Annotated in this window: 236 protein-coding genes, 1 other RNA gene and 4 other annotated features (2 of these 241 cut by a window edge); of the genes, 207 read left to right on the forward strand and 30 right to left on the reverse strand. The window is 36.9% G+C overall.

From position 1 onward, the window contains the following. The 12 genes from leuB to MKX29_RS15865 all read left to right on the forward strand — a co-directional run. Positions 1–1,110, forward strand: partial view of a 3-isopropylmalate dehydrogenase gene (gene leuB, locus MKX29_RS15810; RefSeq protein ID WP_224935816.1) — the 3' portion only. It extends 3 nt beyond the left edge of the window; the window shows 1,110 of its 1,113 coding nt (coding positions 4–1,113); the start codon falls outside the window, past its left edge; the stop codon is at positions 1,108–1,110. Between the two features lie 64 nt (positions 1,111–1,174). Next, positions 1,175–2,590 (forward strand): 3-isopropylmalate dehydratase large subunit, encoded by a 1,416-nt coding sequence (leuC, locus tag MKX29_RS15815; RefSeq protein ID WP_341106486.1) that lies wholly within the window; start codon positions 1,175–1,177, stop codon positions 2,588–2,590. 12 nt (positions 2,591–2,602) lie between these two features. Then, positions 2,603–3,187, forward strand: coding sequence for a 3-isopropylmalate dehydratase small subunit (gene leuD, locus MKX29_RS15820; protein WP_341106488.1), 585 nt, complete (start codon positions 2,603–2,605; stop codon positions 3,185–3,187). A 159-nt stretch (positions 3,188–3,346) separates the two neighbouring features. After that, a complete protein-coding gene (locus MKX29_RS15825) occupies positions 3,347–4,363 on the forward strand; it encodes a tetratricopeptide repeat protein (protein WP_341106491.1) in 1,017 nt (338 codons plus the stop codon). A gap of 158 nt (positions 4,364–4,521) precedes the next feature. Further along, positions 4,522–5,808: a trigger factor gene (tig, locus tag MKX29_RS15830; RefSeq protein WP_224935820.1), complete on the forward strand. Its 1,287-nt coding sequence runs from the start codon at positions 4,522–4,524 to the stop codon at positions 5,806–5,808. Positions 5,809–6,256: 448 nt separating this feature from the next. Further along, entirely contained in the window at positions 6,257–7,522 is a 1,266-nt protein-coding gene (gene clpX, locus MKX29_RS15835) for an ATP-dependent protease ATP-binding subunit ClpX (protein ID WP_224935821.1), read from the forward strand. A 610-nt stretch (positions 7,523–8,132) separates the two neighbouring features. Beyond that, positions 8,133–9,815 (forward strand): ATP-dependent protease LonB, encoded by a 1,683-nt coding sequence (gene lonB / locus MKX29_RS15840; RefSeq protein ID WP_341106494.1) that lies wholly within the window; start codon positions 8,133–8,135, stop codon positions 9,813–9,815. 250 nt (positions 9,816–10,065) lie between these two features. Then, positions 10,066–12,393, forward strand: coding sequence for an endopeptidase La (lon, locus tag MKX29_RS15845; protein ID WP_341106496.1), 2,328 nt, complete (start codon positions 10,066–10,068; stop codon positions 12,391–12,393). After that, a complete protein-coding gene (gene yihA / locus MKX29_RS15850; RefSeq protein WP_224935824.1) occupies positions 12,390–12,971 on the forward strand; it encodes a ribosome biogenesis GTP-binding protein YihA/YsxC in 582 nt (193 codons plus the stop codon). Before lon ends, yihA begins: the two co-directional genes overlap by 4 nt. Positions 12,972–13,427: 456 nt before the next feature. Continuing rightward, positions 13,428–14,210: a transporter substrate-binding domain-containing protein gene (locus MKX29_RS15855; protein WP_224935825.1), complete on the forward strand. Its 783-nt coding sequence runs from the start codon at positions 13,428–13,430 to the stop codon at positions 14,208–14,210. A 90-nt stretch (positions 14,211–14,300) separates the two neighbouring features. After that, positions 14,301–14,951 (forward strand): amino acid ABC transporter permease, encoded by a 651-nt coding sequence (locus MKX29_RS15860; protein ID WP_224935826.1) that lies wholly within the window; start codon positions 14,301–14,303, stop codon positions 14,949–14,951. Positions 14,952–14,967: 16 nt separating this feature from the next. Continuing rightward, positions 14,968–15,705 carry an amino acid ABC transporter ATP-binding protein gene (locus MKX29_RS15865; protein WP_281202221.1) on the forward strand — a complete coding sequence of 246 codons (738 nt, stop codon included), beginning with the start codon at positions 14,968–14,970 and terminating at the stop codon, positions 15,703–15,705. Positions 15,706–15,786: 81 nt separating this feature from the next. Here the strand turns inward: MKX29_RS15865 and MKX29_RS15870 are convergent, their stop codons facing one another. After that, positions 15,787–16,269, reverse strand: coding sequence for a LiaI-LiaF-like domain-containing protein (locus MKX29_RS15870; RefSeq protein WP_341106503.1), 483 nt, complete (start codon positions 16,267–16,269; stop codon positions 15,787–15,789). Positions 16,270–16,507: 238 nt separating this feature from the next. Between MKX29_RS15870 and hemA the strand changes: the two genes are divergently transcribed. The 10 genes from hemA to MKX29_RS15920 all read left to right on the forward strand — a co-directional run bounded on the left by hemA (position 16,508) and on the right by MKX29_RS15920 (position 30,005). Continuing rightward, the gene (gene hemA / locus MKX29_RS15875; RefSeq protein ID WP_224935828.1) at positions 16,508–17,848 is read left to right on the forward strand and encodes a glutamyl-tRNA reductase; all 1,341 of its coding nucleotides are present in this window, start codon (positions 16,508–16,510) and stop codon (positions 17,846–17,848) included. A 15-nt stretch (positions 17,849–17,863) separates the two neighbouring features. Next, the gene (locus MKX29_RS15880; protein ID WP_095372377.1) at positions 17,864–18,697 is read left to right on the forward strand and encodes a cytochrome C assembly family protein; all 834 of its coding nucleotides are present in this window, start codon (positions 17,864–17,866) and stop codon (positions 18,695–18,697) included. A 36-nt stretch (positions 18,698–18,733) separates the two neighbouring features. Continuing rightward, positions 18,734–19,669: a hydroxymethylbilane synthase gene (gene hemC / locus MKX29_RS15885; RefSeq protein WP_224935829.1), complete on the forward strand. Its 936-nt coding sequence runs from the start codon at positions 18,734–18,736 to the stop codon at positions 19,667–19,669. Further along, complete coding sequence (locus MKX29_RS15890; RefSeq protein ID WP_251162611.1) at positions 19,666–20,427, forward strand: uroporphyrinogen-III synthase; 762 nt, start codon at positions 19,666–19,668, stop codon at positions 20,425–20,427. Before hemC ends, MKX29_RS15890 begins: the two co-directional genes overlap by 4 nt. 20 nt (positions 20,428–20,447) lie before the next feature. After that, entirely contained in the window at positions 20,448–21,428 is a 981-nt protein-coding gene (gene hemB, locus MKX29_RS15895) for a porphobilinogen synthase (protein ID WP_224935831.1), read from the forward strand. A 16-nt stretch (positions 21,429–21,444) separates the two neighbouring features. Further along, positions 21,445–22,731: a glutamate-1-semialdehyde 2,1-aminomutase gene (gene hemL / locus MKX29_RS15900; RefSeq protein WP_224935832.1), complete on the forward strand. Its 1,287-nt coding sequence runs from the start codon at positions 21,445–21,447 to the stop codon at positions 22,729–22,731. Between the two features lie 354 nt (positions 22,732–23,085). After that, positions 23,086–24,189, forward strand: coding sequence for a stage VI sporulation protein D (spoVID, locus tag MKX29_RS15905; RefSeq protein ID WP_341106510.1), 1,104 nt, complete (start codon positions 23,086–23,088; stop codon positions 24,187–24,189). A gap of 110 nt (positions 24,190–24,299) precedes the next feature. Continuing rightward, on the forward strand, positions 24,300–25,367 hold the full coding sequence (gene ysxE, locus MKX29_RS15910) for a spore coat protein YsxE (RefSeq protein WP_224935834.1): 1,068 nt from the start codon (positions 24,300–24,302) through the stop codon (positions 25,365–25,367). Between the two features lie 307 nt (positions 25,368–25,674). After that, positions 25,675–25,912 (forward strand) — a binding site (T-box leader). 76 nt (positions 25,913–25,988) lie between these two features. After that, entirely contained in the window at positions 25,989–28,634 is a 2,646-nt protein-coding gene (locus MKX29_RS15915; RefSeq protein ID WP_224935835.1) for a valine--tRNA ligase, read from the forward strand. A 72-nt stretch (positions 28,635–28,706) separates the two neighbouring features. Further along, positions 28,707–30,005: a bifunctional folylpolyglutamate synthase/dihydrofolate synthase gene (locus MKX29_RS15920; protein ID WP_224935836.1), complete on the forward strand. Its 1,299-nt coding sequence runs from the start codon at positions 28,707–28,709 to the stop codon at positions 30,003–30,005. Positions 30,006–30,132: 127 nt separating this feature from the next. On the opposite strand, the gene MKX29_RS15925 is transcribed toward MKX29_RS15920, so the two are convergent. Then, on the reverse strand, positions 30,133–31,680 hold the full coding sequence (locus MKX29_RS15925) for a PilW family protein (protein ID WP_341106514.1): 1,548 nt from the start codon (positions 31,678–31,680) through the stop codon (positions 30,133–30,135). Positions 31,681–31,764: 84 nt separating this feature from the next. Here MKX29_RS15925 and MKX29_RS15930 point away from each other — a divergent pair, with 84 nt between their 5' ends. From MKX29_RS15930 to pheA, 29 genes are all read left to right on the forward strand, one after another. Beyond that, complete coding sequence (locus tag MKX29_RS15930; protein WP_341106516.1) at positions 31,765–32,106, forward strand: type IV pilus modification PilV family protein; 342 nt, start codon at positions 31,765–31,767, stop codon at positions 32,104–32,106. After that, positions 32,097–32,489, forward strand: a complete 393-nt coding sequence (locus MKX29_RS15935; protein WP_251162616.1) for a hypothetical protein — start codon at positions 32,097–32,099, stop codon at positions 32,487–32,489. Before MKX29_RS15930 ends, MKX29_RS15935 begins: the two co-directional genes overlap by 10 nt. Further along, positions 32,486–33,655, forward strand: a complete 1,170-nt coding sequence (locus MKX29_RS15940; protein WP_341106518.1) for a hypothetical protein — start codon at positions 32,486–32,488, stop codon at positions 33,653–33,655. Before MKX29_RS15935 ends, MKX29_RS15940 begins: the two co-directional genes overlap by 4 nt. 13 nt (positions 33,656–33,668) lie before the next feature. Beyond that, positions 33,669–35,357 (forward strand): GspE/PulE family protein, encoded by a 1,689-nt coding sequence (locus tag MKX29_RS15945; protein ID WP_341106520.1) that lies wholly within the window; start codon positions 33,669–33,671, stop codon positions 35,355–35,357. Next, the gene (locus MKX29_RS15950) at positions 35,323–36,363 is read left to right on the forward strand and encodes a type IV pilus twitching motility protein PilT (RefSeq protein ID WP_281202224.1); all 1,041 of its coding nucleotides are present in this window, start codon (positions 35,323–35,325) and stop codon (positions 36,361–36,363) included. Before MKX29_RS15945 ends, MKX29_RS15950 begins: the two co-directional genes overlap by 35 nt. Continuing rightward, positions 36,356–37,558, forward strand: coding sequence for a type II secretion system F family protein (locus MKX29_RS15955; RefSeq protein WP_341106523.1), 1,203 nt, complete (start codon positions 36,356–36,358; stop codon positions 37,556–37,558). The genes MKX29_RS15950 and MKX29_RS15955 overlap by 8 nt, the downstream gene beginning before the upstream one ends. Before the next feature lie 111 nt (positions 37,559–37,669). After that, complete coding sequence (locus MKX29_RS15960; RefSeq protein ID WP_404826576.1) at positions 37,670–38,146, forward strand: type II secretion system protein; 477 nt, start codon at positions 37,670–37,672, stop codon at positions 38,144–38,146. 12 nt (positions 38,147–38,158) lie between these two features. Then, positions 38,159–38,902, forward strand: a complete 744-nt coding sequence (locus MKX29_RS15965; protein ID WP_341108292.1) for a prepilin peptidase — start codon at positions 38,159–38,161, stop codon at positions 38,900–38,902. A gap of 22 nt (positions 38,903–38,924) precedes the next feature. Beyond that, a complete protein-coding gene (gene pilM / locus MKX29_RS15970; protein WP_341106525.1) occupies positions 38,925–39,854 on the forward strand; it encodes a type IV pilus biogenesis protein PilM in 930 nt (309 codons plus the stop codon). Beyond that, positions 39,855–40,418 carry a hypothetical protein gene (locus MKX29_RS15975; protein ID WP_224935845.1) on the forward strand — a complete coding sequence of 188 codons (564 nt, stop codon included), beginning with the start codon at positions 39,855–39,857 and terminating at the stop codon, positions 40,416–40,418. It begins immediately after the preceding gene. Continuing rightward, positions 40,415–41,098, forward strand: coding sequence for a hypothetical protein (locus MKX29_RS15980; RefSeq protein WP_341106527.1), 684 nt, complete (start codon positions 40,415–40,417; stop codon positions 41,096–41,098). Before MKX29_RS15975 ends, MKX29_RS15980 begins: the two co-directional genes overlap by 4 nt. Before the next feature lie 149 nt (positions 41,099–41,247). Beyond that, entirely contained in the window at positions 41,248–42,186 is a 939-nt protein-coding gene (locus MKX29_RS15985) for an SPOR domain-containing protein (protein WP_341106531.1), read from the forward strand. Positions 42,187–42,434: 248 nt separating this feature from the next. Continuing rightward, positions 42,435–43,025 (forward strand): Maf family protein, encoded by a 591-nt coding sequence (locus tag MKX29_RS15990; protein ID WP_341106534.1) that lies wholly within the window; start codon positions 42,435–42,437, stop codon positions 43,023–43,025. A gap of 18 nt (positions 43,026–43,043) precedes the next feature. Then, positions 43,044–43,733: a RadC family protein gene (radC, locus tag MKX29_RS15995; RefSeq protein WP_251162622.1), complete on the forward strand. Its 690-nt coding sequence runs from the start codon at positions 43,044–43,046 to the stop codon at positions 43,731–43,733. A 163-nt stretch (positions 43,734–43,896) separates the two neighbouring features. Continuing rightward, a complete protein-coding gene (locus MKX29_RS16000) occupies positions 43,897–44,919 on the forward strand; it encodes a rod shape-determining protein (RefSeq protein WP_095372401.1) in 1,023 nt (340 codons plus the stop codon). Between the two features lie 101 nt (positions 44,920–45,020). Next, positions 45,021–45,917: a rod shape-determining protein MreC gene (gene mreC / locus MKX29_RS16005; RefSeq protein ID WP_289434213.1), complete on the forward strand. Its 897-nt coding sequence runs from the start codon at positions 45,021–45,023 to the stop codon at positions 45,915–45,917. After that, positions 45,914–46,432, forward strand: coding sequence for a rod shape-determining protein MreD (gene mreD / locus MKX29_RS16010; protein WP_341106538.1), 519 nt, complete (start codon positions 45,914–45,916; stop codon positions 46,430–46,432). Before mreC ends, mreD begins: the two co-directional genes overlap by 4 nt. 263 nt (positions 46,433–46,695) lie before the next feature. Continuing rightward, on the forward strand, positions 46,696–47,373 hold the full coding sequence (minC, locus tag MKX29_RS16015) for a septum site-determining protein MinC (RefSeq protein ID WP_224935852.1): 678 nt from the start codon (positions 46,696–46,698) through the stop codon (positions 47,371–47,373). 1 nt (position 47,374) lies between these two features. Beyond that, positions 47,375–48,178 carry a septum site-determining protein MinD gene (gene minD, locus MKX29_RS16020; RefSeq protein ID WP_095372405.1) on the forward strand — a complete coding sequence of 268 codons (804 nt, stop codon included), beginning with the start codon at positions 47,375–47,377 and terminating at the stop codon, positions 48,176–48,178. A 432-nt stretch (positions 48,179–48,610) separates the two neighbouring features. Further along, positions 48,611–49,390 carry a M23 family metallopeptidase gene (locus MKX29_RS16025; RefSeq protein WP_095372406.1) on the forward strand — a complete coding sequence of 260 codons (780 nt, stop codon included), beginning with the start codon at positions 48,611–48,613 and terminating at the stop codon, positions 49,388–49,390. After that, on the forward strand, positions 49,383–50,249 hold the full coding sequence (locus MKX29_RS16030; RefSeq protein ID WP_224935855.1) for a M50 family metallopeptidase: 867 nt from the start codon (positions 49,383–49,385) through the stop codon (positions 50,247–50,249). The genes MKX29_RS16025 and MKX29_RS16030 overlap by 8 nt, the downstream gene beginning before the upstream one ends. Positions 50,250–50,266: 17 nt before the next feature. Continuing rightward, complete coding sequence (locus MKX29_RS16035; RefSeq protein ID WP_251162623.1) at positions 50,267–51,709, forward strand: Rne/Rng family ribonuclease; 1,443 nt, start codon at positions 50,267–50,269, stop codon at positions 51,707–51,709. A gap of 55 nt (positions 51,710–51,764) precedes the next feature. After that, positions 51,765–51,844: a sequence feature (ribosomal protein L21 leader region), on the forward strand. 13 nt (positions 51,845–51,857) lie between these two features. Then, positions 51,858–52,166 carry a 50S ribosomal protein L21 gene (gene rplU, locus MKX29_RS16040; protein WP_095372409.1) on the forward strand — a complete coding sequence of 103 codons (309 nt, stop codon included), beginning with the start codon at positions 51,858–51,860 and terminating at the stop codon, positions 52,164–52,166. Between the two features lie 12 nt (positions 52,167–52,178). Beyond that, on the forward strand, positions 52,179–52,508 hold the full coding sequence (locus MKX29_RS16045) for a ribosomal-processing cysteine protease Prp (RefSeq protein WP_224935857.1): 330 nt from the start codon (positions 52,179–52,181) through the stop codon (positions 52,506–52,508). A 12-nt stretch (positions 52,509–52,520) separates the two neighbouring features. Further along, on the forward strand, positions 52,521–52,814 hold the full coding sequence (rpmA, locus tag MKX29_RS16050) for a 50S ribosomal protein L27 (protein ID WP_009333115.1): 294 nt from the start codon (positions 52,521–52,523) through the stop codon (positions 52,812–52,814). Positions 52,815–53,081: 267 nt separating this feature from the next. After that, complete coding sequence (locus tag MKX29_RS16055; protein WP_095372411.1) at positions 53,082–53,624, forward strand: sporulation initiation phosphotransferase B; 543 nt, start codon at positions 53,082–53,084, stop codon at positions 53,622–53,624. Positions 53,625–53,734: 110 nt separating this feature from the next. Beyond that, positions 53,735–55,024 (forward strand): GTPase ObgE, encoded by a 1,290-nt coding sequence (obgE, locus tag MKX29_RS16060; protein WP_289434196.1) that lies wholly within the window; start codon positions 53,735–53,737, stop codon positions 55,022–55,024. Positions 55,025–55,049: 25 nt separating this feature from the next. Next, positions 55,050–55,505: an ACT domain-containing protein gene (locus tag MKX29_RS16065; RefSeq protein ID WP_095372413.1), complete on the forward strand. Its 456-nt coding sequence runs from the start codon at positions 55,050–55,052 to the stop codon at positions 55,503–55,505. Positions 55,506–55,846: 341 nt separating this feature from the next. Beyond that, a complete protein-coding gene (pheA, locus tag MKX29_RS16070; protein WP_224935859.1) occupies positions 55,847–56,716 on the forward strand; it encodes a prephenate dehydratase in 870 nt (289 codons plus the stop codon). 63 nt (positions 56,717–56,779) lie between these two features. On the opposite strand, the gene MKX29_RS16075 is transcribed toward pheA, so the two are convergent. Further along, entirely contained in the window at positions 56,780–57,325 is a 546-nt protein-coding gene (locus MKX29_RS16075; protein WP_224935860.1) for a transcription repressor NadR, read from the reverse strand. Between the two features lie 64 nt (positions 57,326–57,389). Further along, positions 57,390–58,514 carry an IscS subfamily cysteine desulfurase gene (locus tag MKX29_RS16080; RefSeq protein WP_341106546.1) on the reverse strand — a complete coding sequence of 375 codons (1,125 nt, stop codon included), beginning with the start codon at positions 58,512–58,514 and terminating at the stop codon, positions 57,390–57,392. A 142-nt stretch (positions 58,515–58,656) separates the two neighbouring features. Here MKX29_RS16080 and nadB point away from each other — a divergent pair, with 142 nt between their 5' ends. The 8 genes from nadB to MKX29_RS16120 all read left to right on the forward strand — a co-directional run bounded on the left by nadB (position 58,657) and on the right by MKX29_RS16120 (position 67,233). Then, positions 58,657–60,228: an L-aspartate oxidase gene (nadB, locus tag MKX29_RS16085; RefSeq protein ID WP_251162625.1), complete on the forward strand. Its 1,572-nt coding sequence runs from the start codon at positions 58,657–58,659 to the stop codon at positions 60,226–60,228. Beyond that, the gene (nadC, locus tag MKX29_RS16090; protein WP_251162626.1) at positions 60,182–61,045 is read left to right on the forward strand and encodes a carboxylating nicotinate-nucleotide diphosphorylase; all 864 of its coding nucleotides are present in this window, start codon (positions 60,182–60,184) and stop codon (positions 61,043–61,045) included. The genes nadB and nadC overlap by 47 nt, the downstream gene beginning before the upstream one ends. Next, positions 61,032–62,135, forward strand: coding sequence for a quinolinate synthase NadA (nadA, locus tag MKX29_RS16095; RefSeq protein WP_251162627.1), 1,104 nt, complete (start codon positions 61,032–61,034; stop codon positions 62,133–62,135). The genes nadC and nadA overlap by 14 nt, the downstream gene beginning before the upstream one ends. Positions 62,136–62,494: 359 nt before the next feature. Next, the gene (gene safA, locus MKX29_RS16100) at positions 62,495–64,057 is read left to right on the forward strand and encodes a SafA/ExsA family spore coat assembly protein (protein ID WP_341106548.1); all 1,563 of its coding nucleotides are present in this window, start codon (positions 62,495–62,497) and stop codon (positions 64,055–64,057) included. After that, positions 64,032–65,018 carry a phosphotransferase gene (locus tag MKX29_RS16105; RefSeq protein WP_251162629.1) on the forward strand — a complete coding sequence of 329 codons (987 nt, stop codon included), beginning with the start codon at positions 64,032–64,034 and terminating at the stop codon, positions 65,016–65,018. The genes safA and MKX29_RS16105 overlap by 26 nt, the downstream gene beginning before the upstream one ends. Before the next feature lie 86 nt (positions 65,019–65,104). Beyond that, entirely contained in the window at positions 65,105–65,740 is a 636-nt protein-coding gene (locus tag MKX29_RS16110; protein ID WP_289434186.1) for a YhcN/YlaJ family sporulation lipoprotein, read from the forward strand. Positions 65,741–65,951: 211 nt separating this feature from the next. Further along, positions 65,952–66,470 carry an intercompartmental signaling factor BofC gene (locus MKX29_RS16115; protein WP_224935868.1) on the forward strand — a complete coding sequence of 173 codons (519 nt, stop codon included), beginning with the start codon at positions 65,952–65,954 and terminating at the stop codon, positions 66,468–66,470. Between the two features lie 199 nt (positions 66,471–66,669). Next, on the forward strand, positions 66,670–67,233 hold the full coding sequence (locus MKX29_RS16120; RefSeq protein ID WP_095372424.1) for a tyrosine-type recombinase/integrase: 564 nt from the start codon (positions 66,670–66,672) through the stop codon (positions 67,231–67,233). Between the two features lie 45 nt (positions 67,234–67,278). Here the strand turns inward: MKX29_RS16120 and MKX29_RS16125 are convergent, their stop codons facing one another. Beyond that, entirely contained in the window at positions 67,279–67,968 is a 690-nt protein-coding gene (locus MKX29_RS16125) for a universal stress protein (RefSeq protein ID WP_095372425.1), read from the reverse strand. A 295-nt stretch (positions 67,969–68,263) separates the two neighbouring features. Between MKX29_RS16125 and MKX29_RS16130 the strand changes: the two genes are divergently transcribed. The 13 genes from MKX29_RS16130 (at position 68,264) to yajC (ending at position 78,628) form a co-directional block, all read left to right on the forward strand. Then, the gene (locus MKX29_RS16130) at positions 68,264–70,678 is read left to right on the forward strand and encodes a Na+/H+ antiporter subunit A (RefSeq protein ID WP_251162632.1); all 2,415 of its coding nucleotides are present in this window, start codon (positions 68,264–68,266) and stop codon (positions 70,676–70,678) included. Then, positions 70,678–71,103, forward strand: coding sequence for a Na(+)/H(+) antiporter subunit B (locus tag MKX29_RS16135; protein ID WP_224935870.1), 426 nt, complete (start codon positions 70,678–70,680; stop codon positions 71,101–71,103). The genes MKX29_RS16130 and MKX29_RS16135 overlap by 1 nt, the downstream gene beginning before the upstream one ends. 1 nt (position 71,104) lies before the next feature. Then, a complete protein-coding gene (locus MKX29_RS16140) occupies positions 71,105–71,443 on the forward strand; it encodes a Na(+)/H(+) antiporter subunit C (protein ID WP_095372427.1) in 339 nt (112 codons plus the stop codon). Next, on the forward strand, positions 71,436–72,923 hold the full coding sequence (locus MKX29_RS16145; RefSeq protein WP_251162633.1) for a Na+/H+ antiporter subunit D: 1,488 nt from the start codon (positions 71,436–71,438) through the stop codon (positions 72,921–72,923). Before MKX29_RS16140 ends, MKX29_RS16145 begins: the two co-directional genes overlap by 8 nt. Positions 72,924–72,956: 33 nt before the next feature. After that, entirely contained in the window at positions 72,957–73,436 is a 480-nt protein-coding gene (locus tag MKX29_RS16150; RefSeq protein WP_224935872.1) for a Na+/H+ antiporter subunit E, read from the forward strand. Next, complete coding sequence (locus tag MKX29_RS16155; protein ID WP_095372430.1) at positions 73,433–73,717, forward strand: Na(+)/H(+) antiporter subunit F1; 285 nt, start codon at positions 73,433–73,435, stop codon at positions 73,715–73,717. Before MKX29_RS16150 ends, MKX29_RS16155 begins: the two co-directional genes overlap by 4 nt. After that, positions 73,695–74,069, forward strand: a complete 375-nt coding sequence (gene mnhG / locus MKX29_RS16160) for a monovalent cation/H(+) antiporter subunit G (RefSeq protein WP_095372431.1) — start codon at positions 73,695–73,697, stop codon at positions 74,067–74,069. The genes MKX29_RS16155 and mnhG overlap by 23 nt, the downstream gene beginning before the upstream one ends. A 200-nt stretch (positions 74,070–74,269) precedes the next feature. Further along, on the forward strand, positions 74,270–74,869 hold the full coding sequence (gene ruvA, locus MKX29_RS16165; protein ID WP_341106555.1) for a Holliday junction branch migration protein RuvA: 600 nt from the start codon (positions 74,270–74,272) through the stop codon (positions 74,867–74,869). A gap of 34 nt (positions 74,870–74,903) precedes the next feature. Next, positions 74,904–75,920 (forward strand): Holliday junction branch migration DNA helicase RuvB, encoded by a 1,017-nt coding sequence (gene ruvB / locus MKX29_RS16170; protein ID WP_224935874.1) that lies wholly within the window; start codon positions 74,904–74,906, stop codon positions 75,918–75,920. Then, entirely contained in the window at positions 75,917–76,099 is a 183-nt protein-coding gene (locus MKX29_RS16175; protein WP_095373638.1) for a DUF2905 domain-containing protein, read from the forward strand. The genes ruvB and MKX29_RS16175 overlap by 4 nt, the downstream gene beginning before the upstream one ends. A gap of 28 nt (positions 76,100–76,127) precedes the next feature. Beyond that, entirely contained in the window at positions 76,128–77,156 is a 1,029-nt protein-coding gene (gene queA / locus MKX29_RS16180) for a tRNA preQ1(34) S-adenosylmethionine ribosyltransferase-isomerase QueA (RefSeq protein WP_341106560.1), read from the forward strand. A 30-nt stretch (positions 77,157–77,186) separates the two neighbouring features. Beyond that, positions 77,187–78,326 (forward strand): tRNA guanosine(34) transglycosylase Tgt, encoded by a 1,140-nt coding sequence (tgt, locus tag MKX29_RS16185; RefSeq protein ID WP_224935876.1) that lies wholly within the window; start codon positions 77,187–77,189, stop codon positions 78,324–78,326. A 26-nt stretch (positions 78,327–78,352) separates the two neighbouring features. Next, positions 78,353–78,628: a preprotein translocase subunit YajC gene (gene yajC, locus MKX29_RS16190; protein ID WP_095372435.1), complete on the forward strand. Its 276-nt coding sequence runs from the start codon at positions 78,353–78,355 to the stop codon at positions 78,626–78,628. A 65-nt stretch (positions 78,629–78,693) separates the two neighbouring features. On the opposite strand, the gene MKX29_RS16195 is transcribed toward yajC, so the two are convergent. Further along, positions 78,694–79,143, reverse strand: a complete 450-nt coding sequence (locus MKX29_RS16195) for a TIGR04086 family membrane protein (RefSeq protein ID WP_263624128.1) — start codon at positions 79,141–79,143, stop codon at positions 78,694–78,696. A gap of 89 nt (positions 79,144–79,232) precedes the next feature. On the opposite strand from MKX29_RS16195, the gene MKX29_RS16200 reads away from it, so the two are divergent. After that, positions 79,233–79,895 carry a DUF421 domain-containing protein gene (locus tag MKX29_RS16200; protein WP_341106563.1) on the forward strand — a complete coding sequence of 221 codons (663 nt, stop codon included), beginning with the start codon at positions 79,233–79,235 and terminating at the stop codon, positions 79,893–79,895. A gap of 66 nt (positions 79,896–79,961) precedes the next feature. Here MKX29_RS16200 and spoVB read toward each other — a convergent pair whose 3' ends face one another. Beyond that, positions 79,962–81,518 carry a stage V sporulation protein B gene (gene spoVB / locus MKX29_RS16205; protein WP_341106565.1) on the reverse strand — a complete coding sequence of 519 codons (1,557 nt, stop codon included), beginning with the start codon at positions 81,516–81,518 and terminating at the stop codon, positions 79,962–79,964. A gap of 131 nt (positions 81,519–81,649) precedes the next feature. Here spoVB and MKX29_RS16210 point away from each other — a divergent pair, with 131 nt between their 5' ends. The 8 genes from MKX29_RS16210 to dtd all read left to right on the forward strand — a co-directional run bounded on the left by MKX29_RS16210 (position 81,650) and on the right by dtd (position 91,804). Then, the gene (locus tag MKX29_RS16210) at positions 81,650–81,937 is read left to right on the forward strand and encodes a post-transcriptional regulator (protein ID WP_251162681.1); all 288 of its coding nucleotides are present in this window, start codon (positions 81,650–81,652) and stop codon (positions 81,935–81,937) included. A gap of 231 nt (positions 81,938–82,168) precedes the next feature. Further along, positions 82,169–84,436: a protein translocase subunit SecDF gene (gene secDF / locus MKX29_RS16215; protein ID WP_251162636.1), complete on the forward strand. Its 2,268-nt coding sequence runs from the start codon at positions 82,169–82,171 to the stop codon at positions 84,434–84,436. Between the two features lie 269 nt (positions 84,437–84,705). Continuing rightward, positions 84,706–85,605 (forward strand): cation diffusion facilitator family transporter, encoded by a 900-nt coding sequence (locus tag MKX29_RS16220; protein WP_224935880.1) that lies wholly within the window; start codon positions 84,706–84,708, stop codon positions 85,603–85,605. Between the two features lie 11 nt (positions 85,606–85,616). Then, positions 85,617–85,955, forward strand: coding sequence for a LapA family protein (locus MKX29_RS16225; RefSeq protein ID WP_251162637.1), 339 nt, complete (start codon positions 85,617–85,619; stop codon positions 85,953–85,955). A gap of 51 nt (positions 85,956–86,006) precedes the next feature. Continuing rightward, on the forward strand, positions 86,007–88,346 hold the full coding sequence (gene recJ, locus MKX29_RS16230; RefSeq protein ID WP_251162638.1) for a single-stranded-DNA-specific exonuclease RecJ: 2,340 nt from the start codon (positions 86,007–86,009) through the stop codon (positions 88,344–88,346). Positions 88,347–88,364: 18 nt separating this feature from the next. Next, a complete protein-coding gene (locus MKX29_RS16235; protein ID WP_095372443.1) occupies positions 88,365–88,877 on the forward strand; it encodes an adenine phosphoribosyltransferase in 513 nt (170 codons plus the stop codon). Between the two features lie 273 nt (positions 88,878–89,150). Then, positions 89,151–91,346 carry a RelA/SpoT family protein gene (locus MKX29_RS16240; RefSeq protein ID WP_224935883.1) on the forward strand — a complete coding sequence of 732 codons (2,196 nt, stop codon included), beginning with the start codon at positions 89,151–89,153 and terminating at the stop codon, positions 91,344–91,346. A 17-nt stretch (positions 91,347–91,363) separates the two neighbouring features. After that, positions 91,364–91,804 (forward strand): D-aminoacyl-tRNA deacylase, encoded by a 441-nt coding sequence (dtd, locus tag MKX29_RS16245; protein ID WP_251162639.1) that lies wholly within the window; start codon positions 91,364–91,366, stop codon positions 91,802–91,804. A gap of 334 nt (positions 91,805–92,138) precedes the next feature. Here the strand turns inward: dtd and MKX29_RS16250 are convergent, their stop codons facing one another. After that, positions 92,139–93,905 carry an SH3 domain-containing protein gene (locus tag MKX29_RS16250; protein WP_341106572.1) on the reverse strand — a complete coding sequence of 589 codons (1,767 nt, stop codon included), beginning with the start codon at positions 93,903–93,905 and terminating at the stop codon, positions 92,139–92,141. 282 nt (positions 93,906–94,187) lie between these two features. Here MKX29_RS16250 and MKX29_RS16255 point away from each other — a divergent pair, with 282 nt between their 5' ends. The 7 genes from MKX29_RS16255 to MKX29_RS16285 all read left to right on the forward strand — a co-directional run bounded on the left by MKX29_RS16255 (position 94,188) and on the right by MKX29_RS16285 (position 99,980). After that, the gene (locus MKX29_RS16255) at positions 94,188–94,364 is read left to right on the forward strand and encodes a hypothetical protein (RefSeq protein ID WP_251162641.1); all 177 of its coding nucleotides are present in this window, start codon (positions 94,188–94,190) and stop codon (positions 94,362–94,364) included. A gap of 98 nt (positions 94,365–94,462) precedes the next feature. Then, positions 94,463–94,698 (forward strand) — a binding site (T-box leader). Between the two features lie 66 nt (positions 94,699–94,764). Next, entirely contained in the window at positions 94,765–96,039 is a 1,275-nt protein-coding gene (hisS, locus tag MKX29_RS16260; protein WP_224935887.1) for a histidine--tRNA ligase, read from the forward strand. Positions 96,040–96,051: 12 nt separating this feature from the next. Continuing rightward, complete coding sequence (aspS, locus tag MKX29_RS16265) at positions 96,052–97,827, forward strand: aspartate--tRNA ligase (protein ID WP_251162642.1); 1,776 nt, start codon at positions 96,052–96,054, stop codon at positions 97,825–97,827. Between the two features lie 81 nt (positions 97,828–97,908). After that, positions 97,909–98,097, forward strand: a non-coding RNA gene (gene ssrS / locus MKX29_RS16270) — 6S RNA. Positions 98,098–98,529: 432 nt separating this feature from the next. Next, positions 98,530–98,757: a hypothetical protein gene (locus MKX29_RS16275; RefSeq protein WP_251162643.1), complete on the forward strand. Its 228-nt coding sequence runs from the start codon at positions 98,530–98,532 to the stop codon at positions 98,755–98,757. Positions 98,758–98,886: 129 nt separating this feature from the next. Continuing rightward, positions 98,887–99,123 (forward strand): hypothetical protein, encoded by a 237-nt coding sequence (locus tag MKX29_RS16280; RefSeq protein WP_341106575.1) that lies wholly within the window; start codon positions 98,887–98,889, stop codon positions 99,121–99,123. Between the two features lie 86 nt (positions 99,124–99,209). Next, positions 99,210–99,980, forward strand: a complete 771-nt coding sequence (locus MKX29_RS16285) for a tRNA threonylcarbamoyladenosine dehydratase (RefSeq protein ID WP_095372451.1) — start codon at positions 99,210–99,212, stop codon at positions 99,978–99,980. A gap of 45 nt (positions 99,981–100,025) precedes the next feature. On the opposite strand, the gene MKX29_RS16290 is transcribed toward MKX29_RS16285, so the two are convergent. Beyond that, a complete protein-coding gene (locus MKX29_RS16290; protein ID WP_251162646.1) occupies positions 100,026–100,421 on the reverse strand; it encodes an SANT/Myb-like DNA-binding domain-containing protein in 396 nt (131 codons plus the stop codon). A 131-nt stretch (positions 100,422–100,552) separates the two neighbouring features. Between MKX29_RS16290 and MKX29_RS16295 the strand changes: the two genes are divergently transcribed. The 5 genes from MKX29_RS16295 to MKX29_RS16315 are packed head-to-tail and all read left to right on the forward strand — an operon-like array spanning position 100,553 to position 104,283. After that, positions 100,553–101,332, forward strand: a complete 780-nt coding sequence (locus tag MKX29_RS16295; protein WP_341106578.1) for a hypothetical protein — start codon at positions 100,553–100,555, stop codon at positions 101,330–101,332. Positions 101,333–101,334: 2 nt separating this feature from the next. Continuing rightward, the gene (locus tag MKX29_RS16300) at positions 101,335–101,709 is read left to right on the forward strand and encodes a GntR family transcriptional regulator (RefSeq protein ID WP_224935891.1); all 375 of its coding nucleotides are present in this window, start codon (positions 101,335–101,337) and stop codon (positions 101,707–101,709) included. Continuing rightward, entirely contained in the window at positions 101,699–102,394 is a 696-nt protein-coding gene (locus MKX29_RS16305; RefSeq protein ID WP_224935892.1) for an ABC transporter ATP-binding protein, read from the forward strand. Before MKX29_RS16300 ends, MKX29_RS16305 begins: the two co-directional genes overlap by 11 nt. 8 nt (positions 102,395–102,402) lie before the next feature. After that, on the forward strand, positions 102,403–103,323 hold the full coding sequence (locus tag MKX29_RS16310; protein WP_224935893.1) for an ABC transporter ATP-binding protein: 921 nt from the start codon (positions 102,403–102,405) through the stop codon (positions 103,321–103,323). 3 nt (positions 103,324–103,326) lie between these two features. Continuing rightward, on the forward strand, positions 103,327–104,283 hold the full coding sequence (locus MKX29_RS16315; protein WP_224935894.1) for an ABC transporter permease: 957 nt from the start codon (positions 103,327–103,329) through the stop codon (positions 104,281–104,283). Positions 104,284–104,611: 328 nt separating this feature from the next. Here MKX29_RS16315 and MKX29_RS16320 read toward each other — a convergent pair whose 3' ends face one another. Next, complete coding sequence (locus MKX29_RS16320) at positions 104,612–105,877, reverse strand: replication-associated recombination protein A (protein ID WP_341106581.1); 1,266 nt, start codon at positions 105,875–105,877, stop codon at positions 104,612–104,614. A gap of 238 nt (positions 105,878–106,115) precedes the next feature. Here MKX29_RS16320 and MKX29_RS16325 point away from each other — a divergent pair, with 238 nt between their 5' ends. From MKX29_RS16325 to MKX29_RS16420, 20 genes are all read left to right on the forward strand, one after another. Beyond that, positions 106,116–106,775 (forward strand): YczE/YyaS/YitT family protein, encoded by a 660-nt coding sequence (locus tag MKX29_RS16325; protein ID WP_224935896.1) that lies wholly within the window; start codon positions 106,116–106,118, stop codon positions 106,773–106,775. Between the two features lie 52 nt (positions 106,776–106,827). Then, a complete protein-coding gene (gene cymR / locus MKX29_RS16330; RefSeq protein ID WP_224935897.1) occupies positions 106,828–107,247 on the forward strand; it encodes a cysteine metabolism transcriptional regulator CymR in 420 nt (139 codons plus the stop codon). Between the two features lie 24 nt (positions 107,248–107,271). Further along, positions 107,272–108,414, forward strand: coding sequence for a cysteine desulfurase family protein (locus MKX29_RS16335; RefSeq protein WP_341106585.1), 1,143 nt, complete (start codon positions 107,272–107,274; stop codon positions 108,412–108,414). A gap of 29 nt (positions 108,415–108,443) precedes the next feature. Then, positions 108,444–109,559: a tRNA 2-thiouridine(34) synthase MnmA gene (mnmA, locus tag MKX29_RS16340; protein WP_341106587.1), complete on the forward strand. Its 1,116-nt coding sequence runs from the start codon at positions 108,444–108,446 to the stop codon at positions 109,557–109,559. Positions 109,560–109,879: 320 nt separating this feature from the next. Further along, entirely contained in the window at positions 109,880–110,533 is a 654-nt protein-coding gene (locus tag MKX29_RS16345; protein ID WP_095372464.1) for a tetratricopeptide repeat protein, read from the forward strand. 42 nt (positions 110,534–110,575) lie between these two features. After that, positions 110,576–112,975, forward strand: a complete 2,400-nt coding sequence (gene recD2, locus MKX29_RS16350; RefSeq protein WP_224935900.1) for an SF1B family DNA helicase RecD2 — start codon at positions 110,576–110,578, stop codon at positions 112,973–112,975. Between the two features lie 131 nt (positions 112,976–113,106). Continuing rightward, positions 113,107–113,577 carry a PRC-barrel domain-containing protein gene (locus tag MKX29_RS16355; protein WP_224935901.1) on the forward strand — a complete coding sequence of 157 codons (471 nt, stop codon included), beginning with the start codon at positions 113,107–113,109 and terminating at the stop codon, positions 113,575–113,577. Between the two features lie 19 nt (positions 113,578–113,596). Continuing rightward, positions 113,597–113,788 carry a hypothetical protein gene (locus tag MKX29_RS16360; protein WP_191811331.1) on the forward strand — a complete coding sequence of 64 codons (192 nt, stop codon included), beginning with the start codon at positions 113,597–113,599 and terminating at the stop codon, positions 113,786–113,788. 25 nt (positions 113,789–113,813) lie between these two features. Further along, positions 113,814–113,945, forward strand: a complete 132-nt coding sequence (locus tag MKX29_RS16365) for a DUF3918 family protein (RefSeq protein ID WP_095372467.1) — start codon at positions 113,814–113,816, stop codon at positions 113,943–113,945. A 152-nt stretch (positions 113,946–114,097) separates the two neighbouring features. After that, the gene (locus tag MKX29_RS16370; protein ID WP_224935902.1) at positions 114,098–115,174 is read left to right on the forward strand and encodes an AI-2E family transporter; all 1,077 of its coding nucleotides are present in this window, start codon (positions 114,098–114,100) and stop codon (positions 115,172–115,174) included. Between the two features lie 89 nt (positions 115,175–115,263). After that, positions 115,264–115,470: a binding site (T-box leader), on the forward strand. Positions 115,471–115,524: 54 nt separating this feature from the next. Further along, positions 115,525–118,158 (forward strand): alanine--tRNA ligase, encoded by a 2,634-nt coding sequence (alaS, locus tag MKX29_RS16375; protein ID WP_341106591.1) that lies wholly within the window; start codon positions 115,525–115,527, stop codon positions 118,156–118,158. Between the two features lie 162 nt (positions 118,159–118,320). Beyond that, complete coding sequence (locus MKX29_RS16380) at positions 118,321–118,587, forward strand: IreB family regulatory phosphoprotein (protein ID WP_095372470.1); 267 nt, start codon at positions 118,321–118,323, stop codon at positions 118,585–118,587. Between the two features lies 1 nt (position 118,588). Next, positions 118,589–119,005 (forward strand): Holliday junction resolvase RuvX, encoded by a 417-nt coding sequence (ruvX, locus tag MKX29_RS16385; protein ID WP_095372471.1) that lies wholly within the window; start codon positions 118,589–118,591, stop codon positions 119,003–119,005. A 12-nt stretch (positions 119,006–119,017) separates the two neighbouring features. Continuing rightward, positions 119,018–119,299 carry a DUF1292 domain-containing protein gene (locus MKX29_RS16390; protein WP_095372472.1) on the forward strand — a complete coding sequence of 94 codons (282 nt, stop codon included), beginning with the start codon at positions 119,018–119,020 and terminating at the stop codon, positions 119,297–119,299. A gap of 396 nt (positions 119,300–119,695) precedes the next feature. After that, on the forward strand, positions 119,696–120,820 hold the full coding sequence (gene mltG / locus MKX29_RS16395) for an endolytic transglycosylase MltG (protein ID WP_341106594.1): 1,125 nt from the start codon (positions 119,696–119,698) through the stop codon (positions 120,818–120,820). Between the two features lie 236 nt (positions 120,821–121,056). Beyond that, the gene (locus tag MKX29_RS16400; protein WP_224935905.1) at positions 121,057–121,698 is read left to right on the forward strand and encodes an O-methyltransferase; all 642 of its coding nucleotides are present in this window, start codon (positions 121,057–121,059) and stop codon (positions 121,696–121,698) included. A gap of 120 nt (positions 121,699–121,818) precedes the next feature. Then, positions 121,819–122,454, forward strand: coding sequence for a uridine kinase (gene udk / locus MKX29_RS16405; RefSeq protein ID WP_224935906.1), 636 nt, complete (start codon positions 121,819–121,821; stop codon positions 122,452–122,454). A 148-nt stretch (positions 122,455–122,602) separates the two neighbouring features. Further along, complete coding sequence (gene greA, locus MKX29_RS16410) at positions 122,603–123,079, forward strand: transcription elongation factor GreA (RefSeq protein WP_224935907.1); 477 nt, start codon at positions 122,603–122,605, stop codon at positions 123,077–123,079. A gap of 66 nt (positions 123,080–123,145) precedes the next feature. Further along, entirely contained in the window at positions 123,146–124,906 is a 1,761-nt protein-coding gene (locus tag MKX29_RS16415) for a peptidoglycan D,D-transpeptidase FtsI family protein (RefSeq protein ID WP_289434167.1), read from the forward strand. Between the two features lie 83 nt (positions 124,907–124,989). After that, positions 124,990–125,667 (forward strand): DUF1510 family protein, encoded by a 678-nt coding sequence (locus MKX29_RS16420; RefSeq protein ID WP_224935909.1) that lies wholly within the window; start codon positions 124,990–124,992, stop codon positions 125,665–125,667. A gap of 157 nt (positions 125,668–125,824) precedes the next feature. On the opposite strand, the gene MKX29_RS16425 is transcribed toward MKX29_RS16420, so the two are convergent. Continuing rightward, complete coding sequence (locus tag MKX29_RS16425; protein ID WP_341106600.1) at positions 125,825–126,034, reverse strand: DUF2536 family protein; 210 nt, start codon at positions 126,032–126,034, stop codon at positions 125,825–125,827. Positions 126,035–126,226: 192 nt separating this feature from the next. Here MKX29_RS16425 and MKX29_RS16430 point away from each other — a divergent pair, with 192 nt between their 5' ends. The 5 genes from MKX29_RS16430 to MKX29_RS16450 all read left to right on the forward strand — a co-directional run bounded on the left by MKX29_RS16430 (position 126,227) and on the right by MKX29_RS16450 (position 130,230). Further along, positions 126,227–126,865, forward strand: coding sequence for a class I SAM-dependent methyltransferase (locus tag MKX29_RS16430; RefSeq protein WP_224935911.1), 639 nt, complete (start codon positions 126,227–126,229; stop codon positions 126,863–126,865). Between the two features lie 14 nt (positions 126,866–126,879). After that, the gene (gene mtnN / locus MKX29_RS16435) at positions 126,880–127,581 is read left to right on the forward strand and encodes a 5'-methylthioadenosine/S-adenosylhomocysteine nucleosidase (RefSeq protein WP_224935912.1); all 702 of its coding nucleotides are present in this window, start codon (positions 126,880–126,882) and stop codon (positions 127,579–127,581) included. Positions 127,582–127,601: 20 nt separating this feature from the next. Beyond that, positions 127,602–128,525 (forward strand): PLP-dependent cysteine synthase family protein, encoded by a 924-nt coding sequence (locus tag MKX29_RS16440; protein ID WP_224935913.1) that lies wholly within the window; start codon positions 127,602–127,604, stop codon positions 128,523–128,525. Position 128,526: 1 nt separating this feature from the next. Beyond that, the gene (locus tag MKX29_RS16445) at positions 128,527–129,663 is read left to right on the forward strand and encodes a bifunctional cystathionine gamma-lyase/homocysteine desulfhydrase (protein WP_289434165.1); all 1,137 of its coding nucleotides are present in this window, start codon (positions 128,527–128,529) and stop codon (positions 129,661–129,663) included. 423 nt (positions 129,664–130,086) lie between these two features. Continuing rightward, entirely contained in the window at positions 130,087–130,230 is a 144-nt protein-coding gene (locus MKX29_RS16450) for a YrzI family small protein (RefSeq protein ID WP_224935915.1), read from the forward strand. Positions 130,231–130,466: 236 nt separating this feature from the next. On the opposite strand, the gene MKX29_RS16455 is transcribed toward MKX29_RS16450, so the two are convergent. Then, the gene (locus MKX29_RS16455) at positions 130,467–130,694 is read right to left on the reverse strand and encodes a hypothetical protein (protein WP_224935916.1); all 228 of its coding nucleotides are present in this window, start codon (positions 130,692–130,694) and stop codon (positions 130,467–130,469) included. A 119-nt stretch (positions 130,695–130,813) separates the two neighbouring features. On the opposite strand from MKX29_RS16455, the gene sigK reads away from it, so the two are divergent. The 4 genes from sigK to MKX29_RS16475 all read left to right on the forward strand — a co-directional run bounded on the left by sigK (position 130,814) and on the right by MKX29_RS16475 (position 135,709). After that, complete coding sequence (sigK, locus tag MKX29_RS16460; protein ID WP_095372484.1) at positions 130,814–131,527, forward strand: RNA polymerase sporulation sigma factor SigK; 714 nt, start codon at positions 130,814–130,816, stop codon at positions 131,525–131,527. 630 nt (positions 131,528–132,157) lie between these two features. After that, positions 132,158–132,487 (forward strand): antibiotic biosynthesis monooxygenase, encoded by a 330-nt coding sequence (locus MKX29_RS16465; RefSeq protein ID WP_341106609.1) that lies wholly within the window; start codon positions 132,158–132,160, stop codon positions 132,485–132,487. A gap of 188 nt (positions 132,488–132,675) precedes the next feature. After that, the gene (locus tag MKX29_RS16470) at positions 132,676–134,478 is read left to right on the forward strand and encodes a M3 family oligoendopeptidase (RefSeq protein ID WP_341106611.1); all 1,803 of its coding nucleotides are present in this window, start codon (positions 132,676–132,678) and stop codon (positions 134,476–134,478) included. A 451-nt stretch (positions 134,479–134,929) separates the two neighbouring features. Further along, entirely contained in the window at positions 134,930–135,709 is a 780-nt protein-coding gene (locus MKX29_RS16475) for a phosphatidylserine decarboxylase (protein ID WP_224935919.1), read from the forward strand. Between the two features lie 42 nt (positions 135,710–135,751). On the opposite strand, the gene MKX29_RS16480 is transcribed toward MKX29_RS16475, so the two are convergent. Continuing rightward, entirely contained in the window at positions 135,752–135,892 is a 141-nt protein-coding gene (locus MKX29_RS16480) for a sporulation histidine kinase inhibitor Sda (protein WP_095372487.1), read from the reverse strand. Positions 135,893–136,280: 388 nt separating this feature from the next. On the opposite strand from MKX29_RS16480, the gene MKX29_RS16485 reads away from it, so the two are divergent. Genes MKX29_RS16485 through MKX29_RS16520 form a run of 8 tightly spaced genes read left to right on the forward strand, consistent with a single transcriptional unit; the run spans position 136,281 to position 141,322 of the window. After that, positions 136,281–136,796, forward strand: coding sequence for a YqeG family HAD IIIA-type phosphatase (locus tag MKX29_RS16485; RefSeq protein ID WP_224935920.1), 516 nt, complete (start codon positions 136,281–136,283; stop codon positions 136,794–136,796). 2 nt (positions 136,797–136,798) lie between these two features. Continuing rightward, positions 136,799–137,902 (forward strand): ribosome biogenesis GTPase YqeH, encoded by a 1,104-nt coding sequence (gene yqeH, locus MKX29_RS16490; protein WP_341106614.1) that lies wholly within the window; start codon positions 136,799–136,801, stop codon positions 137,900–137,902. Positions 137,903–137,929: 27 nt separating this feature from the next. Beyond that, the gene (aroE, locus tag MKX29_RS16495; RefSeq protein WP_341106616.1) at positions 137,930–138,775 is read left to right on the forward strand and encodes a shikimate dehydrogenase; all 846 of its coding nucleotides are present in this window, start codon (positions 137,930–137,932) and stop codon (positions 138,773–138,775) included. Next, a complete protein-coding gene (gene yhbY / locus MKX29_RS16500; RefSeq protein ID WP_095372491.1) occupies positions 138,762–139,052 on the forward strand; it encodes a ribosome assembly RNA-binding protein YhbY in 291 nt (96 codons plus the stop codon). Before aroE ends, yhbY begins: the two co-directional genes overlap by 14 nt. 22 nt (positions 139,053–139,074) lie before the next feature. After that, complete coding sequence (locus MKX29_RS16505; RefSeq protein ID WP_224935923.1) at positions 139,075–139,644, forward strand: nicotinate-nucleotide adenylyltransferase; 570 nt, start codon at positions 139,075–139,077, stop codon at positions 139,642–139,644. Further along, the gene (gene yqeK, locus MKX29_RS16510; protein WP_289434161.1) at positions 139,634–140,200 is read left to right on the forward strand and encodes a bis(5'-nucleosyl)-tetraphosphatase (symmetrical) YqeK; all 567 of its coding nucleotides are present in this window, start codon (positions 139,634–139,636) and stop codon (positions 140,198–140,200) included. The genes MKX29_RS16505 and yqeK overlap by 11 nt, the downstream gene beginning before the upstream one ends. Positions 140,201–140,204: 4 nt before the next feature. Then, positions 140,205–140,561, forward strand: coding sequence for a ribosome silencing factor (gene rsfS / locus MKX29_RS16515; protein ID WP_224935925.1), 357 nt, complete (start codon positions 140,205–140,207; stop codon positions 140,559–140,561). Continuing rightward, positions 140,561–141,322 (forward strand): class I SAM-dependent DNA methyltransferase, encoded by a 762-nt coding sequence (locus tag MKX29_RS16520; RefSeq protein WP_289434160.1) that lies wholly within the window; start codon positions 140,561–140,563, stop codon positions 141,320–141,322. The genes rsfS and MKX29_RS16520 overlap by 1 nt, the downstream gene beginning before the upstream one ends. A 74-nt stretch (positions 141,323–141,396) precedes the next feature. Here the strand turns inward: MKX29_RS16520 and comER are convergent, their stop codons facing one another. After that, complete coding sequence (gene comER / locus MKX29_RS16525) at positions 141,397–142,221, reverse strand: late competence protein ComER (RefSeq protein WP_095372496.1); 825 nt, start codon at positions 142,219–142,221, stop codon at positions 141,397–141,399. Positions 142,222–142,312: 91 nt separating this feature from the next. Here comER and MKX29_RS16530 point away from each other — a divergent pair, with 91 nt between their 5' ends. The 3 genes from MKX29_RS16530 to MKX29_RS16540 all read left to right on the forward strand — a co-directional run bounded on the left by MKX29_RS16530 (position 142,313) and on the right by MKX29_RS16540 (position 145,985). Next, positions 142,313–142,936 carry a helix-hairpin-helix domain-containing protein gene (locus MKX29_RS16530; RefSeq protein WP_341106622.1) on the forward strand — a complete coding sequence of 208 codons (624 nt, stop codon included), beginning with the start codon at positions 142,313–142,315 and terminating at the stop codon, positions 142,934–142,936. 84 nt (positions 142,937–143,020) lie between these two features. Next, positions 143,021–143,581, forward strand: a complete 561-nt coding sequence (locus MKX29_RS16535; RefSeq protein WP_095372498.1) for a ComE operon protein 2 — start codon at positions 143,021–143,023, stop codon at positions 143,579–143,581. An 85-nt stretch (positions 143,582–143,666) separates the two neighbouring features. Next, the gene (locus MKX29_RS16540) at positions 143,667–145,985 is read left to right on the forward strand and encodes a DNA internalization-related competence protein ComEC/Rec2 (protein WP_341106625.1); all 2,319 of its coding nucleotides are present in this window, start codon (positions 143,667–143,669) and stop codon (positions 145,983–145,985) included. A gap of 144 nt (positions 145,986–146,129) precedes the next feature. Here MKX29_RS16540 and MKX29_RS16545 read toward each other — a convergent pair whose 3' ends face one another. Next, positions 146,130–146,264, reverse strand: coding sequence for a YqzM family protein (locus tag MKX29_RS16545; protein ID WP_095372500.1), 135 nt, complete (start codon positions 146,262–146,264; stop codon positions 146,130–146,132). Positions 146,265–146,603: 339 nt separating this feature from the next. Between MKX29_RS16545 and holA the strand changes: the two genes are divergently transcribed. Next, positions 146,604–147,638, forward strand: a complete 1,035-nt coding sequence (holA, locus tag MKX29_RS16550) for a DNA polymerase III subunit delta (protein WP_095372501.1) — start codon at positions 146,604–146,606, stop codon at positions 147,636–147,638. A 67-nt stretch (positions 147,639–147,705) separates the two neighbouring features. Here the strand turns inward: holA and rpsT are convergent, their stop codons facing one another. Then, positions 147,706–147,969 carry a 30S ribosomal protein S20 gene (rpsT, locus tag MKX29_RS16555; protein ID WP_224935929.1) on the reverse strand — a complete coding sequence of 88 codons (264 nt, stop codon included), beginning with the start codon at positions 147,967–147,969 and terminating at the stop codon, positions 147,706–147,708. A 245-nt stretch (positions 147,970–148,214) separates the two neighbouring features. On the opposite strand from rpsT, the gene gpr reads away from it, so the two are divergent. The 11 genes from gpr to mtaB all read left to right on the forward strand — a co-directional run bounded on the left by gpr (position 148,215) and on the right by mtaB (position 161,781). Continuing rightward, positions 148,215–149,333 carry a GPR endopeptidase gene (gene gpr, locus MKX29_RS16560; RefSeq protein ID WP_341106628.1) on the forward strand — a complete coding sequence of 373 codons (1,119 nt, stop codon included), beginning with the start codon at positions 148,215–148,217 and terminating at the stop codon, positions 149,331–149,333. A gap of 65 nt (positions 149,334–149,398) precedes the next feature. After that, complete coding sequence (locus tag MKX29_RS16565) at positions 149,399–149,692, forward strand: DUF3679 domain-containing protein (protein ID WP_224935931.1); 294 nt, start codon at positions 149,399–149,401, stop codon at positions 149,690–149,692. Between the two features lie 420 nt (positions 149,693–150,112). Continuing rightward, the gene (gene lepA / locus MKX29_RS16570) at positions 150,113–151,948 is read left to right on the forward strand and encodes a translation elongation factor 4 (protein ID WP_224935932.1); all 1,836 of its coding nucleotides are present in this window, start codon (positions 150,113–150,115) and stop codon (positions 151,946–151,948) included. A gap of 186 nt (positions 151,949–152,134) precedes the next feature. Further along, the gene (gene hemW / locus MKX29_RS16575; RefSeq protein WP_341106632.1) at positions 152,135–153,268 is read left to right on the forward strand and encodes a radical SAM family heme chaperone HemW; all 1,134 of its coding nucleotides are present in this window, start codon (positions 152,135–152,137) and stop codon (positions 153,266–153,268) included. 262 nt (positions 153,269–153,530) lie between these two features. Further along, the gene (gene hrcA, locus MKX29_RS16580) at positions 153,531–154,562 is read left to right on the forward strand and encodes a heat-inducible transcriptional repressor HrcA (protein WP_281202236.1); all 1,032 of its coding nucleotides are present in this window, start codon (positions 153,531–153,533) and stop codon (positions 154,560–154,562) included. An 82-nt stretch (positions 154,563–154,644) separates the two neighbouring features. Beyond that, on the forward strand, positions 154,645–155,238 hold the full coding sequence (gene grpE / locus MKX29_RS16585; RefSeq protein WP_224935934.1) for a nucleotide exchange factor GrpE: 594 nt from the start codon (positions 154,645–154,647) through the stop codon (positions 155,236–155,238). Between the two features lie 29 nt (positions 155,239–155,267). Next, positions 155,268–157,103 (forward strand): molecular chaperone DnaK, encoded by a 1,836-nt coding sequence (gene dnaK, locus MKX29_RS16590; RefSeq protein WP_095372509.1) that lies wholly within the window; start codon positions 155,268–155,270, stop codon positions 157,101–157,103. A 440-nt stretch (positions 157,104–157,543) separates the two neighbouring features. Next, positions 157,544–158,665 carry a molecular chaperone DnaJ gene (dnaJ, locus tag MKX29_RS16595; RefSeq protein ID WP_224935935.1) on the forward strand — a complete coding sequence of 374 codons (1,122 nt, stop codon included), beginning with the start codon at positions 157,544–157,546 and terminating at the stop codon, positions 158,663–158,665. A 22-nt stretch (positions 158,666–158,687) separates the two neighbouring features. Then, positions 158,688–159,626 (forward strand): 50S ribosomal protein L11 methyltransferase, encoded by a 939-nt coding sequence (gene prmA, locus MKX29_RS16600; protein ID WP_095372510.1) that lies wholly within the window; start codon positions 158,688–158,690, stop codon positions 159,624–159,626. A gap of 58 nt (positions 159,627–159,684) precedes the next feature. Further along, entirely contained in the window at positions 159,685–160,431 is a 747-nt protein-coding gene (locus MKX29_RS16605; protein ID WP_281202237.1) for a 16S rRNA (uracil(1498)-N(3))-methyltransferase, read from the forward strand. A gap of 6 nt (positions 160,432–160,437) precedes the next feature. Beyond that, positions 160,438–161,781, forward strand: coding sequence for a tRNA (N(6)-L-threonylcarbamoyladenosine(37)-C(2))-methylthiotransferase MtaB (gene mtaB / locus MKX29_RS16610; RefSeq protein WP_095372512.1), 1,344 nt, complete (start codon positions 160,438–160,440; stop codon positions 161,779–161,781). Between the two features lie 154 nt (positions 161,782–161,935). On the opposite strand, the gene MKX29_RS16615 is transcribed toward mtaB, so the two are convergent. Together MKX29_RS16615 and MKX29_RS16620 are read right to left on the reverse strand one after the other, a co-directional pair. Continuing rightward, positions 161,936–162,364, reverse strand: a complete 429-nt coding sequence (locus MKX29_RS16615) for a hypothetical protein (protein WP_341106639.1) — start codon at positions 162,362–162,364, stop codon at positions 161,936–161,938. A gap of 3 nt (positions 162,365–162,367) precedes the next feature. Continuing rightward, positions 162,368–162,571 carry a helix-turn-helix transcriptional regulator gene (locus MKX29_RS16620; protein ID WP_341106641.1) on the reverse strand — a complete coding sequence of 68 codons (204 nt, stop codon included), beginning with the start codon at positions 162,569–162,571 and terminating at the stop codon, positions 162,368–162,370. Positions 162,572–162,869: 298 nt separating this feature from the next. On the opposite strand from MKX29_RS16620, the gene deoC reads away from it, so the two are divergent. Continuing rightward, a complete protein-coding gene (gene deoC, locus MKX29_RS16625) occupies positions 162,870–163,541 on the forward strand; it encodes a deoxyribose-phosphate aldolase (protein WP_341106642.1) in 672 nt (223 codons plus the stop codon). Positions 163,542–163,622: 81 nt separating this feature from the next. Here the strand turns inward: deoC and MKX29_RS16630 are convergent, their stop codons facing one another. Further along, a complete protein-coding gene (locus tag MKX29_RS16630; RefSeq protein WP_095372516.1) occupies positions 163,623–164,549 on the reverse strand; it encodes a Na/Pi symporter in 927 nt (308 codons plus the stop codon). A gap of 229 nt (positions 164,550–164,778) precedes the next feature. Here MKX29_RS16630 and rpsU point away from each other — a divergent pair, with 229 nt between their 5' ends. The 26 genes from rpsU (at position 164,779) to MKX29_RS16760 (ending at position 190,320) form a co-directional block, all read left to right on the forward strand. Continuing rightward, positions 164,779–164,952, forward strand: coding sequence for a 30S ribosomal protein S21 (gene rpsU / locus MKX29_RS16635; RefSeq protein WP_066201342.1), 174 nt, complete (start codon positions 164,779–164,781; stop codon positions 164,950–164,952). Between the two features lie 16 nt (positions 164,953–164,968). Then, positions 164,969–165,412, forward strand: coding sequence for a GatB/YqeY domain-containing protein (locus MKX29_RS16640; protein ID WP_341106644.1), 444 nt, complete (start codon positions 164,969–164,971; stop codon positions 165,410–165,412). 221 nt (positions 165,413–165,633) lie between these two features. Then, positions 165,634–166,950: an NfeD family protein gene (locus MKX29_RS16645; protein ID WP_251163386.1), complete on the forward strand. Its 1,317-nt coding sequence runs from the start codon at positions 165,634–165,636 to the stop codon at positions 166,948–166,950. Between the two features lie 24 nt (positions 166,951–166,974). Beyond that, complete coding sequence (floA, locus tag MKX29_RS16650; RefSeq protein ID WP_095372519.1) at positions 166,975–167,970, forward strand: flotillin-like protein FloA; 996 nt, start codon at positions 166,975–166,977, stop codon at positions 167,968–167,970. 43 nt (positions 167,971–168,013) lie between these two features. Next, the gene (locus MKX29_RS16655) at positions 168,014–168,520 is read left to right on the forward strand and encodes a hypothetical protein (protein ID WP_224935941.1); all 507 of its coding nucleotides are present in this window, start codon (positions 168,014–168,016) and stop codon (positions 168,518–168,520) included. A 73-nt stretch (positions 168,521–168,593) separates the two neighbouring features. Beyond that, the gene (yqfC, locus tag MKX29_RS16660) at positions 168,594–168,878 is read left to right on the forward strand and encodes a sporulation protein YqfC (RefSeq protein ID WP_095372521.1); all 285 of its coding nucleotides are present in this window, start codon (positions 168,594–168,596) and stop codon (positions 168,876–168,878) included. Positions 168,879–168,952: 74 nt separating this feature from the next. Beyond that, the gene (gene yqfD / locus MKX29_RS16665) at positions 168,953–170,146 is read left to right on the forward strand and encodes a sporulation protein YqfD (protein ID WP_341106647.1); all 1,194 of its coding nucleotides are present in this window, start codon (positions 168,953–168,955) and stop codon (positions 170,144–170,146) included. Beyond that, a complete protein-coding gene (locus MKX29_RS16670; RefSeq protein ID WP_224935943.1) occupies positions 170,143–171,105 on the forward strand; it encodes a PhoH family protein in 963 nt (320 codons plus the stop codon). Before yqfD ends, MKX29_RS16670 begins: the two co-directional genes overlap by 4 nt. A gap of 412 nt (positions 171,106–171,517) precedes the next feature. Further along, a complete protein-coding gene (locus tag MKX29_RS16675) occupies positions 171,518–173,698 on the forward strand; it encodes an HD family phosphohydrolase (protein WP_341106649.1) in 2,181 nt (726 codons plus the stop codon). Next, positions 173,695–174,165: an rRNA maturation RNase YbeY gene (gene ybeY / locus MKX29_RS16680; RefSeq protein WP_341106651.1), complete on the forward strand. Its 471-nt coding sequence runs from the start codon at positions 173,695–173,697 to the stop codon at positions 174,163–174,165. The genes MKX29_RS16675 and ybeY overlap by 4 nt, the downstream gene beginning before the upstream one ends. Further along, positions 174,143–174,526, forward strand: coding sequence for a diacylglycerol kinase family protein (locus tag MKX29_RS16685; RefSeq protein WP_341106653.1), 384 nt, complete (start codon positions 174,143–174,145; stop codon positions 174,524–174,526). Before ybeY ends, MKX29_RS16685 begins: the two co-directional genes overlap by 23 nt. 329 nt (positions 174,527–174,855) lie before the next feature. Next, positions 174,856–175,254: a cytidine deaminase gene (locus tag MKX29_RS16690; protein ID WP_224935947.1), complete on the forward strand. Its 399-nt coding sequence runs from the start codon at positions 174,856–174,858 to the stop codon at positions 175,252–175,254. Then, positions 175,247–176,158, forward strand: a complete 912-nt coding sequence (gene era, locus MKX29_RS16695; RefSeq protein WP_281202243.1) for a GTPase Era — start codon at positions 175,247–175,249, stop codon at positions 176,156–176,158. Before MKX29_RS16690 ends, era begins: the two co-directional genes overlap by 8 nt. Before the next feature lie 147 nt (positions 176,159–176,305). Then, entirely contained in the window at positions 176,306–176,449 is a 144-nt protein-coding gene (locus MKX29_RS16700) for a YqzL family protein (RefSeq protein WP_095372529.1), read from the forward strand. Between the two features lie 29 nt (positions 176,450–176,478). Next, positions 176,479–177,234, forward strand: a complete 756-nt coding sequence (recO, locus tag MKX29_RS16705; protein ID WP_095372530.1) for a DNA repair protein RecO — start codon at positions 176,479–176,481, stop codon at positions 177,232–177,234. 372 nt (positions 177,235–177,606) lie between these two features. Further along, entirely contained in the window at positions 177,607–178,497 is an 891-nt protein-coding gene (gene glyQ, locus MKX29_RS16710) for a glycine--tRNA ligase subunit alpha (protein ID WP_224935948.1), read from the forward strand. After that, complete coding sequence (glyS, locus tag MKX29_RS16715; RefSeq protein ID WP_341106656.1) at positions 178,490–180,562, forward strand: glycine--tRNA ligase subunit beta; 2,073 nt, start codon at positions 178,490–178,492, stop codon at positions 180,560–180,562. The genes glyQ and glyS overlap by 8 nt, the downstream gene beginning before the upstream one ends. Positions 180,563–180,778: 216 nt before the next feature. Continuing rightward, on the forward strand, positions 180,779–181,399 hold the full coding sequence (locus tag MKX29_RS16720; protein WP_225230375.1) for a helix-turn-helix transcriptional regulator: 621 nt from the start codon (positions 180,779–180,781) through the stop codon (positions 181,397–181,399). A gap of 33 nt (positions 181,400–181,432) precedes the next feature. Continuing rightward, positions 181,433–182,251, forward strand: coding sequence for a pyruvate, water dikinase regulatory protein (locus tag MKX29_RS16725; RefSeq protein WP_095372534.1), 819 nt, complete (start codon positions 181,433–181,435; stop codon positions 182,249–182,251). Positions 182,252–182,565: 314 nt separating this feature from the next. Then, on the forward strand, positions 182,566–183,030 hold the full coding sequence (locus tag MKX29_RS16730; protein WP_224936200.1) for a YaiI/YqxD family protein: 465 nt from the start codon (positions 182,566–182,568) through the stop codon (positions 183,028–183,030). Positions 183,031–183,074: 44 nt separating this feature from the next. Further along, positions 183,075–184,895, forward strand: coding sequence for a DNA primase (gene dnaG / locus MKX29_RS16735; protein ID WP_341106657.1), 1,821 nt, complete (start codon positions 183,075–183,077; stop codon positions 184,893–184,895). A gap of 122 nt (positions 184,896–185,017) precedes the next feature. Then, positions 185,018–186,145 (forward strand): RNA polymerase sigma factor RpoD, encoded by a 1,128-nt coding sequence (rpoD, locus tag MKX29_RS16740; RefSeq protein ID WP_095372537.1) that lies wholly within the window; start codon positions 185,018–185,020, stop codon positions 186,143–186,145. 419 nt (positions 186,146–186,564) lie between these two features. After that, on the forward strand, positions 186,565–187,704 hold the full coding sequence (locus MKX29_RS16745; RefSeq protein ID WP_095372538.1) for an acyl-CoA dehydrogenase family protein: 1,140 nt from the start codon (positions 186,565–186,567) through the stop codon (positions 187,702–187,704). A 364-nt stretch (positions 187,705–188,068) separates the two neighbouring features. Beyond that, positions 188,069–188,422: a cytochrome c550 gene (gene cccA, locus MKX29_RS16750; protein WP_095372539.1), complete on the forward strand. Its 354-nt coding sequence runs from the start codon at positions 188,069–188,071 to the stop codon at positions 188,420–188,422. Positions 188,423–188,503: 81 nt separating this feature from the next. Further along, positions 188,504–189,208 (forward strand): tRNA (adenine(22)-N(1))-methyltransferase, encoded by a 705-nt coding sequence (locus MKX29_RS16755; protein ID WP_224935951.1) that lies wholly within the window; start codon positions 188,504–188,506, stop codon positions 189,206–189,208. Then, positions 189,205–190,320, forward strand: coding sequence for a Nif3-like dinuclear metal center hexameric protein (locus MKX29_RS16760; RefSeq protein WP_224935952.1), 1,116 nt, complete (start codon positions 189,205–189,207; stop codon positions 190,318–190,320). The genes MKX29_RS16755 and MKX29_RS16760 overlap by 4 nt, the downstream gene beginning before the upstream one ends. A gap of 44 nt (positions 190,321–190,364) precedes the next feature. On the opposite strand, the gene MKX29_RS16765 is transcribed toward MKX29_RS16760, so the two are convergent. Then, positions 190,365–191,321: a 4-hydroxy-3-methylbut-2-enyl diphosphate reductase gene (locus tag MKX29_RS16765; RefSeq protein ID WP_224935953.1), complete on the reverse strand. Its 957-nt coding sequence runs from the start codon at positions 191,319–191,321 to the stop codon at positions 190,365–190,367. A 342-nt stretch (positions 191,322–191,663) separates the two neighbouring features. After that, positions 191,664–192,314: a YqfQ family protein gene (locus MKX29_RS16770; RefSeq protein ID WP_251163392.1), complete on the reverse strand. Its 651-nt coding sequence runs from the start codon at positions 192,312–192,314 to the stop codon at positions 191,664–191,666. A 219-nt stretch (positions 192,315–192,533) separates the two neighbouring features. Here MKX29_RS16770 and MKX29_RS16775 point away from each other — a divergent pair, with 219 nt between their 5' ends. Both MKX29_RS16775 and MKX29_RS16780 read left to right on the forward strand, forming a co-directional pair. Beyond that, positions 192,534–193,838 carry a DEAD/DEAH box helicase gene (locus tag MKX29_RS16775; RefSeq protein WP_341106665.1) on the forward strand — a complete coding sequence of 435 codons (1,305 nt, stop codon included), beginning with the start codon at positions 192,534–192,536 and terminating at the stop codon, positions 193,836–193,838. Between the two features lie 16 nt (positions 193,839–193,854). Beyond that, positions 193,855–194,748: a deoxyribonuclease IV gene (locus tag MKX29_RS16780; protein WP_341106667.1), complete on the forward strand. Its 894-nt coding sequence runs from the start codon at positions 193,855–193,857 to the stop codon at positions 194,746–194,748. 92 nt (positions 194,749–194,840) lie between these two features. Here MKX29_RS16780 and MKX29_RS16785 read toward each other — a convergent pair whose 3' ends face one another. Next, on the reverse strand, positions 194,841–195,098 hold the full coding sequence (locus tag MKX29_RS16785) for a DUF2624 domain-containing protein (protein ID WP_095372545.1): 258 nt from the start codon (positions 195,096–195,098) through the stop codon (positions 194,841–194,843). Between the two features lie 168 nt (positions 195,099–195,266). On the opposite strand from MKX29_RS16785, the gene MKX29_RS16790 reads away from it, so the two are divergent. From MKX29_RS16790 to MKX29_RS16805, 4 genes are all read left to right on the forward strand, one after another. Next, positions 195,267–196,055 (forward strand): metal ABC transporter ATP-binding protein, encoded by a 789-nt coding sequence (locus MKX29_RS16790; RefSeq protein WP_251163395.1) that lies wholly within the window; start codon positions 195,267–195,269, stop codon positions 196,053–196,055. Then, positions 196,055–196,903: a metal ABC transporter permease gene (locus MKX29_RS16795; protein ID WP_095372547.1), complete on the forward strand. Its 849-nt coding sequence runs from the start codon at positions 196,055–196,057 to the stop codon at positions 196,901–196,903. The genes MKX29_RS16790 and MKX29_RS16795 overlap by 1 nt, the downstream gene beginning before the upstream one ends. Positions 196,904–196,927: 24 nt before the next feature. Continuing rightward, complete coding sequence (locus MKX29_RS16800) at positions 196,928–197,338, forward strand: Fur family transcriptional regulator (RefSeq protein WP_095372548.1); 411 nt, start codon at positions 196,928–196,930, stop codon at positions 197,336–197,338. A 120-nt stretch (positions 197,339–197,458) separates the two neighbouring features. Further along, the gene (locus tag MKX29_RS16805) at positions 197,459–198,814 is read left to right on the forward strand and encodes an IS1182 family transposase (RefSeq protein ID WP_191817413.1); all 1,356 of its coding nucleotides are present in this window, start codon (positions 197,459–197,461) and stop codon (positions 198,812–198,814) included. A gap of 122 nt (positions 198,815–198,936) precedes the next feature. On the opposite strand, the gene MKX29_RS16810 is transcribed toward MKX29_RS16805, so the two are convergent. Further along, complete coding sequence (locus MKX29_RS16810) at positions 198,937–199,509, reverse strand: 5' nucleotidase, NT5C type (protein ID WP_224935958.1); 573 nt, start codon at positions 199,507–199,509, stop codon at positions 198,937–198,939. A gap of 208 nt (positions 199,510–199,717) precedes the next feature. Between MKX29_RS16810 and MKX29_RS16815 the strand changes: the two genes are divergently transcribed. Then, positions 199,718–200,092, forward strand: coding sequence for a DUF4190 domain-containing protein (locus tag MKX29_RS16815; RefSeq protein ID WP_095372550.1), 375 nt, complete (start codon positions 199,718–199,720; stop codon positions 200,090–200,092). Positions 200,093–200,138: 46 nt separating this feature from the next. Here the strand turns inward: MKX29_RS16815 and ispG are convergent, their stop codons facing one another. The 3 genes from ispG to MKX29_RS16830 all read right to left on the reverse strand — a co-directional run bounded on the left by ispG (position 200,139) and on the right by MKX29_RS16830 (position 202,617). Further along, positions 200,139–201,248 (reverse strand): flavodoxin-dependent (E)-4-hydroxy-3-methylbut-2-enyl-diphosphate synthase, encoded by a 1,110-nt coding sequence (gene ispG, locus MKX29_RS16820; protein WP_180317072.1) that lies wholly within the window; start codon positions 201,246–201,248, stop codon positions 200,139–200,141. A gap of 125 nt (positions 201,249–201,373) precedes the next feature. Further along, the gene (locus MKX29_RS16825) at positions 201,374–201,712 is read right to left on the reverse strand and encodes a hypothetical protein (protein WP_224935959.1); all 339 of its coding nucleotides are present in this window, start codon (positions 201,710–201,712) and stop codon (positions 201,374–201,376) included. A gap of 122 nt (positions 201,713–201,834) precedes the next feature. Beyond that, entirely contained in the window at positions 201,835–202,617 is a 783-nt protein-coding gene (locus MKX29_RS16830; RefSeq protein WP_251161994.1) for a DUF1189 domain-containing protein, read from the reverse strand. Between the two features lie 258 nt (positions 202,618–202,875). On the opposite strand from MKX29_RS16830, the gene MKX29_RS16835 reads away from it, so the two are divergent. The 10 genes from MKX29_RS16835 (at position 202,876) to phoU (ending at position 214,331) form a co-directional block, all read left to right on the forward strand. Continuing rightward, positions 202,876–204,483, forward strand: a complete 1,608-nt coding sequence (locus MKX29_RS16835) for a Na/Pi cotransporter family protein (RefSeq protein ID WP_373370922.1) — start codon at positions 202,876–202,878, stop codon at positions 204,481–204,483. Positions 204,484–204,614: 131 nt separating this feature from the next. After that, on the forward strand, positions 204,615–205,097 hold the full coding sequence (locus MKX29_RS16840) for a DUF456 domain-containing protein (protein WP_341106673.1): 483 nt from the start codon (positions 204,615–204,617) through the stop codon (positions 205,095–205,097). 109 nt (positions 205,098–205,206) lie between these two features. Next, positions 205,207–205,815, forward strand: coding sequence for a superoxide dismutase (locus MKX29_RS16845; protein WP_341106675.1), 609 nt, complete (start codon positions 205,207–205,209; stop codon positions 205,813–205,815). Between the two features lie 242 nt (positions 205,816–206,057). Beyond that, on the forward strand, positions 206,058–207,263 hold the full coding sequence (locus tag MKX29_RS16850) for an MFS transporter (RefSeq protein WP_224935964.1): 1,206 nt from the start codon (positions 206,058–206,060) through the stop codon (positions 207,261–207,263). A gap of 160 nt (positions 207,264–207,423) precedes the next feature. Next, the gene (locus MKX29_RS16855) at positions 207,424–209,523 is read left to right on the forward strand and encodes a peptidoglycan D,D-transpeptidase FtsI family protein (protein ID WP_224936202.1); all 2,100 of its coding nucleotides are present in this window, start codon (positions 207,424–207,426) and stop codon (positions 209,521–209,523) included. Positions 209,524–209,950: 427 nt separating this feature from the next. Next, a complete protein-coding gene (locus MKX29_RS16860; protein WP_224935965.1) occupies positions 209,951–210,925 on the forward strand; it encodes a PstS family phosphate ABC transporter substrate-binding protein in 975 nt (324 codons plus the stop codon). Positions 210,926–210,976: 51 nt separating this feature from the next. After that, a complete protein-coding gene (gene pstC / locus MKX29_RS16865; RefSeq protein WP_095372558.1) occupies positions 210,977–211,927 on the forward strand; it encodes a phosphate ABC transporter permease subunit PstC in 951 nt (316 codons plus the stop codon). A 1-nt stretch (position 211,928) separates the two neighbouring features. Next, positions 211,929–212,807, forward strand: a complete 879-nt coding sequence (gene pstA, locus MKX29_RS16870) for a phosphate ABC transporter permease PstA (RefSeq protein WP_224935967.1) — start codon at positions 211,929–211,931, stop codon at positions 212,805–212,807. A 25-nt stretch (positions 212,808–212,832) separates the two neighbouring features. Then, the gene (pstB, locus tag MKX29_RS16875) at positions 212,833–213,648 is read left to right on the forward strand and encodes a phosphate ABC transporter ATP-binding protein PstB (protein WP_370873266.1); all 816 of its coding nucleotides are present in this window, start codon (positions 212,833–212,835) and stop codon (positions 213,646–213,648) included. Between the two features lie 23 nt (positions 213,649–213,671). After that, a complete protein-coding gene (gene phoU, locus MKX29_RS16880) occupies positions 213,672–214,331 on the forward strand; it encodes a phosphate signaling complex protein PhoU (RefSeq protein WP_224935968.1) in 660 nt (219 codons plus the stop codon). A gap of 87 nt (positions 214,332–214,418) precedes the next feature. Here phoU and MKX29_RS16885 read toward each other — a convergent pair whose 3' ends face one another. Then, positions 214,419–215,189: an SDR family NAD(P)-dependent oxidoreductase gene (locus tag MKX29_RS16885; RefSeq protein ID WP_341106680.1), complete on the reverse strand. Its 771-nt coding sequence runs from the start codon at positions 215,187–215,189 to the stop codon at positions 214,419–214,421. 148 nt (positions 215,190–215,337) lie between these two features. Here MKX29_RS16885 and MKX29_RS16890 point away from each other — a divergent pair, with 148 nt between their 5' ends. Next, a complete protein-coding gene (locus MKX29_RS16890) occupies positions 215,338–215,928 on the forward strand; it encodes a TetR/AcrR family transcriptional regulator (protein WP_341106682.1) in 591 nt (196 codons plus the stop codon). 215 nt (positions 215,929–216,143) lie between these two features. On the opposite strand, the gene MKX29_RS16895 is transcribed toward MKX29_RS16890, so the two are convergent. After that, on the reverse strand, positions 216,144–216,590 hold the full coding sequence (locus tag MKX29_RS16895) for a hypothetical protein (protein WP_341106684.1): 447 nt from the start codon (positions 216,588–216,590) through the stop codon (positions 216,144–216,146). Beyond that, on the reverse strand, positions 216,587–216,973 hold the full coding sequence (locus MKX29_RS16900) for a hypothetical protein (protein ID WP_308937068.1): 387 nt from the start codon (positions 216,971–216,973) through the stop codon (positions 216,587–216,589). Before MKX29_RS16900 ends, MKX29_RS16895 begins: the two co-directional genes overlap by 4 nt. Before the next feature lie 267 nt (positions 216,974–217,240). Here MKX29_RS16900 and MKX29_RS16905 point away from each other — a divergent pair, with 267 nt between their 5' ends. The 15 genes from MKX29_RS16905 to MKX29_RS16975 all read left to right on the forward strand — a co-directional run bounded on the left by MKX29_RS16905 (position 217,241) and on the right by MKX29_RS16975 (position 229,012). Then, positions 217,241–217,675 (forward strand): hypothetical protein, encoded by a 435-nt coding sequence (locus tag MKX29_RS16905; protein WP_341106686.1) that lies wholly within the window; start codon positions 217,241–217,243, stop codon positions 217,673–217,675. Continuing rightward, on the forward strand, positions 217,675–218,853 hold the full coding sequence (locus MKX29_RS16910) for a glycosyltransferase family 4 protein (protein ID WP_341106688.1): 1,179 nt from the start codon (positions 217,675–217,677) through the stop codon (positions 218,851–218,853). The genes MKX29_RS16905 and MKX29_RS16910 overlap by 1 nt, the downstream gene beginning before the upstream one ends. 1 nt (position 218,854) lies before the next feature. Next, positions 218,855–219,499 carry a hypothetical protein gene (locus MKX29_RS16915; protein WP_289434143.1) on the forward strand — a complete coding sequence of 215 codons (645 nt, stop codon included), beginning with the start codon at positions 218,855–218,857 and terminating at the stop codon, positions 219,497–219,499. Between the two features lie 64 nt (positions 219,500–219,563). Further along, positions 219,564–219,713: a 50S ribosomal protein L33 gene (gene rpmG, locus MKX29_RS16920; RefSeq protein ID WP_057771568.1), complete on the forward strand. Its 150-nt coding sequence runs from the start codon at positions 219,564–219,566 to the stop codon at positions 219,711–219,713. Positions 219,714–219,896: 183 nt separating this feature from the next. Further along, positions 219,897–220,448 (forward strand): 5-formyltetrahydrofolate cyclo-ligase, encoded by a 552-nt coding sequence (locus MKX29_RS16925; RefSeq protein WP_341106690.1) that lies wholly within the window; start codon positions 219,897–219,899, stop codon positions 220,446–220,448. Further along, positions 220,445–221,236 carry a DUF92 domain-containing protein gene (locus MKX29_RS16930; protein WP_404292311.1) on the forward strand — a complete coding sequence of 264 codons (792 nt, stop codon included), beginning with the start codon at positions 220,445–220,447 and terminating at the stop codon, positions 221,234–221,236. Before MKX29_RS16925 ends, MKX29_RS16930 begins: the two co-directional genes overlap by 4 nt. Before the next feature lie 46 nt (positions 221,237–221,282). Then, positions 221,283–221,474: a hypothetical protein gene (locus MKX29_RS16935; RefSeq protein ID WP_224935977.1), complete on the forward strand. Its 192-nt coding sequence runs from the start codon at positions 221,283–221,285 to the stop codon at positions 221,472–221,474. A 101-nt stretch (positions 221,475–221,575) separates the two neighbouring features. Beyond that, complete coding sequence (locus tag MKX29_RS16940; protein ID WP_341106694.1) at positions 221,576–221,944, forward strand: hypothetical protein; 369 nt, start codon at positions 221,576–221,578, stop codon at positions 221,942–221,944. Beyond that, positions 221,941–223,116 (forward strand): rhomboid family intramembrane serine protease, encoded by a 1,176-nt coding sequence (locus tag MKX29_RS16945; protein ID WP_341106696.1) that lies wholly within the window; start codon positions 221,941–221,943, stop codon positions 223,114–223,116. The genes MKX29_RS16940 and MKX29_RS16945 overlap by 4 nt, the downstream gene beginning before the upstream one ends. 170 nt (positions 223,117–223,286) lie before the next feature. After that, positions 223,287–224,747, forward strand: coding sequence for a spore germination protein (locus MKX29_RS16950; protein ID WP_224935979.1), 1,461 nt, complete (start codon positions 223,287–223,289; stop codon positions 224,745–224,747). A 117-nt stretch (positions 224,748–224,864) separates the two neighbouring features. Further along, the gene (locus MKX29_RS16955) at positions 224,865–225,071 is read left to right on the forward strand and encodes a YqgQ family protein (RefSeq protein WP_224935980.1); all 207 of its coding nucleotides are present in this window, start codon (positions 224,865–224,867) and stop codon (positions 225,069–225,071) included. A 30-nt stretch (positions 225,072–225,101) separates the two neighbouring features. Beyond that, positions 225,102–226,043, forward strand: coding sequence for an ROK family glucokinase (locus MKX29_RS16960; protein ID WP_251161985.1), 942 nt, complete (start codon positions 225,102–225,104; stop codon positions 226,041–226,043). A gap of 77 nt (positions 226,044–226,120) precedes the next feature. Beyond that, positions 226,121–227,305 carry a M14 family metallopeptidase gene (locus MKX29_RS16965; RefSeq protein WP_251161984.1) on the forward strand — a complete coding sequence of 395 codons (1,185 nt, stop codon included), beginning with the start codon at positions 226,121–226,123 and terminating at the stop codon, positions 227,303–227,305. 198 nt (positions 227,306–227,503) lie between these two features. After that, entirely contained in the window at positions 227,504–228,625 is a 1,122-nt protein-coding gene (locus MKX29_RS16970) for a YqgU-like beta propeller domain-containing protein (RefSeq protein WP_341106702.1), read from the forward strand. A 66-nt stretch (positions 228,626–228,691) separates the two neighbouring features. Next, complete coding sequence (locus MKX29_RS16975; RefSeq protein WP_251161982.1) at positions 228,692–229,012, forward strand: MTH1187 family thiamine-binding protein; 321 nt, start codon at positions 228,692–228,694, stop codon at positions 229,010–229,012. Positions 229,013–229,063: 51 nt separating this feature from the next. On the opposite strand, the gene MKX29_RS16980 is transcribed toward MKX29_RS16975, so the two are convergent. Then, positions 229,064–229,237, reverse strand: a complete 174-nt coding sequence (locus tag MKX29_RS16980; RefSeq protein WP_095372578.1) for a DUF2759 domain-containing protein — start codon at positions 229,235–229,237, stop codon at positions 229,064–229,066. Positions 229,238–229,494: 257 nt separating this feature from the next. On the opposite strand from MKX29_RS16980, the gene MKX29_RS16985 reads away from it, so the two are divergent. Next, positions 229,495–230,133 carry an MBL fold metallo-hydrolase gene (locus MKX29_RS16985; RefSeq protein WP_341106705.1) on the forward strand — a complete coding sequence of 213 codons (639 nt, stop codon included), beginning with the start codon at positions 229,495–229,497 and terminating at the stop codon, positions 230,131–230,133. Next, positions 230,133–230,686, forward strand: partial view of an SAM-dependent methyltransferase gene (locus MKX29_RS16990; RefSeq protein WP_224935985.1) — the 5' portion only. It continues 508 nt past the right edge of the window; 554 of the gene's 1,062 nt are visible here — the first part of the coding sequence; it begins with the start codon at positions 230,133–230,135; its stop codon lies beyond the right edge, outside the window. The genes MKX29_RS16985 and MKX29_RS16990 overlap by 1 nt, the downstream gene beginning before the upstream one ends.

Raw genomic sequence — 230,686 nt, forward strand, 5'->3', positions numbered from 1 at the left:
AAAAAACGTATCGCTGTACTACCAGGAGACGGGATCGGGAAAGAAGTTGCAAAGGGAGCAGTTGAAATTCTCCAAGCAGTCGGAGAGCGCTATAATCACCAATTTGAATTTTCTTATGGTATGATTGGCGGCCATGCGATTGATGAAAAAGGCAAACCACTTCCGGAAGAAACCATTCAACTATGCAAAGAAAGCGATGCGATTCTTTTAGGAGCAGTGGGTGGTCCTAAATGGGACCAAGTAAATCCTGAGATCCGTCCGGAGAGAGGGTTATTACAAATCCGTAAAGAGCTTAATCTCTATGCCAATCTTCGTCCAACAACTTATTTTGAAAGTTTGGCGCAATCTTCTCCTCTAAAAGATGAAGTGATCCAAGGTGTAGACTTATTGATGGTACGCGAATTAACTGGCGGATTATATTTTGGTCAACCGAGTGAACGCATGGATGCTAACGGGGAGTCTGCGGTAGTCGATACACTATTTTATAAAAAAGCAGAAATGAAGCGTGTAATCGAAAAAGCGTTTGTTTTAGCAGATAAGAGAAGAAAAAAAGTCACATCTATTGATAAAGCAAACGTGCTTGAATCAAGTAGGATGTGGAGGGAAACGGCAGAGGAAGTGGCAAAAGATTATCCGCATGTGTATCTTGAGCATATGTTAGTTGACAATGCGGCGATGCAGATGGTGACAAATCCTAAACAGTTTGATGTTGTCGTAACCGAGAATATGTTTGGTGACATTTTAAGTGATGAGGCTTCCGTTTTAACCGGTTCATTAGGTATGCTACCATCTGCTAGTTTATCTGAGAAGGGTCCATATTTATTTGAACCGATTCATGGTTCGGCACCTGATATCGCTGGCAAAAACGTGGCCAATCCGTTAGCAATGATTTTATCTGCTGCGATGATGCTTCGTGAATCGTTCGGGTTAGAAACAGAAGCGAATGAAGTAGAACGTGCTGTAAAACAAGTGTTAGATGCAGGCTTTAGAACGAGTGATATTGCGGAATTCGGCCAACAAGTGACATCGACAACAGAAATGATTGCGGAAGTAAAAGCGATGCTACTTGATAATGAAGCCATTATGCATATTATGGGTGCGTACGCTTAAATAATGGAGAAGGGACACGGCCCTATTGTGGGTCCGTGTTTCTTTTAGAAAGGTGTGAATATTAATGGGGCAATCAATTATAGAGAAAATATGGGAACAACATATTGTTCATCAAGAAGAGGGAAAGCCGGACTTATTGTACATTGATCTGCATTTAGTGCATGAAGTAACATCGCCGCAAGCATTTTCTGGCTTAAGAATGAAAGGAAGAACGGTTAGAAGACCAGATAAAACCTTCGCTACGATGGATCATAATATCCCAACAGATAATCGTAAAGTCATTAATGATAAGATTGCATTAAACCAGATGACAACACTAGAAAAAAACTGTGAAGAGTTCCAAATACGACTAGCAGGAATTGATCATCCAGACCAAGGAATTGTTCATGTCATTGGTCCGGAATTAGGCCTAACGCAACCAGGGATGACAATTGTATGTGGCGATAGTCATACATCCACACACGGTGCATTCGGCTCAATTGCATTCGGTATCGGTACAAGTGAGGTGGAGCATGTGTTAGCCACACAAACCATCTGGCGCCAAAAACCGAAAACGCTAAAAATCGAAATCAATGGCAAAAGGCAACAAGGTGTATCAGCAAAAGATGTTATCCTATATGTTCTTTCTCAATATGGGTTTGATTTTGGAACAGGACATGTCATTGAATATACGGGAGAAGTAATTGATCATATGTCTATGGAAGAGCGGATGACGATTTGTAATATGTCGATAGAAGGTGGCGCGAGGGCTGGATTAGTGAACCCTGATGAAACAACATTTTCTTACTTAAGAGGACGTAAGTATGTCCCAACAGGGGAAGCCTTTGAACAGCTAGTGACAAAATGGCAATCATTAGTGTCGGATGAAGATGCAACTTATGATCGTGTGATTACTATTGATGCAGCCAATATTGCCCCAATGGTTAGCTGGGGGACAAACCCAGCGATGACCTCTAAAGTTACTGATTCAATTCCTACATCAAGTGATTATGAAACAGCTGTGGAAAAGAAATCACTTGAGAGTGCTCTTAAATACATGGGACTAGAGGAAGGACAGAAAATAGAAGATATTCATATTCAACATGTATTTATCGGTTCTTGTACCAATTCACGACTAGAAGATCTACGTGAGGCTGCTTCTGTAATCAAAGGCAATAAAGTTCATCCTGATGTGCGAGCACTAGTTGTGCCAGGTTCACAAACGGTCAAGTCGCTTGCAGAAGAAGAAGGTCTAGATGAAATTTTTAGAGAAGCTGGGTTTGAATGGAGAGATTCGGGTTGCAGTATGTGTTTGAGTATGAATAATGATATTGTCCCTAGCGGTGAACATTGTGCTTCCACATCTAATCGGAATTTTGAGGGTCGGCAAGGATCTGGAGCGAGAACTCATTTAGTCAGTCCAATTATGGCTGCAGCAGCAGCTATTCATGGTCATTTTGTCGATGTTAGAAAAATGGTTGAAAGACAACCAGTAAGATAGGGAGCGGAGTAGATGACTGGATTTAAAACTTTAAAGGAAAAAGCGATTGCATTTGACCGTGCCAATGTAGATACAGATCAGATTATTCCTAAGCAATTTCTAAAACGAATTGAAAAAACGGGCTTTGGTCAATATTTGTTCTATGACTGGCGTTATATGGCAGATGGTAGTTTAAACCCAACATTTGAACTGAATCAAGATAAAAATCAACATGCATCGATTTTAATTGCAAATGAGAACTTCGGATGTGGGTCGTCTAGGGAGCATGCTCCGTGGGCCCTCCTAGATTATGGGTTCAAAGTGATATTAGCACCATCCTTCGCAGATATTTTTCATCAGAATTGCTTGAAAAATGGTGTGTTACCGATTGCGTTACCAAAGGAGCAAATTGTGCAATTACTTGAAAAAGGCAAACAACAGCCTTATCAATTAGAAGTGAATCTAGAGAAGCAAACAATTGGTGATGAAACAGGGTTCCAAGTATCATTTGAAATTGATGCTTATTGGAAAACGATGCTAATGAATGGGTGGGATGAGATTGAAATTACCTTGCAATTAGCTGATCACATCACTGCATATGAACAAGCATTAAGATAAGAAATGAATCATTACTTGTGAGCCCGTATGCATCGTATATAGGGCTCATTTTTTCATGAAGTTTTTCCGCTAAACCTCTCAATGGCACAATCCTTTTGCATTTTTCTCTTTTCATGCTACACTTACCTCTAAATAAGGAATTAAAGGGACGTAGGCAAAATGACAAAACATAATCGTGATGACAAAAAAAATAAAGTGATTCCCTTTCCCTTTTTAGATAGGCGTTTATTAGAGAAAGGGTTAGAGGCTCTACACCGTAGGGAGTTTCAAGAGGCAGTAGAATTCTTAACAGAAGCTTCAGAGCTAAATGATAAGGATGAAGATATTCAAACAGGTCTTGTGCTTGCCTTTTTTGAATCAGGTCAATTACAACATGCGCAAAAACAAGCGGAATACATGCTCCATAATGGGATAGGTGACTACCTTCAAGTGGTAGATATGTATTTGATGATATTAGTACAATTACATCGCTACGATGAAATTGTGACCACTATTGAATACTTATTTGAAGAGAACAAAGTACCTCATGAAAAATTTGAACATTTTAGTCGGTTGTTAGAATTCAGCCGTAGAATGGCTGAAGCAGATATAAAGTCCAGTGAGGTAGAGGACGACTCGGAAACTCACCTACAGCTTTTTGAAATAAAAGATCAACAAGAACAGATGATGCTCGCTAAAGAATTGGCAGAAAAGAATATTGTGCACAATGTAAAAGAAATCCTTTTCTATTTACGATCTGAGGAGGGACATCCCTTCTTTAAGACATTACTTCTCGATGTGTTAAAACAGTATCTATATAATAAGGAAGTTATTGTTGAAAAAATGGGTAATATAAAAAGTTTCGTTCCTGCACATTTGCCGGACTTTGAGCATTTCCAACAAAGGGTTGAAATGCTCAAAGTGTTAGAAGAGAAAATGGAGCAAGATGACCCCATTTTACTTGAACATGCTGCATCTCTTGTGAACCGTCATTTATTTCTCATGTATCCGATAGAATTAGAACCATTTTCGATTGAAACATGGTCTGCAGCTTATCATACTCTTGCAATTGATTACTTAGGAATGGACCTTGCTGTGGATGAGATGCTTGAGAAATATTGTGTCGAAGAAGAGGATTATCATGCAGCTATTACTTATATTGAAGCAATAGAAGAATTTTCTTATCCTAAAATATAGTCTCATTGTTGAAAGCTAGAGACGTTATGTTATAATATAATGGTTGTATTATGTGGATAGAAAGCTGATTCACCTTATATAAATGAATAATCGATTAGACATATTCATTCTATTTGCTGTGAATGAAATGATCATAGATTTTGGAGGGAAATAATAGTATGTCTGCTAAATTTGAAAAGTTAGAAGGGAACCAAGGGGTTCTTACAATTGAAGTAGATGCAGAGAAGTTAAACGAAGGTTTAGACGCTGCATTTAAAAAAGTAGTTAAACAAGTAAATGTTCCTGGCTTCAGAAAAGGTAAAATGCCTCGCAGCCTATTTGAAAAACGCTTTGGTGTTGAGTCTTTATACCAAGATGCAGTTGATTTTCTTTTGCCAGAAGCGTATGCAAATGCAATTGATGAAACAGGCATTGAGCCAGTTGATCGTCCTGAAATCGATGTAGAACAAATTGAAAAAGGTAAAGCGCTTATTTTCACTGCGAAAGTAACTGTAAAACCTGAAGTAGAACTTGGCGAATATAAAGGCCTTGAAGTAGAAAAATTCGATACAGAAGTAACGGATGAAGATGTAGAAAACGAATTAAAAGGCCTACAAGAAAAACAAGCTGAGCTTGTTGTTAAAGAAGAAGGTACAGCAGAACAAGGTGATACAGTTGTTATCGACTTTGAAGGTTTCGTTGATGGAGAAGCATTCGAAGGTGGAAAAGGTGATAACTTCTCATTAGAACTTGGTTCTGGACAATTCATTCCAGGTTTTGAAGAAGAATTAATTGGTGTTTCTGCTGGAGAATCTAAAGAAGTAAATGTTACGTTCCCAGAAGAATATCACGCTGCTGAGCTTGCGGGTAAAAAAGCAGTATTCAAAACGACTGTACATGAAATCAAAACAAAAGAACTTCCTGCATTAGATGATGAATTCGCTAAAGATGTAGATGAAGAAGTTGAAACATTAGATGCATTAAAAGAAAAAACGAAGAAACAACTAGTTGATAGTAAAAACCATGAAGCAGAGCACCATGTGCGTGATACTGTAGTAGAAAAAGCAGCAGAAAACACGACAATTGATATTCCAGCTGCAATGGTTGATACTGAATTAGATCGCATGATGCAAGAATTCGAACAACGTATACAAATGCAAGGTATGAACCTTGAGCTTTATTATCAATTCTCTGGACAAGATGAGTCTGCATTACGTGAGCAAATGAAAGTTGACGCAGAGAAGCGCGTGCGTATTAACTTAACTCTTGAAGCAATTGCTGCTGCAGAAAACATCGAAGTTTCTGAAGATGAAATAAACGAAGAAGTAAATAAAATGGCTGAAATGTATAATATGACAGCTGAAAATATTCAAATGGCGCTTGGTGGTAGCCTTGATGGTTTACAATCTGATATTAAAGCGAAAAAAGCAATCGATTTACTTGTAGAAAATAGTAAAACTGTTTAAAATGAATATAACAAAGTAACGGTAGCAACCCGGAACTTAAACATAACAAGGCGCGATCACATCGTGCCTTGTTTTCTACAATTTTAGATAATACATAATAGCAGTACGGCAAAAGCAGGATACCTTATCACATACATAACTGCCTGAAAAAAATTCCACTTATGGATGGGCATAAAAATGGACATGCTTATGGAAGTACAAGTTTTATTGAGTGATTTCCTTCTGCGAATCATGAATAACGTATTACGTACATAACTTAGAGGTAAGTGTTATTATTTCCTGTCTTTTGCTGAAGTGTGTTACAATGCAATACATAACTTAAAGGTTAGTTTTTATCAAGCGTTTTTAATAAGAACTGGCGAGTGAATTGGCTCAAATATTTAGCTAATGATAAACAAAAGTTCGCAGAAGATATATCGCTTAGAAGTTTGATCAAGGGGTGAAGGATTTGTTTAAATTTAATGATGAAAAAGGTCAATTAAAGTGTTCCTTCTGTGGGAAAACACAAGATCAAGTTCGTAAGCTAGTAGCTGGTCCTGGTGTTTACATTTGTGACGAATGTATTGAATTATGCACCGAGATTGTGGAAGAAGAACTTGGAACAGAGGAAGAAGTTGAATTTAAGGATGTGCCAAAGCCGTCCGAGATTCGCGACATTCTCGATGAATATGTAATTGGTCAAGACCAAGCAAAGAAAAACCTAGCTGTAGCAGTTTACAATCATTACAAACGAATTAATTCGAACAGTAAAGTAGATGATGTAGAACTGGCAAAAAGTAATATTGCAATGATTGGGCCAACAGGAAGTGGTAAAACTTTACTAGCTCAAACTTTAGCAAGAATTCTAAATGTACCATTCGCAATTGCAGATGCGACTTCATTAACAGAAGCAGGTTATGTTGGTGAAGATGTTGAGAATATTCTCCTAAAGCTTATCCAATCTGCTGACTATGACGTGGAGAAGGCTGAAAAAGGCATTATTTATATTGATGAGATTGATAAAGTGGCACGTAAGTCAGAAAATCCGTCGATTACAAGAGATGTATCTGGTGAAGGTGTGCAACAAGCATTATTGAAAATTCTTGAAGGCACTGTTGCCAGCGTACCTCCACAAGGTGGAAGAAAACATCCGCATCAAGAATTTATTCAAATTGATACGACGAACATCTTATTTATTTGCGGTGGTGCCTTCGATGGGATCGAACAAATCATTAAACGCCGTTTAGGTCAAAAAGTGATCGGTTTCGGTTCGGATAATAAGCAGAAAGAACTTGAACAAAATGAGTTGCTATCTAAAGTTTTACCAGAGGACTTATTGCGTTTCGGTTTAATTCCTGAATTTATTGGTCGTCTACCGGTTATTGCAAGCTTAACACCATTAGATGAAGAAGCATTAATTGAAATTTTAACTAAGCCGAAAAATGCTTTAGTAAAACAATTCCAAAAAATGCTTGAATTAGATGATGTTGAGTTAGAATTCGAGGATGAAGCACTAATCGAAATTGCTAAGAAGGCAATTGAAAGAAAAACAGGTGCCCGTGGATTACGTTCAATTATTGAAGGAATCATGCTTGATGTCATGTTTGATTTACCTTCTCGTGAAGATATTAAAAAATGTATCATTACAAAAGATACGGTCCTTGAGAATGGTTCACCAAAGCTATTACTTGAAGACGGTACTATTGTGAAAGAAGAAAGAAAAACGTCTGCATAAGTTTGAAAGGAACTAAACTTCGGTTTAGTTCCTTTTCTATTACCTCCAACAAAAAGGGTGAAGGACGATAGAGAAAAAAGATAAGTAATTTCGCCCCATCTACGGAGTAAACGGTAGTTGCTCGTAATTGTAGAGTGGAAATCGCAAAGATAGCAGAGGAAAGTCGATTAGCTCGTGCATGTAGAGTGGAAATGTCAAAGATAGCAGACAAAGTCAATTAGCTCGTACATCCAACGTGAAAACCACAAAGATGGCTGAACAAAACCAACTCACTCGAAAAAGACCTTATAGTCAAGGTAAGCTGTGGGTTCTTTTAACGTAAAATAATAAATCCGTAAAAAATAGTAAAACTTGTTAATTACAGTACGATCGAGGTTTATTACTAGAGGTTAAACAGTAGATGAAAAGAATATACCACTTTCTTATGTATCACAATTACAGCTAAACAAAAGGCAAAATTTATTTCATTGATTTCCTTTTTTACTAAACTATAATAAATGCTAAAACAACCATAAGCTTCCTCTCATTGAATTTAAAATTCTTGTTTATTCCAACTTTGCGCAGGAGATACTATCCATTAACAGCAAGAAAATGTTCAGGAGGGAATAGGATGAGTTGGACGGGAATTGCATTGTTTGTACAGCTATTTTTTGGGATTGTTATTGGGCTCTATTTTTGGAACTTACTTAAAAACCAACGTACACAAAAAGTCTCTATTGATAGAGAGTCTCGTAAAGAAATGGATCAATTAAAGAAGATGAGGTCAATAAAGCTGTCAGAACCTCTGTCAGAGAAAGTTAGGCCAACGACCTTTGATGATATTGTAGGTCAAGAAGATGGCATAAAATCACTTAAAGCGGCACTTTGTGGCCCAAATCCTCAGCATGTCATTATTTATGGGCCTCCTGGAGTAGGTAAAACAGCTGCAGCCAGATTAGTATTAGAAGAAGCAAAGAAAAATCAAAAATCACCATTTAAACCATCCTCAGTCTTTATTGAACTAGATGCGACAACCGCTCGCTTTGATGAAAGAGGGATTGCTGATCCACTTATTGGATCTGTACATGATCCGATTTATCAAGGGGCAGGAGCAATGGGGCAGGCAGGAATCCCACAACCAAAACAAGGAGCAGTCACAAATGCCCATGGTGGGGTCTTGTTTATAGATGAAATTGGGGAGTTACATTCTATTCAAATGAATAAGTTGTTAAAAGTGTTAGAAGATCGCAAAGTATACCTTGAAAGCGCTTATTATAATGAAGAAAATATGCAAATTCCTTCTCATATACATGATATCTTTAAAAATGGTTTACCGGCAGATTTTCGGTTAGTGGGTGCGACAACAAGAACACCTAATGAATTGCCTCCAGCTATTCGTTCACGTTGTATGGAAGTGTTTTTCCGGGAATTAACCGAAGAAGAAATCGCAGAAGTTGCTAAAAAGGCAGCCGATAAAGTGAACTTAAGAATAAGTGAACAAGCTTTACAAACATTAGCATCTTATGCAAGAAACGGCCGTGAATCAGTCAACTTAGTACAAACGACGGCGAGTCTTGCAATACAAGAAGAGCGCGATTATATTAAGGACGAAGATGTGGAGTGGGTTATCCAATCAAGTCAGTTAGTGCCGAGAATGGAAAGAAAAATCGGAGAAACAGCAAAGGTTGGTTTAGTTAATGGCTTGGCTGTTCATGGACCTAATTCCGGTGCTTTATTAGAGATTGAAGTTACTGTGATTCCTGCTAAAGAAAAAGGATCAATTAATATTACAGGAATTGTAGAAGAAGAAAGTATTGGCGGACAAGGAAAATCGATTCGAAGAAAGAGTATGGCACGTGGCTCAATTGAGAATGTGATTACAGTTCTTCGCTCAATGGGTGTACCTGCAGATGATTATGATATTCATGTGAACTTCCCTGGTGGTGTGCCGATTGATGGACCATCTGCTGGGATTGCAATGGCTACAGGTATTTATTCAGCTATTTATAAACATCCAATAGACAATACAGTGGCAATGACAGGAGAAATTAGTATTCATGGTGCTGTTAAGCCTATTGGCGGAGTATATCCAAAAGTAAAAGCTGCTAAAAAAGCTGGTGCAAAGACGGTTATTATCCCTGAAGAGAATATGCAATCGATATTAAATGAGGTGGAAGGAATTCAAATTGTTACCGTTAAAACGTTGAATGAGGTGTTCGAGTTCGCCCTTCACAAAGAATATCAACATGAAAAGCCGTTAATTTCACCACTAGATGCGTCAGCGATTGATCTTGCTAAAAAGGAAAGTATGTGAGGTACTAATAACTTCGGCAACAACTGCCGGAGTTTTTCATTCCCTTCGTTTTAAAGTCCTATAAATAGGGAATGAAATAAGTAATTGTCAAGCTAGAAATGAAGAAAACAAACAAAACGGTTGTACTTTTTAACTCTTTTCGCAAACGAACTAGATTAAAAAAGTCGACACTGTGAAGTAAATAAGATAAAATTGTACAAAGAAAATGAATTGAAATCTTGATACATATGCATTTTGGAGGTGCAAGTATATGACGAATAAGAAAGAGATCATCGTCCCCCTCCTGCCGCTTCGAGGTTTGCTCGTTTATCCTACAATGGTCCTGCACTTAGATGTAGGTCGTGATAAATCAGTACAAGCACTTGAAAAAGCAATGGTAGATGACCATTTAATCTTTTTAACAACACAAAAGGACATTTCTATAGATGAGCCTGACAGCAATGATTTATATCATTTAGGTACTCTTACTCGGGTAAAACAGATGCTCAAATTGCCCAATGGTACGATTCGTGTACTAGTAGAAGGACTTAAACGTGCAAAAATAGCAGAGGTTTTAGATGATGAAGACTATTTTTCAGTAAAAGTTGAAGCATTCGAAGAGTCTGAATCTCGCGATGTAGAAGACCAAGCATTAATGCGTACTCTTTTAAGTCATTTTGAACAATACATAAAAGTATCTAAAAAAATATCAACAGAAACATTTACATCTGTTACAGATATTGAAGAACCCGGTCGTTTAGCTGATATTATTGCTTCTCATCTTCCTTTAAAACTTAAAGAGAAACAGGAAATCTTGGAGACGATTAATATAAAAGATCGTTTGAATCGTGTGATCAGCATTATTCATAACGAAAAAGAAGTGCTTAATTTAGAAAAGAAAATCGGTAATCGAGTAAAGAAATCGATGGAAAGAACGCAGAAAGAATATTATTTGCGCGAACAGATGAAAGCCATTCAAACCGAATTAGGTGATAAAGAAGGTAAAACAGGAGAAATTGCAGATTTAAAAGCGAAAATCACAGAAGCAAATATGCCTAGTAATGTAGAAAATACTGCATTAAAAGAGTTAAATCGTTACGAAAAGGTTCCTTCTAGTTCGGCAGAGAGCTCTGTTATTCGTAATTATATCGATTGGCTATTAGCTATACCTTGGTCTAAAGAAACGGTCGATGATTTAAACATCAACAAAGCAGAGAAAATCCTTGATCGAGATCATTATGGTTTAGAGAAAGTAAAAGAGAGAGTGCTTGAGTATTTGGCGGTTCAACAGTTAACGAACTCTTTAAAAGGCCCTATCCTCTGTCTCGTTGGACCTCCGGGTGTAGGGAAAACAAGTCTCGCGAAATCAATCGCCTCCTCACTCAACCGAAATTTTGTCCGGGTATCTTTAGGTGGTGTCCGTGATGAATCAGAAATTCGCGGTCATCGAAGAACATATGTTGGCGCAATGCCTGGTAGAGTGATCCAGGGGATGAAAAAAGCAGGAACAGTCAATCCAGTATTTTTATTAGATGAGATTGATAAAATGTCTAATGATTTTCGTGGAGACCCTTCATCAGCAATGCTTGAAGTATTAGATCCTGAGCAAAATCATAACTTCAGTGATCACTATATTGAAGAGACATATGATTTATCGAAAGTTATGTTCATTGCTACGGCTAACAATTTAAGTACAATTCCAGGACCATTATTAGATCGCATGGAAGTCATTTCAATTGCTGGTTATACAGAACATGAGAAGCTTCATATTGCCAAGGACCATCTTTTGCCAAAACAAATTAAAGAGCATGGTCTTTCGAAATCTCAATTGCAAGTGAGAGATGATGCTGTTCAAGCTGTTGTTCGTTATTATACTAGAGAAGCTGGTGTTAGGAGTTTAGAACGTCAACTGGCTAGTATTTGTAGAAAAACGGCAAAAATTATTGTATCAGAGACGAAGAAAAGAGTAGTAGTTACGGCGAAATCACTTGAAGATTTCTTAGGTAAGAAACGTTTTAGATACGGCCAAGCTGAATTAGAGGATCAAGTCGGTATCGCTACAGGACTTGCTTATACAACTGTAGGCGGAGATACACTTCAAATCGAAGTCTCTTTATCAAAAGGTAAAGGCAAGTTAGTCTTAACTGGTAAACTTGGTGAAGTGATGAAAGAATCCGCTCAAGCAGCTTTTAGTTATGTGCGTTCAAATGCGAAGGAATTAGGGATTGATGAGAACTTTCATGAGAAATTCGATATTCATATTCACGTTCCAGAAGGGGCTGTTCCTAAAGATGGTCCATCTGCAGGAATCACAATGACTACTGCACTTGTTTCAGCATTAACCGGTGTACCAATTAGAAGAGAAGTAGGAATGACAGGTGAAGTAACGTTGCGTGGTCGTGTCTTACCTATCGGTGGATTAAAGGAGAAATCACTAAGTGCTCATCGGGCGGGATTAACGAAAATTATCTTACCAAAAGATAATGAAAAGGATATAGATGATATTCCAGAATCGATTCGTGAGGAACTTTCATTTGTGCTTGTATCCCATGTAGATGAAGTGCTTAAAGCAGCGTTAGTAGACGGGGTGGAACAATGAAGGTTGTAAGTTCAGATATTGTCATCAGTGCCGTAAAGCCTGAGCAATATCCAGATGTAGAGTTACCAGAATTCGCATTAGCAGGTCGATCGAATGTAGGAAAATCTTCTTTTATTAATAAAATGTTGAATCGTAAAGGATTAGCAAGAATATCTTCTAAGCCAGGAAAAACGCAAACATTAAACTTTTATCTTATTAATGAAATCTTACATTTTGTTGATGTACCAGGATATGGCTATGCAAAAGTGTCAAAAAAAGAAAGAGAAGCATGGGGGAAAATGATTGAGACATACCTCACTTCTCGAGAACAATTACGAGCGGTTGTTCTGATTGTGGATTTAAGACATCAGCCTACTAAAGATGATGTTATGATGTATGAATTCCTTAAACATTATGAGATTCCTTGTATCATTATTGCCACAAAAGCTGATAAAGTACCAAAATCGAAATGGCAGAAACATATTAAAGTGACGAGAGAAACCCTTGATGTTGACCCTAGTGACTCCCTTATCTTGTTCTCTTCAGAAACAGGAAAAGGGAAAGAAGAAGCATGGGCCGCTATGAAAGGATTGATGTAACCGGGTTCAAGGTTAATATCAAACAAACATTTAAAAAGGCGAACAAACCGGATGAAGCCGGATTTGTTCGCCTTTTTTTTGTTAATGATTTCATTTGCTATATCTTTCATCTTGGTAGTATTCAATGGTTATCAAAATAAGTGAAAAGTTAATCATTTTTTTGAAGTTTACGTTTATTTTTCTGAATTTAGGGAAATTAGACTATGTACGTAAATTTCGGTTTACATAATTTCACTTGAATCAAGTGAGCCCTTCTCCCGCTATACTTAGTAATAGAGATGATATAGGAGGATACATGTTTAATAAGGAGGATAGAGTATAAGAGGGATGTGTGAGACTTTCTTACAGTTTTATATCTTAAAATATCATAAAATATGAATTTTGAGAATAATTTGTAAGAGTGGTAAGGTTGATAGCGTATATGAAAAAAGAACATACAAGGGGGATATTTTACTAGTGAAAAAGATACTTAAGGGAATGATTGTTGCTGCATCTGTAGCTGTATTAGCTGCATGTGGCTCAAATGAAGAAGCGAGTAGTGGAGGAATGGATTTAGCAGAGGAAGGGAAATTCACTTATGCTTCATCGGGAGAATTTAATCCATTTAGTGTAACGCAAGATGATGGTTCAATGACAGGTTTCGACATTGAAGTAGCAGAAGCAGTTGCAAAAGAGCTAGGACTAGAACCAGTGCAGCAAAAATTTAAATTCGGTGGAATTGTTGAAGGTGTAAAATCAGGACGTTTTGATGCGGCTGTTGCTAGTCATACAATAACAGAAGAAAGATTACAAGCTGTTGATTTCTCGATTCCTTACTATTATTCAGGCCCACAAATTTATGTGAGACCGGATAGTGATGTAGAAACATTAGAAGATTTAGAAGGTCTTGAAGTAGCTGTAGCTAAAGGAACAACGTATCAAAAAACAGTATCAGAAGTTACTGATAATATTAAGTTTTATGATAGCGATGTCGTAGCACTCGAGGCTTTATCTAATGGGAAGCATGATGCTGTAATTACCGATTTTGTTACAGGTAAAGAAGCGATCGGTGCGGGTATGAATATTGAGGGAAAACAGCTTTTAGAAAAAAGTGAGCAAGCGATTGCTGTAGCCAAAGACAATGAAGAGCTACTTGAAAAAATTAACGATGCATTAGAGAAGCTTCATGAAGATGGAACCTTGACTGAAATTAGCAAGGAATATATCGGCGAAGATATTACTGTAGAATCAGAAGAATAATTTTCTGTTGGCGAATGCATCTCCGTTTATTGCGTATGCATTCGCCTCTTGTATCTAAAGAGAAAATACATTTTACCTTAAGGAGGAAATATGGACATACTAACAACGTTTGTTGACACCTTCCCAATGTTTTTTGAGGGAATGCTCCTAACTTTTCAATTAACAATAGTCTCAATTTTTATTGCTATTTTTATCGGTCTCTTTTTTGCTATGTTAAAGATATCTAAAGTGAAAGTATTAGAGTGGATTGCGGACCTCTATATCTTCTTAGTCAGAGGAACACCTCTCGTTGTGCAAATCTTTATCTTTTATTTCGGTTTAACTTCATTAAATATTTCCGGTTTTTGGTCCGTTGTTTTAGGTTTAGCCTTCCATAATGGTGCCTATATTGCAGAGATTTTCAGAGGAGCCATTCAATCTATTGAAAGTGGTCAAATGGAGGCAGGTCGTTCCCTAGGGATGAGTGCAGGCTTAACAATGAGAAGAATTATTTTACCACAAGCAAGCAGACGCGCTTTGCCACCACTCGGGAATCAATTTATTATTGCGTTAAAGGATTCTTCACTAGCTTCGTTTGTAGGTGTCTATGAGCTCTTTAATATTGCCACAACACAAGGATCAATCAATTATGATTATATGACTTACTTATTGATTGTTGCCGTCTATTATTTAGTGCTTGTTCTTCTATTTACAGTGATTGTGAACCTTGTTGAGAAGAAAATGTCTAATAGTGAGCGATAGAAAGGGATGAATATAGATGAGTGAATCAGTTATGATTAGTATAGAGAAATTAAATAAGTCTTTTGGTGATCTTCATGTATTAAAAGATATTGATTTTACAGTAAAAGAAAGCGATGTTGTTTGTCTAATAGGTGCCAGTGGTTCTGGTAAAAGCACATTGCTAAGATGTCTTAACTTTCTAGAATTAAAAGATAGTGGAACAATTACATTAGAGGGTGAAGTAATAGAAAAAGACTCTCATGACTTAAATGAAATTAGACAGAGAGTTGGAATGGTGTTTCAGCACTTTCATCTCTTCCCTCATAAAACAGTCATACAAAATATAATGGAAGCACCGATGCAAGTGAAAAAATTATCGAAAAAGGATGCAGAGGAACAAGCGTTAGTACTCTTAGATAAAGTTGGCTTATCGGATAAGAAAGATGTTTACCCATCTAAACTATCAGGTGGTCAAAAACAGCGTGTTGCCATTGCAAGGGCATTAGCGATGAAGCCGGATGTAATGCTGTTTGATGAACCAACTTCTGCACTAGACCCAGAATTAGTTGGTGAAGTGTTAGCAACAATGAAAGAACTTGCTGAAGAAGGAATGACGATGATTGTCGTCACGCATGAAATGGGATTTGCGCGGGAAGTGGCAGATTGGGCAGTGTATATGCATGATGGTAAAATCGTTGAAGTCGGTCATCCTGAAGAGTTATTTAATCATCCAAAGGAAGAAAGAACGAAAAGCTTCCTAGATTCTGTTCTTTAAAAAGAGTTAATTACTAAAACGAAAAAAACGAACATTTTCTTTGCAGATATGTTCGTTTTTTCAATGGAAGTTTCTAATAGATTATTTTCTTTTAATAAGGAAAAAGAGGCCAATGATAATAAAAATAGCAGGCCAGAATTTCGTTATGTATGAAACGATTTCACCGTAGCTACCTGCATATTGCAAAATTTTTTCATAAAATAATAAAGTAATGGCTAATACTAACATAAGAAACCCTTGCAAGAGGCCATTGCCTGTTTTTAAGTAATATAATAAAAAGGCAAGGGCAATAATAAGGACAAAGGCACCAATATGATTAGGCCATATGCTTAAACGATCAACAATGATGAAATGTAAACCAAACCCAAAGAGAATCACACCGGGAAATATAGCATTATATTCTTTACCGCTATATGCTTGGATTAAAAAGGCCAAACCTGTAATAGCTAGTAATACTGGCCAGGTCAATAACGATTGTAAACTCTCAACCTGTAATTGCTGAATGAGAAAGAAACAGCCGTAGCCTATTAATATAATACCGGCAAATAGTCGTTGACTTTTCATTTATTCACCACTTTCAGTTAGGTACACTTGAATATTAGGCAGTTTTTTGGTATTGTACATAGTGGAGTGTTTATGATAATAAATATCAAATTATAATAGTTCTAAAGTAATCATTTACTACTCAAATATCATATCATATGTGTTCATACTCTGTTCACATTTTTTCGAAAAAGCTTGTAAAGATAATGTTATAATATATGTATGTATTTATGCAATTTTTTTGGGGGGTCTACTAAAAATGCATATCGTGGTCGTTGGTCTAAATTATAAAACAGCCCCTGTGGAAATTAGAGAAAGATTAACATTCGATCCTTCTCAATTGGGTGAAGCAATGCAAGCATTGCAACAAAAGAAAAGCATCTTGGAAAATGTAATTCTATCCACATGTAATCGGACCGAAATCTATGCGGTTGTCGATCAACTGCATACAGGGAGATATTATATTAAAGAATTTTTAGCCGATTGGTTTCAAATAGATCAAAATGAATTTTCGCCCTTTCTTTTTATTTATGAACATGATGGTGCGATAGAGCATTTATTTAAAGTCGGTAGTGGATTAAACTCAATGGTTCTAGGAGAAACTCAAATTTTGGGCCAAGTTCGCTCTAGCTTTTTGCAAGCGCAAGTTGAACATACAACTGGAACAATATTCAACCAATTATTTAAGCAGTCCATTACATTTGCTAAAAAAGCACATTCCGAAACAGATATTGGTGCAAATGCTGTATCTGTCAGTTATGCTGCAGTTGAGCTTGCTAAGAAAATATTCGGTCTTATTACGAATAAGCAAGTACTTATTCTTGGAGCAGGTAAAATGGGCGAATTAGCGATACAACATCTTCATGCAAATGGTGCGAATGTTACGGTTATTAATCGTACTTTTGAGAAAGCGAAAAATTTAGCACACCGCTATGAAGGGCAAGCGAAATTAATGCAAGAATTACAATGTGCATTAGTGGAAGCCGATATCGTGATCTCTTCTACAGGTGCAAACAGTTATATGATTACAAAAGAGATGATGGCAGATGTAGAAAGATTGCGGAAAGGTAAGCCATTATTTATGGTCGATATTGCTGTTCCACGTGATTTAGATCCAGCACTCGCTGATTTAGATAGCGTTTTCTTATATGATATTGATGATCTAGAAGGTATTGTTGAAGCGAATTTGCAAGAACGTAAAAAAGCAGCGGCGAAAATTCAATTATTAATCGAAAGTGAAATCGTTGAATTTAAGCAATGGCTTAAACTTCTAGGGGTTGTACCTGTCATCTCTGCTTTAAGAGAGAAAGCTCTTGCTATTCAGGCTGACACAATGAAAAGTTTGGAAAGAAAGCTTCCTAACCTAACAGAACGTGAAAGAAAAGTGGTTAGCAAGCACACGAAGAGTATTGTGAACCAAATGTTGAAAGATCCTGTATTACAGGCAAAAGAATTGGCAGGACATAAAAATGCTGATAAAGCATTAGAATTGTTCGTGAAAATATTTAATATAGAAGATCTTGTTGTCCAGCAAATCGAAAAACAAGAACAACCAAAATCAGATCGTGTAAAGGTGCAACAGACATCCTTTCAATCATAAAAAGGGGTACTGTCCATGTTTGATATCTATATGGCACGCCTGCATGAATTTACTGTCGTTCTTTATGCAGCGAGTGTACTTCTCTACTTTATTGACTTTTTAGCAAGTAACCGGAAGGCCAATCGTGTCGCCTTCTGGTTACTTGCATTTGTATGGGGATTACAGACGGTATTCTTATTACTCTATATGTGGAATACGGGTAGGTTCCCTGTGTTAACGATATTTGAAGGTTTATACTTCTACGCATGGGTACTTATTACATTTTCTTTAATTATTAATCGCATTATGAAAGTTGATTTTATCGTTTTCTTCACAAATGTACTTGGTTTTTTTATTATGGCTTTACATACATTTGCGCCTATTGAGATTGAATCAGATGTGCTGGCGAATCAATTGATGTCTGAGCTCCTCTTTTTTCATATTATTGGTGCGATTCTCTCATATGGTGCTTTTTCATTGTCATTTGTATTTGCTCTTTTATATTTGATTCAATATGATTTGTTGAAGAGGAAAAAGTGGGGTTCAAGGCTTATTCGAATTGCGAATTTATCACAACTAGAAAAAATGTCTTATCTATTTGCTAGTATAGGGGTGCCTATGTTAGTGATTAGTTTAATATTAGGGATACAATGGGCTTATATGAAATTACCAAATATGGTATGGTTGGATTCAAAAGTGCTTGGTTCCTTATTGGTACTCATTTTGTATAGTATTTACTTATATTTAAAGGTTGGCAGAGGAATGAGTGGTAAATCACTTGCTACTTGGAATGTGGCTGCTTTCCTTGTTGTATTAATTAATTTTTTCTTATTTGGAAGGTTATCGTCTTTCCATTTCTGGTATGAATAAGAAAAGGAATATGTTTTAAAGAATAGGGAGGCTGTCATGAGAAAAATAATTGTCGGTTCAAGAAGAAGTAAGCTTGCGTTAACACAAACAAATTGGGTGATTGATCAGTTACGCCGTTTGAATCCTGCAGTTGACTTTGAAGTAAAAGAAATTGTGACAAAAGGAGATAAAATCCTGGATGTTACCCTTTCAAAGGTAGGAGGAAAAGGCCTATTCGTTAAAGAAATTGAACAAGCGATGTTAGATAAGGAAATTGACATGGCTGTACATAGTATGAAGGACATGCCAGCTGTCTTACCTGAAGGATTGACAATTGGTTGTATTCCGGAAAGAGAAGACTATCGAGATGCACTTATTTCCAAAGGCCATGTGAAATTAGCTGACTTAAAACCAGGTGCAATTGTCGGGACAAGTAGTTTAAGAAGAGGTTCACAAATTTTGGCTAAAAGACCAGATTTGGAAATTAAATGGATTCGAGGGAATATTGATACACGTCTTGCTAAACTTGAAACAGAAGAATATGATGCCATTATTCTTGCTGCTGCCGGCCTATCAAGAATGGGATGGACGAAGGAGATCGTTACAGAATTTATTGATCCAGATATTTGTTTACCAGCTGTTGGTCAAGGTGCACTCTCTATTGAATGTAGAGAAGATGATCATGAACTAAGAAGGCTTTTAGATGCATTCACTTGTGAGGAAACGAAAAGAACAGTGCTGGCCGAGCGTGCATTTCTTCATAAAATGGAGGGTGGTTGCCAAGTGCCGATTGCAGGCTTTGCCCGTTTAACTGAGAATGGAGAAGTAAGTTTGACTGGTTTAGTTGGCTCTCCAGATGGCCGTACGATTTATAAAGATATGGCTGTTGGTGATGATCCTGAGACAATAGGGTATCAAGTAGCAGAAAACTTATCGGAATTAGGTGCAAAAGCCTTAATTGATGCTGTCAAAGAGGAGTTAGACGAAGGATGATTCATGAGGACAGTGCCTTACATGGAATGTCTGTCCTTATTCCCCGAAGTAAAGATCAATCGGAGGCTAGTGGTGATTTGGTCAGATCCCTTGGTGGACATCCAGTAATTATCCCATTAATTTCGTTTAGAGAAACAACAGAAGCCCATTCTTTAAAAAACCTTGATTTCACACAATATCAATGGATTATTTTTACAAGCAGTGTGTCAGTTGAGGTGTTTTTTACATATGTGTCACAGAAGACAAACTTACCGAAGTTGGCCGTTATAGGAAAGAAAACAGCTGAAAAGTTATCACAATATGACTTGAAAGCTGATTTCATACCTACGGAATTTGTGGCTGAAACATTTACCCTTGAATTTTTAACAATTTTAGGGGATGAACAAAATATATTCTTGCCTAAGGGCAACTTGGCCCGAGATTATATTAAGCAAAAGCTTATGGAAGCAAAGCATAGAGTGACTGAACGAATCGTTTATGAAAATTTTTTTCCTAATGAGAGTAAACAATTATTAACGGGTCGTTTATTGAATGAGGGCATTGATATACTATTATTTACTAGCCCATCAACGATTGATCATTTTATGGAAATCGTAGAGCGTCATGATTTGAAGAATCAAATAAGGAAGAGTATCATCGGTTGTATAGGACCAATAGCTGCAAAAAGAGCAGAATTTTACGGTTTGAAGGTACATGCTGTACCAACTATATATACATTTAAACATTTAATTAAGGAAGTAGTAAAAGTCATTTCTTAATCAAGTTGGAGGTAGTACAAATGGATAGTCAATTTAATCGTCATCGCCGTTTACGTCGGACAGCTAATATGCGCAATCTAGTAAGAGAAACACATCTACATGTGGAGGATTTTATTTATCCAATTTTTGTTGCAGAAGGACAAGACATAAAAAAAGAAATTCCTTCTATGCCAGGCATTTATAATTTATCATTAGACCATTTAACTGAAGAGATGGATGAGGTTGTATCTCTAGGTATCCAATCTGTTTTATTATTTGGTGTTCCTCTTGAAAAGGATGCTTGTGGTACGCAGGCGTATCATGACCATGGAATTGTCCAAGAAGCAACAAGATTAATCAAGGAAAAGTATCCAGAAATTTTGGTCGTTGCAGATACTTGTCTTTGTGAGTATACTGACCATGGTCATTGTGGTTTGATTGAAAATGGCGAAATATTAAATGACGCTTCATTAGAATTACTTGTGCAAACAGCAATTAGTCAAGCAAAAGCAGGCGCAGATATTATTGCTCCTTCTAATATGATGGATGGATTTACAGTCGCTATTCGTGAGGGCCTTGATGAGGCAGGCTTTGAGCATATACCTGTTATGTCTTATGCAGTTAAATATGCGTCTGCTTTTTACGGACCATTTAGGGATGCTGCTGGCAGTACACCACAATTTGGTGATCGGAAATCATACCAAATGGACCCTGCAAACCGCTTAGAAGCAATGAGAGAGGCAGAATCAGATTTAATGGAAGGTGCAGACTTCCTCATTGTAAAGCCTGGGATGCCTTATCTTGATATTGTTCGCGATGTGAAAAACAATATTAATTTACCACTTGTTACTTATAATGTAAGTGGCGAATACTCGATGGTAAAGGCCGCTGCACAAAATGGCTGGATTGACGAAGAAAGAATCGTGCTTGAGATGTTAACAGGGATGAAAAGAGCTGGTAGTGATTTAATTATTACTTATCATGCAAAAGATGCTGCCAAATGGATGAACTCACACAAATAAGAAAAGAGGGATGTTTATGCGTTCATATGAAAAGTCACAAGCCGCATTTAAAGAAGCAGTTAAATTGATGCCTGGTGGAGTAAACTCCCCAGTGCGTGCTTTTAAATCGGTTGATATGGATCCGATTTTTATGGAGAAGGGCCAAGGGTCCAAAATCTATGATATTGATGGTAATGAATATATTGATTATGTCCTTTCATGGGGACCACTCATTTTAGGACATGCTAATGAAAAAGTTGTTTCTGCGGTGAAGGAAGTTGCCGAAAATGGCACAAGTTTCGGGGCGCCAACGTTGATTGAAAATGAATTAGCACAGCTCGTCATCGATCGTGTTCCTTCAATTGATGTGATTCGTATGGTTTCATCAGGTACAGAAGCAACGATGAGTGCATTAAGATTAGCTAGAGGTTTCACAGGACGCAATAAAATAGTTAAATTTGAAGGCTGTTATCACGGTCATGGAGATTCTCTCTTAATTAAAGCCGGTTCTGGTGTAGCTACACTTGGATTGCCTGATAGTCCTGGTGTGCCTGAAGGTATTGCAAAGAATACGATTACAGTTCCATACAATGATCTTGAAGGTGTGAAATACGCTTTTGAACAATTTGGTGAAGATATCGCTGCCATCATTGTTGAACCTGTTGCTGGTAATATGGGAGTTGTTCCACCAGTAGAAGGATTTTTACAAGGGTTACGTGATGTGACAACTGAATACGGTGCCCTTCTTATTTTTGATGAGGTAATGACAGGTTTCCGTGTTGATTATAACTGTGCCCAAGGTTTCTTCGGCGTTACACCTGATTTAACTTGCTTAGGAAAAGTAATAGGTGGTGGACTGCCTGTTGGTGCTTACGGTGGTAAACGAGAAATTATGGAGCAGGTTGCACCAAGTGGCCCGATTTATCAGGCAGGTACATTATCAGGTAACCCGCTTGCGATGGCTGCAGGTTATGCAACATTAAGTCAATTAACACCGGATACGTATGCTAACTTTATTAAGAAAGCTGATAAACTCGAATTAGGCTTGAGAACAGCAGCAGAAAAATATGAGATTCCACATACAATTAACCGGGCAGGATCGATGATTGGTCTATTTTTTACAAATGAAGATGTCATTAATTATGATCAAGCGAGAACGTCTAATCTTGACTTCTTTGCCTCTTATTATCGTGAAATGGCACTTCAAGGCGTATTCCTTCCACCATCACAATTTGAAGGTTTATTCCTGTCTACAGCATTAACGGATGAAGATATTGATCAAACAATTGCCGCAGCTGAAAAGGCATTTGCGAAATTGAAATAAGTTTTTAGCGAACAAATTCCGGAATGGAATTGTTCGCTTTTTTATTCTCAATCGAAAGATGTCAATCTTTTAGAGAGTAGGGCAAAGAGAAGAGCAACGGTAGACAGAATGAGAAAAAGAGAGTTTGGTGCATTGAAATGGCTCACATCGAAAAATAGTCAAAGTGGAGAGTGGGAAAGATGTGAGATTTTAAATTCACAACCCCTAAATTAATCTATTTCTCTTTAACAATATAGTTATTCTATCGAAGACGCGCTCCTTTCTAAGTAAAGTAATCATAATTCACTTTTCCTCCTCATAAAGTGTAAGAGAAAAGATGTTATTGTTTTGATGATATGGGAGGAGGAGTCGAATATGTCTCAAGGAAATCCGTCGAACTTGCGGTTTTCATTAGAGGAATCCGTTTGGTTTCAAAAAGGACAGGAAGTATCACAATTACTTTCGATTTCACTTGATCCGAATATAACGATTCAGGATAGTGAGCAGTATGTAACGATTCAAGGTGCACTAGAACTAACAGGCGAATATCATCGTGATGAATCAACCGAGGACAGTATGAATGAACCGCCATCTACATTAAGGTTTATCCAATCTGTGGAAGAAAGGGAAGAGGGGGTATGTGAGTTTACACACTACTTTCCTGTAGATATTACGATCCCGAATAACCGTATTGAGAGATTGGATGATATTGATGTCCAAGTAGAGTCATTTGATTATATGTTTCCTGAAAGAAGTTGCATGAAACTCCATGCTAATTTGACGATATCTGGTTTGTATGGTGACCAACAGCATGTGGCATATACTGAGGATGAGAATAACGTGCTTGAGCTTGATACGGTAGAACGTTCAACGGTTCAGGATCAAGAAGAAGAAGAAGAAGAAGACACCAGTCGTGAAGAAGAACAAACAGAAATTAACTTCTCCCTACCAGAGGAGAATGAAAAAGATGAAGATGTGTTTGTTGCTGAAGCGAAGCAGGAGCCAGAAGTGGTTGAAGAAGAACCGGTATTAAATCGATCCTTACCTATTCTTGAGCCTCAAGAAGAAGAACCCATTGATATGCCAGAGGTTTCTTTTATAGCTAATCGATATGAAGAGAAAAAGCAGGAAGCAGAAGAGATTTTTGAGGTTAAGCAAGTAGAAGAAACAAAACCAGTTCAAGAGCTTGAAGAAGTGACAGATGAGCTTGAATCCTCTTCAGAAGAAGTGAAACCACAAAAGAAAAAAGTAAAAGGCAAGAAAAGCATGAGTTTGACGGAATTTTTTGCTCGTAAAGAAGATGAAGAACAATTGACGAAGGTTAAGGTATGTATTGTCCAGCCTAATGATACGATTGATCTTATTTCAGAAAGATATGATGTGACACCACAAACATTAATGAGAGCCAATCAACTAGAATTGAATCAAGAAGTGCATGAAGGCCAAGTTTTATATATCCCTGTAGCTGTTACAAACTAGCGGGTAAGGGGGCACATTATGAGCAGATCTCCATCGGTCTGCTCGCATTTTTATCAGTGTCACTTGTTTACTTACACAGTTTAGGTAAGCGAGGAAAGAGAGTGGTCTAAGTGGCAAAGGAAAATAGATTAAAAAAATATGGTCCAATCTTAAAACACTATGCACTTGAGCCTAATTTCATCGAAAGTTTTGGTAGCGTTCAAAAAGTTTACTCTAGCAAAGGTGTTTTTTCTTTGAAAAAAATAAAAGCAAATCATGGTGCGGACTTCATACGTTATATTCAACAATTATACCAAATGGGGTACAACCGGATCGTCCCGATTTATCCGACGGTTGATGGTAGGTATGCCGTTTTACACAACCAAAAGCTGTATTATTTAATGCCTTGGCTACCTAATGAGATTAAAGAAGATCAATTTGAACGGCATCAACAAATGTTTAGAGAACTTGCTCGCTTGCATGTCTTAAGTACGAAAGAAGTGGAAGTTTCTAAGGAAGAACGTGAAGAGCATTATGAAAATACGTTACTAGAATGGGAAAAGCAGAGTGAATTTTTGGATGGTTTTATTGAAACATGTGAATCTAGGGAATATTTATCTCCTTATGAATTGATGTTTACACAATATTATAATGATATCGCTCAAGCGTTAACTTTCTCAACCAAGAAGTTAAAGGATTGGTACGAAAAAACGAAGGAAGAGGAAAAAGTTCGTACAGCTGTTATACATGGAAAAATTTCTACCGAACATTTCTTGTATGATGAGCGCGGATATGGCTATTTTTTGAATTTTGAAGAAGCGAAGAGAAGTTCACCTATGCATGATCTTCTTCCGTTCTTATCAAGGTCTTTAAAAACCTTTCCAAAGCGTGCCGACGATGCTGTCGATTGGATTTACACTTATTTTAAGCATTATCCGTTTAGAGAAGATGAAATGCTGTTATTTCAAAGTTATTTTGCTCATCCAGGGCCTGTCATTCGCGCAGCAGAAAAATATCATAATGGTAAGTCAAAAAAGAATGAAAGAAAGCATGTAGAGCATATACAAAGGCAATTTTGGTTATTAAAAAATACGGAATATGTGGCCATGAGAATTGATGAAATTGAGCGTCAGAAAAAACAAGCACAAGAAGCAGCTGAGAAAGCGAATGCAGAACAAGAAGGAGCCCAAAATGGATAAAAACTGGGCTCCTATATTCATTTTAAGAGAATCCAAATGAAAATTAAACGCCCTCTGTAAAAGCAAGGTCTATATCATAGAGTATACCTTTCTACCTCTCCTCGAAAGTTTACATTTAGGTTGTGGATTTCTCTTGCATCCTCATCCCGCGCATAATTGCCTCATACATAGGCAGGCTCAAAATAGGAGCAATTTTTTTACAGGTTTGTTCCCTTTTTTCATTATCATGTATATAATAAAAAAAATTGGTCATCCTTATTGACTATAGTGACTGTTTTTAGGTAGTATTACTTTATATTCAAACAAATGAAAAGCTTTGATAGGGAAGAGTACATTGGCGCTTTGCTTTAAGAGAGGAAAATCAATTGCTGTGAGATTTTCTAAGCGAACCCATTGGAAGGTCGCCCTGGAGCTTCTTTCGTGAACGTAGGTTCTATTATTAGCGAAAGACGGGAACGCCGTTATCCATTCGAGAGTCAATTACTAAAGTTTATGGTAATTGAAAAAAAGGTGGTACCGCGGAAGCAACTCCATTCGTCCTTTTTGTGACGAGTGGAGTTTTTTATTTTGCTTTTGTTTGATTGTTAACGATAAGCGAATGTGAGAAAGGATGAATAGGCGATGGAAGAGAATAATATCACGATGCCAACAAAATATGACCCTCAGTCTATTGAACAAGGTCGTTATGATTGGTGGTTAAAAGGAAAATATTTTGAGGCAAAAGATGATCCGGAGAAAAAACCTTATACTATTGTGATACCGCCACCAAATGTAACGGGAAGATTGCATCTTGGTCATGCATGGGATACAACGCTTCAAGATATTTTGACGAGAATGAAGCGCATGCAAGGCTATGATGTTCTGTGGTTACCTGGTATGGACCATGCAGGTATTGCTACTCAAGCAAAGGTTGAGCAAAAACTTCGTGAAGAAGGAAAAAGCCGTTATGATTTAGGTCGAGAAGCGTTTGTAGAAGAAACGTGGAAATGGACGAATGAATATAAAGGACATATTAGACAACAATGGTCTAAGCTTGGTCTCGGTCTAGATTATAACCGTGAACGCTTTACATTAGATGAAGGGTTATCAGATGCTGTACAAGAAGTCTTCGTTGCTTTATATAATAAAGGCTTGATTTATAGAGGCGAGTATATTATTAACTGGGACCCTTCTACTAAAACAGCTTTATCTGATATAGAAGTTATCCATAAAGATGTGCAAGGTGCGTTCTATCATATGCGCTATCCATTAACAGATGGTAGCGGCCATATTGAAATTGCGACAACAAGACCTGAAACGATGTTAGGTGATACAGCGGTTGCCGTTCACCCTAAAGATGAGCGTTATCAACATTTGATCGGTAAAACGGTGAAACTGCCTATAACTGGAAGAGAAATTCCGATTGTTGCAGATGATTATGTTGACATGGAATTTGGTTCAGGAGCAGTGAAAATTACACCAGCTCATGACCCGAATGACTTTGAAATTGGTAATCGTCATAACTTAACAAGAATTCTAGTAATGAATGAAGACGGGTCAATGAATGAGAATGCTGGCAAATATCAAGGGTTAGATCGTTTTGAATGCCGTAAACAAATCGTTAAAGATTTGCAAGAAGAAGGTATTCTTTTTGAAATTGAAGAGCATCTTCATTCTGTGGGTCATTCAGAACGTAGTGGGGCGGTTGTAGAACCTTATTTATCTACACAATGGTTTGTAAAAATGCAACCACTTGCGGATGCGTCGGTTGATTTGCAAAAGGGTGAAGATAAAGTCAACTTCGTTCCAGATCGTTTTGAAAATACGTATTTACGCTGGATGGAAAATATTCGTGATTGGTGTATTTCTCGTCAACTATGGTGGGGTCATCGCATCCCAGCTTGGTATCATAAGGAAACAGGTGAAGTATATGTAGGAACAGAAGCACCGAGTGATAGTGAGAACTGGAAACAAGATGAAGATGTGCTTGATACATGGTTTTCATCCGCGTTATGGCCATTCTCCACATTAGGTTGGCCGAATGAAGAAAGTGCTGATTTTAAACGCTATTATCCGACTGATGCGTTAGTAACCGGCTATGATATCATTTTCTTCTGGGTATCTAGAATGATTTTCCAAGGTATTGAATTTACTGGTGGTCGTCCATTTAAAGATGTACTTATTCATGGATTGGTTCGCGATGCGGAAGGTCGTAAGATGAGTAAGTCACTAGGTAATGGCGTTGATCCAATGGATGTAATTGAGAAATACGGTGCAGACTCCTTGCGCTATTTCTTATCAACAGGAAGCTCACCAGGCCAGGATCTGCGTTTCAGCTTTGAAAAAGTAGAATCTACGTGGAATTTTGCCAATAAAATATGGAACGCTTCTCGATTTGCCTTAATGAACATGAATGGATTAACTTATGATGAAATTGATTTAACCGGTGAAAAATCGGTTGCAGATAAATGGATTTTAACTCGCTTAAATGAAACAATTGAAACGGTAACAAGGTTGTCCGATCGTTATGAGTTTGGTGAAGTGGGCAGAATCCTCTATAACTTCATTTGGGATGATTTCTGTGACTGGTATATTGAAATGGCAAAACTGCCATTATACGGTGAAGATGAAGCAGCTAAACAGACAACAAGATCTGTTCTCGCTTATGTACTAGACCAAACAATGAGATTATTGCATCCATTCATGCCGTTTATTACAGAGGAAATCTGGCAAAACCTTCCTCATAAAGGAGAATCGATTACAGTTGCCTCTTGGCCGACTGTGAATGAAGAGCTTTCCGATAAGGCAGCAGCAGAAGAAATGAAACTGCTTGTAGAAATTATTCGTTCTGTACGTAATATTCGTGCAGAGGTAAACACACCATTGAGTAAGAAGATTGATATGCTCATCAAAACAAAAGATGAAAAAGTACAGAAGGTTTTAAGTAAAAATGTTGGTTATATTGAACGCTTCTGTAATCCTGAGCAATTAACCATTGCGATTGATGCAAAAGCACCTGATAAAGCGATGACAGCGATTGTTACTGGAGCAGAAATTATTCTGCCATTAGCAGGTTTAATTAATATTGATGAAGAAATTGCTCGTTTACAAAAAGAATGGGATAAGTTAAATAAAGAAGTAGAACGTGTTCAGAAAAAATTAAGCAATGAAGGTTTTATTAAGAAAGCACCTGAAAAAGTGATCGCTGAAGAAAAAGCGAAAGAACAAGATTATAGCGAAAAACGTTCAGCAGTTGAAGCAAGAATGAACGAATTAAAAGGTGAATAAGGTATAATAGGAGAGGAGGCGAAATATCGTCTCCTCTTATAATGGTTATATTAATAAAGGTGGCAGATAGAAATGTTTACAACATATGAAGAAGCAATTGGTTGGATTCATTCTCGTCTTCGTCTTGGGATCAAACCAGGATTACAAAGGATGGAATGGATGATGGAAAAGTTGAATCATCCAGAAAGAAGACTGAAGGTTATACATATAGGGGGAACGAATGGTAAAGGTTCGACACTAGCTTATATCCACTCAATCCTTGAAGCAGAAGGGATTATGGTAGGTACATTTACTTCTCCATATATAGAGCAATTCAATGAACGGATTACATTAGGCGGCAAGCCGATTTCTGATAAAGATATTGTCCAGCTAGTGAATGATATTTATCCGCTTGCAGTAGAGCTCGAAGGATCAGAACTAGGAGAGCCATCTGAATTTGAAATTATAACAACAATGGCGATTCATTATTTTGCCCATATTGAACCGGTTGATATTGCTTTGTTTGAAGTAGGATTAGGTGGCAGACTAGATTCAACAAATGTCCTTCATCCCCTATTATCTATCATTACAAATATCGGTCTTGATCACACAGCGATATTAGGTGATACGATTGAGAAGATTGCCTCTGAAAAAGCTGGGATTATAAAGCCTGGAACACCAATTATTACTGGTGTTAAGCAAGATGAGGCAGTGGCTGTTATCGAAAAGACAGCAAAAGAAAAACATGCAAAACTTTATCAAGCAAATAAGCAATTCCAAGCGGAGCATATCGTATCGACAGAAGTAGGTGAGTCCTTTTCTTTTCAGAATACATTTAGTCAAAGAGACTATTTAGAAATATCGATGCCAGGTGTTCATCAAGTAGAAAATGCCAGCTTGGCGTTGATGGCGATTGATTTTCTGAATCAATATTTTTCCTTTGTGATTTCAGAAGAAAGCATAGGGAGAGGCTTGAAGAAAACGTATTGGCCCGGTCGTTTTGAGCGCGTGGCAACAGGCCCACTAACGATTTTAGACGGAGCACATAATGAAGAAGGAATGGCTGCTGTTTGTGACGAATTAGAAAAGCGCTATCACGATCGTGATATTTATTTTATTTTTGCAGCATTAAAGGACAAACCACTGCAAGGCATGATTCAAAGAATGGAGGATTGTGCGAAAGCGATTACTTTTGTAGGGTTTGATTTCCCTCGTGCGGCAAAAGCTGAGGAACTGTCTGCAATCAGTCAAAAGAATCATCATTTAGTTACAGCTGATTGGCAAGAAGCAATAAAAGAAACGAAAGAAATGATGCGTGAAAATGATGTTTTAGTGATTACAGGTTCCCTATACTTTATTTCTGAAGTAAAGCGTTTTTTCGCTCATCAATAATGATTGGTTACGATGGATATTGCTCGTAGCCGTATAAGTAAAGGGCGTCAAATAGCTTTTAGAATCGCCCTTTACTTTTTAGTTGACCAACATGAATAGAGCAATTGGCGTTTTATCATTATGTGTCTTATTCAAGAGGGAAATCCTTTTCTTGAGCAAAAAAATCACTAATCGGGATATAGTTCACTGTTGTTCCCCCACTCATAAGGTAAACGCCATTTTTAGCAATGATACTACCATTAAATTCTCCTCCATAAAAGGTTACACTTCCATATGGAGCAAATACGACTCCGCTAAATCGTTCAATCCATTGACTTTGTGAACCGATATATACATCACCGGTAGCAATAATTACTGCTTTTGAAAAGGAGTTTATATAACGGTATTTTTCGTCAAGATATGGAGAAATGGTAATATCTCCTCCAAATAATTTCATATTTTCACTTTTTACTGAGGAACCATAGCCATTTGCTTCATACCATCCTGCTGGTTTGGTTTTAAGAAGAGGGTAAGAAGGGATGCTACAACTCGTTAACTTTTCTAAAGATGTTCCTTTTTGATAAGCGGATAAATTTATATTATTCGGATGATACAATTCTCCAACATATGTTGCTAAAGCGTAAGGAGAAAAGGATGGAGTCCAATCAACCGTCAAGTCTTGATGAGAAAAAAGCGCCTTCTCAAAGTAAGCATCTTTGATGTAAGTGTCACCACCAATATGTACGATATCTTTATATGTTCCTCCAGGTAACACTGCATCCTTCATTATGGTTAGAGGTTGATAAAAAGTCGTATCCTTAATATTGGCCCTTCCATTCACAACGGTATGACCATATATAGAACGTCCACCTGTGGCTGAAAAGTCGCCGTTAATACAAACTTGCCCTGGCTTTGAGGCTGATCCTAATCCTGCACTACCTCCTTGTAAATTTACATCTCCATCTATAAATAGATTAGAAACACTACTTAAGGCCCCGCCATTAATCTGGGTAGTTTTTAATGAATCCCCAATATATATGGTTGCATCGCTACCATTGATTCGGTTACCATGAAAGGCAAATGAGGAACCATGGATAAATAGTTGACTTTCAATCATACATTGATAGAAGCTGTCAGAGCAAGTAGAATTTTCTCCTTCATTAGGGTCCTCGCCATTATCATCGCCCCCTCCTCCGTCGCCGGGATTCTCCTCGTTTCCAGAATCGTCCTCTTTATCTCCTAACAGCAGTTTGTTTATTTTAGTATGAACACTGAAAGTATCTTCTCCGCCTGCAAGAGTGAATTGAACATCAATTACATCACTAGAAATGAGGCAATCCTCAAGAGGTTTCACATCATCTTCATGATAACTACAATAAGGATCTGCTCTGCTTTGATTAGCAGGTTTAATCGAGATGTCTTTGAAGTGAATATCATTTCTTAATAGTAAAGAAGGTAGCGATAAAGAATATTGTGGCGTTGTTGCATATTTTACTTGATGTAAGTCTCTTAAATAAGCCATAATGAGGTTAGATTCTTGCCTTAAATTGACAGAAGTAAAAGTCTTACTTTTTGTTTTCTCTATTGAAATAAAAGTACCATAAATCACAGAACTAATAATTGAAAGGATAGCAATGGTCGCTAGTACTTCAATTAATGTCATACCTATGTTATTTTTATAGTTATATTTACCCATTTCTTTATACCCCCTTTATACCTTTATTTTACATAATAATTATTTGGAGGTGAATGAGAAATTTTTAAACTATTAAAAAAACAAATGGGGTTAACGCTAATTGAAGTCATTGTTTCTCTTTCGTTAATTACAATTGTACTTACTGTGTTTATTTCTGTCTTTATCAATGCAAACGGACAAATAACAAGAGCGGAGGCTGATTTTACTGCAATACAACTAGCAGAGAAAGCATTAATAGAGGGAACGTGCGGTCAAGAAACTGTTGATATAAACGAACAAGAATATGTTATTAAAGTGATTCAAAAGATGGTGGAAGAAAAAGCTATTTTGAAGGTTACTGTCTCTACTAGAAAGGAAGGAGATGAGCCTTTAGAGGAACTCTATGGTATATCACAACTTGAAGGTGAGGGTTCAAGGTGCGAGTAAAGGAAAATGGCGAAAAGGGGTATGCACTTGTTACTGTTCTCTTGCTTATATTGTTGCTATTTATTATCATCCCACCGCTTTTGTTAGGTGTCCTTCAATCAACCAAACAAATCACACAAAGTCAATTTGATATCCAACATCATCGTTTGATTGAAGTAGGAGTAACCCTATTTTCTACCCAAGAAGGGAACAAGGCGATCGCGCTATCTGACCATCACTGTGTGGTTTTCGCTACAGATACATCTTGGGTTGAGATAGGAGATGAGACGAGTGCTTGTACCTGTGACAATGCTTTGGATATAGAAGGGTTAGGTATCATCCCTATTTATAAAAATAAGTGCGGAGCTGCAATGGCGTTCGTACATGAAGGTGAAGAAAAATGAAAGCAAGAATAATTCTAACAAGTATTGTACTAATTCTTTTGCTCATCATCGTTTGGCAGTATGTTGCTCATGCCACTCCTCCTTCTATTCATTCAAGTAAAACGAAAGTGGCAGATGTGGTCATTAAAGGTTTAGGTGAAGGAGAAATAAAAAGTAAGTTACTGCAAAAAGTTGAACAATGGCGAAATAAAGCACAAATAAAGGTTACCTATCTAGATGAAGAATGGATACTTGACCCGCAATTATTTCGCTTTAACGTGGAGGGTACTGTTAAAGAAATAACAGAAGGAACAAATCATCCACTTTTTGTTGAATATGATAAGCAATTGTTTTATGAGCGTGTAGAAGAATTATTTTCACAATTGACGTTGAATGAAGAAGAGATGAATAAAATCTATGAGGACATGGTAGATAAAGTTAGTAGATTAGAAACATCCTTTAATGTGCAAATAGAGGAGTACTTACCAGTAACACTGGTACAAGAACCACTCGCTCAAGTTGTACTACAAGTAGATGATGATTGGAGTGGCTATGCCCAATCCGTTGCTATCGATAAACGTTCCCTTTTCTCTGTGTTAGATCAATTCGGTGAGGAAAATGATCTACCTATAATAGCAACAGGCATTTATCAACTTATTTTACATACGAATTTTTCCATTGAAGAAAGATACATTCAAAATAAGCTTCCAAGCTTTACTGAGGCAGGATATGAAGCTTACGTGGACAAGAAAAGACAACATGATTTCAAATTCTACAACCCTCATACTGTCAATTATACAATCAAAATAGAAGAGAGCAGGGGGAGGATGTATTTTACTTTATTGGGGCCACCATTTATTTATGATTATGAGGCTGTAATAAAAGAGACGGAGCAAATTGAGCCACTGACAAAGGTATATAACCAAGAAGGGTTAGAAGACGGTGCGAAAATCATTGAAGAAGGTGCCATGGGTATACGGGTTGTCATTGAGCGCCAAAAGCGAAAAGGTATGTTCATAGAGACATTTGCTAGATTGAAAGATTATTATCCCCCCATATCTACAATTGAATGGAGAGGTGACGGTAGGGAAGAAGAAGAGAACAAAGAAGTAACAAAGGATTCAAATGAAGAAAGTGAACCGCGTGATGATTTATGGGGGATAGAGGGCGAAAAAATGGAGAAATAAAGGAGGAAATCTCTTGCGCAAAAAATTAGGCGAATTATTAATAGATGCTGGTGTCATCACCCATGAAGCATTAGAGAAGGTATTACGGGAAAAGAACAAGAGTCAAAAGCTTGGGGATGCCTTACTACAAAGCGAATTAATAACGGAGAAACAACTCATTCAAGCGCTCGAGTGGCAATTGGGCATTCCTCATGTGGACTTAACGGCTTATCCAATCAATCCCTCTATTTTGCAACTTATCTCAATGGAAGTGTCGAAGAGAAATTTTGTCATTCCTTTAAAGCTTGAGGGTGACCATCTCCTCGTGGCGATGGCGGACCCTCTAGATTACTATACAATTGATGATCTTCGTTTAACAACAGGGTATAAGATTCATCCGGCCATTGCTGCTAAAGATGATATTGTTCGTACGATCCATCGCTATTATCGAGATGAACCTAAAGAAGAAGTGGCAGCTGGGAGTGAAAGGAAAGGAAAGCAAAGAAGTAGAAGGAATGCACCGATTATCCAGTTAATAGATCAATTATTAAGTAGTGCCATTGCCATGAAGGCTAGTGATATTCATATAGATGCACAAGAAAACAGTGTTGTTATTCGCTTTCGCGTTGATGGGTTATTACATCGAGAGCGGGAATTACCGAAATCTATCCAAAATGAACTATTTTCAAGAATTAAAATTATGGCAGAGTTGGATACAACCGAGCAAAGGATAGCACAAGACGGACGTGTCAAAATACCAATTGATTATCGCACGGTCGATATAAGGGTGTCTCTTATTCCGACGGTTCATGGGGAAAAAGCGGTATTAAGAATATTAGATCGGCAGGAGCGGCTTATGCAGTTCGAACATCTTGGCTTTCAAAAAGAACATTTAATGCAAATAAGGCAGATGATTCAGCAACCAGCAGGTATCGTTCTAATTACAGGACCAACTGGTGCTGGAAAAACATCCACCTTATATGCCGCCTTACATGAAATGAATAAAGAAGAAGTCAATATCATTACGATCGAAGACCCTGTTGAACAAATTCTAAAAGGAATCAATCAGCTACAAGTTCATAAGCAAGTGGGGATGACCTTTGCTAGTGGATTGAGATCTATATTAAGGCAAGACCCAAATATCATCATGATCGGTGAAATAAGAGATCAAGAAACAGCCCAAGTCGCTATAAGGGCAGCTTTAACAGGGCATCTCGTTTTAAGTACTCTCCATACAAATGATAGTGTGTCAACGGTGATGAGGTTAATCGATATGGGAATTGAACCTTTTCTTGTGAGCTCAGCATTAAATGGTGTGGTTGCTCAAAGATTGGTACGCAAAGTCTGTCTTGAATGTAAGGAAACCGTTACACCGACTTCGTATGAACAAACGGTATTTGCTAACAAAGGAATTGAACTCGAAAACTTACAAAGAGGGAGAGGTTGCAGTCATTGCCAGATGACAGGGTATAAAGGGAGAATCGCTTTACATGAAGTTTTTACATTAAACGACGCTTTGCGAAAAATCATTACTACTGATCATGATACTACTACATTAAAAATCGCAGCAAAGAAAGCTGGGATGAGAAGCTTATTAGAAGACGGATTACATAAAATCTCTCAAGGACTGACCACTTTAGAGGAAGTGTTAAAGGTAACGATGTTAGAAGAAGGGGGGAGTTTAGGAAATGAAAATGATAGATTTGTTAACGAGCGCGTATAACAAACAGGCATCTGACTTACATATTAGTGTAGGGACTCAACCGATTATTCGTAACAATGGTGTGCTAGAAAGAATCACAGAGGAAGTATTAACACCACAGGCGACAGAGGAGATGGCTAAAGAAATCATTCCTGTTCATCTATGGAAAAAATTTAAAGAAAAAGGGGAATTAGATTTCTCATATGGCATTCCTGGTTTATCACGTTTTAGAGTGAATGCTTATCATCAAAGGTCATGTATAAGCCTCGCAATTCGTGTTGTTCCAGTCAGCATTCCAACATTGAATCAGCTTTCTTTACCGCCGGTGTTAGCTAAAATAGTTGAGCAACCACAAGGGCTTTTCTTGGTGACTGGACCAACAGGTAGCGGCAAATCAACAACATTAGCGGCTATTATTCAACAAATGAATGATACTTTATCTAAGCATATTATCACTTTAGAAGATCCGATTGAGTATTTACATAAACATCATCGGTCAATTATTAATCAGAGAGAAGTCGGTTTTGATACACAAAACTTTGCCAACGGGCTGCGGGCTGCATTAAGACAAGACCCTGACGTCATATTGGTGGGTGAAATGCGTGACCTTGAAACGATTCAAACAGCGATTACAGCTGCTGAAACGGGTCATCTCGTTCTAGGCACATTGCATACATCTAGTGCTCCTTCAACCATTAATCGCATGATTGATGTTTTTCCGGCTGACCAACAAACGCAAATTCGCTTTCAACTTGCATCTGTCTTAGTAGGGGTTTTTTCGCAGCGACTCTTGCCCTTAAAAACGGGTACCGGTCGAACGGTAGCTACTGAATTATTAGTGAATACAGCAGCAGTAGCTAACCTTATTCGTAATGAGAAAATCCATCAGCTCATCAATGTGATGCAAACATCAAGAGAGATTGGCATGCATACAATAGAGACTAGCGTAACGAAATTATTACAAAAACAGCTCATCTCTCCGGAGGTGGCTTCTCCCTTTATAAAAGAAAGGAGACGTCATGGCTAGATTCTCATATGTCGCTAAAAGCTTAAAAGGAAAGCGAACAGGAATCATCCATGGCTGGACAAAAAAAGAGGCGGTTACTAAATTAGAGCAAAAAGGATTTCGGGTTATCGAATTAAATGAAGTGAGAGAAACATTCTGGACGAAAGATATTGCCATAAAAAAGGGATTAAAGACAAGTGTGCTTGTAGTGTATTTGAGGCAATTCGCTGCCCTTTTACAAGCTGGAATTACAGTAATTGAGGCAACAGATATGTTAGCAGAGCAGACGGAAAATAAACGATTAAAGCAAGCATTATTAAGTATGAGAGACACTTTGGATGAAGGAAAGCCTCTATCGGAAGCAGTAAAAGAACACCCTGATTTGTTTCAGCCTTATATGATTCATATGATACATGCCGGAGAAGCCGGGGGGATGCTAGATGATGTCGTACGCCGTCTGGCTGATTATTATGAAAAACAAAATCAGCTAAAAAACAAGGTTTTATCTGCCCTAGCCTATCCTATTGTTGTTAGCATCATTGCTATTTTTGTTGTTCTATTTTTAATGTTACAAGTGGTACCGACATTTGTTCAAATGTTCGCAGGTTTCAATGCAGAACTTCCAGCCATTACGATATTTGTCCTTCGTATTAGTGACTACCTTACGATGAACTGGTATATGATTCTCTTTTTCTTATTCTTGCTTGTGCTCACGATTTTACTATTTCGTGATCATAAACTCCTTAAAGGTTGTAGAGACTGGTTATTGTTACGCACCCCTTTTATCGGAAGAATGCTTATTATTAAAGAGGTCGCTTTATTTACGAGAACATTATCGAGCTTGTTAATCAGTTCAGTATCGATTGTAGAAGCACTTAAAATAGTGGAAAGAATGGCTTCCTTAACGGTAATAAAAACCATTCTACAAGATGCAAACCTCAGTATTGAGACAGGAAAATCATTAGCGAAACCAATGAAGAATCGCCTACTACCTCCATTGCTTTCACATATGATTGCCGTTGGTGAAAGAAGTGGTTCCTTAGATGAGATGCTTGAAAAAGTAGCTGATTTATATGATAGTGAAATCGATCAGACAACCGAACGGATGAAAGCGCTGCTTGAACCGCTTATGATTATCATCTTAGCACTTATCGTCGGTACAATCGTTATCAGTATCGTTGTGCCGATGTTTGATATTTTCAATCATGTCGAATAAAATCTACCATTTAGAGGAAAAAATATCTATTTATTTCACAGAAAAATAGTATAATATACTTAGGTAATTATACCTATTTTAAATAAAATGATAGAAAGGTAGATGAACATGTTGAAAAAATGGAAAAAACAGTGTAAAAATGAGCGAGGGCTAACGCTTGTTGAATTATTAGCAGTTGTTGTCATCCTCGGCATACTAGCAGCCATTGCTGTGCCTAGTATCGGAGGATTGATTGATAATAGTAAAAAGGATGCTCACGTCGCCAATGCAAGGCAGATGATTAGTTCAGCTAAATTAATGGTAGCTTCAGAGGATGTTATTCCAGGAAGCACTGAAAATGAAAAGTTCTATTTAGTTGATTTAGAAGAATCTGGGTATTTGGAGAAGATGGATGATCCAGATAAAGTTAAAAATGGATATAAAAGAACTAAAAATAAGAATGGTTCTTATGTTGAGGTGGAAAAAAGAGAAAACAATATTACATACAAAGTTTTCTTAACAAACGGAGAAAGATCAGTTTCTGACGGTAATAATGAAGCCGTTCAAGAATCTGACTTATCTAGAGAAAGTGTTAAGGAACAAAGTTAGGAGGTCAATCACATTCTACTAATCTACTTATTTATCACAGGCCTCATCCTCGGCTCCTTTTACAATGTTGTCGGTTTGAGGGTACCTATGAAAAAATCGATTGTAAAACCGCGGTCAGCTTGTCCTGACTGCGGCCATAACTTACAAGCATTTGAATTGGTGCCAGTGTTATCTTATTTATTTCAGGGCGGGAAATGTCGTCACTGTGGTGTGAGGATCTCGCCATTATATCCTATCGTTGAACTGTTAACAGGGCTGTTATTCGTACTCGCGCTTGTCACGTTAGGTTGGACGCCAGAGCTTTTGTTTGCTCTAACGTTGATTTCTTTATTTATGATTATTTTTGTGTCGGATATTCAATATATGTTAATACCGGATCGTATTTTGCTAAGTTTTGCAGTCATTTTTATAATAGAACGATTGATTTGGCCACTTTCACCTTGGTGGGGTAGTTTAGTAGGTTGCGCTATTGGCTTCTTTTTGCTTCTTGCCATTGCAGTTGTGAGTAATGGTGGGATGGGCGGCGGTGATATTAAACTGTTTGCGTTATTAGGGTTTGCACTTGGTGCAAAGCTTGTCTTGTTAACCTTTTTCCTTGCGACGATTTACGGCGCTGTATTCGGTTTACTAGCTATGCTAGTAGGCAAAGTTAAACGAGGCAACCCCATCCCCTTTGGCCCTTTTATTGCAGCAGGGGCGCTATCTGCCTACTTTTTCGGTAAAGAAATATGGCTGTATTATTTACAAATCTTCTAGTTTAGACAAAGGAGTTTAAATGATGGCTTTATCTTTCTTAAGAAAAAGCTTTTGTAATTTAGTTATAGAGGATGATTGCATTCGCTATTGCCAAGTGAACAAGCGGCAGTTTCCTTATGGTACAAAGCTAGCAGTGAAACCTATTGCAAAAGGAATCATTGAAGAAGGAAAAATAATAGATGAAACGGGGTTATCCTTAATCCTCCAAAGCTGTGTGGAAGAATGGCAGCTTCATCGAAAAAAAGTTAGATTTATAGTCCCGGATGGACAAAGTGTTGTAAGGTCAGTAGTTATTCCTGATGAAGTGCCTGAAAAGCATATTCATGGATATTTGGATATGGAAATAGGGGCTAGCATTCATTTACCATTTCAACAACCAGTATTTGATTATCACCTCATGCCTAATAAAGAGGTGAATGAAGAGAAACGTGTGTTGTTAGTTGCTGCGGAGGAGACGCTCGTTCATCAGTTTGAACAAGTAATCGCTCAAGCTAATGTTTACCCAGAAGAAGCAGAGATCACCGCATTATCTCTATGGAGGTTGAGCGCCTATATAGGATTAGCAGAGGTTAATGAGAGTGTTGTTATCATTCATTTTGAAAAACAAGGTGTTCATATCTCTATCATTCATCATGGCATTCCTATGCTTGTTCATTATTTACCCTATGATGACAATATAGAATTAACCAATGATGATTATTTATTTACCGAAGTGTATCGTGAAGTGGATCGATTACAAGATTTTCATTTTTTCACCCTTCAACAAACCAATCATGCAACTACAACTGTTTTATTAAGTGGTGAAAATATTATACATAGTTTTCAGTTGTTTTTAAGTAGTAGAATGACAAGCCGTATAGCCATTGTTGACGCTAGGAAAATAATGGATGATAAAACGATTGTACCTTCAATGAATAAGGTGCTGGGGTTAGCGTTAAAGGATGTGCTTTAAATGACAGTCAATATAAATTTGTTGCAAAAGCAAAAGCCTTTAGTTAACCCAACTTTTATAGTTATCTTGTTGGTCATCCTGCTACTACTCTTAGCTTCGATTTTCGTAGGAGCCTACAAAATAAAAAGAAGTATCCAGTCAATTGAGGAAGAATTAGCGTATATACAAGTTGAAATATTAGAGCAAACAGAAATGTCGAATGAGAGAGAGCAATCACAATCGCTAGAAGAGTTAATAAATGCGACAACTTGGCTAGAACAAGAACGCGTGAATATCACCGGTTTTTTATCTGAATTAACAGCTCTTTTGCCAACAAGAGGCTATATTCTTTCGCTGCAGCTATCGAACAAAAATCAGGTTGAGATGATTGTTCAATTTGATACACAAAGAGAAGCCGCTTATTTGTTGCACAGTATTAAACAAGCTGATTGGTCTAAAGATGCTTCTTTAGCAACGATTAATGAGCAACAGGCATTTGAAATGGAACGGTCTCGTTTTGAAGCTAGTTACTCCTTCACGTTTGATCCCTCTTATTTTTCAATCGTAGAGGAGGAAAAACGTTGACTGTGTTCAAAGGAAGTAAATATTGGTTGTTGTTTATTGTTTTATCCATGCTTATTACAGTTGTATTAACCTACGTTCTTTACTTATACCCACTCAAGCTTGAGGAATCGGCCATACAAAAAAGGGTCATCACAGAAGAAGCACGGTTAAATGGCTTAAAGGCACAAGGCTCTTCCACAACGGTATCACACACAGAACAATGGGAAGATGCTCGACTGCATCTACCTGTTGATCCATTAGAAGAACAATTTTTATTATTATTAGATGAAGCGGCAACGGTCAATAGAATTCAGCTTACACAAATGGCCATTAATGTTGAAAGCGTTCATTCGGATGAGGCGGCAAATAGTGAAACAATCAATGATATTTCGACAACATCAGAAGAAGATATGGTTGAAGTAAAGTTGCCCAATGGATTAGAAAAGACCGTGATTAGCATGCACTTGCAATCTCAAAGCTATGAGGATTGGCTTTCATTCACAGAGGAATTACAGCATCTAGAGCGGTATACAACCATTGAGTCAATCGAAATCACCCAGGTGAAAGATGGTATAAGAGATTATATTATGGTTGTATCAGTTTATCATTTTCCTACCGCTATGGATTTAAAAGAAAATGATCCTAAAATCGTCAATGGTCAAGCTGCTGGCAAGTCCTATCCTTTTGAAGATAGAGACTGACGCCTTTCTTTGACAAAGTTTTTATCCATGATGGAATTTGACGAAATCATTCTGTAACAAGACGACAAAAGTCTTGTTATTTTTTTTTTCTCCTATGATAAAGTGATGAAAATAATAGTAAAAGGCAAGAGGGAGGGAAGTGGACAAAGATGGACAAGCATAATGGAAAGGCGAGAACAATCACAATAAAATTAAATCAGGACGGTCAACCGAAGCATAAAGAAGAAGGTGTAAAGGAGCAAGCGGCCACAAAGGAAAATGAAGCGGAGGATCAATTTGATTGGATTTTACCAAGTGGAGAAGAAGAAGTAGATTGGGAGAAAGAACTTGCAGATAGAGAAAAAGTGACGAAAAAGAAAAACAAATACAGTAAAAGCACAGCTAAGAAAAGTAGTTTTAAACAAATGAAATATCAATTAAACCCGTCGATGTTTTTTACCATTCTGTTTGCTGTTGTTATCGGAACGGGATTTGGGTTGGTAATGTTAAATGTTCTCGATAAAGGGGAAACGGCAGAAGGAGGCGCAGCAAGTTCCCAAGTAGGTGCATCAGGAGCAGTAACTGCGGGTAGTGAGACGGCAGAATTACCTGCTTTAGATACGTTTATCGTCCAAGGAGGTGTTTTTACTACCAAGGATAGTGCAGAGGGTATCGCTGCTTCGTATAAGGAAAAAGGCATTCCTACATTTATCCACCAGAATCAAGAACAATATACACTTATCATCGGAGTAGCAGCTACAAGTGAAGCGGCTAAGACTATGAGTACCCAATTAGAAGGTCAAGGTGCAGAAGTGTTTGCTAAAGAGTATACGATTGATGGTGCTAAGGTAGAAGGTTTAACGGCAGAAGAAAAGAAAATCTTAGAGCTCTCACCCCAAGTGTATCAATTATTGACAGGTGAAGCGTCCCCTGAACAAATTAATGCATATTCAAGTACGTTAAATGAGATTAATCAAGGGCTGAACCATGAAGACTTAATAGCATTAAAGGAAAAAATGCTTACTGCTCTAAAAGCTAATAACGGTAAGGACGCTCAACAGGCAGTCTTAAATTTCCTACAATCATATACGGTCATCGTTCAAACTTAAAAGTTTCTTAGTATATTATTTTCTGGGGAATAATTTAATTTTATTTCTAATTGAATCTATGAAACACTGATTTCACTGTCTATATTTATTTTTAGCAGATTACCTCTGTTTAGCTCGATTTTCTTCGGGCTATTTTTTGTGTGTAAAATCATATTATTAGATGATTTAAAATTGTTAATAGATGGATTGTTTGATACGATAGAGAGGTATCTCCCAATTTGAAATACGATGAAAGTAAGGTGAACCACATGCAAACACAAACCCTCATACTCGCTTCCACTTCTCCTCGTAGAAAACAGCTACTTGAACAAATAAATTTATCTTTCAAAGTAAAAGGCAGTCATGTTGATGAGCAGTTTGAAGCCAATTTAAAGCCGGATGAAATTGTGCAACAATTGGCGGAACGAAAAGCGAGAGCAGTCTACAATAACGAAAGTGATACTTTTGTAATTGGCTCAGATACGGTTGTTGTCCAAAAAGGCGAGGTTTTAGGCAAACCGATTGATGAAGATGAAGCGTATCTTATGCTTAAGAACCTATCGAACGGTACACATGAAGTGTACACAGGTGTAGCGATACTAACAGCTAATAAAATAACTCGTTTTTTCGTTGTTACAAAAGTTGAATTTTGGCCGCTATCAGAAGAAGAAATCTATGCCTATATCCAAACGGGTGAGCCTTTTGACAAAGCGGGGGGCTATGGGATCCAAGGAATTGGTGCCACACTTGTTAAACAAATACACGGAGACTATTTTGCTGTGATGGGATTGCCTATTTCACAAACGATTAGAGAGTTGCGCAAAATGGGCTATTCACTTCCTCACCATTTGTTTGGATAATGAAAAAGGAGGAAAGGGATGCATACGGAAAGCTTAATGATTAAAGACTTCCCTCAAGATGAAAGGCCGAGGGAAAGGTTAATGCAAAGTGGACCAGAGAGCTTATCCAATCATGAACTAATAGCTATTTTATTGCGGACTGGGACAAAAAATGAATCCGTTTTGCAGCTGTCCAATCGCTTGCTAACAAAGTTTGATGGATTGCGTTTATTAAAGGATGCTTCCCTTAGTGAAATTACCGAAGTGAAAGGAATTGGCCAGGCAAAAGCCATTCAAATCATGGCAGCTGTAGAAATCGGCAGAAGAATGGCTAATTTAACCTTCGATGAAAGATACAGCATTCGTTCACCAGAAGATGCTGCTAATTATGTGATGAACGAAATGCGTTTTCTATCTCAGGAACATTTTGTTTGTCTTTATTTAAACACTAAGAACCAAGTTTTAAGCAAACAAACCATTTTTATTGGTAGCTTAAATGCCTCTATTGTTCACCCACGAGAAGTGTATAAAGAAGCTTTCAGACAGTCTGCCGCCTCGATTATTTGTCTGCATAATCACCCCTCTGGCGATCCGACTCCAAGTAGAGAAGATATTGATGTGACGAAAAGGCTAACTGAATGTGGTAAAATAATTGGGATAGATATTCTCGATCATATTATCATTGGTGAAAAGAAATTTGTCAGTTTAAAGGAAAAAGGTTATATCTAGCACTATGTTTTTATTTGACGATAGGATATAATATTGTTTATGATTTTTTAGGGGAAGTATAGTATTTTACCTATCATTTTTTTAAGAATGAGGGACTGTCAGATGCCCTATTAAATAAACCTTATTTTAAAAATCGTATAGTATCAGAAAGGGAGATACAGGAATGTTTGGATTTGGTACAAAAGACCTTGGGATAGATTTGGGAACAGCAAATACACTTGTGTATGTAAAAGGTAAAGGAATCGTTGTTAGAGAGCCATCGGTCGTGGCACTTCAAACTGATACGAAACATATTGTTGCCGTTGGGAATGACGCTAAAAATATGATTGGTCGTACACCGGGAAATATCGTGGCATTAAGACCAATGAAAGATGGCGTAATCGCTGATTATGATACGACAGCAACAATGATGAAATATTATATGAAACAAGCGAATAAAAATAAGGGCATTTTTTCAGGTAAACCGAATGTTATGGTCTGTGTACCTTCTGGCATTACTGCAGTAGAAGAAAGAGCTGTAGTAGATGCAACTAGACAAGCTGGTGCAAAGGATGCATTTACCATTGAAGAACCATTTGCAGCAGCAATTGGTGCGAATTTACCTGTATGGGAGCCGACAGGAAGTATGGTTGTGGATATTGGTGGCGGTACAACTGAAGTGGCTATTATTTCTTTAGGGGGAATTGTTACAAGCCAATCAATCCGCATTGCTGGGGATGAAATGGATGATGCAGTCATTAATTATATCCGTAAAACTTATAATTTAATGATTGGTGATCGAACTGCTGAAATGATTAAATTAGAGATTGGTTCTGCTAGTGAAGCGGAAGGTGTAGAAAACCTTGAAATCCGTGGGCGTGATCTTTTAACTGGATTACCAAAAACAATTGAGATTACAGGTGATGAAATTTCAAAAGCATTAAAAGATACGGTATACTCTATTGTTGATGCTGTAAAAGTAACATTAGAAAAAACACCACCGGAGTTAGCAGCTGATATTATGGATCGTGGCATTGTTTTAACAGGTGGAGGAGCGTTGTTACGCAATTTGGACAAAGTGATTAGTGAAGAAACAAAAATGCCTGTTCTTATTGCAGAAAACCCACTGGATTGTGTGGCGATTGGTACTGGCAAAGCATTAGATCATATTCATTTGTTTAAAAATAAATCTAAAGACTCTCGCTAAGAATAGTGACCTACAGAAAAATTAGGCATTAGTGGCCGTCATTAATGCCCTGTTTTTCAAGTTTTTTTATTGCATAAAATATAACAATCGAGGTGTTTAGCATGCCACAGTTCTTTCTGAATAAACGCCTGATTATTTTGCTTGTAAGTATCATTATTCTCGTATCGTTGATAGGCTTTTCTTTAAGAGAGAGAGATAGTGTTACATGGCCAGAACAGTTTTTAAAAGATATGACGGGATGGGTGCAGAACATTGTTGCCGGTCCAACACAGTACATTGCTGGTTTCTTTGAAAATGTTCAAGACTTGCAAAATACATATGAAGAAAATAAAGAACTGAAATCTAGATTAGATAAACTAGCATTTTTAGAGGCAGAGGTACAATTGTTAGAAAAGGATAATGCTGAGCTTCGTGAAATACTAGAAAAAGAAGATAGTTTAACCGACTATGAACCTATACAGGCTACAGTAATCGGTAGAAATCCTTTAAGGTGGGAAGAAAAGCTTACCATAAATAAAGGAACCAGAGACGGTATTGAGGCAAATATGGCGGTTATTACAGCTAATGGACTCATTGGTAAGGTGAAAAGTGCACAAACCTTTACGTCCACGATTCAGCTGGTGAGTTCTAAAGATCCAACGAACCGTATTTCAGCTGTTGTTCAAGATGGTGAGAAAAAAGAAGAAACTTTTGGTTTAATTGAAGGCTACGATGAAAAAACAAAACGTTTGCTTATGACGAAGATACCTTATGATGCAAAAGTAGAAAAAGGGCAAATGGTAGTGACATCTGGTTATGGTGGGGTATTCCCTGAAGGCTTGCCAATTGGAAAAGTTGTTGAGGTTACACCTGCGGAATATGGCCTTACACAAACTGCATATATTGAGCCGAATGCGGACCTATATGACATTCAACATGTAATGGTAACGAAACTTAACAGCATTAATCCAGAGATTCAAGAAGAGCTTGAAGAATTAAATGAGGAGGAAGAAAGTTGAGAAAATATCTTCTCCCTCTCTTATTTATTTTCTTATTCGTCATTGAAAGTACATTTGCCCTTATGGTCGCTCCAACAGAGATGTTTGCAAATGAGAGATGGCTTATCCCTCATTTTTTACTTGGAGCAATTATGCTTTTAGTTATTTTTGGCTCGAGGAAACTAGGTTTACTTTACGCTTTTATTTTTGGATTGCTGTTTGACATTGTTTATACTGAAATTATCGGTATTAACCTATTTTTATTTCCAGTTGTCACTTATATTGTGTATCAACTAATGAAGATCTTACAGAATAATCTTATTGTGACGACAATCATTACACTTTTTGGTGTAGCATTAATGGAGCTAGGATCTTATGGGGTCAACTATATTATTAGTATTACAACAATGGGATTCTCGGATTTTATCTTTATGAGATTCATTCCAACACTTATATTGAACCTCATTTTTATCGTCATAGTCATTTTTCCATTGAAGAAATATTTTGAAAAATATGTTGAACGACTATCGTTATAATGTTAAGTCTGTTCTAGTCAATAATGAAGAAAAACGAAGAAATAAAGTTGAATGACTGTTTGCAGGCAACTTTAGAAACCGGTTATCCGGTTTCTTTTGCCATATAATTATTCTTTTCAACCAGAGTGAAGATTGAGTTTGCAAGAAAAAAGGATTTTGCAAACTGATGTCGAATTTATTCCTACAATATGTATTGAGAATCAGAATGAGGCGAGATAACAGAATGGATCTGTTCTTGTCTTTCTTGAGGTGAACATCTTGAAATGAATAAAAGACAAAATGTAACGATGAAGGGCACAAAGGATGGGATTACACTCCATCTTGATGATGCCTGTTCTTATGAGGAACTTAAAAAAGAATTAAATCATAAATTAATAGAGAGTAGTAAAAGTCAAGAAGATAAATTGATATCTGTCCTTGTACATACAGGTAATCGCTATTTAACCTCCTCTCAAGAGGAAGAGATAAAAGAGTTAATCAGGCAAAAGAAAAATCTTGTTGTGGAGTCTGTGCTTTCTAATGTACTGACAAAGGATGAGGCTGAAAAGCAAAAGCAAGCAAATGAAATCGTCTCTATAACAAAAATTGTTCGGTCAGGTCAAGTGATTGAAGTCCCGGGGGATTTATTGCTCATTGGAGATGTAAACCCCGGAGGAACAGTAAGAGCTGGTGGCAATATTTTTATTATGGGCGAGCTAAAAGGAATTGCACATGCGGGTTACTATGGTAACCAGGAGGCTGTGATATCAGCTTCTATTATGAAACCGACACAGCTTCGAATTTGTGATAGTATCACTCGTGCGCCTGATGAAAAACAAGATGAAAACAGTCGCGAAATGGAATGTGCTTATATGAATGAAGAGCAGCAAATCATTATCGACAGACTACAAGTATTGGTACATGTAAGACCAAATATATCGAATTTGCAAGGGGGATTCTAGAGTGGGAGAAGCGATAGTCATTACATCCGGAAAAGGCGGCGTTGGTAAAACAACAACATCTGCAAATATTGGTACAGCATTAGCCCTGCAAGGAAAAAGAGTGTGCCTTGTGGATACAGATATTGGACTAAGAAATCTTGATGTTGTTATGGGCCTTGAAAACCGTATTATTTATGATTTAGTGGATGTAGTTAAGGGGCGTTGTAAGATGCAGCAAGCCCTTGTGAAGGATAAACGCTTTGATGATCTTCTTTATCTCCTGCCTGCGGCACAAACAAGTGATAAGAATGCGGTTGACCCGGACGAAATGAAAATATTAATAGACGATTTAAAGCAGGATTTTGATTATATTATTATTGATTGTCCTGCGGGGATTGAACAAGGCTATCGTAATGCCGTTTCAGGAGCAACAAAAGCGATTGTTGTAACTACACCAGAGGCAACAGCGGTACGCGATGCCGATCGCATTATCGGGTTGTTAGAGCAAGAAGATCATATCGAACGTCCAAGGTTAGTTATTAATCGTATCCGACCACAACTTATGAAAAACCGTGATACGATGGATATTGATGATATTACGAGACACCTCGATTTAGAATTATTAGGCATTGTAGCGGATGATGATCAAGTGATTCGGGCGACAAATCAAGGAGAACCCATCGCAATGGATCCAAATAATATCGCCTCTATTGCTTATCGAAATATTGCCCGCAGAATTCTTGGCGAGTCTGTACCACTTCAACAACTTCAAGAAGAGAATACCGGTGTTTTTACAAAGATAAAGAACTTCTTCAAAGTAAAATAACAAATGAAATCCTTAGTGATCTGTTGTCACTAAGGATTTCTTAATATTTGTCATGGGAAAAGAAATAGGAATATGGAATATTCTGCTAAGAATAATAAGAAGTACAGCAAACGGTCCAAATGCACCATCCATTCAATTGCAGAAATGTAAGCTTTTTATCAAAAAAGCGACGTATAGTCAATTACCCCTGTTAGTACCCCTATCTTCTTCTATAGAAAGCACTCTAAGAGTTAGATCGTTCATAATAAAAGGATTCACTATCAACAGTCTAAGAATAAACACAGATATAGTGATCATTTATAAGAGGGTAGCTCTCCAACTACAACTAGGTGTTTGACAACACAAAAAAACTTCTCCCTTATCTATCTGTCATACTTAAAAACCTCTCATCATAGACTTGTACAAATGCTGATGAATAGGTGGGAAGTTATAATGAGCTCAAGAGCTGATGATATAAGAAAACGGATGGCTAAAAGAAAAAAAGAGATGGAGAAGAATAAGCCTGTTCAAAAAAAATCGAAAAAAATGAATTGGTTGCAAGATGAGGAGAGGCATGGATTTGACCAACTTCCCTCATATGATAGTCCACCTCCTAAAGATTCAAATACGAATCACCCATTATTTAAAAAGGAAGTTTTTCTATTTAAAGTGCTCGTATCAGCCTGCTTATTCCTCATAGTGGCCATTATGTTTAAAAATGATGGAGCAATTTTTGAAAAGCCGAAAGCCTTTGTTGTAGAGGCAATGGATAAGAATTTTCAGTTTGCTACTGTTATTAATTGGTATGAAGAGCAATTCGGACAAACCTTTGCCCTTTTGCCAAAGCAGAAACAGACAGAAGAATCTGTTGAGGAAGCGCAACCAAGCTTACCAGCAACAGGCAAGGTATTACAAGCCTTTGAGCAAGATGGTCAAAAAATTTCGATTGAAACAAACATGGGTGAGAAAGTAGAGGCTGCAAATGGAGGAGTCGTTGAATTTATTGGCGAAAAACCTGGGTTTGGACAAACCGTTATCATTCAACATGCCGATCAAAGTCAATCTTGGTATGGGAATTTAGCTGAAATTGATGTAAAAGCATATGACTATGTTGAAAAAAGTGCAGAAGTAGGAGAAGCGGCTACTAAAGAGGATGGGAAAGGCCTGTTTTATTTTGCCATTAAAAAAGGGGATGACTTTGTTGATCCTTCACAGGTGATTCCTTTTGAATAAATGGATCTTACTTTTTAAGCAGATACGTATCCATCCTTTACTCTGGTTGGTAGTCGGATTAGCTATTATCACTTCTCATTTCAACGAGCTTTTTCTTTTACTATTGATTATTTTTGTTCATGAAATAGGACATGCTGTGGCCGCACAGTTTTTTTCTTGGAGAATAAAAAGCATTGTGTTACTTCCATTTGGCGGTGTGGCAGAGATGGACGAACATGGCAATCGTCCATTAAAAGAAGAGTTAATGGTAATTTTAGCAGGGCCTATACAGCATGTTTGGATGATTGCTGTTGCCTTCCTATGTTTTGAATGGCAGCTAGTCACACCTGAGTTCTTTTCTTTGTTTGTCCAGTATAACTTGATGATCTTACTTTTTAATTTGCTTCCGATTTGGCCATTGGATGGTGGAAAACTAGTCTTTTTGTATTTGTCTTATTTTTATGCATTTGGTGATGCACATAGGAAGGCGTTACAGCTGTCTATTTTTATGCTCATATTGTTTTTAATTGCTTCTCTTTGGATTCTCCCTTTTAATATTAATATTTGCATCATCCTTGCATTCTTACTTTTTTCCTTATACTATGAATGGAAACAGCGCAGATATATATTTATGCGGTTCTTATTGGAACGATACTATGGAAAGCATAGTGAACTACGTAAATTAAAACCGTTAGTCGTTCAAGAATCTGAACCAATCATGAAAGTGCTCGAGAAATTTCAACGTGGTTGTAAACACTCGATTATTGTTGAGACGGGGAATAAAGAAAAGAGTGTGCTAGATGAAAATGAGTTATTACATGCGTACTTTGCGGAAAAGAATGTGTCAGCTCAAATAAGTGACTTAGTGTATGTTTATTAGAAGCGAGGAAAGTAGATTTGAAAAGATTAGTGATCAATACAATAAATAGAGAAAAAAGGTATGCCCTGCTCGATCAAAATGAAGTTGAAGAATTGTATATTGAACCTTTACAACTCGAGACAAAAGTAGGGAATATCTATCTAGGCATAGTTGAAAAGGTAATGCCGGGGTTAAATGCACTCTTTGTCAATATTGGTGAAGAAAAGAGTGGCTTTTTGCATAAGGATAAATTACAAAGTTATGCACTTGAAGATGATGATAAGAAGGAAAAACGTAACCTTTCTTCTTTTGTCCATCAAGGGGAAAGGTTACTTGTACAAGTAGAAAAGGATCAAACGGGAACGAAAGGACCAAGGTTAACTGGGATCGTTGAATTGCAAGGCAATTATATGGTCTATTTGCCGTTTGGGAATTATCTTGCTGTATCCAAGAAAATTACTAATCAGAGTGTCAGAGAACAATTAAAGCAAAACTGTGCGAGGTTGCTCGAAGCAAAGGAAGGTCTAGTGATTAGGACTGCTGCGAAAGATGTTGATATGGCTGTACTGGAAAAAGAATTAACACAATTGCGTGTGAAATATCAGCAACTCCATGCCGCTTCTCTCTTAATAAAAAGACCCGGTGTAGTTCAAACAGAAGATCAATTTTTACATAAATTACGTCAAGTCATACAAAAAATGAAAAGTGGGGAAGTAATTGTGGATGATGCTACTGTCAAAAAGCAGTTACAACCTAAAGACAATGTCACATTTCAACTTCATACGAATCAAGAAGCTATCTTTACAGCCTATGGTCTCGAACGTGAAATTGAAAAAGCATTAAAAAGAATTGTGTGGTTAGATAATGGTGCTTATCTGATTTTTGATGAAACAGAAGCGTTAGCTATTATTGATGTGAACACAGGTAAATTTTCTGGAAAACACCAATTGCAAGATACGGTCTTAAAAACAAATGAATTAGCGGCAAGGGAGGTAGCGAGACAAATACGTATCAGGGACTTAGCAGGAATGATACTGATAGATTTTATTAGTATGGAAAAAGAGCAGGATAGAATACATATTTTATCTGTTATAAAAGAGGCCCTAGCTACCGATGAAAGACAAATAAAAGTAATTGGATTTACACCTCTTGGTATTTTACAATTGACGAGAAAGAAAACGAAGGTGTCTCTTTCTGAAGCTTTACAAGAGAATTGTACAGTTTGTCATGGGACGGGTAAGGTATTGCGCGCAGAAACGGTTGCCTTTCGTTTAGAGAGAGAATTGTGGTCGTATCGGACCCGTGATGAGGAAGCGGTTCTTATAGAGGTGACAAGGGATGTCGTGGCTGTATACACTAAAGAGGAGTTACAGCAATTAGAAGAAAGCTGTGCGAAACACATTGTTTTCGATTTCATTGATCGCCCAAAACCAAGCTATCATATAAAAAGATTTGGTCCTTTGAAAGAAATGCAAGTGTAATCGTATTGACAGTACAGTATGTGTATGATAACATTTTGATGTTATGTTTGTAGCGCCCATGCTACAACCGCGCAGAAAAGGTCATTAAGCTTCTGCTTTGGCAGGACACCTGGGATGGCGAGTCTTAGTCTTAAGAGGAGGTGCAGTTATGTACGCAATTATTGAAACTGGTGGTAAGCAAATCCGTGTAGAAGAAGGTCAAACAATCTACATCGAAAAGCTTAACGCAGAAGCAGGCGAAACAGTTACTTTTGAAAAGGTTCTTTTCGTAGGTGGAGACAGTGTGAAAGTTGGAAGCCCAGTTGTTGATGGTGCTTCAGTTACGGCTAAAGTTGAAAAACAAGGTCGTGCGAAGAAAATCACTGTATTCAAATACAAAGCAAAGAAAAACTATCATAAGAAACAAGGTCACCGTCAACCGTACACTAAAGTTGTGATTGATAAAATCAACGCATAAGGTTGATGATTGATGATTGATGTAAGCATTCATCGTAATCGTTCTGGACTCATACAATCATTTGAAATAAGTGGTCATGCCCTGTTTGCTAATAATGGTGAGGACATTGTCTGTGCAGGTGTATCAGCTGTTTCAGTTGGGTGCGTTAATAGCATCCATCAGTTAGCGGGAGTTACCCCGCATATTCAAATGGAATCTGGACTATTATCCTGTATTCTTCCGAGCGATCTTGCTCAAGATATAGAAGAAAAAGTCCAATTATTGCTTGAGGGAATGGTTGTCTCATTGCAAACGATCGTTGAGAACTATCCGGAAAATATAAAAATAACCTTCAAACAGTAGGAGGTGGATTTCATGCTATTAAAATTAGATCTTCAGTTGTTCGCATCTAAAAAAGGAGTAGGTTCTACAAAGAACGGACGTGACTCAATCTCTAAGCGCTTAGGTGCTAAGCGTGCAGATGGTCAATTCGTTACTGGTGGTTCTATTCTTTACCGTCAACGCGGTACGAAAATTTACCCAGGTGTAAACGTGGGTAAAGGTGGAGACGATACTCTTTTCGCGAAAGTGGACGGAGTTGTAAAATTTGAGCGTCTTGGACGTGACCGTAAGCAAGTTAGCGTATACCCTGCAGCTCAAGAAGCATAAGATTGAGTGGAGAACTCTAACCATTAATGGTTAGAGTTCTCTTCATGTCATTCATCCCACATATATTCTCCTCAAACTGTCCTCTTTTGATAAAAGTCCGCTACTTTTTATGCAATTCTATTGATGGAACCTTAAATATAGGGGCAGATTTAAAAATTCTTACCTTTCTTTTTGCTAAGGTACATACGGCTATGGGTTTTTTTTGTTATACTAACACCATATCAATGTAATGGCTGAGGACCATAAAAGAAGATGTAGGAGTCAATTATGGAAAAAGATTGGGATATTGTTGAAGTGCTACGTCATGCAAGGCATGATTGGTTAAATAAAATACAACTAATTAAAGGCAATTTAAGCTTAAATAAGGTGGAACGGGCAAAAGAAATTATTGATGAAATTGTTGTGGAAGCGCAACAAGAGGCAAAGTTATCAAACCTACAAATGCCTCAATTTGCTTCACTTTTATTTACGTACAATTGGCGAAATCCAAAATTTCAATTAGAGTATGACGTTTATGAAGTATTCAAATGTGATCAACTGGATGATAAAAGTTTAACTGATTGGACAAGATCTTTTTTCTCTTGCTTAAATGATGCTGTACAGCCATTTGCTGATAATCATTTATCTATATCAATTAATCCAGAAAAGCAGGGTGTCCGTTTCTTTTTTGATTTTAGTGGAACAATTACTTATATGCAGCAGATTCGCTTATTTTTACTAGAGCAATCAACAAGTATGGGGCTTACAGTGAGGCGCTTAACAGAAGATGAAATATCATTTGATTTCTTTGTTCTTTTTGAAGAGAAGTAAAGTGGATTTATTTAATAGTAAAAAGCTAGTCAGTAAAAGATATTATAAACAGCGAGAGTCATGGGTGTTCATATTCATGTGCATCTTTTGAATAGGAGGAAATAGATCTTATGTTTGTCGATCAGGTCAAGGTGTATGTAAAAGGTGGCGACGGTGGGAACGGAATGGTAGCCTTTCGTCGTGAAAAATATGTTCCTAAAGGCGGTCCAGCTGGTGGGGACGGTGGTAAGGGCGCGAATGTTGTCTTTATTGTTGAAGAAGGTTTAAGAACGCTAATGGATTTTAGATATAAACGACATTTCAAAGCGGAACGTGGTGAGCACGGAATGTCTAAAAATCAGCATGGCAGAAACTCGAAGGACATGTTTATAAAAGTACCGCCGGGAACTGTGGTTACGGATGCTGAGACTGGTGAAGTAATTGCAGATTTAACTGAGCATGGCCAACAGGCAATCATAGCAAAAGGTGGCCGTGGAGGTCGTGGAAATTCAAGGTTCGCTACACCTGCCAATCCTGCACCGGAATTATCAGAACATGGAGAGCCAGGTCAAGATAGAGAAGTTATGCTTGAGTTGAAATTGCTTGCAGATGTTGGGCTAGTTGGATTCCCAAGTGTTGGTAAGTCGACTTTACTTTCTGTCGTTTCTGCTGCTAGGCCAAAAATTGGCGCGTATCATTTTACGACAATCGTTCCTAATTTGGGTATGGTAGAAACAGAAGATAATCGTAGTTTTGTCATGGCTGATTTACCTGGGTTAATTGAAGGTGCTCATTCTGGAGTTGGCCTTGGACATCAATTTTTAAGACATATTGAACGTACACGAGTAATTGTTCATGTGATTGATATGTCAGGAATGGAAGGCAGAGATCCTTACGAAGATTATGTGACAATCAATAATGAATTACAGGAATATAATTTACGTTTAACAGAACGTCCACAAATTATTGTAGCTAACAAGATGGACATGCCTGATGCAGAAGAACACTTAGCGGCATTTAAGGAGCAACTTGAAGAGGAGTATCCAATTTTCCCGATCTCTGCTGTTACAAGATCTGGTCTACGTGAGTTATTATTTGCGATTGCAGATAAGGTAGAAGAAACACCAGAATTCCCACTTGAACATGAAGAAGAGGATACAGGTGTTCACCGTGTACTTTATAAACATGAAGCAGATCAAGTAGAATTTACGATTACAAGAGATTCAGCTGGTGACTTTATTGTGTCAGGTGATGCAGTTGAGAAATTATTTAAGATGACTGATTTTAGCAGAGATGAATCGGTTAGACGTTTCGCCCGTCAATTAAGAGGGATGGGTGTAGATGAAGCATTACGCGAAAAAGGTGCAAAAGACGGGGATATCGTCAAGTTATTAGATTATGAATTTGAATTTATTGACTAACCTTAAAATTTCAATGAGGTGAAAGATGAAACAGGATAAATTAGATAAAAAATTCTTCCTTGTCCGAGAAGATGTATTGCCTGAGGCTATGAAAAAGACTTTGGATGCAAAAGAAATGATTGAAAGGGGAAAAGCAGAGTCTGTCTGGGACGCTGTCCATAAGGTAGATTTGAGTCGCAGCGCATTTTATAAATATCGCGATACTGTTTTTCCTTTTCATACAATCGTGAAGGAAAGAATTATTACATTGTTTTTTCATTTGGAGGATCGGTCGGGCACATTGTCACAATTATTAAGTATTGTGGCTGGATCAGGTTGTAATGTATTAACCATCCATCAAACCATTCCGATTTTAGGTCGTGCCAATGTCACCTTATCACTAAATGTTGCTGATATGGCGGTAGGAATCGATCATTTATTATCCGATTTAAGGAAACTAGAATTTGTAGATAAAGTAGAAGTATTAAGTTCAGGCGCATGAGTTAAAAACTCTTGCGTCTTATTCATTTTAATAAGGGGATTATTATACCTAAAATGAATTACTCGAACAGCTTAGTAAAATAAACTGGTGAAGTTTCAAACGTACATGTAGAAACGAGTCAGAGGCAATGAAATAATAGGCAAGTCAAAACGTATAGGTTTACGCATCGACAGTTCATATAAACGATCTCGATTTTAAAAAGAAAGATATCTTATAAAAAAGATAAAAAACCTCTTTTACATCCATAAACTAAAGTGTTAAAGTATAGTATAATGAGTTTTTTCATAATTCAAATTTGTTGTGGCTACATAGAATGAAGCTACTGATGAAAGGTGTTCACAATGAAAAAAATAGGCTTCTTAGGACCAGTTGCTACTTTTACAGATATAGCCGTTCGCGGGTTATTTCCAGAAGATAGAGCAATTCCACAAGCGACCATTCCTGCTTGTTTAGATTCTTTAGCAAATGATGAAATTGATTTAGCTGTTGTACCAATTGAAAATGCTTTAGAAGGATCAGTTAATATTACTTTAGATTATTTAGTTCATGAGGCACTTTACCCAATTGTGGGTGAAATGACCATCCCTATTAGACAACATTTACTTATTCACCCTAGCCAAAAACTAGAAGATATTCAAACGGTATATAGTCATTCTCATGCGATTGCACAATGCCATCGGTTCCTACATTCGACTTTAAAAGATGTTGAACTTGTTAATATGACATCAACGGCTGCAGCTGCAAAATATGTAAGTGAACATCCTGACGAAAAGGTTGCTGCAATAGCCAATGCTTTAGCAGCAGAAGAATATCAATTAACAATAGCTCACAAAGATATTCATGATTATTCACATAATCATACACGGTTTATTGTAGTGGCAAAGCAAGATTGTCACCTCAAGACAGCGCAGAAGTCAAAAGGATATAAGACAACTGTAATGGTCTCGTTACCTGATGATCGTGCTGGGGCCCTTCACCAAGTGCTATCTGCCTTTTCATGGAGAAATTTAAATTTATCAAAAATCGAGTCAAGACCAATGAAAACAGGATTAGGGAATTATTTCTTTATTATTGATATCGACCAGAAAATAGATGATGTGCTTATTCCAGGCGTGAAAGCGGAATTAGAGGCTTTAGGTTGCAAAGTGCAAATTTTAGGTAGTTATCCTTCATATCAACTCGGGAAGATAGAAGAATTGACTCATAAATAACAAAAAAGAAAGTAGAGTGCATGCTCTACTTTCTTTTTATCAAGTACTATTTCCTAGCAAGTATTATGTATCTATTTCGATAAGAAATCCTGATTTTTTCAATGCCTCTTCTGCTTCATCAAGCTTTGCTTCACTGCTGCTCGTAATCGTGTGTAAATGAATCCCACCTGTTAATTCTGATAAATAACTAGATTGAGTAGAATGAATTTTCTTCATAAACTGTTTTACTTCTTTGCGGTCAGAAACCATAATAGATGCTGTCAAATCACCATATACTGGATGCTCGATGGTGACATCTTTTACGGTGACGCCATGATCAACAAGTAAGTTTAACTCTTCTTCTGTTTGTTCAGGTGAATGGTTACTAGCTATTGTTCTTGTAGCTACCGGATGTGGTGAAGTATGATTTAACCTTAAGTATCCTTGACTTGTGGCAATAATTGGTTCATTTCTTGCTTTTAACAGTGTAATATCACCAACGATTACTTGTCTGCTAACATGGTATTTTGCTGCTAGTTCACTACCTGTAATAGGCTCTTCACTTTCCTTCAATAATTGGAGTAGTTTCATCCGTCTGTCTTCTCCAAGCACCTTTTTTTGTTCGCTCATTCTTAATCCCCTCTACTATAACCATAATCAATAATTTTACCATAGGAATCCAGTATAAATAAAGTTATCCCATGCTTTCCTTTAATGTTGCTAGAAATTCGGCAAGTGCGATTAATTGTTCTTTCGAGGTTTCTGTTCCAGTAGATATTCTGAAAAATTCTTTCGCTGCTTTTCCATTAACCCCGATGGCAGACATAGCTGTGGATGGCATTTGCGCATTGGTCGCACAAGCACTACCAGTAGCAATGCAAAAGCCTTTGCGGTTCGCTTCTAACATCACATACTGTCCTTCAATTCTAGGTATTCGCATCCCTATAGTAGATGGGATTTGTCTTTCTCTTGGTGCCTCATAAATAATAGAGTCAAAATGGGCACAATGAGTGATGAAAGCTTCGCGAAGGATTTGTGCGTGCGTTCTTGTTTGTTTCCATGTTTTCATGCTTTCATCTGCAGCTATTGTCATAGCGACTATAGCTGGTAGATTGACTGTACCTGGCCTCAATCCCTTTTCATGTGAAGTATTAGGTAGTAAGCCACGAATGGGATGTGCAGGATGTATATAGGCTAAACCTGCTCCTTTTGGTCCGTAAAATTTATGGGCAGATATAGCAAGACTATCAACGGCTTGGCTCACATGAGTGATATCTACTTTCGTAAAGGAATGGACACAGTCACAATGAAGGAAGATTTGATGAATTTTACATAATGCGCTTACTTCCTCGATTGGTTGGATTGAACCAAGTTCACTATTGGCATGTTGAATAATAGCAAGAATGGTATCTGGCCTAATAGCGGCCGCGAATTGCTTACAATCAATTTGACCATTATGATCAAATGGTAGATAAGTCACCTCATAATCATTATCTTCAAGTATAGATAAAAAGTTAGAAATAGAAGAGTGCTCAGCTAAAGTGGTAATAATATGTCCTTTTGTATCCGTTAAGGTTAAAAGAGATCGGATACAAATAAGGTTACTTTCCGTCCCTCCACTTGTAAAATAAATTCCACTACTCGGTACATGTAGAAAAGAAGCTAGTGTCAAACGGCATTGTTCTAGTAAATCATGTGCCCGACTGCCTATATCATGAAAGCTTTCTGTGTTTCCATAGAATTCAGTAGCAGTTCTTACATATGCATCTGCCGCTTCTTTTGATAAGGGGCAGGTGGCGGCATAGTCTAAGTAAATCATAAATGGCTTCATTCCTTTGTTTTTGATAGAAGGAGAAATAAATATTGTTAAAAACTCTTGTCATCAGTTTAAATCTGTGTAAATATAGGTGTCAAGACATATGTTAATTTAACCTGAATAGTTTACTGTCAGGAGGATCACAATGAAAAGTTTAGATGTGGTTATTATTGGGAGTGGTCTAGCTGCTCTTCAATTAGCACAAAAAATACGTAATGATTTGCATGTGATAATTATCACAAAGTCAGATATCAGAAGTAGTAATTCTTATTTAGCACAAGGAGGGGTTGCTGCTTCGCTCAGTAAAGAGGATGATTGGGCATTCCATCTACAAGATACTTTGAATGCTGGACGCTATCACAATGAGGAACAGGTTGTGGAAGCTTTAACAAAGGAGGCGCCTGATTTAATTCATGAGTTAAGTGCACAAGGCTTTCCATTTGATGAGAATACAAACGGGGAATTATCTCTTGGGTTAGAAGGAGCGCATTGTAAAAAAAGAATTGTGCATAGTGGCGGCGATGCGACGGGGAAGCATCTTGTTGATTTTATGATCAGTCAATTACCTAGACATATTGAAGTAATAACAAATGCATTTGTTTATGAGCTCCTCGTTAAACGAAAAATTTGCTATGGCGTAAAAGTAAAAAAAGAAGACGAAACCCATATCATTTTCGCCAAACATGTGGTTTTAGCAACTGGTGGGTGTGGTCAATTGTTTCAATATACATCTAATAGCCCTGTTGTTACCGGTGATGGTTTAGCTCTTGCACATCGGGCAGGGGCTATATTAACGGATCTTGAATTTATTCAATTCCATCCGACTTTATTATACGTGGATGGTGAAACGAAAGGTCTTATTTCTGAAGCTGTTCGTGGGGAAGGTGGCGTTTTAGTTGATGAACAAGGAATTCCGATAATGAAGGGTATTCACCCACTTGAGGATTTGGCTCCGAGGCATATTGTCGCTCAAGAAATTTATCAAGCTATGAAGCAAGGTAGAAAAGTTTATTTAAATATCCAGCAGGTGGCACGATTCACTACTCGATTTCCGACTATTAGTAAATTATGTGAAGCCAATGGCGTTATTGTTGAAAATCAATTAATACCAGTATCGCCTGGTGCCCACTTTCTTATGGGTGGGGTCAAGACGAATGATAGTGGCGAAACAAGTATTGCTCATCTTTATGCAATTGGGGAAGTGGCAAGGACGGGCGTGCATGGAGCCAATCGTTTAGCTAGTAATTCTCTTTTAGAAGGTTTGTATTTTGGTAAAAAAGTGGCTCAGCAAATAAATAAGAGTAAGGATTATGACGTAGGTAAAAGAAGCGATTATCGTTTTGAAATTAAGAAAGAGAATATCCAAGGAAGATTACCTGCAAAAGAAGATATTCAAAACCGAATGATGGAATATGTTGGCATAGTAAGGAATAAGGCCAACTTACAAGATCAGTTACGTTATCTCAATCACTTTCATCTCCCGCAATCATTAGATTATTTATCACAAGAGGAAATTGAAATCGTTTTTATGATGGAAATATCAAGATGCATTACGAAATCAGCCCTTAAACGGAATGAAAGTAGAGGGGGACATTTTCGTGAGGACTTTCCTATTGAAATGGAAGAATGGTTGAAACAAGAAATTAAGCATGAAAAGAAAGGTGATCATGATGAATACATTGAAACTTCGCAAACAATTAGAGCATTACTTCATTGAAGATATTGGTGAAAGAGATTTAACGACAGAATTGATCTTTGGAGAACACGAAAGAGGTGCAATTACTTTTCTAGCGAAGGATAGAGGTGTGTTTTGCGGTAGAGAGGTCATAACAGTAGGCTTCCCCATGTTATCTAATGAATGCCATTTTGAATTCTTCAAACAGGAAGGTGAGTGGTTTAATCAAGGAGAAGTCTTGCTTAAAGTGTATGGACCAATCTCAGCACTTTTAAAGGGAGAACGTGTAATTTTAAATTTGGTGCAACGAATGTGTGCAGTCGCAACGAAAACAAAGAAAGCGGTTGATTTATTAAATAGCACACATACACGCATTGTCGATACAAGAAAAACAACACCTGGATTAAGGATGCTTGAGAAATATGCAGTTCGAACAGGTGGTGGTTATAATCACCGCTACGGGTTATATGATGCGGTTATGATTAAAGATAATCATATAAGCTTTGCAGGCTCGATAAGTAAAGCAGTAGAAAGTGTGAAGTCAAAAATTGGTCATATGGTTAAGATAGAGGTCGAAATTGAGAGTATAGCGCAATTGAATGAAGCGATTGCTGCTGGCGTAGATGTCATTATGTTTGATAATTGTACACCTAGAGAAATAGAAGATTGGATAACTTATGTGCCGAAAGGTGTTATAACCGAGGCTTCAGGAGGTATCGGTTTAGAGGAACTTCATAAGTATGGGCAAACAGGTGTTGACTATATTTCAATTGGTGCTTTAACACATTCTGTTGCCGCACTTGATATTAGTGTGAGAATGTCTGTGATCGAGAAGGAGAAACGAAATGAATCTATTTGACACGATTGAAAAACAAACGATTTTACCAGAAAAATACCGTTCTTTATCTAATGTGCTGTTAGAAAATATTGTGCGTCGCGTGAAGGATACATTTGGAGACAAGCTGTATATTCCAGGGCACCATTATCAAAAAGATGAAGTGATACAATTTGCTGATAGTACAGGTGATTCATTAAAATTAGCACAATTTTGTGCGCAGAATACCCGAGCTGAGTTTATCGTGTTTTGCGGTGTACATTTTATGGCAGAAACAGCCGATATCCTAACAACTAAAAATCAAAAAGTCTATTTACCGGATATGAGAGCGGGCTGTTCCATGGCTGATATGGCTAATATCCATCAAACAGAAAGAGGATGGCATCTATTAACTGAACGATTTGGGGAGACCATTTTACCGCTTACTTATGTAAATTCAACAGCTGCCATCAAATCATTTGTAGGTGAACATGGTGGGGCAACCGTTACTTCTTCTAATGCAGAAGAAGTGGTAAAATGGGCGCTCCAACAAAAGGAAAGGATTTTGTTCTTGCCGGATCAACATCTTGGCAGAAATACAGCCTATAAGTTAGGTATTTCTTTAGATGAAATGGCAGTCTGGGATCCGATTCAACATAGATTAGAATTTGAGGGAGGAAATGAGCAGGTCAAAGTGATTTTATGGAAAGGTCATTGCTCAGTTCACGAGAATTTTACAGTAAGGAACATCGAAGATATACGAAAAAACAGACCAGAAATGAAAATCATTGTTCATCCTGAGTGTAGAAGAGAAGTTGTTGAGCGGTCTGATATGGATGGTTCTACGAATGATATTATTCAGGCAATAGAAAAGAGTGAGCCAGGTTCTCAGTGGGCAATTGGCACTGAAATGAACTTAGTCAATCGTCTCATTCAATCACATCCAGATAAACAAATTGTTTCATTAAATCCACATATGTGTCCATGTATGACAATGAATCGCATTGATTTAATGCATTTGGCATGGAATTTAGAAATGTTGGAGAAAGGCGAACCCATAAATCAAATCAAGGTTGATGATCAAATCGCTGTAGGAGCAAAACAAGCTTTAGCACGCATGTTGGTGATAAAATAAATTGAAATAAGGCTACCTTTCATTAGGTAGTTTTTTTATGGGTAAATTAATTAATAAATGTTTCTGTGGACAAAAAATCATTTTCATAAGTGTATTCAGAATTTTTATTAAAAAAATCCTTTTTTTGTGCTTTCCTATAATGTTTATCATAATTTTCATGATTTCTGCATAAGTTTTTTTGAAGATTATTAGCAATTTGCCCATTCCTTCATAGAATATATGGACTCGTCGAGAAGTAGGTATGAGCCCGCACCTATTTATAGGTGTTAGGCAGCTACTTTTTATCCCGATTCGTTATAATCATTGATGGTATAAAGCTCTCATCAATGAAAGTTTGTTTTGTATAGGAGGGAACCAGCGTGAAAATCCATATCGTTCAAAAGGGTGATACCCTATGGAAGATTGCGAAGAAGTACGGCGTGAATTTCGAAGAGCTTAAAAAGATGAATACTCAGTTAAGTAACCCTGATATGATTATGCCGGGTATGAAAATTAAAGTACCAGGCGCAAGTGGGATGATTAAGAAGGAAGCACCCCTATCAGGAACAAAGATTAACGTAGGCTCTAAAAAAGAAATGCCAAAAGAGATGCCAAAAGAACAGGTAAAGAAGGAAGAAGTAAAGAAAGAAGCAGTAAAAAAAGAAGTGAAAAAACCGTATAAACCTAAAATGCCTAAACAAATCCTGCCGGATATCGATATAAACAACTACTATATGATGAATTTCGAAAAACAAAAACCTTTAAAACCTGTTCAAGAACAAAAGCCATTAAAACCTGTTCAAGAACAAAAGCTATTAAAACCTGTTCAAGAACAAAAGCCATTAAAACCTGTTCAAGAGCAAAAGCCATTAAAGCCTGTTCAAGAGCAAAAGCCATTAAAGCCTGTTCAAGAGCAAAAGCCGTTAAAGCCTGTTCAAGAACAAAAGCCATTAAAACCTGTTCAAGAACAGAAACCGTTGAAACCTATGCCGCAACTACCACCAAAACCAACCAATATCTTACCTAAGTCGACTGAGTCATCACAATCTCCTTCTATTAAAGGGAAGGAGCAAATTCAAGGAGGTTATGATCAACTTATGTATCCTTATAACCCTAATATGTTCCAACCTGGTATGCAACAGCCTTATTATCCACAAAATCAAGGTGCTTATAACCCTTATCAGCAACAAGGTATGGTAGCGGGTGTAGAGAGTCCGAATTATCATGAAGAAAGTTCTTCATATATGTCACCATATCAAAATCAACAACAGGCACAACTGTCGCCACAAGTAGGAGGGATGTACGATCAGCAAGCACAACTCCCACCGCAAGTAGGAGGTATGTACGATCAGCAAGCACAGCTCCCGCCGCAAGTGAGTGGTGCCTATGATCAACAAGCACAGCTCCCACCGCAAGTGGGCGGTGCCTATGATCAACAAGCACAGCTCCCGCCGCAAGTGAGTGGTGCCTATGATCAACAAGCACAGCTTCCACCACAACTAGGAGGAGCGTATGATCAGCAATTACCGCTACAACCGACTTATATGATGCCGGCGATGCAGCAACCTTGCTATCCATGCCCGCCACCATGTCCACCGCCATGCCCGCCACATCATATGATGCATCATCATGGTGTAATGCCGTTCTATCCACAGGTGCAAGGTATGGGTGAGTCAGGAGAACAATTACCGTTAAGTCCAAGTCAAAGCCAGATGCCGTTAAGTCCTAGCCAAAGTCAAATGCCAATGCCTCCAACTGTAGCAGGAACACAAGATTGTGGGTGTGGTGGTCCTCAATATCAAGCACCGATGAATCAAGGTTTTGGCTATCCTTATAGTCCGATGCCACACCATGGTTCCCCATATGGGTATGCACCAATGGGTGGCGCACAACCGTTTGGAATGCCAAGAGGTTATGATGAAAGCAGTGACTTCGAAGGATAATGTTAAAGGAGACGATCATCATAGTCGTCTCCTCTCCTATTTACAAAAGCAAATACCATGGACCATATTGGAAATCAATCAAATCAGGCAAAATGTATTTAAAGTAGAAACAAACCACACACCATTTATATTAAAAGGGTTTCATTCGTATCATAAGTTTAAGCTTCAAGAAACATTTACCTCTTCATTAATAAAGGAGGGATTTGTTCATACTTATTCCTTTCTTCCTTTAGCAAAGGATCCACCGTTATTTTTTGATGGAATTTATTTTGGATGTTTATTTTATATCCTCCCTTCTGAACAGTCTTTTACTTACCAAAACGAAACCAACCGTAAAGAAGGGTTAGATCTCATTGACAAATTTCATCATGTCTCAAAAAAATTAAAGGATCGTTATGTTACATTATTGCCTCCCCACCACCAGCAAGATAAATGGAGAATTCGGACTGTGCAATTCAAAAAAAATGAAAGTATTTTAAAGTATTTTATACCAAAAGAGATTATGGCTGAATATTTAGCATGGGCAGATTGGTCTTTATCTGGGATGGGGGAAACAGAACATACAAAAGAGGCGAATGAAGTGATACTTCACGGTGATGTGGCTCATCATAATTTTATTCGCGATGATAGTAACCAATTATTTTTAATTGATTTTGACTTAATATCCATTGGCCAAAAGGAATATGATTACTTACAGTATGCAAACAGAATTTTGCCAACGCTTGATTGGGAGATAAATGAAATGGAGAAGTTCCCTCAATTAAAGGAACTCACTACTAGTAACCAATCTTTGTACGCTCTTTCTTATCCAACTGATGTCTTTCGGGAATGGAACAGGTGTATTCGGGAGCGAACCTATATTTATCCAAAGAAAATGCGACCATTATTATCCTTAACCATTGATCAATTTCAGAAAAGGAAATTATTTGTGGAAGAGCTGAAAAAAAGAATAGATGGATAAATCTAATTTGTATGACTGCCCCTTGTTTTTTGCAAAATAGTAAAGAGATGAAAAATCTCTAATATTACCGGTGGGGGGTATGTTAAATGCAAAAAAAGATTCTATTTGTCCCTTTTGCTGTTGTGATGTCGATGAGTTTAGCTGCCTGTGGTACGAATAACGATGCGAGTGAGACGACAGATGAGAACCGGAACGGGACGGTACCTATGGGTTATTATACGAATGAACAGCATAATCAAAAATCAAAATTTAAGCTATTAAATGATGATGATGGTGCAGTAACAGAGTGGATGGATCATTCTCTAGGAGATGAAACGGATACAACAAGAGATGGGAAATTCAGCAAAACAGATGTCAATTATAATGGCCATATTGAGTATAATCATGTACCGAGGTCTAACTATTATCAATCTTATGAAGGAGAATTAATTGAAAAAGTTATCAATGGTGCAGAAGAAGTAGAGCAAGTAAAAGAAGCGAGAGCGGCAGAGCATGACGGGAAGTTAGTAATTGCTTTAAGATTAAATAAAGATGCCGATGAAAAGCAAGTTGAACAAGAGGTTTTTTCAAAGGTAAAATCCTTTGTTGGAGAGAGAAAAGTGAGAATTATTACGAACGAAAGTCAATTCTTTCGCCTAAATACAATTAATAATGATGTAAAAGCAGGTCTCCCAATGGAAAAAATAAATGAGAATATTGATGAAATCTTTTATTCAAAGTAGTCAATATAAATGAAGCACGAACAATTTTGGAGTATAAATTTGTTCGTGCATTTTTTATGGAGTTAGATGATATACATAATGTTTGTTATGTTTGTTATTTGATTTTAGACCTGTGAATAAGCTCAATGGGGAGTATGCGTATAAGGAAGAAAAAAGTGGAGAAAATAAATAATATGAAGAGGTGGATATACTTGGTGAAGGAGGGGCAATAATGAAGAAATTAAGTGCGATAACCTTAATTATCTTACTCATCACTTTTCCCTTTAGTATTCATAATAGCGTCCAAGCTGTAAGTCGTGGGAATGAAAACCAAACAAATAAAGAAATTAAACCAGAACAAATAGATATTATTTTAGAAAGAGAATATATTGATGGAGAAATTAGTCAGGAACGAGTGCGCGAAACGATATGGTCATTTGAAGATTTATGGGCAAAATATGATGAGTGGCAATTAATGGATATGAAAAAAGGAGAAATGGTTTTTCGTCAACAAGTAAATGATATTTCGCCATTATTAAAAGCAAATGGATATTTTGGCATTACTGAAGATGGTGTACTCACCATTTTTAATGGGAAACCTAGAAAGGCACAAATTATTCAATCATTTTTTTCTATTGATTTAGGAAAGCTTGAAAGTAAAAAATGCGAGCAGTTGAAACAAGGGATTCCAATTAAGTCAAAGAATGATTACATGGAAGTTTTAAAATCTTTTAGCGGCTATTCTTTATAAATGAACTGTAGCGACCTTTAAAGGTCGCTATTTTGAATGAGTAAAAGTTTATTTTTTCTTGGAGTGAGGAAAATCAAGAATGGTAGCAATTTTAAAAATATAAATAAATGGGCTAAACGGTATACTTACAAGTTGTAATGTAACTTAATTTTTGATAACATACAATTAAGTTACATTAAAATTTCTAGGAGGAAATCCTGTGGAGTTTGTGGATCCGATTAAGGATATAGAAGACATTAACAAAATTAAATCAGAATTAAGATTGCATTCACAAAGGGATGTACTCCTGTTTGTCTTAGGGATTAATACAGGGATAAGAGTGAGTGATTTATTATTTTTAAAGGTTAAAGATTTATGGGAGGAAGAGGGCTTAAAAGAATTTTTATATATTAAGGATGAAAAGAATGGTGACTCTCGTGCATTTTATTTAAATAACAGCATTTTGAAAGAACTTGCTTCTTATATGAAGTTATTTAAATTAAATGACAACGATTATTTATTTAAATCTAAAAAGAACAAACAACCTATTACGAGGCAACAAGCTTATCGTATCATTAACCAAGCGGCAAAAAAGGTTGGTGTACAAGGGAAAATCGGTACGCATACTTTAAGAAAAACTTTTGGTTATCATGCCTATCGGAAAGGGATTGCCATTTCCATTCTAATGAATATATACAATCACAATACGCCAGCTGAAACGTTAAGGTATATTGGGATTGATAAATTCGATAAAAAGCTAATAAAAGTAGATGTCAATTTATAAAAAAACACCTCCATATAATGGGAGGCGTTAAGAGGAAAGAAAGTTTTATTTTTCATCTTCCTCGTCAAATTCAGGAGCCATATCAACGTTTTTGAAATCTTTTATGACATCATCTGTACATTCAACCTGCAGTGTTTTTTTATCTTTCATGAACTTAAACACACCATTATTAAAATCGGTACCGAGATCTTTGAAGAATATACCTTCATATTCTACATCATTAGAATATTTGAAAGTAAGTCGATAATGGTCCCCGTCCTTAATGAGATAAGCGCGAACACCTTTTTCAAAATGACCTTCTTCATCTTTTAATGATCGTGATACTGAGATAATATGCAGGTCGACAAAAGGTACTTCTCTTAGTAGAGAGTTAATAATAGACCCTTTTGCAATTTGCTCCCAGCGGCTTTGAGCCGTTTGCCCAAGAATGATTTGTGTTATATTTTTTTCGCGAGCGACATCAGCAATAACCTTGGAAACAGGTCTTCTTTCATTATCTTTTAAAATGAAAGCATCAGCACTGTGCATTTCAGCTAATTGCTGCCATTTCGTAATATAATGAGACTTCTCTGCATCCATATCATCAAAAGGCTTAGGGTCAATCGTTAAAATATATAAAGGGCAATCCATCATGTTTGCAATCTTGCATCCACGCTGAATAAGTCTTTCACCATTTGGTCCATAGTAGACGCATACTAAAATGCTTTCGTCCATACGTCCTTTAATTTTTTTCATGTTTTGTCACCTCGAAATAGATGTGAAATTCATAAAAATTTACATTTAATATCAATAAACTATGTATGACTATATCCTATGCGAATGAAACAGTCAATTAAAAAATGAAATTTAATGAATTCTGCCATTTTTGAAATGTGGCAAGATAGTTAGAAACATTATTTTCCCCTAATTAAAACATTAATGTAATGGATAAATTAACATAAGACAGAATAAGTATGTCACCCCCATTTTTAAAAAGCTTTTTTCATTAATATTCACCTATTCACAGTCATTTCAGGAGGAGGGACTACGGTTGACGATGTTGCACATCATGATTTTAATTCCATTTGTTTTTGCGATTTTTGTCCCGCTGTTATATAAATACTTCAATAAAAGATTGCATTCAGGTTGGTTTGTTATTCTCATTCCTATTATTATATTCGTTTATTTGCTTCAATTAATTCCTAAAATATCCTCAGGAGCAACAATATACGAAACGATACCATGGATCCCCTCGTTTGGTATTAATTTAGATATGTATGTAGATGGATTAAGTTTGATTTTTGGATTACTGATCACGGGTATTGGTGCTCTCGTTATCTTATATTCGATCTATTATTTATCAAAAGAAAAAGAAGCACTTCACAATTTTTATGTGTATCTCCTTCTTTTTATGGGAGCGATGCTAGGACTTGTATTCTCAGATAATATACTTGTTCTATATGTTTTCTGGGAATTAACGAGTATCTCCTCCTTTTTATTAATTGCCTATTGGTATGAGAGAGAAAAATCCAGATATGGTGCTCAAAAATCAATGTTAATTACGATTTTTGGTGGCTTAGCGATGTTATCTGGTTTTATTATGCTATCGATGATAACGGACACGTATAGCATTAGAGAAATGTTTGCTATGAGTGAGACAATCATTGCTCATGATTTATTCTTGCCAGCTATGATATTAATTTTACTAGGTGCTTTTACAAAATCAGCGCAGTTTCCTTTTAGTATTTGGTTACCTGATGCAATGGAGGCGCCTACACCAATTAGTGCTTATTTGCATTCAGCAACAATGGTAAAAGCAGGAATTTATTTAGTTGCAAGATTAACTCCCATATTTGGTGGTACAGCAGAATGGTTTTGGATTATATCAATTGTTGGATTAATTACGCTATTGTATGGTTCATTCAACGCTGTGAAACAAATTGATTTAAAAGGATTACTGGCATATTCCACCATCAGTCAATTGGGAATGATTATGAGCTTGCTTGGGATTGGATCAGCTGCCCTTTATTTCGGTTACGGAAATGAAGCTGCTGTTTATGCAGCGGCAATTACAGCAGCTATATTTCATATGATTAATCACTCTACATTTAAAGGTGCCTTATTTATGGTAGTGGGTATCGTTGACCATGAAACTGGTACGCGTGATATTAGACGTCTAGGTGGTTTAATGACTGTTATGCCTATCACATTTACAGTTGCCTTAATTGGTTCATTTGCAATGGCAGGTCTACCACCGTTTAATGGGTTTTTAAGTAAGGAAATGTTTTTTGCATCTGTTGTTAAAGTAACGGAAATGGATGTATTTAATATGGAAACATTAGGTGTATTGTTTCCAATTATCGCTTGGGTTGCGAGTGTTTTTACCTTTATATACAGTATGATTCTTGTCTTTAAGACATTTAGAGGGAAATATAAACCAGATCGTTTAGAGAAGAAGGCGCATGAAGCTCCCATAGGCATGCTTATTTCACCTATTATTCTTGCTTCATTGGTTATTGTTATTTTCTTCTTTCCTAATGTAATTGCTGATTTATTATTAGTTCCTGCCGTATCAGCGATTCTTCCTTCTTTAATAGAAGAAGGTGTACTGAATATTCATATTTCAGCTTGGCATGGATTTTCAGCCGAGTTATATATGACAATCGGCGTCGTTGTCGTAGGAACAATCATGTATCTATTGTTGAAAAAGTGGACCAAAGTTTATCGTCTTTATCCACAAAATTTAACCATTAATGCCCTATACAATAATAGCTTGGAAACATCGCAAAGAATTGCAGCAAGTATGACAAATAAATATATGACAGGATACACGCGTGATTATCTTGCTTATATATTTACATTCTTCGTTTTATTAATTGGTGGTACTTTAATCATTACTAATTCTATTACGATTGATTTGACCAATGATGCCCCTGTGAACATTTTTGAGTTAGCCATTATGTTCTCCATGCTAGTAGCTGCATTTACAATTTTATTAGCGAAATCAAGGTTGACTGCTATTATTGCGCTAGGTGTTTTAGGTTATTTAGTATCCTTGTTTTTCGTCATTTTTAGAGCACCAGATTTAGCTTTAACTCAACTAGTAGTAGAAACGGTCACTACAGCCTTATTCTTGCTTTGCTTTTTTCATTTACCAAAATTCAAAGAGCAAACGCAAAAGCATAAAAAGGGTGTGCCATTTAAGCCATTGAATTTAATTATCTCGATTGCGGTTGGTGCAGTGGTAACAGTATTCGCGTTTTCGGCAAATGGTACACAAATATTTGAACCGATAGCAAGTTATTATGAGGATTCATATGAATTAGCAGGAGCGAAGAATATCGTAAATGCAATATTAGTTGATTTCAGGGGTATTGATACGATGTTAGAAATCTTTGTGTTATGTATTACAGCGTTAAGTGTATATACACTGATTAAATTACGGTTTTCAAGGAGGGAGAAATAATGAAAAAGCCTAATGATATTATTTTAAGGGCAGTAACGAATGTTGCGGTGGTCATTATTCTTACCTTTGCGATTTATTTGTTTTTAGCTGGTCACCACAATCCAGGTGGCGGATTTATTGGAGGACTTGCCTTTGCTGCAGCCCTTACGCTTTTGTTTCTGACATATGATATCGATTCAATCCGAGCTAACTTTCCATTTGATTTTAAAGTATTGACGGCTGTTGGTGTCCTTATCGCTGTTTTTACTGGTTTGGGTGGAATTTTATTCGATAAACCATTTTTATTCCAAGCTTTCGACTATTTCAATTTGCCGATTTTTGGGAAGACTGAATTGGCTACAGCAGTACTATTTGATGTTGGTGTCGCATTAGCTGTTATTGGAACAGCAATGGTTATTATTATGACAATTAGTGAGGATCGATAATATGGAAACATTAATGTCGATCTTAATTGGTGTCTTATTTACAATTGGTACGTATTTAATATTAACGAAGAGCTTGATAAGAATTATTTTAGGAACTTCAATTATCAGTCATGGTGTTCATTTGCTTATTCTTACCATGGGGGGCTTAAAAAGTGGTGGTCCGCCTTTATTGGGGATAGATACAACTACATTTACGGATGCGCTTCCTCAAGCTCTTATTTTAACTGCTATAGTTATCAATTTCGCGACGACAGCCTTGTTTCTCGTGTTAAGTTACCGAGCTTATCAAGAGCTGGGAACGGATAACACTGCAGAAATGAGAGGTGACGAGAATGAATAACTTAGTCATTATGCCGATCATTGTACCTCTTATTATTGGTTTAGTGATGGTCATATTTAGACAGAAAATACTTTTCCATAAGATTTTAAGTGTGTTTACGCTAATAGCTACGGGAGTTATTTCAGGATTTTTGATTTACCAGGTGAAATATAATGGTATTCAAACATTACAATTAGGTGGTTGGGAAGCGCCTTTTGGTGTCAGTATGGTAGCGGATATGTTCTCGGGACTACTATTATTGACTACAAGTATTGTTGGTCTACTTTGTCTCGTCTTTGCTTTTGGTTCCATTGGTGAGGATCGAGAAAGGCATTACTTTTATCCGCTGTTCCTATTCTTAATTACAGGAGTAAATGGATCTTTTCTTACAGGTGATGTTTTTAACTTATTCGTGTGTTTTGAAGTAATGTTAATCTCCTCCTATGCATTAATCACGTTAGGTGGAGAGAAGAAGCAATTAAGAGAGTCTATCAAATATGTGTTAATCAACCTTCTAGCATCTTTCCTATTTTTAGCAGCTGTTGCTTATTTATATTCAGTAACAGGGACGATTAATATGGCTCATTTAGCAGAACGTGTAGGAGAAGTAGGGCAGAGTGGGATTATTACTGCAGTGGCAATGATGTTTTTATTTGTCTTTAGTTTAAAGGCGGGTTTATTCTTATTCTTTTGGTTACCGGGATCTTATAGTGCACCTCCGACAGCTGTAGCGGCAATCTTTGCAGCGCTACTTACGAAAGTAGGAATATACGCGATCTTTAGATTCTTTACTTTGGTTTTTTATCATCAACCAGAGGTTACACATTTAATTATTGGTATTATGGCTGCTATTACTATGCTGCTCGGTGCAATTGGTGCCATTGCCTTTAATGATATTAAAAAGATTTTAACATATAATGTCATAGTTGGTGTTGGATTTATTTTAGCAGGCTTAGCTACGTATACACATGAAGGATTAACTGGTTCAATCTATTATTTAATTCACGATATGGTGATTAAAGCAGTTATTTTCCTTATCGGCGGTGTGATTATTGCCCTTGTAGGTACAAGTAAACTGAATGATATTAGTGGTCTAATTAAGACACACCCTTATCTAGGATGGATGTTCTTTATTGTTGCTCTTTCAATAGCGGGTATTCCTCCATTAAGCGGTTTTATCGGCAAAGTATATATAACAGAAGGAACCTTTGCGGTTGGCTATTACTGGCTAGGGGCAATTGGATTAATAACGAGTTTGATGGTGCTCTTTTCTGTCATGAAGATATTTATGAACAGCTTTTGGGGAGAAACGATTCTATCAGAAGATATGGAAAAGAGCAGTACGAAAGGTGTCATGTTTCCTATAGTAACACTCGTTTTGTTAACAATTGGACTTGGATTAGGCGCAGAGGGATTATATGATTACGTGAATATAGCTGTTGAATCTTTAATGAATCCTTCTTCTTATATTGAAGCCGTTTTACTAGGGTATAGCGATTAATGTCATTCTAATAGAAAAGGGCGGTGAGCGAGCATGGCTATGCAAGTACTAGTCAATTTATTCATTGCTGCGTTGTGGATGTTTCTGCAGGATGAATGGAGTTTTTTATCTTTTTTTAGTGGTTATATTGTAGGGATATTTATTCTATTTTTAATAAGAAGATTTTTTGATGATAATTTTTATATCGTTACTTTTATGAACATCCTTAGTCTTTTGTTAGTGTTTATTCATGAGCTATTTACATCTAGTATGGAGGTTGTGAAACAAGTAATTAAACCAAAACTAGATATTAGACCAGGCATTTTTACATTGGAGACAGAATTAGAAGGTGATATCGAATTAGCATTGCTTTCTTTTCTGCTTTGTATAACACCAGGTTCGGTAGTGGTTGAGGTAGGAAATGATAACAAAACGTTTTATGTTCATGGACTTGATATCCCAACTTCGAGTGAATCGCTATTAAAGTCCAAGGTTCGATTCGAAAAGTCTATTAAGAGGGTGACAGGAAGATGATTGAGAGTTTATTAGTAGTTGCATTATGTTTTCTTGTCCTATCTATTTTAGCAGCAGTATATCGTCTTATTAAGGGTCCGTCTATTCCGGATCGCGTGCAGGCGCTTGATAATATAGGAGTAAATATTATTGCGGCGATAGCGATTATTTCTATATTCATGCGGACGAGTGCGTTCTTTTCAGTCATGTTATTACTGGGGATTTTATCGTTTATTGGTACGATAGCCTTTGCGCGTTTCCTAGAGAGGGGGAAAGTCATTGAATCTGACCGTAACAAGTGAGTTAGGAGCAGGAATTCTCATTATTATAGGGACATTGTTTAGTTTCCTTAGTGCAATCGGTATTTTGCGTTTACCAGATGTATATACAAGGTCTCATGCAGCTTCAAAGAGTTCGACGATTGGTGTGTTATTTACGCTTGTAGGTACTTTAATCTTTTTTCTTGTTCATGAAGGTGTCTTTAGTATTCGATTAATATTAGTCATTTTCTTTGTTTTTTTAACAGCACCTGTATCAGCGCATCTCATCTCACGCTCCGCTTATCGCTCAAAAGTTCCAATGGCTGATGTCACTGTTCAAGATGAGTTAAAGAAAGTATTGGTAGGGAAAGATCGGGAAGGAGACCAGTCTTAATGGCTGGTTTTTTCTTTTATACCCTAAGCGGCGATTTTCTTGCAAGCCTGTGCAGTTAATTTGCAATGGTTATTCCACTATTCTCAGTGGTCAACAGGTAAAAGTAATGATAGTCGTAGCGTAAATAGATATCCTTTTTTCTTCAAGACGATTTTGTAGTATAATGGTGGGAGGTATGCAAAAGAGGGAGAGAATAAATTTTGTTTGAATATATTATTGGTCGTGTTGACTTCATCGGGCCAGAATACATTGTAGTTGAAAATAATGGGATTGGGTACCAAGTGATTACACCAAACCCATTTAGATATACGACCGATCAAGAAGTGAAAATTTATACATATCATCATGTCAGAGAAGATATTGAATCACTATATGGTTTTACATCACGACAAGAAAAAGCTTTATTCATGAAATTGCTCAATGTAACTGGTATTGGTCCAAAAGGTGCACTGGCCGTTCTTGCTACAGGTCAGCCAGAAGCGGTTGTTCATGCAATCGAGCATGAAGATGAGGCCTTTCTTGTGAAGTTCCCAGGTGTAGGTAAAAAAACGGCTAGGCAGATGATTCTTGATTTAAAAGGGAAACTAGTTGATATTGTACCAGACTTGTTACCGAACTTATTTACAGAAGAGAAACAAATAAAAAGTGATCGAAACCATGAATTAGATGAAGCTCTTCTGGCATTAAAGGCACTCGGCTATTCTGATAAAGAATTAAAGAAAATAACGAAAGATTTAAGTGCTGAAATATTAACTACCGATCAGTATATTAAATTGGCTTTGCAAAAGCTGCTTAAGTAAGAAAGAAGGCAAGGCATGGAAGGATGGTTAACAAATGGATGAGCGTATTATATCAGGAGAAGCGGATCATCAAGATACTTCATTTGAATATAGCTTACGTCCACAAACTTTAGCACAGTATATCGGCCAAGATCAGGTAAAGGAGAATTTGCGTATTTTCATCGAAGCAGCGAAAATGCGTAATGAAACATTGGATCATGTTCTTCTTTACGGACCACCAGGCCTAGGGAAAACGACTTTAGCAACGATTATTAGTAATGAGATGGGCGTTAATATTCGGACAACAGCAGGGCCTGCCATTGAACGGCCTGGTGATTTAGCGGCTGTCTTGACTTCACTTGAGCCTGGTGATGTATTATTTATAGATGAGATTCATCGTTTGCCAAGGGCGATAGAAGAAGTATTATACCCGGCAATGGAGGATTTTTGTCTTGATATCGTGATTGGAAAAGGCCCAAGTGCTCGTTCCGTCAGACTGGATCTTCCCCCTTTTACTTTAGTTGGTGCTACAACGAGAGCAGGCTCTTTATCTGCACCTTTAAGGGATAGGTTCGGGGTTATGAGTAGACTGGAATATTATAATGAGGGACAACTAAAGGAAATCGTTGTACGAACAGCGGCGATTCTCGATACAGAAATAGACAGAGAAGCGGCAGATGAGATTGCTCGACGCTCAAGAGGAACCCCTCGTATTGCAAACCGATTGCTTCGTAGAGTAAGGGATTATGCTCAAGTGCGAGGGGATGGTGCAGTAAACCAACAGTTTGCAAATGAGGCATTAGAGATGTTACAGGTCGATAGGTTAGGATTAGATCATATTGATCATAAGTTACTAAGGGGCATGATTGAACGCTTTCGCGGTGGTCCAGTAGGGTTAGAGACGATTGCTGCAACCATTGGAGAAGAAGCACATACGATAGAAGATGTGTACGAACCCTATTTATTACAAATTGGTTTCTTACAAAGGACACCAAGGGGCAGAATTGCGACACAGCTTGTTTATCAACATTTTCAAATGGAGGTGCCATCCAATTGCCAAAATGGTTCATGATTATTGGTGGTCTTCTATTTGTTATTGGCTTTCTTATGCATTTTTTCAATTTAGGAAAGCTCCCTGGAGATATTGTATTTAGAAAAGGGAATACAACTGTTTATTTCCCAATTGTAACGTCAATTATTATTAGTGTGATACTTTCCTTAATTGTCTATTTTATTGGGAAGTCACGTTAAATTTTTCAAAAGTTGGAGACGAGACAAAATGAAAGTAGATTTATTTGATTTTAATTTACCAGAAGAATTAATTGCGCAAACACCGCTTAGAGACAGAACAAGTAGCCGATTAATGGTATTAGATAAGGAGACGGGAGCGGTCCGTCATGACGTGTTTAAACATATTGTAGAATATTTACAGCCAGGTGATGCACTAGTATTGAATGATACAAGAGTATTGCCAGCACGACTTTTTGGAATGAAAGAAGAAACGGGAGCAAAATTAGAAGTGTTACTGTTGAAACAGCTTGAAAATGATCAATGGGAAACACTTGTAAAGCCAGCAAAACGGGTGAAAGTAGGGACAGAAATTATCTTTGGCGATGGTCAGCTGAAAGCGGTATGCCTTGAAGAGAGTGACCATGGCGGACGTGTTCTCAAGTTCAAATATGAAGGGATTTTCTACGAGGTATTAGAGCAATTAGGTGAAATGCCATTGCCACCCTATATTAAAGAACAACTAGAGGATCGAGATCGTTATCAAACGGTCTATGCAAAGGAGAATGGCTCTGCTGCAGCACCTACAGCTGGTTTACATTTTACTGAAGAACTATTAGAAGAAATTAAAGCTCGTGGAATTGAGGTTCTTTTCATAACCCTTCATGTGGGTCTAGGTACGTTCAGACCAGTAAATGTAGATGACATTGATCATCATGAAATGCACGCAGAGTTCTATCAAATGACAAAAGAAACAGCTCAAACGTTGAACCAAATTCGGGAAAGTGGTCATAAAATCATCAGTGTTGGTACTACTTCAACAAGAACACTTGAAACAATTGCTACTGCTTTTAACGGACGTTTTGAAGAGTCAAGTGGTTGGACTGATATCTTCATCTTCCCTGGGTATGAATTTAAGGCGATTGATGGTATGATCACGAATTTTCACCTACCAAAATCAACGTTGATTATGCTTATTAGTGCATTGGCTGGTCGTGAGAATGTGCTTGAAGCATATAAGCAAGCAGTAGAAGAAAGGTATCGTTTCTTTAGTTTTGGAGATGCAATGTTTATTAAATAAAAGAGTTTGATATGGAAAAGGAGTTACGTCATGACAGCTATACGTTATGAATTGATAAAAACATGTAAACAAACAGGCGCGAGACTTGGACGTGTTCACACACCTCACGGCTCATTTGAAACACCTGTTTTTATGCCAGTAGGTACGCTAGCGACGGTGAAAACAATGTCTCCGGAAGATCTAGTGAATATGGGGGCAGGAATAATTTTAAGTAATACTTATCATCTATGGTTACGACCTGGACATGAGTTGATAAAGGAAGCGGGAGGCTTACATCAATTCATGAATTGGGATCGTGCTATTTTAACTGATTCCGGTGGATTCCAAGTATTTAGTCTCAGTGATTTTAGAAAGATTGAAGAAGAGGGTGTCCATTTCCGTAATCATTTGAATGGGGATAAACTATTTCTTTCACCTGAAAAGGCAATGCAAATACAAAACGCATTGGGCTCAGATATTATGATGGCATTTGATGAATGTCCACCTTTCCCAGCAACACATGAATATATGAAAAAATCTGTTGAGCGAACATCTAGGTGGGCCGAGAGATGTTTAGAAGCACATGAACGACCAAACGACCAAGGTTTATTTGGTATTGTTCAAGGTGGCGAATATAATGATTTACGTGCTCAAAGTGCGAAAGACCTTGTCTCACTTGATTTTCCTGGCTATGCAATAGGTGGGTTATCAGTTGGGGAACCAAAGGATATAATGAATAGAGTGTTGGAAGAAACAACACCACTTCTGCCCAATCATAAGCCCCGTTACTTAATGGGTGTCGGTTCACCGGATTCCTTAATTGATGGTGCGATTCGTGGGGTAGATATGTTTGATTGTGTATTACCAACAAGGATTGCAAGAAATGGCACATTAATGACTAGCGAAGGAAGATTAGTTGTTAAAAATGCGAAGTATGCACGTGACTTTGGTCCTCTAGATGAGAATTGCGATTGCTATACTTGTCGAAATTATAGTCGTGCCTATATAAGACACTTAATAAAATGTGACGAAACTTTCGGAATAAGGCTTACAACTTATCATAACCTTTATTTTCTGTTAAAATTAATGGAAAAGGTCAGAGAGGCAATCAGAGAGGATCGTCTAGGTGACTTTAGAGAAGAATTTTTCGAGAAATATGGTTTTAATAAGCCGAACGCGAAAAACTTCTAATACTTGAAAGGAGGGGAAAAGAGAATATGGATATTTTAGCTACTATTGGGCCGTTAGTCATTATGTTTGTGCTGTTTTATTTCCTTTTAATCAGACCACAACAAAAACGTCAAAAAGCGGTTAATCAAATGCAGAATAGTCTGAAAAAAGGCGATAAAGTAGTTACAATCGGTGGTTTACATGGTTTTGTAGATGCAATCGATGAGGACAAAGTCGTTATCAAGTGTGGCGATGGAAGCCGTCTTACATACGACCGTCAAGCGATTCGTGAAGTAACTGAATCAGCTCCCGGTACCGTTTAAGAATGAAAAAGCTGTTTGAAGTAGTTTTACTACTTCAAACAGCTTTTTTCATTTTTACATAATTTCTATTTTGTTGATTTTGAACTCATGTTTACACCTAAAATACCACCCATCATTGCAATGAGAATATAGCAAATAAAGTATACGATTTGTTGAGGATTAAATAGTTTATCAAAACCGAGATATTGGAATAAAAAAATAATGATTGTATAAATCGCACCAGTTATCCCGCCGAGCATCCATCCCCTTTGTTTTCCTTTCCCACCTGAAATGAAACCTCCAGTAAAGAGGGCAATAAAAGAAATGGCTGTCATTACATATTGAACAGAAGACTCTTGTAAGGAAGTAAACCTCAATATAAGAGCGAAAATAAAACTACTAACAATTGCTAATGTGAAAATGGCTATAAGGCCATGTAAAACGGAAGTCCCTAATGCCTTCGATTCTTCGATTGGAAACCTCCCCTTTCTCTTTTGATAAAATTCCTTTGTACAAGCATATTCTGCGGATGGCAAAATAGAAGCAAAATCATAAAATATTTCTTACTCTATTTGATTAAATTGTGAAGTCCTGTACAAGCTAATCTTATAAAGAGGTGGCTATGTTGGAAGAATATTTAATTGTTATATTTCGAACGATTTTACTATATGTTTTAATAACTATCATCTATCGCATCATGGGGAAAAGGGAAATTGGTGAGCTTAGTATACTTGATTTAGTCATTTCGATAATGATTGCTGAGTTGGCAGTTGTTGCGATTGAGAAGAGTGACGAGAAATTATTTAGGAATATTCTTCCTATGCTTATTCTGATGGTTGTACAGATTGTTTCCGCCTATTGGTCCCTAAAAAGTAAGAAAATAAGGGATCTTGTTGATGGAAAACCAGTCATTTTAATTAATAAAGGGAAGATTGATGAGAAAGCGATGAAAAAGCTGCGTTACAATTTAGATGATCTCCTTATGCAACTACGTGAAAAGGATATTTCACTAATATCTGATGTTGAATATGCAATACTAGAGGTATCCGGGAGCTTGTCTGTGATTGAAAAGAGCAATCAGTCATCACAAGCGGACCTTACCCCATCATTTACGCTTCCTCTTGTCCTGGATGGGAGAATAAATAGTGAAAACTTAACACTAATCAATAAGGATGAATTATGGTTGAAGAAAGAATTAAAGGAAAAAGGGGTTCATGATATTTCAAGGGTTTCGTTATGTAGTTTTGAAAATAATACATTTTATATTGATTTAATTGATGAGAAATAGACAATATGTTCAGGGGTAGAAAAAACTGAGTGAGTAAATCTTGTCACTCAGTTCATTATATGAAGGCTATCTAAACATAAATTTCGCTAAAAACTGACCGACTCCTGGAAGGCCTTGTACATCACCTTTTCTAATGAGCTTTGTGAAAATCATGATGATTAGATAGATTAAACTCATAACCACTGCCCCACATAGGATAGTAGGTACGATGGTGAAGTTTAGGAACTTAATTGTAATATATCCGATATAACCTGTGAGGAGCATAGCGCCCGATGTGATTAAGTATTCCCGCATATGAATGGTATAAGAAATGGCTTTTAACAAAGTGGCGAAATGCAGTAGAGTGACTAATACAAAGCCAACAATTAAGCCGAGCGCTACTCCTGTAATACCAAAGGCAGGCTGGCTTCCAAGAATAAAGATAACCGCAATTTTAGCAACCGCACCAATCAGGCTATTGATCATGGCAGCACGTGCTAAATCTAGAGCTTGTAGCGCAGACTGCAGTGGCTGTTGGAAATAGTAGAATAGGAAAAGAGGCGCCATTAATTTTAGGAAGTCGGTACCTGTTGTCGAACCATACATCACAGTCATTAATGGTTCAGCCAGAATATAAATAACCACAACTGAAAGACCACCTGTTGTTAAAGAAATCCTTAATGCTTGCTGCAGACGATATTCAATTAAATGGATGTTATTAACTGCTTTCGCTTCACTAATGGCAGGTACGAGTGAGGTGGAGAGCGCCATATTAATGAATGATGGTAGCATTAACAAAGGAAGTGCAAATCCGGTTAAGGCACCATACCCTTCTGTAGCAGCAATTGTAGAAACACCGGCTATAGTAAGACTATAAGTCACAACAATTGGCTCTAAAAACCAAGCGACAGAACCAATCATTCTACTTCCGGTCGTAGGTAATGCCACTTCCATAAGTTGTTTAAACGTATCCTTGCCTTTGCGGATATGTTGGAAAAATTGTTTTCGTACCTTAAACTTCTTTTTTAATTTAAATGATGTTAGTAAATAAATGAGTGAGGCTAATTCGCCAATTACGGATGCAAGCATAGCTCCCGCTGCAGCATATTCAATACCGTATGGCAAAAATGCTTTAGTTAATGCAGCAATTAATGTAATTCTTACAACTTGTTCAATAAGTTGTGAATAAGCGGCCGGCTTCATATTTTGCTTACCTTGGAAGTATCCGCGTATGACAGAAGAGACGGCAATAATCGGCACAACAGGTGCGATAGCTAATAATGGATATAGCGTCCTGTTATCTGTTAATAAATGCTCTGATAGATAGGGAGTTAATAAAATTAAAGCTGGTGTAAATAAGAGCGATAATGATAATGTACTAGCTAATGAAACAATGAGGATTTTTTTTGTTTTTTCCGTATCTCCTCTTGCTTCCGCTTCCGCCACATTTTTTGAAATTGCTACGGGTAAACCAAGCTGTGTAATTGTTACGACTAGAATAAATGTAGGAAAAGCCATCATATAAAGACCGACACCTTCAGCTCCAATGAACCTTGCGATGACAATCCGATTAATAAAACCGAGTACTCTAGTTACAAGTCCAGCAAATAAGAGAATAATCGTTCCTTGAATAAATTTCGACATTGTACACCCTGCCTTCTCAAATGAAAGGTATTCATATACAATTAATCTATATGCAAGAAGATGGACAAAGCATGACAAGCTTTCGTAATTAAAGTGAGTTATATTTAAAAAAGGGAGAGTTGAAGTTGAAAATGCATGCCTATGATATTTTTTTCGAAGAGGTAGAACCTGCACTTGATGTAAAAATCGATGAGTTTCGCTTTCTTGGATATGAACATGTGACAAGAGCGCAATTATGGGAATACTTAAAGAAGAAAAAGTGGAAAACGCCTAAATCAACGATACGATTATTTGAAATTGTGGAAGATGTTTTAGGGATAAAAGTTGGAGAATTTATTAACTATACAACTGTTGAAGCTTATATGGACACAGAATTTTCTCTTGAAAATGCTGAGGAAATGAAGCAATTACTAAAATAGAACGAGTAAGTTATCAATCACTTAGTACTCTAGTCATAAACGTTTATTTCTACATGTACGTTGATTAAATTGACAGTCCCTTCCTCTTGTTTCATAATAATAATATTGCGCTTGAGAAAGGTATTCATTAAACGGTTATAATCATATTTACTTCGTTTATCCTGTTAGAAAAGTCACGTTAAAAAGCTCAACATTTGGGCTTGTTTGGAAAGTGAGGAGGAAATATACATAATGGTGAAGCGTAGCAGAATTCTATCATTTTTTCTAATCATTATTTTATTTGCAAGTTTGATGGGATTCACTTCGAAAGATATTTTAGGAGATGTAAAGCTTGGTCTTGATTTGCAAGGTGGGTTTGAAGTGCTTTATGAGGTGTCGCCTGCAAAAGAAGGCCAAGAAATTGACCAAGCTGCAATGTCAGCAACAGCACAGTCCCTAGATCGCCGAATTAATGTCCTTGGTGTAAGTGAACCCAATATTCAAATTGAAGGGGACAACCGCATTAGGGTGCAACTGGCTGGAGTAACAGACCAAGAGCAAGCTAGGGAAATGCTTTCAACGGAGGCCAATCTAACGTTTAGAGACGTGGATGATAATGTGTTGATGGATGGGAGTGACCTTGTTGAAGGAGGAGCATCACAAACATTCGATGAAAATGGTCGTCCGAGCGTGTCTATTAAGTTAAAGAGTGCGGATAAGTTTAGAGAAGTGACTCAAGAAATTGTAAACAAACCAGCAGGAGAGAATCTACTGGTCATTTGGTTAGATTTTGAAGAAGGAGATTCATTCGCCGAAGAAGCGACAAAAGAAGATCCTAAATACTTATCAGCCCCACAAGTGAGCCAAGTATTTAATCAAGATTCGGTTTCAATTGTAGGTAACTTTACTTTAGAAGAAGCAAAAACTTTATCTGATTTATTATCGGCAGGCTCATTACCAGTTAAGTTAGATGAAGTCTATTCTACTTCTGTTGGTGCACAATTTGGTGAGTCAGCATTAGATAAAACCATTATTGGTGGAATAATAGGTATTGCTGCGATTTTCATCTTTATGATTGCTTATTACCGACTTCCTGGAGTCATTGCAGTCATCACTTTATCTGTTTACTTATATTTGACATTAGTCGTATTTAATATGATGAATGCGGTACTAACATTACCTGGTGTGGCGGCATTAATTCTTGGAGTGGGTATGGCAGTAGATGCTAATATTATTACTTATGAAAGAATAAAAGATGAAATAAGAGTGGGCCGTTCGATTAAAGCTGCATTTAAAGCAGGTAGTAAAAACTCTTTATCAACTATTTTTGATGCCAATTTAACAACATTGTTAGCAGCTGGCGTATTGTTTATTTATGGGACAAGTTCTGTAAAAGGTTTTGCTACGACTTTAATTTTAAGTATTTTAATGAGTTTCATTACGGCAGTATACGGAGCTAGGTTACTCCTCTGGTTATGTGTAAATAGTAATCTGTTTAAAAACATGCCAGGCATGTTCGGTGTTCATAAGAAAGATATACACCAATTAAATGAAAACCTAGATACAGTAGATTTAACAACCAAATTTGACCGTTTTGACTTCGTTAAACATCGGAAAAAATACTATAGTTTTTCTGGCTTGATGGTCGTCCTAGGAATTATTGTGCTCTTTATCTTCGGCTTAAACTTGAGCATTGACTTTTCACAAGGAACAAGAATTGAGCAAATGTCTAATGAGCCGTTAACGGAAGAAGGTTATCAAGCATCATTAGCAGAAATAGGTATAGAAACGGACGACATCGTTATTTCCGGTAATAATAATGAAATTGGTGTCGCTCGTATAAAAGACGAGGTATTCAATAAAGAACAAATTGCTGAGTATCAATCACAACTAGAAGATGAATATGGAAGTATTCCTAACATTAGTACTGTTACCCCAACAGTAGGAAAAGAAATAGCGATGAATGCAATAAAAGCATTAGCCATAGCGGCCATAGGAATTATTCTGTATGTCACCATCCGTTTCGAATGGAGAATGGCTTTAGCCGCAGTACTAGCTTTATTGCATGACGCCTTCTTTATTGTTGTTATATTTAGTGTGACAAGGCTAGAAGCGGATCTTACATTTATAGCGGCTGTCTTAACTATTGTTGGTTATTCAATCAATGATACAATCGTTACATTTGACCGCATACGTGAGAATATGGTTAGGAAGAAGAAAATTAAAACCTTTGATGAGCTTGCGCAAATAGCTAATCAAAGTTTACGGCAAACGCTGGGTCGCTCAATTAATACCATTATTACAGTCGTACTAGCTGTACTAGCTCTGTTAATATTTGGTAGTGAAGCGATACGTAACTTTAATATTGCTTTATTAATAGGGTTAATTGCTGGTACTTATTCATCTATCTTCCTTGCGACACAAATGTGGCTATCATGGAAAGGTGTGCAACTGAAAAAGCATGGCGTATTAATCACTTATAAAGAAAAGAAACAGAAAACAGACGAACCACAAGTTTAAAAGAAGATATCAAGCATCTGCATAAAATGGCAGATGCTTTTTCTTGCTTTCATAACATAGATGTCACTATATTCTTTAAATCGCAAGTATGGGTTTAGCGAGTTATCAAAGATGATATCGCTAGGTCTCTATTGTTTGCACCCTTTTTTATCCCCACTCTATTTAGAATCAGTAATTAGTTAAAGTAGGAAGCCCGCTCTAGTTATGGTTATGATTTTGGTCGTTATGGAAATAATAGGTAGATGAATGATCAAGAGGGGGATTTATAAATGCTTGTTGAGAAAGAAGTGAGGTTTAAACGGGCCGAGAATGCAGCAATTTTAGGAATGGGGGCAAATATTGCCCTAGCTATTTTCAAATGGGTAATTGGTGTTCATTCTGGTAGTAAAGCTTTAATAGCTGATGCGATCCATTCAGCTTCTGATGTAGCAGGTTCACTCGCTGTTTATATCGGCTTAATCGCAGCTAAAAGACCTCCAGATGAGGACCATCCATATGGACACGGTAAAGCTGAATTAATTGCTGCAATTATTGTTGCTGTATTTCTATTCTTTGTTGGTATTGAGATTTTCATATCATCATTTCAATCATTATTTCAACCTGTTGAAGCTCCGAAGGTATACGCGATTATTGCTGTGATTGTTTCCATTATAGTAAAAGAGGGAATGTTTAGATATAAGTTTAAACTGGGAAAAGAGTTAAATAGTGATGCACTTATTGTAAATGCCTATGAACACCGCTCAGATGTCTATTCCTCATTAGCTGCATTAATTGGTATAGGTAGTGCGGTAATTGGAGGAAAATTAGGGCTCAATTGGCTAGAATATGCGGATCCTGTCATTGGTTTAGTAGTAGCATTTATGATTCTCCATATGGCTTTTCAACTAGGGAAGGAAGCCATTCATAATACAATGGACCATGTGTTAAGCCCTGAGGCATCAAGTTATCTATTTTCTGCTGTAGATAAAGTAGAAGGAATTAAACGAATAGAAGAGTTGCATGCAAGAGAGCATGGGCATTACTTAATTATTGATTTAAAGATAGCCGTAGACCCATCTCTCACTGTTGAAGACGGTCATCTCATTGTAAAAAATGCAAAAGAAAAACTAATGGCTTTTCATCAAGTGCAAAACGTTTTTATTCAAATGATTCCTTATGATCATACATAGGAGGGGAATAAATGAAAAATCAATGGATTATATTACTCAGTATTGTTTTTACATTAATTGTCGCTATTTTTGCTGTTATTAACGTCGATCCAGTTACGGTTAATTATCTATTTGGCGAAAGTAGTTGGCCGCTGATTCTCGTTATTTTAAGTTCTGTATTAATGGGAGGGCTAATTGTTAGTTCAGTTGGTTTAATAAAAATTTTTAATTTACAAAGAGAAGTCAAATCGTTGAAAAAACAGTTAGTAGCGGTTAAAGGAAATGAGGGACAAAAAGAAGCAGATAAAACGCATCAAGTGAAAAGTGAATATCATGATGCTAAACAATTAAAGGTAAACAACAAAGAATAATTGAAACGAATACGACGCTCTAGTATAATGTAAAAGTTGAGGGGTGAACGTATGTTACATTCTAAAACGCGTTGGAATGTTCGTCAATCAGATGAAGCCTCTGTAGAGGAACTCATAAACGGATTAAATATTTCATCTGCGTTGGCTACATTACTTGTTAATCGCGGCTTTAATACCGTCGAATCAGCACGGTATTTTTTATTTGATGAAAAAAAAGAATTTCACGATCCTTTCTTATTAAAAGATATGGATTTGGCTGTTTCGCGTATACAACGAGCGATTAAAAATAACGAATCGATTATGATTTTTGGTGACTATGATGCCGATGGTGTTACGAGTACGACTGTCATGATGAGAACATTAACATCACTAGGAGCAGATGTGCAATTTTACATACCTAACCGGTTTACGGAAGGTTATGGGCCAAATGTTCCGGCATTTCAATATGCTAGTGATATCGGTGTTTCGTTAATTATTACTGTTGATACAGGAATTGCTGCTATCGAACCTGCGCAAGCGGCTAAAGAAATGGGAATCGATTTAATTATTACGGATCATCATGAACCAGGCCCTATCTTACCAGAGTGTCTGGCAATCATTCATCCGAAACTTCCTGACAGTCGTTATCCTTTCAAAGAACTTGCTGGAGTTGGTGTAGCATTTAAGCTTGCTCATGCTCTATTAGGTAATGTGCCAAATGATTTATTAGAGTTTGTTGCAATTGGTACAGTGGCAGACCTTGTTTCATTGACGGATGAAAATCGCTTAATTGTGAAGAAAGGTCTTAAAAAGCTGCAATCAACACAAAATCTTGGTATCCGATCATTAATATCGTTAGCTAATGTCAAATTAGCAGAGATGACAGAAGAGACAATCGGCTTTACGATTGCACCAAGATTAAATGCTGTAGGTAGATTAGATTCTGCGGACCCTGCAGTAGAATTGTTATTAACTGAAGATGCGCTTGAGGCTGAAGCGTTAGCTGAAGAAATCGACCAAATGAATAAAGAGCGACAATCAATCGTTCATACGATGGCTGAAGAAGCGATTCAACAAGTTGAGGCGGAATATCCAATTGAGGACAATCCGGTCATCGTAGTAGGTAAAGAAGGTTGGAACCCTGGGGTTGTTGGAATTGTGGCTTCAAGGCTAGTAGAGAAATACTATCGTCCTGTTATATGTCTAAGTTTCGATTCACAACAAGGAATAGCTAAAGGATCTGCGAGGAGTATAACTGGCTTTGATCTGTTTCATAATCTTTCGCAATCTCGAGATATCCTTCCTCATTTTGGTGGTCACCCAATGGCTGCAGGAATGACCTTGAAACTTGATGATGTTGATATACTTCGTCAAAGGCTTATCCAGCTTGCAAAGGAACAGTTAAACGAAGATGACTTTATACCGATTACTGATTTAGATGCTGAATTAAAGGTAGCTGATGTTAATTTAGAAATGATCGCTGAAATACAACAATTGGCACCGTTTGGTATTGATAATCCTAAGCCGAAAGTAATGTTAAAAGAGGCGAATGTCAGTCTGTTAAAGAGAATTGGGACAAATAAAACACATCTGAAGATCACATTAGAAGATAATGATGTGACATTGGATGGAATTGGATTTGGATTTGGAGAATACGCAGAACAAATTTCTATGGATGCTAGTCTTGCTATTGTAGGGGAACTTTCTATTAACGAATGGAATAATATAAAGAAGCCACAAGTCTTTATCCAAGATATACGTATACAAGAATGGCAATTATTTGATATTAGAGGCGCCAAACGTTTAGACACAATTGTCACACATGTCCATCATGACACCTCTGAATGGATCGTATTTAATAAGGAAAATTATGATAAATTTTCACCTTATAATCCCAATGTATCGTTGATTCTGTCTGACGAAGAGGCAGAAAATATTATATTAGATGGTAAGCATGTGGTTTTTTGTGATTTACCACCACAAAAGGAAAGAATAGAGGCTATTTTACGTGGGAAAAGTCCAGAAAGAATTTATTGTCATTTCTATCAAACAAATGATATATTCTCTATGGCGACTCCAAACCGTGACCATTTCAAATGGTATTATGCGCTCATTGCTAAGAGAGGGCCTTTTAACCTTGAAGAAAGAAAAGCAGAGGTAGCTAAATTTAAAGGCTGGCAAGTTTCTTATATTGATTTTATGACTGAAGTGTTTTTTGAACTAGAATTTGTTAAAATAGATAATGGGATGATTTCTCTTAGTGATGCGAAACAAAAGAGAGATTTATCGGAATCACAGGCTTTTTGCATAAAGCAACAACAAGTAAAGTTAGAAAATGAATTGCTTTATTCAAAAGCAGGTCAATTAAAGGATTGGTTTGATGGGCTGCTTCAGAATGCCTATGTGAATTGAGGAGGCAAAGGAAAGAAGATGGATTTAAAACAATATATTACTATAGTAGAGGATTGGCCAAAACCAGGTATCACATTTAAAGATATTACTACATTAATGGATAATGGTGATGCTTATAGATATGCAACAGACCAAATTGTTACTTATGCGAAAGAAAAACAGATTGATCTTGTGGTGGGACCAGAAGCTCGTGGATTTATTATTGGATGTCCAGTAGCTTATTCTTTAGGAGTAGGATTTGCACCTGTTCGTAAAGAAGGTAAACTACCTAGAGAAACGGTAAAAGTAGATTATGGTCTGGAATATGGTAAAGATGTCTTAACTATCCATAAAGATGCGATTAAGCCTGGTCAACGCGTATTAATCACGGACGATCTTCTAGCTACAGGTGGAACCATTGAGGCAACAATAAAATTAGTAGAAGAACTAGGTGGAGTTGTTGCAGGTATTGCTTTCTTAATCGAGTTAAGCTATTTAGATGGAAAAGAGAAATTAAAGGATTATGATGTTTTAACTTTAATGACTTATTAATAGTTCTAGAGAGCACTATATGTGTTCTCTTTTTTTATTAATAGTTATTTTTAGGATAATTAAGGATTAATTGGAATTAATTATTAGTAATTTCGACAAATTCTACGTTTTTTTGTAAAAATAAAACGCTAGCTCTTTACATCTATGTTATTTTTTTCGATAATAGTAACAATCGTTTCTTTTTTCTTAATGATATCTATTTATTTTTTATAAGGAAAAGAAGATATTACATGGTTAGGGTTATTAAAAATAATTTGGGATAAAGGTGATTCCATGGCGAACGATCAGGTGTTGACCGCCGAACAAGTCATCGATAGGACAAGAGAATATTTAAATGAAGAGCATGCCCAGTTCGTCAAAAGAGCTTACGAATTCGCTAAGTCTGCTCATAGTGAACAATACCGTAAATCAGGTGAACCGTACATTATTCACCCTATTCAGGTAGCGGGAATATTAGCGGATCTGGAAATGGACCCAGCTACAGTAGCAGCTGGTTTTCTTCATGATGTTGTTGAGGATACTGAATCCACTTTAGATGATATCGCAGAACATTTTAGTGAAGAAGTAGCTATGCTTGTAGATGGTGTAACGAAGCTGGGAAAGATTAAATATAAATCAAAAGAAGAACAGCAAGCTGAAAATCATCGTAAAATGTTTGTTGCCATGGCACAAGATATTAGAGTGATTTTAATTAAGCTTGCAGATAGACTTCATAATATGCGGACGTTAAAACACTTACCTGCTGAGAAGCAAAGAAGAATCTCGAATGAAACTTTAGAGATTTTTGCTCCGCTTGCTCATAGACTAGGAATTTCTAAAATTAAGTGGGAATTAGAAGATACAGCTTTAAGATACTTGAATCCGCAGCAATATTATCGAATTGTTAACTTGATGAAGAAGAAGAGAGCAGAGAGAGAACAATATTTAGTAGATGTTATTGCGATGATGAGGGATCGTCTGGACGACGTAACGATTGAACCTGAGATTTCTGGTAGAGCTAAACATATTTATAGCATCTATCGAAAAATGGCTCTACAAAACAAACAATTCAATGAAATTTATGATCTACTAGCCGTAAGGATTGTGGTAAATAGCATAAAGGATTGTTATGCTGTTCTCGGTATTATCCACACGCATTGGAAACCAATGCCAGGCAGATTTAAAGATTATATTGCGATGCCTAAGCAAAATATGTATCAATCATTGCATACAACAGTTATTGGTCCTAAAGGAGATCCATTAGAGGTGCAAATACGTACCTTTGATATGCATAGGATATCTGAATTTGGTATCGCTGCTCATTGGGCTTATAAAGAAGGAACAAAGGTCGATGAAAATTCTTCATTTGAAGATAAATTAAAATGGTTTAGAGAGATATTGGATTTCCAAGATGATTCGGTTGGTGCCGAGGAGTTTATGGAATCGCTTAAGATGGACCTGTTTTCTGATATGGTCTATGTTTTTACGCCTAAAGGAGATGTCATTGAACTACCATCAGGCTCTGTACCAATAGATTTTGCTTATAGAATTCATTCAGAAATAGGTAATAAAACGATTGGTGCGAAAGTAAACGGTAAAATGGTAACACTTGATTATAAGTTGCAAACAGGGGATATTGTTGAGATATTAACTTCTAAGCATTCTTATGGTCCAAGTCAAGACTGGCTTAAATTAGCTCAATCCTCACAAGCAAAAAATAAGATTAGACAATTCTTCAAAAAGCAAAGAAAAGAAGAAAATGTTGAAAAAGGGCGCGAATTAATCGAAAAAGAGATTCGTAATATGGATTTTGAAGTAAAAGAGATTATGACCGCAGAAAATCTAAATCGTGTATCGGAAAAATATAATTTCCCATCTGAAGAAGATTTGTACGCTTCTGTTGGATACAATGGCATTACGGCATTACAGGTAGCCAATCGCCTAACTGAAAAGTTAAGAAAGCAAAGAGACCTCGAAGGTAAAAAAGATATTTCCAATGCTGTGAGCGAATTGAAGCAGCTTCCTCAAGCGAAAAAACGTGAATCAGGTGTACGCGTATCAGGAATTGATAACTTGCTTATTCGTTTATCGCGTTGTTGTAATCCGGTACCAGGTGATGAAATTGTCGGATTTATTACGAAGGGTAGAGGTGTCTCTGTCCATCGTGCCGACTGTACGAATATTAATACAGATGATGCGAAAGCAAGACTTATACCTGTTGAGTGGGAGACCGCTTTAAATGATCAGAAAGAGTATAATGTAGAAATAGAAATTACTGGCTATGATCGACGTGGATTATTGAATGAAGTGCTTCAGGCAGTAAATGAAGCGAAAACAAATATATCTGCAGTAACGGGTCGTTCGGACAAGAATAAAGCCGCTTCAATCAATATGTCGATTTCTATTCATAATGTAAACCATCTGCAAAAAGTGGTAGAGCGTATTAAGCAGATACCCGATGTATATGCGGTTCGTCGAATTATGAATTAAAAGGAGTGGCTAGAGTTTTGAAAATTGTTGTTCAGAGAAGTAAAGCAGCCAAAGTGACTGTTGGTGAAAAAATAACCGGTAGCATTACGCATGGCTTTGTTTTGCTTGTTGGAATTACGCATGAGGATACGTTTGAAGATGCTGCTTATTTAGCTGATAAAATCGTTCATCTTCGTGTGTTCGATGATGAAGAAGGTAAAATGAATAGGTCATTACTTGATATACAAGGTGAAATTCTTTCTGTATCTCAATTCACCCTATATGGGGACTGCCGTAAAGGGAGACGCCCTAACTTCATGAATGCTGCGCGCCCTGAGAAAGCGTTAGATATCTATCTTCGCTTTAATGAAATGCTTAAGGAAAAAGGTGTCCACGTAGAAAAAGGTGAATTTGGTGCGATGATGGATGTATCCCTCACCAATGATGGTCCCGTTACACTCATTTTAGAAAGTAAATAAAAAATAAGATCCAACCTGAACAAATCTTGATTGAAGGCGATTTGTTCAGGTTGTTTTTTGTTCTAATAATTGGGCGTTGTTTATGAGAGTAGAATGTGTGTGCTCTTACATATCGCAAAAGATAGCATAGGAAAAAGGTTAAGCTCGTGCATCTAGAGTGGAATCGTCAAAGATAGCGTAGGAAAATGAATTAGCTCGTACATTTAGAGTGACAACATCAAACATAGACGAGCAAAACTACATTTTTTTATTGGGCTAAGTAACCCTTAATTTATACTAGTTCAAAAAATATAAATAACACCTGCCTAAAAGTAAAAAGGCAGGTGTGAGATTATTATTGGAAATGTGTACGTAATCCTTGGAAGATACCTGTCGAAACAGCTTCTTGGTATTGTTCAGATGTTACTTTTATTTCCTCTGTTGCGTTACTTAAATAACCTAGTTCAAGTAATATTGCTTTGCTGTTATTTTCACGTATAACATAATAATCACCATGTCTATATCCTCTATCATTTAAGTCGATCTTGGACATAATCCCTTGATGGACATCAGCAGCAAATTGCTGTTGATAATCGTGATAGTAATAAGTAGTCATGCCTCTTACACTTCGATCGTTTATGCTATCATAATGAATACTGATGAATGCATCAGCTTTATTCATATGAGACATACTTACCCGTGATTGGAGAGGAACATATGTATCTTGTTGTCTTGTGAATATTACAGTAGCTCCTGCTGCTTTTAATTTTGCAGCCAATTTTTCAGCAGTGCGAATCGTTACTGTTTTTTCAAGTGTACCGGATGCGCCAGTTGTACCATTATCTCTTCCTCCATGGCCAGGATCTAAAACAATCACTTTGTTTTTTAATCCTGGAGTAGAAGAAGATTGGTCGGTTGGTTGAGATTGTTTGCCATTAGAAACAATCCAGCCAGCAATAAAACCTGTTTGTCCATCACCTAATTTAATTTCATACCAATCTTTTTCTGTCCCCACAACTTCAAATGTATCTCCTTGATTGGCTCTTGCTACAATGGTGGCATTAGTCGTTGCGCTTTGACGAATATTAGAGCCATTGTGAAGAATCGTTACATTTTTGACAGATGAAGACGATTTTGATACCGTTGAGGAACTTTGATCTTTGTTCACATACCAGCTAGCAACCCATCCGTTTGTCCCATTTGGAAGCTCAATATTTGTCCAGTTATTTTCTTCTTTTAAAATACGAAAATTATCACCTTGAGCAACTGAACCGATAATGTTCCCGTTTAATGATGGTTTTTCCCTTACATTTAACGAACTAGCGGTGATGGTGCCATTATTATTAGTTTCTTGTTTTTTTTCTTGCTTATTGCCTGCTTGGATATATTGACTACTTATCCATGCATTTGTCCCATGAAATGAGATTTCAGTCCAATTATTTTCTTGTGATAAAATATCTACGGACGTACCTGAATTTAACTTACCAATTACTTTACTGTTTGTATCTGGACTAGTACGAACGTTGAGGGAATTACCAGTAATGACCCCTTGTTTAATCACTGTTTTATTTTCTTCATTAGATGAAGAGCTTGCTTCTTGGGTTTGGCCATTCACTTGAACAAAGTCTTTGTGTACCCATACATTTCCGTACTCAGTCGTAATATTGAACCAATCTTGGTCGGTGGAGACGATTTTGTATTCTTTTCCTTTTGAGACAACGCCAACAACGCGATAATCAGTTGAAGGACCACCTCTAACTCTTAAACCATCAGCATTGATGGAAACGGTTTTTTCACTACCGCTATTTACTTGTTTTTCTTTTTCTTGCTTATTTTCTGTTTCCATTACAACAAGCCAATTGGCGACCCACCCTTTTTGGCCGGATTCAAAATCAATCTGATACCAATCACCTTCTTGATCAAGGATTGTGTAAGTCTCGTCTCTTGCCGCCATGCCTAGACTTGCATAACTTAATCCTGGACCTGTGCGAACATTAAGACTATCTGTTGCAATTCGAAGCTTTTGTCCTGCTGATTCAGCTTCTGCCTCTTTCATGGGTATTAGAAGAGCTATCACTAGAATCATACAAATGGTTATCCAAAGATGTTTTTTGCCTTGCAACCACGTTCCTCCTTCCTGTTTGCCATTTATCAAGATAAGCAAATATTTCCTCTCTCGTCAAGATAAATGAGGTTATATATACTTTCTTTTTTATGTGGCCGTTTCCCTTCTAATATCGGTTTATCAACCTGTTTTGTAAACAAGTTGTAACGTAATTACCACTTCAAACCATTCGGGAGAATTGCATGGTTTTTGTCTATTTCTTTATTATTTTTATAAATATCATTCGATTTGCCCATACTAACATGAGTAAAAGACTATATGGTAAAAGGATGATTGTCTGTGAGATATGGTGAAAAAGGGATGAATGTGCAAAGTGGTGAGAACCAATTATTTGGTGTTGATTTTCATGATTTTATTCAGGCTGAGGGGGATGCCACGATGGTTGAACTTGCGAGTGAATTCGGAATTTCCTTACAAGATGTGAGAAAACTGAAAAAGAAAATTTCTAGAAAGTAAATCGCCATCAATTCTATATGGAGACTTGACATCTTGTACAATGGTTATTATGATAAGAAGGATAAAATGATATTTTAATACAGTAAATGATAAAATAAATTGAACCAATGATGAAGAAGAGTAATCATTCTCCACATAAAAAGAGAGGAAATGCCATAGGCTGAAAGCATTTCTATATGATGATTTGATGAAAGAACACTTCTTAGGTTTCTCCCTGAAAAATATAATTTATTAGGGGAAGAACGTATGCAGGCGTTATCTGTATAAAGAGACAGTATATTTATTATGCTGTAACTAGGGTGGCACCACGGGATATTCAACTCTCGTCCCTTGTATTGAAAAATACAAGGGACGAGAGTTTTTTTATTTAAGCTTTAGGAAAGAGGAGGATTTGGTATATATGTCAATCCGTTTACCAAGGGGTACCCAGGATATTCTTCCTGGTCAAGTAGAGAAATGGCAATTAATAGAACAAAAAGCGAGAGAACTTTGTCATAAATTTCAATATCAGGAGATTCGCACACCGATATTTGAACATACAGATTTGTTTTTACGAAGTGTGGGAGATACAACCGATATCGTCCAGAAGGAAATGTACACATTTGAAGATCGTGGTGGAAGAAGCTTAACATTGAGACCAGAAGGAACAGCTTCCACAGTACGTTCATTTGTTGAACATAAAATGTTTGGCCAAGCAAATCAGCCTGTTAAATTATATTATATGGGGCCAATGTTTCGTTATGAAAGACCACAAGCTGGTCGTTTCCGTCAGTTTGTCCAATTTGGTGTAGAAGCGATAGGTAGCGATGATCCGGCCATTGACGCAGAAGTTATTGCTTTAGCGATGACGCTTTATAAAGAAATGGGGTTGAAAAAGTTAAAACTAGTCATCAACAGTTTAGGTGATAAGGAGAGCCGGGCAAAACATCGTGAGGCCCTCATTGCTCATTTCAGCCCGAGTATTAATGAATTTTGTTCAGATTGTCAAAGCAGATTAGAGAAAAACCCTATGCGCATTCTCGATTGTAAAAAAGATCGTGAGCATCCATTGATGAAAACTGCCCCATCAATTATTGATCACTTAAATGACGAATCCAAACAATACTTCAAAAAAGTGCAACAGTACTTAACAGACTTAGAAATTGAATTTGAAGTCGATGCGAATCTTGTCCGTGGTTTAGACTATTATACGCATACTGCCTTTGAGATTATGAGTGATGCGGAAGGGTTTGGCGCAATAACCACTCTTTGTGGTGGAGGCAGGTATAACGGTTTAACAGAAGAAGTCGGTGGACCGGAAGCACCTGGCATTGGTTTTGCTCTAAGTATTGAGAGATTTCTTGCTGCATTAGAAGCTGAGAATGTTGAACTCCCAATTGACCAATCCATTGATTGTTATATCGTCGCATTAGGTGAAGAGGCGAGAGATTATTCTGTCGGTTTGCTCCACAAATTACGCCATGCAGGATATTCTGCTGAAAGAGATTATTCTGATCGTAAAATTAAGGCACAATTTAAAGCAGCCGATCGAATGAACGCAAAATATGTAGCTGTTATCGGTGAAGATGAATTAAAAAACAATAAGATTAACTTAAAAATAATGGATAGTGGGGAACAAAAGGAAATGGAGCTTGCTTCATTTATCCAAGACTTTACTGCGCTATATAGAAACTAGGAGGAATCATAGATGTTTGGAAGAACGTACTACTGCGGTGAGATTACTGAAAAAGCGATAGGTGAGAAAGTAACATTAAAGGGTTGGGTGCAAAAACGTCGTGATTTAGGAGGTCTTATCTTTATTGACCTGCGTGACAGAACAGGCATAGTCCAAGTGGTTTTTAATCCGGAAGTTTCACAAGAAGCTTTAGCATTAGCAGAAAAAATTCGTAACGAATATGTGTTGGATATTGAAGGTATCGTAATTGAAAGGGAACAAGGGACAGTTAATGAGAGCTTAACAACTGGTAAAATTGAAATTCGAGTGGAAAAAGTAACGATTCTTAATGAGGCGAAAACACCTCCATTTACGATTGACGAAAAATCTGAAGTATCTGAGGATGTTCGCTTAAAATATCGTTATCTAGATTTAAGAAGACCAGTGATGGCCAATACATTAAAGCTACGCCATCAAGTAACAAAAGCTATTAGAGGATTCCTTGATGATGCTGATTTTATCGATGTAGAGACACCAATCTTAACGAAGAGTACACCAGAAGGAGCGCGCGATTATTTAGTGCCAAGTCGTGTGCATCCAGGAGAGTTTTACGCGCTGCCACAATCGCCACAAATATTTAAACAATTATTAATGGTCAGTGGAGTAGACCGCTATTATCAAATTGCTCGTTGCTTCCGAGATGAAGATTTACGCGCAGACCGTCAACCGGAGTTTACGCAAATTGATATTGAAATGAGCTTTATGAGCCAAGAAGATATTATTGAGTTGATGGAAAGTATGATGGCTAAAATCATGAAGGATGTTAAAGGACAAGAAGTTCATATCCCATTCCCTCGATTAACCTATCATGAAGCTATGTCAAGATACGGTTCCGATAAGCCAGATACACGTTTTGAAATGGAGCTAACGGATTTATCTGATATCGTAAAGGATTCGAGCTTTAAAGTATTTGCTGGTGCTGTTTCATCAGGTGGACAAGTGAAAGCAATTAACGTCAAAGGTGCTGCTTCCACCTATTCCCGTAAAGATATTGATGCCTTGACGGAATTTGTTTCAGTATACGGGGCCAAAGGTCTTGCTTGGTTAAAAGCAGAAGATGAAGGTTTAAAAGGACCAATTGCTAAATTTGTATCTGAAGAAGAACAAGCAGCAATTCAGTCAGCGCTTGGCGTGGAAGCTGGCGACTTATTATTATTCGTTGCGGATAAGAAATCAGTAGTTGCCGATGCATTAGGTGCGCTTCGTCTAAAATTAGGTAAGCAATTAGAATTAATTGATGAAAGCAAATTTAACTTCTTATGGGTAACGGATTGGCCGCTACTTGAGTATGACGAAGAAGATGGTCGCTATTATGCAGCACATCATCCTTTTACAATGCCACAAAGACAAGACTTGGAAAAATTAGCTGATCAACCAGCAGAAGTAAAAGCTCAAGCGTATGACCTAGTTCTTAATGGCTATGAACTTGGCGGTGGTTCTCTTCGTATATTTGAAAGAGATATTCAGGAGCGAATGTTTGAAATTCTTGGTTTTTCTAAAGAGGAAGCTGTGGAGCAATTTGGTTTTCTACTTGAAGCATTTGACTATGGTACCCCGCCGCATGGAGGGATTGCACTAGGACTTGATCGTCTAGTAATGTTACTTGCTGGTAGAACGAACCTAAGAGATACAATTGCTTTCCCTAAAACAGCTAGTGCAAGTTGCGTTTTAACAGATGCACCTGGGGAAGTAAGTGAAGCACAATTAAATGACCTTCATCTCGCTTTGAATGTAAAGAATCAAGATTAATTGGTAAAAAAAGTGATTTTTGAACTATATGTCACTTCTTGAATTCATATCTTAGCTATGATAAGATTACTTCAATCATAAAGAGTCCTGATGTGTACGTCGTCTACCCTAATTTTGACCGAACATATTACCTTCGGGAGTCCGGAGTTTTCTACGTAAGCGTAAATGCCTCATTTCTAGAGGACTTACAGATGCGAGGAGCAGGACACCCACCTGCTAAGTGCGGGTTCAAAATGAAGGACCAATAACGACGGCATAATTGGGACTCTTTCATTTTATTATTGTACGTAAAAACCTGATCATAGATATCAGGTTTTTTTATTTGTGGTCGAATAATAGTGCACTCATTAAGAGGTTTGCAAGTTAGAAACAACTCGGTGTATGAGTGCTTGAGTGCTTCGCAAAAATGGATTAGCAGGTCTCTTAGAAGGAAGCTGGCGTCTGAGCGCTTCGCAAAGTGGGTTAGCAGGTCCCTCGCGTAAGGACCCCCGGGCGTGAGCGCTTTGCAAAGTGGATTAGCAGGTCCCTCGTAAGGAACTCTGGGAGTGAGCGCTTCGCAAAGTGGGTTAGCAGGTCCCTCGCGTAAGGACCTCCGGGCGTGAGCGCTTCGCAAAGTGGGTTAGCAGGTCCCTCGCGTAAGGACCTCCGGGCGTGAGCGCTTCGCAAAGTGGGTTAGCAGGTCCCTCGTAAGGAACTCTGGGAGTGAGCGCTTCGCAAAATGGATTAGCGAGTTCCTCAGAAGGACCCCCGGGCGTGAGTGCTTCGCAAAGTGGGTTAGCAGGTCCCTCAGAAGGACCTCTGGGAGTGAGCGCTTCGCAAAATGGATTAGCGAGTTCCTCAGAAGGACCCCCGGGCGTGAGTGCTTCGCAAAGTGGATTAGCAGGTCCCTCAGAAGGAACTCTGGGAGTGAGCGCTTCGCAAAGTGGATGAGCAGGTCCCTCAGAAGGACCCCCGGGCGTGAGCGCTTCGCAAAATGGATTAGCAAGTCCCTCAGAAGGACCTCCGGGAGTGAGCGCTTCGCAAAGTGGATTAGCAGGTCCCTCAGAAGGACCCCCGGGCGTGAGTGCTTCGCAAAGTGGATTAGCAGTTCCCTCAGAAGGAACCCAGGGAGTGAGTGCTTTACAAACGCCTTTTCTAACCGGCCAACGCCTGAAAGAAAAGCTCCCTCATTCTTCATTATTTTTTGGGTTTAAAAAACTCAACAAATATGTACCAAAACAGGAAGGTCAAAAGATATCATTTGACCATAAAAATCTGTTCACCTTTTTCAAAAGAAGGAACGAGAAATCCCAGTGATTTACTTGTATTTAACGGAAAGTATGATATATTTTTTTACGGGTATGATTATTTGTAGGATAGATATGGAATGGAGTTGAAATAGCATGTTACATCAGTTTTCGCGAAATGAGCTTGCCATTGGTAAAGATGGTTTAGAGACAATGAAAAATAGTACAGTGGCTGTATTAGGTATCGGGGGAGTGGGTACATTTGCAGCTGAGGCTCTTGCTCGTTCAGGCGTGGGCAGACTTGTGCTTGTTGATAAAGATGATGTGGATATTACCAATGTCAATAGACAAATTATTGCGTTGCTTTCTACTGTCGGTAGGCAAAAAGTAGAAGTAATGAAAGAGAGAATTATGGATATTAATCCAGAATGTGAAGTCATTGCTTTGAAAATGTTTTATACAGAAGAAACATATGAAGATTTCTTTAGTTATAACCCTGACTTTGTCATTGATGCTTCAGACACGATTTCTTATAAGATTCACTTAATGAAAGAGTGCTTGAAAAGAGATATACCGATTATTTCTAGTATGGGTGCAGCTAATAAGATGGATCCGACAAGATTCCAAATCGCTGATATTTCTAAAACGCATACCGATCCAATTGCTAAGGTAATTCGTACTCGTTTACGAAAGGAAGGCATTCGTAAAGGTATACCCGTCGTTTTCTCTGATGAAAGCCCGATCGTTATTCGTGAAGATGTGAGAAAAACCGTTGGGAAAGATGATGCAAAAATACGTAAGGCGAAAATGCCGCCGTCTTCTAATGCATTTGTGCCTTCTGTATCAGGACTTATTATGGCAAGTTATGTTGTCAAGGAACTATTAGCCGACATTCCTATTAGTCGTGTAAATGACGAAAGTAAATAAATGAAGAAAAGCTTGTAGTTATTGTTACTACAAGCTTTTCTTCATTTATTTGCGATATTCTTTCATAACAGACATTAGTCCTTCGTAAAGTGAAAGCTCGTTTTCTAATTGATGGCTAGTTTCTTCCCATTTTTGATTAAGTTCGTTATTTCTTTCCTCTAATTGCTCATTTTCCAATAAAAGTGCCTTGTTCTCAGATAATAATAAAAGGTCAGGGGTTGTTTTTAAGTATTCAATCACTTTCTGTATAGATAAACTCGCAGAGTCTTCTCTAGTCTTCTTCATATTGTGATACCTCGTTTGACAGGCTGATTCTGTTCTACCTAATTTTTTTGCTGCCATGCGAAAGGCATCTGCTTTAGAATCACCATTTTGGCTATACTCGTTAACCAATTCTTCTAATAGTCGATCGTCGGATTCTTGCCAAGATGCATGTGTCATCGAAAGCCTCCTTATCAAAACATTTATTATTATCCTCTACCTTAAAAAAAAGAATCATACATTAGGCTTGACGGAAATAAAGTACCGGTGTACTATTTAACTAATACACTAGATGTAAAAAGGAGGAAAAAATGAATCCTTTTCGTGGCTTGCTCGTAAAAGAATTAAAGATAATGAAATCTCACTTTTATGGCGTAATTTTAACCGTGTTTTTTGCCGTTTTAATAGGCTTCGCATTGACTCATTATTTTAAGGAAGGCAATATTTTACCTGCTTTTCTGTTTGCCTTATTTTTTGCACATATTCTGTTTTATCCTATTTTTATTTTATATTCCTTAAATTTTGAGACAAAGACGCAAGGGTGGTTGCATAACCCAAATCGGGGTTCTTATTTATTGAGTAGTAAGCTAGTGGCCATTAGTATTTATTTTGTAATGTCGATAGTCATTACCATTTTCTTAGCAATAGGGAGCTATTATTATAATCCTGGTGTCTCATTCTATGACAATATACCAGTTGTTCTTCCACTTTACTTATTATTATTTATTACTTGTTTGTCTTTCTATTTTGGTTTATGGTTCTGTTTTTATTGGTTCGTTTACTATAGCTTAAAAAATGTACCGATCTTAGGAAGGGTGCGCTCAGTATCTTTATTTATCATAGTAGTTGTGCAAATGTTCATTTCTGGTTTAATAGGTGAAAGCGATTGGTACAAACAATTAGTTCATATGAGTGAGCTTGATTTAAATGTAGATTGGCTGCATTTCAACTTTTTTGTTCAATCAGACGGGTTCACATTCAATATGGCTGATAGTACAATCTCCATTGTAGAAATCCTTTTATACATCGTTACAGCTAGTCTGTTATTCATTACCTCGACTTGGTTGCTCGAAAAGAAGGTTGAGGTGTAAAAATGGCGGAAGAGTTTCATTCATCACAGCCGATATATCTCCAAATCATGGAACGGGTTTGTCAACAGATTGTGAGAAAAGAGTTAGCTCCAGGGGCAAAATTACCCTCTGTTCGTGAGATGGCACTTACATTTGGGGTGAATCCAAATACAATTCAAAGAACGTATCAAGAGTTAGAAAGGATGGAAGTCGCCTTGGCGAAGCGTGGGCAAGGAACATTTGTAACAGAGGATACTGCCAAGTTAATGAACTTAAAAAGAGATATGCAAAAACAGATCATCCAATCCTATGTAAATAATTTGCGAGAGTTAGGTTTTTCTAATGAGGAAATGAAACAAGGGCTATCTCAATTCCTGAAGGAGGATCATGATGATTGAGTTTCATAAGGTGAATAAGAAATATGGCTTTAATCACGTTTTGAAAGATATCAGCTTTACCATACGCCCTGGGAAAATCATTGGCCTAGTGGGACCGAATGGAAGTGGAAAATCGACCATCCTGAAACTCATCTCTGGTCTAACCTATCCTTCAAGTGGTGAAGTCAGTGTATTAGGGGAGCCTGCTAATAGAAGAATTGCGTCCAAAGTCATCTATTTAACAGAGGCAGACAGTTTTTATCCTTCTTTTACAGTTAAAGATATGCTGAATTTTTATGAGAGCCAATTTGCTGATTTTGAACAAGTTAAAGCAATGGAACTACTTCAATTCATGAACTTAAATGATTCAGTAAAAATTAGGTCATTATCGAAAGGAAACCGTGGACGGTTAAAGTTAGTATTGGCTCTTGCTAGAAGAGCACCTATTTTACTTTTAGATGAACCATTTTCTGGATTAGATCCAATGGTTCGGGATACGTTGGTTCAGGGATTATTAAGCTTTATTGATTTTGAGAAACAAACAGTGCTAATGGCTACACATGAAATAGAAGAAGTTGAAACAGTCCTTGATGAATTAATTATGATAGAAGATGGAAGATTTCTTGGTCAGTATCATGTAGAAACAATAAGAGAAGAAAAAGGGCTGTCTATCAAAGAATGGATGAAAGAAACATATAAGGGGTGAGGAAAGAAATGAAGGCAGTAGTTAAAATTGAAAATGTAACAAAGATCATTAAAAAGAGAAAAATTATTGATTCCTTAAGTTTTGAAGTAATGGAAGGAGAGGTTTTCGGGTTTCTAGGTCCTAATGGTGCGGGTAAAACAACCACTATTCGGATGATTGTTGGCTTAATTGGCATTAGTGAAGGTGATATTAAAATTCTTGGTAATAGTGTGCAAACAAACTTTGAGAAGGCAATTCAACATGTAGGAGCGATTGTTGAAAATCCAGAAATGTATAAATTTATGAGTGGTTATCAAAATCTCCTACATTACGCAAAAATGTCAGAAGGAATTACGAAAGAAAAAATTATGGAGACAGTAGAGTTTGTTGGTTTGACTGAGAGAATACATGATAAGGTGAAGACTTATTCTTTAGGTATGCGGCAACGACTAGGGTTAGCCCAATGTTTGTTACATGATCCTAAAGTGTTAATTCTGGATGAACCAACAAATGGATTAGACCCCGCTGGTATTCGTGAAATCCGTGACCATGTAAGGAAGTTAGCAAGAGAAAGAGGAATGGCAGTCATTGTGTCTAGTCATCTACTATCAGAAATGGAAATGATGTGTGATCGAGTCGGTATCATTCAAAAAGGTAAATTAATTACGATTCAGTCTGTTCATGAGCAAGTAGAAGGAGGGGCAAAGGAATATGAAATCGACGTTGATCATCCAACAGAAGCAATGTTTGCTGTCAATAGATTAATTCCACAACAGCAAGCAGAAGTGAAGGGAAATACGCTTATGCTGCGAGCACAAAAAGAGGATATCCCTTTATTGGTGAAAGAGTGGGTTCATGATGGAATTAATATATATCGTATTCAAGAAACGACGAAAACGTTGGAAGACCGCTTTCTTGAAGTGACAACACTACAGAAGGAGGCGGAATAAGTCATGTTCTCATTAATTAGAAACGAATGGGTGAAAATCTTTAAACGAAGTGGCACTTATGTCATGATTGGCATTCTTCTATTTATCGTCGCTGTAGCAGGTGCTTTTATGAAATACCAAGATGTACAAGGATCAGTCCCTCCAAATGAGCAATGGCAAAAAGGGTTACAAATGGAGATTGACTCCTATCAGAAGGAGCTGGAGAATTCCGGAGATATGCTGCCAGAGGATGTAAAAGAAAGCTATGAAAAAATCATTGCCATTAATGAGTATCGCATCGAAAACAATATATCACCAAATGGAGATTACGAAGCACTTAGTTTTATTTCTGATATGTCTTCGCTAATAGATTTTGCCGGTTTATTTATGATTATTATTGCAGGAGGGATTGTGGCAAGTGAATTTAATTGGGGAACGATTAAGCTGCTGCTCATTCGCCCAATTACTAGAAGTAAAATTCTTCTCTCCAAATACATAACTGTGCTGTTATTTGGTTTCAGTTTGCTCTTTTTACTTTTCATATTCTCTGGGATATTAGGCCTCGTTCTATTTGGTTTAGGTGGTAGTGAACCGTATCTCTTATATCAAGATGGAGTGGTAAAAGAACAGTCAATGATTTTGCATTTAATCAATGTGTATAGCTTATCATCCATCCAAAACATTATGCTAGCGACGATGGCCTTTATGATTTCATCAGCATTCAGAAGTAGTTCATTAGCAATTGGATTATCTATTTTCCTTATGTTCGCTGGTGGGCAAATTACTCACCTCATTGCGATGAAGTATGATTGGGCGAAATATAGCTTATTTGCTAATACCGATCTGTTTCAGTACTTTGAAGGAACGCCGATGTTACCAGGAATGACGTTAACTTTTTCCGTAATCATGTTGATTGTTTATTTTCTGATATTCCAAATCATTGCATTCATCATATTTAAGAAAAGAGATATAGCTGGATAAAACCTAGAAGCTGCTGGAAATTTCCAGCAGCTTATTTTTATGGTTGAAATCTTGAAAACAATGAAAAGTAATGAATTTATATAGGTAACTGTGTCCGAGCTTATTTTACTTTCACAAGAGATTCCAACAACTATCTTCGAATAACAGGTTTACCATTTTTTGAGTGGACATAAGTGTAACGAATAAGTAAGCGCTGCGATTTAAACGTACTAATCCAAGTGACAGAGATAGATGTAGGCCAGTGCCGAGTATTTGTTGTTAACAAATGAGGAAAATCCACTCAAACATTTAAGTCTGGGTGGATTAACTATCTTTTTTAGCCAGCATCTTACTGTTGTAGCCGTTTGTAAACAGTGGAAAGAGCTTGTTCAAATTTACCGTTCGTTTTTGGTTCATAATAAGTTTTCTGCTTAATGTTATTAGGCAAGTATTGTTGCTTTACCCATCCATTTTCATAATCATGCGGGTATTGATAGTCAATGCCTCTACCTAATTCTTTCGCCCCTTTATAATGAGCGTCTTTTAGGTGATCTGGAACCTCACCGCTAATGCCTGCACGTATATCTGATAATGCCTGGTCAATCGCCATAATAGCTGAATTAGATTTCGGTGAAAGGCATAGCTCGATCACTGCGTTAGCTAACGGAATTCTTGCTTCAGGGAAACCTAACCGCTCTGCTGATTCGATGGCTGATAATGTTCTTTGTCCAGCTTGGGGGGAGGCAAGTCCGATATCTTCATAAGCGATAACCAATAGTCTTCTTGTAATACTAACCATATCTTCTGCCTCAATTAATCTGCCCAAATAATGAAGGGAGGCATTCACGTCACTTCCACGAATGGATTTTTGGAATCCAGATAAAACATCGTAATGTGCATCACCATCTTTGTCATGTGCCATACTCTTTTTTTGCATGCATTCTTCGGCAGCTGAAAGTGTGATGAGGATAGTGCCTGAGTCATCTGGTTCAGTTGAAAGCACTGCCAATTCAAGCGCATTTAGCGAACTACGAACATCGCCTCCAGATGCAGTTGCAAAGTGAGTTAATGCCTCATCTTCTATGTCTACTGTCTTATTACCTAGCCCCCTATCTTCATCAGCAATAGCTACTTTTAATGCCGTCTTAATCTCTTCCACTTCTAATGGCTTTAGTTCGAAAATTTGACATCGACTTCTGATGGCGGGGTTAATTGCATGATAAGGATTGCTGGTAGTAGCACCTATTAAGGTAATCATGCCATTTTCTAAATAAGGTAAAAGAAAATCCTGTTTTGCTTTATCTAGGCGATGAACCTCATCTAATAATAAAATAACTTTACCTGACATCTTTGCTTCGGCTGCTACGACTTCCATATCCTTTTTATTATTTGTCACTGCATTTAAAGTGCGAAAAGCGAATTTAGTACTACCAGCTATTGCGCTAGCAATAGAGGTTTTTCCAATTCCTGGTGGTCCGTATAATATCATCGATGATAGTTGTTTCGCTTTTACCATTCTATGAATAATTTTACCTTCTCCCACGAGGTGTTGTTGACCAATAATTTCATTGATTGTTCTTGGTCTCATTCGAAAAGCTAACGGTTTGATACTCAACTATATCACTCCTAATTAGATAAGAGGCTTATTCTGTTCCTTTTGATAACATATCATAAAATTAAAATAGCTAAAATGATTAACGCTTGCAAATGTGCTATAATAGCAAGGTCTATTTATATGTTGTGAAGAAAAATGTTTTTAACCTATCCAACTACTTATTAAAGAGTATTCTACCATTTAATGGAGGGCGTAAGAAAAAAGATTAAAAATAATCTATCCTGTGAGGGCTTGTCAAATGATCAATAATAATAAAATAGGGCAAACAGGACCGAGGTTTATTATCTATTTACTCGGTTTATTAGTAATGAGTTTAGGAATTGTACTCCTTATTGTTGCAGATTTAGGCGCAACACCTTGGGACGTATTGCATGTAGGTTTGTATTATCAATTAGGGTTATCAATTGGCACTTGGTCTATTATTGTGGGTATTCTTGTACTTGCCATTGCGGCAATCATTGGTAAAGAGATGCCAAAAGCAGGTGCTTATCTTAATATGATTCTTATTGGAATCTTTATTGATTTGTATTTATTATTACCGTTTATGACCACTCCTGAAACGATTTGGGGAAAGTTCATTATGTTTGCTTGTGGTCTTTTCATTAATTGTTATGGTATGGGCTTGTATATATCAGCTCGTTTAGGTACTGGGCCACGGGATAGTTTAATGATGGCATTAATGAATCGAACAGGTTGGAAAGTTGCCTATATAAGGTCAAGTATGGAAATTATTGTGTTAGTTATCGGTTGGCAGCTTGGCGGTCCTGTTTTTTGGGGGACAATCGTTTTAAGCTTGGCTACTGGTCCAATAGTCGGTGCAGCATTACCACAATGTCAACGATTTACGAATAAGTTACTTGCACGGATGAAGGAAAGAAAAGTATCGATTGCCTCATAACAGGTAACGATGGAATTTATAGAGAGAATAAAGATGAATAGAGGTGTCGGGAATGAAAATATCGACAAAAGGTCGTTACGGATTAACGATTATGATAGAACTCGCTAAGAAATATGGGGAAGGTCCCGTTTCATTAAAAACAATTGCACAAGCAAATGATTTATCAGAACACTACTTAGAACAATTAATTGCTCCTTTAAGAAATGCTGGTTTTGTTAAAAGTATAAGAGGAGCTTATGGCGGATATATACTGGGAGATGAACCATCAAAGATCACTTCAGGCGATATTATTCGCGTATTAGAAGGTCCGATTAGTCCAGTTGAAGGGATAGAAAATGAAGAACCAGCCAAAAGAGAATTATGGATGCGTATACGTGACGCAGTGAAAGAGGTACTGGATAATACAACGATTGAGGATTTAGCAAACCATAAAGATACTGGTGAATCCGATGCTTATATGTTTTATATTTAACAGATTGGCAAGAAGGTGAAAAGAGTGGAAAGAATTTATTTGGATCATGCGGCAACAAGTCCGATGCATCCTCAAGTAATTGATGTAATGATGCGAATGATGCAAGAGGATTACGGAAATCCATCAAGCATTCATTCTTTTGGTAGAGAAGCAAGACAAGTACTTGATCGGGCAAGAGAAGTAATGGCATCAAGTATTGGAGCTCTTGCAAACGAGATTATTTTCACAAGTGGTGGAACCGAATCCGATAATCATGCTATTTTTGGAGTAGCTAGAGCGAATCAAAATAAAGGTAAGCATATCATCACTTCAGAAATTGAACATCATGCAGTACTACATGCGTGCGAAGAGCTTGAAAGAGAAGGATTTGAAGTAACATATTTACCAGTCAACAATGAAGGGGTCATTGAAGTAGACACTGTTAAGAAAGCGTTACGAGATGATACGATTTTAGTTACCATCATGTATGCGAATAATGAAGTTGGTACCATTCAGCCCATCGCTGAGATAGGCAAACTGCTCGTTAATCATCAAGCGGTCTTTCATACAGATGCGGTACAAGCTTATGGCCTATTGCCTATAGATGTAAATGAAACAAATATTGACTTACTTTCTGTTTCAGCTCATAAAATAAATGGTCCTAAAGGGATTGGATTTCTATATTGCCGGAAAGACATTTCCCTTGCTTCAAGATTGTTTGGCGGCGAGCAAGAAAGAAAGCGTAGAGCTGGAACGGAAAATGTACCTGCCATTGCTGGTTTTTTAGAAGCTGTGAAAATAAGTCAACAAAATAGAGTGGCTAAAAGTACGCACTTTCAACAATTAAGAGATACGTTCATGCAAACATTGATAGAAAATGGAATAAAGTTTAAGCAAAACAGTTCGCTTGCTGAAACACTTCCTCATGTATTAAACTTAAGCTTTCCAGCAACAAATGTCGAAGCTATGCTTGTTAATTTAGATTTAGTAGGGATTGCCGCATCTAGTGGTTCTGCATGTACAGCAGGATCTATAGACCCATCGCATGTACTGGTCGCGATGTTTGGTAAAGGACATGAGCGGTTAGCTAACTCTATAAGGTTCAGCTTTGGCTATGGTAATACATTAGAACAAGCAAGTGTAGCTGGGAAAGAAGTAAGTAAAATCGTGCAACGATTTCAAGCATAAATAAAGTATAGCAAAGAGAGGTGAAGACAATGACAAAAGCGCCAAAAGATACGCGAGTCGTTGTTGGGATGTCCGGTGGCGTTGATTCATCGGTAGCTGCACTCCTTCTCAAAGAACAAGGCTATGATGTCATCGGCATTTTTATGAAAAACTGGGATGACACCGATGAAAACGGTGTATGTACAGCGACGGAAGACTATGAAGATGTAATCCGTGTATGTAATCAAATCGGTATTCCATACTATGCTGTCAACTTTGAGAAGCAATATTGGGATAAAGTGTTCACCTACTTTCTTGAAGAATATAAAGCAGGTAGAACACCGAACCCTGATGTTATGTGCAATAAGGAAATAAAATTTAAAGCGTTTCTAGAACATGCAATGCATTTAGGTGCTGATTATTTAGCAACTGGCCATTATGCGCGTGTAGAAGAAAGAGATGGCGAAGTAAAAATGCTTCGTGGCCTTGATGAAAACAAAGATCAAACGTATTTCCTTAATCAGCTTTCGCAAGATCAATTAAAAAAAGTAATGTTCCCAATCGGCAATATTAAAAAGTCAGAGGTAAGGGAAATTGCGGCAAAAGCGAATTTAGCAACAGCTACTAAGAAGGACAGTACAGGTATTTGTTTTATTGGTGAAAGAAACTTTAAAGAATTCCTAGGTAACTACTTACCAGCTCAACCAGGTAATATGGAGACATTTGATGGTAAAGTAGTCGGTAAGCATGATGGTTTAATGTATTACACAATTGGTCAAAGACATGGTCTAGGGATCGGTGGAGCAGGTGAGCCTTGGTTTGCGATTGGTAAAGACTTGAAAAGGAATGTTCTTTATGTAGGACAAGGCTTTCACCATGAAAAATTATATTCCGATTCCCTTGTAGCTGTGAATGTAAGTTGGGTATCTGAAAAAGAAATGCCACAAACATTTGAATGTACAGCTAAATTTAGATATCGTCAGACAGACAATAGTGTAACGGTGGAACGCTTAGCAGACAATAAAGTTCGAGTTAAGTTTCATGAGCTAAGTAGAGCGATTACCCCTGGCCAATCAGTTGTCTTTTATAACGGTGACGAATGCTTAGGTGGAGCAACAATTGATGAAGTGTATATTAATAGTAATCAACTCACATATGTAGGATAAAAAATCAGGCAGATTGATTGCCTGGTTTTTTATTTTTCCCACGTTTTTTTGATAAATCTTCAACAGGTTACTGAGTCTAAAGTGATACGCACAAATGCTGGAAATCATCGAAGTTAACTTTTCTCCTCTCATTCTTTGGAGAAGCTGGGAAATCGCTGAGCTAACAGCATTAAATCAAGCCGTGTACTAATCATATTATGTCCAATTCTAAAAACCTCAACAAATTATGCCTGCACGGTTTAGCCTGTGAATGAAGTCTTATCGAAAAATATGCTATACTATTTCGAAGAGTAAAGAGATAGAAATGGAGTCGATAAATAATGGATAAAAACCAACAAGGTATTCAATATATGCAAGAAGGTAAATGGGAAGAAGCAGCTAAGATTTTTATGGAAGCCATTGATGAAAACCCTGAGGATGCGGTTTCTTATATCAATTTTGGTAATGTTTTATCAGCCGTTGGCGACGGAGAACGAGCACTGAAGTTCTTTCTAAAAGCAATCGAGCTTGATGAAAACGCGGGTGTTGCATATTATAGTGTCGGAAATTTACTTTTTGAAAAAGAACAATTTGACGAAGCTAAAAATATGTTTGAACAAGCGATGCAAAAAGGAATCGACCATGGAGACAATTATTTTATGTTAGGTATTTCTCTTATGCAATTAGAGCAAGGGAAATTAGCATTACCATACTTGCAACGTGCAACTGAATTGAATCCACAGGATGCAGAAGCGGCTTTTCAATATGGTCTTTGCTTAGCACAATTAGAATTAATAGATGAAGCCATTAAGCAACTACAACAATGTATTGAATTAGATGAGGAACATGCAGATGCTCATTATAATCTCGGTGTAGCTTATGGTTTTAAAGAAGACGTGCAAAAGGCACTCGCTCATTTTAATCGTGCATTGGATATACAACCGGATCATATGCTTGCCGGCTACGGTAAAAAAATGATTGAAAAACAAGCCTAATATAAAAAACAAGATGCGCTTAAAGAGGAAGGAGCATATGGGATGGATGAGCAGAATTCTTTAGATTTATTTGCTGAACAAAAAACGTATGTAAAAGGCAAGCATCTTGTGACTATTTTCCATAATGAGAGTAATCTTTATACGGTTTTACGTATTCGGGTGCTAGAGACAAATGCACAATATGAAGAGAAAGAAGCGGTCATTACTGGCTACATACCGAAAATCCATGAAGAGGAGACCTATACATTTATAGGGGAATGGAAGGAACATCCAAAGTTTGGGTTGCAATTTCATGTAGAGCAGTACAAAAAAGAAATGCCTCAAACAAAAGAAGGTGTCGTTAATTATTTATCAGGTGACCTCTTTAAAGGAATTGGTAAGAAAACGGCACAAAGTATTGTGGACGAGCTTGGGGAAAATGCGATCAATAGCATTTTAAATAATCCTTCATTATTAGATGGGATACCAAAATTAGCAAGTGAAAAAGCGAAAGTTTTATACGACACACTTGTGGAGAATCAAGGAATTGAACAAGTCATGATTCACCTCAATCAACTTGGTTTTGGTCCACAACTATCTATGAAGATTTTTCAAACATATAAAGATCAAGCAATAGATATTTTGCAAAAAAAACCTTATCAACTCGTAGAGGATATTGAAGGGATTGGCTTTCATCGGGCAGATGAGATTGGACAACAAGTGGGAATGTCCGGTAGTCATCCTGACCGTATTAAAGCAGCATGTTTGTATGTGCTTGATAGTGAAAGCGCACAGGCAGGTCACGTATATGCTGAAGCAGAAGAATTACTCCCTGCTGTCAAAAAACTATTAGAGGAAAAAGCGACTGAGGTAATCCCTTACGAGGCGATTAGTGAAGCAATCATAAAGCTCGGAGAAGAGAGAAAAGTGATTGCAGAAGGACAGCAGTTATATTTACCTTCTCTTTTCTTTTCTGAAAAGGGAATCGTTACAAATATTAAACGTATACTCAATCAAACGGAATTTAATGAACAGTTTCCCGAATCGGAATTTCTCCTTGCTTTGGGACAATTAGAAGAGCGACTTTCTGTACAATATGCGCCATCTCAAAAAGATGCTATTCAAAAAGCGTTAATGTCACCAATGATGATATTAACAGGTGGTCCAGGTACGGGAAAAACAACGGTTATCCAAGGCATTGTTGAATTGTATGGTGAATTACATGGTTGTAGTTTAAATCCGAAAGACTATAAAAAAGAAGAGCCTTTTCCCTTTTTATTAGCTGCCCCTACTGGAAGAGCGGCGAAAAGAATGGCAGAATCTACAGGATTACCAGCTGTGACGATTCACAGATTGCTTGGTTGGAATGGAAGTGAGGGTTTTGACCATCATGAAGAAAATCCGCTTGAAGGGAAAATTCTTATTGTTGATGAAACTTCCATGGTTGATATTTGGCTAGCCAATCAACTTTTTAAAGCGATACCTGAAGAAATGCAAGTCATTCTTGTTGGTGATGAAGATCAATTACCATCTGTGGGTCCAGGTCAAGTATTAAGAGACTTATTACTTTCTGAACGTATCCCTTCGGTTATGTTGACAGATATTTATAGGCAATCGGAAGGTTCCTCAATTATTGAGTTAGCACATGAAATGAAAAAGGGAAGATTACCACAAAATATTACTCAGCAACAAAAAGACCGTTCCTTTTTTCAATGCCAACCAGGTCAAATTGGAACGGTTATCGGCCAAGTAGTGCGAAATGCAAAGAAAAAGGGTTATTTAGCAAAGGATATTCAAGTACTTGCACCGATGTATCGTGGTCCGGCAGGTATTGATCGCCTTAATAAAATGATCCAAGAAATTTTCAACCCTAATGAAGATGGTAGTAGAAAGGAAATTGCTTTTGGTGATGTTGTCTATCGCATTGGGGACAAGGTGTTGCAATTAGTCAATCAACCTGAAAACCACGTTTATAACGGTGATATGGGTGAAATTATCTCCATATTTTATGCGAAAGAGAACACAGAGAAACAAGATATGGTTATTGTTTCTTTTGACGGAGTGGAAGCTACGTATACAAAACAGGATTTAAATCAAATCACTCATGCCTATTGTTGTTCCGTTCATAAGTCACAAGGCAGTGAGTTTCCCATTGTTATTCTTCCGGTCGTTAAAAGTTATTACCGGATGTTACGGAGGAATTTATTATATACTGCCATTACACGAAGCAAGCAGTTCCTTATATTATGTGGTGATGAAGAAGCGTTAAAAATGGGTATACAACGATTGGATGATCAATCGAGGCGATCTAATTTACGATTGAAGTTACAGGATGAAATCTTCGAAGGAGAGACCATTGAAGCTATTGATGAATCATTAACATATGAAGATTATTTGATGAAAGTCGACCCGTTGATAGGAATGGAAAATATCACACCTTATGATTTTTTAGAGGCTGATTAGACTAAGATGAGAGATTTTTCTCATCTTATTTTTTTACCTATATACATAAAACAAATTGCCAAACTGGAAAAAGAATGACCCGCACCATCTTTGAACAAAATAACAATGTTCAAAGAAGGTGGGAGTAACTTTTGCGAACATTTTCCTTATTAAGAGGCTTGTCGGTAATCGTGTTGAATAACGGTAGGGCAATAGGTGAAGTGAATGATCTCTTCATCTCACCCGAAGGATTAGTAAAGGGACTATGGGTGAAGAACCACTCATTTATTCGCAAATCCTTTTTTCTAGATATTAAAGATGTGTACTCATTTGGTTGGGATGGTGTGATGATTGAAAGTTGTGCTGTATTAACAGCTATACCAAAGCATAGTAATTTTACAATTGCTAATGAAAATCGTCTGGCTGGCCGAATGATGATGACAAGAGAGGGCGATCGCTTAGGACTTCTTCAAGATGTATATTTCAATGAAGAAATGGGCACAATCGTAGGGTATGAACTATCAGATGGCTTCTTTTCTGATGTACTTGAAGGAAAGAAAGTAGTTAAAGCTAGTTGCGCACCAGCGATTGGAAAGGATGCCATTATTGTAAATGTAGAATAAGGTAGGTGTCCTTTCCATGATGCTTCAATGTCCTAATTGTCAAAGCAAAGATGTCGGTAAGATTGGCATAAATCAATATTACTGTTGGAATTGCTTTATCGAACTCTCATTGTCTAAAGGAATGATCCACACTCACCAAGTGGAAGAAGATGGGTCTTTAAGTTCTTTAGATGACTTATTTGATGAAGAAGAGCGTCGTTTTTCTTCATAAAAATTCTTATGAGAGGTGTCATATGATGAATAAAATGTTAACCTCAGCAGCTGTCATAGGCGCAGGTGTAGCCGCATATAGCTATATGCAGAAAAATAACATCGTCTCAAAAAGGGATATGAAAAAGATACAAAGAAAAGTAATGAAAATGTTTTAAATGTATACGGCGTCCTCAATCAAACGATTGGGGACGTTTTTCGTACAGATAATTGAGCTATGTCAATAAATGTATCCACTCCGCCCCATGTTTTAACTTGTATGTATAATTCATATGCTCTCTTCTCAAGATAGTAAAGGGAGGCGTAGTGTATGGACGTTCGTATGAAATGGTTGTACCGTTTAGGCTTTGTTTTGCTTGTTCTCATTTTACTTTTTATCTTTTTCCAATTAAAAGAATTATGGCTCCCTCTTTTAAAATTACTGCTTGTTGTGCTGATCCCGTTTTTACTTGGGGCATTTTTTACTTATCTCTTACACCCTATTGTTGAAAAGTTACATCAAACGGGTATGCACAGAGGATTAGCAGCTTTAGGAATATATTTATTATTTTTTGGTGGTGTTGGCTACGGATTGTATAAAGGGATTCCTGCTTTTATTCATCAATTAAATGATTTAGTTGATCATGCGCCAGAGTTTGCCGAGCAATATCGCTCTTTTATTGCTTTGATTCAAGAACGCACATCTGAATGGCCGGAAACCTTACAATTACGTGTTGAGGATGGGATTAACGATATTGAAGCAGCATTAGATAAATTATTAACAAAGGCAATCAATATATTGCTCGAGATTCTTAATTATGCTTTGATCATCGCCATTATCCCATTTATCTCCTTTTACCTTTTAAAAGATTATACGGATGTAAAAAAAGCAGTCTGGTACTTAACACCAAGAAGATGGCGAAAAGAGGCTGTTTTGTTTATAAGAGATGTTGATAAGTCGCTCGGAGGTTATATTCGTGGGCAGCTCCTTGTATGTTTAGTAATCGGGGTGATTTCAGCTACTTTATTTTGGGTGTTCGGTATGAAGTATCCATTATTACTTGGTTTTATCATTGCAATAACCAATATTATTCCGTATTTTGGTCCAATTATTGGTGCAGTCCCAGCGGTGATTATTGCAGCGACCCTATCAGTCAAAATGGTGATTATCACATTAATTATTATTGTCGTATTACAATTTGTGGAAGGGAATATATTATCTCCTTTAATTGTAGGGAAAAGTCTACATATGCACCCCCTTATTATTATGCTTTCATTACTAGCTGGTGGAGAAGCTGGCGGTATCATTGGTTTAATTATGGCTGTTCCGATTTTGGCGATCCTAAAAATTAGTCTTATACATGCACGTAAACTGTTAATGAACCGACAGAGGACAGATAAGGTATAGTTTCAGCTGAATTTGTTGATACTGTTAGACATTGATATTGACAAAGGAGCAAAAAACTAGCTATAATTCGACTATATCTATTTATATAATGTAAGATGTTGATGGAAGAAGTATGTTATAGCCCATTCGAAAGAGAGGAAATTCCATGGCTGAGAGAATTTCTCGATGAAGGATAACAGAAAGCTAATCCGGAGTGCAGTTAACTACTGCCGTTCACCGCGTTAAGGTGCTTTGAGAGGTGAGAGTTTTCTTTCACAATCAGGGTGGTACCGCGAGCTTAAGTTCTCGTCCCTGTATTGGGGATGAGGGCTTTTTTTTATGGTTACATAAATTTTTTAGGAGGTTTTTTTATGAAACATTTAACTGGTGCAGAAATTAGACAAATGTTTTTAGATTTTTTTAAAGAAAAAGGTCACGCAGTGGAACCAAGTGCTTCTTTAGTACCGCATGAAGATCCATCACTATTATGGATTAATAGTGGTGTAGCTACATTGAAGAAATATTTTGATGGTCGAGTGATTCCCGAAAATCCAAGGATCGTTAATGCACAAAAATCAATACGTACAAATGATATCGAAAATGTTGGGAAGACAGCACGTCACCATACATTCTTTGAAATGCTTGGGAATTTTTCTATCGGTGACTATTTTAAAGAAGAAGCGATTCTATATGCTTGGGAATTCTTGACGAGTCCAAAATGGATTGGTTTTGAAGAAGACAAATTATCTGTGACAATCCACCCTGAGGACGATGAAGCGTACCAATTATGGAGAGAAAAAGTAGGTGTACCAGAAGAACGAATTATTCGTTTGGAAGGGAATTTCTGGGATATTGGTGAAGGGCCAAGTGGGCCGAACACAGAAATTTTCTATGATAGAGGAGAAGAGTATGGTAACGATTTAAATGATCCTGAGCTCTATCCTGGGGGAGAGAACGAACGTTATTTGGAAGTATGGAACCTTGTATTTTCTGAGTTTAACCATAATCCAGATGGAACATATACTCCACTACCAAAGAAAAATATTGATACGGGCATGGGCTTAGAGCGTATGGCTTCAGTTGTGCAAAATGTAAAGACGAACTTTGACACAGATCTATTTATGCCAATCATTAAAGGAACAGAAGATATTTCTGCTGAGAAATATGGGAAAACTGCGGAACAAGATGTCGCATTTAAAGTGATTGCTGACCATATTCGTACAGTAGCATTTGCGATTGGTGATGGCGCTCTTCCATCAAATGAAGGTAGAGGATATGTCCTTAGACGATTATTACGTCGCGCGGTTCGTTATGCGAAACAAATCAATATTCATCGTCCGTTCATGTTTGAGTTAGTACCTGTGGTTGCAGAAATAATGGTTGATTATTATCCACAAGTAAAAGAAAAAACAGCTTTTATTCAAAAAGTCATAAAAAACGAAGAAGAACGCTTCCATGAAACGTTACACGAGGGTTTAGCTATTCTTTCAGAAGTAATGAAAAAAGAAAAAGCTAATGGACATACTGTAATCGATGGAAAAGATGTTTTCCGTCTTTATGATACGTATGGTTTCCCTGTTGAATTAACAGAGGAGTACGCAGAAGAAGAAGGGATGAGCATCGACCATGATGGCTTTGAAAAAGAGATGGAAAACCAGCGTGATCGCGCTCGAGCTGCTCGTCAAGATATAGATAGTATGCAAGTCCAGGATAGTGTCCTAGGTGAAATTACGGTAGAAAGTCAGTTTGTTGGGTATGAACAGTTGACGATCGATACTGAAGTTGCTTCAATTGTAAGTGGTGGAGAGCTAGTAGACCAAGCTGGTCAAGGCGAAGAGGTTCAATTAATATTGACAGCTACTCCTTTCTATGCTGAAAGTGGTGGACAAATCGCTGATAAGGGAACGCTAACAGCGAGTGGCGTGAGGGTTGAAATAAAAGATGTTCAAAAAGCTCCAAATGGACAAAACCTCCATCGTGCAGTTATCACTGAAGGAGAATTAAAAGCTCATTCATCGGTTAAAGCAACTGTGGATTATTTTAATCGTAATAAAATCGTAAAAAATCATACTGCGACACATCTTCTTCACCAAGCATTGAAAGATGTATTAGGTACGCATGTAAATCAAGCTGGTTCTCTCGTTGAACCAGATCGACTAAGATTCGACTTTTCTCACTTTGGACAAGTAACAGGAGATGAGTTAGAGAAAATCGAAACCATTGTTAACGAGAAGATTTGGAATAGCTTAAATGTGCAAATTGACCTGAAAGATATTGAAGAAGCAAAAGCAATGGGAGCAATGGCTTTATTTGGTGAAAAGTATGGGAAAATTGTACGAGTTGTTCAAATCGGCGATTATTCATTAGAACTTTGTGGTGGTTGTCATGTGGCGAATACTGCAGTCATTGGTTTGTTCAAAATCCAATCTGAAAGCGGGATTGGTGCAGGCACGAGAAGAATTGAAGCGGTCACAGGTGAAGGTGCTTATAAGTTGATGACAGAGCAAATCTCTGTACTAAAAGAGGCTGGAGCTAAATTAAAATCAAATATAAAAGATGTACCAGTAAAAATTGACAGCTTACATGCAGAAATCAAGCAATTACAAAGAGAAAATGAATCATTAGCAACTAAATTGGGTAATATTGAAGCTGGAAGCTTGATTGACCAAGTGAAAGAAGTGAACGGTGTAAAAGTATTAGCTGCAAAAGTTCAGGCGACAGACATGAACCACTTGCGTAATATGGCAGATGAATTAAAACAAAAGCTTGCTTCAGCAGTGGTTGTACTTGGTAGTGCGAATGAAGGAAAAGTGAATTTAATTGCCGGTGTGACAGATGATTTGATTAAAAGTGGTTATCATGCGGGTAAATTAATTAAGGAAGTGGCTACTCGCTGTGGAGGCGGTGGCGGTGGACGTCCAGATATGGCACAAGCTGGTGGAAAAGACCCAGCAAAATTAGAGGGAGCGTTACAATTTGTAGAGGAATGGATAAAATCCGTTTGATTCCCGAATAGTTTAGTGTAGAATGTAGGTAAACAAAAGCGAATCATAAAAAGAAGAGGTTACATAACACCTCTTCTTAATGAAACTTGGTGTAGCTATCCATCCTTCTCTTTTTGAATAGGTAGCTTAATCGCTTAAGAACAGAATAGTGAGGTGTAGCAATTGAGCTCATTTGACAAAACGATGAGATTTAATTTTCCTGAGGAACCATTTGAACAAGATGTCAATAAAGTATTGTTCCATGTTCACGATGCTCTGCAGGAAAAAGGGTATAATCCTATTAATCAAATTGTAGGTTACCTGCTTTCTGGAGACCCTGCCTACATACCCCGTCACAAAGATGCAAGGAATGTGATTCGCAAGTTAGAACGGGATGAAATTATTGAAGAACTTGTGAAGTCGTATTTAAAACAACAACGAGAGGGATAATATGCGTACAATGGGATTAGATGTCGGCTCAAAAACTGTCGGCGTGGCTGTTAGTGATGGTCTTGGTTGGACAGCCCAAGGCATCGAAACAGTGAAAATAAATGAGGAACAGAATCAGTACGGATTTAAACGTATTGGTGAGCTGCTCAAAGAATATGAAGTAACAAAGGTTGTTGTTGGCATTCCCAAGAACATGAATGGTACAATAGGGCCTAGAGGTGAAGCGAGTCAGTTCTATGGCAATGAACTTAACAAACGTTTCGGTGTTGAGGTTATTTATTGGGACGAGCGTCTCACTACAATCGCTGCAGAGAGAGTCCTACTTGATGCAGATGTCAGTCGCAAAAAAAGGAAAAAAGTGATTGATAAAATGGCGGCAGTCATGATTTTACAAGGTTATTTAGATAGCCAGAATTAAGAGGTGAAAGAAATGGATCACGGAGAAAACAATATCACAGTAGTAGATGAGGAAGGTAACGAGCAGCTTTGCGAAGTGCTTTTTACTTTTGACTCTGAAGAATTTGGCAAATCTTATGTTCTTTATTATCCAATTGGTGCAGATGAGGATGAAGAAGAGGTTGAAATTCATGCATCTGCATTCGTTCCAAGTGAAGATAATACTGATGGTGAATTAATGCCAATTGAAACGGACGAAGAATGGGATCTTATCGAAGAGATGTTAAATACATTTTTAGAAAATGAAGAAGAGTAAGCTTGAAAAGACCTGCGTAGTTAGTGGGTCTTTTTTTATGTTCTATATTCTTCGCAGGTGAACTTGCGACTAAGGAGAGGACTTAGCAAAATATAACTATCTCAAACAAAAAACCTCCACTTTCAGCATGGTCCTCATTTCTATTTCATTCTCTATAAACTTAACTCTTTTTTAAGGGAGAGGTATTATTGATTGATGCTTTCTGTATAACTGATTCGTTCTATAGAATCGTTCTATAGTAGAAGAATTTTGTCTAAATATGCTATCCTATGACAGAAAGTATAGTATAATAATCCGAGATGTATGAGAGCTATTTTCCAGCTATTAATACAGTAGCAACATGAGGCGTAAAGGAAGTATGAATAGTAAGGGGAAATAGTTGCAAGGAGGTTTACCATGACAGATGATAAAAAAGGTAAGATGAAAAAACAGTTGATAGAGAGGCAAACAGAGGCGAGAGTTGTGCGTAAAATCGTGTTAATTACAGCCATAATATTATTTGTAATCATAGGTGTTGGAGGGCTAGGTGGGTTCCTTTATGTGAATTCTGCTTTAAAACCTGTTAATCCAGATAACGACAAAGTCAAGAATGTCGAAATCCCCATTGGCTCATCCGTTTCAGGAATCGGACAAGTACTAGAGGAGAATGGGATCATAAAGGATGCTAGAGTATTCAAATACTATGTGAAGCTAAAGAATGAATCAGGATTTATGGCAGGAACTTATGAATTGGCACCGGCGATGACATTAGGTCAAGTAATATCAGAGCTAAAAACTGGAAATGTAGATCAAGAAGTCGTGTTTAAAGTCACACTTCCTGAAGGCAAGCAGTTGGAGCAAATTGCGGCAATTATAGCAGAAAAAGCAGACATGGATGCAGACGAAGTCTTTGCAGAATTAAATGATAAAGCATTTGTACAGAAAATGCAGGAGAAATTTCCAAGTGTCATTACTGATGATGTTTTTGCGGAGAATATTAAATACCCTTTAGAGGGTTATCTATTCCCTGCCACATATGATTACTACAAAGAAGATGCAACGATAGAAGAAATTATCACACCAATGATTAAGAAGACAAGTGAAGTGCTTACTCAGTACACAGAAGCAATGGAGAAAAAAGAGATGTCTGTCCATGAATTACTCACAATGGCTTCATTAATCGAAGAAGAGGCCACTGCACAAGTGGACCGCGATAAGATAGCCAGCGTTTTTTATAATCGTATGGATGAAGACATGCCTTTACAAACAGATCCCACCGTTTTATATGCACATGGTGAGCATAAGGAAAGGACATTGTATAAGCATTTAGAAATAGATGACCCATATAACACATATAAATACAATGGCCTAACACCTGGACCGATTGCTAATGCAGGTTCAACTTCTATTGAAGCTGCATTGAATCCTGAAGAAACTGATTATTTGTTTTTCCTAGCTACACCAGAAGGAGAAGTTTTATTCTCTAAAACATTAGATGAACATAATGTGAAGAAAAATGAGCACATAACTAGTAATAATTAAAAAACAGAGGAAGCTAAAGGGGTGTGAATGATGTTAGATCATCATTTATGATAAAATCTCATAGCTTTCCTCTTTTTTTTGTGGTAAAATAGCACAAGCATTTTATATATTTTTTTTAGGTGGCGTATCATGCAAAAAGCGTAGATGGTCCAAGCTCTTTGACAATCTACTAATGTGAGCGCTTTTTTTCTTGCATATGCAAAGGATGGAAGTTAAATTAATAGAGGTGAAAGTAATTGCTAAATGATGAGCTAATTACATATATGCAAAAATTAATACCGGATCGTACAAACCTCTTCATGGAAATGGAAGAATACGCTAGGGAAAATCGTGTGCCAATTATGGAACTAGAAGGTATTGAAGCCATGTTACAGATTGTACGAATTCAACAACCAACAAAAATATTAGAGATTGGGACAGCAATCGGATATTCCGCATTACGAATGGCTGAAGCTTGTCCATCTGCTCATATTATAACATTGGAAAGAGATCAGGAGCGCTATGAAAAGGCAGAGAACTACTTTGCAAGAAGCGGCATGGCGAATCAAATCACCTTACTTAAAGGCGACGCATTAGAGCAAGAAGATGAGGTTCGATTATTAGGTGACTATGATATGATATTTATTGATGCAGCAAAAGGGCAGTATAAGAAGTTTTTCGAGATGTATAGTCAATATTTAAATAATTCTGGTGTAATTATTACCGATAACGTGTTATTTAAAGGCCTCGTTTATGAAAAGGCAGAGATAGAAAAAAAACGCATCCGCAACCTAGTGCAAAAAATTGACCAATTTAATGAATGGCTTATGAAAAATGATCGTTACCATACCGTGATTTTGCCTATCGGTGATGGTGTTGCGATTAGTAGAAAGAAATAAGTTTTGTTGTGATAAAGAATTATTACTAGTATAAGTACCATATGTTTGGCAATCATAGCAAAAAGGTGTATATTGTTAAACAGTAGCAAAAACGCTACGATGTTAGGGAGATTGATAAAGATGAAGAGAAAACCGATTGTCATCGGTGTAGCTGGTGGATCAGGCTCTGGAAAGACAAGTGTAACGAAGGCGATTTATAATCGATTTCAAGGTCATTCTATTCTTATGTTAGAACAAGACTATTACTATAAAGATCAAGCACATCTACCTTTTGAAGAACGTTTGAAAACTAATTATGATCATCCACTTGCGTTTGACACAGACTTATTAATTGAGCATATCATCTCTTTAACGAATCACGAGGTCATCGAAAAGCCTGTTTATGACTATTCTATTCATACGAGGTCAGATGATGTCATCGTTGTTGAACCAAAAGATGTGATTATCTTAGAGGGGATTCTTGTACTTGAAGATGAACGTTTACGTGATTTAATGGATATGAAGCTATTTGTCGATACTGATGCAGATCTTAGAATTATTAGAAGGCTTATGCGTGATATTAAGGAACGAGGGCGTTCCATTGACTCAGTAATTGAGCAATATGTTAGCGTCGTTCGTCCAATGCATAATCAATTTATCGAACCGACTAAGAGATATGCCGATATCATCATTCCTGAAGGTGGACAAAATAAAGTGGCAATTGATTTAATGGTCACAAAAATTCAAACAATTCTTGAAGAAAAGTCTTTTTTATGACACAATAGCATAGAAAAATAATAAGGCTACAAACGTTTGCATAGTTAGGCGCGTTCGATAAGGACGCGCTGTAAATGCATTGTTTATAAAATTTATACATACTTTTGACCAATAATAATTGGTTATATATGGTAAAGGAGTGAGTGTTTTGAGTACAGAAAAAGTATTTCCAATGACACAAGAAGGTAAAACGAAATTAGAACAAGAACTAGAAAACCTAAAAACCGTTAAGCGAAAAGAAGTGGTTGAACGTATAAAAATAGCTCGTAGTTTTGGTGACTTATCTGAGAACTCAGAATATGATTCTGCTAAGGAAGAACAAGCTTTTGTAGAAGGTCGTATTACGACTCTTGAAAATATGATTCGTAATGCTAAAATCATTACTGAGGATGAGATGAAAGGCGACGCAGTTAGCTTAGGTTCAACGGTTACTTTCATAGAATTACCTGATGGTGAAGAAGAAACTTATTCTATCGTAGGTAGTGCAGAGGCAGATCCTTTTGAGGGCAAAATTTCCAATGATTCACCGATTGCTAAAAGTCTTATTGGCAAAAAAGTAGGCGAAGAAGTGTCTGTGCAAACACCAGGTGGAGAAATGAGTGTTAAGATAACAAGTATTAACTAATAAAATTATCGTGTTTTAGCGTTTGAAATAGAAACACCTCGTCAACACTTTTGACGAGGTGTTTTTATGCAAAGAAAACGAGTCATTCTGTTTGTTTCTGTCATGATGATTATTTTATCAATACTTATTGTTAGACTGGCTCAAATACAGTTGTTTGAAACAAAGCATTTTACAAATCGAGACATAAACTTGATCAGTCAAAGTGTCGCACAACGTTCTAAGGAAATAGCCATAGATGCCGAGAGAGGGAATTTTCTTGATAGGGATGGTAAACAATTAACTGTTGCCTATAAAACGGTCTTAATCCTTTTTCCGTTCCTAAAAGATATAGAATGGGATGTCTCGAGTGTAGCTGAAATTCTTAAAGTTGATAAAAATCAACTCCGTCAAAAAGTTCAAGCAATAAAGAATCCTATTGTGTTTGGTGACCGAGAACCTTTCATTTTGTCTAATGAACAAATGGAGGAGATTAATCAGTTGGAAATACCAGGTGTGTTTGCAGTGAGAAAATCATACCCGATTTATGAGAGACCAGCAGAACAATTATTAGGGATTGCCAATAGAGATTTTTTACTAACCCAAAGATATCCTAATAAACACCTATCTAATATAACAAGACTAGGTGCAACTGGGATGGAAAAAAGCTTTGATGAACTTTTGTCTGGAGAAGGTGAAACAAAGCTCATTTATCATGTTGATGGAAAAGGAAGACCATTATTTGGCTCGAATGTAAAGTATGTTCACCCTGCGAATCCTTTTTATCCATTGAATATTAGAACGACGCTTGATTTTGAATGGCAGCAACGAATGGAAATGCTTGTCGATAAAAACGAGGTTACCAAAGGGGGGATGGTGTTAATAGATATTGAGGATAATTCAGTTGTCGCGATGGTTTCTCGTCCGAAAGTGAACCCAGTCAACCCTTTCGCTCATGGCGAAGAAGGTACGAATAATTTTATGGTGCAAAATCAAGTACTAGGGTCTATTTTTAAAACAGTTATCGCTGCAGCAGCGATAGATTATGGGCTAGATGCAAAAAGTCGTATGTTTGATTGTAATCAGTCAATCAATGGAGAAATAGATAAAAATTATCAATACGGCATGCTTAACTTTAAAGATAGTTTTGCGAGAAGTTGTAATTATACATTTGCAACGGTTGGCAAAGAACTGATGTCTATAGAACCATTGGTGATGGATAGCTATGCCAATAAATTAGGCCTTTCGATAAAAGTAGGATGGCAAGGAGATTTCTATCATTTAAAGGGCTTTCAGCAAATGGCAGATGAAGAACAAGGCCAGGTCTTTAGTGATCCACGGAATAGAAAAGATACAAATCTAATTGCTCTAACATCCATTGGTCAATTAGATGTCCGCAGTACACCGTTAGCTGTGGCAAATATGATGGCAACAATCGCGAGAGGGGGAGAAAAGCAGATGGTACGTGTCGCCTCGCAACTAGAATATAAAAATGGTACGAAAGTAAAGAGCTTTCAGCCTAAAAGAGTAGTTGGTAAAAATATAAAGCCATATACAGCCATATCATTACAAAAGCTTCTTCTTGAAGTTGTCAATCATGATTTGGGGACAGGTAGGCAACTACAAAATGTACCGTATCAAGTAGCAGGCAAATCGGGAACAGGGGAAACAGGAAAAAAACTGAATGGGCAGGAACTAGAAAATAAATGGTTTGCTGGCTATTTCCCATACGATAACCCGAGATATGCACTAGTAACTGTCCGGTTAGATGCCAAAAGTACCGACCCATCACCACTTTCTTTATTCGCTGATATTGTGAAAGAAATACATAGATTAGATCATTCCACGTAATGGTTATCCCTTCAAGTTTTTTAAAAGACATGTTAAAATGTTTTCAGCTATGATATTTCTTTTTTAAATTAGGAGGTATTCCTTTGAATAATACTGATAATGGTTCATCCCGTTATGATAAAAGATCGAAAAGGAAAAAAACAAACATAATCTTAAATGGCTTAATTGGCGTCGTTATCCTACTCATCATCGTTGTAGGTACGATTATTTTCTCCGGTGGAAAAGACGAGAATCAACCAGCGGATTCTGCTGCGAATGAAGAAGTAAATAAAGAAGAAACTTCTAAAGAAAATAACAGTGATGAAAAAGATGATGCAACAGATGAGGGAAGTCAAGAAGGTAACAGTGAAGAAAATAAAGATAATGAAGAGAATAAAGATGAAGAAACTAATGAAGAAGAAAACAATGAAGAAGAAGTAAAAGAGGAAGAGATTGTCACTGAAGGCGGCAGTAGTGCTGATGTAAAAAGAACAGTAGAAAATCCGGCTTGGCAACCTGTAGGTACAGTACAAGACGACCATCCTACAGCTGTGTATGATCAGAGTCATGTGGATTGGGATGAAATGCTTCGCGCAATCACTTATGCAACTGGATTAGATCGTTCAGCTATGACTGTTTATTTCCTTGGTAATGACGGTGTGAATCGTTCTGTTGGTACAGTCGCTTCACCAAATAAAGACGAAATGTATCGTGTATATATTGAATGGGTAGACGGAAAAGGATGGAAACCGACGAAGGTAGAAGAATTAAATAGTATATAAGAAAAACTGGTTTTCCTAGCCAGAATGAAACGCGAACATTCATTTGTTCGCGTTTTTTTTGCATCGAGAGTCAACATATGGTTGGATTTTAGAAAGTGGTGACTTCTAAGTGTCCACATGCAACAAAGGATAACCTGCTTCGCATGCAATTTTCACTCTACTTTTTCTTCAGTTTAAAATGAACAACAGCTGAATAAAACCTTTTGCCGTTTTCATCTAGATGCATTAGGTGAGCGACATGATGAACTTCTAGCATAATGGCTTTATTTGTTTCAATTTGCTCATTTATTTTCTTTTCTAAATCGTCCAGCTTTGTTGCTTCGAAAAATTCTACTTTATCCTCAATAAAATCTAATTGAAAGTTCAAGTTAATCATCCTTTCATACGCTATCACTCCTCATTTTAAGTAAATTTCATTTTCCGTGCAATGAGAAAAGTGGATATTGATTTTTCTTGAAACTTAAGAAGGGGTGTGGTAGATTGGGAACATGTTACAAATTAATTCATAGTATACTCATAGGAATTATTGCTATTGTAATTACGTGCAGGAGGTTGCGAAATGGGGAAAGAGTTTATTGAATTATTTGAAGAGTGGGCTAAAACATATGATGATACAGTAACAGGCCATGATGAAGAATATAAGGATGTTTTCTTATACTATGATCAATTGCTACAAGAGGTGGCGGACAGAGCAACAGGTAATGTATTAGAATTTGGCCCAGGTACAGGCAATTTAACCGTAAAATTATTAAAACGTGATTTAACTGTTATCGGAATTGAACCGTCGAAATCAATGAGAGAGATTGCTATCAACAAGTTACAAGACAAAGCAAAAGTGCTCGATGGTGATTTCTTAAACTTTCAAATAGATGAAAACGTAGATACCATAGTAAGTTCGTATGCCTTTCACCATTTAACAGATGAAGAAAAGTCTTTGGCGATTGAACAGTATGGAAAGATGTTACCTTCTGGTGGTAAAATAGTGTTTGCGGATACAATGTATGAATCTGTTGATGCTTATCAAAAGGCTATTACTGATGCCACTGAAAAGGGTTACCATAATCTAGCTGAAGATTTAAAGCGAGAATACTATACGACAATTCCCGTATTAAGAGAGATTATGCGGGTGAATGGTTTTTCAGTTTCATTTAATCGCTGCAATGATTTTGTTTGGATTATGGAAGGTGTCAAAGCTTAGAAAGAGGGAAAGTAATGAAAATAGCTATTATCGGAGCAATGGAAGAAGAAGTAACAATTTTAAGGGACCATATGGATGAGAAGAAACAGCAAGTGATTGCTGGCTGTGAATATACAGAAGGTAAAATGAACGGAGCAGACGTTGTTCTTCTTCGTTCTGGCATTGGTAAAGTGAGTGCAGCAATGTCCACTACCATTCTTTTGGAGAAGTTCAAGCCGGATTATGTCATCAATACAGGTTCTGCAGGAGGGTTCAACCCTGAATTAAATGTAGGTGATGTCGTTATTTCATCTGAAGTTAGACATCATGATGTCGACGCAACTGTATTTGGTTATGAATATGGTCAAGTACCACAACAACCTCCTGCCTTTATTGCACATGAGGCGTTATTGGAAATTGCTGAAGAGAGTGGTAAAGAGTTAGAAGGTATAACAGTTATAAGAGGACTGATTGCGACTGGAGATTCATTTATCAGCAACCCAGCGCAAACCGCACTAATACAAGATAAATTCACGGCATTGCAAGCAGTAGAAATGGAAGCAGCAGCGATTGCGCAGGTTGCTCATGCCTTTGATACACCTTTTGTGATTATTCGCTCTTTATCTGATATTGCTGGTAAAGAATCTAATATTTCTTTTGATCAATTCCTAGAGAAAGCAGCATTACACTCTGCCAATCTTGTTATGAAAATAGTCGAAGGAATCAAAAGTAAATAATCAACAAAGGACGGGAAGTTATGAAGGTTTACCGAAGCATTCATGAATTAATTGGACAAACGCCAATGGTAGAAATTTCGCAGTTTGACTTACCAGAAGGTGTGCGTTTATTTGCTAAGTTAGAATACATGAACCCCGGTGGCAGTGTAAAAGACCGCCTAGGACAAGAATTATTAAGAAATGCTTTTGAAAGTGGTAAGTTAAAAAAAGGTGGAACAGTTATTGAGCCAACAGCAGGCAATACAGGTATAGGTCTAGCGCTAGCAGCATTAAAAGAAGATGTGAATGTGATTGTTTGTGTACCTGAGAAGTTTAGTATTGAAAAGCAAGATCTGATGAGAGCTTTAGGAGCTACAGTCGTTCAAACACCTACAGAAGAAGGAATGAAAGGTGCCATTGCCAAAGCAGAAGTGCTTTTAAAGGAAACCCCGAATGCATTTTGTCCACAGCAATTTGCAAATCCGGCTAACCCGGATACTTATTACCGAACTTTAGGCCCTGAAATATGGGATGATCTTGATGGGAATGTGGATATATTTGTAGCCGGTGCAGGTACAGGTGGCACATTTATGGGCACTGCTCGTTATTTAAAAGAAAAAAGAGAACAAATAAAAACCGTCATTGTTGAGCCAGAAGGTTCCATCTTAAATGGTGGCGAATCTGGTCCGCATAAAACAGAGGGAATCGGTATGGAATTTTTACCAGATTATATGGATACCACTTATTTTAATAGCATTCATACAATAAGTGATGAGAACGCTTTTAATAGAGTAAAGCAATTAGCCGAAAAAGAAGGAATGCTTGTCGGTAGTTCATCTGGTTCAGCTTTGCATGCAGCACTATTAGAAGCAGAACAAGCTCCAGCAGGTACGAATATTGTGGTGATTTTTCCAGATGGCAGTGAGCGTTATTTAAGTAAAAAGATTTATGAAGGAGGTATTTGATATGAAAAGAAAAACAAAATTAATTCATGGCGGAATTGCTGGTGATCCAACAACAGGTGCAGTATCTGTACCTATCTATCAAGTAAGTACTTATAAACAAGACGGCGTAGGTAATCATAAAGGCTTTGAGTATTCACGTACAGGTAACCCAACAAGACATGCATTAGAAGAGCTTATTAAAGATTTAGAAGCTGGGCATGCAGGCTTTGCTTTTGGCTCAGGGATGGCAGCAATCACTGCTACTGTGATGCTTTTTGATAGTGGGGATCATATCATTCTCACTGATGATGTATACGGGGGAACTTATCGTGTGATTACGAAAGTGCTTAATCGATTCGGTATTGAAGCGACATTTGTTGATACAAGTAACTTAAACAATATCACAGCTGCCATAAAGCCAAATACAAAGGCTGTATATATTGAAACACCAACAAACCCACTTCTGAAAATCACGGATATTGAAGCAGCAGCAAAATTAGCAAAAGAAAATAATCTATTAACAATTGTTGATAATACATTTTCAACACCCTATTGGCAAACGCCAATTGAGTTAGGTGCAGATATCGTGCTTCACAGCGCGACGAAGTACTTAGGTGGACATAGCGATGTTGTTGCAGGGTTAGTGGTTGTAAATAATGAGAAGCTCGCAGAAGAACTACATTTTGTTCAAAATTCAACCGGTGGAGTGTTAGGGCCTCAAGATTCATGGTTGCTAATGAGAGGAATTAAAACATTAGGAATCAGAATGGAAGAAACGGAAAGTAACACAAAGGCGATTGTCGAGTTTCTTATACAGCATCCTGCAGTATCAAAAGTGTATTATCCTGGGATTGAGTCTCATCCAAATCACGACATCGCCAAGAAACAGGCAGATGGTTTTGGAGGAATGGTTTCTTTTGATGTTGGCAGTGAAGCGAACGCTGATAAGCTACTTGAAAATGTGAGATACTTTACTCTTGCAGAAAGCCTCGGTGCTGTTGAAAGCTTAATCTCCGTTCCAGCAAGAATGACACATGCATCTATACCAAAAGAACGTCGTGATGAACTTGGTATCACAGACGGACTTGTAAGAATTTCTGTAGGTTTAGAGGATGTTGAGGATTTAATTGAAGATTTAAAGCTCGCTTTAGAAAAGTAAGTTTGAGGCTCACCTAAGGGGTGGGCTTTTTTCTGTTTTCAATGAAAGGTAGGGCGTTCTAAGGGGAAAAATAATTATTTTCGCCCTTTTTAAAATTTTTTGCAAAAAGCCGTTTACAAATGGTTGTTTCTTGGATATACTTACCAATGTAAGCGAAAATATTCTAAAGAAAAGGGAGGTCGGAAACAATGAAAAACTTATGCAATTTAACTACAGCAGTAAATGAAACTCAAATACAAATCAATTTCGACCTATTTGGAATGGATCGCTTCATTTAATTTTTGTCTATCCATGCCGCAGGGAGGAATTGTCATCTCCTGCGGCATTTTTATGTTTATTTCTTAATGCCGTACGGGGGTGAGTGCTCCTTTGCGGCATTTTTGTGTTCATTTTTGGATAGATAAAGAGAGGAGGTGCTGCAGGATGACATTAAATCTAATTTTTCTAACGGTGACAATTAAAGCTAGAAAACGCTCGACTGAAGAACGAATGCATGATGAATATGTGAACCGTCTTCTTGAAGACCATAAAGCACGACAAGAAGAAATCTATCGCAATTTTTACTAAGGATAAAGGAAAAAAAGAAAGGTGGAGGAGATCATGATGTTTTTATTACAAGGAAGAAAGGTTTATTTCTGGGTTGAGAAGGACTCAACCTAACGATGTTTTGTAGGGGGAGAGTATGTGGCGATAAAAATGACTCTATTCACGATTTATTTTACAAAAAGATATAGAAATCAAAAGAGAAAAATATAGAGACAGAATTGATGGGACCTCTAGCTTTTAGATGTCCCATCATGATTTTATTTATCAGGTCGTTTCCATAAAAACATAATTAAAAATAAACCAATGACAAAAATGACAACTGGTTTCCATGAAAAGCCTTCAAATATAATTTCAGCAATACTAACCATGGCGATGATAAGAAAAACAATCCCTAATACTAAACGATTCACTCCCAAACTAGCGTTCCCACTTTCTATCCATTTCTTATACCTCCATATTAACTGATTGGCATACACCGCGTCCAATTCCACTAAACCATAAACACTGTAATTGAAAATTAATACGCTAGGACAGACAATAACAGCTTTTCCACTACATAGAAATGGTTAATAGGCGAAAAGTTCAAACTAGCGGGGGTGGCTCTATGTCTGGAATTATGACAGCACTTGGATTTTTAGTTAAAGAAATTGTCTTTCTTGTCTCATATGTGAAGAATAATGCTTTTCCTCAGCCTTTATCTTCAAGTGACGAAAAAAAATACTTAAGGCAAATGGCAGAAGGGGATTCACACGCACGCAATATGCTGATTGAGCATAATCTTCGACTTGTCGCACATATTGTAAAAAAATTCGAGAACACAGGAGAAGATGCTGAGGATCTTATCTCTATCGGTACAATAGGGTTAATTAAAGCGATTGAAAGCTATTCTGAAGGCAAAGGAACAAAGCTTGCTACTTATGCCGCAAGATGTATAGAAAACGAAATTCTTATGCATTTGAGAGCTCTAAAGAAGACAAAGAAGGATGTCTCTCTTCATGATCCAATCGGGCAGGATAAAGAAGGCAATGAAATTTCGTTGATTGATGTGTTAAAGTCTGAATCAGAAGATGTGATTAATACGATTCAGCTGAATATGGAACTTGAGAAGGTGCGAGAATACATTGATGTATTGGACGAAAGAGAGAAAGAAGTGATTGTGGGACGGTTTGGGTTGGATTTAAAGAAGGAAAAGACACAAAGAGAGATAGCGAAAGAATTAGGTATTTCACGGAGCTACGTTTCTCGTATTGAAAAACGAGCCTTAATGAAAATGTTTCATGAGTTTTATCGAGCGGAAAAAGAGAAGAAGAAGAATTAAGAATACCGTATGTATTTACCACAGTTTCCATGCTGTGGTTTCTTTGTAGTATAGAAAAATGACTGCAATGAAGTGAGGTAAGAGCTATGGCAGATATAGTAGTGAAATGAACGAGCTTTGTGAAGAAAAGGGTCGTTTAATCATTGACACAATAAATTTAAACTAAGTACTTTTTATTACATGAATTTGAGATGTGTGAATATATTCGATTGCACACAGAAAAGCGGATTTCTTATGATTGATCTCCACATATAACTCGCCTAATGCAAGTGGGTATCGTAAAATGGAGAACCACTGTAACCTGTGTGATTTTCAAAGGAAACCCGCATCGATTTGATTATTTTATGAATGTACAAATCAACATAAGACTTTGTTTAATGTTGACTGCGCTTATTTCCTTTCGTAAACGGCAATAGCAGACATTCAAGATCTCAAATGAAGCTGCACAGACCGCATTTTCTCAACATGTATAAAGCTTTTCTTTATTAAGAGAGAGACAATTTAACAATGAATCTGTATCTTATAGCTAACAGTGATAAGATTGTCATGAAATAGATCATACGGTTGACGATGATAATCATTATCGATTACAATGGAGTTATATCATGAAATGTAGAGGTGGATTTAAATATGTTCGTTCAAATGAAAAAATTTACTGTAACTGAAGGTAATGCCCATCATCTTGTGGAGAAATTCAGCCAAAAAGGCATTATTGATGAACAGCCAGGGATTATTGACATTTCAGTTATGGTAAAAAAAGTACGACGAGGAAATGAAGAAGTTATATTGCAAATCCGTTGGGAATCGGAACAGGATTGGAAGAACTGGGAGAAAAGCGAAGCACATATTGCTGGACATAAAGCAAGTAGAGGAAAGCCAAAGCCTAAATTTATTCTAGAAACTGAAGGCAGTCTATATCATATTGAAACAATTAAAACACCTGCAATCGAAGCAAAATAACCTCCTACATTTTGCATAATCTAGTAAAATTAAACGAAAAAAACACGATGATACGCTCCCTTATAGGTAGACAAGTAATAAGCTTGGTACTTATAAGGGAGTATTTTTATGCCATATAAATCGTTCTAAAAAGTATTAATAATCTGAAACCTCTGATAGTATTTAAATATTAGAAGGGAGAGATTAGAATGACTCATACAACTTATACGGAGGTTTGGGATTTAGAAAGTTTTTTTGAAGGAGGTAGTCAATCACAAACGTTTCAAAATTATCTAGAGAAAATAGGGATCTTAATGCAAGAATTTACTTCACTGGCTAACGATATGCAAATAACAGAAAATGAAGAACATACTATAAATAGTATAGGACAAGTTTTAAGGTCATCTGAAGAAGTATTTAAAAAGCTCATGCAGGCAAGCGCCTTCGTCAGTTGTTTAAAAGCTGAGAATACGGTAGATCCTTTGGTTGAACGGTTACAAATGCAAGTGATGCAACAATCATCCACTTTTTCTACAGCGCTATTAACCTTTCAAAATAAATTGACACTTATAGGTAATGATGAATGGAAGCAATATGTAAGTAGTGAAACGCTTACTCCGGTAGCTTTTGTCTTAGACGAATGGCGCCAGATGGCTCAGGAAAAATTATCAATCCAAGAAGAAGATTTAATTCAATCATTAAGTATGGATGGGTTTCACAGTTGGGGAGAGTTATATCATACCACTGTTAGTATGATTACCATTCCATATGAAGATGAGAATGGCCAAACAACATTATCTGTAGGACAAGCAAATAATATAATGGGACAGTCAAATGCAGCCTTAAGAGAAAAGGTCTTTAATCAAATGGAACAGGCATGGGAGGAGAAATCTCCTATCTTTGCAAAAGCATTAAATCACATAGCAGGATATCGGTTAATGGCCAATAAGAAAAGAGGTTGGAATAGCCCTCTAAAAGAGCCGCTTCTTAATAACCGAATGAAAGAAGAAACCTTACATAGTATGTGGGCAGCGGTAGAGAAATATAAAGAACCAGTCACTCGTTATTTAGAAAGAAAGGCAAAATTACTTGGGGTAAATAAATTAAGCTGGTTTGATTTAGATGCACCAATCGGTGAAGTCGATACAAAGAAAGATTTCACAGCGGGCGCGAAGTTTATCATTGAACAATTTGGTACATTTAGCCCTTTAATGAAAACATTTGCAGAACAAGCTTTTGAAGGCCGTTGGATTGAGGCTGAGAATCGTCCGAATAAGCGTCCAGGAGGATTTCACACATATTTTGCCGACAGTGGGCAGTCACGGATTTTTATGACGTATTCTGGGACACCTAGTAATGTTTCTACACTTGCGCATGAGCTTGGACATGGATTTCACAGTTTTGTAATGAAAGACATCCCTTTCTTTAATCGAAAATATGCCATGAATGTAGCAGAAACAGCATCGACTTTTGCTGAGCTAATTGTCGCTGATGCTTCAGTAAGGCAGGCGGAAACAAAAATGGAAAAAGTGGTTCTTCTGGATGATAAGATTAGTCGGACTGTTACGATGTTTATGAATATACATGCACGTTATTTGTTTGAAACCGCTTTTTATGAAGAAAGAAAAAAAGGTACAGTCACACGAGAGCGATTAAATGAATTAATGACAAGTGCGCAAAAACAAGCATATGGTCATTCGTTAGAACATTATCATCCGTATTTTTGGGCTTCCAAATTGCATTTTTACAATACCCATACACCTTTTTATCAATTCCCTTACACATTTGGCTATCTTTTCTCATTAGGAATCTATAAACAAGCACAAGAAGTAGGTCCAAGTTATGAAAAGAAATACGTAAATTTATTAAAAGATACTGGTTCTATGACCGTTGAATCTCTTGCGATGAAGCATCTAAATGAGGATTTAACAAAACCTGACTTTTGGGAAAACGCTGCCAGCCTTTGTATAAAGGATATTGAGGAGTTTATGCAGTTGACTACTTCATTATAAAAGAAAGAATAGAGGCTAGGATAGTATGACCAAATTAATATACGATTTTTGCTTAGCCTCTATCATAAGATGAATCTTCACTATCTTCGAAAATCTCTAGAATGATGCCTTCTATCTATGTAAATCATCTCAAGTTTACAACATATTCATTCTTTCCTCTTTACAATCATCATTCCATACGATAATTTTAATAGGCTGGACTGTTAACTAGTGATATAATAGCAGACGGTGAGGGTGGGTTATTAAATATGAAAGACACCTCTCGCTTTAATGCATGAAGAAAAAACATAAACATAATTGACTTTATTTATGATAATTATTCAGTGATGATAGATGAACTTTAAGAAATGAAGAACGAGTAGTAGGAATTAGAAAAACCTAAATTGAAGAGAGACACCTTTACGAAATAGGTGCTTGTTCCTTGGAAAAAAAGTATAGAAAGGTGTTAAAGATGAAGCAAGCGATATATCGAACATTGATTGAATTAACGAATGGTCGAATGACCTCATCGATATTATATAAATTTGCAAGATCTAAAATGAGTAGATTTTTAATTAAACCGTTTTCTAAGACGTATCGTATCAACGAAGATGAAATTAAAGGCGGTTTGGATCAATTCCATACATTACATGAATTCTTTATACGTCTATTGAAGGAAGATGCTCGGCCTATTCATCAAGGGGAGGATACAATTGTCAGCCCTGTAGATGCAATGATTGAGGATATAGGTATGGTGGATAGTAAACATGTGATTACTGTGAAGGAGAAAGATTACTCTATTGCAGAAATGCTTGGTGGGGTGGAAGAAGCGGAGAAATATAAAGGTGGGACGTATATGATTTTCTACTTAAGTCCTAGTCATTATCACCGCATTCATAGTCCCGTAGATGGTCAAGTAAAGAGGCAATGGACTTTAGGAAAGAAATCTTACCCAGTGAATAAATGGGGTCTAACTCTTGGTAAAGATACTTTATCTAAAAATTATCGCAAAATATCAGAAATTCAATATGACGGTGGCGAATTAGCAATGGTCAAAGTAGGGGCCATGTTTGTCAATTCAATTGAGCGGACGTATCAAAATGACTCATTGAAAAAAGGTGAAGAGGTTGCTTATTTTTCATTTGGTTCGACAGTGATTTTGTTATTTCAAAAAGATGCCTTTCAATTGGTACCGACAATACAGTTTCCAGCCCCGATAAAAGTTGGAGAAGTAATCGGTCATATTGTGTAGACAAAAAGAATAGCCCTACAATTGTGGAGGGCGATGATTCTGCTAGGAAGAAGCTTTTATTCTATTTGATAAGGATCTTCTGTGAATTTCAGTTTCGATAAGGCGGATGAAATCCAATGATAATTGAAGTTGAATAGCTTTGTGATAAGATTCTATTAATAGCTCATCAGATAACTTTCGCATGTAGGATCACACCTCCATTACGGCTCATTCGTTCTCGTTTATCTAAAGAACAGGGCTATTTTAAAAGAAGTTCTTGTTGTTACTTCTACCATAGCAGAATGAATAGAATAGAACAATCGTTCGTTTATCCACAGTGGAAAGTGGATAAAGTGTGATTAAACTGTTCATATCTCTGTGCGAGTAAATAATCTCACAGTGTATAATGTGTATAAAGTTATCCACAAAAATGGTAATGTTGGAATTTGTCGAAAAGTTTTAGTTCTATTTATTCGATTATTCATTTTCGAATATAGAATAATGCTAATTGACCATTTGATTGCGATATGTCATATTAGGTCAGAATAAGATGATAGCTTGAAATAATGAAGAATGAGGTGTTTAAACGGTCGTGCTAAAGAATTTTCTACCGGATCAACATGTAAAGAATATTTTTGAAATTACTCCAGATATCTTGAAAGAACAAGGGATTAAAGGGATTATTACTGATTTAGATAATACGTTAGTTGAATGGGATAGACCTAATGCTACTCCAAAATTGATTAATTGGTTCGAACAAATGCGCTTAAGTGATATTAAAGTAACGATTGTATCTAATAATAATGAGAGCAGAGTAAAGAATTTCTCTGATCCTTTAAAAACACCTTTTATTTATCAAGCAAGAAAACCGATGGGAAGAGCTTTTAAACGCGCATTACTAGAAATGCAACTAGAAAAGCATGAAGTTGTTGTCGTTGGTGATCAGTTATTAACAGATGTATTAGGTGGAAATAGAAGTGGGTTTAACACGATTTTAGTAGTACCCGTCGCAAAAACAGATGGGTTTTTTACGAAAATCAATCGTACGATAGAAAGAAGAATACTCAACTGGTTTAAGAAAAAAGGTATGATTAATTGGGAGGATTAACTTTGAAAGAAGAATACGTTTGTATAGGATGCGGTGTGCATATTCAAACTGAGCATCCGAATGAAATAGGTTATGCGCCAAATTCTGCATTAAAAAAAGAAGAAATTATTTGTCAGCGTTGCTTTCGCTTGAAACACTATAACGAAGTACAGGATGTCAGTTTAACAGATGACGACTTTTTAAAAATTCTAAATGGCTTAGGAAATAAAGATGCTTTAATTGTAAAGATTGTTGATATCTTTGATTTTAATGGTAGTTGGTTGCCTGGATTGCACAGGTTTGTAGGTAATAATAAAGTATTATTAGTTGGTAATAAAGTAGATTTACTACCAAAATCAGTGAATCTTAATAAATTAATTCACTGGATGAAGCAGCAGGCGAAGGAACTTGGTTTGAAACCTCAAGATGTCTTTTTAGTTAGTGCTGCAAAAGGGCAACAAATGAAAGAAATAGCAGCAGAGATTGATCGGTATAGAAAAGGTAAAGACGTATATATTGTCGGTTGCACGAATGTTGGAAAGTCAACATTTGTTAACAGGATAATAAAAGAGGTAACTGGAGAAGGGGATATCATTACTACTTCTCATTTTCCAGGAACAACATTAGATATGATTGAAATTCCTTTAGAGGATGGAAAAGCCCTCATCGATACACCAGGGATTATTAATCATCATCAAATGGCACATTATATTGACAAGCGTGATTTGAAAATCATTACACCGAAAAAAGAAATAAAGCCGAAAGTATACCAATTAAATGATGGTCAAACCCTTTATTTTGGTGGATTAAGTCGATTTGATTTTATTCATGGTGACCGGACATCATTTATTTGTCATTTTTCTAATGAAATCCAAATTCATCGGACAAAATTAGAAAAAGCAGATGAATTATACGAAAAGCATGCTGGAGAAATGCTGACACCACCTCGTAAGGATGAATTAGACGAGTTTCCTGAACTCATCCGTCATGAATTTACCATAAAAGAAGATAAGACAGATGTCGTTTATTCAGGTTTAGGTTGGATAACAGTACCTACAGCAGGGTGCAAAATCGCAGCATATGTACCTAAGGGTGTTAATGTTTCACTTAGAAAATCACTGATATAATCCTTATCGTCAAAGGGGAGAAGAAGAGTGGAGAAGTTTTATGCAGTAATTGGGGATCCTATTGCACATTCGATGTCACCTGTGATGCATAATGATTTATTTCAGTACTACGAAATGGATGCGCATTATTTACCATTGCATATTCAATCGGAAAATTTATCGGATGCAATAAAGGGCTTAAGGGCATGTGGTATAGCAGGATTTAATGTGACTGTGCCACATAAAGAGACAATTATGGCGTATTTAGATGAACTAGATCCTTTAGCAGAAGCAATAGGGGCGGTAAATACTGTCATTCACAGGGATGGAAAGTTAATTGGCTATAATACAGATGGAACGGGTTTTCTCCGGGGTCTGAAAAACCATCAACCACAGTTTAGTGAAAGTAAAATATTGGTAGTGGGTGCAGGAGGGGCTGCTAAAGCTATTGTCTATGCTTTAGCACAAGCGAGTGTTTCCCATATCACAATTGCCAATCGCACCGTTAATCGTGCGGCGCAATTGATTACGGATTGTCCGTATGATGTAGATATGCGAGCATTGACATTGGATGATGCAGCACATAAACTGAACGAATATGATTGTATCATTCAAACGACTTCGATCGGAATGTCACCGAGAATGAATGAAAAACCACTTAATCTTAATCTTATGCGTGAAGACGTCTTTGTTAGCGATATTATATATAATCCATTTGAAACAGCCTTTTTAGCAGAAGCAAAAGCAAAGGGAGCACGTGTACAAAATGGGCTAGAGATGTTTGTTTATCAAGGAGCGTTAGCGTTTGAGTTATGGACTTCTCAAATGCCAGACACGGAACGAATGAGAAGAAATGTGGAGCAACAATTAGGAGGAAATTATGTTAACAGGTAAGCAAAAGAGATATTTAAGATCAGAAGCACATCATTTAAACCCGATTTTCCAAGTGGGAAAAGGCGGCGTAAATGATAATATGGTGAAGCAAATTGCGGAAGCATTAGAAGCAAGAGAACTATTAAAAGTAAGCATTTTACAAAACTGTGATGAAGATAAGGATACTGTAGCCGAATTGTTAGTTAAAGGAACTAAAGCGGAACTTGTACAGGTGATTGGCAATATGATTGTGCTTTATAAACAATCAAAAGAGAATAAACAAATTAAATTACCTTAAACGATCCTGTGGGGGGAAAAGGATGAAAAGAATAGGAATCCTAGGAGGTACATTTGATCCTCCTCACTTAGGTCACTTAATTATCGCTAATGAAGTATTGCATGCAAAAGACTTAGACGAGATTTGGTTTATGCCTAACCAAGAGCCACCTCATAAAAAGAAGAGTTACTATTTAAGTAATGAAGATAGAGTAGCATTATTAAGAAGAGCGGTTAGTGATCATCCACAATTTCAAATAGAATTAGTAGAATTAGAAAGAAAAGGTCCTTCTTACACTGTTGATACGATCAAGATCTTACATGAAAGAGAGAAAGATACAAAATTTTTCTTTATTATTGGCGCGGACATGGTAGAGTATCTGCATAAATGGCGTGATATAGATTATTTACTCGATCTAGTTACTTTTGTAGGTGTAAAGAGACCAGATTATCAATTAACGACTAAATATCCCGTTGATTATGTTGAGATTCCTGAGATTGGCATTTCATCTACTTTGATTAGAGAACGCATGCAAAATGGAAAGACAATTAAGTATTTAGTGCCAGAAAATGTCCGCACATACATGGAGGAGAATCACCTATATGAACCGTGAACAGGCATTAGAGATTGTCAAAGAACAATTAACAGACCATCGATATCAACATACTATTGGTGTGATGAACAGTGCCATTGAATTGGCAGAAAGATTCGGAGCAGATGTGAAGAAAGCTGAGATGTCCGCCATTTTTCATGATTATGCTAAATTTCATCCTAAGGAAGAAATGGAAGCATGTATCACAGCAGAAGACATGCCTTCTGACTTACTAAAATATAATAGTGAGTTATGGCATGCACCAGTGGGCGCATATTTAGTTGAAACGAAAGTTGGTATTACTGATCGTGAAATATTAGAGGCAATACGCTATCATACTTCAGGGCGAGCTAATATGTCATTATTAGAGAAAGTTGTGTATTTAGCGGACTATATTGAGCCGGGTAGGCATTTTCCTGGTGTTGAAGAAGTGAGAGAACTTGCACAGCGTGATTTGGATGAAGCATTAATTCAAGCTGTGAAAAACTCTATTCTTTTTCTAATGAAAAAAAATCAATCAGTCTATCCGCTCACATTAACGATGTACAATGATTTAGTGATGAATAGAAAGGGTTGATGATATGTCAGAAAAACAATTACTTACAACAGTTGTTAAAGCAGTAGACAGTAAGAGAGCAGAAGATATTGTGGCACTAAATATGAAAGGAATCTCGTTAATAGCGGATTATTTCGTTATTTGTCACGGGAATTCAGATAAGCAAGTGCAAGCTATTGCTAAAGAGGTAAAAGACCAAGCTGAAGAAAGCGGCTATGAAGTCAAAAGAATGGAAGGATTTGATGAAGCACGCTGGGTTTTGGTTGACTTAGGCGATATCGTTGCACATGTGTTCCATCGTGATGAAAGAAGTTATTATAACTTAGAACGTCTTTGGGGCGATGCGAAAACGGAAGATATTAAAAGTGAGCTGCAACCGTAATGAGTTATCAGCAATTTGCTTATCTCTATGATGGATTAATGGTAGATGCACCTTATGAAAAGTGGGTATCCATTGTTGCATCACAGTGTAATCTTCATCAATTAAAAAGTAAGCGCCTCCTAGATCTTGCTTGTGGAACAGGTGAGCTGTCTTTGCGATTGGCTAAAAAAGGATATGAAGTGACTGGGGCTGATTTATCAGACAATATGCTTGCGGTTGCACAAAGGAAAGCAGCGAACGAAGCCCTATCAATTCAATTTTTAGAGCAGGATATGTCCGAATTAGATGAAATTGGTTGCTATGATATCATTACTATTTTTTGTGATTCATTGAACTATCTCCGATCAGAAGATGAAGTAAAATCTACCTTCTCAGGTGTATATGAACATTTAGCTGATGACGGTTTGTTTATGTTTGACGTGCATACCGTTCATAAAATTGATGATTTGTTTGTTAATCAAACGTTTGCCCTGAATGAAGAAGACGTAAGTTATATTTGGCAAAGTTTTGAAGGGGAATTTCCTCATAGTGTAGAACATGATTTGTCATTCTTCGTCCTTGATGAAAAAATAGGAACATACAAACGATATGATGAATGCCATTTTCAGAGAACGTATGAAATCGACGTATATAGACAGTGGTTGAAAGAGGCAGGTTTTGAAATAACTACTTTTTTCGTTGATTTTAATGAAAAAAATACAGAAATGAACCATGCTGAAAGATTATTTTTTATTTGTAAAAAGCTGAAAAACATAAAATAAACAAAGAAAAGTCCCGGAAAAAATTCCGAGACTCTTTTTTTGTTAGAAGGATTATGTCATTTTTTATAGAACTATTATATAGTTGTATATTGCGTTTTAACCAGGTTTATATCCTCAGTAAACTTTGAGTGAGTCGCTTGAAACAAGTGTTCAAACATATCTCCTAACTCTTTTTCAAGTATCTTTATGCCTTCGCCAGTAACTCCGCCCTTTACACACACCTTTTCTTGTAAAGTAGGTAATGTATAATGTCCTTGGCGCAACAATTCCCCTAAACCTATCAGCATTTCACTAGCTAATTTTGTGGCTGTATCATTATCTATCTTTGTTTCCTTAACAGCGGCATCGATAAATCGTTGGGTTAAGTAACTAAAAAATGCAGGACCACAGCTAACGATATCTGAAGCCACTCTTGTGATATTTTCCTCAATAATGGTAGGGACAGAAATTTGTTCAAACAACCATTGAATACTTTCTCGCCATTCTTTTGAGCAATGATCTCCATATGTGACTAGAGAGACACCAGCTAATGCTCGGTTCGTAATACTCGGAATGACTCTTGCACTTGAACAGTACAAAACTGACTCTAATTGATTTACCGCAATAGGACTTGTTATAGAGATGACGCATTTGTCTCTATTTAGACTCGGTTGAATGGTTTGAATGACTTCGTAAACATCATGCGGTTTGACACACACGAAAATAAGTGAAGACATCTTTGCAGTTGTCAGTGCATCTCGTGCCACGTTGATATCTGGATACGCTTTTTTTATCTCTAATGATTTTGCAATGGTACGGTTTGTAATGGTAATGGAAGAAGGGGAAACAGCTTTGCTATCAAGCAAGGCTTCTGTCAAAATTCTCCCCATATTGCCTGTGCCAATTATACCGATATTCAAAATACATCCCTCCTTCGCCAACAAAAAATGACTCCTATTAAAAATATGAAGCACCAGTTGAAATTATGTCTATTGAAAGGAATTGATGAAAATGGAATGGGTGAAGCAATACGCCCTGTATATTTTAATAGTGGCTGGATTCATTGTTGGTGCTGTATGTATGTGGTTGCTCTCCCCACTTCTAAATCAAAACAATACGGTTGAAGTGGAAAATGAATGGTTGCTTGATGATAAAGGTTTTGAAGAAGGGGGAGAAACATCTCAAGAAGAAGAAGAGAATTATTCAGATGATGATGTTATGGTTGACATTAAAGGAGAAGTCAAAGATCCTGGCGTCTATGCATTAAAAAGCACCCAGCGTATTGTAGATGCTATTCAAGTTGCAGGAGGGTTTCTAAGTGAAGCGGATCAAAAACAAGTCAATCTTGCTCAGAAACTGACAGACGAAATGGTTATCTATATTCCAAAAGTGGGGGAAGAGGGCGTGTCGTCATTACCGCCCTTAAACGATGGTAATGATGGGAAAATTAATTTGAATCAAGCAACGGTTGAACAGCTTGAAACACTGCCAGGAATTGGCCCTTCAAAAGCAGAAGATATTCTTTCGTATAGAGAGGAAGTCGGCTCTTTTAAAGCTATTGAAAATTTAAAAGAAGTATCAGGAATTGGAGAAAAAACATTTGAAAAACTAAAAGATCTGATAAGTGTTGATTGATTAGATGAAAATGGATTTGACCATACATGTATGGTGTGATTAAACTAAAATATAAGGATGTTTGAAAAAAGGGAGAGACGTACAATGGACAGAATTTCTTGGGATCAATATTTTATGGCACAAAGCCATTTATTAGCATTAAGAAGTACATGTACACGATTAACTGTAGGGGCAACAATTGTTCGCGATAAACGAATGATCGCAGGCGGATATAATGGGTCAATCACAGGTGGCGATCATTGTATTGATGAAGGGTGCTACGTCATTGACAATCATTGTGTTAGAACAATACATGCGGAGATGAATGCGATTTTACAGTGCGCGAAATTTGGTGTACCAACAGAGAATGCAGAAATTTATGTAACTCATTTTCCATGCTTACAATGCTGTAAAGCGATTATTCAAGCAGGCATTAAAAAGGTATACTATGCAGAGGACTATAAAAATCATCCATATGGGATCGAGCTATTTCAACAAGCTGGAGTCTCGTTAAAGAAGGTACCTTTCGATCAACAACAGTTAGATGCAAAAGCAACAGAAAAGAACGACTTAATTAAGAAGTTATTGGTTGAAATTAGAGACTTAAAAGGTGAGAACGCTCTAGATGCTCAATTAAAAGAAGAAGTAGAAACAATTTTAAAATAATTGATGGATGAAACGGTTTGTTAGGTAGCGAGCCGTTTCATCCTCTTGGTGTACAATACTATTCTAAATGGGTGGTGAGATTTCTTTGCCAGGGAAATGGTTTTTTTGCTCCCTTGTCGCGATTTTTTCACTCTTATCTTCTTTCTCCTCTTATTTTTATTTCATTCCCCTTTTCCTATTTTTTCTCTTTAGTTTTTTTACAAGATATCTTTCTCGAAGACTGACATTAATATTTATTTTATGTAGTGTGTTATTTTTCATTAGAGGTTATGTTGCTTCTTATGATAATGGGACTGATTTAAGAAGTGAAAGGACTGATTTCACGCTGACCTTTACTCATGGATGGGTCATTGATGGAGATCGTCTCTCTGCACAAGCGATCGATCAACTTTCAAATGAAAAGCTCGTTTTTACATACTATATTCCATCTAAGGAAGAGAAAGACTCACTGGAGAAGATAACGAGTACAGGTCTGATATGTAATGTGATGGGCAAACTAGAAACGCCGCAAAAAGCAACAAATTTTCATAGCTTTGATTACCAAGAATATTTACAACGCAAAGGTATTCATTGGCAAATTCAAACTGAGCAATTTGATTTACGAAGCTGCCAAATGGGCAATACGAATATCGTTACACAAATTTGGCAATTGCGGGAAAAAGGGATCCAATACGTGAGTAAGTATTTTCCAAGTGAGACCGCACCACTCGTGAATGCACTAGTTTATGGAGACCGATTGCAATTAGATGAAACCGTTGAAACAGCTTATCAAAGATTAGGCATTATTCATTTATTAGCTATTTCAGGTATGCATGTAAGTTTATTAGCTGGATTGCTCTTATTTGTTGGCTTACGGCTAGGTGTGACAAGGCAGCATATGTTGATGATTTTAGTGGGTTTGTTACCGATCTATGGCATCCTTGCCGGAGGCACACCTTCAGTTATTCGAGCTGTAGCAATGCTTATGTTCGCAGCGCTTTTTAAGATATTTTTGTCAGCTATGAGAACGCAAGATGTGTTATGTATTGTATTTGTTTGTTATTTATTAATGAACCCATTTATTCTTTATGACGTTGGTTTTCAGCTTTCTTTCACAGTTACTTATGTTTTACTTTTGTCTTCTTATTCTCTCCTCAAAAGACGCACCTCTCCTATAAGATCTCTCTTTGTAATATCCTTTATTTGTCAGTTGGCAGCAACGCCAATATTATTATATTCCTTCTATGAAATTTCAATCTTCTCTCTCGTCGCCAATATACTCTTTGTACCCATATTTTCTTTTGTTATTCTGCCGTTATTTCTGTTCTTATTGGCTTATCATATGATTGTTGGAACTTGGGCATGGTTTCCGATTCAATGGATAAATACATTACTAGAGCGAATGAATGATTTGAGTTTAACAATAGCGGATTATCCTCAGGCTGTATTAACATTGGGAAGGCCCTCTATGTGGCTTATTCTTCTCTATTTAATTGCAATCAATCTTTTCTTCTTACAATGGGAGAAAAGGGAGGGAAGAAAGAATTTTCTATTAGCAAGCATTGCACCTTTTTTCGTCTTTTTCATTCACTATCTCACTCCTTATTTTTATTTTACAGGTGAAGTATCTTTTATTGATGTAGGGCAAGGTGACAGTATTTTCATTCGTTTACCTCATAACAGGGGGAATTATTTAATTGATACTGGGGGAGTACTTCCGTTTGATAAAGAGGAATGGCAGGAAAGAACCGGCGCATTTGATCCTGGGGAGGATATCGTTGTGCCTTTTTTGAAAAGTAAAGGCATTAGGAAAATTGATAAACTTATTCTTACACATGGTGATAGTGATCATATGGGTGGTGCACCAGCTGTTTTGTCTATGATTGAAGTAAGTGAGATATTACTCCCGATAACGAATGAAAGAAGTGCGTTAGAAACAGAGATAATAAAGATAGCTCACACAAAACAGGTTAATGTACGGCAGGTAAGCGCTGGAGTTCGTTGGCGTATGAAGGCTGAGGAATTTCAAATTCTTATGCCGTTTGATAAAACAGCAAATAATAAAAATGATGGGTCTATCGTGCTTTATGCTGTCATAGGAGGATTAACATGGTTATTTACTGGTGATTTAGAAGAAGCTGGGGAAGCGAAGCTAGTCAATAAATATGAAAGGTTATCTGTTGATGTATTAAAAGTGGGACATCACGGAAGTAAAACTTCGACGACTGAGAAGTTTCTTGATGGTGTAAAACCTAAACTGGCAGTTATTTCAGTTGGTAGAAACAATCGTTTCGGTCATCCAACGGAAGAAGTGTTACAGAGGTTAAAAAATCATCAAATTCCAATAGTAAGAACTGATCGTCATGGAGGAATTTCTTATGTTTTTTTCAGAGGTAACGGAACCTTTTCAACTGTCCTACCATAGGATATGTTATGCCTAGACAATAGAAAATAATTTAACTTTCTTTTCAAAAAATAAAAAAGACTGCAAGCGAAATGCAGTCTCTTCCGAAAGCTCGATGTCAATGCAATTTGCAGAAGTATGTATCTGCCAATGAGCCTTCAAGGGTTATGCGCCGATTGCTTTAATTGCGACCGCAATGACAAATAGAATGGTAAAGAATCCGAAAGAAGCAACGAATCCCATTGCGGAGTCACCAATATCGTGACGTTTCGATTGGACATTTTTTTCAAATTCGTTCACAGTCAACCCTCCTATTTCCTTAATTAGTATAAGTGATTTCCATGAAAAAATCTACACTTCTAGAAATGCTTTTCCTTTACTTACATGAGTTGACAGCGATAATTCAGCGACTGTCATGACATATTATAAGTATAAGGGTGCACCGCTTCAGCAAGAGAATCCTAGGCCTCTTGCTTGCAAGCGTTTCTATATAGATTGTTTGAAAAGCGCTTAAAAAGCGCTTTTCTTTATATTTATTGGTATTATAAGCAGCGTACATTCTTTTCATTCCACTTGTCAAAATCGATTTGCTTCTATAGGATAGATAGTACTTATAAAAAATGATCGGAGCGAGAAAAAGTGGTTTTTGATATATGGAAGCAAATTAAAGCAAAAAGCTTCTCATCTGTATATTTATTATACGGAACCGAGCCTTACCTTATAAATGAAACGAAACAATTATTAATCAATCATGCGTTACTGCCAGAAGAACTTGACTTCAATTTGTCTACCTATGATTTAGAAGAAACGCCTATTGAAGTTGCGCTTGAAGACGCTGAAACGTTTCCTTTTATGGGGGAGCGCCGTCTTATTATTTTACATAATCCCTATTTTCTAACAGCGGATAAAGGGAAAGCGAAGGTAGAGCATCAATTAAATGCACTTGAGAATTATTTGAAAGATCCTGCTCCTTACACGATTCTCGTATTTTCAGGCGCATATGAAAAGCTAGACGAGCGCAAAAAGTTAACGAAGCAAATCAAAAAAAGCGCTGCAGTGTTAGAAGCGAAACAATTGAATGAGAAAGAGCTACATGTTTGGATGCGTGATCGTGCATCCAAAAATGGCGTACAAATTGATGAAGAAGCAATCAATCTTCTACTTACACTTTCAGGTATGAATTTATTTATGTTAACGAGCGAAATGGATAAGCTTGCTTTATATGGAAGTGATGAAAGACGCATTACGGTTGAAATGGTGGATCAATTAGTGTCGCGGTCTTTAGAACAAAATATCTTTACACTTGTAGAAAAAGTCGTCCATAGAGATATAGAAGCAGCATTAAGAATTTTTTATGATTTATTGAAGCTAAATGAGGAACCTATCAAAATTTTGGCAGTCATTACAAATCAGTTTCGTCTCATTTACCAAGTGAAAGAATTGTCTAGAAGAGGTTACGGACAAAATCAGATAGCTGGATATATTAAAACGCACCCTTTTAGAGTGAAACTTGCCGCCGGTCAAGCGAGACTTTTTAGTGAAGAAGAGTTATCGCAAATCATGGATATTCTCGCAGATGCGGATTATCAAATGAAAACCGGAGGAATGAACAAGCAATTATTAATTGAGTTATTCTTATTTAAATTAAATAAACGGGATATGGAAGTTCTATAAATAATCTTTTATATGTAATGAAAAAAAGCTATCCATCATGCGGATAGCTTTTTATGATTTCTACAAATTAAGCATTTGCAGTATTCATTCTTTTCATTAAACGAGATTTCTTACGAGCAGCAGCATTTTTATGGATAAGTCCTTTTGCAGCAGCTTTATCTAGTTTGCTTGCAGCTTGTGCAAAGCTTTCAGCAGCATTAGCATCGTTGTTAGCAATCGCAGCTTCAGATTTTTTCACTGCAGAACGCATGTTAGACTTAGCTTGAATGTTACGTGCATAGCGTGCTTCGTTTGTTTTAACACGTTTGATAGCAGATTTAATATTTGGCATTCCATTCACCTCCTACAAAAAGGCATCGAATTTTTATGAACTCGATATTTGTATTCATCATTAATATAAATTCAGAACAAGTGATATTCTATCAAAACTGAGACAATAAATCAATACAAAACGAGGAAATCCATCTTCTCCTTCACTGTAGAAACATATTGTTCACATATAAAACATGCATGATTTGAACAAGTGGTGGCCATCCTAAAACTACTATAATACGCAAAAAAGGTGGTCGTTTGGCTTTGAATGAGAAGTTGGATTTAAGCAAATATGGGATAAGAACGGACTTAGCAATAGAAGCTCGCGAGGTCGTATTAGAAAACCAGGGAATACAAGGTGAAGATAATCAGTCCCAAATCGAAGGCGTTATTATTAAAGAACAAGAAAAAGAGGGCATGAAAATCTCTTATGTTGAAGTGACAGAACAAGGAAGTGAAATGCTAGGGAAAAAACCAGGTAAATATTTAACAATAGAGGTACAGGGGATTAGACAACAAGATACGGAAACGCAACTGCAAGTAGAAAAGCTATTTGCTAAAGAGATGGCCTACTTTATGAAAGACCTTGGTATTGGCCCTAATGATTCGTGTTTAATTGTTGGTTTAGGGAACTGGAATGTTACACCCGATGCAATTGGACCCGAAGTATGTGAAAACTTACTAATTACTCGGCACTTATTTGAGTTACAGCCAGAGAGTGTAGAAGATGGCTACCGTCCTGTCAGTGCGATTTCGCCTGGTGTAATGGGTTTAACGGGTATTGAAACGAGTGACATTTTGTTTGGCATTGTTGAGAAAACGAAGCCTGATTTTGTCATTGCCTTGGACGCTCTAGCAGCAAGGTCAATTGAAAGGGTCAATTCTACTATCCAAATTTCAGATACAGGGATCCATCCCGGTTCAGGTGTAGGCAATAAACGAAAGGAAATTAGTAAAGAAACTTTAGGTGTACCAGTTATTGCAATTGGCGTACCAACTGTTGTTGATGCCGTTTCGATCACAAGTGACACAATAGATTTCATCCTCAAGCATTTTGGAAAGGAACTGAAAGAAGGGGACAAGCCTTCTCGTTCACTAATCCCGGCTGGAATGACATTTGGAGAAAAGCGCAAGCTATCTGATGAAGATTTACCCGAGGAGAAAGAGCGACAAACATTTATGGGTATTGTGGGTACATTACCTGAGGAAGAAAAACGCAAATTAATCGGAGAAGTATTATCTCCCTTGGGCCATAACTTGATGGTGACCCCAAAAGAAGTAGACGTGTTTATAGAAGATATGGCTAATTTACTAGCTAATGGATTAAATGCAGCTCTCCATTCTAAAGTAAATCAAGAGAATACAGGCTTTTATACGCGATAAAAAGGTTCTATCTTTTCTATTCTTTTCATACAATATATTACTAGAATGAGGGAAAGGTGATTCGAATGAAAAGATTCATGGTCGCAACTATATTAATTATATCTCTTATGTTCATTTCTGTTTTGTTTGGTATGAAGCAAGCGAATCACGCAATGGTAGAGATGAGTACGCTAACAGTCGGGGATGATAGGGGCGCATCCACACACGACTTACAAGGTAAGCAAAAACAATTAGAGGAAATGAAGTCCTTTAATCTCTTTTCATCTATAGGTAAGTCCATATCAGAAGGAACGCAAGCCATTACTAGAACAGGTATTGATATGGTAGTTGATAAGGTACAAGAAAAAGATGAGGAGTAATTGAGCATTCCCTAGGTGGATTCAAGGATCCGCCTAGGTCTAATAAAAAAGTTCAATAATCTCAGATGAAACAATTCCCCCAACTAGCTTTTCCATTCTTACACAAGAAATGAAACTCCGATTGAATATGTAAACCCATTCATGAATTTCGTTGAATCTTCCATTTTGTACTGCTATAATCAACAATATGTATGTCTTTTCGATTAGAAAGAGAAGCGAGTAAATAAATGAAGTACATATCATCCACTTTTTAAGTGCTAAGAAACTTGGCTAACAATCATGATCGTAATCGTGAGAGAAGGGTCGTATCGTATAGCGACTTTGTGCAGCCAGACAATTAGTGTACTTACTAGTGAAAACTGTTGTGAACCATACACATATGTGTGATTTGCGCTTTTATATAGGAGTGAAGAAAGTTACATGAACAGAGAAGAGAGACTGAATAGGCAATCTAGGATCCGTAATTTTTCCATTATTGCTCATATTGACCATGGGAAATCTACGTTGGCTGACCGTATTTTGGAAAAAACAAATGCACTTACTGCGCGGGAAATGAAAGACCAGCTCCTAGATTCTATGGATTTAGAGAGAGAACGTGGCATTACGATTAAATTAAATTCTGTACAACTCAAATATAAAGCTAAGGATGGAGAAATATATACCTTCCATCTAATTGATACGCCAGGGCACGTCGATTTTACATATGAAGTGTCCAGAAGTTTAGCTGCATGTGAGGGTGCAGTATTAGTCGTTGATGCTGCTCAAGGAATAGAGGCGCAAACGTTAGCTAATGTATACTTGGCATTAGATAATGATTTAGAAATATTACCTGTTATTAATAAAATAGATTTACCTAGTGCCGATCCAGAGCGTGTGAGAAATGAAGTGGAAGAAGTCATTGGACTCGATGCTTCTGAAGCTGTTTTAGCATCTGCCAAAGCCGGAATTGGGATTGAAGATATTCTAGAGCAAGTGGTAGAAAAGGTTCCGGCACCTACTGGAGATCCCGATGCGCCTCTTAAAGCGTTAATATTCGATTCGTTATATGATGCTTATCGTGGGGTTGTTGCTTATATCCGCGTCGTGGATGGAACGGTTAAAGTAGGCGACAAAGTTAAAATGATGGCTACTGGCAAAGAGTTCGAAGTGACCGAGGTAGGCGTATTTACACCTAAATCGACACCAATGGACGAGCTTTCCGTTGGAGATGTTGGTTTCTTAACAGCAGCAATTAAAAATGTAGGCGATACACGTGTTGGTGACACGATTACAAGTGCAAAGAATGGTGCAACAGATCCGTTACCTGGTTATCGTAAACTGAATCCGATGGTCTATTGTGGACTTTATCCGATTGATAGTGCGAAGTTCAATGATTTACGTGAAGCACTTGAAAAACTTGAACTGAATGATTCTGCTCTTCAGTACGAGCCTGAGACTTCCCAGGCGCTTGGATTTGGGTTCCGTTGTGGATTTTTAGGTTTATTGCATATGGAGATTATTCAAGAAAGAATTGAGCGCGAATTTAAGATTGATTTGATTACAACTGCACCAAGTGTAATCTATGATGTTATGCTAACAGATGGGACAGAGTTGAAAGTGGATAACCCCTCAGATATGCCGGATGCACAAAAAATTGACAGAGTAGAAGAACCGTATGTAAAAGCAACGATGATGGCACCAAATGAATATGTTGGGGCGATTATGGAACTGTGTCAATTGAAACGAGGCAATTTCATTGATATGCAATATATGGATGAATCTCGCGTGAATATTATATATGAGATCCCTTTATCAGAAATTGTTTATGACTTTTTTGATCAATTAAAATCAAATACAAAAGGGTATGCGTCTTTTGATTATGAATTAATCGGTTATCGCCCATCCAAGCTAGTGAAAATGGATATTTTATTAAATGCAGAGAAGGTTGATGCATTGAGCTTTATTGTTCATAGTGACTTTGCTTATGAACGAGGAAAAGTGATAGTTGAAAAATTAAAAGAACTTATTCCACGTCAACAGTTTGAAGTCCCTATTCAAGCAGCAGTTGGACAAAAGATAATTGCTCGTTCAACAATAAAAGCGATGCGCAAAAATGTCCTTGCAAAATGTTATGGTGGAGATATTTCCCGTAAAAGAAAATTGCTTGAAAAGCAAAAAGAAGGGAAAAAACGCATGAAGCAAGTGGGGTCGGTTGAAGTACCGCAAGAAGCATTTATGGCTGTATTAAAAATGGATGATAATAATACAAAGAAATAAAATAAATTGCTTTATTAGGATAGGTTAGGTATGCTTTCCCATAGGCGTATCCTAGCCTATTTTTTTCCGTTTTATATTTTAAAATAGAGGCAAAAACAAAGAGACTATAATTGGAAAGTCTCAAGGATTGTTTTTGCTAGACTCATCACTAGATGAGAAACCTAAAAAAGTAAGGTTGTGAAAGTAATGATTCAAGCGGCATACCTTCATATACCGTTTTGTGAGCATATCTGTCACTATTGTGATTTTAATAAAGTGTTCTTAAAGGGACAACCAGTAGATGAGTATCTACAATATTTAGATAAAGAAATGGAAATTACGATGAACAGCAGCGACTACTCTCCTTTTAAGACTATATTTGTCGGAGGAGGTACACCGACTGCTTTGAATGAAAAGCAACTGGCAACTTTTCTAGAGTCAATTCGCAAAAGATTACCTCTTGCTGGACAGTATGAGTTTACGTTTGAAGCTAATCCAGGTGACTTGTCATACGAAAAACTTAAGCTTTTGTATGATTATGGGGTCAATCGATTAAGCTTAGGTGTACAAACATTTAATGATCAATTGTTAGAGAAAATTGGTAGAGTACATCGGGCGAAAGATGTATACCAGTCAGTGGAATCAGCAAAAAAAGCTGGCTTTAAAAATATGAGTATAGATCTTATTTATAGCTTGCCTACTCAAACGATGGCAGACTTCCAAGAAACTTTAACCACTTCCTTTCAATTAGATGTTCAGCATTATTCTGCTTATTCTCTCATCATAGAGCCAAAAACAGTATTTTATAACCTTATGCGCAAAGGTAAACTTCATACTCCTGGGGAGGATGTTGAGGCAGCCATGTATGAGTTATTGATGGAAAAAATGAAAGAGAATGGCTTTGAGCAGTATGAAATTAGTAATTTTTCTAAACCTGGCTTTGAAAGTAAACATAATTTGACCTATTGGAATAATGAAGCTTATTTTGGGTTTGGTGCTGGTGCCCATAGCTATGTGGAAGGTTATCGTCGCTCGAATTACGGTCCTTTAAAAAAGTATATGGAGCCATTAGACCAAAATGAGTTGCCTATTATGGATAAACATGAAGTGACGAAGAAGGAAAAAATGGAAGAAGAAATGTTTCTTGGACTTCGTAAAACACAAGGTGTTTCGATGAAAGCTTTTAAGGATAAATACGATATAGAAATCATGGAAATATTTCGTGAAGAATTACTGGCACATGAACAGAAGTCATTACTAGAAATACAAGGTGATTCGATTCAATTAACAAAGCAAGGCCGACTGTTAGGCAATGAAGTTTTTCAATCATTTATTAAATGATTAAAACGGTAAAAGCTACCGCTCTATTTCGTTCATCAGGTGATACGTAGAAAGAAGCAAAATATGTTGAAATCATTGTATTCTAAACAATGATTAAACGAGTGGTACATTCAACTTTCTTTCTTGAATGATGGTTTGTTGTCTTTCTTTTAATAATTATGATGGAGATAAGGCGCAAATGATTGACACTCGCTCCTAGATTTGATAATTTATTATTAGATTTAGCACTCATTAAATGAGAGTGCTAACAGAGGTGATTACTGTGTTAACAGATCGTCAATTGTTGATATTCCAAGTGATTGTTGATGATTTTATTCAGACGGCACAGCCGGTTGGCTCAAGAACATTATCTAAGAAAGATGAAATTTCTTTTAGCTCGGCGACAATTAGGAATGAAATGGCTGATTTAGAGGAGCTTGGTTTTTTAGAAAAAACACATACCTCATCAGGACGAATACCTTCTGAGAAGGGGTATAGATACTATGTCGACCATCTTTTATCCCCACAGCGACTAAATAAACGTGAAGTAGTACAAATGAAAAGTATTTTCAGTGATAAAATGTACGAATTAGAAAAAATTGTGCAAAAATCAGCTAAAATCCTTTCAGAAATGACGAATTACACTTCGATCGTTTTAGGTCCGGCAGTGAAGGAGAATAGGTTAAAAAGAATTCAAATCGTTCCATTGAATGATCACACAGCCATTGCAATTATTGTGACAGATACTGGGCATGTGGAAAATAGAATGTTTCATTTTCCTGAATCTATGAACCCAGCAGATATTGAAATGATGGTAAATATTTTAAATGATCGTTTAGTGGGTGTACCAATTGAACATCTGAATCAAACGATTTATAAAGAAGTTGCCATCGTTTTACGCCAGCATATCCAACATTATGACTTTCTTTACCACTCAATTATTGATACGATTCAAATGCCTGCAAATGAGAAATTGTTCTTTGGTGGGAAAACGAATATATTAAGTCAACCCGAGTTTCATGATATAGACAAGGTAAAAGGCTTACTTTATATGATTGAGCAGGAAGAAGGAATATATGATTTAATACGTAATCATTCCTCAGGTATACGAGTGAAAATCGGTACCGAAAATAAAAATTCTGCGATGGATAATTGTAGTTTAATTACCGCAAGCTATTCTATTGGTGCAGAACAATTGGGAACGATTGCTATATTAGGACCAACCAGAATGGAATATTCCAGAGTCATTAGTTTGCTACAATTTTTAAGTAAAGGCTTATCTTATGAGTTGACAAGGCTGTATCAAAACGAATAACCCTGGAAATATTGAATAAGGGTGGAATTCGCTTCCACCCCTTTAACTATGAACCCAATAGCATTTAAGGGAGGTGAAAAAGTTGGCAGAAGAAAAAGAGACTCTACAAGAAGAGGTAAACAAATCCGAGCAAGAAAACATTCAACCAGAAGAAGTTTTTGGTGAAGCTGCTGACACTCAATCTGAAGGTGAATCATCTGAGGTAAATAGTGAGGTTTCTGCGCTGGAAGCTAAGGTGGCAGAGCTTGAGAAAAAGGTGGAAGAGGCCGATAATCGTTATTTAAGATTACAAGCTGATTTTGATAATAGCAGACGTCGTGCGAAATTAGATCGTGAAGCGTCTGAAAAATATAGAGCGCAAAGCTTAGTATCAGATTTATTACCAGCCCTTGATAACTTTGAAAGAGCACTACAATCTAATTCAGACGATAGTAGCGTGCAATCATTGCTACAAGGAATGGAAATGGTTTATCGCAGTTTAATCGAGGCGTTGAAAAAAGAAGGCGTTGAACAGATTGAAGCTGTAGGCCAAGTATTTGACCCTCAATTCCATCAAGCTGTAATGCAGGTGGAAGAAGAAGGCTACGATTCTAATGTAGTCGTTGAAGAATTTCAAAAAGGTTATTTACTGAAAGACCGTGTCATTCGACCGGCAATGGTTAAAGTAAATCAATAACTACATATTATGTAATGGAGGTATAGATCATGGGCAAAATTATTGGTATTGACTTAGGAACAACAAATTCATGTGTTGCCGTGCTTGAGGGCGGTGAAGCAAAGGTAGTTCCAAATCCTGAAGGAAATAGAACAACTCCATCAGTTGTTTCTTTCAAAAATGGTGAACGTCAAGTAGGGGAAGTAGCTAAACGACAAGCAATTACGAACCCGAATACAATTATTTCAATTAAACGCCATATGGGAACAGATTATAAAGTAGAAGCAGAAGGTAAAGAGCTTTCTCCACAAGAAGTTTCTGCAGCTATCCTTCAATACTTAAAAGGCTATGCTGAGGATTATCTTGGAGAAACAGTTGATAAAGCTGTTATCACTGTTCCTGCTTATTTTAATGATGCTGAGCGTCAAGCAACAAAAGATGCAGGTAAAATTGCGGGGTTAGAAGTTGAACGTATCATTAACGAACCAACTGCTGCCGCACTTGCTTACGGTATGGATAAAACGGACGAAGATCAAACGATTTTAGTATATGACCTTGGTGGTGGTACTTTCGACGTCTCTATCCTTGAATTAGGAGATGGCGTATTTGAAGTAAAAGCAACTGCAGGGGATAATCGACTAGGTGGAGATGACTTTGACCAAGTGATCATTGACTACTTAGTGGAACAATTCAAAAAAGAAAATGGTATTGATTTAGCTAAAGATAAAATGGCTCTTCAACGTTTGAAAGATGCAGCTGAAAAAGCGAAAAAAGATCTTTCAGGTGTTACTTCTACGCAAGTTTCTTTACCATTTATCACAGCAGGTGAAGCTGGACCACTTCACTTAGAAGTTACTTTATCAAGAGCAAAATTTGATGAGCTTTCTGCAGATTTAGTTGAACGCACAATGGGGCCAACTCGCCAAGCGTTAAAAGATGCTGACCTTTCTCCATCAGAAATTGATAAAGTCATTCTTGTTGGTGGTTCTACACGTATTCCAGCTGTACAAGAAGCGATTAAAAAAGAAACAGGTAAAGACCCACATAGAGGGGTAAACCCTGATGAAGTCGTAGCGATGGGAGCTGCCATTCAAGGTGGTGTCATCACTGGTGATGTGAAAGACGTTGTTTTACTTGACGTAACTCCACTTTCACTAGGTATTGAAACAATGGGTGCGGTTTTCACGAAGCTAATTGAACGTAATACAACAATCCCAACGTCTAAATCACAAGTATTCTCTACAGCTGCTGATAACCAATCTGCTGTTGATATCCATGTACTTCAAGGTGAACGTCCAATGGCACAAGATAATAAAACATTAGGTCGTTTCCAATTAGGAGATATTCCACCAGCACCACGTGGTGTACCACAAATTGAAGTATCATTTGATATCGATAAAAACGGTATTGTTAATGTTCGTGCGAAGGACCTTGGCACAAATAAAGAACAAGCTATTACAATCAAATCTTCAACAGGTCTTTCAGATGAAGAAATCGATCGTATGGTGAAAGAAGCTGAAGATAATGCAGAAGCGGATAAACAACGTAAAGAAGAAGTTGAACTTCGCAATGAAGCAGATCAATTAGTTTTCACTACTGAAAAAACATTAAAAGATCTTGAAGGTAAAGTAGAAGAAGCAGAAGTGACAAAAGCAAATGAAGCGAAGGATGAATTGAAAGCTGCCATTGAAAAAGGTGACTTAGAAGACATTCGCACGAAAAAAGATGCACTTCAAGAAATCGTTCAAGCTTTGACTATGAAGTTATATGAAGAAGCACAACAACAAGCACAAGCAGCTCAAGGTGCAGAAGGCGATGCATCTAAAAAAGCAGACGATAATGTGGTAGATGCAGAGTACGAAGAAGTAGAAGACGATAAAAAATAATTTTAAAGTCCTAACAAAAGTCAAAGTCAGGTATTACTTGGCTTTGGCTTTATTTTTGCATTAAAAATTCATTATTTAGGTGACTTTCGTTTTAGAAATAAGAAGTAAGGAAGCAATCGTCAGCTTACTTCTTATTTCTAAACTATAAACCACACTTTGTTAATGAAAAGAACATAAAATAGTCATAAAAATCATGTATCCTCACCCGTAGAGGTGAAATAAAGTGGACGAACTGCTTTCGCTTTTTTATTGTCTAGCTGCAGGTACCATCGGCTCGAGGTCATAAGCCAATCCGCCAAAAAGGTTAAAGAACAACCTTTCTGTCGGCTCGTCTTATGCATGTCGCTCCAGAGCATGCCGCTTTCGCTTTTCTTATTGCCTTTTGGGTTGGTGGGATGATACAATTATTTTTATGTGAAATGGATCGGGGAGTGGTAATCATGGATAAAAGAGATTACTATGAAGTCCTTGGCGTAAGTAAAGGTGCGTCTAAGGATGAAATAAAGAAAGCATACAGAAAATTATCGAAGAAGTATCATCCGGATATTAATAAAGAACCGGGTGCGGATGAAAAGTTTAAAGAAGTGAAAGAAGCTTATGAAGTATTGAGTGATGATCAGAAAAAAGCTCATTACGATCAATTTGGACATACAGATCCAAACCAAGGTTTTGGTGGTGGAGGTGGCTTCGAAGGCTTTGGTGGCTTTGAAGATATCTTCAGTTCTTTCTTTGGTGGAGGATCAAGAAGAAGAGATCCGAATGCACCGCGCCAAGGTGCTGATTTGCAATATAATATGACGGTATCTTTCGAAGATGCTGCTTTTGGTAAAGATACTGAAATTGAAATTCCACGTGAAGAAACATGTGAAACATGTGATGGTTCAGGCGCGAAACCTGGGACGAAACCTGAAACGTGTAAACATTGTCATGGTTCCGGTCAATTAAATGTAGAGCAAAATACACCGTTTGGTAAGATTGTCAACCGTCGTGTATGTAATTATTGTAATGGTACAGGCAAAGAGATTAAACATAAATGTTCGACATGTGGTGGCGACGGTAAAGTGAAAAAACGTCGCAAAATCAGTGTGAAAATTCCAGCAGGTATTGATGATGGTCAGCAACTTCGTGTATCTTCTCAAGGGGAACCTGGTGTAAACGGTGGACCAGCAGGTGATTTATATGTTGTTTTCCACGTCCGTGCACATGAGTTCTTCGAGAGGGATGGCGACGATATTTATTGTGAAATGCCAGTTACATTTGTGCAGGCTGCACTTGGGGATGAAGTGGAAGTTCCAACACTTCACGGCAAGGTTAAGCTCAAAGTACCAGCAGGAACACAGACAGGTACAAAATTCCGTCTTAAAGGAAAAGGTGTAGCTAATGTGAGAGGTTATGGCACTGGTGATCAACATATTATTGTTAGAGTGGTAACACCAACGAAGTTATCAGATAAACAAAGACAGCTATTAAATGAATTTGCAGAAGTGAGTGGCAAAGTACCTCAAGGTGAACAAGAAGATGGGTTTTTCTCAAAAGTAAAGCGTGCCTTTAAGGGTGAATAAGTGAAATGGAGTTGGTAGTAAGATGAAATGGTCAGAGATTAGTGTTCACACGGCGAACGAAGCAGTTGAGCCGATTTCAAATATTCTTCATGAAGCAGGTGCAAGTGGTGTAGTGATTGAAGATCCATTTGAATTGACGAAAGAACGAAGAGATCAATACGGCGAAATCTACCAGCTCGATCCACATGATTATCCAGAGGAAGGCGTAATCGTTAAAGCATATTTACCGATTAATAGCTTTTTAGGGGAAACAGTAGAAGAAATAAAGAATGCCATTAGTAACCTTTTATCGTTTAATATTGATATTGGTAAAAATGAGGTCAGTATTAGTGAAGTGAACGAAGAAGAGTGGGCGACTGCTTGGAAGAAGTACTATCACCCTGTAAAAATCTCTAAACGATTCACGATTGTCCCAACTTGGGAAGAATATACACCAGTTAGTAGTGATGAACTCATTATTGAATTGGACCCAGGAATGGCATTTGGAACAGGAACGCATCCAACAACAGTGATGTGTATTCAAGCACTAGAGCATATTGTTACATCTGGTGATCATATTATCGATGTGGGAACGGGATCAGGTGTACTCAGTATTGCTGGAGCGATGCTCGGTGCAGAGAATATTACTGCACTCGATTTGGACGAAGTAGCTGTACGTTCAGCGAAAATCAATATCAAGTTAAATAAAGTGCAGGATATTGTTGAAGTCTCTCAAGGTAATCTGTTAGATAATATTACTGTACAAGCTGAAGTAGTAGTCGCCAATATTTTAGCAGAAGTAATTGTAAGTTTTACAGATGATGTCGCGCAAGTGGTGAAACCAGGAGGTCATTTTATTGCTTCTGGCATTATTCAGCAGAAAAAACAGGCTGTCAAAGAGGCGATGATTTCAAGTGGTTTTGACATTGTTGAGACAATTCAAATGGAAGATTGGGTTGCCATTATAGGTAAAAAGCAGTAATGTACTAGGGGGAGTCATGAATTCCCCCTATTTATTCGTTTAGTAAGGGGTTATATATATGCAACGATATTTTGTGAATCATAGAGAAAATGATCATTTTTTTATTACAGGTGATGATTATCACCACATTACCCGCGTAATGAGGATGAATGTAGGTGACGAAATTATTTGTGTAGACCCTGACGGAAAAGCAGCTCAATGTAAACTGGTTAACATTACCTCTGAAGTGGTAGAGTTAGAAGTTGTACAATGGATAGAGAAAAATGTCGAATTACCTGTTGATGTTACCATTGTGAGCGGATTGCCTAAAGGGGATAAGCTCGAATGGATAATACAAAAAGGCACCGAACTTGGCGCCCATCGGTTTATCCCTTTTATGTCAGCTCGTTCCATTGTAAAGTTAGACGAAAAAAAGGCGAATAAAAAGAAAGATCGTTGGCAAAAGATCGCTAAAGAAGCGGCCGAGCAGTCTCATCGCATCATAGTACCACATGTGTATGGACCACAGTCCTTACAGCAGTTACTAGAAATAAGTAAAAATTATGATTATAAATGTGTCGCTTATGAAGAAAGTAGTAAACAAGGTGAATCATCGGCTTTTCACCAAGTACTCAAGGGGATGTCCCGGGGAGACTCTTTATTATTTATTTTTGGGCCAGAAGGTGGCCTGACAGAAAAAGAAATAACACTTTTAGAGGATGAAGGGTTTATTTCTTGTGGATTAGGACCAAGAATATTAAGAACTGAAACAGCACCTTCCTATGTACTTTCAGCTGTTTCTTATCATTTTGAATTAATGGAGTGAAGATATATGCCATCAGTAGCTTTTCATACACTTGGTTGTAAAGTAAACCATTATGAAACAGAAGCCATCTGGCAATTGTTTAAAGAAGAAGGATACGATCGTGTCGGTTTTGAATCTACCTCTGATGTGTATGTGATTAACACATGTACGGTTACGAATACTGGTGATAAAAAAAGCAGACAAGTCATTCGTAGAGCCATTCGAAAAAATCCGGACGCTGTCATTTGTGTAACAGGATGCTATGCCCAAACATCACCGGCAGAAATCATGGCCATCCCAGGTGTGGATGTTGTCGTTGGAACACAAGACAGGAAGAAAATGTTAGGGTATATCGAGCAATATAAAAGTGAACGTCAACCGATTAATGGTGTCGGAAATATTATGAAAAATCGGGTTTACGAGGAACTAGATGTTCCGGCCTTTACAGATAGGACGCGTGCTTCATTAAAAATACAAGAAGGTTGTAATAACTTCTGCACTTTTTGTATCATTCCTTGGGCTCGTGGCTTAATGAGATCTAGAGACCCCAAAGAAGTGATTCATCAAGCGCAACAATTAGTGGAGGCTGGTTACAAAGAAATTGTCTTAACCGGGATACATACTGGCGGTTATGGCGAGGATCTTAAGGATTATAATCTAGCTATGCTACTAAAGGATTTAGAAGAACAGGTTAAAGGCATTAAACGGATTCGTATATCCTCTATTGAGGCGAGTCAAATTACGGATGAAGTGATTGAAGTAATTAGAAACTCTAAGGTTGTTGTCCGTCATCTGCATATTCCGATTCAATCAGGATCGGACACAGTATTAAAAAGAATGCGTCGAAAGTATACGATGGCGTTTTTCGCTGAACGTATTGAGCGCTTAAAAGAAGCCTTACCTGGTTTAGCAGTTACTTCAGATGTCATTGTCGGTTTTCCTGGTGAAACAGAAGAAGAATTTATGGAGACGTATGATTTTATTAAAAAACATAAATTCTCAGAGCTTCATGTTTTTCCTTATTCAAGTAGAACAGGCACACCAGCAGCACGAATGACTGATCAAATTGATGAAGAAGTTAAGAATGAAAGAGTTCATCGCTTAATTCATTTATCTGATCAACTAGCGAAAGAGTACGCAAGTCGCTTTGAAGATGAAGTACTCGAGATCATCCCTGAAGAAAAATATAAAGATGCGCCAGACGGGAATTTGTATGTAGGCTATACGGATAATTACTTAAAAGTGATTGTGCCTGCAACAGAAGAGATGGTAGGTAAATTAGTCAAAGTGAAGATAACAAAAGCAGGTTATCCATATAACGAAGGGCAATTTATTCGTGTCATGGATGAGATGAAAGAAAAAGCAGTATAAACGATTAGAGCTGACCGTTCATTGACCGGTCAGCTTTTTTAACTGCTTTTTTATTCCGTAAGAAAAATAGTTGGGGTAAGGTAAATGGTGAATCTAGGAAAACGAATGGAACTCTAAGCAATCCTTTTTAGTGATCCCTTAATAGGTTATTTTTTTATTCGGAGTCTTTATCTTGTCGTTTTTTTCTTAAGTAATAGATATAAATGATGGGAATTAGGCCACAAATAAATAGAATAACACCCACAATTACTCCATTGATGAGAGAAAATCCTTGTGTGAGAGATACAAAAAAACCAACAATGGTTGTAATGAGAATAAGAATTACTAATGAAATAATTAGACTTTTCCGGGGGTTTATCTTATTATCTTCATGGTCTGCACTAATACTCATTGATAAATAGGCTGAAACAACTGCGGTTATTATAAATACTGTCCATAGTGGGTTTTTTCTCATTTCGTCTAACCCACTTGTAACTAAGTCATAACCTAAAATTCCAAGAATTCCAATGGTCTGGATGATAAATGCAATACGTATATTTTTAAAATTTTGTAGAACTAAACGTTCATCTGTGATTTTTTTCATCTATTATCGGCCTCCTTTTTCTATCCAAAATACTTCATCTAAAGTTTTATTAACTGCGTAACATATATCCAGACATAACTTGAGAGAAGGGTTATACTTACCCTTCTCAATTAAACTGATGGTTTGGCGAGTAACACCTATCTTTTCTGCAAGTTGTTGTTGTGTTAAATCTACTTGTATACGAGAAATCTTAACCTTATTATCCAAATATTGTATCACTCCTTTTATAAATCGTAATATATATTTTACATTTTTCAATATATATATTACATGAATAATAGCTTTTCAATCTAAGGATAATAAAAGTCCTGGGAATAAATAATGACCTTAACATCTTGTAAAACAGTCTTATTATCTTTTGGAACCTAAATTAAAACAGTTTTTCTCATTTTACTAAAGAGAATCTCGATATTTCATTCATTAAATGATATGATAACAGAGGTACGGACAACTAGCAGAAGAAATTAAGTATAAAAGCATTTTATAAAAAAAGGAGATTTCATTGATGACAAATAATATAGCAAAAATGATTGATCATACATTATTGAAGGCTGATGCAACGGTTGAGCAAATTAATACTTTATGTAACGAGGCAAAAGAGAACGGTTTTGCTTCTGTATGTGTAAATCCAACATGGGTTTCACAAGCGGCTAAACTTCTACAGGGATCAGATGTGGCTGTTTGTACAGTCATTGGCTTCCCTTTAGGTGCATCGGATAAAGAAGTGAAATCTTTTGAAACAACACAAGCTATCAAACAAGGGGCTACAGAAGTTGATATGGTTATTAATATTGGCGCACTTAAAAGTGAGAAATTAGAAGTTGTGGAGGAGGATATCCGTGCAGTTGTGGAAGCGGCAGATGGCAAGGCTTTAACAAAAGTGATTATCGAAACTAGTTTGTTAACAGATGCTGAAAAAGTAATTGCATGTCAATTGGCTGTTAAAGCAGGAGCGGATTACGTTAAAACATCAACTGGTTTCTCAACGGGTGGCGCGACTGTTGCTGATGTGAAATTAATGAGAGAAACGGTAGGTCCCGATATTGGCGTCAAAGCTTCTGGTGGGGTGAGAAGTGCAGAAGATGCACAAGCAGTTATTGATGCTGGTGCGACAAGAATCGGCGCAAGCTCAGGCATTGCTATCGTAAATGGATTAACAGGTACAACAGATTATTAATCTAGTTGTTGAAAGAGAGGCGGACATTCTGAATGTTCGTCTCTCTTTTTAACTGTGGTGTGTATTAGCATAACACTATTCCTACTTTTTACGGTCATGTAGGCGAATAATCAAGTCACTAAAAGGTTTGGCAAAAGGTAGAACGAGAAGTGAAGTAATGACATTAAAAAGGACACCAACATGAGCAAGTTGCCTATCAATTTGGTCTGCTGAACCAATACCGAAATTTGTTAGCAGCTCAATAAAAGGATAGAAGAGAAGAACACCTATAATATTCAACCAAATGTGAGCATAGGCAGTTAACTTTGCTTCTCTACGTCCACCGATACTGGCGAGATATGCGTCAGCGCATGTGCCGATGTTGGAACCAAGCATAATAGCAATCGCTGTACTAAGGTCCATCCCACCTGCTGTTAAAAATCCCATTAGAATACCTGTAGTGGCAGTGCTTGACTGGATAATCGCAGTAAGAACAATACCGGTTATTACGGCTAATAATAGACTTTGATCTAATGTAATAAGAAAATCTTTTACCCATGGGGTTTCTTTAATGGTAAAAGCTAAATGTTCAAACCCCCTCATAGCAGCAAATACGCAAGCAATACCCATTAATCCAATGCCAATACTCTGAAAGGATCGCCTCCTGATGAATGCACATAACATGCCAATAATTGCAATCGGTAAAATAAAAGATTCTATATCGAAAGTAATTAACTCCGTTGTGATAGTTGTGCCAATGTTTGTCCCTAAAATAATACCAATCGTTTGGCGGAAAGTAAGTAAGTGTACGGCAACTAAACCAATGGTAATAATCATAACTGCGGAGCTACTCTGCATAATAGCAGTTAAGATAATGCCAACCATCATTCCTTTAAGAGGTGTATTTGTAAACTTAGTTAACCAGCGTTTAGTAGAATCTGCTGATAAATAGAATAGCCCTTTCCGCAATAAAGTCATGCCAAAAATAAAAACAGCAATCATTATTATAAAAATAAGTAATGAAGTCATGCTTTGTCCCTCCTACGAAAGCATATGGTGAAAAATGGAGGGACATGCATAGGAAGAATCAAAAAAATTAAATAATAAAATAAATAAGACAAACGTACATTTATCTTTAAACAGCGAAAGACTAGGTGAAATACAGTTGACCTCACACCGCTGTTATATTATAATTGCAAAGTACATGGTATTCCATGTTGACATGTAAGTGTGTTGTGCTCGGAGGGAGGGAAAGAGAATGTCTAAAACCGTCGTTCGTAAAAACGAATCGCTTGAAGATGCTCTTCGTCGCTTCAAACGTTCAGTATCAAAAACTGGTACTTTGCAAGAAGCAAGAAAGCGCGAATTCTACGAAAAACCAAGTATCAAACGTAAGAAAAAGTCTGAAGCTGCAAGAAAGCGCAAGTTTTAAGAGAGGGTGTATGTAAGTGAGTCTTCTCGAGCGTTTAAATGAAGATATGAAACAAGCGATGAGGAACAAAGAAAAAGATAAGTTAACTGTGATTCGGATGATCAAAGCTTCATTGCAAAATGAGGCGATCAAGGAAGGAAAAGATCTTACCGAGGATCAGGAACTTACTGTCCTTTCTCGCGAAGTAAAGCAACGCAAGGATTCCCTCCATGAATTTGACAAGGCAGGTCGTGAAGATCTAGTTGAAAAAATTCGTACTGAATTACAGTACGTAGAGTTATATATGCCTGAGCAGCTCTCTGATGAAGAGGTATCTGCTATCGTCAAAAAAACCATTGCCGATACAGGCGCTACATCGAAAGCTGAAATGGGTAAAGTGATGTCAGCCATTATGCCTAAGCTAAAAGGTAAGGCAGACGGTGCACTTATTAATAAACTTGTACAACAACACCTTTCATAAAAAGATGTACGGAAAGACCGGAGCTTTCGAGCTTACGGTCTTTTTATTTTTTCTAAAAGATGCCATACTAGGAGTAAGGTTTCTTTTATATATATTACATAGTCACACTTTTTACTTTATGTAATCATAATCAAAGTAAGTAAAGAAAAATGAAACCTTTTCACGCGTCAGCCGTATAACTATCATAGGTATTTCTGTAAAAGGGGGGAGGGGAGAAGAGAATGAGAAAAGCGACAATCATCCTTTCGTTTTTATGGGCATTTTTCGTCATGATGACACCGATCAGCAAGGCTGATAACGAGGTTGTGTATGTCGTACCAATAGAAGAGACTGTTGAAAAAGGATTGCATGCTTTTATCAATAGAGCGGTGACTACAGCTGAAGAAAATCAAGCAAGTGCGATTATTTTCGAAGTAAACACGCCTGGCGGTGAAGTAGAAGCGGCTAAGGAAATTGGCAGAGTATTAACATCTACAAATATTAAAACGATTTCATTTGTAAATAAACAAGCATTGTCTGCTGGTGCGTTTATTTCATTAAACATGGATGAGATTTATATGACGCCCGGGGCTACAATGGGATCGGCGGCGATTATCGATCAAGAAGGTAACACAGCTGATAAAAAAGCAGTTTCAGCATGGTTATCTGCAATGACTGCAGCTGCTGAACAAAGTGGGAGAAATCCAGAGATTGCTCAAGCAATGGCAGATGATTCAATCGATCTACCTGAATTAGGTGCACCAAAAGGAAAGCTATTGACATTAACTGCTAGTCAAGCAGACGAGGTAGAATATTCAGAAGGAACATTTGCTACGCAAGCAGAGCTTTTAGAACATTTAGGTTATGAAGATGCAGAAGTAAGGTCTATCGAGGAAAGTTTTTCTGAGAAATTGGCTAGATTCATTACACATCCAATCATCGTGCCTATTCTTCTTTCTATAGGAAGCATTGGATTATTGCTAGAGCTCTATTCTCCTGGTTTTGGTATTCCAGGTATAATGGGACTCACAGCTCTTGGTTTATTTTTCTATGGTCATATGGTTGCTGGATTTGCCGGGTATGAATCACTCATTGTATTTATTATTGGAATTGGGTTAATTATCGCAGAGTTTTTCCTCCCAGGTGGTATCGCCGGTGTGTTGGGGATTGCTGCAGTAATTGGGAGTTTATTCATGGCTGGGGCTGATGTGCAACAAATGGCAACCTCCATTATGATTGCGGCTATATTATCTATTGCGGTTTCTATTCTAATGGTAAAGGTGTTTGGTAAAAAAATGAAATTTTTCAAAAAACTAATTTTAAGCGATTCTACAAATACTGAAAGAGGATACATCTCAAATAAATCCCGTTCAGAGCTAATTGGAAAACAAGGTTATGCTTTAACAGGGTTACGTCCATCAGGAACGATTGTCATTGAAAATGAAAGAATTGATGTCGTTAGTGAAGGTGGATTTATTAAAAAAGATGCAAAAGTGGAAGTCATAAAAGCAGAGGGCTCGAGAGTAGTCGTCCGTGAATTAACAAATTTAGATAAATAACCAAGTATTTTAGGAGGTAATTGAATGGAACCTATTTCTATTATGACGATCGTAATTGTGGTATTAGCAATTATTGCTCTTGCCATACTCTTCACATTCGTACCAGTTATGCTGTGGATCTCAGCATTAGCAGCAGGTGTTAAGGTAAGTATTTTCACTCTTATTGGAATGAGATTAAGACGAGTAATTCCAAGCCGCGTAATTAATCCATTAATTAAAGCACATAAAGCAGGATTAGAAGTTCATACCAATCAACTTGAAAGTCATTATTTGGCAGGTGGTAATGTAGATAGAGTAGTGAATGCTTTAATAGCAGCGCATCGTGCCAATATGGAATTAAGTTTTGAAAGAAGTGCGGCGATTGACTTAGCTGGTCGTGATGTACTTGAAGCAGTTCAAATGAGTGTTAATCCAAAAGTAATTGAAACACCGTTTATTTCTGGTGTAGCGATAAATGGTATCGAAGTGAAAGCAAAAGCAAAAATTACTGTAAGAGCCAATATTGACCGACTAGTCGGGGGTGCTGGAGAAGAAACAATCATTGCCCGTGTTGGTGAGGGGATTGTCTCTACAATTGGTTCTTCTACAAGACATACAGAAGTATTGGAAAACCCAGACATGATCTCACAAACGGTCCTTGCTAAAGGGTTGGATGCCGGTACAGCATTTGAAATTTTATCCATTGATATAGCTGATGTGGACATCGGTAAAAACATTGGTGCAGAATTGCAAACAGAGCAAGCGGAAGCTGATAAAAATATTGCCCAAGCCAAAGCGGAAGAACGTCGTGCAATGGCTGTTGCCAAAGAGCAAGAGATGAAAGCGAAAGTAGAAGAGATGAGAGCGAAAGTTGTGGAAGCAGAATCTCAAGTTCCTTTAGCAATGGCAGATGCATTAAAAAGTGGCAATATTGGTGTGATGGACTATATGAATATCCAAAATATTGAAGCTGATACAGAAATGAGAGACTCGATTAGTAAAGTATCAGATGACTCAAAACAAGGGCCGAAGAAAGATTGAATGTCCTAATCGGACTCACCTCTAGAGGGGAGTGTTGTATCTCATGATTGATTTTTTGTTGGAAAATCCTTTATTATTGGTTTTTCTTATCGGGATCATTACTTCCTTATTTGGTAAGAAAGTAAATGACCAGCAGTCAGAAAAACAGAAGCAACCACGTGGAAAGTCTGTCGAAGAGCAAGAAGAAGCTAGGCGTCAGATGATGCAGGATGCTGAGAAACAAGAAGAAGGGCCACCTGTTTATGATCGCAATGAAGAGAAGTTAAAACGCTACGCGAAGGCTACTATGCAAGAAGCTAGTGTAGAAGTCTCGGATCGTAAAAAAGAAGCAGAAGAGCGACTGGCCGATTTAAGAAAACAAAAAGAAGAAGCGCAAAAACGAGCAAGTGCCTTCCTTTCAGCAACAAAAAATAAAGATGTGGCCAATAACCATGTAGATCAACCTAGTATGAGAGTCTCTAATAAACAATTAGTTGACGCGGTTGTTTGGTCAGAAATCCTCGGACAACCGAGATCAAGGAACCCACATCGAACGATGAAAAGAAAATAAAATTTGCTGTTGAATTCAGTGCTAGAACCATCCTTTCTCTCATACATATGAGATGAAAGGGGGTTCTTTTTTTATGGCAAAAAAATGGGGAGAACGACTAAGAAGCTGGATGACTAAAAATATGGAACTTCCTCAAGATGTCATGATGGATTTGCCCCGCATTACTATGATTGGACAAATTCATATTTATATTGAGAACCACCGCGGCTTACTTGGTTTTTCAGATAAAGAAGTAAGGCTGTTATTAGAGCATGGTCAACTGCTCATTAAAGGGAATAACTTTGTCATTAAAACAATTATGCCTGAAGAAATATTATTGCAAGGAACAATTGATCAAGTTCTTTTTGTAGCTGAGTAAATTTGATGTGGGAAGGGTCGCTATTCTATTACAAGGTTAGCGATTTCCACCTGCTCAAATATGAGGAGGATAAGATGAAAAATCAATGGCTCTTTTTTTTAAAAGGAATCGTCACAGTTAGGACAAGCGGTAGAGGAAGTGAAAGGTTTTTAAATACTTTAACGAGAGCTGGTGTATCCATTTGGAATGTTAAAGCTCATGGAAGCCAAGTGCTTACATTTCAAATGAAATTAGAGGATTTACCGACTTTAAGACAATATGCAAGAAGTGCCGACTGCAAATTTGAGTTTGTCGGCCGCAAAGGATTGCCCTTCATGAAAAAGCGTATGCTACGGAATAGTGGATTCTTATTAGGGGCAATAGCTTTCTTAGTTGTAGTTATTTTGTTGTCAAATATGGTGTGGGGAATCGAAATTAAAGGAGCAAATCCAGCAACAGAATATAAGATGGAAAAAGAGTTAGAGAAAATTGGCGTAAAAAAAGGGAAGCTACAATTCTTTCTAGATACACCTGAAGGTATACAACGGTATTTAACTGAAAATGTGAATGAAATTACTTGGGTCGGTGTGGAGCTGAAAGGGACAACCTATCATCTTCAAGTGGTAGAAAAAAATGAACCAAAGAAGACAGAATTATTAAGTCCGCAGCATTTAGTGGCAAAGAAAAAAGGAACCATTGTTGGTATGTTTATTGAAGAGGGAGAAGCAAAGGCGAAAATTAATGACTTTGTAAAACCAGGTCAATTATTAGTTTCAGGCCTAATTGGAAATGATGAAAGAAAGAAGATAGTGCCTGCCAAAGGGGAAGTGTTAGCGGAAACGTGGTATAAAGCGAATGTAGCTTATCCATTAGAGAAAAAGTCCAAAGTATACACTGGTGATCAAAAAGTGAAACATATATTGGAGCTTGGTTCATTAAAAATTCCTATTTGGGGCTTTGGAAATATAGGTTTTGACCACTATGTAAAGGAAGAGGACAAGCGACAAGTTAAATTTCTAAAATGGGAGTTACCGATTGCAGTTACAAAAAACATCTACAGAGAAGCAGAAGAGATGACACAAGTTTATACAGTAAAAGAGGCGATTGTAGAAGCGAAGAAATTAGCTAGAAGTAAAATTAAAAAGCAGCTAGATGAAGATGCTACTATTAAAGGGGAAAATGTTTTGCACCAAACGATAGAGAATGGTAAAGTTAAATTATCAATACATTTCCAAATTATTGAGAATATTGCTGAGGAACAACCAATAATCCAAGGAGATAAAGAATGACAGAAGATTTAAAGACATTAAATGTACATTTCGAAAACCCAAATGAAGCCATTGCCCTATTAGGTAATGGTGACACAAATATTAAACTAATTGAACAACAGTTATCGGTATCAATTGTTACAAGAGGCGAATCTGTTTATGTCTCAGGTGAGAAAGAAACTGTGGCCATTGCAGGTGACGTAATTGAGCAACTTCTTTATGTTATTAGAAAAGGTATTCAAATTAGTGGTAGGGATATTATTTACGCATTAGAGATGGCAAGAAAGGGTACATTAGAATATTTCAAAGAACTTTATGAAGAAGAAATAATGAAAAATGCAAAAGGTAAATCGATCCGAGTTAAAACTTTAGGTCAGCGCCAATATATTATGGCTATGAGACAGAAAGATTTAGTTTTTGGTATTGGTCCTGCAGGAACGGGAAAAACCTACTTAGCTGTTGTAATGGCAGTGAATGCCCTTAAGAATGGACAAGTGAAAAAAATTATTCTTACTCGTCCAGCTGTAGAAGCAGGAGAGAGTTTAGGGTTTTTACCAGGAGACTTAAAGGAAAAGGTCGATCCGTATTTACGTCCTTTGTATGATGCGCTTCACGATATACTTGGAGCAGAGCATACAGAAAGGTTAATTGAAAGAGGAACAATTGAAATTGCCCCACTTGCTTATATGAGGGGACGTACGTTAGATGATGCTTATGTTATTTTAGATGAAGCGCAAAACGCAACACAAGCGCAAATGAAAATGTTCTTAACACGTTTAGGCTTTGGATCAAAAATGGTTATTACAGGTGACAAAAGCCAAATCGACCTACCTCGTGGGGCTAGATCGGGTCTCGTGGTAAGTGAACAAATATTAAATGGTGTTTCTGGAATTAGTTTTATTCATTTAGAACAAAGTGACGTTGTCAGACACCCACTTGTTGCAAAAATCATTCAAGCATACGAAGAAAATGCTGAATAAATGGCTATTTTAGCAACACAATCAAGAACAAATTCTGCTTTTTGAATCAGAGTTTGTTCTTTTTTATCGTGAACGATGATTGGACTTTATGAGTGCCTTTAATCATACATGCTTATTAAAATAATCATACATGGGAAGAACTTGTAAGGTGAAATACTTAGGCAAAAAAGAGTGTATGTGACGATACCCAAAGGAATAAAACTCGCTCTTTGTTGGATTTCATACGACAATCTCTTCAAGCTAGGATTGATTGTTATTTGGAGTATATGGATGAATAGGGTAAGATAAGGATGATTACCTATTGTCATCAATTAAAAATATTAGTGTAATTTTGAAAAAAAACTGTTATGATTTTACATAATTAAGGAAGAAAAGAATTCCTCAGAGATACTTAGGATTGGAGGTCTCGTTAATGGATAAACTCCAGCACTACATACATAAAATTAGAAATTTATTAAAAATGACATTTGTGAGGGTTTTGCTCTTTGTTCTACTTGGAATCATTATGTACGCAACAATGTTTTCAAATGTACGCCCAGAGAAATTGGAATTAAGTCTTTTTTCTGTAGCAGAGCAAACGATTCGTTCACCGGTTACGATTGAAGATAAAGAAAGTACCGAAAAGAAAAAGAAAGAAGCTGAAAACCAGGTTGAGGACGTTTATGTCGTAAAAAAAGAAATTGCACAAAACCGAGTGGATCTCATAACATCAATTTTTGATACCGTTTCTGAAGTAAATGAAGAAGCGGCGGAGGAAAACGAGCAAGCTTCAGAAAAGGCGAAAGAAAGCGAAAAGGATGAAAAACCAAAGCTTGTTAGTCTTGATGAGAAACTTGAGCGCACAAAATCACAATTAACAGAAGAAGTAACGAAGGAAATCTCAGATAGCGTATTGAGGACGCTATTAGAAGCCAGCCCGAATCACTTATCAATTGCAAAAGATGTCACAATTACTGAGATTAATCACGTTATGCAACAAAGGATCCCTGCTGATGGGGTAGAGAACGCTAAAAAACGTGTGCAAGATCAAATTAGCTTAACATCGCTCAACAATACTTTAAAAACTGCGATGGTGGAGCTTGGTAGGTATGCTATTTACCAGAATGAGTTTTACGCTCCGGAGGAAACGCAAGAGAAACGACAAACAGCTGTTGAATCCGTTGAACCAGTCAAAATATTACAAGGGCAAATACTAGTTGAGCAAAATCAACTCATAAGTAGGGAAGTCTATCGTCAACTTGAACTAGTAGGCATGTTAGATAATGAGAATTCCATCCAACCATTTATTGGACTAGCGCTAGTTGTTCTCATCATTCTAGCAGCCACATATTATTATTTTTATGAGCTCGATAAGCCACAAGAAGTGAAGCAAAATTTCTTATTAGTCTATAGCATTGTTTTCATCATTTCCTTACTACTAATGAAGGGGATTAGCTATATACAGGCATTTGAGTATTCTGATATACTCTATATATTTCCTGCTGCAATGGGTTCGATGTTGATTAAAATACTTATTAGCGAAAAACTTGCCCTTTATTATTCAGTAATTATTGCTATTTGTGGCTCCCTTATCTTTAATGGGTCTATTACTGGAAGTTTTCATGTGACTGCTGCCATTTATATCACTTGCAGTGGCATAGCGGGCGTATTATTTTTAAGTAAACAAAACCAGCGATCAAAAATTTTACAAGCTGGCCTACTGGTTGCCGTCGTAAATATTTTAGTGATTTTAGCACTGCTATTGCTAAGAAATGGTCAAATGGATCTTGTAGAGTACAGTTTTTATATGGTTTCTGGATTTATATCAGCCATTTCCGCAGCTGTTTTAACAATTGGGTTCTTGCCATTTTTTGAGGCAGGCTTCGGTATTCTTTCTGCCATGAAGCTAATAGAGCTATCGAGCCCTAATCATCCGCTCTTAAGAAAGATTTTAACAGAGGCGCCTGGAACATATCACCATAGTGTAATGGTTGCAAATCTGTCAGACTCTGCCTGTGAAGCTATTGGTGCCAATGGACTTCTAGCGAGAGTTGGTTGCTATTATCACGACATAGGGAAGACAAAAAGGCCACAATTCTTTATCGAAAACCAAATAAACATAGACAACCCACATGATAAGCTGCCACCATTGACGAGTAAAAATATTATTATTGCACATGCGCAAGATGGTGCTGATTTGTTAAGAAAGCATAAAATGCCAAAAGAAATTATTGACATTGCTGAACAACATCATGGCACGACTTTACTTAAATTCTTTTACTACAAAGCAAAAGAAAGTGGAGTTGAAGTGAAAGAGGAGGATTTCCGCTATCCTGGACCAAAGGCACAAACGAAGGAATCAGCTGTGATCGGTATAGCTGATAGCGTTGAGGCAGCTGTGCGCTCTATGTCTCATCCTACTCCAGAACAAATTGATGGTCTTATTCGTAAAATCATTGCTGACCGACTACAAGATGGGCAGTTAAACGAATGTGATTTAACATTAAAAGAGTTAGAGGTTGTAGCAAAATCATTTAATGAAACATTGAATGGTATTTTCCATTCACGAATTGAATATCCAGAAATGACGAATCAGAAGGTGACACAAGCATGACATTACACATTGACTTTATTGATGAAACAGAAGGACTTACAGAGACGCAAACAAAAGAGATTGAAAACCTTCTACAATTTGCATCTGTAAAAGAAGTGGTTGAAGAAGATACGGAGATTTCTATTACGTTTGTTGAAAATGAACGCATACAAGAAATCAATCGTGAATATAGAAATAAAGACAAGGCCACAGATGTGATTTCATTTGCGATGGAAGAAATGGGGGAAGGGGAAATCCCTCTTATCGGAGAAGGCTTGCCTCGCGTGTTAGGAGATATTATCATCTCTATTCCTAAAGCAGTGGAACAAGCAGAAGAGTATGGACATAGTTTTATGAGAGAATTAGGATTTTTATCTGTACATGGTTTCCTACATTTACTTGGATATGACCATGAAACAACCGAGGAGGAGAAAATAATGTTTACTCGGCAAAAGGAAATTTTAGATGAATTCGGATTACAGAGATAAAAATTCACGTAAAAAACAAACATTAGTCTCATCATTTTATTTTGCATTTATCGGGGTCATTACCGCTTTAAAAGCGGAACGAAACTTGAAAATCCACTTTGTGATGACAGTACTAGTCATATTTTTCGGTATTATTTTTGAATTAACTAAAACAGAATGGCTGTTGATAAGTTTTGCAATAGCTGGAATGATTGCCCTTGAGTTAATGAATACAGCAATAGAGCGTGTCGTTGATCTTGTGACTACAGAGCAGCACCCTCTAGCGAAGCAAGCAAAAGATATTGCAGCTGGGGCAGTTCTTATTTATGCTGTTTTAACCGTAATCATTGGTCTTTCTATTTTTTTACCAAAGATCCTTTAAGTGTATAGCCGCAATATGCGGTTATATGCTTTTTTTACGTTTTAAAACCATTTGCTTTATTTTTTTAAAATAAGTACAAGATAGTATAAAAAAAAGTTGGATTCATGGGAAAATAAATTTTCATTTCTTGATTTGTGAAATGAAGATAAAACCGTTTGTATAGTACGCATGATTAAGCTAAAATGACAGAGCAGAAGAAATTTATTAAATGGGCTTATTTACTGAAAATTCAATTATTTTATTACAAAATGACAACAACCCATGATTTTACAAAAAAAATAGTGTAAAATAAAAGAAGGCAATCGGCCATTTCAGAAAGGAAGAAACAATTGAACATTGATAAACTAATCGAAGAAGCGAAAATAGCAAGGGACCGGGCATATGTACCGTATTCAAAATTTAAAGTTGGTGCTGCACTTTTGGCAGTAGATGGTACAGTTTTCCACGGATGTAATATAGAGAATGCCGCATATAGTATGTGTAATTGTGCCGAAAGAACGGCGCTTTTTAAAGCATATTCTGATGGCGTAACAGAATTTAAAATGTTAGCAGTTGTTGCAGATACTGACAGACCAGTATCACCATGTGGGGCGTGCAGGCAGGTAATCTCTGAATTATGTTCAAAAGAGATGCCGGTGGTTCTAACAAACTTAAACGGAGATACACAACAATTAACAGTAGAGCAACTATTACCAGGAGCTTTTTCATCGGAGGATTTACATGAATAATCAACAAGGACATCAATCAGGGTTTATTTCCATTATCGGCAGACCAAATGTAGGAAAGTCTACACTACTTAACCGTGTCATTGGACAAAAAATTGCGATTATGAGTGATAAACCACAAACAACAAGAAACAAAGTACAAGGTGTGCTCACAACAAATGATGCACAGTATATTTTTATCGATACACCAGGAATTCATAAGCCTAAGCATAAATTAGGTGACTTTATGATGAAAGTTGCACAAAATACGCTAAAAGAAGTCGATGCCATTATATTTATGGTGAATGCTGAAGAAGGGTTTGGCAGAGGGGAAGAATTCATTATAGAAAAGTTCCAATCAGTCAAAACACCTGTTTTTCTTGTCATCAATAAAATTGACAAAATTCACCCAGATGCACTATTGTCTGTCATTGAATCTTATAAGGAGAAATATAACTTCTGTGAAATTGTGCCGATATCCGCTTTAGAAGGGAGTAATGTTGATCGCCTTCTAGAGCAGCTTAAGGAATATTTACCAGAGGGGCCACAATACTATCCTGCTGATCAAGTAACAGATCATCCGGAGAGGTTTATTATTTCCGAATTGATACGAGAAAAGGCTTTACATTTAACACGAGAAGAGATTCCTCACTCATTAGCGGTTGTAATTGATAAGATTGAGCGGCAAGATAAGAAGGATATCATTCATGTCATGGCTACGATTATTGTTGAAAGAGATTCTCAAAAGGGTATTGTTATTGGTAAACAAGGGAAAATGCTCAAAGAGGTCGGACAACGAGCAAGAGTAGATATAGAAAATCTCATGGGAAGTAAGGTTTTCCTCGAATTATGGGTGAAAGTTCAAAAAGATTGGCGTAACAAAATGACCCAGTTAAGAGACTTTGGATTTAGGGAAGATGAATATTAAACCTGTCAACATAGGTTATTGGTGAAATCAAAGAATTATGCATCCATTTAATTAACAATTTTTTCGTCTTATGATTTTCAGAAGACAGGCTATGATAAGAGTATAGATTTAATTGCTAGTAAAAACACAATAAAGGTGGGGTTATCTATGAAAGATTTTACCTGGAAAGTGTTTTCCCAAACAGGTAATATTGACACATATCTTCTTTTTAAAGAAATTGAAAAAGATTACCATGATATACCCGTAGAACAAGATGAAGAACTAGCAGAATTTGATTTTCCGATTTCATAGGTTGTCATCGTATAAGGATGGTGACATCGATGCTTGAAAAATGTGAAGGCATTGTCATTAGAACAGTCAATTATGGCGAAACAAATAAAATTGTCACACTCTTTACAAGAGAGTGGGGAAAGGTTGGTGTGATGGCACGCGGCGCAAAAAAGCCAAATAGTCGGCTTGCTGCTGTCACCCAGCCTTTTACTTATGGCACTTATTTAATACAAAGAAGCAGAGGGCTTGGGACCCTTCAACAAGGTGAAATTTCACTTTCAATGCGGAGTATAAAAGAAGATATTTTCCTTACAGCATATGTAAGTTACATAGTAGACTTACTGGATAAAGGGACGGAAGAGAAGAAGCCTAACCCTTATCTTTTCGAACTTGTATTTAGATGCATACAAGCAATTGATGAAGGATATGATGCTGAAATTCTTACACATATTTTCGAAATGAAAATGCTCGGCTTATTTGGCTTATATCCTGAGCTTAATCATTGTGCCGTCTGTCAACGGACGGAAGGAACATTTGCTTTTTCTATTAGCCAAAATGGCTTCATTTGTCATCATTGTTTGGATAAAGATCCCTATCACTTAAAGCTTTCTCCTGCTACGGTTAGATTACTTCGCATTTTTTATTACATGGACTTGTCAAGGCTTGGGAATATATCTGTAAAAGAACAAACCAAACTTGAATTGAAAAAAGTAATAGAAACATACTATGATGAGTATGCAGGCTTGCAATTAAAAACAAAAAGGTTTTTAAATCAAATGAACAATATGAAGGGTTTCATGCAATAATAAGTAAAAGTAAGCTATTGACTTTCGAAAGAAATTCAGCTATTATTTCATTAAATTATAGCTATGTTTAGCAATGAAGGAGAAAAGTACTTCACTCCCTCTATAAAAGCGACTCTAGGAGAGTGTGAGCTAGAGAATAGAAAGTGAACGAAGGGCGCTCTGGAGCAACAGGTGAAGTAAAAGAGGCTACGTAAAAGTAAGTAGCAAATAGGGTGGAACCGCGGGTTAACTCTCGTCCCTATGTCTTTATTAAAGGCATAGAGACGAGAGTTTTTTATGCTTTTAAAAGAATAAATACTTGTCGAAAAGCAAGTATTTATCTAATGTAGATACCGGTCTTTGGTGACTGAAAAGGAAAGAAAGAGGTGGCTTATGAATATTCAAAATATGATTTTAACGTTGCAAAAGCATTGGTCAGATCAAGGATGTATCTTGATGCAAGCTTATGATACTGAAAAAGGTGCAGGTACAATGAGCCCGTATACATTTTTAAGAGCGATTGGGCCTGAACCGTGGAATGTTGCTTATGTAGAGCCTTCTAGAAGACCAGCAGACGGCAGATATGGTGAAAATCCAAACCGTCTCTATCAGCATCATCAGTTCCAAGTAATAATGAAGCCTTCACCAGATAATATCCAAGAGCTTTATTTAGCTTCTTTAGAAGCATTAGGTATTGATCCGTTAAAGCATGATATCCGCTTTGTTGAAGATAATTGGGAAAACCCGTCTTTAGGCTGTGCTGGACTCGGTTGGGAAGTATGGCTTGATGGTATGGAAATTACGCAATTTACTTATTTTCAACAAGTCGGAGGATTAGAGTGTAAGCCTGTTTCTGTTGAGATTACATATGGTATTGAAAGGCTCGCCTCTTATATTCAAGATAAGGAAAATGTATTTGAATTAGAATGGACAGAAGGTTTTACTGTCAGAGATATTTTTGGACAACCCGAATATGAGCATTCAAAGTATACATTCGAAACTTCAGATGTTGATATGTTATTTAATCTCTTTAATATTTATGAAAAAGAAGCTCATCGCCAAATGGAGGTGGGACTCGTTCATCCTGCATATGATTATGTACTTAAGTGTTCGCACACATTCAACTTATTAGATGCAAGAGGAGCGATTTCTGTCACTGAGAGAACGGGATATATTGGTCGATGTCGTACACTTGCTCGAAAAATTGCTAAAACCTTTTATGAAGAACGTGAGAAATTAGGATTTCCGATGATACAAGAAAAGGAGGGGAAAGAAAATGAGTAAACAAGATCTCCTATTAGAAATTGGCTTAGAAGAAATGCCAGCGCGTTTTGTAACAGATAGCATGAACCAATTATCGGATAAAGTAAAGGCTTGGTTAGTAGAAAAAGGTATTCAATTTTCAGGGATGAAAGCATACTCTACGCCTAGAAGATTAGCTGTACTTGTAGAAGATGTTGAAGAAGCACAGGAAGATGTCCATGAAGAAGCAAAAGGCCCGGCGAAAAAAATTGCACTGAATGACCAAGGTGAGTGGACAAAAGCAGCGATTGGCTTTAGTAGAGGTCAAGGAGCGACACCTGATGATATTTTCTTTAAAGAAATCAAAGGTGTAGAATATGCACATGTTAAAACCTTTACTAAAGGACAAGAAACGCTGAAATTACTTCCTGAATTAAAAGAGCTCATTCTTTCTATGCATTTCCCAAAGAATATGAAATGGGCAGACAAAGAAATGCGCTTCATTAGACCAATTAAATGGCTAGTGGCAATGTACGGTGAAAAGGTGGTTCCTTTTGAAATAACAGATGTACAAACAGGTAATACATCTAGAGGGCATCGTTTCTTAGGAAAAGATGTTATTATTACGAATCCTAAATCATACGAAAAAGCTCTGCTTGCAGAATATGTGATTGTTGATGCTGTGGAAAGAAAAGAAGCCATTCATAAGCAAATCAATAAATTAGAAGAAGAACAAAATTGGCTCGTCCCAATTGATGAAGATTTACTTGAGGAAGTAAATAACTTAGTAGAGTATCCTACTGCTTTATTCGGCAGTTTTGAAGAGGAGTATTTATCATTACCAGAGGAAGTGCTTGTGACTTCGATGAAAGAACATCAGCGCTATTTTCCTGTTAAATCGAAAAGTGGAGACTTATTGCCTCAATTTATAACAGTGAGGAATGGTGGCCACGAACATTTGGATAATGTCGCTCGAGGAAATGAAAAAGTGCTACGTGCAAGATTATCAGATGCAGCATTTTTCTATAATGAAGACCAAAAAACATCCATTGCAGCTTCTTTGAAAAAATTAGAAAAAATCGTTTATCATGAAGAAATTGGAACGATGTCTGAGAAAGTAGGTCGTGTACGAGCATTAACGAATCATCTCGCTCAATTATTAGCACTTTCATCAGAGGATAAAAAAGTAGCAGATAGGGCTGCAGAAATTTGTAAGTTTGACCTTGTGACACAAATGGTTTATGAATTTCCAGAACTTCAAGGTTTCATGGGTGAGAAATATGCCTTGCAAAAAGGAGAAGATACTGTAGTAGCTCAGGCTATTAATGAACATTATATGCCAAGAAACGCACATGATTCTACTGCAAAATCTGTCCCTGGGGCGATTTTATCTATTGCAGAAAAGTTAGATACGATTGTTTCTTGTTTTGCAATCGGGATTATTCCAAGTGGTTCACAAGACCCGTATGCGCTAAGAAGACAAGCGACTGGAATCGTCCAAACATTGTTGAATATGAATTGGGAGGTTTCGTTTGAGGAGTTAATTAATCAAGCTATCCACCTTACCGAAAATGCTGGCATTAATAAGCAAGAGAATGAGAAAATAAAAGAAGAGTTAATAGCCTTTTTCCGCTTAAGAATAAAGTATATATTACAAGAAAAAGCCATTCGCTATGATTTAATTGATGCTGTGTTAGGCAGCGCATTAACATCGGTCCCAGCGATTATTGAAAGGGCGCAAGTTCTTCATTCAAACAAAGATAATGACCGTTTCAAGGGTGAAATAGAAGCATTAAGTAGGGTCTTGAATATCGCTCAAAAAGCAGAAAGTATGGAAGCTGTTCAAATAGAGCTATTTGAGAATGAAGATGAGCATAAGCTATATAATAAATACATTGAAGTAAGAAATAACCTTGATGAAACAACAAATGCAGAGGATTACTTCAACTATCTTGTATCTTTAAAACCAGAAATTGATATGTATTTTGAACATACAATGGTAATGGCTGAAGATCCAAAAGTGAAAGCGAATCGTTTAAGATTTATGGCCCATTTAGCAACGATGATACAATCGTTTGCACAAATGAATCATATACTTGTGAAATGATTTAAATGGAAAGAACCTTTAAATGCTGCCATATGGTTCTTTCCACCCTTTCTCATTTACTTCAACAAGCAAATTCTTTTCATTTCTGAGAAATAGTATATAATAATTATATAAAAGTATAACCTTATTGCTCGTTCATAATTTGCTTATTTGGGGAAACGTCTACATATGCATAGGTTTACTTAGAAGACGCTCCAACTCAAGGTGGTGAGATCAATGGAACTCAATAAACGGCAGGAAAAAATATTAGAAATAGTGAAAGATAATGGTCCAATTACAGGGGAACATATCGCTGATCAATTACATTTAACAAGAGCTACGCTTCGTCCGGATTTAGCTATTTTAACGATGGCTGGCTATTTAGACGCAAGACCAAGAGTAGGATATTTCTATACAGGAAAAACAGGTGCTCAACTTTTAACTGAGAATATGAAAAAGTTATTTGTGAAGGATTATCAATCAATTCCAGTTGTTATTAGTGAAAATACTTCAGTTTATGATGCCATTGTCACAATGTTTTTAGAGGATGTTGGCACATTATTTGTTGTTGACAAGGACTCTTTACTAGTAGGTGTATTATCTAGAAAAGATTTGTTAAGAGCCAGTATCGGAAAGCAAGAGCTCGGTGCACTACCAGTAAATATCATTATGACGAGGATGCCAAATATCACAATGTGTAAGAAAGAAGACTTACTTATTGATGTAGCGCAACAACTCATTGATAAGCAAATTGATGGTATGCCCGTTGTGAAGGAAGCTGATAAAGGCTTTGAGGTTATTGGAAGAATAACAAAAACTAATTTAACAAAAGCATTTGTTGCACTAGCGGGTGAATAAGTAAAGCTCAAATAAGGAGTTGATTATGCTAGTATGGGTAATATGCCAATTATTTATGTAGTTTCTGATTCTGTTGGTGAAACGGCTGAGCTTGTCATAAAGGCGGCTGCAAGTCAGTTCAATAATGGGGATGTAAGAATTAAACGTTTTCCTTACGTCGAGGAACAAGCTCATATCGATGAAGTGGTCGCTTTAGCTAAACTCGACAAAGGATTCATTGCATATACGTTAGTGAAGCCACATATACGTAATTATATGCTTGAAACAGCTAAAAAAGAAAATATCTTCGCCTACGATATTATCGGACCGATCATGGATCAAATTCAAAATAATTATGGAAATGAACCATTGTATGAACCGGGTGTAGTGAGGAAATTAGATGATGATTACTTCAAGAAGATTGAAGCAATCGAATTTGCCGTTAAATATGATGATGGTAGAGACCCTAGGGGAATTTTAAAGGCTGATATCGTTTTAATAGGGGTCTCTCGGACATCGAAAACACCATTATCACAATATTTAGCTCATAAAAGGTTAAAAGTGGCCAACGTGCCGCTTGTACCAGAAGTCGACCCTCCTGAAGAGTTATTCCTCGTACCAAAAGAGAAGTGTTTTGGTTTGAAGATTAGCCCAGAAAAATTAAATCATATTAGAAGAGAAAGGCTTATTTCTTTAGGACTTAGTGATAGCGCAAGTTATGCAAATATAGAAAGAATTAAAGATGAGATTTCATATTTCGATCGCATTGTAAATCAGATAGGTTGTTCAGTGATTGATGTAACAAACAAAGCGGTTGAAGAAACAGCAAATCTTGTACTAGATCATTATCGTAAAAATCTTTTAAAGGATTAGCACATAATGTAATTGATTATGTGCCTTTTCTTTGTACATTCCAGATTAAATTGTATGCAATTGCCATTTTGCTGCATAAATAGGCTAGCGCTAGTAGAAGCATTCTATATAAAACTTATGTCTGGAAATTATCTGTTTTATATATTATAATAAAAAATCGTGATAAAAAATGATAAAATAGGTTTAGACTTGACTTTTAACGAATAAACTATTTATTGGGAGAAGTCAAGGGAATTATATAAAAAAAATTCGACAATCCTTCCATAATAAAGAAATTTCTTTATAAGGAGGAAATACTGGAGTGATGTAGAATTATAAGAACATCAGACGAACCAACCATCTTAGTTGATGCGGATGCCTGTCCGGTTAAGCAGGAAATTGTCGAATTGGCCAATATTCATTCGGTTGCTTACAAGTTCATTGCGTCCTATGCACATATGAAAGCAGAGTATCGCTCAGATGAGTGGACATTCGTGGATTCCAGTAAAGAAGCTGTCGATTTATATATCCAAAATTACTCCAAACGAGGAGATGTGGTAATTACCCAGGATATAGGTCTTGCTTCTACACTTTTGTTAAATGGTGTTCATGTTTTATCGCCAAGGGGTAATGTTTATGAGGAAGGTCATATCCATACAGCATTAGATATGCGATACCTATCTGCAAAAGCACGGCGCCAAGGTGTTTATGGAAAAGGTCCTAAACCGTTCAAGGAAGAAGACCGACAGCGATTCAAGAAAGAACTGACAAAAATATTGTCGAAAATTGAAGGATTTTAGCTTTTTTTCTAGAATACTTCTTTATGTAGTGGGGAGTTGTCGTTATGGCAGAACGTATTCCTGAAGAAAAGATTGATCAAATTCGAAATTCAGTTGATATTGTTGATGTTATTGGAGATTATGTGAATTTAACAAAGCAAGGCCGAAATTATTTTGGACTTTGCCCTTTTCATGGAGAGAATACACCATCATTTTCCGTATCTCCTGATAAGCAAATTTACCATTGCTTTGGTTGTCATGCAGGAGGAAACGCTTTTTCATTTCTAATGGATTTAGAAGGTTTTTCCTTTCAAGAAGCTGTTGTTAACTTAGCAGAGAAAGCAAATATTCCTATTGATATTGACGTTTCTTCACATGACAAAAACGTGAAACAGTCACCTGAATTGCAACAAATGTATGATGCGCATGAATTATTATGTAAATTCTACCATCATTTACTAGTAAACACAAAGGATGGTCAAGAAGCGTTAGAATACCTATTAAAACGTGGATTTACAATGGAGTCAATTGAGAAGTATAAAATTGGCTACTCACTAAATTCATGGGACTTTGTCTGTAAATTTTTGCAGAAAAGAAAATTTCCCTTGGATCTCATGGAAAGAGCAGGTTTATTAATCAAAAGAGAGAGAGATGGTAACTTTTTTGATCGATTTCGCCATCGTATCATGTTTCCTATCTATAATGAAAAAGGGAATATTATTGCTTTTTCAGGAAGATCATTGGGGGAAGAAGACCCAAAATATTTAAATAGTCCTGAAACGGCCATTTTCAATAAGAGCAAAACGGTCTTTAATTTTAATCGAGCAAAGAAGCACATTAAAAAAGAGCAAAGAGCTGTTCTCTTTGAGGGATTTGCCGATGTCATTGCTGCTGATGCGGCTGGCGTCATTAATGGAATTGCTACGATGGGTACTTCGCTTACAGATGAACATGTACAATTAATTCGAAAAAGTACTGACCATGTGACGATCTGCTATGATGGGGATACAGCAGGAATTCAAGCAGCCAATCGAGCCTTAGATATGCTTCAATCAGTCGGTTGTAATGTGCGAATTGCTTGGCTTCCGGAAGAGCTTGACCCTGATGATTATATAAAGGAATATGGCGCAGAAAAGTTTAAAAATGAGGTCATTGAGGCTAGTCTTACTTATATGTCCTTTAAAATGAGATATTTAAGACTAGGAAAAAGGTTGAATGATGAAGGAGAACGGCTTCGTTATATAGAAGAAGTACTAACAGAAATCAGTCGTCTAACGAAAGCAGTAGAAAGAGATCATTATTTAAGACAAATTGCTAGCGAATTTTCGCTTTCATTAGATGCCTTACAACAGCAACAAAAACAAATATTTTATTCAATGCAAAAAAATACAAAAAATCAGCCACAGTCATTACCGCAAGAACCGTTTTTATTACAACAAATGTCAAATAATGTATTACGGCCAGCTTTTCAAAATGCTGAGCGTATGTTGTTGGCTCATATGATGAATAATCACGATATTACATTGAAGGTTCAGGAAATGTTAAGTGGCAATGAATTTAATGTGGATGAGCACCAAGCGATTTATACTTATCTTCTTGCATATTATGAAAGTGGTCATGTGCCCAATACAAGTAACTTTATGCAATTTATAAAAGACAAAGAGTTGCGGCATATTGTAGCAGATATTGTGATGATGCCTGTCAATGAAGATTTTACTGAAAAGGAATTATCTGATTATATTAAGCATGTGTTAAATCATCAAAAGATGATTAAAATAAAAGAAAAAATTCATGATGAAAAAGAAGCAGAACGTCAAAAGGACTATGCCAAAGCGGCATTAATTGCGATGGAGATTCTACAATTAAGAAAATCATTAGAAAAGTGATTATCTCTCATCGTGTTAATTATATTATAGACTGCATAAGCAAAAGCAAATGATTACCATAATAACCATTTAAGTGTTATGCTGTCCCAGAGGTTTGTGATTTTTTGGAAGGAGGGGGACAAATGGCTGAAAAATCGGCCCGTTCGAAAGAGGTTGAAACAGAATTGACCCTAGAACAAGCAAAAGAGCAGATTTTAGAAACAGGAAAGAAGACAGGTGTTCTCGCCTATGATGATATAGCAGAAAGATTGTCTCATTATGAGTTGGATTCTCATCAAATGGATGAGTTCTATGAATTCCTTGGTGATCAAGGTGTGGAACTAGTTGGTGATAATGATGACGATGCAGATCCCAATGCGCAAGAATTAGCAAAAAATGAAGAGGAATTTGATTTAAATGATTTAAGCGTACCTCCTGGAGTAAAAATTAACGACCCTGTAAGAATGTATTTAAAGGAAATTGGTCGTGTCGACCTATTAACAGCAGAAGAAGAGATTTCACTTGCAAATAAAATTGAGCAAGGCGACGAAGAAGCGAAGCGTCGTTTAGCGGAGGCTAACCTACGTCTCGTTGTAAGTATTGCCAAGCGATATGTCGGTCGTGGCATGCTGTTTTTAGATTTGATCCAGGAAGGGAATATGGGTCTTATAAAAGCAGTAGAGAAATTTGACTATCGTAAAGGTTTTAAATTTAGTACTTATGCTACATGGTGGATACGTCAAGCAATTACAAGAGCAATAGCTGACCAAGCAAGAACCATTCGAATTCCGGTTCACATGGTTGAAACAATTAATAAGTTAATTCGTGTTCAACGCCAATTGCTACAAGATTTGGGCCGTGAACCTTCTCCAGAAGAAATTGCTGAAGACATGGATTTAACACCAGATAAAGTACGAGAAATTTTAAAAATTGCTCAAGAGCCAGTCTCATTAGAAACACCGATTGGTGAAGAGGATGATTCTCATCTTGGAGATTTCATAGAAGACCAAGACGCTACTTCTCCATCTGAGCATGCTGCCTACGAGCTGTTAAAAGAGCAGTTAGAAGATGTACTCGACACTTTAACAGACCGTGAAGAAAATGTACTTCGTCTTCGCTTTGGGCTAGATGATGGAAGAACAAGGACGCTAGAAGAGGTTGGAAAGGTCTTTGGCGTCACGAGAGAAAGGATTCGTCAAATTGAAGCGAAAGCCCTTCGAAAATTAAGACATCCTAGCAGAAGTAAAAGGCTGAAAGACTTTTTAGAATAGAATTCAACTCAAGATAGTTTACTCTTAATGGGTAAGCTATCTTTTTTTAGTGAAATATTCACTTCTAGTTGTGTGGATAATTCCTTTATTTGTATATGATACCATATATTAATAAATAAACAAATGTACGGTAATATCCATACTTATATTTACAATTTATTTTACTGAATAGTTAATTATATTGCAAATTACTTTTTGTAAAAAATTCTTAAATTATTTATTTTTTAGATAATTATTACTATATTGAGAAACAAAACATAAGGTTTATAAAGCGGTTTTATTTAGTTCTAATGTTTTAAATTATTATTGAAACATAACTATGTACAATTTTAAATTTTTTAAATCTTGAGAATATTATAGAGGTGATTATATAATAGGAATTGAAAGCGTATTCAAAAGTCATAAGAAGGAGGATTTATATGAATTTTGACCTTACATCTGAACAAAAGATGATTTTTAAAACGATTAAAGAGTTCGCAATGGAAGAAGTGGAACCTGGTGCATTGGAAAGGGACCGAACGAAAGAATTTCCATTGGAAGTGTTCAAGAAATTATCAGACCTGGGTATGATGGGCTTGCCCTTTTCGGAAGAATATGGCGGTGGTGGAGCCGATACAATTAGTTTTGCAATTGTAACTGAAGAATTAAGTAAAGCATGCGCCTCAACAGGTATAACGTATTCTGCTCACATATCATTGGGCGGTGCACCTCTGTCATTATTTGGTACCGAAGAACAAAAACATAAGTATTTAACACCTATTTGTACCGGTGAGAGTCTTGGTGCATTTGGTTTAACTGAACCGAATGCTGGCTCCGATGCTGGTGGGACAAGAACAACAGCAGTAGAAGAGAACGGGGAATATATCATCAATGGGAATAAGTGCTATATCACGAATGCGAGTTATGCAAAACATTTAGCCTTAACAGCTATCACGAGTATGAATGGTACGGATAAAGAAATTAGTGCGATTATTGTTCCTACCGATGCGAACGGGTTCACTGTATTGGATAATTATGAGAAGATGGGACTCAATGCATCCAATACAACTGAATTGATATTAGAAGACGTGCGCGTGCCGACTGAGCACTTGCTCGGTAAAAAGGGTGATGGATTTAAGCAATTTTTAATCACTCTTGACGGAGGAAGAATTGGCATTGGTGCCATGGCAGTGGGCATTGCTCAAGCAGCATATGAGAAGGCACTAAAGTATGCTAAAGAACGTGAACAATTTAGTAGAAAGTTATCTCATTTTCAAGCTATACAATTCAAACTTGCCGATATGGCGATGAAAATTGAATTGGCGAGAAATATGGTTTATAAAGCAGCTTGGTTAAAAGATCAAGGAAAACCGTTTTCCAAAGAAGCGGCAATGTGTAAGTTATATGCATCTGAGATTTGTATGGAAATCGCTGATCAGGCCGTTCAAATTCATGGTGGTTATGGCTATATGAAAGAATATCATGTAGAAAGATATATGCGTGATGGTAAGTTAACAGAAATTGGAGAAGGAACTTCAGAAATACAACGTATGGTGATTGCCAGACAGATTGGTTGTTAATAGGAGTATATTTTTTGCATTAAAGGAAAATGCTATCTAAGAATGGTTAGAGAGGGTGGATTTTTAGAGACTTTAAGTGTATAAAATTACCCTCATTTATAATCAAAACTATTTTTTAGATAGTTTTTCTTTTTAAAAAATTCATGTTATACATAAAATATTTTTAAGGAATGAAAAGGGGTAAAATGGTAAAAAAATAAATGATAGGAAGTAAACTTTTTTGCCAGTTTATTAAAATAATTTTGAATTGCTGATAACAAATTCGTTTTAGGGCTTTTCCAATAGCGTTTTTTACAGTAAAATAGAGATTGTTTGTATATACTTACTTATATTGTGAAGTTCTTACATAAGGGAGGTTTAAACATTGAATCGTAATCCGTTAATACCGTTCGCTCTTATTGCTATCCTTGGGATTGGCGCAATGTTCCTTGTTTCATTTAAAGGATTAGGTGATCACAAAGAACTGACAAGTGAAGGGGACGAGGAAGCAACAGAAGAGGTAGCAGCGTCACCGGAGGAAATTTATCAACAATCTTGTATTGGCTGTCATGGTGACCAATATCAAGGTGGTGTAGGACCCGCACTAACGGGTGTTGGCGAGAGACTTTCAGAAGAAGAAATCGTTGATGTATTAACAAATGGTAAAGGTGCAATGCCAGGGGGACTTGTCTCTGGTAAAGAGCAAGAAATGGCTGAATGGTTAATGACATTGGAATAAACGAATAAGTCCTTTGCATATGCAAGGGACTTTTTTTATACTATAATCAGAACTTAATACATAGAAGTGGTGGAATAACGAATGAACACAAATCAATTATCTAATCGATTAAGAACAGTTGCTCAATATATACCAAAAGGTTCGAAAATAGCCGATATTGGCTCAGATCATGCTTACCTACCTTGTTATGCTGTTAAACAAGGGATTGCCGAAGAAGCGATTGCTGGTGAGGTTGTCGAAGGACCGTTTCAATCAGCGTTAGCACAAGTAAAAGCAGATAAATTAGAAGATAAAATCTCTGTGAGAAAAGGAAGCGGACTTTCTGTTTTAACGGACGATGAAGTAGATGTAATAACAATTGCAGGTATGGGCGGAACACTGATTGCGTCCATTTTGGAAGAAGGTTCTGATCGCTTAGGTGGGGTAAAACGATTAATTCTCCAACCTAATATTAGTAGCATCTCTATCAGGCTTTGGCTGCGTGAAAACGGATGGGCATTAATAAATGAAGAAATAATCGAAGAAGATGAAAAAATTTATGAGATCTTAATCGCTGAGAAAGGCGATATCAATCGAGGATACGGCGATTTAGAAGAAGGACTCTTGTTAGGGCCGTATTTATTACTTGAAAAATCGGCAGTTTTTATTAAAAAATGGAAACATGAACGAAAGAATTGGGAGAGAATAATTAGTCAAATCCAAGCAGCAAAATCATCAAATGAAAATAATGAAAAAATAGTTGCTTTACAGAAGAAAATAGCTATTGTTGGAGGGGTATTATCTTGAAGAAAGCAAATGGACATGAAATCATTCAGTTATTTGAACAGTTTTCACCAAAAGCCTACGCAATGGAAGGAGATCCTATTGGGTTACAAATCGGCAGCTTGAACCAAAAAGTAAGCAAAGTTATGGTTGCACTTGATGTGTTAGAGGAAGTGGTTGATGAAGCAATTGACCAAGGTGTTAACTTAATTATTGCACACCATCCACCGATTTTCCGTCCTTTAAAGAAATTAGACAGTGATACACCTGCAGGAAGAATCTATACAAAATTAATTAAGCATGATATAGCCGTTTATGCAGCTCATACGAATTTGGATGTTGCTAAGGGTGGCGTAAATGATCTATTAGCAACTGCGCTTCAGATAAAAAATACAGAAGTCCTTGTACCAACATATGAAATACCTTTAATGAAACTTGCTGTTTATGTACCTGTAGAGAACGAGGAAGCAGTCAAGCAAGCTTTAGGTAATGCTGGTGCAGGTGCATTAGGCGATTATAGTCATTGTAGTTTTTCAAGTGAAGGGAATGGACAATTTTTACCAAGTAAGGAAGCAAATCCGCATATTGGCCAACCGGGTACACTTGAAAAGGTGAAAGAAAATAAAATTGAAGTAATATTCCCATCTAATATAGAGAAGAAAGTTATCAAAGCAATGCTTGCGGCTCATCCATATGAAGAGGTGGCCTATGACCTTTACCCTTTAGCTAATCAAGGAGAAGTTCTTGGACTCGGTAGAATAGGTGATATAAAGGAAATGACCTTAGCACAGTTTGCAGAGCATGTGAAGGCGGTGTTGGATGTGCCTAGCGTGCGTGTAGTGGGAGATTTACAATCAATTGTAAAAAAAGTAGCCGTTCTTGGTGGAGATGGCAATAAATATTATGCAAAAGCGAAGATGAAAGGTGCAGACGTTTACGTTACGGGAGATATGTATTATCATGTTGCACATGATGCGATGCAAGCGGGTTTAAATATTATTGACCCTGGTCATAATGTCGAAAAAGTGATGAAATCAGGTGTTGCAGAATATATGAAGAAAAAATGCGCTGAAAAAGGGTTAGAGGTGGAGTTTATTGCTTCTAAAGTACATACAGATCCTTTTACATTTGTATAATTGAAAATAGAAAAAGCCATCTCCATATGGAGATGGCTTTTTGCTTACTTTTGTACAGCTTTTGGCTTTTTTATTTTCGGAAGGATTTTAGATAATGGTACTTTCTTTTCTGTAAGCCAAGTTGATTCTTCTTTTGGATCATACTGTTCAATAAAAGAAATCACTTCTTTTGTAATTGGTGTTGGTGTAGAGGCACCGGCCGTTACTGCAACCGTTTGAGCATCCTTAATCCAATCTAAATTAAGCTCGGAAATATCGCCAATACGGTAGGCCTTCGTGCCAGCAATTTCTTCGGAAACTTGAGCAAGCCTGTTCGAGTTATTACTTTTCGGATCTCCAACAACGATAAGGACATCTGCAGCCCCTGCTTGCTCTGCAACCGCTTCTTGGCGTACTTGAGTAGCAAGACAAATTTCTTTATGAAATTCAGCTTGAGGATATTTCTCTTTGATTTCTTCCATGATATCGCCGACATCCCATTGGCTCATGGTTGTTTGATTTGTAACGAGAATTTTTTCATTTGTTAATGTTAACGCTTGAACATCGTCAATCGTTTCAACTAAGTGAACGATCTCAGGTGCAACCCCAACCGCTCCTTCAGGTTCAGGATGTCCCTTTTTACCAATATATATAATTTGATAATTTTCGTCTTTCTTCTGACGAATTAAATCATGCGTGCTACTCACATCCGGGCAGGTGGCATCTAAGGTAACTAACCCTTTTTCTTTAGCTCTTTCTCGAATTTTAGGTGATACACCATGTGCGGTAAAGATAACCGTACCGCTTTGGACTTGGTCTAAAATATCATCACGGTTTTTCCCATCTAAAGTAATAATGCCTTCTTCTTCAAATGCATCAGTCACGTGTTTGTTATGGACAATCATGCCAAGGATATAAATTGGCCTCGGTAAGGTTTTATCGAGTGATGCGTTTTTAGCAATCACCATTGCGTCTACTACACCATAGCAGTAGCCCCTTGGTGATATTTTGATGACGTTCATTGAATATCCTCCCTATATCTGAAACATATATTTTGTATTATATAATTGTAAATAAAACATTGGATGAATGAAATTACTCATCTCTTCTAATCTATTATATAAGACATAAAGCAATAACACAAAAAGGAGAATTGATAAAAGAAATCCATGGTGAGTTAAGCTCTATTCTATTGTTCCGTAAGGACGAATGAAAATAAGACAATGAAGGTGATAGATAGGTCCACTTTGCATGTTGGTACTTAAGAGATGACTCTAACAATGTTTTTAATTCATTTAATGAAGGAAATGAGCAATTTACAATAAAATAAAAACTCGCCAAAATGGCGAGCGCTAAGCACATGACTAAACATACAGTTTCGGTACAGACTGACCACCCGCTTTTTTAGGGGGTTGTTGAGTTGGCTGGTCTTCTAAAGACTCCATAGTGACTGATTTTTCTTTTTTAGTTTTCATTGCTGACATAGAAGGATGACTATCCTTTATCGGAGATGGTGAGCTAGATTCATTTTCTTCCTCTTTTTCTTCCGTTGTTGAACTCATATTCTTAAGACCGCGATAAAGCTTCCACATTGAAGGGATATTTTTAACCATCGGACCGTACTGTTGAACCATTGGACCGATTTGCCCTGCAGTATTTAAGAATTTTTGTGTATTTGTTAAAAAACCACTTATATTTGTTGGGTTTGTTATCGTTTGGAGAATACCTGCTCCACCAGCGGCTCTAGATTCTGTGGCAGCATTAGTAGCAGTGTTTACAGCTGCCTGCGCACCAGAACCACCTCTACCACCAAGGATTTTGGATAATAGACCTCCACTTCTTGAAGATCCGTTATTTCTCATTCCACCATTATTTCTTGGTTGTGTTGGTCCGTATGGAGTCATTCTGGGTGGAAATGGTGGCCTACCTGATAAGTTTTGCATCATTTGTGGTGTTTGGTGTGGTGGAGGGAAGCCTGGTCTCTGCCCTCGATTTGGTCCCATTCCTGGATACATCACATCTCCTCCTCTCAAAAGGGGATTTTACTTTCATTGTATGCAAAAAGGAGAAATGGGTTTATCTTTATAAAAGGATAAGAAGGAATAACAAGTATAACTGGTTATTTACCTGGAATTTTATTATAATAATATGATGGAGTAAATGTTTGCGATTTTAAGTGATCATGTGTGCAAGTACTTATGATCATTTCATAACGATAATGAGGAGTTAAAAAAATGAATGAAACAAGATTTGAAAGGTATGAGTTTAAACCTTTTATTATAGAAGCAGTAAAGAAGTTAGGGTTTTTTGAACCAACAGATATACAGGAAAGATTAATACCGACTGTCTTAAAAGGGGAAAGTGCCATTGGTCAATCCCAGACAGGTACAGGTAAAACACACGCTTATATTCTGCCAATGGTTGAAAAAATTCAAACAAACAAAAAAGGTGTACAAGCAATTATCACTGCACCAACTAGAGAGCTAGCCAACCAAATTTATCAAGAAGTTTTAAAAATCACGAGCCATAGTGAAGAAGCTATCGCAGTTAAGCTCTTTATCGGAGGTACAGATAAACAAAGAACAATTGAAAAGCTTAAAACGCAACCGCAAATAGTTGTTGGTACACCGGGAAGAATTAATGATTTAGTGAAAGAGCAGGCATTGCTTATCCATACAGCTTCATTGTTAGTTGTGGATGAGGCGGACTTAATGTTGGATATGGGCTTCTTGGAAGATGTTGACCAAATTGCGTCATACATGCAAGAGAAATTGCAAATGCTTGTGTTTTCAGCTACCATCCCAGAGAAGCTTAAACCATTTTTGAAAAAATATATGGAAAACCCAAAATATGTTCATGTAGAGCCGAAGCAACCAACCGCAGCTAAAATCGAACATCAACTCTTACCTTCAAGACACCGCAACAAAGTAAATCTTGTGTTTGATGCTTTACAGTCTTTTAACCCGTATTTAGCCATCGTGTTTACGAATACGAAGAAAAAGGCAGATGAAGTCGCAGATGGTTTAATGGCTAAAGGCTTGAAAGTCGGAAGAATTCACGGAGATTTGAATCCACGAGAACGAAAGAAAATGATGAAGCAAATCGTTGATCTCGAATTCCAATATATCGTAGCAACTGATTTAGCTGCTAGGGGTATTGATATTAAAGGAATTAGTCACGTAATTAACTACGAATTACCTACAGACTTAGATTTTTATATTCATCGTGTAGGTAGAACAGCAAGAGCAGGCACTTCAGGTATCGCCTTAACGATTTATGATCCAACAGATGAAGACGCATTAAATAAATTAGAGAAAATGGGCGTTACTTTTACTCATATTGATTTTGTTAAAGGAAATTGGGTAACACTTGACGATCGTAATAAAAGAAAAAACAGACAACGTCAAACAGATGAGATTGATAAAAAAGCTAGTTCACTTATACAAAAACCGAAAAAAGTAAAACCAGGATACAAAAGAAAGCGCAAATGGGAAATGGAAAAGATAAAGAAGAGAGAAAGAAGGATTAAAAGAAAATAAGAGAGAGGGATATTGTATGTTGAAAATAGGATCCCATGTTTCGATGAGCGGAAAAAAAATGTTATTAGCAGCCAGTGAAGAAGCAGCTTCTTACGGGGCGAATACATTTATGATTTACACAGGTGCTCCCCAAAACACGAGAAGAAAGAAAATAGAAGATTTAAATATAGAAGCTGGCCTAGCTCATATGAAGGAAAATGGCATAAGTGATATTGTTGTTCATGCCCCTTATATTATAAATATAGGGAATACAACGAACCCAGCTACATTCGAATTAGGAGTGAATTTTCTACGTTCTGAAATCGATCGTACAGAAGCGCTTGGGGCAAAGCAAATTGTCTTGCATCCTGGTGCACATGTCGGAGCAGGTGCAGAAAACGGTATCGCCAGGATCATTGAAGGTTTAAATGAAGTACTAAATGGCGATGAAAATGTGCAAATTGCGCTTGAAACAATGGCTGGAAAAGGGTCAGAATGTGGAAGAGATTTTGAAGAACTAGCGAAAATTATTGATGGTGTAACTCATAATGAACATTTATCTGTTTGTTTTGATACTTGTCATACTCATGATGCTGGATATGATATTGTTAATGACTTTGATGGTGTATTAAATGAATTTGATAAAATCATTGGTATCGATCGATTAAAGGTTCTTCATATTAATGATAGTAAAAACATTCAGGGAGCTAGGAAAGACCGCCATGAAAATATTGGATTTGGTCATATCGGTTTTAAGGCACTAAACAACATTGTTCATCATCCACAACTTACGACAATACCGAAAATCTTGGAAACCCCTTATGTTGGCGAGGACAAGAAAAATAAGAAACCGCCATATCAATTCGAAATCAATATGTTACGTAAAGAAGCGTTTAATAAAAATCTATTAGAAGATATTTTAGCACAATAAAAAAGCATGGAGGAGAGGGATCCTCTATGCTTCTTCTTTGCCCTTCTAATGGTCTGTTTAAATCGTAGATGTCAATGGCACTGGTAATAGACTTAAGAATTAGTAAACATAAGAAATATTTGGTTGACTGACTTTGCCGTGTCTACACCTGCAATATTGGCAATTTCTTTGACAAGTTTCTTTCGTTCATTTTCATTAAAGATATTCACCTTTTTACCGCGAAGATATTGGGCGATTTGCTCCGCTTCTGAGCGGCTAACTGAGATATTAAATTGTTTTCCATACTTTAATAATTCATCTGCGGTAATGTGATTGACTTTGTGATTAATGATGTTCTCAAAGATTTTCATGTGCATCACTCCTCATTAAACTGTATGCACCTGTACAGTAAAATTTGCCTTTTTTTCTACAAAAATTGATGAAACAAGCCTCATTTCACTCCTTTACAAGGTTAGGAACTTCATGTATACTACTCCTTGTACTAAATCGTAATGATTCTTAAAACGAAGGTGAATAAGATGGAAACACGGCAAGAGCCAGTGATTAAAATAGAGGATGTTTCCTTTAGATATGAAAAAAATAATGTATTAGAGCGGGTAAATTTAACTGTAAATGAAGGAGACTTCTTAGCCATTGTAGGTCCAAATGGTTCTGGAAAATCAACACTTCTCAAGTTAATATTGAACTTATTAAAATTACAAAATGGGAAAATCACTCTTTTCGGGGAAGAAATGAATCAATTTAAGGACAGGCAAAAAATTGGCTTTGTCTCGCAAAAGGCAAATTCATTTAATACAGGTTTTCCGGCAACGGTATTTGAAGTTGTTGCTAGTGGGTTAACAAAAAAACTTGGACTATTTAAATGGATGAAAAAGGAAGATAGGCGTCATGTTATAGACGCTATAGATTCTGTTGGATTACGCGAGTATGAAACGAGTAATGTGGGAGAGTTATCTGGAGGTCAGCAACAACGGGTGTTTATTGCAAGAGCGTTAGTAAGTGAACCTAAATTACTTATATTAGATGAACCGACTGTTGGTGTAGATGCACAACATGTGCAATCTTTTTATCATATGCTTGAAGATCTGAATAAAAACCGTGGCATTACGCTTTTACTCGTTACACATGATATAGGGACAATTTCTGAGCGGGTATCACATGTTGCATGTATGAATAAAACTCTTCATTTCCACGGGAAAACAGAGGAATTTGAGCGTCTTGATAAAGCTGAAATGTCGACGTTTTATGGACATGACGTTCATATCTTATCCCATGATCATCACCACCATCATGAAGGGGTGAGATAATGATTGCTGCTATATTTGAATATGAGTTTTTACAAAATGCTTTTTTAACTGGTATGATTATTGGTATTATTGCCCCTTTACTTGGTGTGTATATTGTAGTAAGGCGGTTATCATTGATAGCAGATGCGCTTAGTCATGTAACGTTAGCTGGGATTGCAGCAAGCTTATTACTTGAAAAGAAACTAACCGGTTTTAGCGGAGTCAATCCTGTTTATATGGGGATGGCTTTTTCCGTTACAGGATCTGTGTTTATTGAAAAATTAAGGTCTGTATATAAGCATTATCAGGAGCTTGCCATTCCTATTATTCTTTCTGGGGGAACCGGTCTTAGTGTAATATTTATTTCACTAGCTGATGGCTTCAATTCAGATCTGTTTGGTTACCTATTTGGTAGCGTTAGTGCAGTAAGTAGAGAAGATCTATGGCTTATTATCATCATTTCGGTGATTATTATAGCCATTATTGTTTCTTTATATAAAGAACTATTCTTATTATCTTTTGATGAGGAGCATGCGCAAGCATCTGGTATTCCAGTAAAAATTGTTCATTTTATTTTTATTGTTATGGTGGCACTTGTTATCGCTTCATCAATGCGTATCGTTGGAATTCTCCTCGTATCCGCACTTATGACTTTACCAGTTGCTGCGAGTATGCGGATTGCAAAGGGCTTTAAGCAAACGATTTTATTGTCAGTTATTTTTGGAGAAGTGTCAGTACTTGGCGGTTTATTTTTAGCATATTACTTAGATCTTGCTCCTGGAGGAACCATTGTGATCATTGCTGTGTTAATATTATTAGTAACGATACTTTTAAAGAAAGTAAAGACATCTAGACCAGCTAAAGTATAATTGCAAAAAAAGGGTGAATCAGTCATGAATGTGAGTGGCGCATTAGAACTGTTGAAAAATCGAGGCTATAAGCATACAGGCAAGAGAGAAGAAATGCTTGCACTATTTGCAGATAGTAATAAGTACTTAACGGCAAGAGAAGTCTTAGAGGAAATGAAACCAGATTATCCGGGCTTGAGCTTTGATACCATTTATCGTAATTTATCTTTGTTTGTGGACTTAGATATTCTTGAGATGACCGAGTTATCTGGTGAAAAACATTTTCGGTTTACTTGTTCTCATGAACATCATCATCATCATTTTATCTGTCTGGATTGTGGAAAAACGAAAGAAATAGAAACTTGTCCGATGAATACTTTGGCAGAAAACTTAAAAGGATATGATGTTTCTGGGCATAAATTTGAAATTTACGGCAAATGCCCAGAATGTTGTTAATTGGAAAAACCCCTCTTATAAGAGGGGTTTCAGCTTGTAGACAAAGTCTAAGAATTAGACCAAGTCTACAAGCTTTTTTTGTATAATAGAATGGAATCGATTTTTTGTGGGGGATATAAAATGTTATCAAAACACGTTGAAGATGGAAGAAATCAAATTGAAATGGTTGCGTTGGATCAACTTGTTCCAGATGATCATCTGGTCAGGAAGGTTGAACAATCGATTGACTTTGAATTCATTTATGATCTGGTAAAAGATAAGTATTGCTTAGACAATGGTCGACCGAGTGTTGATCCCGTTGTTCTAATTAAAATGGTCTTCATACAATACCTTTTCGGCATACGCTCAATGCGTCAAACCATAAAGGAAATCGAAACCAACGTGGCTTATCGATGGTTTATTGGCTATGGGTTCACCGAGAAGATTCCTCATTTTTCAACCTTCGGTAAAAACTACGCACGACGCTTTCACGATACAGATCTATTTGAACAAATTTTCTATCGCATTCTAAAAGAAGCGATGACCAAGGGATTGGTCGATCCATCCATTGCTTTTATTGATTCTACTCATGTAAAAGCGAACGCTAATAAGAAGAAATTTGAAAAAAAAATAGCCCGAGTCGAAACGAGATCATATCAGAATCAGTTAGATGAAGAGATTAATATCGATCGTGAGAAACACGGAAAAAAGCCCTTCCCCCCGCAGAATAAAGAAGAGTCAAAAGAAATAAAAGTTAGCACGACAGATCCTGAAAGTGGTTATTACGTAAAAGATGAACGCGAAAAACTATTTGCGTATTCGTTTCATACGGCGAGCGACTCCCGTGGGTTTATCTTAGGGTCACTGGTCACCGGAGGGAATGTTCACGATAGTCGGATGTTGGACAAACTCGTCACTCAAGTCACAGATAAAGTCGGTAAGCCCCATTCTATCGCTGTTGATGCAGGATATAAAACACCACACATCGCTAAATTCTTAATGGACCAAGACATCAGACCTGTTATGCCTTATACACGTCCAAAAACGAAAGACGGATATCTTAGAAAATACGAATACGTTTACGATGAATATTTTGACGCCTATCTATGTCCCGAAGGACAAATTCTATCTTACCGTACGACGACAAGAGACGGGTACAAACAATACGCTTCAAATCCTTTGGAATGTAAAGACTGTCCTCTGTTAGAACGTTGTACGCAAAGTAAGAATCATACCAAAATGATTCATAGACATGTATGGCAGGAGTACATAGAGGAAGTAGATCATTTGAGACATACCGAACGTAATAAAACTCTATATGCGAAACGTAAAGAAACGATCGAACGAGTCTTTGCGGACGCAAAAGAAAAGCATGGCATGCGTTGGACGACCTTAAGAGGTATTAAAAAAGTTTCAATGCAGGCGATGCTTACGTTCGCTGCCATGAATCTTAAGAAATTGGCAAACTGGACATGGCGAGGGTCATGTCCAACCTAAAAAAGAAGAAAAATCTTTGACAACAATAGAAAACCCCACCTTCGCTTAATGCAAAGTTGGGGTTTGTCTACGGTCTGAAACCCCTCTTATAAGAGGGGTTTTTTTATATGAAGATAGTAAGATTACACAGATACTTTTAACCAATTCTCTACCCATGTGGCTGCTTCCTTCCAGCTTGTCACCCTTTTTACGCCGTCTGGAGTCGGTAAGCGGTTATAGGGTGTATCGAACAATATGACGGGAATTTGACACGCCTCATGGATCATAACAGCATTATCATGTTTATCTTCGAAGAATATGTCAATATCATATTGTTTAGCTGCTGAGACTTTATCATGAGAGCCAATAAGATCAATATGATCAAAAGTAATGCCATTCTGTGTGAACCAATTTTCAGTTACACTCATCAAATGAGTTGAGCGTGCACTAATAAAAAATAGTTCATGCTCTTCTTTCCATTTTGTTAATATTGATTTTGCGTTAGGTACAATGGTTGACTGGCGATAAATTTCCGGTTCATTTTCTTTAAACCATTGATCGAATGCTTGAGGTTCTATATCTACAAGCGGATACAAGTCATATTGTTTTATGTCTTCTAAAGTAAGTTGTAGCCCAAATGCTTTGTTCATAAAAGGAATCATTGCCGCTGGACTCGTGACAGTTCCATCGATATCAATTCCGAATCGTTTTTTCATTTCATTGCTCTCCTTTAAAACTTGAACATATAACCGTTCACTTCATTTTTTCTTTACTTCCTAATTTTAGCTGAAACTTTTCATTATATAAACCATAAAAGCCTTTTTGTTGCTAGAAAATCTTAACACAAGTAAAAGTGTAAAGCTTGTTAATAATAATAAATGCTCCACCACAGAAAAGTGGATACCATTAAAGCGAGGGATCATGATGGCAGATCAGATGCGTAAATATGATGAAGATCAGCTTCGTCGTGACAGAGTTGACGAGAACCAGTATGAAGTCTCAAGCGATTATTCAGAAGAAACTGCAGCCGAAATTGCTGCTCCTGTAACTTATGATGAGGACAGGGGAAGGGATATTGACGATAGAAAAGGGACGCGTAGTGGTGGCCGAGGAGTAGGTATTACTGCTTTAGTATTATCAATCCTTTCACTATTCATTATGCCGATATTTCTTGGAGCTGCAGGGATCGTACTTGGTATTGTTGCAAATAGCAAAGGAGCTAGAGGATTTGGCACTTGGGCGATTGGTATCGGTATAGTATCGCTTTTAGTAGGGATTTTTATTATGCCATTCTTTTAAATATAAACAACAAGCGCCTAGGAGTATCCCTAGGCGCTTTGTTTATTTAAACTGTTTCTTTGGCATTTTCTTCTTCTTCTTTTTGTTTTGCAAAATACTCTTCAGCTATTTTATCAATTTCAATCTTTAATTCATCGACCATTGTATCTTCTGGTACTTTGCGAACAATTTTCCCTTTGCGGAATAATAAACCTTCACCTCGTGCTCCAGCGATGCCAATGTCAGCTTCTCTTGCTTCACCAGGGCCGTTAACGGCACAGCCCAACACAGCGACTTTAATTGGTGCTTTAATTGTTGAGATATATTCTTCAACTTCATTCGCGATACTAATTAAGTCGATTTCGATACGACCACAAGTCGGACAAGAAATGAGTGTCGCAGCATTCGATGATAAACCATATACTTTTAACAGCTCTCTAGCCACTTTTACTTCTTCAACTGGATCAGCACTTAATGAAATTCTTAACGTATTTCCGATACCTTTATGAAGAATTGCGCCTAATCCAGCAGCACTTTTTACTGTACCGGCAAATAATGTTCCGGATTCAGTAATCCCTAAGTGTAGTGGATAATCAAAAGCTTGAGCTGCTTTTTCATAAGCTTCAATCGCTAAATTGACATCTGACGCTTTCATAGAGACGATAATATCATGGAAGTCTAGGTCTTCCAGAATTTTAATATGGTGAAGTGCACTTTCAACCATTCCGTCTGCCGTAGGATAGCCGTATTTTTCTAAAATACGTTTTTCTAATGAACCTGCATTTACACCAATACGAATAGGAATACCTTTCGCTTTAGCAGCTTTTACAACAGCTTCCACTTTTTCGCGTTTTCCAATATTACCTGGGTTAATTCTAATCTTGTCAGCTCCACCTTCAATGGCTTTTAAAGCTAACTTATAATCAAAATGGATATCAACGACAAGTGGAATATCGATTTGTTTTTTTATATCAGCAATCGCATTAGCTGCCCTTTCATCTGGACATGCTACGCGAACAACTTGGCATCCTGCTTCTTCTAAACGTTTAATTTGCGCAACGGTTGCTTCTACATCATGAGTTTTCGTTGTAGTCATACTTTGAATAAATAATTCATTACTTCCGCCAATGGTTAGCGGTCCCACTTTTACCGGACGAGTTTTCGTACGATGTATCATTTCACTCAATGGAGATTCGCTCCTTTATATATATAAAATATATTTGAACTTCTCAATGTAAGCTCTTATCATCAACTATTGTATCAATGAAGTGATTGAATTGACAAGAAATAGATGCTAAGCATTTAGTTTTCATTATTATATGAAGGAAATTTATAGGTATTACCGTATTGAATTTCTTCAGGCTTTATTCCATTATTTAATGTGCTGAAATCTTCAGCGATAACATTAATTGGAAGATTTTCGATGTTCATATTTTGCTGTTCAATAATGGATAAAACGGTATCTCCCCGATTCACTTCTTTTTCAAAATAAGGAAGGCCTACCTCTTGTTCGTCTTTTTCTAAATTTGTGACCTCTGCAGCAACGGGTGCAATATGTTTAGGGAGAGTTCCTTTGGAAAGATCGACGTATACAGCAAATGAAATGATAATAATTAAGATGAAGGCTGAAATTCTTCTCATATTTACAAGCTCCCGTCATTTTAGAATAACCATTATCATACTTATGCATGTCCACATCTAATTAGAACAGATTATGTATAAAAAAAACTGTAGACGGTATATGCGTCTACAGTATGATTCCACTATTGTTCAGGTATTTCCTTTTTCTGATGAGGTATTTCTTTGATGGCTAACATAAGAATGATGATGGATATTAACCAGTTAATAAGTGCTCCATTTGGAACAACGGTTTGTAGTGTGTCCATGATAATAAAAAATACGGTTGATAATGTGATACTATAAGCGGCTATTCGCCACATGTAGCGATAAGGAAGGGTCTTCTGAACAATTCTCACAATCATTATACCGAGTAAGGCAATAATGGAAATTTCTATTAAGCGCATGGCTACAGAAAATAAATACAGTACAATAGCGACGATACTAATTAATATGATTAACCAAGAATCTGCCGCTTGTATTAATTCAATAACAGTTGATTTATCAATATTGATATCACCGAGCATACTATAGCTATAGGATTGTTGATTGTTTCCGCTAATAAACACCAATTCGTCTTGTAGAATGGCAATGGTATCATTTGTTTGCAATATTTCATCTTTCTTTACAATATTATTTGAGTCAAAAATAATGGTCACACCATCATTCTCAACAGTAATAGGTGCTGTTTCATTTGCTTGTAATGTCCCATTAGTAATCTCAAATTCAGGCAAATCATCCGTTATTGTTGATTCCATTGATTGTACACCATTAAAGACGGATGTACTGAGAAAAAAAATAGTGGGGATAATGGATAGGAAAGTGAGAAAAAAAACATAACCTATTGTCTTTCCTATACCTTGCTGACGAAAGGTTGCAATGTCTTTTGGAGAATAAATGCTTCTTATAAATTGTTTAATGATATTCAAAAATTTTCCACGTCCTTACTTGTCATTATTCTATTTATTTTAACGACAATACTTTCGTCATACAAGAATAATAAGTTTTTTGAATAATTAACCTTTTGTCATCTAATTGTAACATAAGAGAAAAATATTAAAGGTTTGTAAATTTAACCGTTACACTATTTACATTAATAGAGAAAGCTTTAATAATAGTGTGGGGTTTACATTTAGTGTTGAAAAACTTTCTAGGGGTTGAATAGCTTGGAATTAGATATTCAAAAGATGATATTTGAGTTTGTCGGTGGATTAGGTATTTTCCTTCTCGGGATAAAAACGATGGGAGATGGTCTACAAAAGTCAGCTGGAGATCGTCTTAGAGATATTTTGGATAAATTCACCACAAACCCATTAATGGGTGTTTTAGCAGGAATGTTAGTAACGATGCTTATTCAAAGTAGTTCAGCAACGACGGTGTTAACAGTAGGATTAGTTAGCGCTGGGTTTATGAATCTACGTCAAGCAATAGGCGTAATTATGGGTGCGAATATTGGGACAACCTTTACAGCGTTTATAATTGGTCTAGATATTGGTGAATATGCGTTACCAATCCTAGCGATTGGGGTATTATGCTTAGTATTCTTTAAAAATAACCGTATGCAAAACATTGGGTCTATTATATTTGGTTTTGGAGCATTGTTTTATGGATTAGAGTTAATGGGCGGTGGTATGAAACCGTTAAGTAACTTACAAAGCTTTCATGACCTGACAGTTAGTATGAGTGAGATTCCAGTATTAGGTGTTCTTGTGGGAACTGTGCTTACAGTCATTGTACAAAGCTCAAGTGCGACAATTGGAATATTGCAAGGTTTATTTTCTGAAGGGTTAATTAGCTTAGATGCAGCTCTTCCAGTTTTATTTGGAGATAATATTGGTACAACGATAACTGCTATTTTAGCTTCACTTGGGGCTACTGTGGCAGCTAAACGAGCAGCGCTAGTCCACGTGACGTTTAATTTAATTGGAGCTACGATCTTTTTAATATTACTGCATCCTTTTACTTTATTGGTTGAAATGTTCCAAGCGAATCTTGGACTGAATCCAGAGCTGACAATTGCGTTCGCTCATGGAACATTTAATATTACTAACACGTTGATTCAACTGCCATTTGTGGCTGTTCTGGCGTATATTGTGACGAAGCTTATACCGGGTGAAGATACAGTGATTGAGCAAAAAGCCAAACATTTAGACGCTGTTTTTATTCAACAATCGCCATCAATTGCTCTTGGACAAGCGAAAGAAGAGGTACTTCGAATGGGTCAATTTGCTGTTGAAGGATTAAATGAAACACGATCATTTTTAATAGATGGTTCGCCTAAACATGGTGAAAAAGCTTATCAAATCGAAAGTGCGATAAACAATCTGGACAGACAAATTACAGATTATCTTATTCAGCTTTCTAGAAGTTCTTTATCTAATAACGAATCGTCTGAACATACGGTTCTAATGGATACGATTCGAGATATTGAAAGAATGGGTGACCATTTCGAAAATATCGTTGAATTAATGGATTATAAGAAAGCAAATAAGGTAAGTATTACGGAATCCGCTATGAAAGATTTAGATGATATGTTCCAATTAACGATCTCTACGGTTTCTGAAGCATTAGAAGCGCTAGACCATAATGATAAAGAAGCAGCACAACATGTTGTACAAAAAGAAGATCAAATAGATAAAATGGAACGTAAATTACGTAAACAGCATATCATTCGCTTAAGTGAAGGAGTATGTTCTGGACAAGCAGGGATTGTATATGTGGATATCTTAAGTAATCTCGAACGAATCGGTGATCATGCAGTTAATATTGCAGAGGCTGTATTAGGCGAAGATTGAGTATTATAAAGAGGTAAGGATGGGTTCCTTACCTCTTTTTTTAAAATCTTTCGATGGAAAAGATAACATTTTAATGTTTTAATTATGGCGAGACTATGAGAAGTTTTTGTTATGAATAGGAGGGAACGGTTATGGATATTTTAGCTTGGGCAATCATTATCATCTTATTTGTTATAGCTTTTATCGGATTGATATATCCAATTATCCCGAGTGTACTTTTTATTGCTGCTGGCTTTATTGTTTATGGATTATTCTATTCCTTTGAACCTTTTGGTGTACTGTTTTGGTCCATCCAAATTTTATTTGTAATATTACTATTTGGTGCCGACTATATCTCCAATATGGTTGGTGTGAAAAAATATGGTGGGACAAAAGCTGGAATATGGGGAAGCACTATTGGAATACTAGTAGGGCCTTTTGTTATCCCGGTGGCAGGTATATTACTTGGACCGATAGTCGGGGCAATTATCGCAGAATTAATTGTACATCGTCGCCCATTTAAGGAAGCAGTTTTAGTTGGATTTGGGTCACTTGTAGGATTCATAAGTAGCATCTTTACTAAAGGAATTGTTCAAGTAGTGATGATTATCTATTTCTTATTTGTTGTTCTATAAAAAAATAATTTTTATGTTTGATTCTATGGCAAAGTGGTATAGAAAATATAAGAAGACATTTTTAATGATGTCTGCATATGATCATATTTTTAGTAGGAGGAATGTTTACATGGCTTATGAACTACCGAAATTACCGTATGCTTATGATGCTTTAGAACCTCATATCGACAAGGAAACAATGAATATCCATCATACGAAACACCATAATACTTATGTAACTAACTTGAATAATGCAATTGAAGGAAAAAGTGCATACGCATCGAAAAGTGTAGAAGAATTAATTACCCATATAAATGATATTCCTGAAGATATCCGTACAGCTGTCAGAAATAATGGCGGTGGACATGCCAACCATTCTTTATTCTGGCAAGTTCTTTCACCAAATGGTGGGGGTACACCAACAGGCGATTTAGGAGATGCGATAGCTAGTAAATTTGGTAGCTTTGACGACTTCAAGGATGAATTTGCTAAAGCAGCTACTGGTCGCTTCGGATCGGGTTGGGCATGGTTAATTGTTGATAATGGGGAATTAGCCATAACGAGCACACCTAATCAAGACTCACCATTAATGGAAGGCAAAACACCCCTTCTTGGGCTAGATGTTTGGGAACATGCTTATTATTTAAACTATCAAAACAAACGTCCTGAGTATATTAAAGCATTTTGGAATGTTGTCAATTGGGACGAAGTAGGCAGAAGATATCAAGAAGCGAAGTAAAAGCTAAATGAAAATATATAATAGTAAAAAAAGCGCTATTCATTGGAATAGTGCTTTTTTACATTTCTGTTCGATAAATGTCACTCCTTCCTAATGTATGGGATTCAATTGTTAGACATAATTGTTTCTTTATAAAAAGACCAAGCGACATGAAATATTTTTCCAATGGGGATCTTCCTTTTCTTGCATAACTCCATCGTTTTTGAAGGAGACTATTTGTAGAATCGAAGGGGAGTTTTTTTATGAGTAAATTGCAGAGAGTGATTGGAAATATTGAGCCGACCAGAGACCTTGTTTTGTTGCTGCTAATTGGAGGATTATATTCCTTAAGTGTTGCGTTATCCAATACTTTTGTGAATATTTTTTTGTGGAAGCAATCTGGTGAATACGTGGATTTAGGCTTATATAACCTCGCTGCTGTTGTTCTGCAACCTATTGCATTTATTATTGCGGGCAAATGGGCGAAAAAAGTAGATCGTGTTATTGTTCTAAGGTTAGGGGTTATATTTCTTGCCTTCTTTTATATTTCTGTGCTTCTTGTAGGGGATAAAGCGTCGTCATATCTCCTTTTATTAGGTTCTTTATTAGGTATAGGTTCTGGTTTTTATTGGCTTGCTTTTAATGTATTAACATTTGAAATAACGGATCCAGAAAATCGAGACTTTTTTAATGGTTTTCTCGGGTTACTTTCATCATTTGGTGGTATGATTGGACCTATTTCTGCCGGTTTAATTATTTCAAAAATGAAGGCGTATACTGGTTATTCAGTCATTTTTGGAATTTCATTAGCTTTGTTCGCGATTGCCGTATTTTTAAGTTTTTCTATTAAAAGACGTCCAGCAAATGGAAAGTATTTTTTTAAGCGGATTATTAAGGAACGAAAGTATAATAAAAATTGGAAGAGGATTACAAATGCCCATTTTTTCCAAGGGTTTCGTGAAGGTACATATGCGTTTGTCGTTTCTGTCTTTGTGTTTATAGCTACGGGGAGCGAATTAGCACTTGGTACATTCGGATTAATAAATTCAGGTATTGCATTAGTTTGTTATTATATTGCTTCAAGGTGGATTAAGAAAGAGCATAGGAAAAGAGCAGTATTAGTTGGAGGTGTGTTATTATTTCTGTCAATTTTCCTGTTAGTATTTCATATAACCTACGTTAACCTTTTGCTTTATGCTGCATTAATTGCCATCGCATATCCTTTATTACTCGTTCCTTATTCTTCAATGACTTATGATGTAATAGGCACAGCGTGGAAAGCAGCAGAAATGAGAATTGAATATATTGTTGTCAGGGAATTATTCTTGAACATCGGTAGAGTATTATCTTTGTTGTTCTTTATAGTGGGTGTAATCTATTTTGATGATCATGTGATCTTGCCGATATTGCTAGTAATATTAGGTGTTGGGCATAGTATGATCTATTTCTTTATTAAGAATATCGAATGATGTGAAAAAAAATATTCAAAATAACTATCATTTCCTTATAGTTATGAATAGAATTATTTTTGGTTTTCTTTTAAAATAAGTATATGTAATTAAGAGGGAAGTGTGGTTTTAGCAATTGAATAAGAAGAAAAAGAAGAATCGTGTGTCCTTTCGGTTGAACATGCTTTTCTTAATTGTCTTTGTGTTGTTCTCTGTACTTATTTTTAGATTAGGGTTTGTTCAGATTGTCTACGGTGATGACTATAAACGAGAAATAGAACGAACAGAAGAAATCACTGTAAATAACCCTGTACCTAGGGGAAAGATGTTTGATAGTACAGGAAAGATTATTGTCGATAATATCCCGCAGAATGCCATTACATATACGAATAATGGAGCTAGTCAAGAGGAAATGCTTGATACTGCTGAGAAATTAGCGGAACTAATTGAAAAAGAGACAGAAAAAGTCACGGAACGAGATGAAAAAGATTATTGGATTATGATTAATCCTGATCGCGCGGATGAAAAGGTAACAGAGAAAGAAAAGCAAAATATTCGCGAGGACGAAGAAGCCGATTACGATAAAGATGTCTATCAATTAACATTAGATCGTATTACGGAAGAAGAATTGGATGAACTGACAGAAGACGACTTGGAAGTGCTGGCGATCTATCGAGAGTTCTCTAGTGGGTATGCCTTTACACCACAAGTTGTTAAAAATGATGGAGTAACTGCAAAGGAATTCGCCCTAGTAAGTGAAAATTTAGATTATCTTCCAGGGGTTGATACAACAACTGATTGGGACCGTTACTATGCTTTTGATAATACATTGAAATCTGTCCTTGGATCTGTTTCGTCTTCTGAAGAAGGTATTCCGAAAGAAATGCTTGATTACTATTTAGCAAGAGATTATTCAAGAAATGACCGTGTAGGTAAAAGTTATCTTGAATATCAATACGAAGAAGTCCTCCATGGTCAAAAAGCCAAAGTGAAAAATGTCACTGATAAAGGTGGTACGATTCTAGAAACGGTGACAATTTCAGAAGGGCAGCGGGGGAAAGATTTAGTATTAAGTGTCGATATGGATTTACAATTAGCAACAGAAAAAATCATTGAAGAAGAGTTGCGTGCGGCTAAACAAACTGGAGGAACCAGTCTTTTAGATAGAGCCTATGTCGTGTTAATGGATCCGTATAGCGGCGAAATCTTAACAATGGCTGGTAGAAGGCTTGTGAAAGATGAGGAAACAGGCCAAACAAGAATGACAGATGATGCATTAGGAAATATTACGACCACTTATAATGCCGGTTCCGTAGTCAAAGGGGCTACGATTCTTACGGGCTATAAGGAAGGCGTGATTCAGCCTGGTACAGTAATTAATGACCAGCCACTAAAAATTGCTGGTACACCTGTAAAAAAATCATGGAAAACGTTCGGACCAATTAGTGATTTGTATGCATTAAGGGTTTCATCCAATGTGTATATGTTTGAAACAGCCATTCGAATTGGAGGCGGCACATATCGCTATAATAAATCATTGCCGTTAGATCCTAAAGGGTTTGATACAATCAGAGAATCGTTTGCTCAGTTTGGTTTAGGCGTTAGAACAGGGATTGATCTACCAAATGAACAAACAGGATTTAAAGGAATGAGTCAACTCCCTGGATTTATGTTGGACTTAGTGATTGGACAGTATGATACGTACTCTAATATGCAGCTCGTGCAATATGTGTCCACGATTGCTAACGGCGGGAATAGAATGGAGCCTCATGTAGTAAAAGAAATTAGGGAACCTTTATTAGAAAATGAAGAATTAGGCCCTATTGTAGAAGAAATATCGCCGAAAGTTCTTAATAAACTTGATATGGATGCTTCTTGGATTGAACGTGTAAAAGAGGGCTTCCGTCAAGTTGCACAAGAACAACAAGGTACGGCACTATCCTTCTTTGGTGATAAAGAGTATGACCCTGCAGGTAAAACAGGTACAGCAGAGGCTTTCTATGATGGACCACTACGTAGCAATTATGATGAGCCACCTGAAGTAATGAATATCAGCTATGTTGGTTATGCACCTTCTGATAAACCAGAAGTGGCAATTGCGGTCATGGTCCCTTGGGCCTATGAAGGTGGAAGTGGCCATAAAGCAAATATGATTATTGCCGAACGCGTCATGGATGAATACTTTGAACTAAAAGAAGAACGTGCGAAAGAAGAAAGTAAGAAACCAGAAGATTTAACGAAGCAAGAAGTAATTGATGTTAACAAAGAAGAGGAAGAATAAGCTTGTGTGTTTTGAAAAACACAGGCATAACAGATATAAACTAACAATCAAACTCGGATTCACCCTTTTTTGAAGGATGAATCCGAGTTATTTTTATGCTTTTTGTTTTTAACATCAGTAATGAAAGAGGCAAAGAAGGCTGACAATCCTACACAACTACCTCTATATTTTCGTTCTTTTTACTAAGGAGTGCCTCGACTATTCCTATGTTTATTACCTCTGCGATTTACAGCATTGTTTGTTTGTAAGGTAATGTCACTCGATTCCTTAAAAATAAAAATGATATATGATTATCGCTGAATTTCACTTTACATTTCTTCACATTGGTTTACAGAATATTTACACGACATTTATTTCCTATTAACGTTTAGGTCTTATGATGGGTTTGTAGGACAAAACAACTGATTTTCTAGGGGGAATATTTCTAATGAAGAAACGATTCAAGTATGTGGCATCAACATTAATGATTGGTTCTGTTCTTGCTTTTACAACGGCATGTGGAGCAAATGGCGGTGCGAACAGTTCAAGTAATGGAGAGCAAACAACTAGTGAAGAAAATCAACAGTTACAAGGAGAAATCAAAATTGATGGCTCCTCTACAGTTTATCCTATTATGGAAGCTGTTGTTGAAGAATTCAGTATGGATCAGCCAGGCGTACAAGTATCAGTCGCTTCTTCTGGAACAGGTGGAGGATTTAAACAGTTTATAGCAGGAACAACGGATATCAGTAACGCATCGAGAGAAATTAAAGATGAAGAGAAAGCCCAGATTGAAGAAGCAGGAATTGAGTATTCAGAATTAAAGCTAGCCAACGATGGATTATCAATCGTTGTAAATAAAGAGAATGATTGGGTCGATTCACTTACTATCGAAGAATTGAAAGAATTATGGATCAATACGGGAGAAACAAAAAAATGGTCAGATATTAGACCAGAATGGCCAGATGAGGAAGTCAAATTTTATTCTCCAGGAACAGACTCCGGAACGTATGATTACTTTAATGAAATCATTCTGGAGGATGAGCCAATTGTCGAACAAGCGACACTATCAGAAGATGACAACATCCTTGTTCAAGGTGTAGCAGGGGACGAAAATGCCATTGGATTCTTTGGATTTGCTTATTATGTTGAGAATCAAGATAAGTTAAAAGTTGTTCCAATCGATGGTGGGAATGGTCCGGTAGAGCCGACTCATGACACGGTTGAATCAGGGGAGTATGCACCATTATCACGTCCTTTATATATCTACGTGAAAAATGATTCCCTAAAGAATGAAGAAACATATGAATTCGTTAAGTTCACATTAGAAAATGCGGGGGCACTTTCAGAAGATGTCGGTTATGTGAAATTAAAAGATGAAGAATATGAAACAGGGTTATCAACAATTGAAGATTTAAAATAAGTGTTTGAATGATGAAGAGAGATCATCATCGTAATGAAGGGGGGATCAACTATGAATATACAACAAGAAGAAAAAGCGTTTTCTGTGCAAGAACTTATACAACAAAAAAAATCTAAAAGTAAAAATAAACTGAAGTCAGAAAAGATTGTTCCAGTTATCTTATTATTAACTGCGATTGTGTCAGTATTAACGACGATTGGGATCGTTGTAACATTATTTGTGGAAACGACGACTTTTTTCAGTCACGTAAGTATCAAAGAATTTTTTACCGCACAAAAGTGGTATCCATTTTCTGAAACACAAGGCTCATATGGAATTCTACCGCTTATTTCAGGAACGTTAAAAGTTGCTCTTATAGCTGCAGTTGTGGCAGTCCCGATTGGTCTCGCTGTAGCTATTTTCTTGAGTGAGTATGCGAGTGATCGAACAAGGAGAGTTATTAAGCCTATTTTAGAAGTATTAGCAGGCGTACCTACTATCGTTTATGGGTTTTTTGCTCTCACTTTTGTGACACCAGTGCTTAGAGAAATGATCCCATCTCTGCAAATATTCAATGCGCTTAGCCCAGGGATTGTTATCGGGATTATGATTACACCGATGATTGCCTCATTATCAGAAGATGCCATGTCGTCTGTACCTAAAGTGATGAAAGAAGGGGCTTATGCATTAGGGGCAACAAAACTTGAAGTGGCCATTAAAATTGTTATACCTGCCGCTGTTTCAGGTATTGTTGCTTCTATTGTATTAGCAATTTCAAGAGCAATAGGTGAAACAATGATTGTCGCTGTTGCAGGAGGCTCCACGCCTAACTTGAGCTTTGACGTGACAAGTAGTATTCAAACTATGACGGCTTATATTGTCCAAGTCAGTCAGGGAGATGCTGGATATGGCACGACCATCTATTATAGTATCTACGCAGTTGGATTTACATTGTTTATTTTCACCTTGTTCATGAATATGCTCGCCCAATTCATCTCCAAGCGCTTTAGGGAGGAATACTAGTATGAAATTAATTAATCATGATCAAGTACTAAAGAAAATGTCACCACGAAAATGGAAAAATTCCGTTTTTAAAGGTTTGTTCATGTTGGCGACTGCGTTTGCATTAGTGGTTCTTGCGATATTATTGTATCGCATTATCACTCAAGGAATTGGTTATTTAGACTGGCAGTTCTTGCAATCTTTACCTTCACGTGATCCAGAACAAGCGGGTATTAAAACAGCTTTAATAGGGACCATTTGGTTAATGGGTGTTGTTGCCCCTGTGACGCTTATACTTGGTGTAGGAACAGCCATTTACTTAGAGGAGTATGCGAGTAAAAATAAGTTTACCTCACTGATTCAGATTAATATATCTAACTTAGCAGGTGTCCCGTCGATTGTTTTTGGATTATTAGGATTAACGGTTTTTGTGAGAGCATTAACTTTAGGAACAAGTGTATTGGCCGCAGGCTTAACGATGAGTTTACTCGTATTACCAATCATAATCGTCGCGTCTCAAGAGGCGATTCGAAGTGTACCGATGGAATTAAGAGAAGCGTCATTTGGAATGGGAGCTAATAAATGGCAAACAATTGTAAGGGTGGTTATGCCGGCTGCATTACCTGGCATATTAACAGGAGCAATTTTAGCTCTCTCTAGAGCAATCGGGGAAACGGCACCATTAGTAGTGCTTGGTTTACCACTTTTCTTAGCGTTTTTACCTCAATCTGTTTTCGATATGTTTACTGTCTTACCAATGCAAATCTATAACTGGACGAGTAGACCGCAAGAAGAGTTTCATGCCGTTGCAGCGGGGGGCATTATTGTATTACTAGTAATGTTAATTGTGATGAATTCTATTGCTGTGTTGATCAGAAATAAATTCCAAAAAAGGTATTAAACGAGGAGTGGAGAATATGAGTACATTGGTTGCACCCAAAAAAGAAGCCGCCGATTCACTTGACAACTATAAAAATCTTAATGACAACAATAAAGTTTATCAAACAAAAGAATTAAATTTATGGTATGGAAGTAATCATGCATTAAAACAAATCAATTTAGATATTTATGAAAATGAAGTAACTGCGATTATCGGTCCATCAGGATGTGGTAAATCGACTTATATTAAAGCGTTGAACCGAATGATTGAAATGGTACCATCAGTAAAAACATCGGGAGAAATTCAATATCGTGGACGTAATATTTTTGATAAACGTTATGGTGTTGAAGAATTAAGAACAAAAGTGGGTATGGTGTTCCAAAAGCCGAATCCTTTTCCTAAATCTATCTATGAAAATGTTGTTTATGGTCCGAGAATTCATGGTATAAGAGATAAGAAAGTCCTGAATCAAATTGTTGAAAAAAGTTTAAAAGGGGCAGCGCTTTGGGATGAGGTAAAAGATAGATTGCAGGATAACGCTTATGGTTTATCAGGTGGTCAACAGCAAAGACTATGTATTGCAAGATGTTTGGCGATAGAGCCGGATGTTATTCTCATGGATGAACCTACCTCAGCGTTAGACCCGATTTCAACATTAAAGGTAGAAGAGCTTGTACAGGTATTAAAAAAAGAATATAGTATCATCATAGTGACTCATAATATGCAACAAGCAGCTAGGATATCTGACCGGACGGCCTTTTTCTTAAACGGTGAAGTTGTAGAGTTTGCAGAAACAGATAAAATCTTTTCTAATCCAACTGATAAGAGAACGGAAGATTATATTACCGGTAGATTCGGCTAATTAAGTAAAGGAGACTGATTATTTTGCCAGTACGAGAGAAGTTTGATGAAGAATTAGCAGTATTAAGAGGAAAATTATTAGACTTAGGTCATTTTGCTGAAGATGCCCTTTCTTTATCGATTCAGGCACTTGAGAATCATGATATTGAATTAGCTCTAGAGATCATGGAAAATGACAAAAAGGCAAACATATTGTACGAAGAAATTAATGACTATGCCATTTTATTAATTGCGAAACAACAACCAGTAGCTATTGACTTGCGAAGAATTATTGTCGCAATAAAGATAGCAACGGATATTGAGAGAATTGCTGATTTTGCTGTTAATATAGCTAAATCAGCTATTAGAATTGGGAAAGAAGACCATGTGAAACCAATTGTTCATATTAAACAAATGCATGCGATTTGTTTAACGATGTTAAACGATTCATTAACTGCTTTCAATGAAGAAGATCTAAAAAAAGCAAAAGCCGTTGCTGACATGGATGATGAAGTGGATGATTTATATGGGCAAACGATTGTTGATTTACTAAGAATAAGTGGGGAACAATCTGAGCGAATTCCGCAAATTACTCAATTATCTTTTGTTTGTAGATATTTAGAACGTGCAGCAGATCATGTCACAAACATTTCTGAGCATATCTTCTATTTAGTGAAAGGTAAGCAATTTGATTTGAATGATTGATAAAGTAACGAACCTCTTTCATCATAGAGGTTCGTTATTTTTATATAATAAGAACATGAATGTGAATCTTATTTATTTAATTTAATATTAGTTACTGATCCAACCACCGTCAACGACCAATTCTATTCCATTAACAAATTTAGATTCATTTGAAGCAAGATATAAGTATGCATTTGCAATATCCATTGACTCTCCAGCATAAGGAGGTAATGGAGCTAAACCTTTATAGTTCTCTCCCATTTCTTCTTGTGTTTTAATTCCAGCTTTCTCAACCATACCTGTAAAGATTGCACCAGGATGTACGGAATTCACTCGGATGTTATCTTTTCCAAACCACTGAGCACCATGTTTAGTAAGTGCTCTAACTGCGCCTTTTGATGCACTGTACGCTGCGCCTTGTGCATCAGCGACTCCGCCCACAATTGCTGCAATGGAAGATGTATTAATAATTGACCCTTTGCCATTCTGTTGCATATAAGGTATAACGGATTTCATTCCAAGCCATACACCGGTTGTATTAATGGCCATCACTTTATTCCAATCATCTAATTCTGCTTCTAAAATTCCTTTTGCCATATGAATTCCTGCATTATTGACTAAAATATCAATTTTACCGTATTTTTCTATTGTCGTTTGAACGACATTTAACCATGATTCTTGGCTTGAAACATCTAATTTTAAGGCAATGGCTTCTCCACCATTATCAATAATCTCCGCAACCTTCACTTTTAAAGCATCTTCAACTATATCAGTTGCTACAACCTGAGCGCCTTCTTTTGCGAAAATTTGTGCACCTGCCAAACCCATTCCGCTAGCAGCACCAGTGATAATAGCCACTTTTCCATTTAATCTACCCATATAAAAGTCCCCTTTAAATAATTATAGAATATAGCTTTTAAACATTGTTGTAATCGATTACAATACCACTATAATTATTTTTGTTTTCTTTAACAACCAACAAAAAAGTATATATTTGTTGGGGTTACACGGAGAGGTGGCTAAGTTAATGAGTAAAAATCTAATGACTGAACAAAGGATTAAAGATGCTCTGGTTACATTATTACTACTAAAACCATTTCATAAAATTACAATAACTGACTTAACAACTACTGCAAATATTAATCGAAGCACCTATTATTACCATTACTATAGGAAAGAAGAAGTTCTAAAAGAAGTGATGAACGAAGCAATTGGGGACTTAATCGACAAGATGGAAAATAGTACTTTAAATCAACGAGATTATGAAATTGACCAAAGTGTTTTACCTTCTACAAAAGAATTATTTAACCATATATTTAAATATAGACATTATTATAAGTCACTATTACAAAGTGATGTTTCTTATACATTTGAAAATAAGTTTATAAAAGCACTTAAGCAATATGTTCGAAATATTCAAATAGACTTTGGAGGAAATGATAAGTTTGTGATAGATCATCAATTATATACAAATTACCAGGCGTATACAGTTTTGGGGCTTATTAAGCATTGGATTGATACAGAGTTTGAAGAATCGCCCATTTATTTATCTGAACAACTAACATCTTTATTGCATGTAAAGGTAAATTCCGTATCATTTACTAGCAAAGGGAAATAAAGAAGTAGGAACTTTTTGTGACAAGCATACTCTTTTATTTAATAGATCAAGCGGGGGAATTGAGTGTCAATTTCTAAAAGAACTGATGTATTGAACGAAGTTCCGTAATCGTAACTATATTCTTCGGTAATTTAATAATAAAAAGGCTGTAATTAACTCTATTTTAAGAGTGTAATTGCAGCCAAGTAAGAAATATGGAGATAGAGGTTCGTTTTTTATGATTTGCTAAATAAATCAGCAAGCTCTTTATAAGACTGTTGATTATTCACTTGATATGTACCAACACGTAGCTTCTGACTATAATTGAATTCTTTTAAAAAGCTAGTAAAGTCCTCACTATATTCGATAATGCCTGCCTCTTCAAGTTGCTGCGCAATCTCTTGCGGAAGCATACCGCTCTCGATTTTAATTTCTGTTGTAATGGTAGTCTCTTCTTTAGGTACTTCTTCCTGTTGTTTATCAAGTTCTAATTTTTCTTCAATGAGTTTATCGATCTCATCATCCGTCAAAACATGAAAACCTTGTTCTTTTACATAAGCCTGAGCCGTTGTCTTATCAATCATTTGCTTGTTCTCTTCATTCATAAGCATATAACCAATAAGAAGAATGAAGGCGGTACAAAAAACACCAGCTGAAAAGCCTCTTAAAACATATTTATTCATACCTTTTCACCTTTAAGTTGACTAGCTGTGATAATGGCCAATACTTCATCTTCTAATAAAGAAGATTGCTTAGCGATTTGCTCTGTGGAAAGTCCCTGCTTATGAAGTAAAAGTACCTGATTTTTTATAATATCATGAACTTCCTTCTTCTTAGGTCTAGATAACCCAGTGTCATTCGGAAGTTTGATTTCGTCTATCAGTAATTCTTCTTCTAACAGCTTTAATTTTTTCTTTATTTGATACGTTTCTTTTACATGTTGGATAGATAGTTGGTCAATCTCATCCTTTAAGGAACGGTAAGGATCTTTAAGAAAAAAGGATAAAATAAATAGCAGTAAAGCGATAACTAATAAAACAGCAAATATATATATAATGATTCTCACCTCAAAGCTTTAATATCAAAGTTATTCTACCATAAATATCGACAAGTCGTGCTAACTTTGAAGAATCTCCTATAGAATTTGTCGAGTAAGTGTTCATAGTTTCTGTCGAATGAATGAAGAAATAAGTCGGTGAAGAAAAAATGCTTATCATAATAACAAGTGTAGCGATAGATAGCATAAACCGACAAAATCTGTTTATTGTGGGCTTGGCCATTCAGTGCTAACATTAATGTATAGAATAATCTGACAAGGAGAATGGTTCGAAAAATGGAAAGTAAACAGAATCACATGATACATTCGTCAGGATTATTACCTTTAAAAACTGAAATTATCAACAAAGATATTTATATTAGTTGGAAGGTTAGGCAAGAAAAGTATGACATCCTCTCGCTCTACTACAACAAAGATATAAGAAGCTGCTTACAGGTAATTCAGCTTCAATCATACAGTAAAAATCATTCCGATCTATATGAGTTTTTTATTCCACCATACCAATCGATGAGGATCATTAGAAACGCCATTAAAACAGAATATCACTCTTACCGCATCTCTCTTTGTTTGAAACTAATGGATGACAATTACCTCCCTTTACTTACTACTGAGATAGGTAGTGGAGCGGGAACTGTCAAGTTATCATCAGAAATAAATGCTGACTGGATCCATCAAGTGTGTGGGTATAGTTATTATGAAGTGAAGCAATGATGGGGAGTATTCTACTGTTAACTTGGGAATACCCACCGTATATTGTTGGTGGCCTTGGTCGCCATGTAAGTGAATTAGCCAGATCACTCGCACAAGAAAAGGTGTCCGTTCATGTGCTAACAGTGAAAAGGGATGAAGTTGACGAAGAATTTGAAGTGCAAAATAATGTAGTCATTCATCGTGTAGCACCGCTTATGCAAACGGGATCATTTCTTCATTGGGTTGCTTCGGTGAATTTAGCAATGGAAGAGAAAGCAAGAGCTTTGATTGAGCAAAATGATATAGATATGATTCATGCCCATGATTGGATAGTTGCAGCGAGCAGCATCATTTTAAAAAGGCGAATGGATATACCGCTTATCGCTACTATTCATTCGACTGAGGCAGGTAGACATAATGGAATTCATACAGAGAGTCAAGGCTTTATCGATAGACAAGAAAAATTATTAATGGCATATGCTGATCACCTTGTAGTTTGTAGTCATTTTATGAGAAATGAGTTACTACATAAATACCAACAGCCATCTTCGACCATTTCCATCATTCCAAATGGCGTAAGTAAGCCGAAGAAAAAAGATAGGAACCTACAATTTCATTTTGCCCAACATAGACCATACCTCTTTTCGCTGGGGAGGATGGTAGAAGAGAAGGGGTTCGATATTCTTATCGCACTTGCTGAAAAGTTAAAGAGAAAAAATACAAACTTAAAAATCATTGTCGCTGGGGAAGGTCCGTTATTATCGTATTACAGACAAAAAGTTCGTGCTAAACAAATCGATGAATGGATTCAATTTATTGGTTTTGTTGACGAATATGAGCGTGACAACTGGATGGCATATGCTAGCTTAGCTATTTTCCCTAGTTTGTACGAACCATTTGGAATAGTTGCTTTAGAAGCGATGGCAGCTGGACTACCAGTAGTTTTAGCTAAAACTGGCGGGTTCATTGAAATGATTATTGAAAATGAGTCGGGGGTTTTTTTCGATCCTCTAGATGTAGTAAATCTTGAAAGAAAAATAGATTCTCTACTTTCAGAACCTAACTTTAGAAGCCAAATCGTCAGTGCAGCTCAAAAAAGAATCAAGACAGAATTTAGCTGGCAATCGGTAGCGAAACAAACGTTAAAGGTGTATAGAAATCACGGACGAGTCAATAAATTCCAAAGAAAAGGTGATTAAAGTGAAAATAATTGAGCAAACGCCTTACACAACTGAATATTGGAATCAGTCGAATCAGGAAAACTTATTGCATCAAACGTTAGGTATCGCCGTTGGTAAAAGTGTTTATTGGATTGAAATGAATGATATGGCGGAAGGAAGAGAACATCAAGTAGAAGGTTTATCGATACGTACAGAAAAGCTGAGAATCGGTCATCATATTTCTATGTTAAATTTCAACATTTACAATGAACTATCTACGAGTAAAGAGATAAAAGTACTAATGGCGCATAGTAATCCAAGAGAGTGTGACTACCAGATTTCTTTTATATCTCCGATTGAACACTTGATATATCATATGATCGATCGCCAATTATTCTTAGTGAATGGTCATTTGAACGGGGTGAAAATGAAGGAAAACACAGTGATGCAACAAGCACAAGTGGAAAATAACAAAATATGGTCATATGGCAAAGGCGGAAAACAAACATTATCATACAATCCAATAGGAAAAGGAAAGGTAGTTAGTTTATGTGGGGATACAGTTAAAATAACAGGAAAATCTGCTATTGACGGACAAGCTTGGTCAATTACAGATGATTGTCAAAAACAGCTTTTACAAGTAAATCAAACACTTTTAAAAAAACATACTAGCATTTCAAACTAAAAAGTGATATTATATAAAAGTCGTATGAAACGAACTAGTGCTTAGTAGTTTGGAGGGAAATGACATGCGTGTAAATATTACGTTAGCTTGCACAGAATGCGGAGATCGTAACTATATTTCTAAAAAAAATAAAAGAAACAATCCAGATCGTCTTGAGCTGAAAAAATACTGCCCAAGAGAAAAGCGTTCTACAACACACCGTGAGACAAAATAAGCAGTAGGTAGATTCCTGCTGCTTTTTTTGTCTCTTTTTTTATGGTTTCATACAGGGGTGATGCCGGGAAAGGTTCGAGAGGTCAAATTACGAGCAATGGTTGTTACTTCATATGTTTAGATTGGAACTAATATTTTTATAAGACAAGTGTGTTTTTTATAAATAGAGGTATAGGAGAGTTAAATGGTGGATAAAAAACAACTGAGAAAGATGATTATGCAACAATTAACAGAAATGCCTAGTGAACAATATATATCACAATCAGAAAAATTAGCATCGCAATTATTCCTCACATCTCATTGGCAACAATCCAAAGTAGTTGCCCTTACAATATCACGCTTTCCAGAAGTCGATACTTTTCCAATTATTAATAAGGCTTGGTCAGAAGGAAAACAAGTGGCTATTCCAAAATGCTTACCAAAAACGAGGGAAATGGATTTCAGGATTTTTTCAAGTTATGACAACCTAGAAGTCGTTTATTCTGGATTACAAGAACCAGTAGTAGACAAAACAAAGAGTGTTCGGCCTTGTGAAATTGATTTATTAATAGTTCCAGGCGTTGCTTATACATTAAAGGGTGATCGTATTGGTTTTGGAGGCGGGTATTATGATCGTTATTTAGTGGATTATAACGGCTTTACACTTTCATTAGCTTTCCAAGAGCAAGTGGTTAATAATATACCAATAGATCATCATGATTTACCTGTTCAAAAGATTATTACAATAATGGAGTGAAAGAATTGATATTTATTTTTCTTGTACTCATTGCCGCCTTTTTAGGCTATCTCCTTCAACTTCTTACAATGTCAGGCACCATAGCAGCAATTGTTGTGGGTGTATTGATTAACTTAGGTTTTGGATGGAAGGGACTGCTGCTTCTTGGCTTCTTTTTCACTAGTTCAAGCTTATTGTCTAAATACAAGAAAAAGCAGAAGCAACAAATCGAAGCACGCCATGAAAAAGGGTCTACTAGAGATTGGCAGCAAGTGGTTGCTAATGGTGGGTTACCTGCATTATTTAGTGTGCTTTTTATTATTTTTCCTTCTCCCCTTTTTTTTATTGCTTTTACGATAACCATTGCGAGTGCGAATTCAGATACTTGGGCCTCAGAGATAGGTTCTTTAAGTAAAAGAAGACCTTTGTCAATTAGGTATTTTAAGCAGGTAGAACCTGGTACTTCAGGAGCAATGAGTTTTCTCGGAACCTTTGCTGCAATAATGGGTTCCTTCTCTATTGCTATTATTGCTATGTTGTCCTATTCATTATCTTTTTCCACCCTGTTTATTATATTTGTCTTTGGTTTCCTCGGAAATATCTTGGATACCTTATTAGGTGCCTTCATACAGGTAACCTATCGTTGTCCGTCTTGTGAGATGGTGGTCGAATCGAAATGGCATTGTAATCGTAAAACGGTATATATGAGCGGTAACACAATAGTTAATAATGACCTTGTTAACCTTTCATCGTGTGCTCTTGCGAGTATATTAGGTGTTTTGTTCTTTGTGACTGTAGCAGGTGGATAATTGCAGAGAATGATTCGCATAATAGTGATAGACAGGAGGGAATGAAATGGGAAAAATAATGACTTTGATACTGTTTGTATTGTCAGGTGTTTTCATTTATCAGTATCGTTATCGCCTAGTTGGTCTTTTAGCGAGACAAAATTTTATCATTGCTACCGTATTAAATTGCCCTTTTTTAAGAGAGAGAGCAATGAAGCTAGTTTTTCCTCAACCACAATATAATGATGAACGTTTATAACAATGTTACTTTTTGGCCCTGTTTATATAAGGGCTTTTTATTTTGTTAAAAAGAAACATTGACTATAATAAGATATATAACTGTAAGGATGTGAGAAAACAGTGCATAGTAAGGAAGCTTATTTATTTTGGTCATTGGCCAATCATCTGCTACATCAAGAAGAATATCGCTTCATTCAGCTTTCTGAAAAACAAGATGAACTCTGGATTGAGAAGTTAGAGAATAAACAGACAAAAATCATTCGTTTGCTAAGGAAGGATTTAGATTGGAGTAACTGGTTACAAAGAGATATAGAATCAGTTGCCTTTAATGGTGAGCGTATTCGAAAACAAGTAAGGCATAGAGAAATGACTGTCCTCAATATATATATATTTCACCATTTGTACCTGTTGACGATTATGAGGATAAGCTTAATAAGCCCTTTCAGCATTCTAAACTGGAGAAGACAACGGTTGAATCTGTCATTATGACTATGGATAGTCTAGAAGAGGTAGCTAAACAGCTGCAGCAACACTTTATGAAACCTCTTCTCTTCTTAGAAGAACCATCTGATGATATTGATGAACAAGTAATCGAAAACTTAAAAAAACAGACATTATGGCTAGCAGCAAATAAAGCGAAAGAAGAAAAAGAGGTTTTTAATCAAGGTAAGCCCATATTTACATATCTATTTATTGTGCTACAAGTCCTAGCTTTTCTTTGGCTGGAGTGGAAAGGTGGAAGTACAAATACCTCGGTGCTGATTGAAAGTGGAGCAAAATATAATCCACTTATTTTGGCAGGTGAGTGGTGGCGTTTTTTTACACCGATCATTTTACATATTGGTTTCCTGCATTTATTGATGAATACTCTTGCTCTTTTTTATTTAGGCTCTGCTGTTGAACGAATAATGGGCAATACAAGGTTTATAGTTATTTACTTGTTATCTGGTTTTATGGGTTCATTGCTTAGTTTTATTACTAGTCCCAACGTATCAGCTGGAGCGAGCGGAGCGATATTTGGCTGTTTTGGAGCGTTGTTTTTCTTTGGAATATTGAAACCCAAATTATTTTTCCGCACAATGGGTATGAACATTATCATTGTTCTTGTGTTTAACCTTGCATTAGGCTTTATGATACCAGGAATTGATAACGCTGGTCATATTGGTGGTTTAATTGGCGGGTTCTTAGCAACGGGAATCGTTCTTTTGCCTAAGAAGAGAAACAGGATTGCTCAACTATTGATAGCTTGTTTCACGGCTCTTCTCATAAGTGGAGGACTCTATTATGGCTTTCACTTCCCTAATGATCAAACACAAGAAGAGATGGCTTTGATTGAAGCACAAACTTATTTAGAAAAAGAAAATTACTCAATGATGATTAAAGAGCTTACTCCGTTTGATAAAGAAGGTGCAACCGCACAAACTTATTTTTTATTGTCCTATGCGGAAATTCAAATAGGGGAAACAGAGAAAGCGAAGCGTCATTTGCATCTTGCTATTGAAGTAAACGAACAATTCCATGAAGCTTACTATAATCTTTCCTTATTATATTTAAGGGAAGGCCATACGGATGAAGCGAAAAAGTATCTTGATCAAGCTGTAGAATTACACGACTCAGAAGACTATCGGCAGCTACAAGACAATTTAAATGAAAACAAATAAGATATTTCGACAGGAAGGGAATATTTCCTAGGAAATTCTACATCTTTTCTTAGAAACTTAAAAAACTTGTTGTTTAACATAAAGTAAAAGGAATCAACCTCTTAGGAGGGTATGATTCCTTTTTAGTATGTCTATGATGTTTGTTAGGAATATATTTGAGAGGTGAACTCATGGAAACAAACAAACATCATAAAGTATCTAAGGAATTGATTAACAATACATCATATTTAAAAGAAGCATTAGCAGTCGGAAAAAACTTTGATGTGTTACAAATAGATGTGGAATATACTGGGATTGACATGGCGATCTATTTGGTTGATGGCTTTGCTAAAGATGATATTATGAATCGGTTAATGGAATTTCTTGCTCAGCTTGGAAGAGAACAATTAGAAGAGGATACTGTTCCGAAGCTAATGAAGAGATATATCCCTTATATCGAAATTGCTACAGAAAGTGATCTGGATGCAATTGTTGATGCTGTATTAGCTGGTCAAACGGCATTGGTCATTGATGGAGCAGATGAAGCGATATTAATTGATACAAGGACTTACCCGGCCCGCGGCCCAGAAGAGCCTGATATTGAAAGGGTTGTAAGAGGCGCAAGGGATGGCTATGTTGAAACATTAGTTTTTAATACAGCACTAACGAGGAGGCGCGTAAGAGATCGGACGTTAAGAATGGAGTATTTACAAATCGGTAGACGCTCAAAAACTGATATTGTCATTACATATATTGAAGATATTGCAGACCCTGAGTTGGTCAATAAAATAAAAGATAGTGTATCTAAAATTGATACAGATGGCTTACCGATGGCCGAGAAGACAATTGAAGAATATATTTCTGGTCAGCATTGGAATCCTTATCCGATGGTTAGGTATACAGAGAGACCGGACACAGCAGCTTCGCATTTATTTGAGGGTCATGTATGTATCATTGTGGATGGTTCACCGAGTGTGATTATAACCCCGACTACGTTCTGGCATCATTTGCAGCATGCAGAGGAATATCGAAACAAACCGATTATTGGTGCTTATTTAAAATTCGTTCGCTTTATTTCTGTATGGGCTTCGTTGTTCCTTTTACCTATTTGGTTCTTATTTGCTGCAAATCCAAGTTTATTACCAGATTCCCTATCATTTATAGGACCAGAGGAGGCAGGGAAAATCCCTTTGATTTTGCAAATCTTAATTATTGAGGTAGGTATTGATATGCTGAGGATGGCCTCCATTCATACCCCCTCGAGTCTTGCTACTGCTCTCGGCTTAGTAGCGGCACTCATGATTGGTGATTTGGCTGTTTCAGTTGGCTTATTTACAAGTGAGGTCGTTCTTTATTTTGCCATTGTAGCAATTGGTACGTTTGCAACACCAAGTTACGAATTAGGATTAGCTAATCGAATTGTCCGTATTGTATTATTATTACTGACAAGTGTATTTCATATGTATGGTTTTATCATCGGTATTACACTATTTGTCATTTGGTTATCTAAAATGAAGTCTTTCGGCGTCCCTTATTTATGGCCGTTTATTCCCTTTAACCTAAGAGCCTTTAGAGATGTCCTTTTACGTTCACCAATGCCTTTGAAAAATAGACGTCCGAGAATGTTGCATCCGAAAGATCCAGATAGATAAATGATCACTTTTCTTTTGATCGTTAGAATTACTCTTTCTCTCATGTTTTAATGATTGAGGAAGAGTTTTTTTTCGTTTATACTTTGCTTTATGAAAGAAAGAATCGAGGGAATGAATGTGAAAAGTTTTTATGATGTACAACAGTTGTTAAAAGCATATGGTGCCATTATTTATATGGGTGAACGTTTATTGGATATTGAAATGATGGAGCTTGAAGTGAGTGAATTATATAAAGCAAAAATAATTGAAGTAGATACCTATCGAGATGCTTTATTAGTCTTAAGGGCTGAGAGAGAAAAAGAGAGAAAGAAAACAAGAGAATAGTTGCTCATTACTTCTCTAGGGGGTGTTGTTTTGTTTGTTGGTGTGGATATAGGGGGTACAACAATTAAATTTGCTTTTGTTAACGAGAATGGCGACATTCACTTAAAATGGCAAGAAAAGACGAAGCAGAATTATACAGACAACAGTTTAGCAGAGCAAATAACCACTTCAATTGAACATCATAGAAAGAGGGCGCAAATAAAAAAAGAGCAGATTTTATCTGTTGGAGTCGGTGCCCCAGGACCGGTAGATAGCAAAAATGGAATTTTACTTTCAGCAACAAATATAAATTTGTCACCTCATTACCGCTTACAAAAAGAACTATCAGATTACATGGCGCTTCCAGTGATATTAGAAAATGATGCCAACTGTGCAGTGTTAGGCGAACGCTGGGTTGGTAGCGGAATTGGCTACAAAGACATTGTACTTTTAACAATTGGTACTGGTATCGGTGGTGGCATTATTAGTAATGGTCAGTTAACGCGTGGGAATGGTGGTTCTGCTGGTGAAATAGGCCATATCAAGGCCGTATCTTCTTATGGCGTGCGATGTAATTGTGGAAAATGGGGTTGTCTTGAAACGATTGCCTCAGCTACTGGAATAGTACGTGTGGCTAAAGAAATCATTGATTCTAACAAGAACACATTATTAGTTGACCATTTATCAGTTCAGAATATCTTTCACTTTGCAGGTAAGAATGACATAGTTGCTAAGGAAGTGGTTCAAAGAACAATGAAGCCATTAGGCATTGCCTTAGCGAATGTAGCAGCAATACTAAACCCTGAGGTGATTATAATCGGTGGCGGGGTTTCTCAAGCCGGTAAATTATTGCTAGAGCCATTACAATCCTATTATGACGAAAACTTATTTCCTGAGATGCGAGGGTCTACTTTATTGAAACTAGCTACTTTAGGGAATGATGCAGGAGTAGTAGGTGCCGCCTGGAGTGCAAAGCAATTAATAATAGGATAAGGTTTCTGTAATAGTGAGTAAGTCATCTTTTCTTCTCATTCATCATATGTATGAACTGATGGAGAGGAGGATAAAAGGTGAAGATTAAAGTTAGGTCAGGTGATTCTTTATGGTACTACAGTCAGCTGTTTATGGTTCCGATTAATTTAGTCATTGATAGCAATCCACAAGTGGACCCTTCCTCATTGCAGATTGGCCAAAGCATTCAAATTCCTGGCTTTCATACATCTACTATTCAACTTCAAAAAGGTGATTCACTATGGCAAATAGCATCAAAGAATAATCTCCCTGTCGATGCATTGCTTTTATTGAATCAGCAGTTACAGCCTCAAAATCTACAAGTAAATCAAACAGTCCTAGTGCCAACAAGAGTGATTATGCCTTTAATGGATAGGAAAAAAAGTTATAGTTTTAAAACTTTGCAAGACGACCTCAAACAATTAAAAGAAGTTTATCCATTTATAAAAATAAATGAGATTGGTTATTCGGTGACAGGCAAGCCTTTATATGAGATAAGAATCGGTACGGGTGAAAAGCAGGTCCATTATAATGCGTCATTTCATGCCAATGAATGGATTACGACGCCTGTCCTTATGTCTTTAATAAATGCCTACTTGTTATCTATGACTAATGCGAAACCTTTAAGGGGAATTGAGACTTTACCTTATTATAGTCGTGTTGAGTTATCGGTTGTTCCAATGGTCAATCCTGATGGAGTTGACTTGGTTTTAGGGGGACCGCCAGAAGGCTACAAAGAAGAAATATTAGCAATTAATGAACAAAAAGATGATTTTTCCCTATGGAAGGCGAATATTAGAGGAGTAGATTTGAATAAACAATATCCCGCAAATTGGGAATATGAAAAAGAAAGAAAGCCAGATGTTCCGTCATCTCGAGACTTTCCTGGATATGAACCGTTATCCGAGCCTGAAGCGATAGCGATGGCCAATCTTGTTGAGAATAATAACTTCAGCTTATTATTAGCTTTCCACACACAAGGTGAAGAATTTTACTGGGGATACGAAGGACTTGAACCGCCTGATTCAAAAGTCATTGCAGATGAATTTGAACGAGTAAGCGGTTATCGTTCCGTTCAGTATGTGGATAGTTTCGCTGGGTTTAGAGATTGGTTTATTAAAGAGTATCGACGGCCAGGCTTTACGATGGAACTGGGAAAAGGAGTAAACCCACTGCCATTATCACAGTATGAAGACATGTATGAAGAAATGCTTGGTGTCTTTTTAGCTTCACTTTATCTTTAATAAAAAATAGTTGTTGCTTGTATTTCCTCCATAATCAGTATAAAATTTACTATTGATTACAATGTTTTTGGGAATTAATTAGGAAGAATTTCGTAGAGAGCGAAGAAAAGCCGGAAACGGCTTTTTCTCGCGTCTATTCAGATAAAAGTGCGCTAGAATGAAGCTAGATTGGAATTCGATGGGGGGCAAGCCAAGTTTATGAAGCACAAAGCGGAACACCAAGATTATATGCTCATATTGCTTTTATTTTTTTCCACAATGATTATAGCTGGCTGTCAAGTGAATGAAACAGGTGATAAGCCACCTGTTAAAGAAACGAATATGACAGAGAAGCAAACTTCAAAACAATCAATTATTATACCTCTTGCTGTTTCAGAATCTGATCAAATTTTCTTCTTTGGCTGGTTAGATGCCAAGCACTTATTATTCCTCAATCACAAAGATGAAACATTGAACAAAATCTTTAAATATAATATTTATACCGGAGAACAAGAGTTGTTTTTTGAAGGTGAGGCACCAATTAATAATGTCTATATTAGCCCAGATCAACAATATATATTTGTCCAGACTGAACCAAGTAATCAAAAATGGCGTATTGCTATAGTGGATCATAAAGGTGATTACATATTGCAGGAGTTAATAGATGGCACCGAACTAGCTGTTTCTTGGAATCAATATGATCCGACAAAGTTATTGGTTTCGAGTTTTGCCGAGGACTGGTCTTACACTTCTTATTTGATATCAGCTGAAACAAAAAATATGGAACATATATCTATAGCGGAGCCGTTTGTCCATTGGTTAAGTCCTGATTCATTTGTGTATTTGGACTGGAGTACGGTTGGACCTTCAATTGTGACGGAGTTAAAAGAACAAAAGAAGACAGGAACGGCGGAAGTGAAGAAAGAAAATGTGTATTTTGTTGATACATTCAATGATTTAATGATGACCATTGGTGTAAACGAAAATCATGATGAAGAGGCACGATACACATTTATGAATAATGACTTTGAATCGGTGTTATCTTTTTCAGTTCCTCATTTAACAAGCTTTTCCGGTTGGATGGTTCCACAATATGCCATGCTGGATAAAGAGTTTTTCTACTTTAAGCCGGAGTACAGTACAGATGCAGATACGTATCGGGGTAGCTTTGATTTCATGGCTACAGATTTGGAAACGGGAGAACAGACCGTATTATTAGAAGATATGGACAACGAACCTCTTTCCTGTTCTAATAAAGCCAATGCCTGTTTATATGGTCATTATTTAGATAAAGTCATTTTATTAGATGAGAAAGAAGTCATTTCACTTATAAAATCTTGAGCAGATAAATTTTCTTCGCTCTTTATTTTGTGCATACTAATATTGATATTTAAAGGAGATGACATGATGGCAATAGTAGACGTAACAATTATTCCAATAGGAACGGAGAGTCCAAGTGTATCAGCTTATGTAGCAGATATTCAAAAGGTTTTAAAGGAATATAAAGATGCTGGGAAAATTGATTACCAATTGACACCGATGAATACACTCATTGAAGGAGAATTACCAGTGTTATTCGAGGTTGTCCAAGCAATGCATGAAGTTCCATTTGAAAAAGGACTTGCGCGAGTGGCAACAAATATTCGCATTGATGACCGTAGAGATGTAAAACGTCAGATGGCGGATAAAGTTAAACGAGTAGAATCATTGTTACAAGAGGATGAATGATAAATAAAAAGTCTGCCCTTAATGAGGCAGACTTTTTATTTACATCCCCTTTTAATGGACAGCTGGGAATCCGCTATGAATTAATGTCATCACAGCAAACCATCCGAAAACGGCAGCTGTCCCGAAAGCGAATACAATCCCTAGGAGATTTTTGTTTCGTAGTGCACTGATTAGACCGAAAATTGCTAAAATAGCTGTTAAACCAGTAATAATTACTAGTCCCATGTTTATAGCCCCCTTTTCATTCAATCAACAAATGAGTCTATGCTCATTCCTTGCAAAGGTTTGGAACCGTATGTAATACTTATTTTTACATTCACATCATATTTTATACTTTTTTTCAAATTTTGTCGAGGTATATTCTACGAACTTTTCAGATAATAACATTTTAAGGAAGATACATCAAGTCCATTAACCATGTTTGCTTCTCGTAGACTATAGAGTTGTGTACAATAAAAGAAAATAACCAAGGAGGAATTCATTTGAAATACGCACAGTTACCATTAGGACCATTACAAACGAATTGCTATCTTCTTATAAAAGAAAACAAGAACTGTTTAATTATTGATCCAGGGGGAGAAGCAACAAAACTAATCAAAATAATGGATGATGAAAAATTGAATCCGAAGGCGATCCTTTTAACGCATGCACATTTTGATCATATTGGTGCAGTAGATGACGTAAAAGAAAAGTACCAAATTCCTGTTTACATACATGAAAATGAAAAGGACTGGCTAATAGATCCAGCCTTAAATGGTTCAGCAAGATTTCAAATGGGCACAGCGATACGTTTACAACCTGCCGATGAGTTATTTGTAAAAGAGCAAGAGATAGATATCTCAGGGTTTTCCTTCAAAGTATTAGAGACACCGGGTCATTCTCCTGGTAGTGTCTCCTTTTATTTCGCAGACATTGCCTTGCTGTTTGGTGGGGATGCCCTTTTTCAAGGCAGTATTGGGCGAACAGATCTACCTGGTGGCCATCATGAGACGCTTCTGCAAAGCATACATGATAAATTACTCATTTTACCTGAAGACACACTCGTCTTGCCAGGACATGGGCCAGTGACTACTATTGCCAATGAAATGGACACTAACCCTTTCTTGAACGGTTTTTCATAATGAATCCGATCATCCGCTATATCGAAGAAAATAGGATGGAACGGCTTACTTACGCCGATTTTATTCAGTTAGCCCTCTATCATCCTGATTTTGGATATTATATGAAGGATGATAAAAAGATTGGTGTAGACGGGGACTTTTATACATCAGCAACAATGTCACCTATGTATGCAACAATAATCGCTAAATGGTTTATAGAGCAGGTGAGAGTGAATCAACTGCCTGCGGCCGTGTTAGAAATGGGTGCAGGCGATGGTTCATTTGCTCAAGTCTTTATTAATCAATGGGAAGAGATGACAGATGAGACGCTAGTTTATATATTAGTTGATGAAAGCCCTCATCATAGAAGATTACAAAAGGATAAATTAAGTAAACATCACAGTGTAAAACTTCATTTTCTTCAATCATTAGATGAATGTCCTACGTTTTCAGGGCTTGTTTTTTCTAATGAACTACTTGATGCGCTACCTGTTCATTTAGTAGAAAAAAAAGATGATTGTTTATATGAAATAATGATTACTTCCAACCAAAATGTGCTAAACGAAGTCTATAT

This window comes from Cytobacillus sp. FSL R7-0696 (genome assembly GCF_038006865.1).
Lineage (GTDB): Bacteria > Bacillota > Bacilli > Bacillales > Cytobacillaceae > Cytobacillus > Cytobacillus kochii.

Bases quoted from the DNA above. Each gene is read 5' to 3' on its own strand.
- MKX29_RS16505 (WP_224935923.1), top strand. From the start codon at position 139,075: ATGAAAAGAATAGGAATCCTAGGAGGTACATTTGATCCTCCTCACTTA.
- yajC (WP_095372435.1), top strand. From the start codon at position 78,353: ATGGATATTTTAGCTACTATTGGGCCGTTAGTCATTATGTTTGTGCTG.
- rpsT (WP_224935929.1), bottom strand. From the start codon at position 147,969: ATGCCAAATATTAAATCTGCTATCAAACGTGTTAAAACAAACGAAGCA.
- mtnN (WP_224935912.1), top strand. From the start codon at position 126,880: ATGAAAATAGCTATTATCGGAGCAATGGAAGAAGAAGTAACAATTTTA.
- spoVID (WP_341106510.1), top strand. From the start codon at position 23,086: ATGTCTCAAGGAAATCCGTCGAACTTGCGGTTTTCATTAGAGGAATCC.
- MKX29_RS16815 (WP_095372550.1), top strand. From the start codon at position 199,718: ATGGCAGATCAGATGCGTAAATATGATGAAGATCAGCTTCGTCGTGAC.
- MKX29_RS16605 (WP_281202237.1), top strand. From the start codon at position 159,685: ATGCAACGATATTTTGTGAATCATAGAGAAAATGATCATTTTTTTATT.
- rpoD (WP_095372537.1), top strand. From the start codon at position 185,018: ATGGCTGAAAAATCGGCCCGTTCGAAAGAGGTTGAAACAGAATTGACC.
- MKX29_RS16810 (WP_224935958.1), bottom strand. From the start codon at position 199,509: ATGAAAAAACGATTCGGAATTGATATCGATGGAACTGTCACGAGTCCA.
- ruvB (WP_224935874.1), top strand. From the start codon at position 74,904: ATGGATGAGCGTATTATATCAGGAGAAGCGGATCATCAAGATACTTCA.
- rplU (WP_095372409.1), top strand. From the start codon at position 51,858: ATGTACGCAATTATTGAAACTGGTGGTAAGCAAATCCGTGTAGAAGAA.
- alaS (WP_341106591.1), top strand. From the start codon at position 115,525: ATGAAACATTTAACTGGTGCAGAAATTAGACAAATGTTTTTAGATTTT.
- MKX29_RS16795 (WP_095372547.1), top strand. From the start codon at position 196,055: ATGATTGCTGCTATATTTGAATATGAGTTTTTACAAAATGCTTTTTTA.
- MKX29_RS16840 (WP_341106673.1), top strand. From the start codon at position 204,615: ATGGATATTTTAGCTTGGGCAATCATTATCATCTTATTTGTTATAGCT.
- deoC (WP_341106642.1), top strand. From the start codon at position 162,870: ATGACAAATAATATAGCAAAAATGATTGATCATACATTATTGAAGGCT.
- MKX29_RS16850 (WP_224935964.1), top strand. From the start codon at position 206,058: ATGAGTAAATTGCAGAGAGTGATTGGAAATATTGAGCCGACCAGAGAC.
- yqfD (WP_341106647.1), top strand. From the start codon at position 168,953: ATGAAAAATCAATGGCTCTTTTTTTTAAAAGGAATCGTCACAGTTAGG.
- MKX29_RS15890 (WP_251162611.1), top strand. From the start codon at position 19,666: ATGATTCATGAGGACAGTGCCTTACATGGAATGTCTGTCCTTATTCCC.
- MKX29_RS16115 (WP_224935868.1), top strand. From the start codon at position 65,952: ATGAAGAAATTAAGTGCGATAACCTTAATTATCTTACTCATCACTTTT.
- MKX29_RS16970 (WP_341106702.1), top strand. From the start codon at position 227,504: ATGAAGCACAAAGCGGAACACCAAGATTATATGCTCATATTGCTTTTA.
- MKX29_RS16240 (WP_224935883.1), top strand. From the start codon at position 89,151: ATGGCGAACGATCAGGTGTTGACCGCCGAACAAGTCATCGATAGGACA.
- MKX29_RS15865 (WP_281202221.1), top strand. From the start codon at position 14,968: ATGAGTGAATCAGTTATGATTAGTATAGAGAAATTAAATAAGTCTTTT.
- MKX29_RS16000 (WP_095372401.1), top strand. From the start codon at position 43,897: ATGTTTGGATTTGGTACAAAAGACCTTGGGATAGATTTGGGAACAGCA.
- spoVB (WP_341106565.1), bottom strand. From the start codon at position 81,518: ATGTCGAAATTTATTCAAGGAACGATTATTCTCTTATTTGCTGGACTT.
- prmA (WP_095372510.1), top strand. From the start codon at position 158,688: ATGAAATGGTCAGAGATTAGTGTTCACACGGCGAACGAAGCAGTTGAG.
- MKX29_RS16645 (WP_251163386.1), top strand. From the start codon at position 165,634: ATGAGAAAAGCGACAATCATCCTTTCGTTTTTATGGGCATTTTTCGTC.
- MKX29_RS16945 (WP_341106696.1), top strand. From the start codon at position 221,941: ATGACTATGGATAGTCTAGAAGAGGTAGCTAAACAGCTGCAGCAACAC.
- lon (WP_341106496.1), top strand. From the start codon at position 10,066: ATGACGAATAAGAAAGAGATCATCGTCCCCCTCCTGCCGCTTCGAGGT.
- nadC (WP_251162626.1), top strand. From the start codon at position 60,182: ATGAATACATTGAAACTTCGCAAACAATTAGAGCATTACTTCATTGAA.
- MKX29_RS16770 (WP_251163392.1), bottom strand. From the start codon at position 192,314: ATGTATCCAGGAATGGGACCAAATCGAGGGCAGAGACCAGGCTTCCCT.
- recJ (WP_251162638.1), top strand. From the start codon at position 86,007: ATGTTACATTCTAAAACGCGTTGGAATGTTCGTCAATCAGATGAAGCC.
- dnaG (WP_341106657.1), top strand. From the start codon at position 183,075: ATGGCAGAACGTATTCCTGAAGAAAAGATTGATCAAATTCGAAATTCA.
- MKX29_RS16975 (WP_251161982.1), top strand. From the start codon at position 228,692: ATGGCAATAGTAGACGTAACAATTATTCCAATAGGAACGGAGAGTCCA.
- MKX29_RS16910 (WP_341106688.1), top strand. From the start codon at position 217,675: ATGGGGAGTATTCTACTGTTAACTTGGGAATACCCACCGTATATTGTT.
- MKX29_RS16775 (WP_341106665.1), top strand. From the start codon at position 192,534: ATGAATGAAACAAGATTTGAAAGGTATGAGTTTAAACCTTTTATTATA.
- nadB (WP_251162625.1), top strand. From the start codon at position 58,657: ATGAAAAGTTTAGATGTGGTTATTATTGGGAGTGGTCTAGCTGCTCTT.
- MKX29_RS16430 (WP_224935911.1), top strand. From the start codon at position 126,227: ATGGGGAAAGAGTTTATTGAATTATTTGAAGAGTGGGCTAAAACATAT.
- recD2 (WP_224935900.1), top strand. From the start codon at position 110,576: ATGGATGAGCAGAATTCTTTAGATTTATTTGCTGAACAAAAAACGTAT.
- lonB (WP_341106494.1), top strand. From the start codon at position 8,133: ATGAGTTGGACGGGAATTGCATTGTTTGTACAGCTATTTTTTGGGATT.
- MKX29_RS16105 (WP_251162629.1), top strand. From the start codon at position 64,032: ATGAAAGCAGTGACTTCGAAGGATAATGTTAAAGGAGACGATCATCAT.
- MKX29_RS15975 (WP_224935845.1), top strand. From the start codon at position 39,855: ATGACAGTCAATATAAATTTGTTGCAAAAGCAAAAGCCTTTAGTTAAC.
- MKX29_RS16535 (WP_095372498.1), top strand. From the start codon at position 143,021: ATGGACAGAATTTCTTGGGATCAATATTTTATGGCACAAAGCCATTTA.
- MKX29_RS16360 (WP_191811331.1), top strand. From the start codon at position 113,597: ATGCTTCAATGTCCTAATTGTCAAAGCAAAGATGTCGGTAAGATTGGC.
- MKX29_RS16885 (WP_341106680.1), bottom strand. From the start codon at position 215,189: ATGGGTAGATTAAATGGAAAAGTGGCTATTATCACTGGTGCTGCTAGC.
- MKX29_RS16300 (WP_224935891.1), top strand. From the start codon at position 101,335: ATGGCGGAAGAGTTTCATTCATCACAGCCGATATATCTCCAAATCATG.
- MKX29_RS16655 (WP_224935941.1), top strand. From the start codon at position 168,014: ATGATTGATTTTTTGTTGGAAAATCCTTTATTATTGGTTTTTCTTATC.
- MKX29_RS16415 (WP_289434167.1), top strand. From the start codon at position 123,146: ATGCAAAGAAAACGAGTCATTCTGTTTGTTTCTGTCATGATGATTATT.
- MKX29_RS16890 (WP_341106682.1), top strand. From the start codon at position 215,338: ATGAGTAAAAATCTAATGACTGAACAAAGGATTAAAGATGCTCTGGTT.
- tig (WP_224935820.1), top strand. From the start codon at position 4,522: ATGTCTGCTAAATTTGAAAAGTTAGAAGGGAACCAAGGGGTTCTTACA.
- hemB (WP_224935831.1), top strand. From the start codon at position 20,448: ATGGATAGTCAATTTAATCGTCATCGCCGTTTACGTCGGACAGCTAAT.
- mtaB (WP_095372512.1), top strand. From the start codon at position 160,438: ATGCCATCAGTAGCTTTTCATACACTTGGTTGTAAAGTAAACCATTAT.
- MKX29_RS16685 (WP_341106653.1), top strand. From the start codon at position 174,143: ATGAATTCGGATTACAGAGATAAAAATTCACGTAAAAAACAAACATTA.
- floA (WP_095372519.1), top strand. From the start codon at position 166,975: ATGGAACCTATTTCTATTATGACGATCGTAATTGTGGTATTAGCAATT.
- leuC (WP_341106486.1), top strand. From the start codon at position 1,175: ATGGGGCAATCAATTATAGAGAAAATATGGGAACAACATATTGTTCAT.
- MKX29_RS16440 (WP_224935913.1), top strand. From the start codon at position 127,602: ATGAAGGTTTACCGAAGCATTCATGAATTAATTGGACAAACGCCAATG.
- rsfS (WP_224935925.1), top strand. From the start codon at position 140,205: ATGTCAGAAAAACAATTACTTACAACAGTTGTTAAAGCAGTAGACAGT.
- MKX29_RS16390 (WP_095372472.1), top strand. From the start codon at position 119,018: ATGGATCACGGAGAAAACAATATCACAGTAGTAGATGAGGAAGGTAAC.
- MKX29_RS16860 (WP_224935965.1), top strand. From the start codon at position 209,951: ATGAAGAAACGATTCAAGTATGTGGCATCAACATTAATGATTGGTTCT.
- MKX29_RS16155 (WP_095372430.1), top strand. From the start codon at position 73,433: ATGATTGAGAGTTTATTAGTAGTTGCATTATGTTTTCTTGTCCTATCT.
- MKX29_RS16700 (WP_095372529.1), top strand. From the start codon at position 176,306: ATGAAAGATTTTACCTGGAAAGTGTTTTCCCAAACAGGTAATATTGAC.
- hemW (WP_341106632.1), top strand. From the start codon at position 152,135: ATGATTCAAGCGGCATACCTTCATATACCGTTTTGTGAGCATATCTGT.
- era (WP_281202243.1), top strand. From the start codon at position 175,247: ATGAATAATCAACAAGGACATCAATCAGGGTTTATTTCCATTATCGGC.
- sigK (WP_095372484.1), top strand. From the start codon at position 130,814: ATGTCTGGAATTATGACAGCACTTGGATTTTTAGTTAAAGAAATTGTC.
- MKX29_RS16150 (WP_224935872.1), top strand. From the start codon at position 72,957: ATGGCTATGCAAGTACTAGTCAATTTATTCATTGCTGCGTTGTGGATG.
- pheA (WP_224935859.1), top strand. From the start codon at position 55,847: ATGAAAAAAATAGGCTTCTTAGGACCAGTTGCTACTTTTACAGATATA.
- MKX29_RS16045 (WP_224935857.1), top strand. From the start codon at position 52,179: ATGATTGATGTAAGCATTCATCGTAATCGTTCTGGACTCATACAATCA.
- MKX29_RS16905 (WP_341106686.1), top strand. From the start codon at position 217,241: ATGGAAAGTAAACAGAATCACATGATACATTCGTCAGGATTATTACCT.
- MKX29_RS16980 (WP_095372578.1), bottom strand. From the start codon at position 229,237: ATGGGACTAGTAATTATTACTGGTTTAACAGCTATTTTAGCAATTTTC.
- MKX29_RS15955 (WP_341106523.1), top strand. From the start codon at position 36,356: ATGGCTAGATTCTCATATGTCGCTAAAAGCTTAAAAGGAAAGCGAACA.
- cymR (WP_224935897.1), top strand. From the start codon at position 106,828: ATGAAAATATCGACAAAAGGTCGTTACGGATTAACGATTATGATAGAA.
- queA (WP_341106560.1), top strand. From the start codon at position 76,128: ATGAAAGTAGATTTATTTGATTTTAATTTACCAGAAGAATTAATTGCG.
- pstA (WP_224935967.1), top strand. From the start codon at position 211,929: ATGAAATTAATTAATCATGATCAAGTACTAAAGAAAATGTCACCACGA.
- obgE (WP_289434196.1), top strand. From the start codon at position 53,735: ATGTTTGTCGATCAGGTCAAGGTGTATGTAAAAGGTGGCGACGGTGGG.
- MKX29_RS16365 (WP_095372467.1), top strand. From the start codon at position 113,814: ATGAATAAAATGTTAACCTCAGCAGCTGTCATAGGCGCAGGTGTAGCC.
- MKX29_RS16220 (WP_224935880.1), top strand. From the start codon at position 84,706: ATGCTTGTTGAGAAAGAAGTGAGGTTTAAACGGGCCGAGAATGCAGCA.
- MKX29_RS16845 (WP_341106675.1), top strand. From the start codon at position 205,207: ATGGCTTATGAACTACCGAAATTACCGTATGCTTATGATGCTTTAGAA.
- MKX29_RS15950 (WP_281202224.1), top strand. From the start codon at position 35,323: ATGAAAATGATAGATTTGTTAACGAGCGCGTATAACAAACAGGCATCT.
- MKX29_RS16075 (WP_224935860.1), bottom strand. From the start codon at position 57,325: ATGAGCGAACAAAAAAAGGTGCTTGGAGAAGACAGACGGATGAAACTA.
- MKX29_RS15870 (WP_341106503.1), bottom strand. From the start codon at position 16,269: ATGAAAAGTCAACGACTATTTGCCGGTATTATATTAATAGGCTACGGC.
- pstC (WP_095372558.1), top strand. From the start codon at position 210,977: ATGAATATACAACAAGAAGAAAAAGCGTTTTCTGTGCAAGAACTTATA.
- leuD (WP_341106488.1), top strand. From the start codon at position 2,603: ATGACTGGATTTAAAACTTTAAAGGAAAAAGCGATTGCATTTGACCGT.
- MKX29_RS16315 (WP_224935894.1), top strand. From the start codon at position 103,327: ATGTTCTCATTAATTAGAAACGAATGGGTGAAAATCTTTAAACGAAGT.
- MKX29_RS16465 (WP_341106609.1), top strand. From the start codon at position 132,158: ATGTTCGTTCAAATGAAAAAATTTACTGTAACTGAAGGTAATGCCCAT.
- rpmG (WP_057771568.1), top strand. From the start codon at position 219,564: ATGCGTGTAAATATTACGTTAGCTTGCACAGAATGCGGAGATCGTAAC.
- MKX29_RS16310 (WP_224935893.1), top strand. From the start codon at position 102,403: ATGAAGGCAGTAGTTAAAATTGAAAATGTAACAAAGATCATTAAAAAG.
- tgt (WP_224935876.1), top strand. From the start codon at position 77,187: ATGACAGCTATACGTTATGAATTGATAAAAACATGTAAACAAACAGGC.
- MKX29_RS16445 (WP_289434165.1), top strand. From the start codon at position 128,527: ATGAAAAGAAAAACAAAATTAATTCATGGCGGAATTGCTGGTGATCCA.
- MKX29_RS15860 (WP_224935826.1), top strand. From the start codon at position 14,301: ATGGACATACTAACAACGTTTGTTGACACCTTCCCAATGTTTTTTGAG.
- nadA (WP_251162627.1), top strand. From the start codon at position 61,032: ATGAATCTATTTGACACGATTGAAAAACAAACGATTTTACCAGAAAAA.
- MKX29_RS16210 (WP_251162681.1), top strand. From the start codon at position 81,650: ATGCATGCCTATGATATTTTTTTCGAAGAGGTAGAACCTGCACTTGAT.
- MKX29_RS16765 (WP_224935953.1), bottom strand. From the start codon at position 191,321: ATGAACGTCATCAAAATATCACCAAGGGGCTACTGCTATGGTGTAGTA.
- MKX29_RS16055 (WP_095372411.1), top strand. From the start codon at position 53,082: ATGGAAAAAGATTGGGATATTGTTGAAGTGCTACGTCATGCAAGGCAT.
- MKX29_RS16755 (WP_224935951.1), top strand. From the start codon at position 188,504: ATGAACACAAATCAATTATCTAATCGATTAAGAACAGTTGCTCAATAT.
- MKX29_RS16135 (WP_224935870.1), top strand. From the start codon at position 70,678: ATGAAAAAGCCTAATGATATTATTTTAAGGGCAGTAACGAATGTTGCG.
- MKX29_RS16285 (WP_095372451.1), top strand. From the start codon at position 99,210: ATGTTACATCAGTTTTCGCGAAATGAGCTTGCCATTGGTAAAGATGGT.
- hemL (WP_224935832.1), top strand. From the start codon at position 21,445: ATGCGTTCATATGAAAAGTCACAAGCCGCATTTAAAGAAGCAGTTAAA.
- MKX29_RS15920 (WP_224935836.1), top strand. From the start codon at position 28,707: ATGTTTACAACATATGAAGAAGCAATTGGTTGGATTCATTCTCGTCTT.
- MKX29_RS15990 (WP_341106534.1), top strand. From the start codon at position 42,435: ATGCAAACACAAACCCTCATACTCGCTTCCACTTCTCCTCGTAGAAAA.
- MKX29_RS15825 (WP_341106491.1), top strand. From the start codon at position 3,347: ATGACAAAACATAATCGTGATGACAAAAAAAATAAAGTGATTCCCTTT.
- pilM (WP_341106525.1), top strand. From the start codon at position 38,925: ATGGCTTTATCTTTCTTAAGAAAAAGCTTTTGTAATTTAGTTATAGAG.
- MKX29_RS16615 (WP_341106639.1), bottom strand. From the start codon at position 162,364: ATGAAAAAAATCACAGATGAACGTTTAGTTCTACAAAATTTTAAAAAT.
- MKX29_RS16675 (WP_341106649.1), top strand. From the start codon at position 171,518: ATGGATAAACTCCAGCACTACATACATAAAATTAGAAATTTATTAAAA.
- hisS (WP_224935887.1), top strand. From the start codon at position 94,765: ATGTCAATCCGTTTACCAAGGGGTACCCAGGATATTCTTCCTGGTCAA.
- MKX29_RS16225 (WP_251162637.1), top strand. From the start codon at position 85,617: ATGAAAAATCAATGGATTATATTACTCAGTATTGTTTTTACATTAATT.
- MKX29_RS15940 (WP_341106518.1), top strand. From the start codon at position 32,486: ATGAAAGCAAGAATAATTCTAACAAGTATTGTACTAATTCTTTTGCTC.
- mltG (WP_341106594.1), top strand. From the start codon at position 119,696: ATGACAGATGATAAAAAAGGTAAGATGAAAAAACAGTTGATAGAGAGG.
- MKX29_RS16670 (WP_224935943.1), top strand. From the start codon at position 170,143: ATGACAGAAGATTTAAAGACATTAAATGTACATTTCGAAAACCCAAAT.
- MKX29_RS16475 (WP_224935919.1), top strand. From the start codon at position 134,930: ATGAAGCAAGCGATATATCGAACATTGATTGAATTAACGAATGGTCGA.
- MKX29_RS16745 (WP_095372538.1), top strand. From the start codon at position 186,565: ATGAATTTTGACCTTACATCTGAACAAAAGATGATTTTTAAAACGATT.
- MKX29_RS16345 (WP_095372464.1), top strand. From the start codon at position 109,880: ATGGATAAAAACCAACAAGGTATTCAATATATGCAAGAAGGTAAATGG.
- MKX29_RS16175 (WP_095373638.1), top strand. From the start codon at position 75,917: ATGATTATTGGTGGTCTTCTATTTGTTATTGGCTTTCTTATGCATTTT.
- MKX29_RS16855 (WP_224936202.1), top strand. From the start codon at position 207,424: ATGCTTTTCTTAATTGTCTTTGTGTTGTTCTCTGTACTTATTTTTAGA.
- MKX29_RS16305 (WP_224935892.1), top strand. From the start codon at position 101,699: ATGATGATTGAGTTTCATAAGGTGAATAAGAAATATGGCTTTAATCAC.
- ruvX (WP_095372471.1), top strand. From the start codon at position 118,589: ATGCGTACAATGGGATTAGATGTCGGCTCAAAAACTGTCGGCGTGGCT.
- recO (WP_095372530.1), top strand. From the start codon at position 176,479: ATGCTTGAAAAATGTGAAGGCATTGTCATTAGAACAGTCAATTATGGC.
- MKX29_RS16530 (WP_341106622.1), top strand. From the start codon at position 142,313: ATGGAATGGGTGAAGCAATACGCCCTGTATATTTTAATAGTGGCTGGA.
- MKX29_RS16235 (WP_095372443.1), top strand. From the start codon at position 88,365: ATGGATTTAAAACAATATATTACTATAGTAGAGGATTGGCCAAAACCA.
- yihA (WP_224935824.1), top strand. From the start codon at position 12,390: ATGAAGGTTGTAAGTTCAGATATTGTCATCAGTGCCGTAAAGCCTGAG.
- yqfC (WP_095372521.1), top strand. From the start codon at position 168,594: ATGGCAAAAAAATGGGGAGAACGACTAAGAAGCTGGATGACTAAAAAT.
- MKX29_RS15915 (WP_224935835.1), top strand. From the start codon at position 25,989: ATGGAAGAGAATAATATCACGATGCCAACAAAATATGACCCTCAGTCT.
- MKX29_RS16125 (WP_095372425.1), bottom strand. From the start codon at position 67,968: ATGAAAAAAATTAAAGGACGTATGGACGAAAGCATTTTAGTATGCGTC.
- yqeK (WP_289434161.1), top strand. From the start codon at position 139,634: ATGAACCGTGAACAGGCATTAGAGATTGTCAAAGAACAATTAACAGAC.
- glyQ (WP_224935948.1), top strand. From the start codon at position 177,607: ATGAATATTCAAAATATGATTTTAACGTTGCAAAAGCATTGGTCAGAT.
- MKX29_RS16025 (WP_095372406.1), top strand. From the start codon at position 48,611: ATGAGCTCAAGAGCTGATGATATAAGAAAACGGATGGCTAAAAGAAAA.
- minC (WP_224935852.1), top strand. From the start codon at position 46,696: ATGAATAAAAGACAAAATGTAACGATGAAGGGCACAAAGGATGGGATT.
- MKX29_RS16080 (WP_341106546.1), bottom strand. From the start codon at position 58,514: ATGATTTACTTAGACTATGCCGCCACCTGCCCCTTATCAAAAGAAGCG.
- MKX29_RS16835 (WP_373370922.1), top strand. From the start codon at position 202,876: ATGATATTTGAGTTTGTCGGTGGATTAGGTATTTTCCTTCTCGGGATA.
- glyS (WP_341106656.1), top strand. From the start codon at position 178,490: ATGAGTAAACAAGATCTCCTATTAGAAATTGGCTTAGAAGAAATGCCA.
- MKX29_RS15880 (WP_095372377.1), top strand. From the start codon at position 17,864: ATGTTTGATATCTATATGGCACGCCTGCATGAATTTACTGTCGTTCTT.
- MKX29_RS15930 (WP_341106516.1), top strand. From the start codon at position 31,765: ATGGGGTTAACGCTAATTGAAGTCATTGTTTCTCTTTCGTTAATTACA.
- MKX29_RS16725 (WP_095372534.1), top strand. From the start codon at position 181,433: ATGGGTAATATGCCAATTATTTATGTAGTTTCTGATTCTGTTGGTGAA.
- MKX29_RS16290 (WP_251162646.1), bottom strand. From the start codon at position 100,421: ATGACACATGCATCTTGGCAAGAATCCGACGATCGACTATTAGAAGAA.
- lepA (WP_224935932.1), top strand. From the start codon at position 150,113: ATGAACAGAGAAGAGAGACTGAATAGGCAATCTAGGATCCGTAATTTT.
- MKX29_RS16565 (WP_224935931.1), top strand. From the start codon at position 149,399: ATGAAAAGATTCATGGTCGCAACTATATTAATTATATCTCTTATGTTC.
- dnaK (WP_095372509.1), top strand. From the start codon at position 155,268: ATGGGCAAAATTATTGGTATTGACTTAGGAACAACAAATTCATGTGTT.
- MKX29_RS16370 (WP_224935902.1), top strand. From the start codon at position 114,098: ATGGACGTTCGTATGAAATGGTTGTACCGTTTAGGCTTTGTTTTGCTT.
- ispG (WP_180317072.1), bottom strand. From the start codon at position 201,248: ATGATACATCGTACGAAAACTCGTCCGGTAAAAGTGGGACCGCTAACC.
- MKX29_RS16950 (WP_224935979.1), top strand. From the start codon at position 223,287: ATGGAAACAAACAAACATCATAAAGTATCTAAGGAATTGATTAACAAT.
- dnaJ (WP_224935935.1), top strand. From the start codon at position 157,544: ATGGATAAAAGAGATTACTATGAAGTCCTTGGCGTAAGTAAAGGTGCG.
- MKX29_RS16895 (WP_341106684.1), bottom strand. From the start codon at position 216,590: ATGAATAAATATGTTTTAAGAGGCTTTTCAGCTGGTGTTTTTTGTACC.
- MKX29_RS16140 (WP_095372427.1), top strand. From the start codon at position 71,105: ATGGAAACATTAATGTCGATCTTAATTGGTGTCTTATTTACAATTGGT.
- secDF (WP_251162636.1), top strand. From the start codon at position 82,169: ATGGTGAAGCGTAGCAGAATTCTATCATTTTTTCTAATCATTATTTTA.
- MKX29_RS15925 (WP_341106514.1), bottom strand. From the start codon at position 31,680: ATGGGTAAATATAACTATAAAAATAACATAGGTATGACATTAATTGAA.
- MKX29_RS16470 (WP_341106611.1), top strand. From the start codon at position 132,676: ATGACTCATACAACTTATACGGAGGTTTGGGATTTAGAAAGTTTTTTT.
- MKX29_RS16325 (WP_224935896.1), top strand. From the start codon at position 106,116: ATGATCAATAATAATAAAATAGGGCAAACAGGACCGAGGTTTATTATC.
- MKX29_RS16110 (WP_289434186.1), top strand. From the start codon at position 65,105: ATGCAAAAAAAGATTCTATTTGTCCCTTTTGCTGTTGTGATGTCGATG.
- aspS (WP_251162642.1), top strand. From the start codon at position 96,052: ATGTTTGGAAGAACGTACTACTGCGGTGAGATTACTGAAAAAGCGATA.
- MKX29_RS16780 (WP_341106667.1), top strand. From the start codon at position 193,855: ATGTTGAAAATAGGATCCCATGTTTCGATGAGCGGAAAAAAAATGTTA.
- MKX29_RS16450 (WP_224935915.1), top strand. From the start codon at position 130,087: ATGACATTAAATCTAATTTTTCTAACGGTGACAATTAAAGCTAGAAAA.
- MKX29_RS16520 (WP_289434160.1), top strand. From the start codon at position 140,561: ATGAGTTATCAGCAATTTGCTTATCTCTATGATGGATTAATGGTAGAT.
- ybeY (WP_341106651.1), top strand. From the start codon at position 173,695: ATGACATTACACATTGACTTTATTGATGAAACAGAAGGACTTACAGAG.
- MKX29_RS16935 (WP_224935977.1), top strand. From the start codon at position 221,283: ATGGGAAAAATAATGACTTTGATACTGTTTGTATTGTCAGGTGTTTTC.
- udk (WP_224935906.1), top strand. From the start codon at position 121,819: ATGAAGAGAAAACCGATTGTCATCGGTGTAGCTGGTGGATCAGGCTCT.
- MKX29_RS16925 (WP_341106690.1), top strand. From the start codon at position 219,897: ATGGTGGATAAAAAACAACTGAGAAAGATGATTATGCAACAATTAACA.
- MKX29_RS16825 (WP_224935959.1), bottom strand. From the start codon at position 201,712: ATGAGAAGAATTTCAGCCTTCATCTTAATTATTATCATTTCATTTGCT.
- hemA (WP_224935828.1), top strand. From the start codon at position 16,508: ATGCATATCGTGGTCGTTGGTCTAAATTATAAAACAGCCCCTGTGGAA.
- MKX29_RS16790 (WP_251163395.1), top strand. From the start codon at position 195,267: ATGGAAACACGGCAAGAGCCAGTGATTAAAATAGAGGATGTTTCCTTT.
- MKX29_RS16805 (WP_191817413.1), top strand. From the start codon at position 197,459: ATGTTATCAAAACACGTTGAAGATGGAAGAAATCAAATTGAAATGGTT.
- MKX29_RS15985 (WP_341106531.1), top strand. From the start codon at position 41,248: ATGGACAAGCATAATGGAAAGGCGAGAACAATCACAATAAAATTAAAT.
- yhbY (WP_095372491.1), top strand. From the start codon at position 138,762: ATGTTAACAGGTAAGCAAAAGAGATATTTAAGATCAGAAGCACATCAT.
- MKX29_RS16630 (WP_095372516.1), bottom strand. From the start codon at position 164,549: ATGACTTCATTACTTATTTTTATAATAATGATTGCTGTTTTTATTTTT.
- MKX29_RS16295 (WP_341106578.1), top strand. From the start codon at position 100,553: ATGAATCCTTTTCGTGGCTTGCTCGTAAAAGAATTAAAGATAATGAAA.
- MKX29_RS16480 (WP_095372487.1), bottom strand. From the start codon at position 135,892: ATGCGAAAGTTATCTGATGAGCTATTAATAGAATCTTATCACAAAGCT.
- MKX29_RS16785 (WP_095372545.1), bottom strand. From the start codon at position 195,098: ATGAAAATCTTTGAGAACATCATTAATCACAAAGTCAATCACATTACC.
- MKX29_RS16720 (WP_225230375.1), top strand. From the start codon at position 180,779: ATGGAACTCAATAAACGGCAGGAAAAAATATTAGAAATAGTGAAAGAT.
- MKX29_RS16065 (WP_095372413.1), top strand. From the start codon at position 55,050: ATGAAACAGGATAAATTAGATAAAAAATTCTTCCTTGTCCGAGAAGAT.
- rpsU (WP_066201342.1), top strand. From the start codon at position 164,779: ATGTCTAAAACCGTCGTTCGTAAAAACGAATCGCTTGAAGATGCTCTT.
- MKX29_RS16145 (WP_251162633.1), top strand. From the start codon at position 71,436: ATGAATAACTTAGTCATTATGCCGATCATTGTACCTCTTATTATTGGT.
- mnmA (WP_341106587.1), top strand. From the start codon at position 108,444: ATGACAAAAGCGCCAAAAGATACGCGAGTCGTTGTTGGGATGTCCGGT.
- hemC (WP_224935829.1), top strand. From the start codon at position 18,734: ATGAGAAAAATAATTGTCGGTTCAAGAAGAAGTAAGCTTGCGTTAACA.
- radC (WP_251162622.1), top strand. From the start codon at position 43,044: ATGCATACGGAAAGCTTAATGATTAAAGACTTCCCTCAAGATGAAAGG.
- MKX29_RS16800 (WP_095372548.1), top strand. From the start codon at position 196,928: ATGAATGTGAGTGGCGCATTAGAACTGTTGAAAAATCGAGGCTATAAG.
- mreC (WP_289434213.1), top strand. From the start codon at position 45,021: ATGCCACAGTTCTTTCTGAATAAACGCCTGATTATTTTGCTTGTAAGT.
- rpmA (WP_009333115.1), top strand. From the start codon at position 52,521: ATGCTATTAAAATTAGATCTTCAGTTGTTCGCATCTAAAAAAGGAGTA.